Raw genomic sequence first — 226,134 nt, 5'->3', positions numbered from 1 at the left:
GAGCGGCCCGGAGGCGGCGTCGGAGCTCCTGTGCGACGTCGTCCCGCGCGTTCGCCCTGGTCTTGATGACGGCCCGGATGACGAGCGCATCCCCGTCGATGGACTCGAGGCCCCACAGCTCCGGCTTCTCCACGATGCGCGTGCGCCACTTCGGGTCCTTCGCCAGTCCCTGCGCGGTCTCCAGCAGGATGTGCTCGACCTGCTCGAGGTCGGAATCCGGGGCGACGCCGATGTCGACGATCGCCCGCGCCCAGCCCTGTGACATGTTCCCGATGCGGGTGACCTCGCCGTTGCGGACGTACCAGAGCGTCCCGTTCACGTCACGCACCTGCGTCACGCGCACGCTGACGTATTCGACGACGCCGCTCGCCAGCCCGAGGTCGACGACGTCTCCGATGCCGATCTGGTCCTCGGCGACGAGGAAGATCCCGTTCAGGACGTCCTTGACGATGTTCTGGGCGCCGAAACCCAGGCCGGCACCGACCGCTGCGGTGAGGAGGGTGAGCGATCCGAGGAGAGCGTTGTCGATCGCGTTGACGATGAGGATGATCGCGATGATGACGAGCATCACGTTCACGATGTTCTGCAGGATGGTGCCGAGCGTTCGGGTGCGCTGCACGAGGCGCATGTCCGCGAGCGGGGAGCGTTCCAGCGCCTGCGTGTCGTCGACGGCGGCCTTGTTCTTGGCGGTGTCCACGATGCGATGCACGACGCGGGTGATCACCCGGCGCAGCACGAGCGCGATGAGGACGCAGGCGCCGATGATCATCGCGATCTGCAGGAGCTTGCCGCCGACCGTGGTCAGCACGGCGAGCATGTCCTGCACCCACGGCGGGAGTTCGGCGGGCGTCGGCGCGGGGGTCGTCTCGGCGGAAATCAGCATCGTCTCGATGGTACCGAGCGGGCCTCTGCGCCGGCTGGAAGAGCGGCGGCAGAGGCCCGTGTCGTGTCGGTGGCGGAGGGTCAGTCCTCGGCGTCGCGGGACTGCGCTGCGAGAGCGCGCTCCACGTCCGCGAGGTTCTCCAGAACGAGACGGCGCAGCGCGGGCGGCGCGTCCTGGTGCTCGGAGAGCCATCCGCGCGTCGCGTCGCGCAGGGCGACGTCCGCGAGCGCGGTGGGGAAGAGCCCGACGACCAGATACTGGGCGATCTGGTAGGTCCGCGACTCCCACACCGGCAGGAGCATGTCGAAGTACTGCGACACGAAGGCACCGAGCACCTCGGTACCCGCCGGGTGGACGAAACCGAGGGCTGCGGAGCGGACGATCGTGTTCGGGGCGTCGTCGCGCGCGATCAGCGAGTCCCAGGCCTGCTGCTTCGCTGCGGCGTCCGGAAGAGCCGCGCGCGCCTGCGCGGCGAACTCCGCGCCCTTGGCCGTGTTGTCGGCGGCCAGCGCGGCGTCGATGGCACCGGCGTCGGTCGCACCGATCGTCGCAAGGCCGACGAGGAGCTGCCAGCTCAGGTCGGCGTCCACGTCGAGTCCGGGGAGCGTCTCCTCGCCCGAGCGCAGACGGCCGACGATGCCGGCGTGCTCCGGCGTCACCAGGTTGTTCGCGAAGGCGGTGACGAACTGGAGCTGGCTGTCGCTGCCGGCCTCCGCCGACTCGGCGAGCGCCCAGAGACCGTCGGCCACCTTCAGCCGTGCGGTTTCGCGCTCCGCCGGAGCGACGTAGAGCGTCGCGGCCGTCCGCAGCTGCGCGAGCGTGGTCCGGACCGTGGTGGACTCGGTCTCCCGACCGATGTTGCCGAGGACGAGGTCGATGTAGTCGGATGCGGGCGTCTCCGCGTCGCGGGTCTGGTCCCAGGCCGCACCCCACACGAGCGAGCGGGCGAGGGGGTCGTGGATGTCGGCGAGGTGGGCGATCGCGGTCGCGAGCGACTTCTCGTCGAGACGGATCTTCGCGTACGCGAGGTCGTCGTCGTTGAGGAGGATGAGATCGGGGCGAGCCAGGCCCTGGAGCTCGGGCACCTCGGTGCGGTCACCGTCCACGTCCACCTCGATGTGGTGGGTGCGCGTGAGCGCGCCGTCCTGCAGCGAGTAGAAGCCGATGCCGAGACGGTGCGGACGGATGGTCGGGTAGTCGGCCGGAGCCGTCTGAGTGATGGCGAAGCGCGAGATCTTCCCGTTGTCGTCCTCGGCCACGACCGGCTCGAGAGTGTTGACGCCGGCCGTCTCCAGCCACTTCTTGGACCAGGTGCCGAGGTCACGGCCGCTCGTGGCCTCCAGCTCGGACAGCAGGTCGCTGAGCTCGGTGTTACCCCAGGAGTGCTTCTGGAAGTACTGCGAGACACCGGCGAAGAACGCCTCGATGCCGACCCACGCGGCGAGCTGCTTCAGGACGGAGCCGCCCTTGGCGTAGGTGATGCCGTCGAAGTTGACCTGCACGTCCTCGAGGTCGTTGATCTCCGCGACGATCGGGTGGGTCGAGGGGAGCTGGTCCTGGCGGTAGGCCCAGGTCTTCTCCATCGCGTTGAAGGTCGTCCAGGCCTCAGTCCACTCGGTCGCCTCGGCCGTCGCGATGGTGGATGCCCACTCCGCGAACGACTCGTTGAGCCAGAGGTCGTTCCACCACTTCATGGTGACGAGGTCGCCGAACCACATGTGGGCGAGCTCGTGCAGGATCGTCACGACGCGACGCTCCTTGACGGCGTCGGTGACCTTGCTGCGGAAGACGTACGTCTCGGTGAAGGTCACCGCTCCCGCGTTCTCCATCGCGCCGGCGTTGAACTCGGGGACGAAGAGCTGGTCGTACTTGGCGAACGGGTACGGCACGCCGAACTTGGACTCGAAGTAGGCGAAGCCCTGACGGGTCTTCTCGAAGATGTAGTCGGCGTCCAGATGCTGCCAGAGGCTCTTGCGGCCGTAGACGCCGAGCGGGATCACCCGGCCGGACGCGCTGGTGAGCTCCGAGAAGGTGGCCTCGTACGGGCCGGCCACCAGAGCCGTGATGTAGGAGGAGATCCGGGGCGTGGGCTCGAAGCCCCAGGTGGCCGAGACGCCGTCGTCGTGGACGATCGGCTCGGGCGTGGGGGAGTTGGAGACGACCTTCCACTCCGCGGGAGCGGTCACCGTGAACTGGAAGGTGGCCTTGAGGTCGGGCTGCTCGAAGACGGCGAACACGCGACGGGAGTCGGGCACCTCGAACTGCGAGTAGAGGTACACCTCGCCGTCCACCGGGTCGACGAAGCGGTGCAGGCCCTCGCCGGTGTTGGTGTAGAGGCAGTCGGCGTCGACGACGAGGACGTTCTCCTCCTGCAGTCCGGCGAGCGCGATCCGGGAGTCTGCGAAGACCTCGCGCGGGTCGAGCTGCTCTCCGTTGAGCGAGATCTCGCGCACGTCGCGGGCGATGAGGTCGATGAAGGTGAGGCTGTCGGGGGACGCGGAGAAGCGCACGACGCTCCGGGAGCCGAAGACCTCGGCGCCCTTGGTCAGATCGAGGGCGACCTCATAGGAGTGCGTGTCGACGACGTCGCGGCGCTCCTGCGCTTCGGTTCGGGTGAGGTTCTCTCCAGGCAAAGCTGTACTCCCAGGGGTGAGGGGATGTAACCGGGGTCGGCGCAGTTGGCGCCGACGGCAACCATGACAGCCTACGCCAGAGCGACGCGCGCGCCGTCGATCCTCACGGACCGGGGATAGTCACGGTCGTGCGGACGCTCGTCGTCCGCGGAGGTGGGAAGATGGAGGGGTGACCGCGATCGAGCCGAATGTCGTTCCCTTTGCCTCGCCCGCCGCTGCCGGCGGCGACCCCTATGTGACCACGCCCGTCGCCTACGACGCCATCCTCTTGGCGAGCTTCGGCGGCCCGGAGGGTCAGGAGGACGTGATCCCTTTCCTCCGGAACGTGACGCGCGGTCGGGGCATCCCGGATGAGCGTCTGGAGGAGGTCGCCCACCACTACCGTCACTTCGGCGGGGTGAGCCCGATCAACGGCCAGAACCGTGTGCTCAAGGATGCGCTGGAGAAGGCGCTCGTGGCCCGGGGGATCGACCTCCCCGTGTACTGGGGCAACCGCAACTGGGGTCCGTACCTGGAGGACGTGCTGCCCGAGGCGTCCGCGAACGGTCACACCACCCTCCTCGCCTTCGCCACGAGCGCGTACAGCTCGTTCTCCAGCTGCCGCCAGTACCGCGAGGACTTCGCTCGCGTGCTGACGGACACCGGCCTCGGCGAAACGGTCACCATCGACAAGATCCGTCCCTTCTACGACCACCCCGGCTTCGTCGAGGCCTTCGAGGCGGGCGTGCGGGAGTCGGTGCAGGGCTATCTCGACCAGGGCTTCGCGCCGACCGAGATCCAGGTCCTCTTCTCCACGCACAGCATCCCGACGGCCGACGCCGAGCGCTCCGGCGCCCGCGATATCGACTGGGGCGAGGGTGGGGCTTATGCCGCGCAGCACCTCGCCGTGTCGGAGTGGACGATGGAGCAGGTGCGGGCGGCCATCCCGGGAGCCGCTGATGTGCCCTGGGAGCTCGTCTACCAGTCCCGTTCGGGCCCCGCGTCGCAGCCCTGGCTGGAGCCCGATGTCTGCGACGTGATCGCGGAGCTCCCGGCGCGCGGCCGCAAGGCGGTCATCGTGGTCCCCGTAGGCTTCATGAGCGACCACATGGAGGTCCTCTGGGATCTCGACACCGAAGCCGCCGAAGCCGCGGAGGAGGCGGGCCTCGCCTTCGTCCGCACGCCGACGCCCGGTGTCCGCGCGGCGTTCGTGGAGGGCATCGTCGACCTCATCGAGGAGCGCCTGCAGGGTCGCCCGAACGCGGAGCGTCCGCACGTCACCGATCTGCCCGGCGCGTTCGACGTCTGCCGTCCCGGGTGCTGTGAGAACGTGCGCGCGGGGTTCAAGCCCGCGGCGGCCGGCATCGCCCCCTGAGTCGGGACACCGGATCCTAGGATGGAGACCATGCGCATCCACATCGCCACCGATCACGCCGGACTCGAGTTCTCGACCCGGCTGCAGGAGCATCTCCGCGCCGCGGGGCACGAGGTGATCGACCATGGTCCGGTGGAGTACGACGCGCTCGACGACTACCCCGCCTTCTGCATCCGGGCGGCGCAGGCCGTCGTCGTCGATCAGGCGACAGGGGTGCCGGCGCTCGGCGTCGTCTTCGGCGGCTCCGGCAACGGCGAGCAGATCGCGGCGAACAAGGTCGCCGGCGTCCGCGCGGCCCTCGTCTGGAACCTGTCCACGGCCGAGCTCGCGCGCGAGCACAACGACGCGAACGTCATCTCCATCGGAGCTCGCCAGCACACCTACGACGAGGTCACGGCCTTCATCGACCGGTTCATCGCGACGCCGTTCTCGGGCGACGAGCGTCACGTCCGCCGGATCGGCCAGATCGCCGACTTCGAGCGGGACGGCTCGCTCCTCCCGGACCCTCGGGCCTGATATGCCCGAAGGACATTCCGTCCACCGCATCGCGCGGCAGTTCGATCGCAACTTCGTCGGCAAGACGATGAGCGCGTCCAGCCCGCAGGGACGTTTCGCCGAGGGCGCCGCCGTGCTCGACGGGCGCCAGGCCGTGAGCGTGCAGGCCGTCGGCAAGCAGATGTTCCTCGAGGCGGAGGGCGACCTCTGGCTGCGTGTGCACCTCGGCCTCTACGGCGCGTGGGACTTCGCGGGGGAGATCCTCGTCGATCCCACCATCGCGTCGGCCAACGGCCGGATGGGACAGACCAATCAGCGCGGCACCACTCTCGACGAGGCGATCCTCGACGACGCGGGTGAGAACTCCCTCGCCTCGATCGGGGCTCCGCGTCGCGCCAGGGTCCACGTGCGGATGTCCGAGCAGACCAAGGGGCTGACCGACGAGGTCGACGAATGGCCCCCGCCCGTGGTGGGTCAGGTGCGTCTCCGTCTCATGACCGACTTCACCGTGGCCGACCTGCGCGGTCCCACCGCGTGCGTGCTGCAGACGCCGGAGGAGATGCTGGCGACCGTGGCCAAGCTCGGCCCCGATCCGCTCGTCGGCGATCCGGCGGAGAACGAGGAGCGGTTCGTCCGCGCCGTGCGGAAGAAGCCGACCCCGATCGCGCTGCTGCTGATGGACCAGGCGGTCGTCAGCGGCATCGGCAACGTGTACCGCGCCGAGATGCTCTACCGGCAGCGCCTGAACCCGCACACGCCGGGCCGCGACGTCCCGGAGGATGTCGTCAGGGCGCTCTGGCACGACTGGGTGCGGCTGCTGGCCATCGGTGTGGAGACCGGTCAGATGATGACCATGGACGGACTGTCTCCTGAGCAGTACCGCGCCGCGATGGCCAGCCGCGACGACCGCCACTGGGTCTACCACCGCGCCGGCCTGCCGTGCCGGGTGTGCGGGACCGAGATCGCCCTGGAGGAGATCGGCGCCCGCAAGCTGTACTGGTGCCCGCGCTGTCAGGCCTGAGGGCGGGATCCCCGGGGCTTCCGCCGCTCTAGGCTGGGATCCATGCGACAGAATCCGAGCTTCACGCTCGCCGATGTGGCCGAGATCCGCCGCGTCATCGACGCCAACCCGTGGGCGACGGTGGTGAGTGCGCCTGAGGATGGTCTGGTCGCCTCGCACTATGCCGTGCTCCTCGACGACGACCGCGATGATCTGACCGTCGTGGGGCACGTGGGTCGCCCGGACGACGCCATCCACGGTCTCGGGCAGCGGGAGATCCTTCTCGCGTTCCAGGGTCCGCACGGGTATGTCTCCCCGGGCTGGTACGGCGACGTCCCCGCGGTGCCGACCTGGAACTACACCGCGGTGCACCTGTCCTGTGTTCCCGAGATCCTCAGCACCGCGGAGAACCTCCGTGTGCTCGATGCCCTGGTCGCGCGGTTCGAGTCGCGCCTGCCCGACCCGCGCCTGATGTGGGAGCGTCCGAACGACGCGGGCTTCATCGAGAGACTCGAATCCGGAACGGTCGGCTTCCGCCTCACCCCGACGAAGATCGTCGCCAAGCGGAAGCTGAGCCAGAACAAGCCCGCGGAGACCATCGAGGCGGTGATCGCGGCGCTGCACGCCGAAGGGCCGTACGAGAACGCCGCCCTCGCCGCGGAGATGCGTCGTGCACAGGACGCACGGACGGGTGGCGGGGCGTGAGCGCCCTCGGAGTCGAGGTCGGAACGGTCCGTGCCGTCCGCCCCGTGGGTCCGGGGCGGGAGTTCCTGCTGGACGATGAGCCGGTCGACCTCCACCTCGACGACGGACGCATCGTCGACATCGCGCCGACCGGGGCCCTGCCGGCGCGCGGCGAGGTCATCGAAGCGGACGGTGCCTGGGCGGTCCCCGGGCTGTGGGATAACCACGTGCACACCGTGCAGTGGGCTCTGGCGGCGGAGCGCGTGCCCTTGGACGAGGCGGACTCGGCCGCAGCGGCCGCGAGACTGATGCGCGACGCTCCGGTCCTCCCCGACGGAAGACGGATCGGCACGGGGTTCCGGGACGCGCTGTGGCCTGATCGGCCATCCGTGGCCGCGCTCGATGCCGAAACCGGCGTCGTGCCGACCTACCTGATCAACGCGGACGTGCACAGCGTCTGGCTGAACTCGGCGGCCTTGGCGCGCGAGGGCTTCCGCGGGGACGACGGTCTGCTCCGCGAGGAGGACGCGTTCGAGATCTCCCGCCGCCTGAATGCCGTCGACCCCGCCCACAGCGATGAGGCGGTCATCCGTGCGGGGGCGGCGGCCGCAGCGCGTGGCGTGACCGGTCTGGTCGACTTCGACATGGCGTGGAACGCCGATGCCTGGCCGCGACGGATCCTCGCGGGCTTCTCCGCGCAGCGTGTCGAGTTCGCGTTCTATCCGGCGGATCTCGATCGGGCGATCACCGCGGGCCTCCGCACGGGGGAGCGCCTTGGGGTGTCGGATCCGACCGGGCTGGTCGGATCCCTCGTGCGGGTCGGGTCGTTGAAGGTCATCAGCGACGGCTCGCTCGGCACCCGTACCGCGGCCTGCTCACATTCCTACCCCGGCGACCCCGCGAACTACGGGGTGCTGACGGTGCCTCCGGACGAGCTCACGGCGCTGCTGACCACGGCGGCGGGAGCCGGGATCGAGGTCGCCGTGCACGCGATCGGCGATCGCGCCGTGACGGCGGCCCTCGACGCCTTCGGGGCCTCCGGGGCCACGGGATCGATGGAGCATGCGCAACTGGTGCGGCACGCGGATCTGGCTCGATTCGCCCGGCTCGGGGTGCGCGCGAGCGTCCAACCCCAGCATGCGGTGGACGACCGCGACCTGGTCGCGCACCACTGGGCCGGTCAGACGGCCATCGGCTATCCGCTCGCCTCGCTGCGGGCGGCAGGCGCGGAGGTGCGCTTCGGGTCCGACGCGCCGGTCGCCCCGCTCGACCCCTGGCACGCGATCTCCGCGGCCGTCTGGCGGACTGACGACGACCGTGCTGCCTGGCATCCGGAGGAGCGGCTGACGCTGGAGCAGGCGCTCGAAGCGAGTGTCCGCACATCTCTCCGTCCCGGTCAGAGCGCCGACATCGTGATCCTCGGGAGGGATCCTCGCATCGCTGACGCGGCGGGGCTCCGGACGATGCCCGTCACCACGACGCTGCTGGGCGGCCGCCTCACGCACGTCGCCTGAGGCGGCGCGCACACGACGAAGGGCGGCCCCGTATCGGAGCCGCCCTTCGTCGTGAACGTGGTGTCAGGCCGCGATGTGCGACACGAGGAACCAGCGGTCCTTCTCCAGCCCGCGCTGGATCTCGATCGCCACGTCCTGGCTCGTGAGGTCGACCTCGTCGAGGCCCTCCACGGCCGCCTTCACATCGACGAGGATCGCGTCGATGTCGGCGATCACGGCGCGGATCAGCTCGTCCGACTGCGCGAAGCCGGCCGGAACGCCGGTGGCGCCTGCCTTCTCGGCGACGGCGTTCACGCGCGCGTCGATCGGAAGGCCCAGAGCGACGATGCGCTCGGCGGCAGTGTCGGCGAAGTCTCCGGCGTGGGCGACGATCGTGTCGAGCAGCTCGTGCACGCCGACGAAGTTGGCGCCGCGGACGTGCCAGTGCGCCTGCTTGCCGTTGACGGTCAGCGCCTGGAGGCCGAGGACGACGGGGGAGAGGAACTGCGCCGCACCGGCGGCCACAGTCGGGTCGATGGCGGTGGTGGAAACGGTCTGGGCCTTGCTCATCTTCTTGCTCCTCCGAATGAAGTTCTCTGTCTGACGAGTACAACGTTACTCAGGCTCAGGCATTCCGCAAGGAAGCTGAGGCTCCACTCACTTCCGCGTGATTCCGGGGGAGTGAGGGTAGTCTCGCCTCATGAGCATCGCTGCCGGAGCCTCCGTCCTCGCCCTCCCGGATCGCACCCCCGAGCTCGACGACACCGCCTTCGTCGCGGACGGGGCCCGCATCGTCGGCGCGGTGTCCCTCGGAGCCGGCGCCAGCGTCTGGTACAACGCGGTGCTCCGCGGAGACTCCTCGCCGATCGTCATCGGTGCTGGCAGCAACGTGCAGGACAACGTGTCGATCCACGTCGACGCCGGGCATCCCGTCCTCGTCGGGTCACGGGTGTCGATCGGGCACAACGCTGTCGTGCACGGCTGCACGATCGGTGACGGCTCTCTCATCGGGATGGGGGCCGTCGTCCTCAGCGGCGCCGTGATCGGAGAGGGCTGCCTGATCGCCGGCGGTGCCGTCGTGCTCGGTGGGATCGAGGTGCCGCCGGGTTCCCTGGTGGCAGGCGTGCCGGCGAAGGTACGCAGGGCGCTCTCGGACGATGAACGCGCCTCGCTGCTGGCGAACGCCGCGATCTACCTGGAGCATGCGGCCACGCACACGCAGGCGAGCGAGGCGTGAGACCTCGCCCCCACTAGGCTGGGGCGGTACGGGGCGGTGGCCAAGCTGGTTAAGGCAGTGGGCTCATAACCCAACGATCGCGGGTTCAAGTCCCGCCCGCCCTACCACACGACACGCTCTGGACCAGCGTAATTCCGCGGATTGAGGGGTCGCCCGGTGACTGTCAAAGGTCATCGAGCGAGCGAATCGGCCGGCCGGGTCTGCCGCCCGGCCATCGATGCCTCGGCCGCCCGCCACTCTCGTCGTTGACTCACCCGCAACGGGTGAGCTCACTGCCGCTTGGTGAGCATCGCGGCACTAGCTTGCTACCGGAAGATAGAGAATGCGCGACGCCTAACCGGCCCCGGAACGAGTACTTCGTGTGCGGGCTGAGTCAGGGGGGTGAAAGTGAGGAGCAAGAACGATGACGGAGCACGGCCGGTTGCGGACTGTCCTTCCGATCCCAGATCGCGACTACGCAGGTCCGATTCCCTACGATGCGAAGAGCGGTGACGCGAAATTTCCTGCGATCGAACCGCTGCGTCCGCCCGCGGGGGCGCCGAATGTGTTGATCGTGCTGATTGACGACGTGGGCTTCGGTGCGTCGTCAGCGTTCGGCGGTCCGTGCAGCACCCCGACATTCGAGAAGCTCGCATCGAACGGACTGAAGTACTCCCGGTTCCACACGACTGCGATCTGCTCTCCGACGCGCGCTGCGTTGCTGGGCGGGCGCAATCACCACACGCTCGGGATGGCGGGCATCACGGAGATGGCGACCGCTGCGCCGGGGTACTCGTCGGTGCGTCCGAACTCGTGCGCACCGCTCGCCGAGATCCTCAAGCTCAACGGGTATGCGACGGCCCAATTGGGGAAGTGTCATGAGGTACCGGTGTGGGAGACGAGCCCCGCAGGTCCCTTCGATCGGTGGCCCTCCCCGGGCAACGGGTTCGAGTACTTTTACGGCTTCTTAGGAGGCGAGACTGACCAGTACTATCCGACTCTGCATGAGGGGACGACGCGTCTTGATCCGCCGGCGTCGCCGGAGGAGGGGTATCACCTGACGGAAGATCTCACGGAGAAGGCCATTGCCTGGGTGGGCCAGCAGGCCTCGCTTGTGCCAGACAAGCCGTGGTTCATGTACTTCGCTCCTGGCGCCACCCATGCGCCGCATCACGTTCCGAAGGAATGGGCGGACAAGTACAAGGGTGAGTTCGATGATGGGTGGGACGTGCAGCGAGAGCGCACATTCGCGCGCCAGAAGGAGCTCGGAGTCATCCCGCAGGATGCGGAGCTCACCGAACGTCACGACGTGATCCCCGCGTGGGATGACATGGATGACGCGCTCAAGCCCGTGCTCGCGCGTCAAATGGAGAACTACGCAGGATTTCTTGAGCACACCGACCACTACGTCGGAAAACTGATCGACGCGATCGACGAACTCGGCCAGCTCGAGGACACCCTCGTATACGTGATCATCGGTGACAACGGTGCGTCCGCAGAAGGAACCCTGCAGGGAACCTTCAACGAGCTGATCAGCCTCAACGGCATGGGCGAAATCGAGACACCCGAGTTCTTGATGGAGCGCATCGATCAGATCGGCGGTCCCGAATCCTCGCCGCATTACGCGGTCGGCTGGGCGCACGCGATGTGCACGCCGTACCAGTGGACAAAGCAAGTCGCCTCCCACTGGGGCGGGACCCGTAATGGGACGATCGTGCACTGGCCGAACGGAATTGAGGCCAAAGGAGAGGTGCGCAGCCAGTTCACGCATGTCATCGACGTCGCACCGACTGTGCTGGATGTGGCGGGGCTCCCGGAGCCGGACTTCGTCAACGGAGTCGGACAGAAGCCCTTTGAGGGCGTGTCCATGCGATATAGCTTCAACGGTGCTGATGAGCCAGAGCGCCATGAGACGCAGTACTTCGAGATCTTCGGCAATCGCGGTGTGTACCACAAGGGGTGGTCAGCGGTGACCAAGCACCGAACGCCCTGGCAGACAACAGGGGACGTCGGCATCGCTTTCGATGACGACGTCTGGGAGCTGTACGACGGGTCGAGCGACTGGACGCAAGCCCGCGATCTCGCTGCGGAGAATCCCCAGAAGCTGGCCGAACTGCAGCGGCAGTTCCTCATCGAGGCTACCCGCTACAACGTGCTTCCGCTGGATGACCGATCCTTCGAGAGAGTGCTTCCGGAGGTGGCGGGACGGCCGACACTCGTCGGTGACCGGCAGATTCTGAGACCTGGTATGGGATCGCTCCTCGAGCAACATGTCGTCAACTGGCGAAATCGCTCCTGGTCGTTGACCGCACAAGTCACAGTCCCGCCCGGTGGCGCGGAGGGTGTGCTGTTGAATCTCGGTGGTCACGCTGGTGGGTGGGCGTTCTACCTCAAGGGCGGGGCTCCGACGTTCTGCTACAACCTTTTCGGCCTCGAATGGACATATATCCGCGGGACTGCCGTAGCGCCGGAAGGGGACCACCAGGTGCGCATTGAGTTCGCCTACGACGGTGGCGGACTCGGCAAGGGGGGCACGGTCACGCTCTATACCGACGGTGTCGAGATCGGAAACGGGCGACTGGAGAAGACGGAGGGCATCGGATTCGGGTACGAGTACACGGACGTCGGCAAAGACAGCCTTTCGCCCGTCACCGATGATTACCCCGCGGGCAACGCCAACGCCTTCACCGGCACGATCCACTGGCTTGAAATGGAGGCAGGCCAGGACAGCCACGCACATCTGGTCGACCCTGCGAGCCTGATGCGCGCGGCGATGTACAAGCAGTAGCGCGACTGTGCCTTGTCAGGCCACGGGGACGAGCTCAGCGCCGCGCTCGAACCGTAGATTGCCGTCGCTGGCCGGCGGACTGGAGCCTGTTCCTCCCTGGCTCGTAGGGTGCCGCCCATCCGCAGGCGCCTCGGCGACCTCCCACAGTGGTTCTCCCGCGCTGACGGCGCCGCGGATGAACGTCTGCGATGCCGGTGACGTTGCGGTCGGGGACCGGGTGAAGTCGTTGACGCCGTCGCGGTTCGTGTCCGCGAAGGACAGGCTGCCGTCGAACCGGAACGAGCGCTGCCCGACCGAACCGTGAGCGAGTTGCTTCCGCCCGATGATCGTTCCGGACTCCGGTGGGTGAGGGACCGCAAAGCAGTAGGAGAAGACGTGGGTCTGATTCTTCGGGAAGGATACGACCTCGACGTCGTCGCCGTCGACCGCGTTCACCGCCCGGCGGTGGACTCGGCGACGATTTTCCCGGTCGTGGTGTTCCAGCGTCCTGGAATTGAAGGGTCGTTGCGCAGAGTTCGCAACGAGCCGCCGCGCGATACGCGCCCTGTCGTAATCGTCGCCGCGTTCTCCCGTCTCTCCTCTGGAGGTCTCGACGCCCGTCAGCCTCCGGATCGGAGCAGGAGCCATGACGACCACGAGTGTGCCGAACGCGGAGACCCGTCGTCGGATCGAGGACGTGGGGCAGCTCACGTTGCGTCTCGCGATCGCGGCGAGTTTCGCCCTCGCCGTCGCCGACCGCTTCGGGCTCCTCGGCGGCCCGGGGGCTGATGGCGTGTCGTGGGGATCGTGGACGATCTTCCGTGCGTACACGGCGCAGCTCGTCCCTGTCCCCGTCGACCTGGTGGTGGACACGGCGGCCGTGCTGGCGACGGCTCTGGAGACCGTCCTCGCTCTGCTGCTGGCCGTCGGGCTGTGGACCCGGCTCGCGGCGGGAGTCGCCGCGCTGCTCACGGTGACGTTCGGCGTGACGACGCTCGTCTTCCTCGGGCCGCTTGCGCCGTTCCGATACCCGGTCTTCGTCTTCACGGCCGTCGCGATCCTGCTCGGTGGGCTGAAGCGCTACCGGTGGAGCATCGATGCGCTGCGAAAGGAGGTGCCGGGAGCGGGAGAGACAACGATGCCCCCGGCACCAGGTAGACGGCGAATGCCTCTACAGACGGACGGACGCGTCGGGAGGGGAAGCGATCCGTCACAGGAGAGATGACGAGGTGACCGTTTCATGACGCCGTTTTCCGCAGGATCACGGCATATTGCACGTGCCGCGAGAAACCCGTTCGACCGAACCGCGTAACAGAACGTGCCGTTCTGCATCCCTTCCTGGGGACATCACTCGCGCGGAAGAAGCCATCCGCGCGAGTTCATCGATCATCTGGGGAGTCGAAAGTGCCAGTCATTCAGCATGCAATCAGATCGGGCGCGCGGGGAACGCGCCTGAGGACGTTCGTGGGTGCTCTGCTCGCGATCTGTCTGGCGGCCCTGGCGGCCGTCATCGCGACGCCGGCCACGGCCCGCGCTGCGGAGGTCGCGGGGATCACCTCGTTGACCATCACCGAACCCACCGACCAGATCAAGGTCTGGGACCGGATCGCGTTCGAAGCGACCTGGGCAGTGCCGGACACGGCGACCGCGGGGGACACCTTCCGCCTCGCCTTCCCGACGAGCCCGAGTCTCACCGGGGTGCGGGATTCCTTCGCTCTGACGGCGCCGGATGGCCAGACCGTCGGAACCTGCGAGGTGTCGAGCGGTGAGCTCGTGTGCACGCTCACGGACTACGTGGACAGCCACACCGACGTCAGCGGCACCCTGCACTTCCGCGCCAGGGCGGATGAGGAGACCACACTGACGGAGATCCCGTTCACGACGGGCGGCGGAACCGTCGTCCCGGTCGACGTTCCCGGCGGGATCGGGCCGGTCCCGGAGTTCCCGGCGCCGACGACCCCGACCAAGTGGGGCGACGTGACGCTCGACGGTCGGAACATCGCGTGGGGCGTGAACATCCCGTCGTCGGCACTGGCCGGGGAGGCCCCGACGCTCACCGACACGTTCACCGCCGGCCTCGTGCTCGATCCCGCGTCCGTCACCGTGGCGTACGTGCTCGCGCAGGACTGGGCGGGAGGCAAGTACACCGTGTCGACGGGGCTGCAGTCGGGCAGCGACTTCACCGTCTCGGAGGTCAGCTCCGAGTCGTTCACTGTGACGGTGGACGCGCCAATCGTCGCCGACGCGATCTACGTGCTCCGGTACAAGACCGCACTGCCTGCCGACGTCCGTCCCGGTGATGCATTCCACAACACCGTGACCGGCTCCCGGTGGGTCGCCGAGAGCACACCGGTCATCTACTCCCAGGGCGGGGGAGACGGTGAAGGGGTGCTCCCGGTCGGCGGGTTCACCGTGACCAAGGAGGTCAGCGGTTCCGGCGCGGCTCTGGTGCCCGACGACCGCGAGTTCCGGGTGGCCTACACGTACCAGCGCGCAGGACAGACGGAGGAGGGCGAGCTCGCCCTGCGGTCCGGACAGACCGATGGCCTGAAGGATCTGCCGGCGGGAACGGTCGTCACCCTGTCTGAGGTCACGCCGGCGGACGTCGACGGCGTGACCTGGCAGGCGCCGGTCTTCTCCGGCACCGGTGTTGCGATCACCGATGGCGGCGCGACCGTCACCATCGCACGGGGCGCGACGGTCGCGGTGACGCTCACCAACCCGACTACGGTCACGCCGCCGCCGGTCGGGGGCTTCACGGTGACCAAGAAGGTCACGGGGGCGGGGGCCTCCCTCGTTCCTGCGCACCAGACCTTCACCGTGGAGTACTCGTACGAGCTCGCGGGGCATTCCGTCACCGGTGAACTCGCGCTCCGTGCCGGCGAGAGCGAGGGACTCGCGGATCTGCCGGCGGGAACGGTCGTCACGCTCCGCGAGAAGGCGCCGATCGCCGTGGAGGGCGTCACGTGGAAGAGCCCGCACTTCACCGGCGCAGGAGTCGACGTCGGCGACGACGGCGCGACGCTCACGATCTCCGAAGACGCGACGCTCGGGGTGGTCCTCACCAATGGGACCGCCGTCACTCCGCCGCCCCCTCCGGGTGGTGAGCTCGCCTTGACCGGATCCGAGGGACCCGCCGGCCCGTTCGCCCTGGGAGCGCTGCTGCTGCTTGCGGGACTGACAGCGCTCGGCGTCCGCCGTCGGGTGGCGGGTCGCGCCGGTGATTGAGGACTAGGAGAGGCCGGGCAGTTCGATCGCGCGACGACTTCTTCGTCGTCGCGTGATCGATCGTGCCATTCGGCGTCTCGTGGTCGTCGAGGAGTTTCCCTCGACGACCACGCCGACGCCGCAGCGCGTCGGAGAAAGGCATCTCTCATGACCAAAACGCTCATTGCCCGTGCCTCTGCCGCCCTCGGCGTCGCGGCCGCTCTTTCGCTCGGTGGAGCGACGCTCGCTCCCACCGCTCACGCGGAGGCGACACCTGCGGACCCGGCCGTGTCGAAGCCGCTGAGCACGGGCGTGCTCGCGCAGCGCGTCGGGCCTGCCTGTCTCTTCTTCCAGTACACATTCAACATGAGCCCGACCGATCCCCAGGTGGGGGACACCGTGACGTACACCATGCAGTTCCTCAACAACGGCGAGGTGGACTCCACGAAGAGCGCGCTCACGTTCCGCCTGGACGGACTCCTCGACGACTCGACCTGGGCAGCGTCGACGCTGGAAGCGACCTCCGGCCGCCCTTCCGCGGCGGAGAACGCCGTCACGTGGAACGGGCCGCTCGACGCCGGAGACGATGTCGTGCTGCGCTTCAGCGGCGTGTGGACGGGCGAAGGCGATGGCCTCGCGTTCCCGCGGGTCGAGTCCTACGGCTACGTGAGGTGAAAGCGGGGCGGAGTCCTGTTTTCCACGGTATCCGCGGCGACGTGGCGCGCTCGTCGTCGAGAGGCTGAACGGACACCGACCGAAAGGCAGCCATGCAGCTCTCCACGGATTCCGAAGCCATCGTCCGCGCCACCGCCGGCGTCGTCGCCTCACACGCCGACGAGATCACCACCCTGTTCTATCGGCGCATGTTCGAGGCGCATCCGGAGCTGTTGAACGTCTTCAACCGCGCGCATCAGGCGCAGGGCGATCAGCCCAAGGCACTGGCGGCGTCCGTCGTGGCGTTCGCCGTCCACCTCATCGATCCCGACGCGCCGGACTTCTCCCCGGTGATGCGACGTATCGCCCACCGCCACGTCTCGCTGGGGGTGTCGGCCCGTCAGTACACGATCGTGGGCCGCTATCTCCTGGCCGCCGTCGATGAGGTCCTCGGCGAGGCGGTCACACCGGCGGTGCACGCCGCGTGGGATGAGGTGTACTGGCTCTTCGGCTGCTCGCTCATCGCGGAGGAGGCGCGGCTCTACGCGGAGGCGGGCACAGACCCGGACCACCCGTGGCGGCCGCACCGCGTCATCGAGCGGGTGGAGGAGGCCCGTGACGTCATCTCCCTCGTCCTGGAGCCGGTGGACGGTCAGCGGGCGCCCCATCGGACCGGGCAGTACGTGGCCGTCGCCGTCGACCTCCCGGACGGCACGCGCCAGCCCCGGCAGTACACGATCTCCTCGTCTGCACCCGGGGCAGCGCTGCGCGTCACCGTGAAGCGTGTGCGTGGTGTGGACGGCGCACCGGACGGTCAGGTGTCGACCTGGCTGCACGAGAACGCGCAGGTCGGTACGGTACTCGATGTCTCCCAGCCCGCCGGCGACCTGCTCCTCGACGACTCCGATGACGCGCTGGTCCTGATCTCGGCGGGAATCGGCATCACTCCCGTCGCGGCGATGGTGGACGACCTCGCACAGCGGCGTCCCGACCGGCCGGTGCACCTGTTCCATGTGGACCGGGAGCCGGACACGCACGCCCTCGTCTCTGCCGTGCGCGGTCGCGCGCAGCATCTGAGCGACGTCCGCGCCCTGACCTGGTACACGGCGGGCGTGGAGGAGGGGCCGTCGGTGCGGTCCGGCCGGATGGATCTCGCCGGCATCGACCTTCCGCCGACGGCACGCGTCTTCCTCTGCGGGCCGCTGTCGTTCATGCAAGCCGTTCGGGGCGCACTGACGGCCCGCGGGATCGAGCCGGACCGTATCGACTACGAGGTCTTCGGCCCTGACCTCTGGGCTCGGCGCCCGGAGTCCGGCGCGGCCTGAGAGTCCCGGAGACCTGAGCGTGGCCGTGTCAAGCCCCTCCTCGACGCCACGAGGTGCTGCCATGCTCCCCGAGAGCGGCACCGCGCCGCGGAACGGGAGAGACAATGAGCATCGGCAGCGGAATCGCGCTCTTCGTCATCGGAGCGATCCTCGTGTTCGCGATCAACGTCGACGTGCCGTGGGTCAACCTGGACATGGTCGGCTACATCCTCATGGGTGCCGGCGTGATCATCTTCCTCATCGGCATCGTGCTGCTCGCCCGCCGACGTCGCACGGAGACCGTGTCGCGCACGTACGTCGACCCGGCGACGGGGGAGCCCACGACCCGTCGTTCGGTCAGCTCCAGTTCGGACGAGGGCCTCTGAGCTGACCCATTCGGAAACGAGAAGGGCCGCGGGGAAACCCGCGGCCCTTCTCGTCAGACGACGTCTGCGCCTTCGAGATGTTCCTCGACGAGGGTGATGCCTCCGCTCGAGTTCGCGGAGTGGGCGAGTTCCTCGATCCAGCGACGGCTCAACTCGGGCGTCTCGGCCTCGTCGAAGACGAACCGGAGCGGGATGGACGGGTGCAGCCACAGCGTGGAGCGGCCGGGGGCGTCGCCCTCGGGGTGGCGCCAGGAGAGGGTGAAGCTCTCGTTGCGCCGCAGCTTGGTGGCGATGACGACCTTGAGGTGCGCGAGTGCGCGGTCTTCGATCTGGATCGGCGTCTGGGTGTCGCCGTAGTACAGGCTGCCCATCGTCAGCCGACCTTCGCGCGGGAGGCGGGGGTGTTCATGGCGCTCCTTCGGAACGTGCAGGGGGATGACGGCAGACCGCTCCCGGGGATACTTGGACTCTACACAATTTGCGCACGACATCGTGCGCATCGCCGGGACTCGCCGTCGGGCACGAACAGAGTATGCGCGCGGTGTCAGTCCGGCGTCACAGGGCCGCCAGGACGGGCGGATTCCCGTACGCCTCGCGATAGGCGGTGGCGAACCGGGAGACATTGCTGAAGCCCCATCGGCGGGCGACGGCCGACACGGAGGCTCCCTTGCCGTGTCGCAGATCCCGATGCGCGCCGTCGAGCCGAGCACGCCTCAGGGCCTCGTTCGGTGTGATGTCGAGCGCGCGTCGGAACGCATACTGCAGGCCACGCGTGGACATGTACGCGGCCGCGGCGACGTCGTCGACCGTGATCGGCAGATGTGCGTTGTCCTCGATGTACGCCAGGGCACGACGCACCGAGGCCGGTGCCGCAGAGCGCTGCGCGGGACGGTGCAGCGACTCGCTGAACGTGGTGGGGAACGCCGACATCGTCAGCAGGAGGGCGTGGCGTTCGAGTTCTGCGGCGATGAGAGGGGCGGCGCCGTCCGGTCCGAACGAGCCGTCGATGTAGGAGAACATCTGCTCCCACCGCGCTCCGTCCTCCCGCGTATGCGGAGCGAGCCCGGTGGCCCGGAGCTCGAGGCGGTCGTCGCCGGTGATCTGCCTGATCGAGTCGCGCGCTGCGGTCCGATCAAACACGAGGGCCCGGACCCGGGCCACCTGATTCCATTTCGCTTCCACGCGGACGCCGTCCGTCAGCCACGGCTGGGCGGCGTCCAGTCCCTGCCGCCCCGACCAGATCCGGGCATCGGCGGCATCCACGCGGCACACCAACAGCTGATCCTCGGGCTCGGCGCGGGAGTGCACCTGGGCGGCGAGCTGGTAACGGACCAGCGACATGGAGGGTGCCTCCACCGAGCGCCAATCGAAGCGGAACCGGCGCGGGTCCACGTCCTGCAGGGTCGCCGAGGGCACGAACTGCTGCCAGGTGGTCTCCACCTGCTCGATGTCCGTGGACGTGAACTGCACCGACACTCCTTGCTGCGCCCTCTTCCGGGCGGCCGGGGCTTCTTGGACAGTAGCCCATGCCACTGACAGCACGGTGGGGATGCTCCGCGGGCCCGCGGGCGGGCCGCGCGGTCGGGGCCTCGTAGACTCGGATCATGAGTGTGCCTTCCCCGTATGCGGAGCGATTGAGCCGGATTCCGGTGCAGCGCCACGAGGTGGAGGTCCGTGGCGGATCGACGGCGTACTGGGCGTACGGTCCGGACGACGCCGAGACGACCGTCATCGCGGTCCACGGCTTCCGGGGCGAGCACCACGGTCTCGAGTCTGTCCTGGCGTTCCTGCCCGAACTCCGGGTGCTGGCTCCCGACCTCCCGGGATTCGGGGAGTCCGCGCCGTTGCCCGGTCGCCGCCACGATCTGGCGGAGTACGCGGGATGGCTCACCGAGTTCACGGCGGCCACGGCACCCGGTGCCGTGATCCTCGGCCATTCGTTCGGTTCCATCGTGACCGCCGCCGCCGTCGCCGGAGGGCTGGAGACCCCGCGGCTGATCCTCGTGAACCCCATCGGCGCGCCCGCGCTGGAGGGACCGAAGGGCATCATGACCCGACTGGCGGTGCTGTACTACGCTCTCGGTGCCAAGCTTCCGCCGCGGATCGGCACCGCGCTCCTGCGCAACCGGGTGATCGTCCGTGTCATGAGCGTGACCATGGCGAAGACGCGGGATCCGGAGCTGCGTCGCTTCATCCACGACCAGCACGACACCTACTTCTCGCGGTTCTCCGACCGGGAGGTCCTGCACGACGCGTTCGTCGCGAGCGTCTCCCACGACGTCAGGGAGTTCGCGCCGTCGATCGACGTTCCCACGCTCCTGATCGCCGCCCAGAAGGACGACATCACCCCGATCGAGGCGGAGCGCGCGCTGGTCACTCTCTTCCCGGACGCGTCCCTCGTCGAGATCGCGCACGTGGGTCACCTGATCCACTACGAGACCCCGGCCGAGGCAGCCGGAGCGGTCCGTCGGTTCCTCAGGATTCCCGTCGCGCGAGGCCGATGAGTCCGGCCACCCGGAACGGGATCACCTCGCCCATCGCGAGCGAGGTCTCCGTGCGCTCCACGCCCTCGATCGAGAGGATCCGGGCGTCCGTGTCGAACAGGTGACGCGCGTCGCGGCACGCCACGCGCGCCAACAGGTCGATGGAGCCGCTCAGGCCGTGCGCCTGGACGACCTCCGGGATGCGCGCGAGCTCGTTGATGATCCGGGGAAGCTCGGTCTGGCGGACGCCGATGCTGACGAACGCCTGCAGCGGGAACCCCAGGACATCGGGGGAGAAGGCGCGCTCGTAGGAGAGGAACACGCCGCTCTGCTCCAACCGCGCCATCCGCGCCTGGATGGTGTTCCGCGACAGGCTCATGCGCTCGGCGAGAGCGACGATGGTCACGCGCGGGTCGTCGGCGAGCGCGGCGAGAAGCTCCAGGTCGATCCGGTCCAGTCCAGGCATAGTGCCAAACCCTAGCAGCACGCGACCGGAGAAAAATGAGCAACATGCTCAATCCAGGTTGAGTTGCTTGAGCGAGGTGTTCACCGGACGTACCCTCAGACCATGCCGGTGATGACGCCGGCACCATTGCGCGTCGCCCCACGAGGGCCGCCAGGGACGAGGAGGACGATGATGTCGCCGCAGACCACCCCCATTGCGGACACCGCCCAGGATCTGGAGCTGTCGGAGCGCATCCTCGCTCCGGACGGGACCCGTGTCGCCAACGACCGTCTCGACCCGTTCGTCACCGATGTCGACGCCGCGCAGCTGCGGGCACTGCACCGCGACATGGTCATCCTCCGCCGCATCGATGCCGAGGGCGTGGCCCTGCAGCGTCAGGGGCAGCTGGGACTCTGGGCGCCGTGCCAGGGCCAGGAAGCCACGCAGATCGGTACGGCCAGGGCGCTCGATCCGCAGGACTACGTCTTCCCGAGCTACCGGGAGACCGGCGTGATCTACGCGCGCGGCGCGCAGCCGGGGGACTACGTGCGGATGTGGCGCGGTGAAGAGGGGGCGGCCTACGATCCCGCCGCCCTCCGCGTCGCTCCGTTGCAGATCATCATCGGCGCCCAGACCCTGCACGCGGTCGGGTACGCGCTCGGCATCCAGCATGAGAAGGCATCGGAGGTCGCCGTGACCTACTTCGGTGATGGGGCGACCAGCCAGGGGGATGTGAACGAGGCGATGATCTTCGCCGCGTCGTATCAGGCGCCGGTCGTCTTCGTCTGTCAGAACAACCACTGGGCCATCTCCGAGCCGGTCGCCGTGCAGTCGCAGTATCCGATCGCCGGGCGCGCGCCCGGGTTCGGGATCCCGAGCCTCCGTGTGGACGGGAACGACGTCCTCGCCTGCCTGGCGGCGATGCGCTGGGCGTTGGACCACGCGCGCTCCGGGAAGGGCCCGGCCTACATCGAGGCCGTGACATATCGGATGGGCCCGCACACCACCGCGGACGACCCCACCCGGTACCGGGACGAGGCCGAGCTGGAGTCCTGGCGCCGCCGCGACCCCATCACGCGACTGGAGGCGTACCTCCGTGCGACCGGGGACCTCACCGAGGAGCATCTCGCCGAGACGCAGGCGGCTGCGGACGCGGTCGCCAAGGAGATGCGCGCGACCTGCCTCGGCATGGTCACCCGTCCGCCGCTGGCGGTGTTCGACGGCGTCTATGCCGGGCCGCACACGGGCCTGGAACGGCAGCGCGACGAGTACGCGGCATACCTCGCGTCGTTCGAGGGCGAGGCGTGACCATGACCGAACTCACTCTCGGCAAGGCGCTGGGCGCCGGCCTCCGTCAGGCGATGCGCGACGACGAGAAGGTGGTGCTCCTGGGCGAGGACATCGGCAAGCTCGGCGGCGTCTTCCGGATCACCGACGGCCTCCTCGACGAGTTCGGGGCGGCCAGGGTCATCGACACACCGCTCGCGGAGTCCGGGATCGTCGGCACGGCCGTCGGTCTCGCGTTCCGCGGCTACCGCCCGGTCGTCGAGATCCAGTTCGACGGGTTCGTCTACCCCGCCTTCGACCAGATCGTCTCGCAGGTCGCCAAGCTGCACTACCGCACCCAGGGGCGGGTGAAGATGCCGATCACGATCCGGATCCCGTGGGCCGGCGGAATCGGTGCCGCCGAGCATCATTCCGAGTCGCCGGAGGCCTACTTCGCCCACACGGCGGGCCTCCGTGTCGTCGCCGTCTCGAATCCGGAGGACGCCTATCGGAGCCTCCGGCAGGCGATCGCGTCGGACGACCCCGTCGTGTTCTTCGAGCCCAAGCGGCTCTATCACCACAAGGGCGAGGTCGACCTCGAGGCCCCGCTCGCGGATGCGCCGCCGATGGGACTCGCCCGGGTCGTGCGCTCCGGGACGGACGTCACGGTCCTCACGTACGGGGCCATGGTGAGCACCGCGCTGCAGGCGGCGGAGGCCGCGGAAGACGAGGGGATCGCCCTGGAGGTCATCGACCTGCGATCGCTCTCTCCGGTGGACTACGACTCCATCGCCGCCTCGGTGCGGAAGACCGGACGAGTGGTCGTCGCGCACGAGGCCTCGCGGGAAGCCGGCCTCGGCGCGGAGGTCATCGCGAGCGTGACCGAGCTCTGCTTCGAGTACCTCGAATCCCCTCCGCTGCGGGTCACCGGGCATGACGTGCCGTACCCGCCCGCCAAGCTCGAGAAGTACCACCTGCCGGATCTCGACCGGATCCTCGATGCGGTCGATCGCGTGATGGATCGCCCGCACAGCCTGACGGGAGCGGACGCATGATCGCCGAATTCCGTCTCCCCGACCTCGGCGAAGGACTCACCGAGGCGGAGGTCGTGCAGTGGCTCGTCGCGCCGGGCGACAGCGTCGCGCTGAATCAGACCCTCGCGGAGGTCGAGACGGCCAAGGCCGTCGTCGAGCTGCCGTCGCCCTATGAAGGCACGGTGTCGACCCTGCACGCGGACGCGGGAGAGACCGTCGCCGTGGGAGCACCGCTGATCGCCTTCGACATCGAGGGGGACGAGCCTCCGGCGGCGCCGTCCGGTGGCGAGGAGGAGGCCTCCGCGGAGAAGGCGCAGCCGAACCTCGTGGGCTACGGAGCCGCCCCGACATCGAGTGGACGCCCCGCGCGCCGGGCGCGGCGCCGGAGTGCCGCCCAGGTGGCCTCGGCGGCCGACACCGCCGTTCTCGAGGCAGCGCCGCACGACGCGACGCCATCGGTCGCGGTCGAGCCCGTTCTGGAGCGACCACGGTCCACCCCTCCGGTGCGCGCCTACGCCAAGCGACGGGGCGTCGACCTCGTCCTCGTCGCTGCGGAAGTCGGTGACCGAGTGATCACGAGGGCAGACGTGGATGCGTACGCGGAGCGTATCGGAGCGGAGCCGTCACGGCCCGCCGGGACGCCTGAGCGCGAGACCACCGCGGCCTCCGGCACCCTTCCGCGCGCGGAGGGGAGGCCGCGGGAGACGCGCGTCCCGATCCGCGGGGTCCGCAAGCACACGGCAGCGGCGATGGTGCAGAGCGCGTTCACCGCCCCGCACGTCACGGTCTTCCACACGGTCGATGTGACCGCGACCATGGAGATGCTGGCACGTCTCCGCGATGACCGAGCGCTTGCGGAGCACCGGATCGGCCCGCTCGCCGTCGTCGCGAAGGCCGTCTGTCTCGCTCTGCGCCGGGCGCCCGGCCTGAATGCGCGCTGGGACGAGGAGTCCGGCGAGATCGTCCACTACGGTTATGTCGACCTGGGGATCGCCGCGGCGACCGATCGGGGTCTCATCGTGCCGATGATCCGGGATGCGGAGCGGATGAACCTGGTGGAGCTGTCGACCGCGGTCAGGCAGCTCGCGGATACCGCTCGCGCGGGGAAGACCTCCCCGGCCGAGCTCGCCGGGGGCACGTTCTCCCTGTCGAACATCGGGGTGCTCGGGGTGGAGGCCGGAACACCGATCCTCCCGCCAGGGCAGTCCGGGATCCTTGCGGTCGGCGCGGTGCGGCGGCAGCCGTGGGAGTACCGCGGTGAGATCGCACTCCGTCAGCTCATGACGCTGAGTCTGTCCTTCGATCATCGCCTCGTCGACGGGGCCGAGGGCGCGACGTTCCTCAAGGACGTGGCCGACATCCTCGAGGATCCGGGACGGGCGATGCTGCTCAGCTAGCGGCGCGCAGCGCAGCCTCGGCCATCGCGACCAGCACGGTCGCGGTGGTCGTGTGCCGTCTCGTCGCGGCCCGCGTGCTGTGCGGGGTCGAATTGATGAGACCGAAGCACGCCTGCACGCGGAGCCGGAGTTCGTCCCGGTCGAGCGGTTCCGGACGCTCGAGCGCGGCGAGAGCGTCCATCCAGAGCTCGATGTAGGCGCGTTGCAGCCGGCGGACCTCGGCGCGATCGTCCTCGTCGAGGAAGGCGAGATCGCGATCCTGCACCTGGATGACCTCGGCGTTGCCGAGCGCGAACTCCACATGGAAGCGGATGAGCCCGCGCATGCGCTCGTCGGGTGCGCTCGTCTCCTCGGACACGCGTCGTCCGCCCGCGACGAGGTCCTGGCTGACCTTCACCAGGACCGCTCCGAGAAGGGCCTGCTTCCCGGCGAAGTGGCGGTACACCGCGGGCCCGGACACACCGACGGCAGCGCCGATGTCCTCCAGGCTCACCCCGCTGTACCCGCGCGCGGCGAAGAGCCGAGCCGCGGCATGCAGAAGGGCGTCGGAGCGTTCTGCCTTGGCGCGGTCACGGGCGGTGGCGGGGCTTGTCATCTCAGTTAATCCTCGCTAACCTGAATCAACGGGTTAGTGAACACTAACCGAGAATGCATGCAGCGCGCCAGGTTCCCCGCCCGGCGCGACGTGGGTCGAGGAGGACGTCACGATGCCGGCAACCCAGGAAGCGCTCGCCCAGCGGCTCCGTGACCGTCTCGCGACCGCAGCGCAGGGTGGCCCCGCGGCCTCCCGCGAGCGACATGTCGCCCGCGGGAAGCTCCTCCCGCGCGACCGCGTCACCCGTCTCCTCGACGAGGACAGCCCGTTCCTCGAGATCGCCCCGCTCGCGGCCGACGGTCTGTACGGCGGGGAGGCGCCGGGGGCCGGTGTCATCGCCGGCATCGGCCTGGTCCACGGCCGGCACGTCATGGTCGTCTGCAACGACGCCACCGTGAAAGGCGGAACGTACTATCCGCTCACCGTGAAGAAGCACCTGCGGGCGCAGGAGATCGCCCTCGAGAACCGTCTGCCGTGCCTCTACCTCGTGGACTCGGGCGGCGCCTTCCTTCCTCGACAGGACGAGGTCTTCCCGGACCGCGAGCACTTCGGACGCATATTCTTCAACCAGGCCCGGCTGTCCGCGCAGGGAATACCGCAGCTCGCGGCGGTCCTCGGATCGTGTACGGCGGGTGGCGCCTACGTTCCCGCGATGAGCGACGAGACCGTCATCGTCCGCGGACAGGGCACGATCTTCCTCGGCGGGCCTCCTCTGGTGAAGGCTGCCATCGGCGAGATCGTCACGGCGGAGGAGCTCGGCGGAGGGGAGCTGCACGCCCGGCGCAGCGGCGTCGTGGATCACCTCGCCGACGACGACGAGCACGCGCTGGAGATCCTGCGCGACATCGTGGCCACGCTGCCGCCGCCGCTCGCCCCGGCCTGGAACGTCGGGGAGAGTCGCGCCCCGGCGGAGATCGGCTCCCTGTACGACGTGGTTCCCGTGGACGTCAACGCCGCGTACGACGTGCGCGAGGTGATCGCACGCCTCGTCGACGGCGACACCTTCCATGAGTTCAAGGCCGAGTACGGCACCACACTGGTGACGGGTTTCGCGCGGCTGCACGGCCACCCCGTGGGCATCGTCGCGAACAACGGCGTGCTGTTCAGCGAGTCGGCGCTCAAGGGCGCGCACTTCATCGAGCTCTGCGATCAGCGCGGCATCCCACTGCTCTTCCTGCAGAACATCACCGGGTTCATGGTCGGCTCCGATGCGGAGGCGGGAGGGATCGCGAAGGACGGGGCCAAGATGGTCACGGCGGTGGCGACCACCCGGGTCCCCAAGCTCACCGTCATCATCGGCGGCTCCTTCGGGGCGGGCAACTACTCGATGTGCGGGCGCGCCTACTCGCCGCGATTCCTCTGGACCTGGCCGGCGAGCCGGATCTCGGTGATGGGCGGGCCTCAGGCCGCCTCGGTGCTCGCCACGGTGAAGGACGACCAGCTCGCGGCGCGCGGGGAGGCGTGGACCGCGGAGGAGCGTGCGGCGTTCGAAGAGCCGATCCGGGCGCAGTACGAGGAGCAGGGCGAACCGTACTACGCGACCGCACGGCTGTGGGACGACGGCATCGTCGACCCGGAGCAGACCCGTGACCTCCTCGGTCTCGCCCTGGACGTCGTCGCCCGCAGCCCCCTGCCCGAGCCGCGCTTCGGCGTCTTCCGGATGTGAGCCCCATGTCGCACTCGCCTTCCCTCTCGTTCTCCTCGGTCCTCGTCGCGAACCGCGGCGAGATCGCGCGCCGCATCATCCGGACCCTCCGCGGCCTCGGCATCCGCAGCATCGCGGTCTACAGCGATGCAGACGTCGACGCGCCGCACGTCCGCGAGGCGGACGCCGCCGTGCGGATCGGGCCGGCGCCGGCGGCGGAGTCCTACCTCGACATCGACGCCGTCATCGCCGCGGCCCGCGCTTCCGGAGCGGAGGCCGTGCATCCCGGCTACGGATTCCTCTCCGAGAGCGTCGGGCTCGCGGAGGCCTGTGCGGAGAGCGGCATCGTGTTCATCGGCCCGACGGTCGAAGCACTCCAGATCATGGGAGACAAGGCGCGAGCCCGTGAGCATGTGAGCCGCAGCGGCGTGCCGGTGGTGCCGGGGTTCGACGCCAGGGGCCTCTCGGATGCGGAGATCCGCGAGGAGGCGGAGGCGGTCGGGTTCCCGCTCCTCGTCAAGCCGAGTGCCGGCGGGGGTGGGAAGGGTATGGAGGTCGTCGTCGACAGCGCGGGTCTTCCCGGCGCGCTCAGTTCAGCCCGACGCGTCGCGGCATCCGCCTTCGGCGACGATGCGCTCATCCTGGAGCGTCTCATCCGCCGACCGCGTCACATCGAGGTGCAGGTGTTCGGCGATGCGCACGGCACCGTCGTGGCGCTCGGCGAGCGCGAGTGCACGCTCCAGCGTCGTCACCAGAAGGTGATCGAGGAGGCGCCGTCCGCCGGGATCCCGCCCGCGACCCGCGACCGGCTGCTCACGGCAGCCGTGCGCGCTGCGGAGAGCGTCGCCTACGTCGGAGCGGGGACCGTGGAGTTCCTCGTCGACGCCGATGCTCCCGACGACGTCTTCTTCATCGAGATGAACACCCGGCTGCAGGTGGAGCACCCGGTGACCGAGGAGGTCACCGGACTCGACCTCGTCGCACTCCAGCTCCGCATGGCCGACGGACAGCCGCTCGACGTCGCACCCCGGACGACCGGGCATGCCGTCGAGGCCCGTGTGTACGCCGAGTCGCCGGAGCGCGGGTTCCTGCCGTCGACCGGCACCGTGCTGCTCTTCGACCCGCCTTCCGGTGTCCGCGTGGACGCGGCCGTGGAGTCCGGGAGCGTGGTGAGCGGGTTCTACGACCCGATGATCGCGAAGATCATCGCGTGGGCGGAGGACAGGGCGACAGCGCTGCAGCGACTCGACGATGCCCTCGCCCGCACCGTGGTGCTGGGAGTGGAGACGAACATCGCGTTCCTGCGCCGGCTCCTCCGGGACCGTCGCGTGCTCGAGGGCGACCTCGACACCGGTCTCATCGACACCCTGCTCCCGCTCGAGCCGATGAGCCCGTCGGCGGCGCAGGTCGCGGCAGCTGCCGGACTGGTGGACGCTCGTCGCGAGACCGCCGCATCACCGGGCGGCGCCGGACCGCTGTGGCGCTCCCTCCCCGGGTGGCGTCTGGGGGCAGCACCGCACGCGCCCGAACCGTTCACCCTGCTCACCGACGACGACGAGATCGTACGCACGACACCGACGCTGCCCCCGTCCGACCGGGTGTGCGCGGCCCGCGATGCCGAGGGCGCGATATGGGTCTGTGAAGACGGGCGGACGCTGCGGCTCCGCCCCCTGGATCGCCGCGGCCGGATGCGGAGGCGACTCGCCGCCGCGGAGCGGGAGGCCCGCGCCACCGAGCCCGAGGCGCGCGCCCCCATGCCGGGCGGTGTCGTGGCGGTCCATGTCGAGGACGGTGCGGCCGTCCGCGCGGGAGAGCCTCTCGTATCGATCGAGGCGATGAAGATGGAGCACCCCGTGGTCGCGCCGCACGACGGCGTGGTGCGGATGCTGGTCGCGGTGGGCGATCAGGTGCGGCGCGATCAACCGGTCGCCCGCGTGTCGATGACGGAGGAGGACCGATGATGCACGATCTCACCGAAGAGGAGCGCGAACTCGCCGCGATGGCACGCGAGTTCGCCGACACGGTGGTCGCCCCGCAGTCCTACGAGGCGGATCGCACCCACACGCTCTCGATGGACGTCGTGCGGCAGATGGGCGAGCTCGGCCTCTTCGGGCTGCCCTTCCCCGAGGAGTACGGCGGGCAGGGCGGCGACTACATGGCGCTCGGCCTCGCCATCGAGGCTCTGGGACGAGTCGACCAGTCGATCGCGATCACCCTCGAGGCCGGCGTGAGCCTCGGGGCGATGCCCGTCTTCCGCTTCGGCACCGAGGAGCAGAAGCGCGAGCTGCTGCCGGATCTCCTCGCCGGTCGTGCCCTCGCCGGGTTCGGACTCACGGAACCCGAGGCGGGGAGCGATGCCGGGGCGACGCGGACGACAGCGCGGCTCGACGGCGACGAATGGGTGATCGACGGCTCCAAGCAGTTCATCACGAACTCGGGCACCCCGATCACACGGTTCGTGACGGTCACCGCCGTCACCGGTCAGAACGAGGGGCGCAAGGAGATCTCCACGATCATCGTCCCGAACGGAACGCCGGGGTTCACGGTCGAGCCGCCCTACGACAAGGTGGGCTGGAACGCCTCGGACACGCATCCGCTGACGTTCGACGGGGCACGGGTGCCGGCGGGCAACCTCCTCGGCGAGCGGGGGAGCGGCTTCCGGAACTTCCTCAGCATCCTGGACGAGGGGCGCATCGCGATCGCCGCCCTCTCGACCGGCGCCGCGGAGGGCTGCCTGGAGGCGGCGGTCGACTACGCCAAGAGCCGCACCATCTTCGGCAGCGCCCTCAGCACGCGGCAGAACGCCCAGTTCACCCTGGCGCGCATGCGAGCCCGCGTCCACACGGCACGACTCGCCTGGCACCACGCTGCCCGTCTCCGCGACGCGGGAGAGGCGTTCGCCGAGCAGGCGGCGATCGCGAAGCTCGTCGCCGGGGAGGCCGCGATGGACAACGCCCGCGACGCCACGCAGATCTTCGGAGGCAACGGCTTCATGAACGAGTTCCCGGTGGCGCGCCACTATCGCGACTCCAAGATCCTGGAGATCGGCGAGGGGACCACCGAGGTCCAGCTTCTCGTGATCGCCAGGGCGCTCGGACTCGCCCGGTAGCGTGGAGGCATGACCATGCGCGAGATCGTGCAGCGCGGCCTGTACTACGAGGAGTTCGAGACCGACGTCCGGTACGTGCACCGCCCCGGTCGCACGGCTACGGAGGCGGACAACGTCCTCTTCACGACCCTGACGATGAACACGCAGGCGCTGCATCTGGACGCCGCGTTCGCCGATGCCCAGGAGCCCTTCCACGCGCGCCTCATGAACTCCATGTGGACGCTGTCGACGATGGTGGGCTCCTCCGTCGCCCAGCTCACGCAGGGGACGCTGGTGGCTCAGCTCGGCCTCGGCGACATCGCCTTCCCGCATCCGCTGTTCGCCGGTGACACGCTCACGACTGAGAGCGTCGTCGTCGACAAGCGGCTCTCGTCGTCCCGCCCCGGTCAGGGCGTCGTGCAGATCGCGCACACCGGACGCAATCAGGACGGCACGGTGGTTGCGACGGCCGTCCGCACGGTGCTCGTGCGCTGCCGACCGGAAGGGGAGGCGGTATGACCTTCGAGCTCGGTCCTGCCCTGCTTTTCTGCCCGGCGGACCGCCCCGAGCGCTTCGCGAAGGCGCAGGAGCGGGCCGATGCCGTGATCCTCGACCTGGAGGACGCCGTCCTGCCGGCTGCGAAGGCCGAGGCCCGGAAGAACGTCGTCGCCGCCGACCTCGATCCCGCGCGCGTCATCGTGCGGGTGAACGCCCCGGACTCCGCGGCCTTCGCGGACGACCTCGAGGCCCTGGCACGGTCGCCCTTCCGGACCGTGATGGTGGCGAAGACGGAGAGCGCGGAGAGTCTGGACGCCTTCGGCGCGGACTACTCGCTCCTCGCGCTGTGCGAGACGGCGCGCGGGATCCATGCGGCGCCCGACATCGCCGCGCATCCGACGGTCGCCGGACTGATGTGGGGAGCGGAGGATCTGGTGGCCTCGCTCGGCGGCACGTCATCCCGGAACGACGAGGGCGGGTACCGGGACATCGCCCGCTACGCCCGTTCCCGGGTGCTGCTGGAGGCCGGTGCGTACGGCAAGGCGGCGATCGACGCCGTGCATGTCGACATCGCCGACACGGCAGGGCTGGAGCAGGAGGCGAGGGACGCGGCAGCCTCGGGGTTCCGTGCGACGGCCTGCATCCATCCGAGTCAGGTCGAGGTGATCCGAGCCGCGTACGCACCGGACCCCGAGATCGTGGCCTGGGCACATGCGGTCCTCGCGGCAGCGGCGGAGGAACGGGGTGTGTTCCGCTTCCAGGGGCGCATGGTGGACGAGCCCGTCCTGCGCCACGCGCGCGCCGTGGTCTCCCGCGCCGGCTGACCGTCCCGTCAGAGGACGGGCGTCTCCTCCAGCAGGCGGAGGTAGCCGGGTGCGGCGACGAACCGGTGCGCGGAGCCGTTACGCAGCACCTCACCGTCGCGGGGGAGCGTGCCGCCGGAGACGTGGTCGATGACAGCGCGGATCACGCCCCCGTGGGTCACGACGAGCACGGACTCGGCCTGCGGCGCCGACCTCCGTCGCGCGTCCCGTGCGATCCGGTGCAGCGCGGCGATGGCACGGACGCCGACCTCGTGCAGCGATTCCGCCCCGGGCACCTCCGCGTGCCAGTCGCCGTAGGTCGAGATGTAGTCGGGAACGAGCATGCCCTCGCCGTCGCCGAACTCCCGTTCCCGGATGTCGGGGACCACGCCCGCGATCTCCAGCCCCAGGCGCTCCGCGATGATGCCGGCGGTCTCGCTCGCTCGCACGAGCGGGCTCGTGTAGACGGCATGGTGCGTCGTGCCGGCGAGCTTCTCCGCCGCCCACCGTGCGTCCTCGCGCCCCGTCTCGTTCAGCGGGATGTCGGTCGACCCCTGGATGCGGCGGGCGAGGTTCCAGTCGGTCTGACCGTGGCGGATGAGAGTGAGATAGGTCACGAGAGCATCTCCTGGAGGGCGGGGAGCACGTCGCTGGTGCCGGCGGCGATGGTGACATCGGCCCAGGCGTCCGCGCGGGTCGGCTCGCGATTGACGATGATCAGGGGGATGCCACGCCGACGCGCACGGTTCACGAGGCGCACGCCGGAATTCACGACGAGCGAGGAGCCGGCGACGATGAGCGCATCGCTGGAGCGGAGCAGCGACTCCGCGGCGCGGAAGCGGTCCTGCGGCACGTACTCGCCGAAGAACACCACGTCGGGCTTGAGCATGCCGTCACAGACCGTGCAGGTCGGGACGAGGAAGCCCTCGGTGCTCTCCGGCAGCACGTCGCCGTCCGGGGCCAGGGCCACGTTCTCGGGGACGGTGATCCAGGGATTGCGCTCCTCGATCTGCACGGCGATGTCGCGACGATCGAACACCTGGCCGCAGTGCAGGCAGAGCACCCGGCGCATGGTGCCGTGCACTTCGATGACGTGTGAGCTTCCCGCGCGGAGGTGCAGTCCGTCGACGTTCTGCGTGATGACGCCCGAGACGACGCCTCTGGACTCCATCTCCGCGAGGGCGCGGTGCCCGGGATTGGGCGCCGCCTGCGCGAATGCCCGCCAGCCGAGGTGCCCGCCGACCCAGTAGCGGCGTCGCGCGGCTTCGTCGCCGAGGTACGTCTGGATCGTCATGGGGTTGCTGCGCGTGCGCGCACCCTCGCCGCGGTAGGCCGGAATGCCCGAGTCGGTGGAGATGCCGGCTCCGGTGAGGAGGGCGATCCGCTTGCCGCGCAGCAGGTCGGCGGCGTGGGAGAGCTCTGCCGACGGCTCGGCGGTGTTCGTCACGCTCACAGGACCTCCTCGATCGAGTCTACGGGGCGTGGGGCGGACGAGAACCGGGATGGCAGAGTGGAGCGGTGGACCTCCAGCATGTGACCGACATCGCCGACCCGCGGCTGGACGACTATCGCGGCCTCACCGATACCGCCCTCCGCGCCGTGCGAGAGCCCGCGGAGGGACTCTACATCGCCGAGACCGCCAAGGTGATCGAGCGCGCGCTGACCGCCGGACACGAACCCCGGTCGGTGCTCGTCTCGGCCCGGCGCGTCGACGAGGTCGGCCGGATCATCGGGAAGCGCGGCGTGCCGGTCCTCGTGGTGCCGGACGAGGTCGCGGAGCAGGTCACCGGTTATCAGGTCCACCGCGGAGCCCTCGCCGCGATGCACCGACCGGCTCTGGCGCCGGTCGCGGAGGTGGTACGCGACGCGCGTCTGGTGCTGGTGCTGGAGGACCTCGGCGATCACACCAACGTCGGAGCGGCCTTCCGCGCTGCCGCCGGGTTGGGGGCCGATGCGGTGCTGGTGTCGCCGCGCTGCGCCGACCCGCTGTACCGCCGGAGCGTGCGGGTGAGCATGGGCACGGTCTTCCAGGTGCCCTGGACACGGATCGACGACTGGGAGGCGGCCGTGGGCGCCCTCCGTGACGAGGGTTTGGACATCGCCGCCCTCGCTCTCAGTGACGCGGCGGTTGATCTCCGGGTCTACGCAGCGCAGCGGCCGGAGAAGGTGGCGCTGCTCCTCGGCGCCGAAGGAGACGGACTCACGCCGACTGCTCTCGACAGCGCGGACACCGTGGTCACGATCCCGATGGCCGGCGGCGTGGATTCGCTCAACGTGGCCTCGGCGGCCGCCGTGGCACTGTGGTCCCTCGCTCCCGCGGAGTGAGGGTGCGTCACTCCTTGCCGGGGAAGATGACCGGGGAGGGCTCGGGGCGCTTCGCCGCGATGTGATCCCCCGACGACTGGTGCCGCAGACGGCGGAGCACCCAGGGCACGAGGTGCTCCCGCGCCCAGCCGAGGTCTTCGCCGCGGGCGGCACGCCAGGTACGCAGCGGCAGGGGTTCCGGCTGCATGGCCTCGAGGTCGTTCGGCACGTTGAGGGCGCGGAGCACCATCCGCGCGACCTCGTGGTGGCCGAGGGCGTTGTAGTGCAGGCGGTCATCGTCGAAGAAGCGTGCGTCCTGCACGACCTTCAGCGCCCACTGGTCCGCGACGATGCAGTCATGCCGCTCCGCGATCGCGCGGATGTTCTCGTTGTAGATCGCGACCTTGCCGCGGAACGGACGGAACACCGGCGTGAATCCGGTGTCGATGCCCGTGAAGAGGATCACGGCTGCACCGGTGGAGGACAGCCGTGCCACCGCGTCTTCGAGCTGCGCGGCGATGGCGTCCGGGTCGGTGCCGGGGCGGATGACGTCGTTGCCGCCGGCGCAGATCGAGATGAGGTCGGGGCGGAGCGCGACGGCGGGTTCGATCTGATCGGCGACGATCTGCGCGATGAGCTTCCCTCGGACGGCGAGGTTGGCGTAGGCGAAGTCGTCCACCTGCTGGGCGAGCACCTCCGCGACGCGGTCGGCCCAGCCGCGGTGTCCACCCGGGGCCGCCGGGTCCGGGTCGCCGATGCCCTCCGTGAACGAGTCGCCGATCGCGACGAACCGTCGCCACGGGTGCGGGGTCTCGTTCGCGACGTACGGGGTCCTGGTCGATTCCTGATCGCTCATCCGACTCTCCTTCGCCAACGCGTGCGCGCACGGTGGTGACCGCCGCGCAGTGACCGAGCCTACCCGTGCCGCCGCTCCCGAGGGAGGACGCGCGCGGCGCCCCGGCGGATGCCCCGGCGTCGGTGGGAGCGATTATCGTGGAGTCGATGCTCTCTCCGTCCTTCCCTCAGCGCGCCCCATGGGGAACGGCGAACAAGCTGCGGGCATGGCAGCAGGAGGCTCTGGATGCGTACTTCCAGGCCGACCAGCGCGACTTCCTCGTGGCCGCCACACCGGGCGCCGGCAAGACCACCTTCGCGCTCACCCTCGCGGTCGAGCTGATGCGCATGGGGGAGGTGAACCGGGTCATCGTCGTGGCTCCGACGGAGCACCTCAAGACCCAGTGGGCCGACGCCGCCGCCCGCGTGCACATCCGGCTCGACCCGCGCTTCCGCAACAGCGACTGGGCACCGGCGCGGCACTATCACGGCGTCGTGGTCACGTACGCGCAGGTCGCGGCGAAGTCCTCGGTGCACCGCCACCTCACGGAGGATGCGAAGACCCTGGTCATCCTCGATGAGGTGCACCACGGCGGCGACGCGCTGAGCTGGGGTGACGCGATCCGCGACGCCTACGGGCCGGCGAAGCGTCGACTGTTGCTGTCCGGGACCCCGTTCCGGAGCGACACGGCGCCGATCCCCTTCGTGGAGTACCTCCCTGATGAGTCGGGGGCGCGGGTCTCCAGCACCGACTACGCCTATGGCTACGGGCGTGCCCTTGCGGACGGCGTCGTCCGCCCCGTGCTCTTCCACATGTACGCGGGGAAGATGCGGTGGCGGACGAGTGCCGGCGACGAGCTCGAGACCCATCTGGGACAGGACAACACGAAGGACGTCACGTCGCAGGCCTGGCGCACGGCGCTGGATCCCGAGGGCGACTGGATGCCGGCGGTGCTCTCGGCGGCCGACCGCCGTCTGACCGAGATCAGACACCACATCCCGGATGCCGGCGGACTCGTGCTGGCGACGGATCAGACCGTCGCCAGGGCCTACGCCAAGATCCTGCACAGCATCACGCGCGAGCAGCCGACGATCGTGCTGTCCGACGACGCCACCGCCTCCGAGCGGATCGAGAAGTTCTCCGAAGGCACCGCCCGGTGGATGGTCGCGGTGCGCATGGTGTCGGAGGGCGTCGACGTGCCGCGGCTCGCGGTGGGCGTCTACGCGACCTCCTCGTCCACTCCGCTGTTCTTCGCCCAGGCCATCGGTCGCTTCGTCCGCGCCCGTCGTCGAGGTGAGGCGGCGAGCGTCTTCCTCCCGCACGTCCCCGTGCTGATGAAGCTCGCGAACGAGATGGAGAAGCAGCGCGACCACGCGCTGGATCGGCAGTCCAAGGATGACGACGGTCTCGAGGATTCACTCCTGGAGAGCGCGAACCGAGAGGACGAGGCCTCCGACGCGCTGACCCAGGAGTTCAGCTACCAGGCGATCTCCTCCGTCGCCCACTTCGATCGCATGGTGTTCGACGGCAAGGAGTTCGGCCAGCTCGCGGAGCCGAACACGCCGGAGGAGGAGGAGTTCATCGGCTTCCCGGGTCTCCTCGAACCCGAGCACGTCCACGAGCTCCTCATGCAGCGGCAGGCGCGGCAGTCCCGGCACCGCGAGGTGCGGGAGGCCCAGGCAGAGCCGACGCAGACGACGACGCTCCCTGCGCCGCTGCATCGCACCCTGCGCGAACAGCGCCAGCTCCTGAACAGCCTGGTGGGCCTCTACGCGCGGCAGTCGGGCCAGCCGCACGGTGCTGTGCATGCCGAACTCCGTCGCATCTGCGGCGGACCGGCGGTGGCGCAGGCGACCGTGACGCAGCTGCAGTCCCGCATCGAGGTGCTGCGCAAACGCGTCCGCTCCTGAGCGAGGTCCGGTCGCTGCTTCGGATCCCCGAAATGCTGGCAATCCGTGCCAGGACGCGGCCTGCGCGACACCGCGCGGATAGCGTGGAACGGTTGCCCGGACGCCGGGCACGGTGACACCTGGAGGTTCCATGACAGCCCCTGCCGCAGCCGATTCCACGGCCGCCGATCGACGGCGCTGGGCTCGCTATCTCGTCGAGGAACGGGCGGAGGGCGCCGTGTACCAGCGCCTCGCGTCCCGCCGGTCGGGGGAGGAGCGGGCGATCCTGCTCGGGCTCGCCGAGGCCGAGCGCCGGCATGAGAAGCACTGGCTCGATCTGCTGGGCGGAGAACCGACCCGCCTGCCGCGGGCGGGGGTCCGCTCGCGCCTCCTGGGGTGGATGGCCGGACGCTTCGGCTCGATCTTCGTCCTCGCCCTCGCCCAGAGTGCCGAGGCCCGCTCTCCGTACGACGCCGAGCGCTGGGCCACCCCTGCCATGCGGGCAGACGAGAAGGTCCACCACGAGGTCGTCCGCGGTCTCGCCGCACGCGGGCGTCGGCGCCTCTCCGGTTCCTTCCGCGCTGCCGTCTTCGGCGCGAACGACGGCCTGGTCAGCAACCTCGCGCTCGTGCTCGGCATCGGCGCCACCGGCGTGAGCTCGGGCTTCGTCCTGTTCAGCGGCATCGCCGGGCTCCTCGCCGGTGCGCTGTCCATGGGTGCGGGGGAGTTCGTGTCGGTGCGGTCGCAGCGGGAACTCCTCACCGCGACCGAGGCGAACGAGGATGCGGCGGCGGCCGCCGCCGACCTCGACATCGACGAGAACGAGCTCGCGCTCGTGTACCGCGCCCGCGGCATGGACCAGGGCGAGTCGCTGGCCAGGGCCCGCCGCATCGTCCAGGCGGCGCAGGAGGGTGTCCGACGGGCGGTCACGGGGCCCGTGAGCGTCCAGGGTGCGGACGCCCACGAGGTCGTCGGCAGCGACTGGACGGCCGCGATCTCCAGCTTCCTCCTCTTCGCCTCCGGCGCGATCATCCCCGTCCTGCCGTGGATCTTCGGCATGGAGGGCACCGCGGCGATCGTCCTCGCGCTCGTGCTGGTCGGCATCGCTCTGCTCAGCACGGGAGCGATGGTCGGCGTGCTCTCCGGTGGCCCGCCCCTCCGTCGCGCCCTTCGGCAGCTCGCCATCGGGTTCGGCGCGGCGGCGGTGACCTACGCGCTGGGCCTGCTCTTCGGCGTCGGCGCGGTGTGACGGCGCTGTGGTCCCGCCGCGTGCGGGACCGCAGCGCCCCACCGCGACGCACGGGAAACGACGAAGGCCCCGGATCCGTGGATCCGGGGCCTTCGCTCTCTGTGCGCGGAGGGGGACTTGAACCCCCACGCCCTATCGGGCACTAGCACCTCAAGCTAGCGCGTCTACCATTCCGCCACCCGCGCAGGTGTTGGATTTGATCGTTGCCGACCGAAGAATGAGATTAGCACGTTCTCGGAGGCGTCTCGAACCGAGCGTGACGCCCGGGCGTGGCATGCGGTTTCGATAGCCTGAGTCCATGACCGAATCCTCCCTGCCGGAGGTCGCCCGCGTCGCGAGCGACCTCATCCGCTTCGACACCTCCAACTACGGCGGCGGCAACGCGAAGGGGGAGCGGGAAGCCGCCGAGTACGTCGGCGCGTACCTGGAGGAGCTGGGACTCGAGGTCGAGTACTACGAGCCCATCCCGCGGCGCACGAACGTCATGGCACGTGTCCCGGGGCGCGATCGCACCAAGCCGGCTCTCGTCGTGCACGGCCACCTGGACGTCGTGCCCGCGGTCGCCGAGGACTGGACGGTGGATCCATTCGCCGGCACGGTGCAGGACGGCATGCTGTGGGGCCGCGGCGCGGTCGACATGAAGAACATGGACGCGATGATCCTCACCGCCGTGGCGGACATCCTGCGCGCGGGGGAGCAGCCGGAGCGTGACCTCATCCTGGCCTTCTTCGCCGATGAGGAGAACGGCGGCGTGGAGGGCTCCGCGCTCGTCGTGAAGGATCGTCCGGAGTGGTTCGTCGGCGCGACGGCGGCCATCAGCGAGGTCGGCGGCTACTCGATCTCCGTGGACGACCGCCGGGCGTACCTGCTGCAGGTGGGGGAGAAGGCCCTGATCTGGATCCGCCTCGTCGCCACCGGCCGAGCGGGACACGGCAGTCGCCTGCACGACGACAACGCCGTCACGAAGCTCGCCGAGGCGGTGGCCGCCATCGGCCGCACGCGGTGGCCGGTCCGGCTCACGCCGACGACGGAGGCGCTGCTCGAGGGTCTGAGCGCGTTGAGCGGCCGGAGCGCCGATGACCCTGACGCCCTCGCCGCCGCGGCCGGTCCGGCAGAAGCCTTCCTGCGGTCGACGTTCCGCACGACGACCAACCCGACGGCCCTCACCGCCGGCTACAAGCACAACGTCATCCCGGAGCGCGCTGAGGCCCTGATCGACGTCCGGGTGATCCCCGGGACCGAGGACGACGTGCTCGCCGAGCTCCAGCGCATCGTCGGCGACGACATCCGGATCGAGACCGTGGTGCGCGACATCGGCATGGAGACGCCGTTCGCGGGGGAGCTCGTCGACGCGATGGTGGCAGCCCTGGGTCGGCACGACCCCGGCGTACCGGTCATCCCGTACCTCCTGGGAGCCGGGACCGACAACAAGGCGCTGGCCACTCTCGGCATCACCGGTTACGGCTTCGCCCCGCTGCGTCTGCCGGCCGATCTCGACTTCACCGGGATGTTCCACGGAGTCGACGAGCGGGTGCCCGTAGACTCACTTGTCTTCGGTCAGCGGGTGCTGGCCGATCTGCTGCGCACGTACTGAGCGGCGTCCACGCGCTCCGTGCCGTCCCGAAAGACGAAGGCCTCTCCATGCACCTGCTCGAAGCACTGATCCTGGGAATCGTCCAGGGCCTCACCGAGTTCCTGCCGATCTCCTCCAGCGCCCATCTGCGTGTCGTCGGGACGTTCCTTCCGTCCGGAGAAGATCCGGGCGCGGCGTTCACCGCCATCACGCAGATCGGCACCGAGGCCGCCGTCGTGGTGTTCTTCTGGCGGGACATCGTCCGCATCATCTCCCAGTGGTTCCGGTCGCTCGCCGGGAAGGTGCCCCGGAACGACCCGGACGCGCGCATGGGATGGCTCATCATCATCGGCAGCATCCCGATCGTGCTGCTCGGGCTGCTCTTCCAGGATCAGATCGAGACCGTCTTCCGGTCACTCTGGATCGTGGCGATCATGCTCATCGTGTTCGGGATCCTCCTGGGCATCGCCGATCACGTCGGGGCCAAGCGCCGGAAGCTCGACGACCTGACCTACCCGCACGGCATCGCCTTCGGGCTCGCCCAGGCACTCGCCCTCATCCCCGGCGTCTCGCGGTCCGGCGGCACGATCACCATGGGTCTCTTCCTCGGCTACGAGCGCGCCGCCGCCGCCCGGTACGCCTTCCTGCTCGCCATCCCTGCCGTGTTCGGCAGCGGCTTCTATCAGCTGTTCAAGAGCTGGGGCGAGCCGTCCTTCTTCTCGCTCGGCGACACGGTGGCCGCCACGGGCGTCGCCTTCGTCGTCGCACTGGGCGTGATCGCGTTCTTCATGAACTGGATCTCGAAGCGCAGCTTCCTGCCGTTCGTGATCTACCGGATCCTGCTCGGCGGCGTGCTGCTCGTGCTGCTCGCGATGGGCGTCATCCCCGCCTCGGCCTGAGGCGGGCGCTGTTCAGCGCTTGCGGTCGCCGCGGCCGTCGTCGCGGCGCCGCAGATAGCGCTCGAAGGCCTGGGCGATCGCGTCTCCCGAGGCGTCGGGGGAGTCCCACGTGTCGCGCGTGCGCTCCAGCTGCCGGATGTACTCCGCCATGTCCTCGTCCTCGGACGCGGCGGCATCGATCGACGCCTCCCAGGCCGCGGCTTCCGTACGGAGGTGCCGGCGGTCCACGTCCACACCGGTCAGCTCCTCGAGCCGGTCGAGGAGGGCCAGGGTGACCTTCGGCGACGGGGCGGCCGAGGCGACGTAGTGCGGGACGCTCGCCCAGAGGCTCACGGAGGGGATCCCCGCGTTCTCGGCGAAGTGCTCGAGCACGGTGAGGATGCCGACGGGGCCCTCGTACACCGACCGCTCCAGGGCGTGTGCCTCGCGGACCTGCTCGTTCTGGCTCGACGCGAAGATCGAGATCGGGCGGGTGTGCGGGACGTCGGAGAGCATGGCGCCGAGGGTCACGAAGCCGGTGATGTCGTCGCGCAGGGCGACGTCGATGAACTCGGACGCGAACGCCTGCCAGGTGCGCGCGGGCTCGGCACCGGTGAGCAGCCAGAACTCGGGGCCGGGGCCCGGATCACGCGGGCGCCACAGCCCGGCCTCGGGCCACGTCATCTGACGGCGTCCCTCGGCATCGAGTCGGGTCGCCGGGCGGGTGTACTGGTAGTCGAAGTAGAGCTCCGGATCGACCGAGTGCACGAGGTCGTAGCCGCCCGCCGCCTGCAGCGCGCCGACGGCTCCGGTCGCGGCCTCACCGGCGTCGTTCCAGCCGTCGAAGGCGGCGATGATGATGCGTGAACCGAGAACGTCCATGCCGTGCTCCCTTCGAGGTCGAGGATTCGATCCCCCCAGGCTAGCCCGCGTCGAGGGGATGTGGGCGGGCCCGGCTAGCATGGGTTCAGTGAGCAACAAGCCCCGCGCGGTCCTCTGGGACATGGATGGAACACTGGTCGACACCGAGCCGTATTGGATGGCGGCCGAGACCGCGCTGGTGGAGTCGTTCGGCGGCACGTGGTCCCATGAGGACGCCCTGCAGCTCGTGGGCAGCGGCCTCATCGACAGCGCGATCATCCTCCAGGGCGCGGGGGTCGACATGGCTCCGGAGGCGATCGTCTCCCACCTGACGAGTGCCGTGCAGGAGTCGCTGCGGGCCCAGGGCGTGCCCTTCCGGCCCGGCGCCCAGTGGCTTCTCCGCGACCTCCGTGCCGCCGGAATCCCGACCGGGCTGGTGACGATGTCGCTGCGTCGGATGGCTCTCGACGTGGTCGGGCTGATCGAGTTCGAGGCGTTCGACATCGTCGTCGCCGGAGACGATGTCGACAACCCCAAGCCGCACCCGGAGCCGTACCTCCAGGCCGCCGCGCTGCTCGATGTGGACATCGCGGAGGTCGTGGTCATCGAGGATTCCCCCACCGGGCTCCGCGCGGGCCTCGCTTCCGGAGCCCTGACGCTCGGCGTACCCCACATCGTCCCGCTCGACGGCCTCGGCGCCCATGAGCTGTGGCCGACCCTCGACGGCCGGGGCGCTGCCGACCTCGTGGAGCTCTTCGGCTCCCGCGCTGCGATCACGGAGGGCACCCGATGACCACCACTCCCGCTCCTCGCCCCAGGGGTCCCTTCCGCGAGGGCGATCGCGTGCAGCTCACAGGCCCGAAAGGCCGTCTGCACACCGTGACCCTCCGGGAGGACGGCGAGCTGCACACCCACCACGGCGTCCTCCGTCACCGCGACCTCATCGGACTCCCTGACGGCTCGGTCGTGGCGAACAGCTCCGGACACGAGTACCTGGCGCTGCGTCCGCTGCTGCGCGACTTCGCGATGTCGATGCCGCGCGGCGCCGCGATCGTCTATCCGAAGGACGCGGCGCAGATCGTCATGCAGGCCGACATCTTCCCCGGCGCCACCGTCGTCGAGGCCGGAGTCGGTTCGGGTGCGCTGTCGCTGTCGCTGCTGCGGGCCGTCGGCTCCACGGGGCGTCTGCTCTCCTTCGAGCGCCGCGAGGATTTCGCCGAGGTCGCGCAGGCGAACGTCGAGACCTTCTTCGGGGAGCGCCCCGACTCCTGGCGCGTCGTGGTGGGAGACCTGGTCGCCGCCCTGCCGGACGAGGTGGAGGCCGGCTCCGTCGATCGGGTCGTGCTCGACATGCTCGCGCCGTGGGAGTGCATCGAGGTGGTCGCCGATGCGCTCACCCCCGGAGGCGTCGTGCTGTGCTACATCGCCACCGCCACGCAGCTCTCCCGCGTCGCCGAGTTCATCCGGAGCACCGGGCTCTTCACCGATCCCGAGGCGTCCGAGACGATGGTGCGCGGCTGGCACGTGGAAGGGCTTGCCGTCCGTCCCGACCACCGCATGGTCGCGCACACCGGCTTCCTGCTCACGGCTCGCCGGCTCGCTCCCGGCGCGGTGGCTCCGTCGGTGAAGCGTCGCGCCTCGAAGAGCAGCTACGGCGACGAGGACGTCGAACTGTGGACGCCGGGCGCGGTGGGTGATCGCGAGATCACGGACAAGAACCTCCGCAAACGTGCCAGGGAGGCCGGCAAGGCGGCCGAAGGCGCGCGGTTGGCCGCGGCATCGCGCGAATCCGAGCACACGACGGAATAGACTGGAGCGCGTGCGTAAAACGTCCGCCGTTCTGGCCTCTCTCAGCCTCGCCGCCCTCGCCCTGACGGGGTGCAGCGTGACCGCATCGTCCGCTGACGCCTCGTGCGATCGCGACGGGCACGCCAACGGCATCGACAGTGCCGTCACCGTCACCGGCGACGTCGGGTCCGAGCCGGAGGTCGAGATCTTCGCGCCCGTCCGCCTGACGGAGACGTCCTACGCGGACGTCGTGACGGGGGACGGTCATGCGCTCGTCGACGACGCCCAGCCGCTCATCGCCCAGATCTCCATCTACAACGGTGCGACCGGCGAGCAGATCTTCCAGACGACGTACGACGAGGAGAGCACCCGCGCGTCGACGATCGGCTCCTGGGCCACGCAGTCTCCCGGGCTCGCCGACGCCATGGAGTGCGCGACCGGCGGCACCCGCATCGTGGCGGGTCTGACCCCGGAAGACTTCGGCGAGGCGAACCTCAGCGGCTTCGGCATGGGCAAGGACGACATCGCGGTGTTCGTCATCGACGTCGTCGACGCCTTCCTCCCGAAAGCAGAGGGCACCCTGCAGTTCAACGACGCGAAGGGGATGCCGACCGTCGTGCGCGCCGACGACGGCACCCCGGGCATCATCATCCCCGACAGCGCCGCCCCGGACGAGCAGGTCGTCCAGACGCTGATCCGTGGAGACGGCGAGAAGCTGACCGCGGACCAGACGCCGCTCGTCCACTTCACCGCGGTGAGCTGGGACGACAAGTCCGTCCTGCAGAGCACCTGGGGACAGTCCGCCACCGACGGCATCCGACAGATCGCGGCGCCGGTGGCTGACGCGCTCGTCGGGCAGCCCGTCGGCTCCCAGGTCCTCGTCGTGCTCCCCAAGACCGAGACCTCCTCCGCGATGGCCGTCGTGGTCGACATCCTCGGCGTGTCCCCGGTCTCCGCACCCTGATGGCTGCCCGGATCCCTGCCGAAGAGCGCCTGACGAACCTCGTCGTGGCGCTGATGGCGACGGAGATCGGGCTCACCAAGCAGCAGATCCTCGACAACGTCTCCGGCTATCGCCAGCGCGCGGATGCCGGGACACGCTCGGATGCCCTGGAGAAGATGTTCGAACGGGACAAGGACGAGCTCCGCGCGCTCGGCGTCCCGATTGAGACGATCGGCGACGCCGCGGACCCGAACGACCTCCGCGAGGCCAGGTACCGCATCCCGCAGGCGGAATACGACCTGCCAGGAGACATCGAGTTCTCCCCGGCGGAGCTGGCTGTCCTGCGCCTCGCGGGAAGTGTCTGGAGCGCGGAGTCCGTCTCGGGAGACGCGCAGTCCGGAGTGCGGAAAATCCGCGCCCTCGGCATCGACGGCGACGAGCCGATCATCGGCTTCGCTCCGCGCATCACCGCCCGCGATGCCGCCTTCGGCCCGCTCCAGGACGCGATCGAACGCCGCAGGGTGGTCACCTTCGACTATCTGAAGCCGGGAGAGGACGCCCCTCGTCGGCGTCGTATCCGCCCGCTCGCACTGGTGGACTACGAGGCGCGCTGGCACGTGTACGGCGTCGACGTCGACATCGAAGAGGACCGGACGTTCCTGCTGAGCCGCATCGTCGGCGAGGTCATGGTCAGTGCCACGACGTTCGACCCCGCGCTACGCGAGGGCGCGGGGGAGCGGGCGCTGAGCGGTCTCGAGCGCGTCGCCGCGGAGAACTCGGCGTTGCTGGAGGTCACACCCGGAACCGAAGCCGCACTGCGCCTGGGCCGACGGGCGACGCCTGCCGCCCAGGGCATCCACGTGCCCTTCGTCGATCTGCACATCCTGGCCGATGAGCTCGCCTCTTATGGACCCGAGGTCCGCGTGGTGGAGCCCGCACCGCTCCGGGACGCGGTGATCAGTCGTCTGCGCGCCGTGGTCGAGGTCCACACAGACGTGGAGGTGCCCACATGAGCGCCGCACCCAAGCCCCTCCTCGCAGCGGAGCGTGTACGCCTCTATCTCACGCTCGTCCCGTACCTGCTCGAGCACGGGCAGGTCTCCCTCGCCGAGGCCGCCGAGGAGTTCGGGGTGACCCCGCGGGAGATGCGGGCGATGGTCGAGAAGCTGACCGTCATCGGCCTTCCCGGCGAGGCGGGCTACTGGCAGCAGCCGCAGGAGATGTTCGACATCAACTGGGATCTCCTCGATCTCGAGGACGTCATCGAGATCACGAACGACGTGGCCCTGCGTCGCGTCCCGCGCTTCACGGCGCGTGAGGCCGCGGCCCTGCTCGCCGGCCTGCAGATGGTCGCCGCCGTGCCGGCCGTATCCGACTCCGGTCTCGTCGCCGGCCTCATCTCGAAGCTCTCGCGGGGAGCCGCCGATGCGCCGGCTGATGTCGTCGTCGCCCCGACCGCGGTGGACGAGGTGCGTGAGGTCGTCGCCCGCGGCCTGCAGAACGGGGTCGCCGTCTCGTTCACCTACCAGGCCCCTGACGCCGCGCCCACCACGCGCACCGTGGATCCGGTGCAGATCCTCATCACGAACGGACAGTGGTACCTGCAGGGCTGGTGCCATATGCGCGAGGCGATGCGCACGTTCCACCTCGACCGCGTCAGCGCACCCGCCCTCACCGACATCCCCAGCACGCACGGCGGCGACCGGGTGCCCGAGGCGTTCGCGGGGCTGGAGGAGGAGCGGGAGGTCACCGTCCGTGTCCCGGAGCGCCTTGCTCCGCTGCTCAGCGGTTTCGTGCCGACCGAGACCCTCCGTATCGGCGACGGAATGGTGACGACGCAGCTCCACCTCGCGGACCCTCGAGGCATCAAGCGTCTCGCCGCGCGCTTCGGCGGGGCGATGGAGGTCACCGATCCCGGCATCGCGCGCACCGCGACCCGCGAGTGGGCAGCTGCCGGACTCGCGCTCTACCACCGGCCTGATGCCGAGGTTTGATCTGTAGACTGGGGCGGAAAGCCCCCCTACGACGGGAATGTCGATATGTTCGCTGGAATGCAAGGCTGGCACCTGCTCATCGTGCTGGCCGTTATCCTCCTCCTCTTCGGCGCTGCCAAGCTGCCGGCACTCGCGAAGAGCATGGGTCAGTCCGCTCGCGTGTTCAAGGGCGAGATGAAGGCCATGAAGGAAGAGGACGCGAGTCGTGCCGAGTCGGCGCCCGCAGAGCCGACGACGGTGAAGGACTCGGGCACCGACCCTGAGACTCCGCCTCGCGCCTGACCGGCCGTGGCAGCCATCGAACCGACCGTGACGCCGACGGCGGATCGGGATCGGCGGATGTCGCTCGGCGCGCATCTCGTCGAACTGCGCAAGCGCCTGATGTACGCGGCGATCGCTCTCGTCGTCGGCATGATCGTGGCGTTCCTCATCGCAGACCCGGTGATCCACTTCATCACCGAGCCGATCCGCATCATCGCCGACAAGCGTGGTGATGACTTCAGCGCTCTGAACTTCGGGACAGTGACGTCCGCGTTCGACATGCGCATGCGCATCGCCCTGACCATCGGGCTGTTCCTGTCCGCACCGGTGTGGCTCTGGCAGATCTGGGCCTTCATCATGCCCGGGCTCACCCGCAAGGAGATCCGCTACACGGTCGGCTTCGTGGTCGCCGCCGTGCCGCTGTTCTTCGCGGGGTGCTACCTCGGGGTGCAGATCATGCCGCACGTCATCGAGCTCATGTGGGGCTTCACGCCGGAGGGCGCCACGAACTTCTACTCCGCTCAGGAGTACTACGACTTCGTGTTCAAGCTGATGATCGTCATCGGCATCTCGTTCGTCCTCCCCGTCTTCCTCGTCGCGCTCAACCTCGCAGGGGTGATGTCGGGCCGAGCGATCCTGAAGGGGTGGCGGGTGGCCATCCTTATCGCGACGATCTTCGCCGCGCTGGCCACGCCCGCGGCAGACGTCGTGAGCATGCTGATGCTGGCCGGCATCCTCATCGTCCTCTTCTTCGCAGCGGCAGGGCTCTCCCTCCTCTTCGACCGGCGCAAGCGCAAGCAGGACACCGCCGCCGGACTCATCCCGGACGCCCCATGAGTTCGCCGTCCGAGCGATACGCGCAGGCGCAGGAGAGCGCGGCGCACCCGGAGACCGCAGCATTCGCCTCGCGCCAGCGCTTCCAGCTCGACCCGTTCCAGCTCGCCGGATGCCACGCGCTGGAGAACGGACGCAGCGTTCTCGTGGCAGCCCCCACCGGTGCCGGGAAGACGATCGTGGGGGAGTTCGCCATCCACCTGGCGATGCAGACCGCGACGGACAAAGCCTTCTACACCACGCCGATGAAGGCGCTCTCGAATCAGAAGTTCCGTGAGCTCGTCGACGTCTACGGCGCGGACGACGTCGGTCTGCTGACGGGCGACACGAACATCAACGGCAACGCCCGCATCGTGGTCATGACGACCGAGGTGCTGCGGAACATGATCTATGCCGACTCCGCGGCGCTGCGCGACCTGCGCTACGTCGTGATGGACGAGGTCCACTATCTGGCCGACCGCTTCCGTGGTGCCGTGTGGGAAGAGGTCATCATCCACCTCCCGCCCCGCGTGCGGCTGGTCTCGCTGAGCGCGACCGTGTCGAACGCCGAGGAGTTCGGCGACTGGCTCGACACCGTGCGCGGAGACACCGAGGTCATCGTCTCCGAGATCCGTCCGGTGCCGCTGGAGCAGCACGTGCTCGTACGCGACGACCTGCTGCCGCTCTTCGACGACCGGGCGGGCATCGCCACGGCTCAGGTGAACCAGGAGCTCATGCGCATCCGTTCGTTCACGGGTTCCACCTACGAGAGCAACCGCCAGGCGCAGTCGTATCGCAGCAATCGCCACGCCGGGCGCCAGGCCGCGCGACCGCCCCGGGGTGGCCGCCGCCCCGTGCGCGCCGCGAACGCGCACCGGATCGAGCGTATGGACCGCCCTGACGTGGTCGAGCTGCTGGAACGGTCGAATCTCCTTCCCGCCATCTTCTTCATCTTCAGCCGCGTGGGCTGCGATGCCGCGGTGCAGCAGGTGCGGCGCTCCGGCCTGCGCCTGACCTCGTCGGAGGAGCGCGCGGAGATCCGGGCCCTCGTCGAGGAACGCACCCGCACGTTGCAGGACGAGGATCTCGGGGTGCTCGGCTACTGGGAGTGGCTGGACAACCTCGAACGGGGCGTGGCCGCCCACCATGCCGGCCTCCTCCCTGCCTTCAAGGAGGTCGTCGAAGAGCTGTTCCGGCGCAAACTGCTCAAAGTCGTCTTCGCGACCGAGACGCTGGCCCTCGGCATCAACATGCCGGCGCGCACGGTCGTGCTGGAGAAGATGGAGAAGTTCAACGGAGAGGCGCGCGTCGCGATCACATCCGGCGAATACACGCAGCTCACGGGCCGCGCCGGGCGCCGCGGCATCGATGTCGAGGGGCACGCGGTCGTGCAGTGGACCGAGGGCATGGACCCGCAGGCCGTCGCCGCCCTCGCATCGCGGCGGACCTACCCGCTCAACTCCAGCTTCCGGCCGACGTACAACATGGCCGTCAACCTGATCGATCTGTTCGGGCAGGCCAGGGCGCGGCAGATCCTGGAGTCGTCGTTCGCCCAGTTCCAGGCCGACCGCGCCGTGGTCGGCCTGGCCCGACAGGTGCGGGAGGCCGAGGAGTCGCTGGCCGGCTACCAGTCGGCGATGGCGTGCGAGCACGGCGACTTCCCGGAGTACGCCGCCATCCGCCGCGAGCTGAGCGATCTCGAGAAGAAGAATCGACAGGACACCCAGGCTCCCCGTGCCGCCCGGGACAAGCGGATGAAGCGCATCCAGACGCTCCGCACGCGGATGCAGCGCCACCCGTGCCATCGGTGCCCCGACCGCGAGAAGCACGCTCGCTGGGCCGAGCGCTACTGGAAGCTCAAGCGACAGACAGACCGTACGCGGCGTCAGATCGAGACCAGGACGGGAACGGTGGCTCGCGTCTTCGACCGTGTCGTCGAGGTGCTGGAGACGCTGGACTATGTGCGTCGCGATGAGGACGGGATGCACCTGACCGACGCCGGCCGCACGATGCGGCGGATCTACGGTGAGCGCGATCTACTCGTGGCCGAGTCGCTGCGTCAGGGGCTCTGGAAGGGACTGGACGCCCCGTCACTCGCGGCGATGGCGTGCTCCCTCGTGTACGAGCCGCGTCGCGACGAAGCCAACGCGGGGGAGCGGGGCCTCCCGCGGGGTGCCTTCCGAGCGGCATACGAGAAGACGACCGCGTTGTGGGCCGAGCTCGACGACCTGGAGCAGGACCACCAGCTGCCGGGAAGCGAGCCGCTGGCCGCGGGACTCGCGGGTGCGATGCACGCGTGGGCGCGGGGCGGCATGCTCGATCGCGTGCTCATCGACGCGGACATGGCGGCCGGTGATTTCGTGCGATGGGCGAAGCAGACCATCGACCTCCTCGATCAGCTGTCCATCGTCGCGGAGGACGCCGCACTCGCACGCACCGCCCGGGCAGCCCTCGACGGTGTGCGCCGTGGCATCGTCGCCTACTCCTCGATGTGAGATCCGCCCGCATGACCGAAGCTCCCGTTCGCCGACGCGCCCTCCTGCCCCTGTGGGCCGCCGTACCCGTCGCCGCCCTGGCTGCGCTGCTCATGGACCTCGCGTTTCCCGAAGCGGCGATCTGGATCCTGGCTTTCCCCGCCACGGGGCTGCTGCTGCTCGCGCTGATCGGCCGACGGGCCGGTGGCTCACTGCTCGTGGGACTGGTCTACGGCATCGTGTTCTTCGCCCTGCTCGTGTCCTGGACGTCTCGATATCTGGGGCCGCTGCCCTGGGCTGCCCTGAGCGTGGTCGAGGGCGCGCTCACGGCCGTGGCGCTGATCCCGCTGACCCTTGCCTACCGGTGGCTGCCCCGGGCCTGGCCGGGCACCGCGGGTCGCCTGCTGACCCTCCCGGCGGTCGTTGCGGCGCTGTGGGTAGGGAGGGAACTGTTCCTCGGCTGGTGGCCATACGGCGGCTTCCCGTGGGCTCGTCTCGGGATGAGCCAGGCGGAGAGCCCCCTCGCCGCCATCTCGTCCTGGCTGGGTGTGAGCGGGCTGAGCTTCCTGATGGTCTTCCTCGTGGCCATGGTGATCGAGATCGTCCGCACGGGGCTGTGGCGGCGGCCGGTCACCCTCCTCGCGCCGGTCGCACTGGTCCTGATCCTCTTCTTCACCCCGCTCTTCCCGACCACGCCGTCCGGATCGATGCGCATCGCTGCGGTGCAGGGGAACGGGCCGACCGGCTACTTCGACGAGCGCGAACCCTTCGCCGTCGTCCAGGCGCAGACGGAGGCGACCGAGCCCCTCTACGGCGAGGACGTCGATCTTCTCGTCTGGCCGGAGGGCGGGCTGGACACGGATCCGTTCGCGAACTCCGCGATCGCGCGGCGGATGACCCTCGTGGCGAACCGCATCGATGCGCCGCTGCTCGCCAATGCCGCCACCGGTCGGGGCAACCTCTTCTACAACACGTCGATGCTGTGGCTGCCGGACGGCACGGCGCCTCAGAAGCACGACAAGCGGCATCCCGTGCCCTTCGGCGAGTATGTGCCGGATCGTGCGTTCTTCAATGCCCTCGTCCCCGACCTCATCGGGCTGATCCAGCGCGAGTACACGCCGGGGACCAACCCGCCGATCGTCGAGGTCGACGACGTCCGGGTGGGGCTCGCGATCTGCTTCGACGTGATCTACGACGACGTGATCACGGAGGGACTGTACGACGGCGCCGATGTCCTGGTCTTCCAGACGAACAACGCCGACTTCCGCGGCACGGACGAGAATCTGCAGCAGCTCGCCTTCGCTCGGATGCGCGCCATCGAGACGGGCCGGAGCGTCGTCAACATCTCCACGGTCGGCACGAGCCAGGTCATCCTCCCGGACGGTCGCACGGTCACCAGCCTGGACGCGGATGAGGCCGGAGCGATGCTCGAAGATGTCGAACTCCGCTCCGGCCTCACGGCGGGAATCGTCCTGGGCCCCTGGCTGCAGCAGGTGCTGCTCTGGGGCGGTCTGGGTGCGCTCGGTCTCGGGTGGTGGCGCGCCCGTCGGCGCTAGGCGCCGATCTTCTCTCGGGTGGGGTCCTCGCCGGCACCGCGCCGGGCTCGGATGTAGGCGAGGCGCTCTTCGAGAAGCTCCTCCAGCTCCGCACGGGTACGACGCTCCATGAGCATGTCCCAGTGGGTGCGGGCGGCCTTCTCGTCGGTGACCTCGAGGGTGACGGCCTCGCCGTCGACCTTCAGGCGGGCTTCCGCTCCGCAGGAACGGCACTCCCAGGTCTGAGGCGGTTCGGCATCGGCTGCGAACATGAGCGTGGTGTCGTGTCCGCAGGTGTCACAGGTGTAGGTGGTCTCACGGCGCTCCATGAAAACGACGCCCTCTTCGCTCTGTAGGCTCTGGGCGCCGAGTCGGATGCCGCGAAGGCTGCGATCTGCCATTGTGTGGTCCTCTCGTCGCTGTCAGGTATAACGTTCGAGCCTGTGCGCTTCATCCACGTGGGGGTGTTCTGCCCGGTATTCACAGCGGAATCCCAGCGCCGGAGGATAAAGGGCGCTCAGACCGTCCGCAGCGTGGCGACGGCGAGGTCGGCGCGGTCGGTCACGACGCCGTCCACACCGGCGTCGACGAGGCGGCGCATGTCCTCCGCCTCGTTCACCGTCCACACGTGGACCTCGGTGCCGACGCGGTGGGCGGCGCGGAGGAGGGCCGGCGTCAGCACTGTGAGCGCCCCGTGGCGCTCCGGGATCTGCACGGCATCGATCTCCCGCAGCAGCCGGCCGGGGGAGAGGCGCATCGCGGACAGCGTCCGGAGCGCCGCGATCGTCCGGCTCCCGCCCGAGGTGGCGGGCCGGAGCCCGGTGCCGGTCTGTCGCACGGCCTCCACCGTCGCGCGCCGGTTGGCGTCCGAGAAGCTGGTGACCAGGACACGGTGCGTGTGCGCGGCCAGGACGGGCCCCAGGGGAGCCGCAGCGGTCGGCGTCTTCACGTCGATGTTGAAGCGCGTCTCCGGAAACGAGGAGAGCGCCTCGGCCACGGTGAGCAGACCGCCGTGCTCCGCGAAGAGCGCGCTCAGCTCCCTTGTCCGGACCTCGTGGACAGCGCGCGGATCGTCCACCAGACGCCGGAGGTCGTGATCGTGGAAGAGCACGACGTCGCCGTCTGCGGTGACCTGGCAGTCCGTCTCGATGTACTCGGCCCCGGCGGCATGAGCAGCGGCGAAGGCGGCCGCCGTGTTCTCCCAGACCCCGGACTCCCGCCCTTCGACGGTCACGAGACCGCGATGGGCCAGGATCCGGGGCTGCTCGGCCTTGACGAAGTACGGGTGGGTCACGCGCCAGCGGGGGGAGTGGTCGAGCCCGGCCCGGTCTTCGGGGTGAAGGCGGTGCCGATGCCCTTGAGCGCCTCGGTCAGCTCGCTCGGGATGATCCACAGCTTGCTGGACGGGCTCTCGCTGATCTTCGGGAGCATCTGCAGGTACTGGTAGGCGAGGAGCTTGTCGTCCGGAGCCCCCTGGTGGATCGCGGTGAAGACGCTCTGGATCGCCTCCGCCTCGCCCTGGGCGCGAAGGACCGCTGCCTGCTTGTCGCCCTCGGCCCGGAGGATCTCCGCCTGACGAAGGCCCTCCGCCTCGAGGATCGCGGACTGCTTCGTCCCCTCGGCGGTCAGGATCGCGGCACGGCGGTCCCGCTCCGCGCGCATCTGCTTCTCCATCGAGTCCTGGATCGAGACGGGCGGGTCGATCGCCTTGAGCTCGACACGGCCCACGCGGATGCCCCACTTGCCGGTCGCCTCGTCGAGGACCACGCGGAGCTGGCCGTTGATGTTGTCGCGGCTCGTGAGCGCCTCTTCGAGGTTCAGACCGCCGACGACGTTGCGGAGCGTCGTGGTGGTGAGCTGCTCCACGGCGCCGAGGTAGTTCGCGATCTCGTAGGTGGCGGCACGGGCGTCGGTCACCTGGAAGTAGACGACCGTGTCGATGGAGACGACGAGGTTGTCCTCGGTGATCACGGGCTGCGGCGGGAAGGAGACCACCTGCTCGCGCATGTCGATCAGCGGCCGCAGACGGTCGATGAAGGGCACGAGGATGTTGAGGCCGGGGGAGAGGGTCTTGTGATACCGGCCGAGTCGTTCCACCACGCCGGCGGTCGCCTGCGGGATGATGCGGATCGCCCGCGCGATCGTGACGATCACGAAGATGATGACCGCGATCACCAGGATCCAGATGATCACGGTCGGGATGATCGATGCGTCGTCCACGCGTGCTCCTAGTCGTTGAGGGGTCGGACGATGGCGGTCGCGCCGTTGATCGCGCTGACGGCGACAGGCGCCCCCGCGGGGATCGCCATCGGGGTGGTGGTTCGGGCGGTCCAGGTGTCGCCGTTCGCGAGCTTCGCCTGGCCGGAGATGTGCGTGATCTCACTGAGCGCGATGCCGCGGAGGTCGACGAGGGCCTCGACGTTCGAGCGGGTGGGGTCGGCTCCGCGATGCAGTCGGCGTAGCAGCGGTGGCCGCAAGAAGAGGATGAAGAGGGCGGATGCCAAGGCGGCGATCAGGATCTGGATCCAGACCGGGAGCCCGACGAAGTCGGTGACGAGTCCGATCACGCTGCCGAAGCTCAGCATCAGGAAGGTGAAGTCGAGGGAGAGCATCTCGATGACGAGGAAGACGGCGATGAGGACGAGCCACCCGATCCATGCCCAGTGGTCGATGAACGTGACGAACGTCGAGAAGTTGTCCATGCGGCCTCCTTTGCCGTCAACGTACCACGCGTGGCGACGCCCGACCGGCCGCCACCGCGCCCCCTTGGTAATCTGTGAGGGCCGTGCGCTCACGGCGTTCCACGCACCATGAGGAGTCACCCGTGACCGACGTTCTTCCCGCAGGATCCCTCGACGGCAAGGTGGCCCTCGTCACCGGCTCATCGCGGGGGATCGGCGCCGACACCGTGCGGTACCTCGCCGAGGCCGGCGCCGACGTCGTCATCAACTACCGGAACAAGGCGCCGCGCGCGGAGAAGCTCGCAGCGCAGCTGCGCGAACTGGGCCGCCGGGCGCTCGTCGTCGGCGCGGACCTCACCGACCCGGCGTCGATCGCCGAGATGTTCGACGCCGTCCGCGCCGAGTACGGGCGTCTCGACGTCCTCGTCCTCAACGCCTCGGGTGGCATGGAGTCGGGGATGGCCGAGGACTACGCCCTGACGCTCAACCGGGACGCGCAGCTCAACGTCCTCAACGCCGCGACCCCGTTGCTGTCGGATGGCGCACGCGTCGTGTTCGTCACCAGCCACCAGGCGCACTTCATCCGCACGACGCCGACGATGCCGGAGTACGAGCCCGTCGCGCTGTCCAAGCGGGCCGGCGAGGACGCGCTGCGGGAACTGATCCCCGGCCTCGCAGAGAAGGGGATCGGCTTCACCGTCGTCTCCGGCGACATGATCGAGGGCACGATCACCGCGACGCTGCTCGAGCGCGCGAACCCCGGGGCGATCGCCGAGCGCCGCGAATCCGCCGGCCGTCTCTACAACGTGTCCGAGTTCGCCGCCGAGGTCGCCAAGGCGGTCATCGACCCCGTCCCCGCGGACAACACCCGCCTGGTCGGCGACGTGAGCGCCTTCGCCGCGGAATAGTCGTCCTACGCCACGACGCCCCGGACCTGCTCGGCAGGTCCGGGGCGTCGTGCGTATCCGAGATCAGACGGCGGCAGCGCCCGTGGTGAACGCCTTCTCATCCCTGCCCAGCGTGATCGCGCGGATGATCTGCACGATACCGAGCACGACGAGCGAGATGCCCAGGAGCAACCACAGCGCGAATCCGGCGATGACCGGCGAGAAGAGGACGATGATTCCGGCGATGATGCTGAGGATGGCGTAGATCACGGTCCACACTCGCGACCCATCGCTGCCGAGCAGCGAGAGCGCCACGACGCCGTCGACGATCCAGCTCACGCCGATGAAGATCACGACGACCAGCGCGAGGGTGGCGGCGGCGACGTTCAGGTTGAAGAACGCGATGACGCCGGCGACGATGTAGAGCAGGCCGAGGACGATGTGGCCGACGCGAGACCAGCCGCCCTTGGCGCGGGAGAAGATGCCGAGGCCGATGTAAACGACTCCCGCGACGATCAGGTACGACGCGAAGATCGCCGTCACGATGACGGCGGACTTCACCGGCCAGACGAGCAACGCGATACCCGCGAGCAGCGCGAGCACGCCGGAGACCGCGAGAGCAACGCGGATGGACTTGAAGAAAGACTTCGTTTCTGCGACTGCTTCAGACATGACGGGGAACCCCTTCTGAGAGAATCCTGTGAGGATGCCCCCAGGGTAGCGCCGGAAGTCCGACAGCGGGGGAGGAGCGGCTCCGCGCGTCGCGGATGGTCATTCCCCGTCTTCCGGCGTCATGGCAGGATCATCACGTGACACCGGTGGATGACGCTCGACTGCGGGAGCTGGTCGTGATGCGGAAGGTTCGCGACCGCATCGATCGGGAGTACGCGAAGCCCCTGGACGTCGAGGCCCTGGCGCGGGGCGTGCACATGTCCGCCGGCCACCTCAGTCGGCGGTTCCGCGAGACCTACGGCGAATCCCCGTACTCCTATCTCATGACCCGCCGCATCGAACGCGCCATGGCGCTGCTGCGGCGCGGCGACCTCAGCGTCACCGAGGTGTGCTTCGCCGTGGGCTGCTCCTCGCTGGGAACGTTCAGCACCCGGTTCTCGGAGCTGGTCGGTGTCCCACCCAGCGTGTACCGTGAACGCGCCGCGAACGTCGAGGGCATCCCCTCGTTCCAGGCGAAGCAGGTCACCCGACCGATCAGGAATCGAGAAGCGCCGCGCCCCGAGGCACACCTAACGTGAGCATCATGAACATCAGCATCCACTACGCCTTCCTCCCGCACACCGACGCCGAAGCGGCGCTCGGCTTCTACCGCGACGCCCTCGGCTTCGAGGTGCGCAACGACGTCGGCTATGACGGTCTCCGCTGGCTCACGGTCGGCCCCGCAGGCCAGCCGGAGACCTCGATCGTGCTCCACCCGCCGGCCACCGACCCCGGCATCACCGACGCCGAACGGCAGACGATCCTGGAGCTCATCGCGAAGGGCAGCTATGGCGCTCTGACACTCGCGAGCGACGACCTGGACGCCCTGTTCGACCGTCTGGTCGCGGAGGGGGCGGACGTGGTCCAGGAACCCATGGATCAGCCCTACGGTGTGCGCGACTGCGCGTTCCGCGACCCCGCGGGCAACCTGCTCCGCATCAACCAGGCCGCCTGACGGCCCCACCACCACGAAGGACGCCGCATGACCGCTGCCGAGCACCCCGCGGACACCCACGATCTCATCCGTGTGCAGGGCGCGCGCGAGAACAACCTCAAGGACGTGAGCGTCGACATCCCGAAACGACGCCTCACGGTGTTCACCGGGGTCTCGGGTTCCGGGAAGAGCTCTCTCGTCTTCGACACGATCGCCGCCGAATCGCGCCGGATGATCGACGAGACGTACAGCGCCTTCGTGCAGGGCTTCATGCCGTCCGTCCCTCGACCCGACGTCGACGTGCTGGAAGGCCTCACCACGGCGATCATCGTGGACCAGGAGCGCCTCGGCGCGAACCCGCGGTCCACCGTCGGCACGGTGACGGATGCCAATGCGATGCTCCGTATCCTGTTCAGCAAGCTCGGACAGCCCTACATCGGCGGGCCGACGGCGTTCTCGTTCAACATCCCGACGCAGAAGGCCAGCGGCGTGATGACCGGGCCGGGCGGGGAGAAGAAGATCGTGAAGGACGCGATCTACCTCGGCGGCATGTGCCCGCGATGTGAGGGCAGGGGAGTGGTGTCCGATCTCGACCTCTCGCAGATCGTCGATGAGTCGAAGTCCCTCGACGAGGGCGCGATCATGGTGCCCGGATACACCGCCGACGGCTGGATGGTGAAGGGGTTCTCGCAGTCCGGGTTCTACCCGCCGGACAAGCCCATCGCGTCGTTCACCGACAAGCAGCGTCACCTCTTCCTCTACGGCGAGGTGACGAAGGTCAAGATCTCCGGTATCAACATGACCTACGAGGGCCTGATCCCGAAGATCACGAAGTCCATGCTCTCGAAAGACCTCGACGCGCTGCAGCCGCACATCCGCGCGTTCGTCGAGCGGGTGGCCACCTTCGCGGTGTGCCCGGAGTGCGACGGCACGCGCCTCACCGAAGGTGCACGATCGTCGAAGATCGACGGTGTGAGCATCGCCGATGCCTGCCGCATGCAGGTGACGGACCTCGCCGCGTGGGTCAGGGGTCTCGACCTCCCCGGTTCGGGGCCCCTGCTTGAGGCGCTGAGCGCCAACCTCGACGCCTTCGTGACCCTCGGCCTGGGGTACCTGAGCCTAGATCGGCCATCGGGGACGCTGTCCGGGGGAGAGGCGCAGCGGATCAAGATGCTGCGGCATCTCGGCTCCTCGCTGACCGATGTCACCTACGTGTTCGACGAGCCGACCATCGGTCTGCACCCGCACGACATCCAGCGCATGAACGGGCTGCTGCTCCGACTCCGCGACAAGGGGAACACGGTGCTCGTCGTCGAGCACAAGCCGGAGACCATCGCGATCGGCGATCATGTCGTGGATCTGGGGCCGGGTGCCGGAAGCGCCGGGGGAGAGATCTGCTATCAGGGGAGCGTCGAAGGTCTCACGGCCAGTGGAACACTGACGGGGCAGCACCTCGACGACCGTGCACAGCTCAAGGACGCCGTGCGTGACCGCACCGGCGCGATCGAAGTCCGCGGCGCCTCCACGAACAACCTCCAGAACGTGGACGTCGACATCCCGACCGGTGTCCTGACCGTGGTCACCGGTGTCGCCGGCTCGGGTAAGAGCTCGCTCATCCACGGTTCGGTGACCGGACGCGAGGGCGTGGTGGCGATCGACCAGTCCGCCATCAAGGGCTCGCGTCGCAGCAATCCCGCGACCTACACGGGGCTGCTCGAGCCCATCCGCAAGGCCTTCGCGAAGGCGAATGGCGTGAAGCCCGCCCTGTTCAGCGCGAACTCCGAGGGCGCGTGTCCCACGTGCAAGGGCGCCGGTGTCATCATCACCGAGCTCGGGTTCATGGACACGATCGAGACCCCCTGTGAGGACTGCGGCGGTAAGCGCTTCCAGGCGGCGGTGCTGGAGTACAAGCTCGGCGGCAAGGACATCACCGAGGTGCTCGACCTTCCGGTGTCCGAGGCCCGCGTGTTCTTCAGTGAGGGTGAGGCGAAGCTCCCGGCCGCGGCGGCCATCCTCGAACGCCTGGAGGACGTGGGGCTCGGCTACCTGTCGCTCGGACAGCCGTTGTCGACCCTGTCGGGCGGTGAGCGCCAGCGCATCAAGCTCGCGATCCAGATGGGCGAGAAGGGCGACGTCTACGTGTTGGACGAGCCGACGACCGGCCTGCATCTCGCCGACGTGGACACGATCCTCGGTCTGTTGGATCGTCTTGTCGACGCGGGCAAGACGGTGGTCGTGATCGAGCATCATCAGGCGGTCATGGCGCACGCCGATTGGATCATCGACGTCGGACCGGGAGCCGGCCACGACGGTGGTCGCATCGTGTTCCAGGGAACGCCTGCCGAGCTCGTCGCAGACGGGTCGACGCTGACGGGTGAGCATCTCGCGGCGTACGTCAACGCTTGATCGAGGGCCGCGCTGGCGGCTTTCCCACCCTCTCTCGTCCCGCCAGATCGCGGATATGGATTATCCGATAATGCACATTATGTCAGATTGAAGAAAGAACGCCACCCCGACCATCTCCCCGTCATCCCTCGATCGCCCACCCCATGATCGCCTGCTGCACGCTCTTCAAGTGACGTTTGAACTCGTAGCCCACGAACGCGGGATCGTTGGCGGCAGCGACCGAAACCTCACGCCCGCGGACGAACGGCGGACACGGCGCGAAACGGACACCGTCAGGGGCGCTGTCGAGGAGATCCGCAGTGATCCGATAGGGCGCCATGGGCCGCGGACTGCTCCCCCGGCCCATCCGCGATGACTCGGTCGGCGACACCCGCGTTGTGGGCGAGCCGCTGACCGGTGGGGGCCGTGCAGGAGATGACCCGGATGCGCTCGTTAGGAATCGCCTGGCCACCTTCTAGACACAGGCGAGACCGGGGAGACGCGGACCCGTAATGGGAGCCTGGGAAGCGAGACTCTGCTGTGAGGATGCGATCTAGGCCCCTGGGTTGGCACACGCGCCCGGCGTCTGGACCTCTATTCGATAGGGTTCGAGCATGGCCGCACCGCTGATTAAACCCAACACTCCCATGCCACAGAACAGCATCCGCCGTATCCTCAGCAGCAGTGTGCTGGGCGAGTTCAGGTACGACGTTGACTTCGACCGGACTTCGCACCACAGCGGGCGAGTCGTTGTGATCTACGCCGAAAACGGGATGGGTAAGACGAACTTCCTAAAGGCTGTTCATCATCTCCTCTCCCCGCGTCGAGAAAGCCTGCAAGCGCTGGCTGATCTGTTCGTCGAAGAGATCACCGTGCATCTTTCCGACGGGAGCAGTGTTCGGCTCCTTCCGTCGGACGACGCTTCCTTCCTGTTCGGCTGTCGAATCGAGAACTTCAGACTCGAGGAGGCCGTGGAGCTCTGGGTGCGGCAGGAGGATGTGGACGCCCGCGCCTTCCGCCGGTCCTCGCCGCGCGTCGATGTGGCTCGATATCTCGATGCGCTCCGGACACTTGTTAGCCCTACCGTCTTCGTCGGCGATGACCGCCTGATCTACTCCGCCACAGAGTCGCGAAACTTCATCGCTCACAGTACCTTCGAAATTGAACAGGACGCGTTCCGTCGGGTCGGCAGGCCCACGCAAAGCGTTCGCGACGTGCTCGACCTTGTGGAGCGCGAATTCACTCAACGGGCGCTCCGTACGGTTTCCAACGACGACACCGATTCTGGTGAAGGTGTGTACTTCGAAGTCACGCGCCGGGTCCTCCAGGGCGAGAATCGAACCATCCTGGCTTCTCAAGCGCGAGAGTCCTTGCTCGCACAAGCTGAAGAGGTTCTCGCGGGCGCTTATGACTTCGAGAAGTACGAGTTGCTCTCGTTCAGCCAGATTCGCCGCATAACCGAGATGATTCAGGATTCACGTGCAAACAGCTCTCACTTTCGCTCTCTTCACGGGATCCTTGGTCCATATCTATCGAGTACGGCAGACCGAATGAACACGCTCGCGGAAACTCAGCGCCTTATTGATACTTTCGTCACGTCCGTCAATAGCTTCTTCGAGCGCAAGAGACTCCATTACACGACTGACGCCGGAATCTCTCTAACAGGGCACGACGGAGCGGAACTCGAGCCCGACAACCTCTCAAGCGGCGAAAAGCACTTGCTGTTGCTCCTGAGTCACGCTGTGCTCGCGCGTTCCACTGGCGCCCTAGTCGTCATCGACGAACCTGAGCTATCTCTCGGCCTTCGATGGCAACGACAGCTCTTGCCGGAACTCTTGAGGTGCACTGAGGGGAGCGGAGTTCAGTTCCTGGTAGCGTCCCATTCGGTGCAAATTATGGGCGATGTTGATGAGGTCGTACGACCCACCGAGGCACTTTAGCGATGTCTTCGAAACCGCGTGTACCGCTGAAAGAGCTACTACGGGAGGCTGAAGAGACATCGACCGCATTCTTAATCGTTGAAGGGAGAAGCGACAAATCGTTCTATCGCGAATGGCTCAGCCGTGCGCGGAACGGCCAGGACCTTGCGCCAGTCATCATCGAAGCAGTCGACGCCATCGAGGTCAACGATGAATGGGTTGATTCGGAAAATCTCCCGCATGGTGCGCGAAGCTGGGTTATAGCTGCGGCCCACGAGGGCGCGAGCAGCCCGGCGAACCTTCGGTGCATAGCCGACCTCGATTGCGGCCATCGAACCGAGTCGTATGAGATGGATCATCTCTGGTGGACCGACTACCCCGCACTCGAAAGCTACATCTTCAACGAGGCCGGGTTGGATACCGTAAACCGAGTCGTCCTCGGAGACCGTCTACCGGACGGTCACAGACTTATCGCCTCGCTTTCCCCCATACTCCGTGAACTCTACACGGTCAGAAAATTCAACGAAAGCTTACCGACGCCGAACCTGAGCAAAGGCTTCGCAAAAGGAAACGACCCAAAAAGCTTTGACGTGAAACGAACGGTTCCACCGGATATTGCCTCCGAGAGTGACGAGTACTTACGTCCGAACTTCGCGGATCCGCGCGCGCACGCGTACGGGCATGACATCGCGGAAATCCTCATGTACTTGTTCGCCGCTGAGATAAAGAACCACGCTAAGATCGCTCATAAAGACGCGCTAGAGAACAACTTCAGGCTGTGCCTACTACTAAGTCACAATTTCGACGGTTCCCCACTCGCTGGTCGCCTGCTGGCCTGGTTGGGCAAGGGCGAGACGTAGCGCCGTTCCCGAAGGCGTCCCGGGGCGTTCTCGTAGCGGCCTTGGCCTAATCCGCGCACTGGGCCGGCTTCGCAGGTACACGGCTCAAGGCAGCAACCACGTCCCGTGTGCGCGACGCGCCTATCGCATGCCTCGGGGGTAGCTGAAAACGCCCCAACAGACTTCACCATCAAGTGAGAGAGTCCTACTGCGACCATCTCCCCGTCATCCCTCGATCGCCCAACCCATGATCGCCTGCTGCACGCTCTTCAGGTGACGTTTGAACTCGTAGCCCACGAACGCGGGATGGTTGGCGGCAGCGACCGAGACCTCACGCCCGCGGACGAACGGCGGGCACGGCGCGAAACGGACACCGTCAGGGGCGCTGTCGAGGAGGTCCGCAGTGATCCGATAGGGCGCCATGGCCGCGATGTGCTCCCCCGGCCCATCCGTGATGATCACGTCGGCCTGCTGCACGGCATCGCTGAGATCCTCCTTCCACGGCAGCGCGGGTGTGCGGACCTCCTCCGGGCAGGCCTGCACGACATCGATTCCGAAAGCCCGATGGGCTTCCTCCCAGGCTCGAGCGATGTTGCCGCCTGGTCCCACCACGAGGACTCGGAGTGAGCGGACATCCATCTCGCGCGAGAGCGCGAAGAGATCGGATAGCACCTCGCATGGGTGGTTCGCGTTGGTCATCGCGTTGACCACCGGGAGAATCCCAGGGGCAGCGAGCTCACGAAGCACGTGGAGATCGGCATGCCGGACGACGAGGAGTTTGACCCACGCCGACAGGTATCCGACGATGTCGACCGCGTCCTCGACGGTGTCGAGCGCCTCCGGAGGGAAGACGATCGGCTGCAAACCCATCTCCGCAGCGCCGCGTTCGAACGAGACACGCGTCCGCAGGCTCGAGGAAGGGAAGAACAGCGCGGCCGCGCCGTCCCTCCTCGCCAGGGTTCCCGCTTCGATCCGCGCGGCGCGCGCGAAGATCTCCCTCAGATCGTCCCCAGTGAGTTCGGTCAATGAGAGAACGTGGCGCACTCCCCTATTGTCGCGGACGGCTCCAGCCTCATGATCTCGTGAAGATAACCTGTGCTCGCGCCACGATGTCATCCACTCGCGATTGGAGGAACGGGCCGGGACACTCCGTTCCCGACCACGTCTCCTGGTGGGTGATGACGTGCTCTCGGTCGATCCGGAAGCGCACCGGAACGCCGTCCAGGGTCCGGCCGTCGAAGCCTGCGAGCCACGCGATCATCTGCGCGATCTCCTCGACCTGCGCGGTGGTCACCGTGTACTCCGGCGCTCCGGTGAAATCCAGCGTCTCCACCGCCACGGAGCGCCAGTTCCAGTCCGCGCCGGTGGACGACGGCTTCGCTCCCGGGCGGATGGTCTCGATGACCGAGCCGTCGTGCCGAAGATAGAACGTGGGAGCCGATGATCTCCTGTTGCAGCGGGAGAAGAAGTCCAACTGGTCCGTCGTCGTGCCTGTGTGGTGGATGACGAAGCGGTCGATGACCGGGCTCACGGTTCGACGTTCGCTCCCCGCGACGCTCCGGTCAGCGCGTGCCGTCGGGTGGGCGCAGTCCTCGAAACCGAGCGGTACCTCGAGACCCGTGACCGCGCGGTCGTAGACCGGCTCGTACTCTGGCAGCCCGCGGGGGTTGTCCGGGCGGCGTCCGGTGTCGTCTGCCTCTCCCCCGGAGTTCGCGGAGAGCCAGATGCCGACACCGGCCACCGCGATGCCGGTTCCGGCGGCGATGAGGAATCCCCGCCGCGTGTGCGTCGGGACGTGCTCATCGGCGTCCCGTGCTCCCGGGTCCTCCGGCTGCTGACCCTCCCCGCGCGTACTCACGCGGGCTGGTCGCCGTCTCGGGGTGCTCGGAACTCACGCGGCCGGCGTCGTCCTGGCCAGACGAAATGCGCGACCGAGAAGGCGAGGACCGTCCACGAGACGACGAACGCCCACCACGGGAGCGCCGCTCCCCCGCTTCCGACCGCCAGCACGACCGACACGATGCAGGCGCCGAGTCCGACGACGACCCCGAGGACGGTGATCTCGCCGTGCGCGAGCCACCGCGCCCGCAGCACCGAGACGAGGCGAAGGGGCAGGCCGATCACCAAGGCGGTGACCATGGACACGACGGACAGGACGACGGCGATGATGCCCGCGCCGACGAAGGACGTCACCCCGTCGTACTCGTCCGCAGCTCCGAGCGCGAGGAAGAAAGCCACGATGAACAGGAAAAAGCCACCGACGAAGAACTGGCCGAGGATGAGCGAGGCGGTCGATTCATCCGCTCCGCGAAAGCCCCCGCGTTTCCGCAGGTCTGCAGGGACACGGCGAGGGGAGGTCATATCGCGATCCTACGAGGTGCACGCCGTCGCTGGGAGCGCACTCGCGCTACTCTCATCCTCAGGGACAGGCACATTTGGGCCGCGGCTGGATCGATGGGGCCTGATCCTCCGCCTGCAGTCTGGGGAGAGGTGGGGCGAGCGGATGGGCGCTGGCGATGAGAAGGGCGAAGGGCTGCTGACGCCCATCGTGGTGGGCGTGGCGCTGGCGATGTTCAGCGCAGCGGTGGCGGTGGCTTCGACAGTCCTGATCGCCGATCCTCGAATCGGCGTTCTGGCGGCAATGACGCTGTCTTTCGGATGCGTCGGAGCGGCGGCCGGCCTCCTGCTCACCAGGCGAAGGACCTGGGGCGACCCCTCGTGGCCTCCAGGCACGGAGCCGAAGCCCTGGACGGCCCGCCGCTCCCGTCGGGTCGTCTTGCTCTACGGAGTCTTCCTTCTCCTCATCTCCGTGGGTGGGGTGGTCACACTGGCGGGGACGGATCAGAACGAGACCGACGACCCGCTGCGCGGATGGGTGCTGTCCACCGTGTTCGGTGTGGTGGGCATGACGCTGATCATCAGAGGAGTGCGGCGGCAGCCTCAACCGGTGCACTCGTCCGATCGCCCGGAGAGCGAGCCGAACGTCGACGTGCAGGAGTGGATGCCGTTGGGGCCCTCTCGTTCGCGGGCTCTCTTCCCCTGGTGGGCTCTTCACGTCTTCTCCGGACAGCCGCTTCTCCTTGCGATGATGATCGGCGCGTTCCTCGTCCCCGTGGCGGCGGGACCGCTCGGCGCATGGACGTGGCCCCTCGGGGCTGTGCTGCTGGCGGTCGTGGCGATCATCGTCAGCGCCGTCGTGCGGCGACGTTCGCGACCGCCGCGCATCTCACGCGACGCCACCCGTCTGCGCGTCGGCACGAAGGAGATCCCGACCGCGACCATCACGACGGCCATGGTTATCGCGCACCCCTGGGAGCCGGACGCCACAGCCCGGAGTATCGCGGTCGTCCTCACGGCATCGGATGACTCGCGAGCAGTGGTGGGCTTGCGAGAACGAGGGCTCCTCGTATTGACCGATGAGCAGACGGAACTCCTCATCGCGGCGCTCGAGCGAACCCACATCGATCTCCCCCGCGACAAAGACGATCCGCGGGGAAGGTTCTCACGGATGCTGTACCCCAACCATCTGACGAAATCGGATACCCTTCACCTCGTGCAGGAGCCCCCGGGTGACGGTGAGGCGCTGCCGGTGGGGTCCTCAGTCACGTGAGGCAGAGCGCCGGCTCGGAGCCCGCCCTCTCACTCCGCGAAGAGAGTCCTGACGGTCAGGATGTTTCGACCGTGGGCGGAGGACGGGCGTTCCCGTCCGGACTCGACGAAGCCGAGCTTCTCGAGCACCCGCCGGGACGGGAGGTTCCATTCCCAGACGCCGGCCCAGACGCGGTCGAAGCCCGCCCCGTCTGCCCATGTCAGGACGGCTTGAGCAGCTGCGGTGGCATACCCCCGGTTGTGCTCGGCGCTCAGCAGCTCGAACCCGAGCTCCGGTTCGGCGCCTCCCTCGTCGCATCGAGGTCGTCGGAGTAGAGCAGCACGAGCGGACCGCCGACGGGTCGCGGCGCGTCCGCGAGCAGGAGTCCGCCGACCTCGCTCCCGTCTCCGCGGGGCGAGAGGATGCCCGCATAGCCGGGCCCGTAGTCCTGGAAGCTCCACCCGAAGGCGGTGGTGAAGAAGCGTTTCGCCACATCGAGATCCGTGACGACGAGCTCGACGTAGTCGAGGGCATGGTGCTGCGAGGAGGCTGTCATGCGGGCACTCTAGCCACGGCGTCGGACATCGCCACGCAGGAGTAGCGTGGAAGGGTGCCTCAGGTCTCCCACTCCCCCGTCTCCACGCCGGGGTGGCGGGCCTGGGCGATCTGGTCCGTCGGCGTCGCGGCCTACGTGCTCGCCATCACGAACCGCACATCTCTGGGTGCCGTCGGTGTCGAGGCCGCCGACCGCTTCCAGGCGGACGCCTCGACGCTCGCACTGTTCGCCGTCGTGCAGCTCGCGGTGTACGGCGGGATGCAGATCCCGGTCGGCGTCCTCCTCGATCGCTACGGCTCCCGCCCGATCATCACGGCCGGGATGCTGCTCATGGCGGCCGGACAGCTCACCATGGCCCTCTCCCCCAGCATCGGCATCGCGATCGTCGCGCGTGTCCTCCTCGGAGCCGGTGACGCCGCCGTCTTCCCCGCCGTACTGCGGCTGGTGGCCACGTGGTTCCCCGCGCAGCGCGGTCCCGTGATGGTCCAGTTCACCGGGATCATCGGGCAGGCCGGTCAGCTGATCGCCCTGGTGCCGGTCGCCGCCCTGCTGCACGCCACCACCTGGTCGATCACGTTCGGCAGCATCGCCGGTCTCGGCCTGCTCTTCACGATCCTCGTGTGGCTCATCGTGCGCAACAACCCCGCCGAGAGCGGTCCTGACGTATCGGTGAACACGGACACCGGAGTCGTGCGAGTCGTGACGTCGGCGATCGACACGGGCGTCGGCATCCGGGCGGCCTGGGCACATCCCGGCACACGGCTCGCGTTCTGGTCGCACTTCACCACACCGTTCGCCGGCACGGTGTTCGTGCTGCTGTGGGGCATGCCGTTCCTCACGGCCGGCGAGGGCCTGACCACCGCCCACGCGGCGGGGATCATCTCGATCTACGTGGTCGCGGGCATGATCCTCGGCCCGATCATCGGCGATCTCTCCCGCCGCCTGCCGAACCACCGCTCGCTCGCCCTCGTCCTCCCCGCGGTCGGCGTGCAGATGGCGGCCTGGATCGCGGTCATCGCCCTCCCCGGCCCCGCCCCGGACTGGCTGCTCTGGGTCCTGGCGGTCGCTCTGGCGACCGGCGGCCCCGCGTCGATGATCGCCTTCGACCACGCCCGCACGCACAACCCCGTGCATCGTCTCAGCACGGCCACCGGCGTGACGAACGCGGGAGGCTTCATCGCTGCCCTGATCGCCGTGTTCGTGATCGGTCTCCTCCTCGACGCCCAGGGCGCCGGCACCCCGGACACCTACACGCTCGACGCGTTCCGTGTCGCGTTCCTCACCCTGATCCCGCTCTGGGTCCTCGGAGTCGTGTTCATCCTCATCGAACGCAAGCGGACGCGGATCCGCATGGGGCTGGATCCCGACCGGCGTCGCTGAGCGCCCATAGGATGAGGCATGGCCTCCGCTCCCCCGTCGACCGCCGCCCTCCCGAGCGCCCGAGACGGTCGCACGAGGCCGCCGTCGACGGCGGGACTGCTCGCCGGGCTGCTCCTCGGCGCACTGTGGATCGTCTCCGGCGCCATCGCCCGACTGACCAGTTCCGACATCGTGCTGACGCGAGTGCTGAGCTTCGTCGGTATCGGCCCGCTGCAGAGTCACGCCTGGCTGCTCCCCGGCGCGTGGGGCGTCACGGTGCTGGCCATGACGGCGGCCGTCCTGTGCAGCGTCGTCTGGGTCGTGGGACGGGGTGCGCAGGGTGTCGGCCGGGCTCCCGCGTTCCTCGTGCTCTGGTTCGGGGCCGTCCTCGCCGGAACGGCCGTCGGGCTGTGCGACGACGTCACCCGGGTGCTGTCCTTCCTCCCTCTCTCCGGCGTGCACGGTCTGACCGCGGCGGTCGTCGAGTCCGCGCCGGAGACCGCCTACTGGGGACTCGCCTGGGGATGGATCCCCGCCTGGGCCTTCTCGCGCAGAGCCGGCGAGGAACCGGCGCGGCGATGGTCTCCGCGCCTCCTCGGTGTCGCCCTCGCGAGCGTGGTCGCTCTCGTCGTCGTCGGGAGCCTGGCCGATGCCGCGTGGCAGCGCCAGATCGTCGAGGAGAACGCCGCGCTGCAGGGCACCACCGACGAGTCCGGAGCCTTCGTCGATCCGGCGGCCGTGGGCGATCCAGTGCCGGAGCGGGCCCCGGGGGCGTCGACACCGCAGCTCCCCGCGGAAGCCTGCACCCCCGACCGGGCCATGCTGCTGCTCGGAACCGCCGACGGGGCCACGGGGCACCGTGCCCAGAGCATCCGTCTGATGAACGTCAGCGAGGAGCCGTGCGTGGTCGAGGGGTATCCCGACATCGCGTTCGCGGATCAGAACGGCCATGCGCTCGACGTCGAGGTGCGGCCCGGTTCGTCCTTCCTGGCGACCGACCCCGGCTCCGCGCCCGTCACCGTGCCGCCCCAGGGCGAGGCGACCGCGGTGATCGGATGGGACGCCAATGCCTTGGACGGCGCTCTCGTGGCACGTGCGCTCCACGCCGCCCTGCTCCCTGGGTATGACCGCGGCTCGTGGCCGGTCGAGCTCGACATCGTGTCGGGCTCCGAGGTCGAGGTCACCGCGTGGCACCTCGGCGCCGCACCCGCCACGCCGTGACGGCACTCCGCGCCGTCAGCGCAGGAGGTGCTGGACGGTCTCCACGATCAACTCGACGCTGACGCGCTCGGGCACCTCCGCGTCGCCCGCCTCGAACTCGGCGAGTTCCACGCCGCGGACGTCCGCCGACGGGATCGCGGCGAACAGCGCGGCCACCTGGTGCGGCAGCAGACCGTCGCCGACGCGATAGGCCGCAGGGATGTAACCGGGCTCCAAGACGTCCCAGTCGACATGGATCCACACCGGTCGCCCGGCGATGAGCGCGCTGAGCCGCTCCGGGGTGCTCTCCGCGGGGCTGAGGACGGTCACTCCTGCACCGGCGAGCAGCTCCCCCTCGGCGGGATCGATGTCGCGACCGCCCACGACGATGACCTGCTTGGGGTCGATGCCCGCCCCGTGGCCGCTGTCCCACAGCCCGCAGGCGGCGGCGAGGACCATGCCGCCGAGGTAGCCGGAGTCGGTGGTGTCTGGCGTGTTGAAGTCGCCGTGCGCGTCGATCCACAGCACCACTGCGTCGGGGTGGTGCTCGGCGACACTCGGCAGCGTTCCGAGGCTCGCCGCACAGGTGTTCGTCACGAGGAGCGGCGTCGCATCCGCGGCGATCGCCTCCTGCACCGCGTCACGCAGACCCGTGAGCGTCTCCGCAGCTTCGGGCAGCGCGACCGACCAGTCGTCCATCCGGCCCGGCTCCGGGGTACCGACCACGACGGGCTCCCGCTGCAGGAGCGCGGACAGCGCGTCGGCGACGCGGCGTGCCCCGACGAGGGCTCCGTCCGTGCGGTCGGCGACGCGACCCTGGTTGAGGATGAGCGCGAACGGCGTGGTCATCCCTTCAGTCTCCCACCGCGCAGAGTGGGCGACCAAAACCGCCCGGCGCGGGCTACCGTCGGCGTGGGGTCCAGCCCGAGGGCAGACCGCCGTCGACGAAGGCCCGCTCCCGGTCCGCGGCCGCCGACCAGCCCTGCGCCTCCTCCTCGGTGTCGAAGGCGCCCCGAGCAACGCGGAAACCGACGTCCTCATGGTGCATGCGCGGCGCTCCCCCGCGGCGAACGGACGCGCGCACGCTCCAGGCGTCGTCGGCGAATCCTCCGCCGCGAAAGACCCGATAGTCGTCGTACCGCGCGGGGTCGAGGAGATCCCAGCACCACTCCCACACGTTGCCGAGCGTGTCGAAGAGCCCGTGCAGGTTCGGGAGCTTCCCGCCCACGTCCTGCGGCGTGCCCACTCCGTCGGCCGCGGTCCAGGCGGCCTCGGCCAGCGGCGCATAGTGCGGCCCGGTGGAGCCTGCTCGGCAGGCGTACTCCCACTCGGCCTCGGTCGGAAGGCGGTAGCCGTCCGCTGTGGTGTCCCAGGCCACGTCCTCACCCTCGAAGTGGTACACGGGATCGAGTCCCTCCCACTCCGAGGCGGCGTTGCAGAAGTGGATGGCCCGCAGCCAGCTCACGTCGGCGACCGGGCGACGAGGATGCCGTGATGGTGTGCCCAGGACTTCGGTGACCTGTTCCTCCGTCACCGGGAAGGCGGCGAGGGAGAACGGCTCGAGTTCGACGGTCCGGCGGGTGCGGCGCCGGGCGTCGTGCAGCGTGACCGTCCCGGCGGGGAGACGGACGAGTTCGATGTCACTCATCCGCGGGGCGTGACGCCGCTCATGCCGGCGTCCGCTCGACCCAGGTCGGATACTTCGCTGCGCGGCCGTCCCCGGATGAGGTCCTCGTCACGCGCCGTCGCACCCACGGGCCGACGAACTCCCGGTAGTACGCCAGGCCCCCGGGCCCTGCGGTCCAGCGGTCGAGCGGCGCCCACCAGGCTGCCGGCGGCTCGAAGCCGAGCCCGTGCAGCACGCGGGCCGCGACGCGGTGGTGGCCCGCCGCGTTCATGTGCAGCCGGTCCTCCGACCAGTACGCGGGTTTCGACAGCTCCGTGTCCGGCCAGTTGAGGGCACGGATGACGTCGGGCCGGTCCTCGATGCGCCGCAGGACCGCCTCGGAGAGCAGATCGCCGCGGCGTTGCACGAGCGATCCCATCGGAAGCTGCCCGCTGGGGTTGGCACCGGAGAGCAGGATCATCGTCACACCCTCCTCGTCGCACCGCCGCAGCACCCGGCTGAACGCGTCGGCGATGTGCTCGACGTCCGTCCGCGGCCGCAGCATGTCGTTGCCCCCGCCGTTGAACGACAGGTGCGTGGGGCGCAGGGCCAACGCGGGCTCGAGCTGCTCCTCGACGATCGGCCACGCCAGCTTCCCCCGGATCGCGAGGTTCGCGTACTGGATGGGGTGCCCCGCGGCATCCGCCCATCCCTGCGCGGCGATGTCGGCCCAGCCGCGCTCGGGCCCATCGGGGAGCACATCGCCCACGCCTTCGGTGAAGGAGTCGCCTATCGCGACGAAACGTACATCAGCCACGCGCCCAGCCTATTCCCGGTCCCGGACGTCACCGGTCGTCCAACGCCGCTCCGCTCCGATCGACGAGACCCCAGGCCGCCGCGGCGGCGACGAGGAAGCAGGCCGCGAACACGACGAACAGCAGGGGTGCACCGCCGGCACCGAGGAGGACGGGAACGGCGAGGGGCGCCACGATGGAGGCGATGCGGCCCACCCCGGCGGCCCAGCCGGCCCCCGTGCCGCGCAGCGAGGTCGGGTAGATCTCCGGCGTCACCGCGTAGAGCGCACCCCACGCACCGAGGGTGAAGAACGACAGGGCCATGCCGGCGCCGATGATCATCGGCACCGTCGTGGCGGTGCCGAAGACGACGGCCGAGGCGGTCGCCCCCAGCAGGAAGACCGAGAGCGTGACCCGGCGGCCCCACACTTCGATGAGCCAGGCGGCCACGGCATAGCCCGGGAGTTGCGCGAGCGTGATGATGAGGGTGAAGCCGAACGAGCGGACGAGGTCGAATCCCGCGTCGACGAGGATGCTCGGGATCCAGATGAACGCCCCGTAGTAGGCGAAGTTGACGGCAAGCCACACCAGCCAGAGGCAGGCGGTCCGCATCCGGAACTCGACGCTCCAGAGCGCAGCGAGCCGGGCACGCGCCGTCATCGCGATCGCCCGCGACGCCGGCTCCTTCCGGATCTGCGGGGTGTGCTCGACACCGGCATCGGCCTCGAACGCGGCGACGATGCGGTCGGCTTCCGCGATTCGTCCGCGGGACGCCAGCCAGCGCGGCGACTCGGGCAGACCCCACCGCACGACGAGGGCGTAGACCGCGGGGATCGCGCCGAGCGCGAAGGCCCACCGCCAGCCTGCCTCAGAGGCGGGGATGACGAAGAACCCGATGACGGCAGACGCCGTCCAGCCCACAGCCCAGAAGGCTTCGAGGATGACGATCAGCCGTCCCCGGATGCGCGCGGGCGCGAACTCGCTCACGTAGGTCGAGGCGACCGGCAGCTCCGCTCCCAGGCCGAGGCCGACGAAGAACCGCAGCACGAGCAGCGCCGCCACTGATCCGACCAGCGCACTCGCTCCGGTGGCCACGCCGTAGATGAGCAGCGTGAGGGCGAACACCTGCCGGCGGCCGAAGCGGTCAGCGAGAAGACCGCCGAGGGTCGCGCCGACGGCCATGCCGACGAAGCCGAGCGAGGCGATCCAGCCGGCCTCCCCCTTCGTGAGATCCCACTGCTGTGAGAGCGCCGCGATGATGAAGGAGATGAGTCCGACGTCCATCGCGTCGAGCGCCCAGCCGACGCCGGAGCCCGTGAGCAGGCGCAGGTGCCGGCGGGTGAACGGGAGGACGTCGAGGCGCTCGGCGAGCGAGGTGCGGCTCGGCAGGGCGGTATCGGCCATGATTCTCATCGTAGGGCCGCCCGTCCCGCCGAGCCGCGAGATGACGCCAGCTCAGTCGCGGTCGGCGAGGAGCTTCCGCACCCGAGGGATCACCTCGGTGCCATACAGCTCGATGCTGCGCATCATCGACTCGTGCGACAGGGTGCCGGTCGCGTACTTGAGGTCGAAGCGGCCGAGCCCGAGGGTCGTGATCGTGTCGGCGATCTTCGCCGCGACGCGCTCCGGCGAACCGGCATAGAGCGAGCTCTCCGGACCGATGTCGTTCTGAAAGCGCGCGCGGCTGTAAGGCGGCCAGCCACGCTCGCGACCGATGGTGTTGTTCATCGCCTCGAAGCCCGGGTAGGCCTCGTCCCACGCCTCCGCGTCGGTGGGCACGATGTGACCGGGTGAGTGCACGGCCACCGGGTGGGCGGTCGTCCCGAAGGAGGCGACCGAACGGTGGTAGAGGTCGACGAACGGCTTGAACCGTCCGGCCGGGCCGCCGATGATCGCCAGCATCAGGCCGAGACCGTGACGCGCGACACGCACGACGGACTCCGGGCTGCCACCCACGCCGACCCACGTGCGCAGGCCCTTCTCGGTCTTCGGGAAGACGTCCGCGTTGTCGAGAGACGGCCGCAGCGAGCCGGACCACGTGACGGGCTCTTCCTTGAGGAGCTCGACGAACAGCTCGAGCTTCTCCTCGAAGAGCCGGTCGTAGTCGCGCAGGTCGTAGCCGAACAGCGGGAAGGACTCGATGAACGAACCGCGCCCGAGGACGACCTCCGCCCGGCCGCCGGACAGGGCGTCGAGGGTCGAGAAGCGTTCGAACACACGCACCGGGTCGTCCGAGGACAGCACGGTCACGGCGGTGCCCAGCCGGATGCGCTCGGTGCGCGCCGCGATCGCCGCGAGCACCATCTCCGGGGACGAGACCGCGAACTCACGCCGGTGGTGCTCCCCCACCCCGAAGAAGTCGACGCCGACGGTGTCAGCCAGCTCCGCCTGCGCGACGACGTTCCGGATGGTCTGCGCGCCGCTGAGCAGCTCGCCGTCCTGGTCCCGGGTGATGTCGCCGAACGTGTCCAGCCCGAATTCGATGTCCATGTCACACCTTCCTATTCAGGTGAATGGAACACGCGGACTCGGGCCGGCATTCCCGTCACCGAGGGAGCAGCGCGCTGCGCAGCGTGTCGAGTCCGACGCCGCCGAGATCCAGGGCCCGCTTGTGGAAGCCCTTGAAGCTGAACGCGTCGCCCTCCGCCTGCTGCACGGCGTCGCGGACCTGCTCCCAGATGCGCTGACCGACCTTGTACGACGGCGCCTGACCCGGCCAGCCGAGGTACCGGTTGACCTCGAACTGCACGAACTGGTCCGACATGTTCACGTTGCGGCGGAGGAAGTCGAGCGCGTACTCGGCATCCCAGACGCCCTCGCCCTCGCCCTCGAGTCGGGGCTTGCCGAGGTGCACGCCGATGTCGAGGACCACGCGCGCCGCCCGCATCCGCTGCCCATCCAGCATGCCGAGGCGATCCGCCGGGTCATCGAGGTAACCGAGCTGCTCCATCAGCCGCTCCGCGTACAGCGCCCAGCCCTCCGCGTGCCCCGACGTGCCGGCGAGCAGCCGCCGCCAGGAGTTGAGCTCGGCGCGGTTGTAGACGGCCTGGGCGATCTGCAGGTGATGCCCCGGCACACCCTCGTGGTACACGGTGGTGAGCTCGCGCCACGTGTCGAACTCGGTGACGCCCTCGGGGACCGACCACCACATGCGACCGGGGCGCGAGAAGTCGTCGGTGGGACCGGTGTAGTAGATCCCGCCCTCCTGCGTCGGCGCAATCATGCACTCCAGCGTGCGGATCGCCTCCGGGATGTCGAAGTGCGAGGCACCCAGCTCGGCGACCGCGCGATCGCTGGTCTCCTGCATCCACCGCTGGAGCGCCTCGGTGCCGACGAGCTTGCGGGCGGGGTCCGACTCCAGATGCGCGACGGCCTCCTCGACGGAGGCTCCGGGAAGGATCTCGTTCGCGATCGCCGTCTGCTCGGCCACCATGCGGGCGAGCTCTTCCCGGCCCCACTCGTAGGTCTCGTCGAGGTCGATGGTCGCGCCGAGGAAACGCCGGGAGTTGAGGGCGTAGAGCTCGCGCCCCACGGCGTCCGTCTCACCGGCTTCGGGGGCCAGTTCCTCGGCCAGGAAGCGCCGCAGCTCGCCGTAAGCGACCCGGGTAGCCGCGGAGTTATCCGCCAGCGTGCGGGCGAGCGAGGCGGGAAGCTGACCCTCCTCGGGATCGGCGTGCGCGACGAACGCCGCGAAGAAGCCGTCGTCGGCGATGTAGCGGTCGATCTGCGTCGCGACCTCCGCGACCTGGCGACGGGCGGGAGTGACGCCCTCGGCGATGCCCAGACGGAGCGTCTCGATGTACCCGCGCAGCGCCCCCGGCACGGCGGAGAGTCGGGTGGAGACGACCTCCCAGTCCTCGACCGTCGCGGTGGGCATCAGGTCGAAGGCGGAGCGGACGTCCTGCGCGGCGGAGGCGATGACGTTCAGATCACGCAGGTGCCACTTCGCGTCGTGCAACTCGAGGTCGAGGCGCAGCTCGGCGCTGAGATCCGTCTTGGTGACCTCGTCGATCGCGTCGACCGGCTCCAGCGCGGCCAGCTTGTCCAGTGTGGCCCGCGTCGCCGCGGCGATCTCCTCGTGACCTTCCGGACTCAGATCACCGAATCGGTCGTTGACCTCGGAGCGGCCGATGTACGTGCCGAGAGTCGGCGCCAGCACGGCGATCGTGTCGACCCATTCATCGGCGACCCTGTCGATGGCGGAGGGGGTGCGGGGTGCGGAAGTCATGCCTTCCAGCCTAATCCCCGCCCCCTCCGGCCACCGGGATCAGTGCGCGGCTTCGTTCCAGTCCCGACCGCGGCCGACCTGCACGTCGAGCGGCACGGAGAGCTGCGCGGCGTCACCCATCCGCGTGCGGACGATCTGCTCCACCGCGTCCCACTCACCCGCAGCGACCTCGACGACGAGTTCATCGTGGATCTGCAGCAGCACCCGCGACTCCAGCTTCGCGGCGTGGAGGTCGTCGTGGATGTGGAACAGCGCGATCTTCATGATGTCGGCCGCGCTGCCCTGGATCGGGGCGTTGAGCGCGGCCCGCTCGGCGTTCTCGCGCAGCACGCGGTTGGGGCTCGCGAGATCGGGGAACGGCCGCCGACGCCCGAAGATCGTCTCGGTGTAGCCGACCTCCTTGGCCTTCATCACCGAGGCCCGCAGGTAGTCGCGGACCGCACCGAACCGTGCGAAGTACTCCACCATGAGCTGCTTGGCCTCCGACTGCTCGATGCGCAGCTGCTTGGACAGCCCGAACGCGGAGAGCCCGTAGACGAGGCCGTACGACATCGCCTTCACCTTGGTGCGCATCGCCGGCGTGACCTCGGACGGATCGACGCCGAACACGCGGGCGCCGACGAAACGGTGCAGGTCTTCGCCGCTGTTGAAGGCCTCGATCAACCCCTCATCACCCGAGAGGTGCGCCATGATCCGCATCTCGATCTGCGAGTAGTCGGCGGTGAGCAGGGTCTCGTACCCCTCGCCGACCTCGAAGGCGCTGCGGATGCGCCGTGACTCCTCGGTGCGGACCGGGATGTTCTGGAGATTCGGGTCGGTGCTGGACAGGCGCCCGGTCTGACTGCCGGTCTGCACATAGGTCGTGTGCACCCGGTGGTCCTCGCGGATCGCGGTGTCGAGGGACTCGATGATCTGACGCAGCTTCGTCGCCTCACGGTGCTGCAGCAGCAGACTCAGGAAGGGATGCGGGTGCGACTCCTGCAGGTCGGCGAGCACCGCGGCATCGGTCGAGTACCCGGTCTTCGTCTTGCGCGTCTTCGGAAGCTGCAGGTCTTCGAACAGCACCTCCTGGAGCTGCTTCGGCGACCCGAGGTTGAACTCGCGGCCGACGACCGAGAACGCCTCCTGGGCCAGCGCATCCGCGCGTGTCGCGAGCTCGGCCGAGAACGTCGACAGAACCTCGTGCGAGACGGCGACGCCGGCGAGCTCCATGTCGGCGAGCGTGCGGAGCGTCGGCAGCTCGATGTCGCGGAGCACGGCGTCGACCGGCTCGGGCAGATCGTTCCGCAGGGCCTCGGCCACGCGGAGGATGAACCACGCCTCCTGCGACGGGGTGGCACCCTCGGTCTCCGGCACGAGCTGCGACGGATCGGCCTCGGGGAGCTTCTCCCCCAGGTAGCGCTGGACGAGGTCGGACAGCGTCTTGTCGGGGAAGCTCGGACGCAGCAGCCAGCCGGCGAGGCTCGTGTCGTAGGCGAGCCCGCCGAGACGGATGCCCTGACGGAGCAGCGCCTTCACCTGCGGCTTGGCGTCGTGCAGCACCTTCGGCGCGTCGGACTCCAGCCACATACGCAGCGCCGCAGCCGCCTCCTCCGACCAGTCGAGCTCGCGCAGCTCGCTCCCGGTGGCGACGCCGACGCGCACGGGTGCACCGGACTGCACCACGACCCGGAGAGCGATATCTCCGCTCTGAGCCGTGGCCCAGGTGGCCAGATCGGCGGCGGACACCTGCGCCGGCGCCGGCATCTCGACGACGGAGGCCGGGTCGTCGGCCACCTCGCCCGCACCGACGGCCTCGAAGACCCGCGGCAGCAGCGTGCGGAACTCGAGTCGGGCGAAGATGTCGCGGACGGCCTCGGCGTCGATCGGGGCGACCGCGAGGTCGGCCGGTGCGACCGGCAGCTCCACGTCGGTGAGCAGGCGGTTGAGCTTGCGGTTGCGGCGGACGTCTTCGATGTGGTCGCGGAGGTTGCCGCCCACCACGCCCTTGATCTCGCCGGCACGCTCGAGCAGCTCGTCGAGGGAGCCGAACTGCGTGAGCCACTTGACGGCCGTCTTCTCCCCCACCTTCGGTACACCGGGGAGATTGTCGCTGGTCTCACCGACGAGGGCGGCGATGTCGGGGTACTGCTCGGGACGGACTCCGTAGCGCGCCTGCACCGTCGTCGGGTCGTAGCGCTTGAGCTGTGAGACACCCTGCACAGACGGATACAGCAGCGTGACGTCGTCGGTGACGAGCTGGATGGTGTCGCGGTCTCCGGAGACCACGAGCACGTCGTAGCCCTGGGCGGCGCCCTGGGTGGAGAGGGTGGCCAGGATGTCGTCGGCCTCGATGCCCTCCTGCGTCAGCACCGGGATAGACATCGCGGCGAGGCAGTCCTGCAGTAGCGGGATCTGGCCCTTGAACTCCTGCGGCGTCTCGGATCGGGTGGCCTTGTACTCCGGGTACTCGTCGGTGCGGAACGAGTGGCGGGAGGTGTCGAACGCGATCGCGAGGTGGGTGGGCTGCTCGGCCTTGATGAGATTGACCAGCATGGACAGGAACCCGTAGATGGCGTTCGTGTGCTGGTTGTCCTTGGTGGTGAAGTTGTCCACCGGGAGGGCGAAGAAGGCCCGGTAGGCGAGCGAGTGGCCGTCGACGACCATGAGGGTAGGCTTTGCGGAGTCCGTCACCCTGTCAGCCTAACGAGGAGCACGGACACCCGCAGAGGAGGATGCATGAGCGAGGTCGCCACCAGCGAAGGACTCGAGTGGGCGGCCGCCCGCGGCATGGGAGCCCTGGCCGAGAAGATGGGTATGGAGTTCGTCGAGTTCGGCGTCGATCGGTGCGTGGCGACGATGCCGGTGGAGGGCAACACCCAGCCGGTCGGTCTCATGCACGGCGGCGCCTACGTGGTCCTCGGCGAATCACTCGGCTCGATGGCGGCCAATCTGCACGCGGGAGCGGGCCGCCTGGCGGTCGGGGTCGACATCAACGCCACGCACACCCGGTCGGCCACCTCGGGCGTCGTCACCGGGGTCTGCACGCCCGTGCACCTGGGCCGGAGCATCACGGTGCACGAGATCGTCGTGACCGACGATCAGGGCCGGCGCTGCTCCACGATCCGCATCACCAACATGATCAAGGACGCTCCCGCCGGGCGCTGAGCGGCTCCTCCAGCAGCAGCTGGAACAGGATGTGGTCCTGCCACTCCCCCGCGATCCGCAGGTATTTCGGCGCGATGCCGATGCGCTCGAAGCCGTTGGCGGCGAGCACCCGCTGGGAGGCCACGTTGTGCAGCAGCGTCGACGCCTGCAGCCGGTGCAGCCGCAGCTCGTCCCGCGCGTGCTCCGCGATGAGGGCCACCGCGCGACCTGCGAGGCCGCGGCGGAGCCGGGTGGAATCGATCCAGTAGCCGAGATCGGCGCTCCAGAACGCGCCGCGCACGATGGTGTTCAGGTTCATCCGGCCGCGGATCTCGCCGTCGTCCGAGAGGATCACGAAGCGGGAGCTGCGGCCGAGAGCAGCCTCGGCGACGCACTGCTGGGCGTTCTGCTCCTGCCACTCCTCGGTGAAGAACGCCTCGGAGCGCACCGGCTCCCAGGGGGCGAGATGCTCCCTGTTCGCCCGGTACGCACGCGCGAGTGCGGCTCCGTCCCCGGCACGGACCGGCCGCAGAACGTGCTCTGCGTCCAGCCGGAGCACCGGAGTGCCTTATTTCTTGGGAGCGAGCTGCTCGATGATCGCCTTAGCGACGTCCTGCATCGTCAGCCGGCGATCCATCGACGCCTTCTGGATCCAGCGGAACGCCTCGGGCTCGCTCAGGCCCATCTTCTCGTTGAGGAGTCCCTTGGCCCGGTCGACGAGCTTGCGGGTCTCGAAGCGCTCGACCATGTCGGCGACCTCGGCCTCGAGAGTGATGATCTGCTCGTGGCGGGCCAGAGCGATCTCGATCGCGGGAAGGAGGTCGTTCGGCGTGAAGGGCTTCACGACGTAGGCCAGGGCTCCGGCCTCGCTCGCCCGCTCCACGAGCTCCTTCTGGCTGAACGCGGTCAGCAGCACGACGGGGGCGATGTTGCCCTTGTGCAGCTTCTCGGCGGCGCTGATGCCGTCGAGCTGGGGCATCTTCACGTCCATGATGACGAGGTCGGGACGCAGCTCGGTGGCGAGGGCCACCGCCGTCTCGCCGTCGCCGGCCTCGCCGACGACATCGAAGCCGTTGTCGCGGAGGATCTCGACGATGTCGAGACGGATCAGCGATTCGTCTTCGGCGACGACGACGCGTCGGGGTGCGGATGCCGTGGGCTGCTCAGCCTGTTCTTGCTCGGTCACCCCTCCATCCTAACGGAGAGGTCCTCACCACCGGCTGAAGACAGCGGGCACGCGAGGAAGCGTCCGCCGTCTGCGCTACAGTCGAAGTCGCGAGACACGGGCCGGCGTGGCGGAATGGCAGACGCGGAGCACTCAAAATGCTTTGTCCGAAAGGGCGTGTGGGTTCGAGTCCCACCGCCGGCACCAGCATCGCGAACCGCTCGCCCCGTCACTCGGCGAGGGCGGCGAGTTCGGCCATCACGCGGGGGTGGGCGAGGATCCGGAAGTGCCCTCCCGTCTCCAGCACCACGTTCTTGGCCCCGGCGAGCTCGCTCCCCTCGGGGATGTGCGGATCGAACGCGGCGTAGATCGAGACGATGCGGGCGTTGACGTCGAGCTCCCGCCCCAGGGCGACGATCGAAGGGTCGTCCGGCGAGAACGCCCGCAGCACCCGACCGGGCAGCAACCGCGCATATCGTGAGCCCCCGAAGGGCGTCGCGATGGCGAGCATCCCACGGATCCGCCCGCCCTCGGGGCCGGTCATCACCAGCTTCCCGGCGAGACCGCCCTTGCTGTGGGCGACGAGGAAGACGCCGGAGAGGTCGTGCGCTCGCAGGTAGTCGGCCACCTGGTCGGCCTCATCCTGCACCGGGAACTGGTTGCGGCGCAGCGCGTCCACGACGTGGACCGGATGGCCCCGCTCGTGCAGCGCGACGATGAGCGGCTCCAGGAAGCGCCAGGTCTCGTAGACGCCGGCGAGGACGACGATCGGGGCGCGGTCTCCGGTGGCGAAGTCGTCCGCCTGGTCGCGGCCGAAGAACGAGCGGACCTGCCAGAACCCGGCGTACGCGTAGTCCGCAGCCCACCAGCCCAGCATCCTCAGGACGTCGATGGGGCCCTCCCCCGCCGGCTGGCTGCGGCCGGCACCGCCGTCGGCCATGCTCCCGTCGTGTGGGCCAGGATCGCGGAAGCCACCGCCCGGGACGCGGACTGCTGCGCGACATGGTGGTGACCGGGGATCTCCACCAGTCGCGAGACGGCCGCCGCGTCGCGCAGGCGCCGGCACCACGCGCGTCCTGCGATGGGATCCTCACTCCCCCGGACGACGAGCACCGGCATGGTGAGCGCGGCGATCTTCTCCTCCAGGGGATACGCGAGCATGTGCCGGACCTGACGGAGATACCACCGCACGCCGCAGCGCAGGTAGTCGGTGAAGACGACGGTATTGATCGCGGGGGTCTCGCCGAACGTGTCGATGACCAGCGCGCGTGCCTGTGCACCGAGCGTCCGGTGGGCGTCGTCCGCGACGGGGCCGATCGTGACGACCGTGCGGACGTACTCGGGATGCCGGAGCGCCGTCTCCACGGCCCACTGCACGCCCATCGAGTGTCCGACGAGCACGACGCGGTCGTCGTCGAGGCTCGCCACCACCTGGGCGAGACCCGCGGCCATCTGCGGGATGGCGACGTCGAACCGCGGTTTGGGTAGGCCGCCGAAGCCCGGCAGGTCGACGGAGACCACCCGGGTCGTGTCGGCGAGCACGGCGTGCAGCCGTGACAGATACCGGTGCGACATCCCGATCCCGTGCACGAGGACCACGGTCGGGGCCGTGCTGCCGGCCGGCCGCGGACTCTCCAGGATGCGGAACGTCAGCCCGGAGGTGACGAGGAGGCGACGGAGGACCATGGCAGCACGCTAGCCGAGGCCGCGGTCACGGCCGAGAGGCTTGACGCCCCGGCCCGGAGATGACAGAGAGGGGCGAGGCCGAAGCCCCGCCCCTCTCGGAACGTCTGCGTCAGACGCCGGCCTTGTAGATCGGTGCCGCGCCACGGAGCGCGTCGCCGACCTTGTGCACGCGCAGGTCGTTCGTGGAACCGATGATCCCGGGAGGGGAACCGGAGATGACGACGACCTTGTCCCCCTCGACGGCGAGGCCGTTCTCGAGGAGGTACGAGTCCACCTGGTGGTACATGAGGTCGGTGTGCTGCACCATGTCGACGAGCGTGGAGCGCAGACCCCAGGTCAGCGCCATGCGACGACGGATGCCGGGCTCCGGCGTGAAGGCCAGCATCGGGATGCGGGAGCGCAGGCGGGACAGGCGGCGCGCCGAGTCGCCCGACTGCGTGAAGACGCAGAGGAACTTGGCGTCCACGAACTCCGCGACCTCGAGGGCGGCGAGGGTGATGGCACCGCCCTGCGTGCGGGGCTTCGTGGTCAGCGGCAGGATGCGCTCCAGACCGTGCTCCTCCGTCGACTCGATGATCCGGGCCATCGTCTCGACGACGACGACCGGGTAGTCGCCCACGCTGGTCTCGCCGGAGAGCATGACCGCGTCGGCGCCGTCGAGGACGGCGTTGGCGACGTCGGAGGTCTCCGCGCGGGTCGGCACCGGGCTGTTGATCATCGACTCGAGCATCTGCGTCGCCACGATCACGGGCTTCGCGTTGCGGCGGGCCAGCTCGACGGCGCGCTTCTGCACGATCGGGACGGCCTCGAGGGGCAGCTCCACGCCGAGGTCGCCGCGGGCGACCATGATGCCGTCGAACGCGTCGACGATCTCCTCGAGCGCATCCACGGCCTGCGGCTTCTCGATCTTGGCGATGACGGGGACGCGGACGCCCTCCTCGGCCATGATCTCGTGCACGCGGGTCACGTCGGAGGCGTTGCGGACGAACGAGAGCGCGATGAGGTCGGCACCCGTCCGGAGGCCCCAGCGGAGGTCGTCCTCGTCCTTCTCGCTCAGCGCGGGGACGTTCACGGCGACACCGGGCAGGTTGATGCCCTTGTTGTTCGAGACGGCGCCCGCGACGACGACGCGCGTGGTGACGGTGACACCGTCGGTCTCGACGACCTCGACCCGGACCTTGCCGTCGTCGATCAACAGGAAGTCGCCGGGCTTGACGTCCTGGGGAAGGCCCTTGAACGTCGTGCCGCAGATCTCCTTGTTGCCGATGATGTCCTCGGTGGTGATCTTGAAGATGTCGCCCTTGGCGAGCTCGTACGGTCCGTCCTCGAAGCGGCCCAGACGGATCTTCGGGCCCTGGAGGTCGACGAGGATGGCGACGGCGCGACCGGAGTCCTCCGCCGCGCGACGCACGTTCGCGTAGTTGTTCTCGTGCACGGAGTAGTCGCCGTGGCTGAGGTTCAGTCGGGCGACGTCCACACCCGCATCGATCAGTGCGCGCACCGTCTCATACGTGGAAGTGGCGGGGCCCAGGGTGGCGACGATTTTCGCGCGTCTCAACATGTCTCCAGGGTAGAAGTGGGGGATTACGTACAGGCGACACTGCCGGCCTCAGCCTACGCGGGCTGGAGGCCGATCGCGACATCGCTGGGGCGCACCGGCTCCGGCAGCACGGTGGTGCCCATGAGGAAGCGGTCGACGTTCGCCGCCGCCGCCCGGCCCTCCGCGATCGCCCAGACGATGAGCGACTGACCGCGACCGGCGTCACCCGCCACGAACACACCGGGGATCGACGACTCGTAGCTCGCGGCGCGACGGAAGGCGCCGCGCTCGGTGACCTCCGGCCGGGTGTCCTCGGTGTAGCCGTCCTGCTCCGGCCCGGTGAAGCCCATCGCGATGAGCACCAGGTCCGCGGGGATCTCGCGCTCCGTGCCGCTCTTGGGCACGCGGCGGCCGTCGATGTACTCGGTCTCGGCCACGCGCAGCGCGCGGACCTCGCCGACCTCGTTGGACAGGAACTCCACGGTCGAGGCGAGGAACATCCGCTCCCCACCCTCCTCATGAGCCGAGGCCACCTCGAAGATCGTCGGCATCATCGGCCAGGGCTGGTGATCCGGCCGGGTCTCGCTCGGCTGCTTGCCGATGGCGAGGTTGGTCACGCTCAGGGCGCCCTGGCGGTGCGCGGTGCCGATGCAGTCGGCCCCGGTGTCGCCGCCGCCGATGACGATGACGTGCTTGCCCTCGGCGGTGATCTGGCCGGGGACGGAGTCGCCGGCCACCGCGTGGTTCGACTCGACGAGGTACTCCATCGCGAAGTGCACGCCGTCGAGGTCGCGACCGGGGATCGGCAGGTCGCGCGGGACGGTGGCGCCGGTGGCGATCACGACCGCGTCGTACCGGGCGCGCAGGTCGGCCCACGAGATGTCCTTGCCGATCTCGACGCCGGCGCGGAAGCGCGTGCCCTCCTCCTGCATCTGGCGCAGGCGGGCTTCGAGCTGGCTCTTCTCCATCTTGAAGTCCGGGATGCCGTAGCGGAGCAGGCCGCCGATGCGGTCGTCGCGCTCGAAGACGGCGACGGTGTGCCCCGCGCGCGTGAGCTGCTGGGCGGCCGCGAGACCGGCGGGGCCGGAGCCCACGACGGCCACGGTCTTGCCCGTCAGGCGCTCCGGCGGCTCCGGCTCGACCCAGCCCTTGGCGAAGGCCTCGTCGATGATGGAGACCTCGATCTGCTTGATCGTGACCGCCGGCTGGTTGATGCCGAGGACGCACGAGCTCTCGCACGGCGCCGGGCACAGGCGTCCGGTGAACTCCGGGAAGTTGTTCGTCGCGTGCAGACGCTCGATCGCCGCGCGCCCCTCCCCGCGCCAGGTGAGGTCGTTCCATTCCGGGATGAGGTTGCCCAGCGGGCAGCCGGAGTGGCAGAACGGCACGCCGCAGTCCATGCACCGGCCGGCCTGGCGACGGAGCACGGCCTTGTCGCCGGGCTCGTACACCTCTTTCCAATCCATGATGCGCACGGGCACCGGACGGCGAGCGGGAAGTTCCCGCTCGGTCACCTTCAGAAAGCCTTTGGGGTCAGCCACCGGTCACCTCCAGGATGCGGTTCCAGACGATGTCGCCGTCGGGGTCGATCCCCTCGGCCAGTGCCTCCTCGCGCATGCTGCGCACGGCGGCGAAGTCCCGCGGGAGCACCTTCACGAACTCCGCAGCGCTCGCGTCGAAGTCTTCCAGCAGGGCGGCGGCGCGCGGGGACGCCGTGCGCTCCACGTGCTCCACGAGCAGGCCGCGGAGCACTTCGAGGTCGGCGCGGTCCAGCGGCTCGAGCCGGAGCTCGCCGCTGCCGAGCGACTGCGCGTTGACCTTGCCGGTGTCCAGGGCGTGCACGTAGGCCACTCCCCCGGACATCCCGGCGCCGAAGTTCCGGCCGGTGGGCCCGAGGATGACCGCGAGGCCACCGGTCATGTACTCGAGAGCGTGGTCGCCGACACCCTCGACCACCGCCGTCGCGCCGGAGTTGCGGACGAGGAAGCGCTCGCCCACCACGCCGGAGATGAACATGGTCCCCGATGTGGCGCCGTAGCCGATCACGTTGCCCGCGATGACGTTCTCGTGCGGGGCGATCGCGGAGCCGCGCGGCGGCCGGATCGTGATGTCCCCACCGGAGAGGCCCTTGCCGACGTAGTCGTTCGCGTCGCCCTCCAGCCGGAGGATGATGCCCGGCGGCAGGAATGCGCCCAGCGACTGCCCCGCGGTGCCGGTGAGGGTGACGTCGATCGTCTCCTTCGGCAAGCCGGTGGCGCCGTGACGCGAGGTCACCTGATGCCCGAGCATCGTGCCGACCGCACGCTCCGTGTTGGCGATCGGGAGCTCCACCACGACGGGGTCGCCGTTCAGCAGCGCCGCCTTCGCGATGTCGATGAGCTGCACGTCGAAGTGCGTGTCGAGCTCGTGGTCCTGGGCGCGCCCGCTGCGACGCGGTTCGCCGGCCGGGAACGCAGGGCCCTCCAGCACGGGGCTGAGGTCGAGCCCTTCGGCCTTCCAGTGCGCGATCGCCGCGTTGGTCTCCAGCAGCTCGGTGCGGCCCACGATCTCGTCGATCGAGCGGTAGCCGAGCTCCGCGAGCAGCTCGCGCACCTCCTCCGCGATGAACTCCATGAAGTTGACGACGAACTCGGGCTTACCGGTGAAGCGGTCGCGCAGGACGGGGTTCTGCGTCGCGACGCCCACCGGGCAGGTGTCGAGGTGGCAGACGCGCATCATGATGCAGCCGCTGACGACGAGGGGCGCGGTGGCGAAGCCGAACTCCTCGGCCCCGAGCAGAGCGCCGATGATGACATCGCGACCGGTCTTGAGCTGACCGTCGACCTGCACGACCACGCGGTCGCGCATGCCGTTGAGCATGAGCGTCTGCTGCGTCTCGGCGAGGCCGAGCTCCCACGGTGTTCCGGCGTGCTTCAGCGAGTTCAGCGGACTCGCGCCCGTGCCGCCGTCGTGACCGGACACGAGGATGACGTCGCTGAGCGCCTTGGCGACACCGGCCGAGACCGCGCCGATGCCGGACTGGCTGACGAGCTTCGTGTGGATGCGTGCCTCGGGGTTCGCCCGCTTCAGGTCGAAGATGAGCTGCTTGAGGTCTTCGATCGAGTAGATGTCGTGATGCGGGGGCGGCGAGATGAGCCCGACGCCCGCCGTGGCGTGTCGGGTGCGCGCGACCCACGGGTACACCTTGGTCGGCGGGAGCTGACCGCCCTCACCGGGCTTCGCGCCCTGGGCGAGCTTGATCTGGATGTCGTCGGCCTCGGTGAGGTAGAGGCTCGTCACACCGAACCGGCCGGAGGCCACCTGCTTGATGGCGCTGCGCCGTTCGGGGTCGACGAGACGGTCGGGGTCCTCCCCGCCCTCCCCGGTGTTCGACTTGCCGCCGATCCGGTTCATCGCGATCGCGAGGGTCTCGTGCGCCTCCTTGGAGATGGAGCCGTAGCTCATCGCGCCGGTGGAGAAGCGCTTGACGATGGCGGAGACGGGCTCGACCTCGTCCAGCGGCACGGGCTTGCGCGTCCCGGTCCGCAGCGAGAAGAGGCCGCGCAGGGTCTTCAGCTCCGCCGCCTGGTCGTCGACGAGCTTGGTGTACTCGCGGAAGATGTCGTAGCGGCGGGTCCGCGTGGAGTGCTGCAGCTTGAACACCGTCTCCGGGTTGAAGAGGTGCGGAGAGCCGTCGCGACGCCACTGGTACTCGCCTCCGGTCCACAGTCGCTCGTGGGCGCGGGCCGCGGCGTCCTCCGGGTAGGCGTAGTCGTGGCGGGCCTGGTTCTCGGCGAAGATCTCCTCGATCCCGATACCGCCCAGCTTCGACTCGGTGCGCGTGAAGTAGGCGTCGATGAACTCCGGGCTGAGGCCCACGGCCTCGAACACCTGCGCGCCCGCGTAGGACGACACCGTGGAGATGCCCATCTTCGACATGATCTTCAGCACGCCCTTGCCGAGCGCGTAGATGAGGTTCTTGACCGCCTTCTCCGGGGAGATGCCCGTGATGTAGCCGGTGCGCACGAGGTGCTCGACCGTCTCCATGGCGAGGTACGGGTTGATCGCGGAGGCACCGTAGCCGATGAGGGTCGCGACGTGGTGCACCTCGCGCACATCGCCGGCCTCGACGATCAGACCGACCTTCATCCGGTTCTCGCGCCGGATGAGGTGGTGATGGATCGCCGACACCATGAGCAGCGAGGGGATCGGGACGAGGTCCTTGTTCGAGTCCCGGTCGGACAGGATGATGAACTCCGCGCCGTCCTCGATGGCCTGATCCACCTCGGCGCACATCTCGGTGAGACGCTCCGCGAGGGTGTGGGGTCCGGCGTCGAAGTGGTAGAGACCGCGGATGGTGGCACTCGAGCGCCCGGGCAGGGCCTTGTCGATGTGACGGATCTTCGCGAGCTCGTCGTTGTCGATGACGGGGAAGTCGAGCGACACCGTGCGGGTGTGCTCGGGCCCCCAGGTCAGGAGGTTGACCTCGGGACCGAGGCCGAGCTTGAGGCTCGTGACGACCTCTTCGCGGATCGAGTCCAGCGGCGGGTTGGTCACCTGCGCGAACTGCTGCGTGAAGTAGTCGAAGAGCAAGCGCGGGCGCTTGCTGAGGACGGCGATCGGCGTGTCAGACCCCATGGCACCCAGCGGCTCGACCCCCGTCTGGCCCATCGGGGTGAGGAGGATGCGGACCTCCTCCTCCGTGTATCCGAAGGTGCGCTGCCGGCGCGTGATGGATGCCGGCGGGTGCACGATGTGCTCGCGTTCCGGAAGGTCGGCCAGACGGACGGAACCCGCGTCGAGCCACTCCTGCCAGGGGTGCATCGTCGCGAGGTCGTGCTTGATCTCCTCGTCTTCGACGATCCGACGCTGGGCGGTGTCGACGAGGAACATCTTGCCGGGCTGGAGCCGGCCGCGGCGCTTGATGCGCTCCGGCTCGAAGTGCAGGACGCCGGTCTCGGAGCCGATGACCACGAGGCCGTCGGTGGTCTCCGTCCAGCGGCCGGGGCGCAGGCCGTTGCGGTCCAGCGTCGCGCCGACCAGGGTGCCGTCGGTGAAGATGAGGGCGGCCGGGCCGTCCCACGGCTCCATCTGGTTGGAGTGGTACTCGTAGAACGCGCGCAGCTCCGGCGAGATGTCGGCCTGCTTCTCGTAGGCCTCCGGCACCATCATCATGATCGCGTGCGGAAGGCTGCGGCCGGTGAGCGTCAGCAGCTCCAGCACCTCGTCGAACGACGCCGAGTCGCTGGCGCCGTCGGTGCAGATGGGCAGCAGGGGCGAGATGTCGCCGAGGAGCTCGGACTCGAGCTGCGACTGGCGGGCGCGCATCCAGTTGCGGTTGCCGCCGACCGTGTTGATCTCGCCGTTGTGGGCGAGCATCCGCAGCGGCTGCGCGAGCGGCCAGGACGGGAAGGTGTTGGTGGAATACCGTGAGTGCACGACGGCGAGCTCGGAGGCGAAGCGCTCGTCCTGCAGATCCGGGTAGAACGGCTCGAGCTGCAGCGTGGTGACCATGCCCTTGTAGCCGAGCGTGCGGCTGGACAGGGAGACGAAGTAGGCGCCGAGCTCGTGGCCCGCGCGCTTGCGCAGGCGATAGGCGACGCGGTCGAGCGCGATGCCGGTCAGCGGCGCATCGGCCAGGGTGGCGCCGCCGGCGCTCACGAAGAGCTGCTCGAAGGCGGGGCGGGCCTCGTCGGCGAGCTTGCCGAGGTTCTCGTTGGCGGTGGGGACCTCGCGCCAGCCGAGGACGCGGAGGCCCTCCGCGCGGGCGATCTTCTCGATCCCGGCCTTCTGCTGGCGGCGCTCACTCGAATCGCGAGGCAGGAAGGCCAGCCCGGCCGCGTACTCCCCCACGGGCGGCAGTTCGAAGCCGGTGACCGTGCGAAGGAAGTCGTCCGGCATCTGGGTGAGGATGCCGGCTCCGTCCCCGGTGCCCGCGTCGGACCCGATGGCCCCGCGGTGCTCCAGGTTGCGCAGGGCCTCGAGGGCCAGCGCGATGATGTCGTGCCCGGCTTCGCCGCGCAGCGTTGCGACCATGGCCAGGCCGCAGGCGTCCTTCTCGAACGCCGGGTTGTACATGCCCTGCTTCGGGGGGTATGCGCCGGAGGCGCCGTAAGGGGGCTGGAAGTACACCAGTTACCGTCCTCAGATCTTCAGTGAAACCCGGGGACGTCGTCGGCCCGCTCGTTCAGTGCAATGGTTCTCCCGCCGCGAGTCGGCGTTATCGGGAGCCGTCCCCGCTCGAGGGAGCAGCGCTTGTGGCAGTGGCTCCGGCGGCGACTTCTTCGGCCGGAGGCTCGCTCACGTCCACGAAATCAGAGGGATTGTCCTGCGATTGTACATCAGCGTCCACGTCCTTCCGTCCGCGGCCCGGCTGGTACGGCGAGGGCTCGAGACCGGGGTGACGGCGGGTCTGCACGACCAGGATGACGAGTCCGACGACGACGCCGATGATGGCGGCCCAGACGTTGCTGCGCAGGCCGAGGATGATCTCGCTCGGGTCGATCCGGATCGACTCCCACAGGATGCGTCCGGCGCTGTACCAGATCAGGTAGATCGCGAAGAGGCGACCCCACTGGAAGTACAGCTTGCGACCGAGCCACAGGAGCACGAGGACGCCGAGCCCGTTCCAGATGACCTCGTAGAGGAACGTCGGGTGGAACAGGGTGCCCTCGGGAAGCCCGGGAGGGAAGGCCGAGTTCGTCGACTCGATCTCCAGGCCCCACGGCAGCGAGGTGGGCAGGCCGAAGAGCTCGTGGTTGAACCAGTTGCCGAACCGGCCCATCGCCTGGGCGAGCAGCAGGCCGGGAGCCAGCGCGTCCGCGAACGTCCAGAAGCGGATGCCGGTCCACCGGCAGCCGAGGTACGCCCCGACGGCGCCGCCGATGAGCGCACCGAAGATGGCAATGCCACCCTCCCAGATCGCCCAGACGGAACCGGGCTCGAAGGGGTTCCAGGTGTTCTTGCCTTCGCCGAAGTAGAAATTCGGGTGGGTGAGCACGTGGAAGATGCGCGCGCCGATGATCGCGAGCGGCACCGCCAGGATCGCGATGTCGATGACCACCCACGGCTCCGCCCCGCGCTTGGTGAGGCGGTGGTTCGTCATCAGCACGGCGACGATGATGCCGGCGATGATGCAAAGCGCGTAGAAGTGGATCCGGAGCGGGCCGAGATCGAAGTACGACACGGGCGGGCTCGGGATGCTGGCGAGCACGCCGGCGGCGGTGCTGTGGAGCGCGGAGGACATGAGTGCGATCCTACTTCTCTGAGACGAAGCGCGCCGACGCGGTGCCGGCGGCCAGGGTACGGGTGACCTCGGCGAGGGCGGGCACGCCGCCGTCACGGAGGGCGCGGACGAGGGCGGTGCCGACGATGGCGCCGTCGGCGTACTCGGAGACGCCGGCGATCTGCTCCGGGGTCGAGATGCCGATGCCCACGCAGGCGCGGCGGGCGCCGTGGTCGCGCAGTCGCGACACGAGGGTACGGGCTGCGCGGTCGAGCTCGGCCCGCTCCCCCGTGATGCCCATGGTGGAGACGGTGTAGACGAAGCCCGTCGAGGACCGCACGACGAGATCGAGCCGCTCGTCCGACGAGGTCGGAGCGGCGAGGAAGACCCGGTCGAGACCGAGGCGCTCGCTGACCGCGATCCACTCGCCGGCCGCTTCCGGGGTGATGTCCGGAGTGATGAGGCCGGCGCCGCCCGCGGCGAGCAGGTCCTCGGCATAGCGGTCCACCCCGTACTGCAGCACCGGGTTCCAGTAGGTCATCACGAGGACCGGGACGTCGGTCGCGGCGGTGATCGCGCGGATGGCGGTGAAGAGGTCCTTCATCCGGAAGCCCGCGGCGAGGGCCTTGGTCGTCGCCTCCTGGATGATGGCGCCGTCCATGACGGGATCGCTGTAGGGAGGCCCGAGCTCGATGATGTCCACACCGTTCTCGGCGAGGGCGATCGCCGCCTGGATGCTCGTCTCCAGGTCGGGGAAACCGACGGGCAGGTAGCCGACGAAGGCGCTGCGGCCGGCGTCATGCGCGCGCTGAATGGCCTGTTCGACGCGGCTCACAGCTGCGGCTCTCCCTTCGAGGCCGCGTCCTCGGCGGCGCTCTCCTCGGACACGTCGTGCGCGAGGGCTTCCTCGTCGTAGAGCTCGAAGTACCGGGCAGCGGTGTCCATGTCCTTGTCGCCACGGCCCGAGAGGCAGATCGCGATCAGGCCGTCGGGGCCGAGCTCGCGGCCGATCCGCAGCGCACCGGCGAGGGCATGAGCCGACTCGATCGCGGGGATGATCCCCTCGGTCCGGCTCAGCAGCCGCAGAGCCTGCATCGCCTCGTCGTCCGTCGCCGGGATGTACTCGGCCCGACCGATGTCGGCCAGCCAGGAGTGCTCTGGACCCACGCCCGGGTAGTCGAGACCGGCGGAGATGGAGTGCGATTCGACGGTCTGGCCGTCCTCGTCCTGCAGCACGTACGTCTTCGCGCCGTGCAGCACGCCAGGGCGGCCGCGCTCGATCGACGCCGCGTGCTTGTCGGTGTCGACACCGTCGCCGGCAGCCTCCACGCCGTACAGCCGCACGCCCGCGTCGTCCAGGAACGCGTCGAACATGCCGATCGCGTTGGACCCGCCGCCGACGCAGGCGACGACGGCATCAGGGAGCCGGCCGACCTCGTCGAGGATCTGGGCACGAGCCTCTTCGCCGATGATCTTCTGGAAGTCGCGCACCATCGCCGGGAACGGGTGCGGTCCCGCGGCCGTCCCGAAGATGTAGTTGGTCGTCTCGACCGAGGCGACCCAGTCGCGGTAGGCGTCGTTGATCGCGTCCTTCAACGTGCGCGACCCCGAGGTCACCGCGACGACCTCGGCGCCCAGCAGGCGCATCCGGGCGACGTTGAGCGCCTGACGCTCGGTGTCGACCTCGCCCATGTAGATGGTGCAGTCGAGCCCGAACAGGGCGGCGGCCGTCGCCGTCGCGACGCCGTGCTGCCCGGCCCCGGTCTCGGCGATGACCCGTGTCTTGCCGAGGCGCTTGGTGAGCAGGGCCTGGCCCAGCACGTTGTTGATCTTGTGCGAACCCGTGTGGTTGAGGTCCTCGCGCTTGAGGAAGACCCGCGCGCCGCCCGCGTGCTCGGCGAACCGCGGCACCTCGGTGAGCGCGGAGGGGCGCCCGGCGTAGGAGGACAGCAGATGGGCCAGCTCGGCTCGGAACTCCGGGTCGGCGATGGCCTCCTCGTAGGCGACCGTCAGCTCGTCGATCGCGGCGACCAGGGATTCCGGCATGTACCGCCCGCCGAAATCGCCGAAGAACGGACCGTGCTGGTCGCGCAGACTCACTTCGCCTCCAGGAAGCTCTCGAGAGTGGCCACCGGGTCTCCGGTCACCAGGGCCTCGCCGATCAGCACGACGTCGGCGCCGGCCGAACGGTAGTGCGCGACGTCGGCGGGCGTGAGCACCGCAGACTCCGCGATCTTGATCGCCGAATCCGGGATGCGGTCCACGAGCCGACCGAACAGATCGCGATCGAGTTCGAGGGTCTTCAGGTTGCGGGCGTTCACGCCGATCAGGTCGGCGCCGAGGTCGATCGCGGCCTCCAGCTCCTCCGCCGAGTGGGTCTCGACGAGCGGAGTCATGCCGAGCTCGAGGATGAACCCGTACAGGTCGCGCAGGACATCCGGCTCCAGGCCGGCGACGATGAGCAGCACGAGGTCGGCGCCGGCGGCGCGGGCCTCCAGCACCTGGTAACGGGTGGCGATGAAGTCCTTGCGCAGCACGGGAAGCGAGACCCGGGCGGTGACCGCCTCCAGATCGGCGAGGCTGCCTCCGAAACGACGTCCCTCGGTGAGGACGCTGATCGCGGAGGCACCGCCGGTCTCGTAGAGCGCGGCCTGGTGCGCGGGATCCGGGATCTCGGCGAGAGGGCCGCGCGACGGGCTCGCCCGCTTCACCTCGGCGATGATCTTCACCCGGTCGGCGGGAGCGAGGAACGACAGTGCGTCCTTCGCGGCGGGGCGGGCGAGAGCGTCACGCTCGACCACCGCGAGCGGGCGGGACTCAGAACGACGCTCGGCGTCTGCGACAGCGCCGGCCGTCAGGTCGGCGAGGACCACTAGTGCGCCTTCGGAGCGTACTTGGGACCCTTCACGCCGTAGCCCGCCTTCGCGAGCACCCAGCCGACGATCGCCCCGATCGGGATCAGCGCGGCGGAGATCCACACCAGGGTCGGCTGCTCGAAGCAGAACGCGACGGTCGCGGCGGCGAAGCCGACGAGCATGATCACGACGGCGGTCCAGGCCGCAGGCGAGTGTCCGTGGCCGGGGTCAGCGATCGGGTTGGTCATGTTCTCCTCCGGGGACGACGTGGGGATCTGGGTTCAGTCTATCGGGGTCAGCGCGTCGGGTCGGACCCCCGGGACAGCTCGTCCCAGGAATCGACCGCGTCGACGGGGCCGTCGTGCGGCGCATCGGTCGGCGCGTCGGTGCGGTAGCGACGGCCGCCGACCTTCCAGCGCCGCCAGGTCGTCAGCACGAGGACGGCGGCGGCGAGCAGGATCACCCAGCCGGCGAGGGCGAGGTACGGCCAGACGGAGGGGACGATGCTCGCCGCGACCTCGTGGACCGCTCCGCTTCCGGCGAGTCCCGTCGTCTCGGTGACGGTCGCGGCCACCGCGCCGTACGCGTCGCCGAGGAGGACCTGCAGCGTGGACCAGCCCAGGAACACGGCGGCCGCGGCGGCCAGCACCCCGAAGACGAGACGCACGGCCCGGCCGGCGATCGCGAGAGCCGCACCCAGCGCGAGCACGGCGAGGCTCAGCGGCGCGAGCAGCACGAGAGCGGAGGCGCCGGGGACGAGGATGTCCTCCCCCGCGTCCGCCCGCTGCACGGTGAACCAGGTCTGCGTGGAGGAGATGATCCCGATGGCGCCGGCCAGCAGGAAGCCCGTCACGGAGAGGGAGCGGCCGCGCTGCGCGATGCTCACGAGGCCGCCGCCCCGTCGACGGCGTCCAGGTCGGTGGTGTCGAAGCACGTCCGCGTCCCGGTGTGGCACGCGGGGCCGGTCTGGTCGACGAGGAGCAGGAGCGCGTCCCCGTCGCAGTCGAGGCGGGCCTCCCGCACGACCTGGATATGCCCGGAGGTGTCACCCTTGCGCCAGTACTCCTGGCGGGAGCGGGACCAGTAGGTCGCGCGGCCCGAGGTGAGCGTGCGGCGCAGGGCCTCGGCGTCCACCCAGGCGAGCATGAGCACCTCGCGCGAATCCCACTGCTGCACGATGATCGGGGCGAGCCCGTCCGCGTTGAACGCGACCTGGGCGATGCGGTCGTCGATGGAGACCTCGTCCTGCTTCGGCGTGTCGGTCATCGGACGAGCACTCCTTCCGCGCGCAGCGCATCCTTCACGTCACCCACGGTCAGGGCTCCGGTGTGGAACACGCTGGCCGCGAGCACAGCGTCCGCCCCCGCCTTGATGGCCGGCGCGAAGTCGGTCGCCCGCCCCGCACCGCCGGAGGCGATCACCGGGATCGGCGCCACTTCGCGCATGAGGCGGACGAGCTCGAGATCGAAGCCGTCGCGCGTGCCGTCGGCGTCGATCGAGTTCACGAGCAGCTCCCCCGCCCCGCGCTCCGCGGCCTCGCGCGCCCAGTCGAGCGCGTCCAGCGTGGTCTGCGTACGACCGCCGTGCGTGGTCACGACGAAGCCGGAACGGGTGGTGTCGGCGCGCTTGACGTCGAGCGAGAGCACGAGCACCTGGGCGCCGAAGCGATCCGCGATCTCGCCGATGAGCTCGGGACGGGCGATCGCCGCGGAGTTCACGCCGACCTTGTCCGCACCGACCGAGAGGAGCCGCGCGACGTCGTCGACGCTGCGCACGCCGCCGCCCACCGTCAGCGGCACGAAGACCTGCTCTGCGGTGCGCTGCACGACGTCGTAGGTCGTCGCCCGCGCATCCACGGTCGCGGTGACGTCGAGGAACGTGATCTCGTCGGCGCCCTGGGCCGCGTAGTGACGGGCGAGCTCCACCGGATCACCCATGTCGCGGAGGTTCTCGAAGTTGACGCCCTTGACGACGCGGCCGTCGGCGACGTCCAGGCACGGGATGACGCGACTCGCGAGGGTCATCAGAGCCTCGCCGCGTGGATCGCCGTGACGAGGATGGCCCGGGCACCGAGGGCGTAGAGGTCGTCCATCACCTGATTGACGCGGCGCCGGGGGATCATCACGCGGACGGCCACCCAGGACGGGTCGCGGAGCGGCGAGATGGTCGCGGACTCCCGACCGGGGGCGATGGCCACGGCCTGATCGACCAGCTCGGTGGGGAGGTCGTAGTCGAGGAGCACGTAGCGGCGTGCGACCATGACACCGCGGAGCCGGCGCAGCAGCGTATCCACGCCGTCGGCCTCGCCGGGACGGCTGATGAGCACGGCCTCGGACTCCAGGATCACGGGGCCGAAGATCTCCAGCCCCGCCTGCCGCAGGGTGGTGCCGGTGGACACGACGTCGGCGACCGCATCGGCGACGCCGAGGCGCACCGCGGACTCGACCGCGCCGTCGAGCTGCACGAGCTCGGCGTTCACACCCTGGTCGCGGAGGAAGGAGCCCACCAGACCCGGGTAGGCGGAGGCGACGCGGACGCCGTCGAGGTCCTCGACCGAGGTGAAGCGTCCGGGAGGACCGGCGAAGCGGAACGTGGACGCCCCGAATCCGAGCTGCTCGATCTCGCGCGCCGGCTGCTGCACATCCAGGAGGAGGTCGCGACCGGTGATGCCGACATCGAGGGCACCGGAGGCCACGTACGTGGCGATGTCACGGGGGCGGAGGAAGAAGAACTCGACGTCGTTCTCGGCGTCGATGACATGCAGGGTCTTGGGGTCGCGGCGGCCGGCGTAGCCCGCCTCCGCGAGCATCTCGGCGGCGGTCTCGGAGAGCGAGCCCTTGTTGGGAACGGCGATGCGCAGCATGAACGGCTTTCAGTTCGAAGGAGTGGGACCGGAGCGCATCACAGATGTCGATAGACGTCCTGCAGCGTGAGGCCCTTCGCGAGCATCATCACCTGCAGGTGGTAGAGGAGCTGCGAGATCTCCTCGGCTGCGGCGGCGTCCGACTCGTACTCCGCTGCCATCCAGACCTCGGCGGCCTCTTCGACGATCTTCTTGCCGATCGAATGCACGCCGCCGTCGAGCTCCGCGACGGTGCCCGATCCCTCGGGGCGGGTCTCGGCCTTGACGCTGAGCTCGGCGAACAGCTCGTCGAAAGTCTTCACCCCTCCAGGCTACCGGCTCGCGCGAGGTCCCTGAGCCGGGTGACGGCCGCCTCCACGTCGTCCGCACCGTAGACCGCGGAGCCGGCGACGAAGGTGTCCGCCCCCGCTTCGGCAGCCTGGGCGATCGTCGCGTCGGAGATCCCGCCGTCGACCTGGAGCCAGACGGACGAGCCGCGCCGCCGGGTCTCCGCGGACAGCGCCTGCAGCTTCGGCATGGTCTCCGGCATGAATCCCTGGCCTCCGAAGCCGGGCTCCACGGTCATCACGAGGATCTGGTCGAACTCGTCCAGCAGCTCGAAGAGTCCCTCGACGGGCGTCGCGGGCTTGACCGCCACCCCCGCACGGGCGCCGATGTCACGCAGCCGACGCGCGAGCGCCACCGGCTCCCCCGCCGCCTCCAGGTGGAAGGTCACGCTCGCGGCACCGAGTTCGGCGTAGCCGGGGGCCCAGCGATCCGGATCCGTGATCATGAGATGCACGTCCAGCGGGACCGGGCTGGTCTCCTGGATGCGCTGGACCATCTGCGGACCGAAGGTGAGGTTCGGGACGAAGTGGTTGTCCATGACGTCGACGTGCGCGAAGTCGGCCGTCGCGATGCGCGCGAGTTCCGCCTGCATGTTGACGAAGTCCGCGGCGAGGATGCTGGGGTTGATGCGCGGGGCGCGGGGCAGATCCATGGTCTCAACCTTCCTTCGGGGCTTCTGTCGCATCGCCGGGGCGCTGCAGGAGTGCGAGGAACATCGCGTCGGTGCCGTGGCGATGCGGCCAGAGCTGTGCGCTGCCGGTCTGCGAGCGGCCGTCGTCGGCGAGGTCGATCGGCGACTGGGCCACGCCGCTCAGCACGGCGCGGGCGTCGAGTTCGACGAGCTCAGGGCGCAGGCGCCGCACCTCCTCGACCACCGCCGTCGTCTCCGCGAGGTGGGGCGAGCAGGTGACGTACGCGACGATGCCTCCGGGAGCCAGAGCCTCCACGGCCGCCGTCAGCAGACCGACCTGCAGCGGCACGAGCTCGGCGACGTCCGCCGGGGACTTGCGCCACCGGGCCTCCGGGCGCCGACGGAGGGCGCCGAGGCCGGTGCAGGGGGCGTCGACCAGGATCCGGTCGAACGCGCCGGGCCGCTCGGCGGCCAGCTCCCGGCCGTCGCGCTCGTGGACGGTGACGTCGCCCGGGACGGCTCGCAGGGCGTTGCGCACGAGTCGGGCCCTGGTGGGCACGACCTCGTTGGCCTCCAGCACCGCGTCGTTCTCCCGAGCGACGGCGGCGAGCAGAGCTGTCTTCCCGCCGGGGCCCGCGCACAGGTCGAGCCACCGCTCCCCCTGACGGACCGGGGTCGCCGCGGTCAGCGCGAGCGCGACGAGCTGCGACCCTTCGTCCTGCACGCGGACCGCGTCCTCGGAGGCGGTCAGCGCGAGACGCGGATCGCCCCCCGGAGACGCGAATGCCGTGGCGGCGTAGGGCCGACGAGGCTCCTGCGGCTCCGCGAGCCCGGGGAGGGCGACGAGCGTGACCTCGGGCGAGACGTTGTCGGCCTCCAGCAGGGCGTCCAGTTCCTCGACGCGCCCCTCGGCGGCGAGGGCGCGACGCAGCGCCCGGATGATCCACACCGGGTGCGCAGCACGGAGCGCCAGCCGTTCATCGTCCGACCGTGCCGCCGCCTCGATGCGCGCGAGCCACTCCTGGGGCGACTCCCGGGCGATCCGCCGGAGCACCGCGTTCGCGAAGCTGGACGCCCCGCGACCGGCGTCGAGCGCGACGAGGTTCACCGACTCGTTCACGGCGGCGTGCGGGGCCACCCGCGTCGCGAGGAGCTGGTGCACGGCGAGCCGGAGCGCGTCGAGCACCGCGAGGTCGATCGCGTCGGCCGGACGATCCGCGGCCGCGGCGATGATCGCGTCGTACGTGCCGCGGCGACGGAGTGTGCCGTAGGTCAGTTCCGTCGCCAGGGCCGCGTCCTGCGGGTTCAGCCCGGCCTCGGCAATCGCGGTCGGCAGCAGCAGGTTCGCGTAGGCGTCGGAGTCCGACACCGCTCTGATCACGTCGTACGCCACTCGGCGTGCCGGCTGGACCGTCCGGTCGGGGCCGCGGCCGTTCCGCGTCCGGTCCTCGCGCTGCGGGCCGCTGCCGGGGCGTCGCCGGTCGTTCACGAGCCGGCCACCGGGGTCGTGCCCTGCAGGCCGCGCCACCAGTCGGCGGCGTTCATGGGTCCCTTACCCGCGGGTTGCAGCCGGGTGACGGCGAGCGGTGAGGTGGCCGTCCCGATCAGGACCTCCGCTCGCGTGCCCGCCACGGCACCCGGTGGCAGATCCTCCCCCTCGGCACCCGCGGGTCGTGCCTCGAGGATCTTGAGCCGCTGGCCGTCGATCGTCGTGTGCGCCCCCGGCTCCGGAGTGACCCCGCGGAACCGGGCGTACACGACGTCGAACGGCTCGCGGAAGTCCAGGAGACCGTCCTCGAGCGTCAGCTTGGCGGCGAACGTCGGCTCGCCCTCCTGCGGCACCGCGTGGGCAGTCCCATCCGCGATCGCCGCGACCACGTCCGCGGTGAGAGCCGCGCCGTCGAGGGCCAAGGCCTCCAGCGCCTCCCCCGCCGTCGATGTGCCCGGCAGTTCAACGGCGCGCGTCGCGAACACGTCGCCGGCATCGAGTTCCGGGACGAGCTGGAAGACGCTCGCGCCGAGGACCGGATCTCCGGCGATCAGGGCGCGCTGCACCGGCGCGGCGCCGCGCCAGGCCGGCAGGAGCGAGAAGTGCAGGTTGATCCACCCGGCCTCCGGCGTGGACAGCAGAGGCTCGCGGACGAGCCCGCCGTACGCGACGATCACGCCGAGCTCGGGGCGCAGGGCAGCGATCTCCTCCGTCACCGCGTCGTCGAGGCGCGCGGCGTGGATGACGGGCAGGCCGAGTTCGGCCGCGGCCTGGGCGACGGGCGAGGGAGTGAGCACACGCTTGCGCCCGAGGGGGGCGTCGGGGCGTGTCACGACGGCGGCGATGTCGTGCTCGACGGCCAGGCGTCGCAGAGTGGGGACCGCGGCGGCGGGAGTGCCGGCGAAGACGAGGCGCATGAAGGTTCTCCGGAAGGGTCAGAGTTCTGGATCGAGGATATCGAGGCGGACCGAGAGCGTGCTGCGGACGGCCTTGGCCCGACCGCGGCGACCGCTCACCGCCTCGGCCACGACGGCCGCACGGAGGGTGGTCGCGACGCGGCTTCCCGCGCCGTAGTCGAAGCGTACGAGAGCCCGGACCCGCGGGGGGACGTCGTCCGATTCGACGGGGACGGGACCGAGGACCGCGTCCCCGGGCAGTGAGAGCTCGGAGAGCGCCTCCAGAGCACGGGCGACCGCGGCGGCGGATCCCTCCACGAGCGCGACGCGGGCGGTCGGCGGCATGTGCAGCGGCGCCCGCTGCTCCAGCTCGGTGCGCGCGTAGGCGGCGTGGTTCCAGGTCGCCAGGGCCCTGGCGACGGCGCCGTCCACACCGACGAGGTGGACGGGAGCGCCGGGAGCGGCCAGAGCGGCCGCGTTCGACCACCACCGCAGGCAGGCTTCGCCGATGCGCAGATCCGGCGCCTGCAGCATGCGCGGCCCGTCGAGCAGGACGACGGCACGGTAGCCGCCCTCCGCGAGCGGCTCGGCGCCGCGGGTGGCCACCACCAGCGCCGGACGCGCGTCGACGCGCTCGACGGGGTGGCTGCCGTCCGCGACGATGACGCGGACGCCGGGGAACGCGCGGCCCAGCTCATCGGCGGTCCGTTCGCTTCCCGACGAGGCGAGCCGGAGACGGGTCGAGGAGCACGCCGGGCACGTCCATGCCCTGGCACCGCGCCCGCACCACCCGCATACCGGGACCGCGCCGCGATGGCGGGCGCCGAGGGGGCCGCCGCAGTGCGGGCATCGGGCGGGGGCTCGGCAGTCGGCGCAGACGAGGGACGGCGCGAAGCCGGGCCGCGAGACCTGGATGAGCACGGGTCCCTCCGCGGCCGCGTTCCTGGCGGCGAGGAAGGCCGACGACGGCATGCGCTGCGGCGTCGGCTGCTCCATCTCCTGGGGCGTGCTGAGCACCACACGCGGCAGCACGCGCCGGGCCGCGCGGATGTCCTGCAGCCAGCCGCGCGCCACGAGCCGCTCCACCTCGGTCGTCCGCGTATGACCGGCGAAGAGCAGTGCCGATCCCTCCGCCTCCTGCCGCAGCAGCGCCGCATCCCGGGCGTGGACGTAGGGAGCGAGCGGCTCGCCCAGCAGGCTGTCGCCGTCGTGCCACACCGCCACGAGACCGGCGACGACGGGGGCGTACACCGCGGACCTGTTCCCGACGACGATGCAGGGCGCGTCCTCGAGCGTGCGCAGGAAGGAGCGGTAGCGGTCCGGGTTGGTCTGTCGGGAGTCGTGCCGCGCGATCGCCTCCGGGGGGACGAACCCGTCGAGGGCCGCCAGGAGCCGATCGAGGTCGCGGTGGTCCGGGACGACGAGGATGCTCGACTTCCCCGCCGCGAGTGTCGTCGCAGCGGCTGCAGCCAGCATGCGCGCCCAACCGGGTGCGTCATCGGTCAGCTGCGGGATGGCCTCGACCGCCGCACGACCGCTCTCGTCGAGCACCGCCTGCAGCCCGTCGTACAGCCCGACGACGGACGCAGCCGCGTCTCGGGCGTCGGGCTCCGGCTGCGGGATCGGAGAATCGGCGGTCCAGGCCTTCTCGACGCGCACCTGCCGCTTCGGGATGACCAGCCGCAGCACGTCGGACGCCGACCCCGCCGCGCGATCGGCGACCCGCCGAGCCAGTCGGTACAGACGATCCGGCAGCACGGGGACGCTCGACACGATGCTCTCGACCTCGGAGAGCGGCCGATCGGCGTCGTCCTCCACGTCCAGTTCCACCACGAACCCGTCGACCACACGGCCGGCGGTCCGCAGGGGGACACGCACCCGGACCCCGGGCTCGACGTCACCGAGCTCCGGAGGAAGGGCGTAGTCGAACAGGCGGTCGAGCTGCGGCAGTGGGGATTCCAGGAGCACCCGGGCGATGCGCCGGCTCTCCGGAGAGATCAGCACCGCGGCCTCGTCAGAGCCCGGCAGCGCGCCGCAGCTCCTCGGCCCGGTCCGTCCGCTCCCACGTGAAGTCCGGCAGCTCCCGACCGAAGTGCCCGTAGGCCGCCGTCTGGGCGTAGATCGGCCGCAGCAGGTCGAGCTGCTCGATGATGGCCTGCGGCCGCAGGTCGAACACCTCGTCGATGGCCCGGGTGATGACCTCGTCGGACACCCGTCCCGTGCCGAAGGTCTCCACGTACAGGCCGACAGGGCGCGCGACACCGATCGCGTAGGCGACCTGTACCTCGAGGCGGTCGGCGAGGCCCGCAGCGACCGCGTTCTTGGCGACCCAGCGGGTCGCGTACGCACCCGAGCGGTCGACCTTCGACGGGTCCTTGCCGCTGAAGGCACCGCCCCCGTGCCGTGCGGCTCCCCCGTAGGTGTCGATGATGATCTTGCGTCCGGTGAGCCCGGCATCCCCCTTCGGGCCGCCCGTGACGAAGGGCCCCGCGGGGTTGATGTAGTAGGTGACGTCGTCGAGGTCGAGGCCCGTCGTGGCGAGGACCGGATCGATGACGTGCTCGCGGATCTGCGCCTTCAGGTCGTCCTGGGCGATGTCCGGGTTGTGCTGCGTGGACAGCACGACGGCGTTGACGGTCTTCGGGGTGAAGCCGTCATAGCCGAGGGTGACCTGCGTCTTGCCGTCGGGGCGCAGGAAGGGGAGCAGCCCGCTGCGGCGCACCTCCGTCAGACGTTCGGCGATGCGGTGGGCGGTCCACGCGGCCATCGGCATGAGCTGCGGGGTCTCGTTGGTGGCGAACCCGAACATGATGCCCTGGTCGCCGGCGCCGAGACCGTCGAGCGGATCCACGGACGAGCCGTCCCGGTGCTCCTGGGCGTTGTCGACGCCGTGGGCGATGTCCGTGGACTGCTCCCCCACCGAGACGCTGACGCCGCAGGAATCGCCGTCGAAGCCGGTGTCGGAAGACGTGTAGCCGATGCCGTTCACGACCTGCCGGACGATCGTCGGGATGTCGACGTAGGCCTCGGTGCGGATCTCCCCGGCGACGTGCACGAGCCCGGTCGTGACGAGCGTCTCGACCGCGACCCGGGAGCCCGGGTCCTTCGCGAGCAGTCCATCGAGGATGCTGTCCGAGATCTGGTCGCAGATCTTGTCCGGATGCCCTTCGGTGACGGACTCGGACGTGAACAGACGCAGCGCGCTCATCGATGCTCCAGAACGGGGACGGACGGTGGGAGGGTGTGGCACCCATTCTGGACCGCGCCACCGACGTCGCGGCGGCGCGGTCGCCGAGTCACTCCGCGTGACGCAGGCGGAGCTTGTCCTCGTTGATCTCGTGCAGGGCGATGGTGAGCGGCTTGTCCTCGACCGAGGAGTCGACGAGCGGGCCCACGTTGTCGAAGAGGTTGCCCTCGTGCAGGTCGGAGTAGTAGTCGTTGATCTGACGGGCGCGCTTGGCGGCGTAGATGACGAGCTCGTACTTGGAGTCGACGCGCTCCAGCAGGTTGTCGATGGGGGGATCGATGATGCCGTTGTTGCGTCCGGCCATGGGTGGACCTCCTGATCAGGCGACGGGATTCGCCGCGAAGACGATGCTGCGGGCGCGCGACCCTTCGACGAGCTCAGGGACCGGCGTGGTGCTCGACCCGGGAATCAGGTCAGCGCGCAGAGCTTGTAGACAAGTCTACGACCTCGCGGGCGGCGGTGGCGACGTCCTCGTTCACGATGAGGTGGTCGAACTCGTTCTGCGCCGCCAGCTCGACCTTCGCGGTGCGCAGCCGCCGGGCGCGTTCCTCGGCGTCCTCGGTGCCGCGGCCGACCAGCCTGTGCACCAGCTCGTCCCAGCTCGGCGGCAGGAGGAAGATCAGCGTCGCGGACGGCTCCGCATCGCGCACCTGGCGCGCGCCCTGCAGGTCGATCTCCAGCAGGACGGTCTTCCCCTCCGCCAGTGCGGCGTCGATCGGGGCGCGCGGGGTGCCGTAGCGCGAGCGGTTGTGGACCACCGCATACTCCAGCAGCTCGCCGTCGGCGACCAGGCGGTCGAACTCGGCGTCGTCCACGAAGTAGTAGTGCACACCGTCGATCTCGCCCGGGCGCGGCGGCCGGGTGGTCGCCGAGACGGACAGGTGGATCTCCGGGTTGTTCTCGCGGATGTGCGCGGCGACGGTCCCCTTGCCCACCGCCGTGGGGCCGGCGAGGACGAGGAGCCGGCTGCGTGCCCCACGGGGGGCCGGAACGGGGAAGCGCTCGTCGAGCCACTCCTCCAGCACTCGGCGTTGACGGGCGCCGAGTCCGCCGAGGCGCTTGACCGGCGAGATGTGGAGCTGCTCCAGCACCCGGTCGCGCTTGCCCGCGCCGATCGCGGGGAGGGCGAGGAGGAAGTCGGTGATGCGCATGGAGCCCTCGACCGAGTCGGGATCCTCCGTCGCGCGATGCAGCACGGCCTGCGGGGTGACGACGCGCATGGTGAGGTCACGCTTGAGCGAGGCCCTGGCGCGCCGTCGCTCGACCGCTCGACGTGCGGCGGCGGCCCTGTCGACCTCGGGGACGGTGCGGCGTTCCTCAGCCACGGCTGACCTCTCGATACTGGGCGGCACGGTCGGCGATCGTCTCGGCGAGGGCCGCCGGGCCCGCGGAGAGGAGGCTGCGGCTCTCGCTCGCGATCACCGAGCCGGCCTGGGGGCCGAAGCGGCGGACGAGATCCGCGGGAGTGGCGCCCTGTGCGCCGAAGCCGGGGGCGAGGATCGGGGCGACGGGCGCGAACGGAGTCAGCCCCGCTTCCACCGCGTCCACCGTGGCACCGATGACGAAGCCGAAGCTCCCCCACTCCCCCTCGGGCGTTCCGGTGGCGTTCCGGCGCGACACCTCGGCGATCACGGCCGCGGACACGGTCTCGCCGTCCGCGGTCGTCGCGCGCTGCAGCACGGTCGCCTCAGGGTTGCTGGTCGCGGCGAGGACGAAGAGCCCCTTGCCGTGCTCCTCCGCGAGGGCGAACGCACCCTCCAGCGCACCGACGCCGAGGTACGGGTTCAGCGTCAGGGCATCCGCCTCCAGCGGCGCGCCCGCGGGGAGCCAGGCCTGAGCGTAATCCGCCATCGTCGACCCGATATCGCCGCGCTTGGCGTCGGCGATCACCAGCAGTCCGGCCGCGCGCGCGGCCGCCAGCACCTCCTCGAGGGCGGCGAACCCGGCCGCGCCGTACCGCTCGAAGAACGACACCTGCGGCTTCACGAGACCGGCGCGACCGGCGGCCGCCTCGACGGTACGGAGCCCGAACTCCCGGACTCCGGCAGCATCGGCGGTCAGCCCCCACGCCGCCAGCAGAGCGGCGTGGGGGTCGATGCCGACACAGAGCGAGCCGTGCGCCTCCAGCGCGGCGCGGACCCGCTCGCCGAAGCGTTCCGTCATACCGCGGCCATCCGGTCCTGCGCGTACTCCTGCAGGCTCTTGACCTGGAAGCCCTCGTGCGCGGCGTCCATCCCGCTCACGGCCGCACCGAGCACGGCGATGGTCGTGAAGAGTGCCTTGTCCGCGGCCACCGCGGCGGCGCGGATCTCGTAGCCGTCCGCGCGAGCGGCACCACCCGACGGGGTGTTCACGACGATGTCGATCTCCCCGTCGTTGATGAGGTCGACGATGTTCCGGGCTCCGGACTCCTGCGTCTCGCTGTACTTCTCGACCACCGTGACGGCGATGCCGTTGCGCGACAGGATCTCCGCCGTGCCCTCGGTCGCCACGATCGTGAAGCCGAGCTGCTGGAGGCGGTGCGCCGGGAGGATCACCGCACGCTTGTCGGAGTCGGCGACCGAGATGAACACGGTTCCCGACGTCGGCATGCCGCCGTAGGCCGCGGCCTGGGACTTCGCGAACGCGGTCGGGAAGTCCCGGTCGATGCCCATGACCTCGCCGGTCGAGCGCATCTCCGGGCCGAGGACCGAGTCGACGGTCTTGCCGTCGGCGGTGCGGAACCGCTTGAAGGGCAGCACGGCCTCCTTGACCGAGACCGGGGCGTCCAGCGGGACGCGCGAGCCGTCCTGCTCGGGCAGCATCCCCTCGGCGCGGAGCTCGGCGATCGTCGAGCCGGCTATGATGCGGCTGGCAGCCTTCGCCATCGGGATGCCCAGCGCCTTCGAGACGAACGGTACCGTGCGGCTCGCCCGGGGATTCGCCTCGATGACGTAGAGCACGCCGGCGCTGATCGCGAACTGCACGTTCAGCAGACCGCGCACGCCGACGCCCTGTGCGATGGCGAGGGTGGCCTCGCGGACGCGGTCGACGTCGCTGCGACCGAGCGAGACCGGCGGCAGCGTGCAGCTCGAGTCGCCGGAGTGGATGCCGGCTTCCTCCAGGTGCTCCATGACGCCGCCGATGAAGAGGTCGGTGCCGTCGTACAGGGCGTCCACATCGAGCTCGATCGCGTCGTCGAGGAACCGGTCGACCAGGAGCGGCTTGCCCTCCTCGATCACGACCTCGCCGGCCGTCCGCACGAAGTAGTCGCGCAGCGCATCGGTGCCGTAGACGATCTCCATGCCGCGACCGCCGAGCACGAAGCTCGGGCGCACGAGCACGGGGTAGCCGATCTCCTCGGCGATGCGCACCGCGCCCTCCACGTCGATCGCCGTGCCGTTGCGCGGCGCCAGCAGCCCAGCCTCGTCGAGCAGTCGCGAGAACAGCTCGCGCTCCTCGGCCAGGTCGATGGCCTCCGGGCTCGTCCCCAGGACCGTGTAGCCGGCCGCCTCGATGCCCTTCGCGAGCCCGAGCGGGGTCTGGCCGCCGAGCTGGCAGACGACGCCGAGGATGGTGCCGCTCGCCGCCTCCGCGTCCAGGACCTCCAGGACGTCCTCGAGCGTCAGCGGCTCGAAGTACAGCCGGTCGGACGTGTCGTAGTCGGTCGACACGGTCTCCGGGTTGCAGTTGATCATCACGGTCTCGAAGCCCGCGTCCGACAGCGCGAACGAGGCGTGCACGCAGGAGTAGTCGAACTCGACGCCCTGACCGATGCGGTTCGGGCCGGAGCCGATGATGACGACCTTGGTGCGCTCGGACGGCGCGACCTCGGTCTCGGCGTCGTAGCTCGAGTAGTGGTACGGCGTCAGCGCGGGGAACTCCCCCGCGCACGTGTCGACCGTCTTGTAGACGGGGCGGATGCCGAGGCCGTGGCGCACGCCGCGGATCTCGGCCTCGCTCTCGCCGCGGAGCTGGGCGATCTGCGCGTCGGAGAAGCCGTGCTCCTTGGCGTAGCGCAGCGTCGCGTCGTCCAGCTCGCCGGCGGTGCGCACGACCTCGGCGACCTCGTTGATGAGGACGATCTGATCGAGGAACCAGGGGTCGATGGCCGTGGCCTCGAACGCCTGCTCGATGGTCGCGCCCTTGCGCAGCGCCTGCTGCAGGGTGACGATCCGGCCGTCGGTCGGGGTCTTCGCGATCTCGAGCAGTTCCTCGACGGTGCGCGGCTCCTCGCCCCAGTGGAAGCTGGAGCCCCGCTTCTCGAGCGACCGCAGCGCCTTCTGCAGCGCGGTGGCGTAGTTGCGGCCGATGGCCATCGCCTCGCCGACCGACTTCATGGTCGTGGTGAGGGTGGCGTCGGCGGCCGGGAACTTCTCGAACGCGAAGCGCGGGACCTTCACGACCACGTAGTCGAGCGTCGGCTCGAAGCTGGCCGGGGTCACGCCGGTGATGTCGTTCGGGATCTCGTCGAGGCGGTAGCCGAGGGCGAGCTTGGCCGCGAGCTTGGCGATCGGGAAGCCGGTGGCCTTCGACGCCAGGGCGCTCGACCGGGAGACGCGCGGGTTCATCTCGATGACGATGATGCGCCCGTTCTCGGGGTTGACCGCGAACTGGATGTTGCAGCCACCGGTGTCCACGCCCACGGCGCGGATGATGTCGATGCCGATGTCGCGGAGCTTCTGGTACTCGCGGTCCGTCAGGGTCAGCGCCGGAGCCACCGTGATCGAGTCGCCGGTGTGCACGCCGACCGGGTCGACGTTCTCGATGGAGCAGACGACCACCGTGTTGTCGGCGGTGTCGCGCATGAGCTCGAGCTCGTACTCCTTCCAGCCGAGGATCGACTCCTCCAGGAGAACCTCCGTCGTCGGCGAGTCGCGCAGGCCGGCGCCGCCGATGCGGCGCAGGTCCTCCTCGTCGTAGGCGAAGCCGGAGCCCAGCCCGCCCATCGTGAAGGACGGGCGCACCACGAGCGGGTAGCCGAGCTGCTCGGCACCGGCGAGGAGGTCGTCCATGGTGTGGGCGATGACGCTCTTGGCCACGTCCGCGCCCGCCTCGAGGACGAGCTCCTTGAAGACCTGACGGTCCTCGCCCTTCTTGATGGCGTCCACCTTCGCGCCGATGAGCTCGACGTCGTACTTCTCGAGGATGCCCTGCTCGTGCAGCGCCATCGCGGCGTTCAGCGCCGTCTGACCGCCGAGCGTCGGCAGGATCGCGTCGGGCTTCTCCTTCGCGATGATCGTCTCGATCACCGCGGGGGTGATCGGCTCGATGTACGTCGCGTCGGCGAAGTCGGGGTCGGTCATGATCGTCGCCGGGTTCGAGTTGACGAGGATGACCCGGACGCCCTCCTCGCGGAGGACGCGGCACGCCTGGGTGCCGGAGTAGTCGAACTCGCAGGCCTGGCCGATGACGATCGGGCCGGAGCCGATGACGAGGACGGAGCGGATGTCGTCGCGCTTGGGCATTACTTTGCGTCCTTCTTGTTCGCGATGACCATGTCGCGGAAGCGGTCGAAGAGGTAGTTGGCGTCGTGCGGTCCGGCCGCGGCCTCGGGGTGGTACTGCACCGAGAAGGCGGGGATGTCGAGGGCGCGCAGGCCCTCCACGACGTTGTCGTTGAGGCCGACGTGGCTGACCTCGACCTTGCCGTAGCCGTGCGGGCTGTCGAACGAGCCCTCCAGGGGCGCCTCGACGGCGAAGCCGTGGTTGTGCGCGGTGATCTCCACCTTGCCCGTCTGCTTGTCCAGCACCGGCTGGTTGATGCCGCGGTGGCCGAACGGCAGCTTGTACGTGCCGAGACCCAGGGCGCGGCCGAGGAGCTGGTTGCCGAAGCAGATACCGAAGAAGGGCAGCCCGTCGTCGAGGACCGCGCGCAGCAGTTCGACGTGGTCGCCCGACGCCGCGGGGTCCCCGGGGCCGTTCGAGTAGAAGACGGCGACAGGCTCGATCGCCCGGATCTCGTCGATGCTCACGTCCTGCGGGAGGACGTGCACGTCGAAGCCGCGGGCGGCGAGGTTGTCGATCGTGGCCTGCTTCACACCCAGGTCGAGCACGGCGAGGTTGCCGATGCGCTCCCCCACCGCCGGGGTCACGGTCGCGCTCTCGACGGACACCTGCGCGGAGAGGTTGAGGCCGGTCATCTCCGGAGCCTCGCGGACGATGCGCAGCTGCTCCTCCGGGTCGAGCTCCGCGTCCGCACCCGAGAAGATGCCGCCGCGCATGGAGCCGGCGGAGCGGATGTGACGGGTGACCGCACGCGTGTCGATGCCACTGATGCCGACGATGCCGTCCTCGACGAGGACCTCGTCGAGGGACGCGTTCGCACGCCAGTTCGAGACGACGCGCGAGGGGTCGCGCACGATGTAGCCGGCGACCCAGATGCGGCGGGACTCGGTGTCCTCGTCATTCATGCCGGTGTTGCCGATGTGCGGGGCCGTCTGCAGGACGATCTGTCCGGCGTAGGACGGGTCGGTGATGGTCTCCTGGTATCCCGACATGCCGGTGGCGAACACGACCTCGCCGAGGGTGCGTCCGCGCGCGCCGTAGGCGCGTCCGCGGTGTCGGGTGCCGTCCTCGAGCACGAGGACGGCGGGATCGGGGAGGCGGGCCGCGGAGGCCTGCGGGGAGGAAGTCGAGAGGGTCATGACGTGGCTCCTGTGTCAGGGGCGGCGGGGATGAGCCGCTGCAGGTCGGAGATGAGGGTCGGGAGGTCGCCGCCGGTGAGGCGCACATAGCTGTCGACGACGGTCGCGTCGTCGACGTGCCACGCGATGCGCACGAGCCCGCCGGGCTCCACGACGCGATCGATGGTGACGGTCGCGCGGTCGACGGAGACCAGGCGGTCGGCGGCGAGGAAGACGGTGGGGGCACCGTCCAGGGCCAGCGCGATGCCGCGGTCGGTCACAGCCAGCTCGCCGCGTGCACGGAACGCCAGCGGGGTGATCGCGAGCCGTTCGAGGGGCTGCTCGTGCCGAGTGGTGGACACGTAGAGCACCTCGTCGCGGCGCGTCACCTCCGCGTGCTCCGGCACCCCGAGCGGGGCCGTGTACGCGGCATCGCGCCGCACTCGTCGTCGCCAGGCGAACAGCATCGACAGCAGGATGAGCAGCGCGACGGCGATGATGATCGCGACCGCGAGGTCCCGTGCGCTCATGCGCCGAGCTCCTCGACGACGGTGCCGCCGTCGACCGTGAGGACGCCGCCGTGCACCGTGTACTCCACGCGCCCGGGCAGGGCGCGGCCCAGGTAGGGCGAGTTCACGCTGCGCCCGTGCAGGTCCGCGGCGGTGAACACACCGTCGACCGCGGGGTCGTACAGCGTGATGTGCGCGGGCTGCCCGGCTGCGAGCGGCGTGCCGTGGCCGGAGAGCCGGCCGATGCGGGCGGGCGTCGAGCTCATGACGCGGGCGACGTCGGCCCAGCCGAGCAGACCGGTCTGCACCATCGACTGGTGCACGACGCGCAGGGCGCTCTCCAGACCGACCATGCCGTTCGCGGCGGCCTGCCACTCGCACGCCTTGTGCTCGCTGGGGTGCGGTGCGTGGTCGGTCGCGACGATGTCGATCGTGCCGTCGGCGAGACCCTCCCGAACCGCGAGGACGTCCTCCTCGCGGCGCAGCGGCGGGTTGACCTTGAACCGCGCGTCGTAGCCGCGGACGAGTTCGTCGGTGAGCAGCAGGTGGTGCGGCGTGACCTCCGCCGTGACGTCGACGCCTCGCTTCTTGGCCCAGCGGATGATGTCGACCGAGCCGGCCGTCGAGAGATGACACACGTGCAGCCGCGAGCCGACGTGCTCGGCGAGGAGCACGTCACGGGCGATGATCGATTCCTCGGCGACCGCCGGCCACCCGGCCAGCCCGAGCTCGGCCGAGACGGTGCCCTCGTTCATCTGGGCGCCCTCGGTGAGCCGCGGGTCCTGCGCATGCTGGGCGATGACGCCGTCGAAGGACTTCACGTACTCCAGAGCCCGGCGCATGATCAGCGGGTCCCAGACGCAGAAGCCGTCGTCGCTGAAGACCCGCACCTGGGCACGCGAGGTGGCCATGGCGCCGAGTTCCGCGAGGCGCTCGCCCTTCTGGCCCACGGTGACGGCGCCGATCGGCTGCACGGTCGCGTAGCCGGCCGCCTCGCCGAGGGCGAGCTCCTGCTCGACCACGCCCGCCGTGTCGGCGACCGGGGAGGTGTTCGGCATCGCGAACACGGCGGTGAACCCGCCCGCGGCGGCCGCTCTGGTGCCGGTGAGGATCGTCTCGGAGGCCTCGAACCCCGGCTCGCGCAGGTGGGTGTGCAGGTCGACGAGGCCCGGCAGCGCGACCAGGCCCGCGGCGTCGATCACTCGCGCACCGGTGCGGGTGAGCCCCGTCCCGACCTCGGCGATGACGCCCTCCTCGATGATGATGTCGGCGCCGTCCGCGCCGAGCAGCTGTGCACCGGTGATGACGAGGGTCTCGCTCACAGGTCTCCCCCTCGTTCGTCGTCTCGTTCTCCTGCCAGCAGCAGGTACAGCACCGCCATGCGCACGGAGACCCCGTTCGACACCTGTTCCAGCACCGTCGAACGGGGGGAATCGGCAGCTTCGGAGGAGATCTCCAGTCCCCGGTTCATGGGTCCGGGGTGCAGGACAATGCTACCGCCCGGCAGAGCCGCCACGCGCCGTGCGTCCAGGCCCCACCGGCGCGAATACTCCCGCTCAGTCGGGAAATACGCCGCGTTCATCCGCTCGAGCTGGATGCGCAGCATCATCACGGCGTCGGGCCCCTCCGCGAGGGCTTCGTCCAGGTCGTAGACCACGCGGACCGGCCACAAGGACACGTTCTGCGGAACCAGGGTCGGCGGCGAGACGAGCGTGACCTCGGCGCCGAGCGTCGTGAGCAGCCAGACGTTGGAGCGCGCCACCCGCGAGTGCAGCACGTCGCCGACGATCGTCACTCGGAGACCGGACAGATCGCGTCCGCGGCTGTCCGCTCCGAACCGGCGCTTGCGGATGGTGAAGGCGTCGAGGAGGGCCTGGGTGGGATGCTCGTGCGTACCGTCGCCGGCGTTCACGACCCCGGCGGAGATCCAGCCACTCGTGGCCAGGGTCTGCGGGGCGCCGGAGCCGGGGTGCCGCACGACGACCGCGTCGGCGCCGATGGCCTCGAGCGTCTGCGCGGTGTCCTTCAGGCTCTCGCCCTTCGAGACGCTGGAGCCCTTCGCGGCGAAGTTGATGACGTCGGCGGACAAACGCTTCGCCGCGGCCTCGAAGGAGATACGGGTGCGCGTGGAGTCCTCGAAGAAGAGGTTCACGACCGTCTTGCCACGGAGCGTGGGGAGCTTCTTGACCTCGCGGGACTGCGTGTCAGCCATGTCCTCGGCGACGTCGAGGATGCGCAGGGCGGTGGCTCTGTCGAGCGTGCGGGTGTCGAGAAGGTGCCTCATTCGCCGATCGTCACCTCCTCGGCGCCGTCGTTCTCGAACAGACGCACGTTGACGCGCTCGGTGCGCGCGGAGGGGATGTTCTTGCCCACGAAGTCCGGGCGGATGGGAAGCTCCCGGTGTCCGCGGTCGATGAGGATCGCGAGCCGCACGACGGCGGGACGGCCGATCGACTGCAGGGCGTCGAGCGCGGCGCGGATGCTCCGGCCGGAGAACAGGACGTCGTCGACGAGGACGACCGTCTTCCCGTCGATGCCGCCCGGGGGGATCTCCGTCGGTTGCGGCGACCGCGTCGGGTGCTTGGCGAGGTCGTCGCGGAAGAGCGTCACGTCGAGGGAGCCGACCGGGACGGAGACCTGGGCGATCTCGCTGATCAGGGCGGCGAGCCGGTGACCCAGCGTGACGCCGCGGGTCGGGATGCCCAACAGGACGAGGCCGTCGGCCCCGCGATTGGACTCGAGGATCTCGTGCGCGATCCGGGTCAGCGCTCGTGAGATGTCGGCTTGGTGCAGCACAGTGCGCACACTCATCAGCCGCTCCCTTCTCCGCCTCACAGGACGGTGTTAAAGGTTGCTAGTGCCCCCAGTCTATCGGACCCGCGATGGTCCGCCCGGTCAGCTCGCCTCGCGGAGCACGGGATCCGTCACATCGTCGAGCTTGGACGACCGGATCGGGTGGCCGCTCGTGGAGAGGCAGCGCCCGGTCTTCAGGTCCCACTTCCAGTCGTGCATGCTGCACGTCAGGATGCCGTCCTCGTCGACCTTCCCCGTCTTGGTGAGGTCGGCACGAAGGTGCGGGCAGCGGCGCTGGACGACCCAGTCGCCGATCTCCGCATCCTCGGTCTGGTCGGTCTGCTCCTGGTACCAGTTCTCGACGTACTCGATCCGGTCGACCGAGAGGCACTTGAGGAAGGTGGTGAGGAACTCGTTGAACTTGCCGCTGCGCCCGACCGAGAACTGCATCGACAGGAAGATCGAGTTCGACCAGTCGATCTCGTGGTCGCGGATGTTCGTCGACACGAGGTCGGCCGGGATCGTGTACCAGTACACGCACTCCTCGCCCGCGTACTCGCGGACCTTGGCGCGCGGGAAGTCGACCACCATGTCCAGCTCCCCGATGCGGAAGCGGACGTTCCCGCCGACACCGAGGCGGATGGTGCGCGACTTCTTCAGCAGCGTCTCCCACCACTCCTTGATCGCCGCCAGCATCTCGTCGGGCGGGATGATCTCGGCGCGAGACGCCTCCTCGTCGCGGATCTCCTGCTGGCGGGTCGCGCGCTGCTCCTCCAGGTACTCCCACTTCTCGTCGAAGATGTGGGCGAGCTCGGCCTCGGTGTAGAGCGTCTGCTCGGTGGTCACCGCACCGCCGTCGATCGTGACGAGCGTGCCGGGGACGAAGAGCTGCCCGTCGTACTTCGGCGCCAGCTCCTTCATGTGCGCGATGAACTGCTTCTGGTCCGTGAAGATGGACTCGCCGTTGCGGCCCATCCCGTTGAAGTCGAAGAGGTCGTCGCGGAGGAACATGGGCGGCCCCGCCATCGGGAAGACGTGCGGCGCGTCGACCTTCTCGATGTAGTACATCGCCCGCTTGTTCTGCGCCTCGCGCTTGAGACGGGCGAAGTTCTGCTTGGCGTCCAGCGGCAGGTCGTAGACCATGGGCCACCAGATCGCTCCGGAGACCTGGGTGAAGTAGGCGTCGGGCTTCCCGAAGTGCAGCAGCTTGTCGAGATCGAGCGGGTGCGAGTCGTTCTGGTTCAGCATCGAGCCGGTGCCGTCGTCCACGCTGAGCGACGAGTCGCCGATCGGGCCGTCGCTCGGCGCGCGCAGGGGGGTGATCATCATCTTGAGCGCCCCGCGCTCGATGATCTCGCCGGCGGGGGCGTAGGTGATGTTCGTGTACCCGAGCGCCCGGATGTCCTGCTCCAGGTCGTCGATCGGGTACTCCGGCAGGAGCACCTCGATGTCCTTGCGGATGTACCGCTCCAGCAGCGCCGGGTCGAAGTGGTCGCGGTGCCGGTGCGAGATGTAGAGGAAGTCGGCTTCCCGTCCATACCGCTCCCAGTCGAGCGCGCGGTTGTCCGGGAACGGGAACCAGGACCCGAAGAAGGACGGGCCGAGCACCGGGTCGCAGATGATGTTCCCGCCCACCGTCTCGATGAACATGCCGGCGTGGCCGAGTCCCGTGATCCGCATTGCATTCCTCTCGAAGATGAACCGTTCGATTGTACCGACGGCTCCCTGAGCACCCGGCGGGACGGGCCGGGGAAAACGGTCTAGTCGTCGAAGAGACCGCGGATGTCGTCGGCGGTGAGCGCCTGGGCGAAGAGCGCGTCGTCGTCGAGCACGGCCGTGAACAGTCGCGCCTTGCGGCGTTGCAGCGCGAGGACCTTCTCCTCGATCGTGCCGGTCGCGATCATGCGGTAGACGAACACCTGGCTGCGCTGGCCGATGCGGTGCGTGCGGTCGACGGCCTGCGCCTCGGCGGCGGGGTTCCACCACGGGTCGAGGAGGAAGACGTAGTCGGCCTCGGTCAGGGTGAGTCCGAATCCGCCGGCCTTCAGGCTGATGAGGAAGACGGGCTGCTCCCCCTCCGCGAAGTCCGTGACCACCCGCTCGCGATGCCGCGTCGAGCCGTCGAGGTGCGCGTACGGGATGCCGGCGGCGTCCAGGCGCGCCGCCGCCATGTCGAGGAAGGACGTGAACTGGCTGAACACGAGCGCGCGGTGTCCTTCCGCCTGCAGCTCGACGATCCGTTCCAGGAGCTCGTCGAGCTTGCGGGAGCCGAGGCGCGCATCGGCCGGGTCGATCAGCGCCGGAGCGAGGCTCAGCATGCGCAGCAGAGTCAGCGACCGGAACACGATGAAGCGGTTCCGATCGAGATCCTCCAGCAGGCCGAGCACCTTCTGCCGCTCGCGTTGCAGCACCGTCTCGTAGAGCTCGCGATGCCCCGCGCTCAGCTCGACCTCCAGCACCTGCTCCTGCTTCGGCGGAAGATCGGGGGCGACGAGCTCCTTGGTGCGGCGGAGCACGAGGGGACGGATGCGCCGTCGGAGCTGCGCGAGGCGGCGCTGCCGGTAGGGTCCGCCCTCCGCGTTCTCCGGGACCTTCCCCTGCTCGATCGGCTGGATGTAGTGCTCGCGGAACTTCCGCGCCGAGGCGAACAGGCCGGGCGCCGTGAGCTTCAGCAGCGCCCAGAGCTCCTCCAGGCTGTTCTCCAGCGGCGTGCCCGTGACCGCGATGGTGACGTCGGCTGGGAAGCGGGCGACGGCACGGTGCAGCTTCGTCGCCGGATTCTTCACGAACTGGGCCTCGTCGAGGAACAATCCGGCCCAGGCGACGCCCGCGAACCCCTCTTCATCGAGCCGGGCGACGGCGTAGGTCGTCAGCACGACGTCGGCCTCGCGAGCCGCGACACTCGGCGACGGCCCGGCCGTGGAGTCCCGGGTGACCACGCGGAGGCCGGGAGCGAATCGCGCGGCTTCGGTGCGCCACGTGGCCAGCACGGACGTCGGGACCACGACGAGGAAGGGGCGCTCCTCCCCCGCCGCCCTGGCATGCAGGATGAGCGCGAGCAGCTGGACGGTCTTCCCGAGCCCCATGTCATCGGCGAGGATACCGCCGAGGCGGTGCGTCCAGAGGAACGCGAGCCAGTCGAGGCCTTCCTTCTGATACGGCCGAAGGTGTGCGGTGAGCCCCGGCGGGATCGGCACCGCCGGCACCGGAGTGGCGCTGCGCAGTCCCTCGGCCGTGGCGCGCCAGCTCACCGCGGGAAGGGCTTCGTCCGCCAGGTCCTCGAACTCCTCCCACAGATCCGTCTGATGACGACTGATCCGTGGGCCCGTCTCCCACTCGTCGAGGTCTCCGGCCTCGTCGAGCAGGTCACGCAGACGGTCGAGCGCCGGGTGGTTCAGGGAGAAGTAGCTGCCGTCGACGAGCAGGAGCTTCCGTCTCCCCGCGCTCAGGGCGGTGAAGAGCGGCTCGAACGGGATGTTCCGACCGTCGATGCGGACGATGACGCCGAGGTCGAACCAGTCCGGGTCGGTGCTCTCCACGGTCGAGACCGTGATCTCCGGCTCCCCGGCGAGCTCGCGATACGTCTTGCGGCGGCCGGACACCTCTACCTCGACACCCTCCGCCTCCAGCGCCGGGACGACGCGGGTCATGAACTCCGCGGCCTCCACGTCGTGGAACGCCGCCGCGGGGGCGAACGCGACGCCGTGCTCCTGCCAGACGTTCCGGATCCGCTCCGTCACCCCGGCCTCGGCCTCCGGATCGCGCACGGCCTCCGGACCCGGCGTGAAAGGCACCCGCCCGAAGCCGCGATAGTCCCACTCGACGGCGTACTCCACGGTGTCGCCGCGACGGAACGCCACCCGCAGCACGGCACGGGGTGGGGGGAGGTCCGGCAGCGAGACGCGGCCGACCGCGCGGACGGAGAGGCGACGCGCGAGGAGCGGATAGGCATCCTGGAGGAAGGCCGTCTCCTCCTCTGCGGGGACGACGAGCGTTTGGGCCCGGAGCAGCGACTGCGCCGGCCCTGCGAGCGGAAGCTCAGCGAGCGTCACCTGGAGGCGCGACCCGCTCTGCGCGACCTCGTACACGCCGGAGCGCCCGAGGGGCCTGATGCTGCCAGGCGGCGTCTCGCGTCCGTCCACCGTCACGACCGGCCGGACCACGAGGCCGCCGTCGTCGCCGCGGGACACCGCCGCCGTCAGCTCCGCGGTATCCGCGAGGACGAGCGTCGTCGACCGCTGCGCCGCCACGAGCGGGATGCCGAGGCCGGCCGCGGACCGCAGGTGCCCCCAGAGGAGCCGCGACTCGATCAGGTCGGCGACGAGCCAGTCCCCGGCCGTGCCGGAGAGCAGCGTGTCCCGCGCGATGCTCAGCAGATCGGCGAACCACCGCGACCGTTCCCGACCGTACTGGTCCGGCGCGCGGCGTACCGCGTCCCAGGTGGCGGAGCCGAGCACCCAGGATCCCGTCGCCGCGCTCCGCTCCAGCGGACGGATGCCGAGGAGGATCTCTCCGGTCGCCTTCGCGACATCACGCGGAGTCGCGGTGCGCTGCGGCCGGGACGCCCACGGATTCGCTCCTCGGGCGTCGCGGACGCGCAGCTCGAACCCGAGGGCCAGCGGGGTCGTCGCCGCCGGAGCGGCGCCGCCCTCGAACAGCGCGCGCCAGTCCCGCGCCCCGTCTCCCGGGGCACCCGAGGCGGAGGCGGGCGGGCGGATCATGGGATGATCCTGCCCGCCATCGCCGACACCGTCGCTGCGGTGCTCAGGCCGAGCGGGCGACGCGGGCGAGCACGCCGTGCACGAACGCGCCCGACTCATCGGTGGAGAACTCCTTCGCGAGCTCCACCGCCTCGTCGATCGCGACCGCGGTCGGCACCTCGTCGTTGTAGAGGATCTCCCACGCGCCGATGCGCAGCAGGGCGCGGTCGACGGCGGGCATCCGCTCGAGCTTCCAGTCACGGCTGTGCGTCGTGATCTGCTCATCGATCTCGTCGCGCTGGTCGATGATGCCGTCGACGATCTCGCGGGCGTACAGCCACGACGCCTCGCGCGCGGGCTCGTTCGCCGCACGCTTCGCCTCGGCGGCGAGGGCCACCGCGACGTCGTCGCCGCGGACGTCGGCGGAGAACAGGATGTCGAGCGCGCGCTTGCGCGCCTTCGTGCGGGCGCTCACGCCTTACTTCTCGCGGCCGAGGTACTCGCCCGTGCGGGTGTCGACCTTGACCTTGGTGCCGGTCTCCAGGAACAGCGGGACCTGGATCTCGTAGCCGGTCTCGAGCGTCGCGGGCTTGGTGCCGGCGGACGAGCGGTCGCCCTGCAGGCCGGGCTCGGTGTAGGTCACCTCGAGGATGACCGACGCCGGGAGGTCGATGTAGAGGGGGTTGCCGTTGTTGAGGGCGATGGTGACCTGCTGGTTCTCGAGCAGGAAGTTCTTCGCGTCGCCGACCGTGGCGGCCGGCAGCGTGATCTGGTCGAAGTCGGTCTGGTCCATGAACACGAACCCGTCACCGTCGGTGTAGAGGTAGGTGTAGTCGCGACGGTCGACGTTCTCGATGTCGATCTTCGCACCGGCGTTGTACGTGCGGTCCACGGTCTTGCCCGAGACGACGTTCTTCAGCTTCGTGCGGACGAACGCGCCGCCCTTGCCGGGCTTGACGTGCTGGAACTCGATGACGCTCCAGAGCTGCCCGTCGATGCTGAGGACGACGCCGTTCTTGATGTCTGCGGTGGATGCCATGTGCGAGGAGTTCCGTTCCTGAGTCCGTGGGGGCCGGGGTCGGCCGACAGTCGATTCTACGGGATGCCCGGCGCCAGCCGCCGCGTGGGCACGATAGACGCTCCTGGGTGCGAGGGGAAGCCCCGTGACGACGACGACCGCTCCCGGGCAGCCTGGAGCGGGACAGGAGGAATCGACATGAGCGAGAACGACCGCGACCGCGACCCGACCAGGATGGCGAATCAGCCGGCACTGCGGACGTCGTCCGGGGCGGTGTGGCTCATCGTCGCCGCGATCTTCACCGCGGTCAGCCTCGTGCCCCTGATCGGGATCGTCCGCAGCGGCGGGGCGGCGGGAACGGTCGGCCTCATCACGGCGGTCGTCTTGGTGCTGGGCCTGGTGGCGATGGTGGTCATCCGCCTCACCGTGGCGCCTGTGCGTCCTCGGCTCCGTGCGCTGGCCGGCTGCTTCCTCACCATGGCTCTGCTGACGCTCGTGGGCATCACCGTCTGCGTCCTGCTCGTCGGCCTGCCCTGATCCCGCCTGTTCAGAGGTGCGCGACGAGCTCCCGCACGGCCTCCGGGTAGCCGTCGACGCCGTGTCCGACGACACGGACCGCGGCGACGTCGTGCAGGTACGAGTGGTGACGGAACTCCTCGCGGGCGTACACGTCGGAGATGTGCACCTCGGCGAAGGGCAACGCGACGCCGGTGAGCGCGTCGCGCAGGGCCACCGACGTATGGGTGAGGCCGCCCGGGTTGATGACGATGCCCGCGCAGTCCGCCCGCGCGTCGTGGATCGCGTCGATGAGCACGCCCTCGTGGTTGCTCTGCAGCGCCCGCACCTCGAACCCGACCGCCGCGGCGGCCTCGGCGGTGATCCGCTCGACGTCGGGGAGGGTCGCCGTGCCGTACACCTCGGGTTCGCGAGTGCCGAGGAGGTTCAGGTTGGGGCCGTTGACGAGCAGCAGCCGACGCGGAGCGGTCATGCGGGCACGCTCCCCGTGTCGGCCAGTTCGCGGCGCATGACCCACTCCCGACCGAAGCCGGAGGTCTCGATCTCGCCGGTCCGGACGAAGCCGAGTCGACGATAGACCGCCTGCGCCCGCTCGTTGTCCACATGGACCTCGAGCACGAGGGCACGGAGGCCGCGATCACGTGCCCAGGCGGCCGCGGCGTCGAGGAGCGCATCGATGACGCCCGCACCGCGGTGCGCATCCGCCACGTAGACCCCCACGACCAGGCCGGCGTCATGCTGCTCGCGATGCGGGAGCAGCGTGATCGTCCCTGTCCAGGTGCCGTCGTCGGCGATCGCGACGAACTGCGCCGCGGCCGCGTCACCCGAGGCGTTCGCCGCGCGCTCCTGCCAGAAGCGGTCGGGCTGTGCGGTGGCGTGCTCGACGGTGTCGAGGAAGGCCATCGGCGCGGCGGGGTCGGCGAGAGCCTGCAGCCGCAGCGCCTTCACCTCCCGCCAGTCCTCCGGCGTGATGCGCCGGACGGCGATGCTCATGCGCCGATCTCCTGATACGCGGCGAAGAGCAGCGACTCGTCCGGCGCTTGGAGCACGGTGGGCTTGGCGATGTCGTCCAGCAGGATGAAGCGGAGCATGCCGCCGCGGCTCTTCTTGTCGCGCTGCATCGTGGCGAGCAGCTGCGGCCAGGCTCCGGCACGGTACGAGGTGGGCAGGCCCAGCGACTCGAGGATCGTGCGGTGGCGCTCCGCCGCGGCGTCCGAGAGGCGCCCCGCCAGCCGGGACAGCTCCGCGGCATACAGCATGCCGATCGAGATGGCCGCCCCGTGCCGCCAGCGATACCGCTCGGCGTGCTCGATCGCGTGGCCGAGGGTGTGGCCGTAGTTCAGGATCTCGCGCTGTCCGGCCTCGCGGAAGTCGTCCGAGACGACCTGCGCCTTCATGTCGATCGCGAGTTCGACGGACCGCCGGAACTCCTCCGTCGTGGTGTCGACCGCGCGCGCGGGATCGGCCTCGATGATGTCGAGGATCTCCGGTGCCCAGATGAAGCCGGCCTTGACGACCTCCGCGAACCCCGCAGTGGCCTCGTTGGGGCTCAGGCTGCCCAGCTCGTCGAGGTCGCCGATCACCGCGCGCGGTGCCCAGAAGGCGCCCACGAGGTTCTTGCCCTCCGCGGTGTTGACCCCGGTCTTTCCGCCCACGGCGGCGTCCACGAGGCCGAGCACGGTGGTGGGCGCCTGGACGATCTGGATGCCGCGCAGCCAGGTCGCCGCGACGAAGCCGGCGAGGTCGGTCACCGCTCCCCCGCCGTAGCCGACGACGGCGTCCGTGCGCGTGAAGTCCGCCTGACCCATGACCTGCCAGCAGAACGCGGCCACCTCGATGCGCTTGCCCTGCTCGGCATCCGGGATCTCGGCGAGCAGCACCTCGCGCGGGCCATCGGCGGTGTCGGCGAGGAGTCGGTCGCGGAGTTCGGCGGCGCGGGCCGCGAGAGTCGGCGGGTGCACGACGAGGATCTTGCGGACGCCCGGCGCGAGAGCCGCCGACACCTGGTCGAGGATCCCCCGTCCGATCGTGATGTCGTAGGCGTCGTTCCCGGTGACGCTGATGGTCGTCGTGCTCATCGCTGTTCTCTCCTCCATGCCACGATCTCGTCCGCGATGCGCTGCATCGGACGCCGTGAGGTGTCGAACGTGGTCGACGCCACCTCGTCATACCATCCTCGCCGTTCCGCGAAGATGCGCTTCCACTTCTCGACCGGGTCCTCGCCCGCCAGCAGCGGGCGCGTCCCGCCGCGCAGTCGATCGGCCACCGCGGCCTCGCTCACGGTGAGGAAGACCACGGGGTGCGCACGCAGCAGCGCGCGCGTCTCCGGGTCCGTGACCGCGCCGCCGCCGAGGGAGATCACGCCGCCCTCGGCGAGAGCCTCACGGACCGCCGCGCGCTCGAGCTCCCGGAAGTGCGCCTCGCCGTGCGTGGCGAAGATCTCCGGGATCGGGCCGTGCGCGGCGACGATGCGCTTGTCGGTGTCGATGAAGGCGACCCCCAGACGCCGCGCGACCCGTCGCCCGACGCTGGTCTTGCCGGCCGCCATCGGTCCCACGAGGACCAGCGTCAGCGGCTCAGCCTCGTTCGTCATGCGCGATGAGCGCCGCCTCGGACGCGGGGGCCGTGCGCAGCTCCTCGGGAATGCCCTCGAGGTATCCCTCCAGGTTGCGGCGCGTCTCACGGATGCTGTCGCCGCCGAACTTCTCCAACACGGCGCGGGCCAGCTCGATGGCGACCATGGCCTCCGCGACGACGCCCGCCGCGGGCACGGCGCAGACGTCGGAACGCTGGTGGTGCGCGGTCGCCTGGTCGCCGGTCGCGATGTCGATCGTGCGCAGCGCGTGCGGCACGGTCGCGATCGGCTTCATGCCCGCCCGCACGCGCAGGACGGTCCCCGTGGACATGCCACCCTCGGTGCCGCCGGCGCGGTCCGTGCCGCGGGCGATGCCGTCGGCGGTGGCGAAGAGCTCGTCATGGGCGGCCGAACCCCGGCGACGTGTGGTCTCGAAGCCGTCGCCGACCTCCACGCCCTTGATCGCCTGGATGCTCATGAGTGCCTGGGCCAGTCGGGCGTCCAGACGACGATCCCAGTGCACGTGGGACCCGAGCCCCGGGGGCAGGCCGTACGCGAGGACCTCGACGATGCCGCCGAGCGTGTCGCCGTCCTTCTTGGCGTCGTCCACCTCCGCGACCATGAGCGCCGAGGTCGCGGGGTCGAAGCACCGCAGCGGGTCGGCGTCCAGCGCGTCGACGTCGTCCGGGGTCGGCAGCGCCGCGCCATCCGGCACGCGCACCGGGCCGATGGAGAGCGTGTGGCTGACGAGCCGGATGCCGAGCTCGCCGAGGAAGGAGCGGGCGACGGCGCCGAGCGCCACGCGGGCGGCGGTCTCCCGGGCACTCGCACGCTCGAGGATCGGACGGGCCTCGTCGAAGTCGTACTTCTGCATGCCCACGAGATCAGCGTGGCCCGGACGCGGCCGGGTCAGCGGCGCGCCACGACCGCGCGAGCGGTCGGTGAGCTCCACGGGCTCCGGGTTCATGACCTCGATCCACTTCGGCCACTCGGTGTTGCCGATGCGCAGGGCGATGGGGCTGCCCAGCGTCTTCCCGTGCCGGACACCGCCGGAGATGGTGAGCTCGTCCTGTTCGAACTTCATCCGGGAGCCGCGTCCATAGCCGAGCTTGCGGCGGGCGAGGTCGGCCTGGATGGTCTCGGACGACACCGGGACGCCGGAGGGCAGACCCTCCATGACGGCGATGAGTTCTGGGCCGTGCGATTCGCCGGCCGTGAGCACGCGGAGCATGTGCTCTAGTCTCCCATGCGTTTCCGCCCGCGCCGTGCCGCGTTTCGTCGGGCGGCGCTCAGAGGGTGGCGCGCATCGCGGCGAGGACCGCATCCTCGTCCGGCAGCGGCGTGACCGGGTCGCCGTGCAGGAAGATCCGGATCTGCCGGACCGCCTGATGCAGCAGCATTCCGAGTCCGGAGACCACCGGTGCCGCGCCCCATGATCCCGCCAGTGCGGACGGCCACGGCGCGTAGGCGGCGTCGAACAGCGTGCCGCCGGTCTCGGCCAGGCGGGCGGCACTCCCCGGCGGCAGCGCGGTGCCGGAGGGCAGGGTCGCCACCGTGAGGTCGACGGTGCCTTCCGCCTCGTCGAGCGATCGTGGGGTGACCACGACGCCGCGTCGCTCCCCGATCCGGACGAGCCCCGCGGCGCGTTCCGGCCGACGGGCGGCGACCTCGACCCGCGTCGCCCCGAGGTCGGCGAGGGCGACGAGGGCCGAGGCTGCCGTCGCTCCGGCGCCCAGGATCCGTGCCGTTCCGATCTCGCGGATCCCGGCATCACCGAGGGCATCGACGATCCCGCCGACGTCGGTGTTGAATCCCGCCGGGGTCTCCGAGAGCAGGAGCGTGTTGACCGCGCCGGTCAGCTCCGCGTGGGCATCCCGGCTGGCGGCGTATCGGTAGGCCTCTTCCTTGAGCGGCATCGTCAGGGACAGGCCGCGCCAGGTGTCGTCGAGCGCCTCGACCGCGTCCGCGAAGCCCTCCGCGCCGACCTGGCGGCGCCCGTACTCCCAGTCCAGCCCGAGCACCGCGTAGGCTGCGGCGTGCAGCTCCGGCGAACGGGAGTGCCCGATCGGGTCGCCCCAGACCGCCAGCCGTCTCCGGTTCACCGCGTCAGCCACACGCGTCACTCCGCGTAGCACCCGGAATCCGGGTTCTCCTTGCACCATGCGTGCAGCTTCTTCTCGGCTTCCTGCTGCTCGGCGTACGTCGCCGAGAACACCGTCTCCCCCGTATCGAGGTTGACCGTGACGAAGTAGAACCAAGGACCGTCGGCAGGGTGCATCGCCGCGTCGATCGCCGCATCGGTCGCGGTCGCGATCGGCCCCTTCGGCAGCCCCGGGTGGATGTACGTGTTCCACGGATTCGGGTCCGTGAGCGCCTTCTCAGACGAACCCGCGGCACCGGCGTGCAGCTCTCCGACACCGTACTGCGCCGTCGAGTCCATCTGCAGAAGCCCGTTCGTCTCGCTGTTTCCAGGAGCGAGACGGTTCTCGATCACGCGAGAGACCTTGGGGAAGTCGTCGGTGCGACCTTCGCGCTGGATGATCGAGGCAATGGTGAGGATGCGCTGCTCATCGCCGGACGGAACACCGGCCTTTGCCAGCGACTCGCGTGTCCGGTCGACCATCCGCTGGATGACCTGCGTTGCCGTGGTCTCCGGATCGAACGTGTAGACAGCCGGGAAGAGCCATCCCTCCAGGCTGTCCGCTTCGACTCCGTAGACCGACGGGTCCTTCACAGCCGCTTGGAGCTCCTCGAGTGGCATGCCCATCGTCTCGGCCACCTGCGGGAGGAAGTACTCGATGGTGGCGCCCTCGGGGACGGATGCCGAGTTCTCCAACTTGTTCTCCTCGTTGCGGAGAGCGGCGAGGGCGTCCTCGGCGGTCATCTTCTCCTGGAGACGGTAGACGCCGGGATAGAAGGTCACCGCGATATTCTCGTCGATGAGGTAGTCGTAGAAGACGTCCTCGGTCTTGGTGACGCCCGCCTCGTAGAGCGCGGTCGACACGGGGCCGCCGGTATCGCCCTCCTTGATCGTGACGAGTACCTCACCGGTCGCCTGGCCGGGCTCCCAGTCCTTCGGCTCGCCCCACCCCATGGCGTCGGCGATGCGGTCGCCGAAGGTGTTCGCGACCCAGACGCCGCCGGCGGCGATGCCGCCGAGGATCACCAGGACGATGATCAGGGCGATGAGGCAGCCCTTGCGGCGCTTCTTCTTGGTCGGAGCGCCGTGATCGCGGCCATCGTCCTGAGCGGCGAAGATCTCGTCGAGTCCTCCGCCCAGCGCCGGTGCGGGGTCTTCGGTGCCGGTCGACCGGCGCGGGCCCGGGGCGGGGGCCTCGTCCGCGTTCGTCGCGGCGACGGGCATCGCGCGGGTCACGACCGCTTCGGCGTCTGCGGCATTCGCCTGCGGCCGGTGGTCGGTCACGGCCGTATCCGCGGTGGTCGCCGCCGACGCCGAGACCGCGCGGGCCGGCACGTCGGCATCGGGCGCAGCCGTCGCGTCCGGGGCGGCCGGAGCCTCCTGCTCGCGGGCCGCGGCCTCCCTCGCCGCGCGGCGGGATCCGGGTGCCGGCGTGTCATCCGCGGCGGTCGGGACCTGCGGGGACGGAGCGGGGAGGTTCTCGAACAGATCCCCCAACCGGGTGCTCTGCTCGTGCTCGGGCGCACGGCTCTCGCGTTCGGACATGTTCAGGCGGGCTCCTCGTCAACGGGGACCGGGGCACCGGCCGGGTTTCCGGTGCTCTTCTCCGTGTCGATCGCCTGCTGCAGCAGCACCACGGCGGCGACCTGATCCACAATGCTACGAGAGTTCTTCTGTGATCGCCCAGAACTCCGCAACGCCGCATGCGCGGAGACGGTGCTCAGACGCTCGTCCACGAGGCGGACCGGCACGCCACTGCGCCCCTGGAGTGCGGCCGCGAACTCCCGCGCATCGACCGTCGACGGCGTGTCCGCGCCCTGCATGTTCACCGGAAGTCCGACCACGATCTCCAGCGGCTCGTACTCCGCAGCCAGCTCCGCGATGCGCGTCAGCGAGTGCTCGTCGCGCGGCACGGTCTCGACGGGGACGGCCAGCATGCCGTCCGGATCGGACCGGGCCACGCCCACGCGGGCCCGGCCGACGTCGATGCCGAGCCGGACCCCGCGGCGATAACCGCTCACGCGCCCCGCAGCGCCTGGGAGACGGCCTCGAGCGCGGCGGGCAGCGCCGCTGCGTCGGTACCGCCGCCCTGGGCGACGTCGTCCCGGCCACCGCCGCCTCCGCCGAGCACACCGGCGGCGCGCTTCGCGAGCGCACCCGCCTTCGCCCCGGCACCGCGCGCGGCCTCGTTCGTGGCGACGACGATGACAGGGCGACCGTTGACGACCGCCCCGAGCGCGACGACTGCGGGGTCGGAGCCGAGCCGGTCGCGCACGCCGTTGACGAGCTCGCGGACATCGTCCGCCGACGCGACATCACCCAGCGACTGTGCCGCCACGCGGAAGTCCCCGACGCGCGTCGCGGCCTCGGCGATGGCGGGGATGCGTCCCGCTCGCTCCTTCGCCTCGAACTGCGCGATGCGCTTCTCCGCGGCCTTGAGGCTCGCGGCGAGATCGGCGATCCGCTCCGGGAGCTGCTCGCGCGGGGTCTTCAGAGAGGCGGTGAGCTGCGAGACGAGAGCGCGCTCTGCCGCGAGCTCCCGGAACGCATCCGCGCCGACGAGAGCCTCGATCCGGCGGTTGGAGGCGCCGACCGACGACTCCCCCACCACGCTGACCAGACCGATCTCCGCACTGGTCGACACGTGCGTGCCGGCGCAGAGCTCGCGCGACCACGGGCCGCCGATGTCGACCATCCGCACGACGTCGCCGTACTTCTCGCCGAAGAGTGCCATGGCGCCCGCTTCCTTGGCCTCGTCGAGCGTCACGATGCGGGTGGTCACCTCGAGGGCGTCCTGCACGGCGCGGTTCGTGATCTCCTCGATCTCCGTGCGGGTGTCCGTCGACAGTGCCTGCGACCAGGCGAAGTCGAACCGCATGTAGCCGGCGCGGTTGAGCGAGCCCGACTGCGTGGCGGTCGGGCCGAGCGTGTCGCGGAGGGCGGCATGCACGAGGTGGGTGGCGGAGTGCGCCTGACGGGCGGCGCGCCGATTGGCGGCGTCGACGATCGTCGTCGCGATGTCATCGACCGCGACCGTGCCGCGGGAGACCTCCACCGTGTGGCTGATCAGCCCGGGGACCGGACGCTGCACGTCGAGCACCTCGAGCTCGTAGCCGGGGCCCACGATGGTGCCCTTGTCCGCGACCTGGCCGCCGGACTCGGCGTACAGCGTCGTCTCGGCGAGCACGACCTCGGCGATCTGGCCCTCGGCGGCGCTGCGCACCGGCGCACCGTCGACGAGCAGGCCGAGCACGCGGGACTCCACCTCGAGGGCCGTGTAGCCGTCGAAGCCCGTCTCGCCCAGCGCGCGCAGGTCGCGGTACACCGAGACATCCGCGAGCTGGCGCTTGCGGTTGCGGGCGTCGTCCTTCGCGCGCTGACGCTGCTCCTGCATGAGGGAGTCGAACGCGGCACGGTCCACGTCCAGCCCGGCCTCTTCGGCGACCTCCAGGGTGAGGTCGATCGGGAAGCCGTAGGTGTCGTGCAGCAGGAACGCCTCGGAACCGCTGAGGGTCTTCCCGCCGCCCTTCTTCGTCTCGTCGAGCGCGAGGTCGAGGATGGTCGATCCCTGCGCCAGGGTGCGCCGGAAGGTCTCCTCTTCGGCGAAGGCCGCCGAGGAGAGCACGGACCAGTCGCGCTCCAGCTCCGGGTACGCCGACTTCATCGCGTCGCGGGAGGCGGCGAACAGCTCGGGGAACGCGGGGTCGTCGACACCGAGGAGGCGCATGGCCCGCACGGTGCGGCGCATCAGGCGTCGCAGGATGTAGCCGCGGCCTTCGTTCGACGGGCGGACGCCGTCGGAGAGCAGCATGAGCGAGGAGCGCACGTGATCCGCGATCACGCGGAAACGGACGTCGTCCTCGTGCACGGCGCCGTAACGGCGGCCGGAGAGCTCGACGGCGCGGTCGAGCACCGGCCGCACCTGGTCGGTCTCGTACATGTTCTCGACGCCCTGCTTGAGGAAGGCGACGCGCTCCAGCCCCATGCCGGTGTCGATGTTCTTCATCGGCAGCTCGCCGACGATGTCGAACTCGGTCTTGCCGCGGATGTTCTCGATGAAGTCCTGCATGAACACGAGGTTCCAGATCTCCAGGAACCGCGAGTCGTCGACAGCGGGGCCGCCGTCCTTGCCGTAGGCCGGGCCGCGGTCGAAGAAGATCTCGGAGTCAGGGCCGCCGGGACCGGGCTGGCCGGTGTTCCAGTAGTTGTCCGCGCGGCCGAGGCGCTGGATGCGCTCCGGCTTGAGCCCGATGATGTCGCGCCAGATCGCCTCGGCCTCGTCGTCGGTCTCGTAGACGGTGACCCAGAGATCCTTCTCGTCGAAGCCGAGGCCGCCGTCCGCCTCCGAGCTCGTGAGCAGCTCCCAGGCGTAGCGGATCGCGCCTTCCTTGAAGTAGTCGCCGAACGACCAGTTGCCGAGCATCTGGAAGAACGTGCCGTGACGCGCGGTGCGCCCGACCTCCTCGATGTCGTTGGTGCGGATGCACTTCTGCAGGTCGGCGATGCGCGGGTGCGGCGCCGGGACCACGCCCGTGAGGTACGGGATCATCGGGACCATGCCGGCGACCGTGAAGAGCAGCGAGGGGTCGTCGCTGACCAGGGATGCCGAGGGGACGATGAGGTGGTCGTTCTTCTCGAAGTAGGAGAGGTAGCGCTGCGCGATTTCCGCAGTTTTCATAGGAGTGCCGGATGTCCTTGCGTGAGGGGGCGCGCCGAGGCGCAGATGCGGGGGGTCAGTTCTCGCCCGGCTCGGTCAGCCGAGCCTCCTGCGCGCGATACGCGTCGCTGAGGATCGCGGCGAGGCCGTTGAGGCGGGCGTCGACGTCGGCCAGGATGTCGTGGCCCCGCGGGTCCTTGTTCATGAAGTGAGCCGCGACGAAGCCGCCGATCACGCCGATCAGGAACCACAGCACATTCTTCATGTCGTCATCCTTGCCCTAGAGCCGCGAAGGCGCGGTCTCTCCATCGTAGGCGGAAACGACAGGAGGCGTCGGGAACCCCGACGCCTCCTGCCTGATGCTCTTCCGCTGGATCAGCGAGCCGCGTAGTACTCGACGACGAGCTGCACTTCACAGGTCACGGGGACCTCGGCGCGCTTCGGACGACGGACCAGGCGGGCCTGGAGCTTGTCGAGCTCGACCTCGAGGTAACCCGGAACGGCGGGCAGGACCTCGGCGTGACCGCCGGCGGCTGCCACCTGGAAGGGCTCGAGGCCCTCGCTCTTGGGCTTGACGTGGATGAGCTGACCCGGCTTCACGCGGAACGACGGGCGGTCGACGAGCTGGCCGTCGACGAGGATGTGACGGTGCACGACGAGCTGACGAGCCTGCGCCGTGGTGCGGGCGAAGCCCGAACGGACCACGAGCGCGTCGAGACGCATCTCGAGGAGCTCGACGAGGTTCTCACCGGTCAGACCGTCCTGGCGACGGGCCTCGTTGAACGCGATACGCAGCTGCTTCTCGCGGATGCCGTACTGCTCGCGCAGACGCTGCTTCTCACGCAGACGGACGGCGTAGTCGCTGTCGGCCTTGCGCTTCGTGCGGCCGTGCTCGCCCGGAGCGTAGGGACGCTTCTCGAGGTAGCGGGCGGCCTTGGGGGTGAGTGCCACGCCGAGGGCGCGGCTGAGACGCACCTTGCGGCGGTCCTGGGACTTCGTAACCACGAAGTTATCCTTCCGATGACGTGGACGTGGATTTCACGTCCGACGGACGTATCACCGCGTTCTTCCTCGGGGCGCACGCCGGGGTGCCGTCGAGGTGGGGTGTGAACGAGGAGATGCCCGAAAACACGGTTTCGAGCCGCTCAAGTCTAACAGACGACGGCAGACACCCAAGGCCCGCGGATCACCGGTCGCCGAGGATCCGGCGGATGCGCTCCAGCCGTGCACTGATGTCGCGCTCCGCGCCCAGGTTCTTCGGCTCGTAGTAGTGGCGTCCGTCGAGCTCGTCCGGCAGGTACTGCTGCGGCACGATCCCGAACTCGCTGTCGTGCGCGTAGCGATAGCCGCGGCCGTGGCCCAGGCGCTTGGCCCCCGGGTAGTGGGCGTCGCGGAGGTGCAGCGGCACCCGCCCGAACCCTCCGGCCCGGATGTCGGCGATGGCCGCGTCGATGCCGACATACGCCGCGTTCGACTTCGCGGTCGTGGCCAGGTACACGGTGGCCTCCGCGAGCGGGATGCGTCCCTCAGGCATCCCGATGAAGGCCACGGCGTCGGCGGCGGCCACGGCGATGCCGAGTGCCTGGGGGTCGGCGAGCCCGACGTCCTCGGATGCGGAGATGACGAGCCGCCGGGCGATGAACCGCGGGTCCTCCCCCGCCTCGATCATGCGGGCGAGGTAGTGCAGCGCGGCGTCCGGGTCGGAGCCGCGGATCGACTTGATGAAGGCGCTGATGACGTCATAGTGCTCGTCGCCCTGCCGGTCGTAGCGGAGCAGAGCCTTGTCGACGGCCTGCGCCACATCGTCGGCGGTGACCTCGGGGACGGTCGACTCCTGGTCCTCGCCCTCGTCGTCGGCCGTCGCCGCGTGCGAGAGCGCCACCGCGGCGGCGGCCTCCAGCCCCGTGAGGGCGCGACGGGCGTCCCCCGACGCGAGACGGATGAGGGCCGACCGCGCCTCGTCGGTGAGCGCGACCGCGCCTCCGAGTCCGCGGGCGTCCGACACCGCCCGATCCACGAGCACGCCGATGTCGTCATCGGTGAGCGGCTGCAGCGTGAGCAGCAGAGACCGGGACAGCAGAGGCGAGATCACCGAGAACGAGGGGTTCTCCGTGGTGGCGGCGATGAGGATGACCCAGCCGTTCTCCACGCCGGGCAGCAGGGCGTCCTGCTGGGCCTTGGTGAAGCGGTGGATCTCGTCGAGGAAGAGGATCGTCGTCTGCCCGTAGAGGTCGCGCTGGGTGATCGCCTCCTGCATGACCTCCCGCACGTCCTTCACGCCGGCGGTGATGGCCGAGAGCTCGACGAACCGGCGGCCGGAGGACCGGGCGATGGCCTGGGCGAGCGTGGTCTTCCCGGTGCCGGGCGGGCCCCAGAGGATGATCGACACCGCACCGGGCGAGCTGGCCTCCGGATCGGCGAGGGCGACGATGGGCGACCCGGCCCGCAGCAGGTGGCGCTGTCCCGCGACCTCGTCCAGCGACACCGGACGCATGCGCACGGCGAGCGGTGTCTGCCCGGAGAGCAGGGCGGAGGGAGAGGACATTCCTCCAGGCTAACGGCGGCCGGGGACACGAGGCGAGGCCGGCGCCCCGGTAGGCTCTCAGGCGACGTCGTGGACCGGCGTCGGACGGGAGAAGCAGGGCATGGCCGCACGCGGTTCCAAGAAGGCGCAGACACGCACCGAGGCGGAGCGCGCTCGGCTGCACACCGCTCGCACCCGCTGGCACCAGGACCAGATCCGCCGACGTACCCGCGACAACGCCATCGCGATCACCGTCGGCGCCCTCATCGTCGTGGGCGCGATCGTCAGCCAGGTCGTGCATGCGCAGGTGACCGCTCCGGAACCGACGCCGTCCCCCTCGCCCACCTCCTCGATCGAACCGTCCCCGGCGCCGACCGATACCCCGACGGAGGCTCCGACCGCGCCCGCCACTCCCTCGGAGTGAACCGATCCGGCGGGATCAGTCGTCGAGCACCGCGAGTCGATAGCCGCGCTTGACCACGGTCTGCACGAGGTCGACGTCGCCGAGGGCCTCGCGGAGCCGCGCCACAGCGACCTCGACGGCTCGAGGACTCCGCCGCCCGCCCGGGAGCACCTGCCCGATCTCCGTCCGGCTGAGCACCCGCCCGTCGGCCACGAACAGCGCTTCCATGACGCTCACGGCTCCGCGGGAGAGCGGGACGAACACGCCGTCGATGAGAATGCCCCCGCTGCGTACCGCCACGTCGCCGACGTCCGTCCGCCGTTCGCGCCCCGCGCGGGCGAAGTGATCGATGACAGTGCGGGCGAGGTCTTCCGCCGTCGGCCCGCACGCTGTGGACGCGGCCAGTCCGAGCTCCGCCAGCTGAGCCGTCGCTGTGGGGTCGGCGGTCGCCAGGAGCAACCGCGAAGCCCGCGCGCGAGCACGCACCGCATCGAGCATGCCGAGGCGCTCGAAGATCGCCAGGAGGCCTGGCACGCCTTCGGCGGCGGGGAACAGCACAGCGTCGACCTGGCCGGTCGCGATGCGGTGCGCCGTTCGCTTCGTGCCGGCGGGGATCGCCTGATCGTCCCGCAGCGACACGATCCGCACGACCTCCGACCCGCTGCCGGTGAGCGCGTGCAGGAGCGCGTCGGCGTCGACGGGCTCGGGTCGCACCGGCCGTGCCACCTCGACGACCGCGATGCGGGAACCCACGAGTGCCGGGGCCACGCGGGTGGGCGCGCTCATCTCGCCCCCTCTGCGGACCGCACTCCCGCCGCCGTCCCTGTGCCGCTGCGGTCCAGGTCTCGACGCCGGCGGGTTCCCCCGTCCGCGGGTCCGACCAGCGGCGTCATCGGGTGGCGCCCGCCGGCTTCCGGCTCCGAGGTCCGGATCACCGCGCCTGCGGCCCGGAGGCCCGCCAGCACTCGCGGGAGGTCGCCGCGCCGGATCCCCCCGACGGTGATCGTCCCCTCGCCGAGACCGACCGTGGCGTCGTGACGCTGGGCCAGGCGGCCGATCACGAGGAGGAGCGCAGCGTCGATCTCCCTCCCGACCTCGACCTCGACGTCGACGACGGAAGCGGCGGCCGAACCGCGGAGGCGGACGCCCGGTCGGCGGTCGGGGATGTCGGCAGGGGCGGGGTCACGTTGCAGCAGCGCAACCGCCAGACGGCGGAGGCAGGGCCCGCAGTCACGGCTCTCCCCCGCTGCGGCCAGGGCATCGGCGAACGTCCGGATCCCCCGGCGATCCAGCTCGACACTCAGCGCGTCCAGCGGGAGCGTCAGGAGACCGTGGCCGCATTCGTCCGCGCGGTCGTCGGACGCTGCCGAAGCCAGAAGCACGCGAACCTCCGCGCGCCGATCGGTGTCATCGCGCGAGAACCGCGCCAGCCATGCCTCACCCTGTTCGCCGATCGTCGTCGTGCCGTACACCTGACGCGCATCTGCGGAGAGCAGGATCTCTCCGAAACGGCGTCCGTCGAGGGCGGACAGCGGGACGGCGAAGGCCGACCCACGGACGTCGTCGATCCGCAGGACGGCGAGGTCGATGCCACCGGGCCGTCCGTACCAGCGCCGCGGTCCTCGGTCCGTGAGCGGAGCACCCCACAGGGCGGCGACCGCACGGTCCGCGGAGGAGCATGCGGCTTCGACGCCCCGCTCGAGCTGACCGACTCCCACCGTGACGTCCCCGATGGCGAGGATCCGCTCGTCCTCTGTCTGTCCGGCGGCATCCACGATCACGCCTCCGCCCTGGCGCACCGGGAGACCGGCGTTCCGCGCGAGTTCGTCTCTGGCCCGTGCACCGGTCGTCACGACGAGATCCGCCCGGGCGAAGGTCCCGTCCTGGAACTCGACCGCGGTGACGGCACCGGCCTCGTCGGGATCGACGCGCGTCAGCCGCGTCCGGGTCCGCACGGTGATCCCGCGTGCCTCCACGACCCGCCGCAGCGCCGCCGCGGCGGGCGCCGACAGCACGGAGGGAAGCAGCCGATCCGCGGTGGCGACGAGAGTCGTCTGCACTCCGGCCTCGTCCAGAGCGAGCGCAACGTCGATCCCGGACTCGTCTCCGCCGACCACCACCGCTCGGAGGGCACGTGGCAGCTCCGTCCTGCGGATGGCCAGGAACGCGCGCAGGGTCTGCGCGTCTTCCATCGCGCGGAAGGTGAAGGCCCCACGAGCGCGGATGCCTGGCACCTCGAGCGGGCGGGCGTGGGTCCCGGTCGCCAGGACGAGCGCGTCGTAGTCGTACCAGCGACGCGAACGGGTCCGCACGCGGCGTCCCGCCCTGTCGATACGCAGCACCCGGTCGTCGTCGATCAACCGCACCCGATCGTCGCGGAACGGCGCCCGGTCGAGATCGATGCCCGATGCCGCGTCGCCCGCGACCACCCGCGCCAGCCCGGAGCGGTCATAGGGCAGCCGCCCCTCGTCTCCGAACACCGTGATCCGCACGTCCCGCTCCGGATCCTCCAGCATCCGCGCGACGAAGCGGTGCGCCGCAACGCCCGCCCCCACGACGACGATCTCCGCTGTGCGCGCTGCGTTGTCGTCCATGGAACTCCTGTCGACCTGGGGACTGTCGTGGTCGCGACGATAGGAGCGCCGTGTTACCCGGAGATGACGCGGAGTGTTTCCTGCGTCGAACGTTCTGCTCACGAAACGGTAACGTCCCACTTCGTCGAGACCCCGGGTCGCCGTCGAGACCCCGCCTCGTTCGCGCACGAAGCACGGGGTCTCGGCGGGAAGACGGGGTCTCGCGGATCAGAGAGGGCGTACTAGGCTGAGCCTCGTCCTTTCCGCCTCCCGCGGCGTGACCGCGCAAGGAGAATCACCGTGTCTGCCAACGAGCCCGCGAAGCCGACCCCGCCCGTTCCCACCCCGCCCGCCGTGCCGCTGCCGCGAAAGGCACCGACACCGGCCGCCGTCGCGCCGGCCGCGGCGAAGCCGACCCCGGTCACCTCCGCCGGCGAATGGGGCCGGGTCTCCGAAGACGGCACCGTCGAGGTGCGCGAGGGCGAGTCCTGGCGCGTCGTCGGTCAGTACCCGGACGGCACTCCCGACGAGGCCCTGGCCTACTTCGTCCGCAAGTACGACGACATCGCCTTCAAGGTCGTCGCCCTCGAGCAGCGTCACCAGGCCGGCGGCGCCTCGGCGAGCGACCTGTCCAAGCAGGCCGCCCACCTCATCGACGAGGCTACGGATGCCGCGGCCGTCGGCGACCTCGCCGGTCTCCGCGACCGCCTCACCGCACTGACCGCGTCGCTGTCCGAGGCCACCGCTCAGGAGGCGCAGCAGGCGAAGGAGCTCGTCGAGCAGGCCGTCGCCGAGCGCACCGCCCTCGTCGAGCGTGCCGAAGCCATCGCCGCCCGCGACCTGAGCAAGGTCCAGTGGAAGCAGGTGACCGCCGAGCTCAACGAGCTGTTCGAGTCCTGGCAGGCGCAGCAGCAGAACGGTCCGCGCCTGTCGAAGGGCGTCTCGCAGCAGCTCTGGAAGCGGTTCCGCGATGCCAGGGCCGTCGTCGACAAGCACCGCCGGGCGTTCTACTCCGAGCTCGACGATGCGCACAAGGCGGCGCGCGACGCGAAGTCCCGACTGGTCGAGCGCGCCGAGGCCCTGGCCCCGCGCGGGGTCGACGGCATCCCCGCCTACCGCTCCCTCCTGGACGAGTGGAAGACGGCCGGTCGCGCCGGACGCAAGGCCGACGACGCCCTGTGGGCACGGTTCAAGGCCGCCGGAGACGCTCTCTACGCCGCCCGTGCCGAGCAGGCCGCTGCGGAGGAGGCCGACTCGGCTCCGAAGATCGAGGCCCGGCAGGCGCTGCTCGAGCAGGCGAAGGCGGTCGCCGACGAGCCGAACATCAAGCGCGCCCGCGCCCTGCTCACGCGTATCCAGCGCGAGTGGGACGAGGTCGGACGCATCTTCCCGCGCGACAAGGAGCGCGCACTCGACGACAAGCTCCGCGTCATCGAGCAGGCACTCAAGGCGCGCGAGGACGTCGACTGGAAGAAGAACAACCCCGAGACCAAGGCGCGGGCGAACGACATGAGCTCGCAGCTCCACGAGGCCATCGAGAAGCTCGAGTCCGAACTGGCCGCCGCCGAGAAGGCCGGGGACAGCAAGGCCGCCAAGGAGGCAGCGGACGCCCTCGAGGCCCGTCGCGCCTGGCTCAACGCCCTCGGCGGCTGAGCTCTCCACAGGTTCACTGATCTCCGCATGAGCGGGGTGCATCACGCCACACTGGCGGCATGCACCCCGCTCTGCTGTATCTGCCCGGCGCGCGCCTGAGCGTGGGCGAGCTCAGTGCCGCCCGGCTCGACGGCCATGTCGTCGAGGTCGGTGACGCCTACATCCCGGCTGATCTGCCGGAGTCCCCCGATGTGCGGGCGCAGAGCATCGCCGCGCTCGTCCAGGAGGGCGCAGCGGCCTGCGGGCCCAGTGCCGCCTGGATCCACGGCGCCCGCGATGCCCCGCCGTCGATCCACCACGTGCGACGCTGCGTGGAGCGCCGGGTGCGCCCGCGGGTGCAGACCAGAGTGTCGTTCCACGACACCTTGGTCCCCGCGGCGGACCTGGCCCGCCTCGGCGGGATCTTCGTGACGTCGCCGGTGCGCACGATGGGCGACCTCGCCACGGCGCTGCACCGCGATCCCCGTGTGCTCCCGTGGATGCAGGCCCTCGCCCAGGTCGACCCGACCGCGCTCGACGGCGCCATCGCCGACCTCCGGGCCCGGCACCGAGTGCCCGGCAGCGTCAGTGGTGTCGCGGCGTTGGAGCGGCTCGTCAGGAGGACGTGACGCGGTACACGTCGTAGACGGCGTCGATCCGGCGCACCGCGTTCAGGACGCGGTCCAGGTGCACGGCGTCACCCATCTCGAACACGAAACGACTGAGTGCCAGGCGCTCATCCGTCGTCGACACGGTCGCCGACAGGATGTTCACGTGATGCTCGCTGAGCACCCGCGTGACGTCCGAGAGGAGGCCGGAGCGGTCCAGGGCCTCCACCTGGATCTGCACACGGAACACGCTCTTCTTCGTCGGTGCCCAGGAGACCTCGACGAAGCGGTCCTGCTCGCCGCTGAGAGCCTTCACGTTCACGCAGTCCGCCCGGTGCACGGAGACGCCGCTCCCCCGGGTGACGAAGCCGACGATGGGATCACCGGGCACCGGAGTGCAGCACTTCGCGAGCTTGACGAGGATGTCGTTCGCGCCGCGCACCAGCACGCCGGAGTCGCCGCCCCGCGACTCTCGCGTCTGGACGCTTCCCGGAAGGTCGATCGCCCCGGTGGTCGGCTCGTCGGTGGCGACGAGCGCGGTGACCTTCTCCAGCACCGACTGGGTCGAGACGTGGCCCTCGCCGACCGCGGCGTAGAGACCCGAGACGTCCTCGTAGTGCATCTGGTGAGCGACCTCGGTGAACGAGTCCTGGCTCATCAGACGCTGCAGCGGGAGGTTCTGCCGGCGCATCGCGCGGGCGATCGCCTCCTTGCCCTGCTCGATGGCCTCTTCGCGGCGCTCCTTGGTGAACCAGCCGCGGATCTTGTTCCTGGCACGGGTGCTCTTGACGAACCCGAGCCAGTCCTGGCTCGGCCCCGCGTCCGGATTCTTGGAGGTGAAGACCTCCACGACGTCGCCGCTCTTCAGCTCCGACTCCAGAGGCACCAGGCGTCCGTTGACCTTGGCGCCCATGGTGCGGTGCCCGATCTCGGTGTGCACGGCGTAGGCGAAGTCCACCGGGGTGGCGCCGGCCGGGAGACCGATCACGCGCCCCTTCGGGGTGAAGACGTAGACCTCCTTGGCGCCGATCTCGAACCGCAGGGAGTCGAGGAACTCCCCGGGGTCTGCGGTCTCGGCCTGCCAGTCGGAGATGTGCGCAAGCCACGCCATGTCGGTGTCGGAGGCGCGGACCTCGGCCTTGCCTCCGCCGTTCATCCGCTCCTTGTACATCCAGTGCGCGGCGACGCCGTACTCCGCCTGGTGGTGCATCTCGTGCGTGCGGATCTGGATCTCGACCGTGCGACCGGCCGGGCCGATCACGGTCGTGTGCAGCGATTGGTAGAGGTTGAACTTCGGGGTGGCGATGTAGTCCTTGAACCGGCCGGGCAGCGGCGTCCAGCGGGCGTGGATGGCCCCGAGCACGGCGTAGCAGTCGCGCACGGACGAGACGAGGACACGGATCCCGATCAGGTCGTAGATGTCGTCGAACTCGCGACCGCGGATGACCATCTTCTGATACACCGAGTACAGCTGCTTGGGCCGGCCGACGACCTTGCCGCGGATGCGCAGGTCGCGGAGGTCTTCGTCGATCTCCTCGATGACCTGGCTCAGGTACTTCTCGCGCTGCGGGGTGCGCTGGGCGATGAGGCTGTGGATCTCGTTGTAGATCTTCGGGTGGAGGACCGCGAAGGACAGGTCTTCGAGCTCCGACTTGATCGCCTGGATGCCGAGGCGATTGGCCAGCGGCGCGTAGATCTCCAGCGTCTCCTTGGCCTTCTTCGCCGCCTTCTCCGGCGGGACGAAGCCCCAGGTGCGGGCGTTGTGGAGCCGGTCGGCGAGCTTGATGAGCAGGACCCGGATGTCCTTCGACATCGCGACGATCATCTTGCGGACGGTCTCGGCCTGCGCGCTCTCGCCGTACTTGACCTTGTCGAGCTTGGTGACGCCGTCGACGAGCATCGCGACCTCGTCGCCGAACTCGGCGGTCAGATCGGTGAGCGCGTAACCGGTGTCCTCGACGGTGTCGTGCAGCAGGGCGGCGGCGATCGCGCGCGGTCCGAGACCGAGCTCCGCGAGGATCTGCGCGACGGCGAGCGGGTGCGTGATGTACGGCTCGCCGCTCTGCCGCTTCTGTCCCTCGTGCTTGTCCTTCGCCACGGCATAGGCGCGGGAGATGACGGCGAAGTCGCCCTTCGGGTGGTTGGCCCTGACGGTGCGGATCAGATTGTCGAGATCGTTGATCCGGGACGCGCGCGAGAAGATGCGGGGCACCAGCCGTCGCAGACTCGAACCCTGCGATGCCGTCTGCGGCTCCGCCATCCACTCACCTCCGAATCAGACAATCCTACGCGCGCTGAGCGGGGGTCGGCCCCGCGGCGGGGGCGTCAGGCGTCGACAGCCGCTTTGGTCCGTGCGGCACGGATACGGGCGTCGCGCTCCTTGATCTGCGGCTCGTTCTCACGGAACAGCGAGTACAGCGGCGCGGCCACGAAGAGCGTCGAGTACGTCGCCACGAGGATGCCCACGAAGATCGACAGCGAGATGTCGGTCAGCGTCTCTGCACCGAGCCAGAAGGCGCCGATGAAGAGGATCGCACCGACCGGCAGCGCCGCCACCACGGAGGTGTTGATCGACCGGATGAGGGTCTGGTTCACCGCGAGGTTGACCGACTCCCCGAACAGCCGCGACGTCTTCTCCCCGTCCTCCGTGGTGTTCTCCCTGATCTTGTCGAACACGACAGTGGTGTCGTACAGGGAGTACGCGAGGATCGTCAGGAAGCCGATGACGGCCGCCGGCGAGATCTCGAACCCGGCGAGGGCGTACACGCCGACCGTGATCACGAGCACGTCGAGCAGACCGATGATCGCGGCCGCCGACATCTTCCACGTGCGGAAGTAGATGGCGAGGATGAGGAAGGTCAGCGCGAGGAAGATCGCCAGGCCCCACAGGGACTGCCGGGTCACGCTCTCGCCCCAGGCCGGGCCGATGAACGAGGAGGCCACCGCATCGGGCTCGACGCCGTAGGCGTCGGCGAGGGCGCCCGCCACCTGCTGTGTCTCCGCCTCCGTCATCTGATCGGTCTGCACCCGGACGTCCTGGTCGTTGACGATGACGACCTTGGTGGCGGCGCCGGGAACCACCGACTGCACCGCTTCGGTCGCGGTGTCCTGATCCGTGGTGTCGGGCGCGGCGACGGTGAACTGCGAGCCGCCGGTGAACTCGATCGAGAACTGGATCGGGCGGAACAGCGGCACGAGGGCCGAGCCGACGACCAGAGCGATCGCGATGATGAACCAGAGGCGACGGCGCCCGACGAACGGGAAGGACGTCTTGCCCGTGTAGAGGTTGTTGCCGAACTCATTCATGGAAGGCATCAGTTGTCTCCCTCACTTCCGGCCGTGGTCTGTCTCTCGGCGGCGAGGGCCTCCGCCCGCTTGCGCTCGGCGATGGTCTGCCGGCGATCCGCCTCTCCGCGCGAACGCGCGTTCTTCGCCCCGCGCCCCGCGGATGCCGTGGCGACCTCGCGGTACTGCGAGCGGCTCCGGTACACGGCACCCAGGGCCTCCGGATCCAGGCCGGAGAGCTTGTGCCCGCCGCCGAAGAACCGCGTACGAGCGAGCAGCTGCATGACCGGGTGGGTGAAGATGACGAAGATCAGCACGTCGATGACCGTCGTGAGGCCGAGGGTGAACGCGAAGCCCTTCACCGTCGAGTCGGCGAGGATGTACAGCACCACGGCGGCCAGGACGTTGATGGACTTGGAGATGTAGATCGTCCGCTTCGCCCGACCCCAGCCGTCCTCGACGGCGCCCGTGATCGACTTGCCGTCGCGCAGTTCGTCTCGGATGCGCTCGAAGTAGACGATGAAGGAGTCCGCGGTGAAGCCGATCGACACGATCAGGCCGGCGACGCCGGCGAGCGACAGCCGGAAGCCGATCCGCCACGCCAGGATGCAGATGACGATGTACGTGAGCACCGCCATCACCGCGATCGACGCGATGATCACCGTCCCGAGCGCCCGGTACGACAGCAGTGAGTACACCGCCACGAGCGCGAGACCGATGAGGCCCGCGATCAGACCGATCTGGAGCTGCTGGGTGCCGAGGGTCGCGGAGATCGTGTCCGAGCTCTGCACCTCGAAGCTGAGCGGAAGGGCTCCGAACTTGAGCTGGTCGGCCAGGGTCGTCGCGCTCTCCTGCGTGAAGCTGCCCGAGATGCTGGGACGGCCGTCGAGGATGACGCCGTTCATGCGCGGTGCGCTGATGACCTCGCCGTCGAGCACGAATGCGAACTGGTCGCGCGGCGACAGTCCGTCGATGCGGTTCTGGTTGAGGCGGGTGCTGACCTGGCCGAAGGCGTCCGCGCCCTCGCCGTTCATGGTGAGCTGCACGATCCAGGCACCGGAGCGCGGGTCGCGTCCCGCGGTGGCGTCGGTGATCGCGCGGCCGTCCAGCTCAGCCGGGCCCAGGATGAACTTGGCCGTGTCATCGGGCGAGCAGGCGATCACCGGCTCGTCCTTCGGGGCCTTCGACGGGTCGTTGGCGGGGTTGGCGCAGTCGTACGCCTGGAACTCCGCCGCGAGCTTGTCGGTGACCCACGAGAGGTCGCTGGCGTCCGTGGGCTCCGCCGTGGGCTCCGCGTTCAGCGACGGGTCCGGGCTCGGGTACGGCGTCGAGTTGCCGTCCTCGCCGACGAATTCGGTGCTCGCCGCCGTGGTGTAGAGCACCGGACGGAACTCGAGCTGAGCGCTGGACTGGATGCGCTGCCGCGTCTGCTCGTCAGCCTCACCGGGGATCTGGACGACGATGTTGCGCCCGCCCTCGGTGGTGATGTCGGCCTCGGCGACGCCGGAGGCGTCGACACGCTGACGGATGATCGCCGCGGCCTGATCGAGCTGCTCCTGCGTCGGCGCGGCTCCGTCCTCGGTCTCGGCGCTCAGGACGATCTGGGTGCCGCCCTGCAGATCGAGCGCGAGCTCGGGTGTCCACGAGCTCTGCTTGAAGACGTACACACCCAGCGCATTGATGCCGAAGAGCACGCCCGTCACGAGGAGCAGGCCGAGGAGGACCCGCCAGGCGTGGCGGACGGGAGAGGATGAAGCCACGTGTGTTCAGCTTTCTGGAAGGACGGTGATCCGGGAGGCCGTGACGGCCCGCGTGCTACTTGTCGTCGGCGTCCCGCTCGAGGCGGGCGCGGGTCTCCTCCGGCGTCTCCAGCGCGGGAGCGGCGGTCTCGTCGACGATGTGGTCGTCCGCGCCGGCGAGAGGCGCGTCGACGATGGCGTCCTTGGGCTCCACGACACGGAGGATGGCCTGGCTGTGCACCTCGATGACGGTGCCGGGCGCGATCTCCACGAGGGCCGGGGAATCGAGGTCTTCGGCGTCGTACGCGACGATGGTGCCGTAGATGCCGCCCTGCAGCAGGACCTTGGCGCCGGGCACCGTCTTGGTCGCCTTCTCCTCCTGCTCGGCCTTCATCTGCCGGGTGCGCTTGCGCGTGTTGAAGATCATGAAGATCAGCAGGACGGCGAGGAGTCCGAAGAGGACAAATTCCATGGGCATGGGGATGGCGCCTTTCTCAGGTGCACGCACCAGCCTTTGGGCGCACAGCGGTATCGGGGAAGTCTTCAGCGATTATAGGTCATCCAACTTCAGCATCCCGTCCGGGTGCGCCACACCGAGGTGGTCGTAGGCCTCCGGCGTCGCGACCCGCCCTCGGGGCGTCCTGCCCAGGAAGCCGATCCGGACGAGATAGGGCTCGACCACGCTCTCGACGGTCTCCGGCTCCTCTCCCACCGCCACCGCGAGCGTGCTCAGGCCGACCGGTCCGCCGCGGAACCGACGCACCAGGGCCTCCAGCACCGCGCGGTCCAGACGGTCCAGTCCGATCGCGTCCACGTCGTAGAGGTCGAGGGCCGCCCGCACGCCGCTGAGCGTCGCCTCGCCACCACCGTGCACGAGCGCATAGTCGCGCACGCGGCGCAGCAGCCGGTTCGCGATGCGCGGGGTCCCGCGGGAGCGTCGCGCGATCTCGGAGAGCGAGTCCGTCGGGAGGTCGACGCCGAGCACCGCAGCGGAACGGCCGATCACCCGCTCCAGCTCCCCCTCGTCGTAGAACTCGAGGTGCCCGGTGAAACCGAACCGGTCCCGGAGCGGATTGGGCAGCAGCCCGGAACGCGTGGTGGCACCGACCAGGGTGAACGGAGACAGCTCCAGCGGGATGCTGGTCGCCCCCGCGCCCTTCCCGACCATGATGTCGATCCGGTAGTCCTCCATGGCGAGGTACAGCATCTCCTCCGCCGACCGGGCCATGCGATGGATCTCGTCGATGAAGAGGACCTCGCCGGGCACGAGGCTCGACAGCAGCGCCGCCAGATCCCCGGCGTGCTGGATCGCAGGCCCGCTGGACATGCGCAGCGGACGCTCGCTCTCGTGCGCCACGATCATCGCCAGCGTCGTCTTGCCGAGTCCGGGAGGGCCGGCGAGCAGGATGTGGTCCGCGGGGCGCGATTGGATGCGGGCCGCCTCCAGGAGGAGCTGCAGCTGTCCCCGCACCTTCTGCTGCCCCACGAACTCGTCGAGGCTCGAGGGGCGGAGGGCGCCCTCGATGGCGAGTTCGGACTCGTCCGTCGGCTCGGTCGGATCGAGGGCGTCAGCCACGGCCCTGGCCTGCCTGCGCGGGTCCGAGCAGCGCGAGCGTACGCCGCAGGAGGAGGGCGACCGACGCGCGCTCGGTGTCCGTCGCATCCGTCGCCGTCTGGGTCGCCGCCTCGGCTGCGACCTTCTCCGACCAGCCGAGCCCGACGAGCGCCACCGTCACCTGGGTGACGATGTCCCCGCCTCCGGCCGCCGCGGGAGCCGACGGCGCAGCCACGGGCTGCACCTTGCCGGCGAGCTGCACGACGATCAGCTTGGCCGTCTTCGGGCCGATGCCGGAGACCCGACGGAACGGCGCGTCGTCCTCCGCGGTCACCGCCTCGGCGATCTGGTCGGCGGTGAGATGCGACAGCACGCCGAGCGCCGACTTGGGACCGACCCCGGTGACGCTGAGCAGCAGGCTGAAGATCTCCAGCTCTCCGCGGTCGGCGAACCCGAACAGAGACAGCGAGTCCTCCCGCACGATGAGGCTCGTGTGCAGCAGGAGCTTCTCCCCCACCGTCGCGGTGTGGGCGACATCGGCCGGGACCGCGACCGCGAAGCCCACGCCGCCGACGTCGATGATGACCTGGTCCGGCGTCGTGTGCAGCACGGTGCCGTGCAGAGAGGAGATCATCCTCTCAGTCTAGGAGCCGGCTCGTAGATATGTTCGAGCGACACGCTCCGCGTCGGCCCATGCGCGCTGCGCGGGGGTCAGGCCGCCACCGGTGCGGCTCGTCGACGGAGCGCCGCGGCGCCAGGCGTGACACAGCGCGATCGCCAGGGCGTCCGCCGCGTCCGCGGGCTGCGGAGGCGCGTCCAGCCGGAGGATCCGCGCGATCATCGCCTGGACCTGACGCTTGTCGGCGGAGCCGTACCCGGTCACCGCGGCCTTGACCTCGCTCGGCGTGTGGGTCGCCGCCGGCAGGCCCGCCTCGGCGGCGATCAGGAGCGCAACACCGCTCGCCTGCGCGGTGCCCATGACCGTATGCGTGTTCTGCTGCGCGAACACCCTCTCGACCGCGACCGCATCGGGGCGGTGCTCGGCGATCGCGGCGCGGATGCCCGCCGCGACGACGGCGAGGCGGTCGCCGATCTCCGCATCCGGGGCGGAGCGGATCACCCCCACGTGGACCAGCGTGCCGCGGCGGGCACGGTCGACATCGACGATCCCGACACCGCACCGGGTCAGTCCGGGGTCGATGCCGAGCACGCGCAGCGAAGTGGTCACCCGATCAGGCTAGGCCGCGTGCGCCGTCGTCGACTCGCGCCGCGCCTAGGCGTCGTCGTTCTCGAGCTCCGCCTGGACCTCGGCGGACAGGTCGAGGTTGCTGAAGACGTTCTGCACGTCCTCGCTGTCTTCGAGCGCATCGATGAGGCGGAACACCTTGCGGGCGGTCTCGGCGTCGATCTCGACCTTGAGGTTCGGCACGAACTCGACGTCGGCCGACTCGTAGTCGATCCCGGCGTCCTGCAACGCGGAACGGACGGCCACGAGATCGCTCGCCTCGGTGATGACCTCGAAGCCCTCGGCGTGCGGCTCGATCTCCTCGGCGCCGGCCTCCAGCGCCGCCATCATCACGTCATCCTCGGTGGTGCCCTCGGAACCGACGACGATGACGCCCTTGCGGCTGAAGTTGTAGGCGACACTGCCCGGGTCGGCGAGGGTACCGCCGTTGCGGCTGAGTGCCGTGCGCACCTCGGCCGCGGCGCGGTTCTTGTTGTCGGTCAGACACTCGATCATGAGCGCGACGCCGTTGGGCCCGTAGCCCTCGTACATGATCGAGGTGTACTCGACGGCCTCGCCGCCGATGCCGGCACCGCGCTTGATGGCGCGGTCGATGTTGTCCTTGGGGACGGAGGTCTTCTTCGCCTTGAGCACCGCGTCGAAGAGCGTCGGGTTGCCCTGCAGATCGGCGCCGCCCAGCTTGGCCGCGACCTCGATGTTCTTGATGAGCTTGGCCCAGGACTTCGCACGGCGCGCGTCGATGACGGCCTTCTTGTGCTTGGTCGTGGCCCACTTGGAATGCCCGGACATAAGTCTCCGCTCGTCGTCTGCGCCCCGGAACGCCGCCCAGGGCGTCGTCCAGTCTATCGAACCGTGCCGCGGCACCGCTCCGGTTCCGCTGGCACAGGCGTTCGCGCGAGTTCAGGCATCTGCGCGCGGAGGCGCCTGTTCTCCCGCGCAGGCCTGAACTCGCAGTCGCGAAGTCAACGGCGGGAGATCCGATCCAGGAAGCGCCGGTGGAACCGCGTCTCGTTCGAGATCTCCGGGTGGAAGCTCAGGCCGAGCAGCCCGTCCTGCTCCACGGCGACCACACGGCCGTCCGGCAGCGTCGCGAGCACCGAGGCCCGCGGCCCCACCGCCTCCACGACAGGTCCGCGGATGAAGGCTGCGGTCACCGGCTCGTGGAACGCGGGCACCGTCAGCTCCGCCTCGAACGACTCGGCCTGCCGCCCGAACGCGTTGCGCCGCACGACCGCATCGAGTCCGCCGAAGCTCTGCTGCCCATCGATCGCGTCGATGACCTCATCGGCCAGCAGGATCAGCCCCGCGCAGGTGCCGAGCACCGGCATCCCGCCGGCGATCGCGTCGCGGATCGGCTGCTGCAGCCCGAACAGCCGCGACAGCTTGTCGATCACGGTCGATTCGCCGCCAGGGATCACGAGGCCGTCGACCCGGGCGAGTTCCTCGGGCCGACGGACCAGAGCGACGTCGGCGCCGAGGGCCTCGAGGAGCGCGGCATGCTCCCGCACGTCCCCCTGGAGCGCGAGGACGCCGACGCGCGGACTACCAGCCACGCTCGGCGAGGCGGTGCGGCGCGGGCAGGTCGCTCACATTGATGCCGACCATCGCCTCGCCCAGCCCGCGGGACACCTCGGCGATCACCTTCGGGTCGTCGAAGAACGTGGTGGCCTTCACGATGGCCTTCGCCCGCTCGGCGGGATTGCCGGACTTGAAGATGCCGGAGCCGACGAACACGCCGTCGGCGCCGAGCTGCATCATCATCGCCGCGTCGGCCGGAGTCGCGACCCCACCGGCGACGAACAGCACCACGGGGAGCTTCCCGGTCTCGGCGATCTCGGCGACGAGCTCATAGGGCGCCTGCAACTCCTTCGCCGCCACGAACAGTTCGTCCTTCGGCAGCGCGGTCAGCGCGGCGATCTCTCCCCGGATCTTCCGGATGTGCTTCATCGCCTCGGAGACGTCACCCGTGCCGGCCTCGCCCTTGGAGCGGATCATCGCCGCGCCCTCGTTGATGCGGCGCAGCGCCTCCCCCAGGTTCGTGGCCCCACAGACGAACGGCACGGTGAAGCCGAACTTGTCGATGTGGTTCACGTAGTCGGCGGGCGAGAGCACCTCGGACTCGTCGATGTAGTCGACGCCGAGCTCCTGCAGCACCTGCGCCTCGACGAAGTGCCCGATCCGCGCCTTCGCCATGACGGGGATGGACACTGCGTCGATGATGCTGTCGATCATGTCCGGGTCGCTCATCCGCGAGACGCCGCCCTGCGCGCGGATGTCCGCGGGGACCCGCTCCAGTGCCATGACGGCGACGGCGCCGGCGTCCTCGGCGATCTTCGCCTGCTCGGCGGTGACGACGTCCATGATGACGCCGCCCTTGAGCATCTCGGCGAGACCGCGCTTCACGCGTGCGGATCCGGTGGTGGGCTGCTCGGTCATGGGGGTCTCCTGTCGGATGATCCGAAATGGTTTTTGATCTAGATCAAAGGTAGCACTGTCCGCTCCACCTAGAATCTCGGAGGAGGATCATGAGCGAGCAGATCAGGGGAACCACCGCGGCCGAGATCGCGGACAGCGTGCGCGCCCTCCGGGACCGCGGCACGCTCCGCCCCGGCGAGGTCCTTCCTCCGGTGCGCGAGCTCGCGGCGACACTCGGTGTCAACCGGAACACCGCGGTCGCCGCCTACCGCCAGCTCGCGCAGGCGGGACTCGTGCATTCGCGAGGGCGCGCGGGCACCGTGCTCGCCGGCGTCGACGTCGTGCCGCAGGAGGGCTACGCGCCGGACACCGTGCTCCGCGACATCGGCACGGGCAACCCCGACCCTTCTCGGATCCCCGACCCATCGCAGGCGCTCGGCACGATCGGCCGCCGCCCCGTGCTCTACGGCGAGCCGGTGATCGACCGCGGTCTCGAAGCGTGGGCACGGGAGTGGATGGGCGCCGACCTTCCAGGGCAGGACTTCCGCGTCACCGTCACCAGCGGGGCCGTGGATGCCGTCGAACGGCTGCTCGCCCAGGCCCTGATGCGGGACGACGCGGTGGCCCTCGAGGACCCCTGCTTCCTCGCGAGCATCCATACCGTGCGGCTCGGCGGGTACCGGGCCGTCACGGTGCCGGTGGACGAGGAGGGCATGACGGTCGACGGCCTCCGTGCCGCTCTGGACGCGGGTGTCCGCGCCGTCATCTGCACCCCGCGGGCACAGAACCCGACGGGCGTCAGCCTCTCCCCCGCCCGGGCGAAGGCGCTGCGGGCCGTGCTCGCCGATCACCCGTACGTGCTCGTGATCGAGGACGACCACTTCTCTCTGCTCTCGCAGCGCCCCTACGAGTCGCTGATCGGCCCGGAGCACCGACGGTTCGCCCTGGTGCGCTCGGTGTCGAAGTTCCTGGGCCCTGACATGTGCCTGGCCCTCGCGGCGACCGATCCCGAGACCGCTGAGCGCCTGGCGATGCGGCTCAGCCCCGGCACCACCTGGGTGAGCCACCTGCTGCAGCGCCTCACGCTCGCCCAGCTCACCGACCCCGCCGTGCGCGAGGAGATCGCGGAGGCAGGTCGGCACTATGCCGCGCGGAACGCCGCCTTCGCGGAACGCCTGCGCGCGGAGGGGATCGACGCCCCGGACCCGGACGGCCTGAGCCTGTGGGTCGGCTTCGCCAAGCCGGCGCGCGCCATCGCCGACCACCTCATGCGCCGGGGCTGGCTCGCGCGCACCGGCGACGACTTCGCGCTGGACGAGCGCGCCGAGCCTTCGCGCCACCTCCGCCTGACCGTGCACGGCCTCTCCGAGGACGACACGGAGACCCTCATCGCCGACCTCGTCGCCGCCGGACGATGACCACCCGACGCGGGCTCCGGCCCGCCCAGAATGAAAGGGACCGGGTATGAAGATCCTGTCCATCCAGTCCGCCGTCGCATACGGTCACGTCGGCAATTCCGCGGCTGTCTTCCCGCTCCAGCGCATCGGCGTCGAGGTGCTGCCGGTCTACACCGTGACCTTCTCGAACCACACCGGGTATGGCGCCTGGCGCGGCCCGCTGATCGACCCCGTCGATGTGGGCGAGGTCATCACCGGCATCGAGGAGCGCGGCGTGTTCGGTTCCATCGACGCCGTGCTCAGCGGCTACCAGGGCAGCGAGGGCATCGGCGACGTCATCATCGACGCGGTCGCCAGGGTGAAGGCCGCGAACCCCACGGCGCTGTACGCGTGCGACCCGGTCATGGGCAACGCGAAGTCCGGCTGCTTCGTGGCTCCGGCCATCCCGATCCTGCTCCGCGAACGCGTGGTGCCGGTGGCCGACATCATCACGCCGAACCAGTTCGAGCTGGGCTTCCTCACCGAGACCGAGCCCGACACGCTCGAGTCGACCCTCGCGTCGGTCGACCTCGCGCGGGCGATGGGGCCGCGCACGGTGCTCGTCACGAGCGTCGAGCGGCCGGACCGCGAAGAGGGCACGATCGAGATGCTCGCCGTGGACGACGCGGGCGCGTGGCTCGTGCAGACCCCGCACCTGCCGATGAAGGCCAACGGCTCCGGCGACGTGACGGCCGCGCTCTTCACCGCGCACTACGTCGCGACCGGCAGCGCGCAGACCGCTCTGGAGCGCACCGCCTCGAGCGTCTACGACCTGCTGCAGGCCACGCTCGACTCGGGCGAGCGCGAGCTGCAGCTCGTCGAGGCGCAGGAGTTCTACGCGAACCCGCGGATGCAGTTCACCGCACGCCAGGTGCGCTGACTCCGCCCGGGATCTGGGTCCCTGAGCCTGTCGAAGGGCACTGGTAGCCGCGCTTCGACAGGCTCAGCGACCCACTCCTGGGCTCAGCGACACACTCCGAGCCCGACGCGACGGCTCAGCGGTCGGCGGGGGGCCACGCCTCGGCGACGGCCTCCCGCACCTCGCCGAGGAGCTGCGGGAGCGCCTTCGTCTTGGCGATGATCGGAAAGAAGTTCGCGTCCGAGCGCCACCGCGGCACCACGTGCTGGTGCAGATGCGCGTCCACGCCCGCTCCGGCCACCGCTCCCTGGTTCATGCCGAGGTTGAAGCCGTCGCAGCCGGAGACCTGGCGGAGCACGCGCATCGCGGTCTGGGTGAGGGCGCCGATCTCGGCGACCTCCTCGGCCGTCGCCTGGTCGTAGGTGGCGATGTGCCGGTACGGGCAGACGAGCAGGTGCCCCGAGTTGTACGGGAAGAGGTTCAGCAGCACGTACGCGGTCTCCCCGCGCGCCACGATGAGCCGCTCGGCATCCGGGTACTTCGGTGCCTCGCAGAACGGGCATTCCTCGCGCAGCGGCTCCGGCCCGGCCTGGATGTACGCCATCCGGTGCGGGGTCCACAGCCGCTGGAACTCGTCGGGCACCCCGACGAGACGGGAGGCGTCCTCGAGGTCCGCCTCACCGTCCGTCATGCGAGGTCTCCCGCCTTCAACACCAGCGCGTGCGAGGCGATGGCGGCGCTGATCCGGCGCACCGCGTCGGCGACCGGCACGCCGTTCTCCTGCGTGCCGTCGCGGAAGCGGAACGACACCGTCCCCGCGGCACGATCCTGCTCCCCCACGATGAGGATCAGCGGCACCTTCGCGGTGGTGTGATTCCGGATCTTCTTCTGCATCCGGTCGTCGGAGTGGTCGACGTCGGCCCGCACGCCCGCCGCCCGGAGCTGCGCGATGACGTCGTCCAGGTAGTCGCCGTACTGCTCGGCCACCGGCACACCCACCACCTGGCTGGGCGCGAGCCAGAGCGGGAAGTCGCCGGCGTAGTGCTCGAGGAGGATCGCGAAGAAGCGCTCGACGGAGCCGAGGAGCGCCCGGTGGATCATCACAGGCCGGTGCTTCTGCCCGTCGGGACCGGTGTACTCCAGCTCGAACCGGTCGGGCTGGTTGAAGTCGAGCTGGATGGTCGACATCTGCCAGGTGCGGCCGATGGCGTCGCGGGCCTGCACCGAGATCTTCGGGCCGTAGAAGGCGGCGCCGCCCGGGTCGGCCACGAGCTCGAGACCCGACTCGATCGCGACCTCGCGCAGCGTGTCGATCGCCGTCGCCCACTGCTCGGGCTCGCCGAGGAACTTCGGGTTGCCCTCCTCGTTCGTCGAGAGCTCGAGGTAGAAGTCGTTGAGGCCGTAGTCGCGGAGCAGGTCGAGCACGAGGTTCAGGTTGGTGGTGAGCTCCTCCTTCACCTGGTCCTGGGCGACGTAGATGTGCGCGTCGTCCTGGGTCAGACCGCGCACGCGGGTCAGCCCCGAGAGCGTGCCGGACTTCTCGTAGCGGTAGACCGTGCCGAACTCGGCCAGACGCAGCGGCAGCTCCCGGTAGGAGCGCCCGCGCGAACGGAAGATGAGGTTGTGGAACGGGCAGTTCATCGGCTTCAGGTAGTAGTCCTGGCCCTGGCGGGTGACGTTGCCCTCGTCGTCGAGGACCTCGTCGAGGTGCATCGGGGGGAACATGCCGTCCGCATAGGTCTGCAGGTGCCCCGACGTCATGAAGAGATCCTTCTTCGTGATGTGCGGGCTGTTGACGAGGTCGTAGCCGTTGCGCAGCAGATGCTTGCGCAGGTTCTCCTCGATCTCGTAGCGGATGATGCCGCCCTTGGGATGGAACACGGCCAGTCCCGAGCCGATCTCGTCCGGGAACGAGAACAGGTCCATCTCGGCGCCGAGCTTGCGGTGGTCGCGGCGCTCGGCCTCGGCGATGCGCTCCTGGTAGGCGCGCAGCTCGTCCTTCGTCGGCCATGCGGTGCCGTAGATGCGCTGGAGCTGCGGGTTCTTCTCGCTCCCCCGCCAGTACGCGGCGGCGATGCGGGTGAGGTCCCAGCCATTGCCGATCATGCGCGTGTTGGGCAGGTGCGGACCGCGGCAGAGGTCCTTCCAGACGACCTCGCCATCGCGGGTGGTGTTGTCGTAGATCGTGAGCTCACCCTCGCCCACCTCGACGGATGCCCCCTCGGCGATCTCGCCCTCGGAGGCCGTCGACGGGCCCTTGAGCCCGATGAGCTCGAGCTTGAACGGCTCGTCCGCGAGCTCCGCACGAGCCTCCTCGTCGGTCACGACGCGACGGACGAAGCGCTGGCCCTCGCGGACGATGCGCTGCATCTCCTTGGAGATCGCCTTGATGTCCTCGGGCGTGAACGGGGTGTCGACGCCGAAGTCGTAGTAGAAGCCGTCGGTGATGGGCGGACCGATGCCGAGGTTCGCCTGCGGGTTGATCCGCTGCACCGCCTGCGCGAGCACATGCGCGGTCGAGTGACGCAGGATGTTCAGGCCGTCGGGGCTGTCGATCGTGACGGGCTCGACGTCGTCGGTGTCGGTGACCGTCGCAGCGAGGTCCTTCAGGACGCCGCCGACGCGCATGGCGACGACGTTTCGGTCAGAGAACAGGGCGAAGCCGTCGGTCGGCTGGGCGTTTTCAGGCACTGATCACTCCATCTGGGTCTGGATCTAGGCTACTCGTCCGCTCGCCGGTCGCCGACCGTCACGCGGCGGTCTCCGACAGCGGATCCGCGGCCGCCGGTGCGAGGATGATGATCGCCGCCCCGGCCAGCGCCACCACGGATCCGATCACGTCCCACGAGGTGGGGCGGAATCCGTCGACGATGACGCCCCAGGCGAGGGAGCCTGCGATGAAGATCCCACCGTAGGCGGCCAGGACGCGGCCGAAGTTCGCGTCCGGCTGCAGCGCCGCGATGAACCCGTAGGCACCGAGGGCCATCACCCCGAGGACGGCGAACAGCCACCCCCTGTCCTCCTTCACCGCCTGCCAGATGAGCCAGGCACCGCCGATCTCGGCGATGGCGGCGAGGAGGAAGAGGACGGTGATGCGCAGCACGGTCATCGCCTCAGTGTGACAGGCACGGCGTCCGACGGGGACGGTAGCGTGGGCGCATGACACGGACGATCGCCCGCTGGCTCCTCGCTCTCGCCCTCGGGACGATGGGCGTGCTGCACTTCACCCAGACACGCGGGTTCCGGGTCGTCGTGCCCGACTGGGCGACCCGCTCGATCCGGATGGACAAGGACACGATCGTCCTGGCGTCGGGTGCGGCCGAGGTCGCGCTCGCGGCGGGCCTGGTGGCTCTGCCGCAGGAACGCCGCAAGATGGGGTGGGCGACGGCGGGATTCTTCGCCGCGGTCTTCCCCGGCAACTGGCATCAGTGGCGCACCGGGAGATCGACGCCCGGGCTCGACACGGAGCGGCGGCGGTTCGGCCGCCTGTTCCTGCAGCCTCTGCTGATCGCCTGGGCCCTGTGGGCGACCCGATGACCTCGCCCTCGATCGTCTGGTTCCGCGACGATCTCCGCCTGGCCGACAACCCCGCGCTGCGTGCCGCGGTCGACCGCGACGAACCGATCATCGCGCTCTTCGTCCTCGATGAGGAGTCCCCCGGCATCCGTCGGCTGGGCGGTGCCGCGCGTTGGTGGCTGCACCATTCGCTGGCCTCCCTCGCCGCGCGGCTGCAGGAGAAGGGGACGACGCTGGTGCTGCGGTGCGGGCCCGCCGACCGGATCGTGCGGGAGCTGGTCGCCGAGTCGGGTGCCGGAGCGGTCTTCTGGAACCGCCGCTACGAGGCGGCCGGGCGCGAGATCGACGCGGGGCTGAAGGCGACGCTGCGCGACGACGGTCTCCAGGTGGCGTCTTTCGCGGGGTCGCTCCTGCACGAGCCGTGGACGGTCACCACCGGGAGCGGCACGCACTATTCGGTCTTCACGCCGTTCTGGCGGGCCTGCCTGGCCCTACCGGCCCCGCGCGCCCCGCTCCCCGAACCCCGCGAGCTCCGTGGCTCCGGCAGGCGGCTCCCCTCCGACGCGCTGGACGACTGGGGGCTGCTGCCCACCGCCCCGGACTGGGCGGGCGGTCTCCGCGACACGTGGGAGCCAGGCGAGCCGGCCGCGCGCCGCCGGTTGCAGCACTTCCTCGCCGAAGACCTCCGCACGTACGACCACGCTCGCGACGCGCCGGCCGGCGGTGCAACCTCCCGGCTGTCTCCGCGTCTGCGCTGGGGCGAGCTCAGCCCCTTCACCGTGTGGCACGAGGCGATCGACGTCGACGGGGCCGGCGGATTCCTCTCGGAGCTCGGCTGGCGCGAGTTCGCCTGGCACACGCTGTTCCACTTCCCCGACCTCGCGACGAAGAACCTGCGGCGGGAGTTCGACGCATTCCCGTGGCCTCCGCTGGATCCCGCACGTCTGGAGCTCTGGCAGCACGGCGAAACCGGAGTTCCCCTCGTCGACGCGGGCATGCGCGAGCTCTGGCACACCGGGTACATGCACAACCGGGTGCGGATGGTCACGGCATCGTTCCTCGTCAAGAACCTCCTCATCGACTGGCGCCTCGGCGAGGAGTGGTTCTGGGACACGTTGGTGGACGCCGATGACGCGAGCAATCCGTTCAACTGGCAGTGGGTCGCGGGTTCCGGCGCCGACGCTGCCCCGTACTTCCGCGTGTTCAACCCGGAGCTGCAGGCCAGGAAATTCGACGGCGAGGGGCACTACATCGGGCGCTGGGCTGCGGACGCCCCCACTGAGCCGATCGTCGACCTCGGCGAGACGCGCAAGGCTGCGCTCGCCGCCTACGACGTCGTGAAGCGCACCGGAGCACCACGGGGCTGACGCGCGCCCCGGCCCGTCACGGACTCCGGCACATGGCAGACTGGTGGCCGTGAGCCCGTCCCGCAAGCCCGCCGTCGTGCGGGGCTTCGCGACCTCGTCGCTCGCGATCTTCGTGGCTCTCGCAGGTCATGTGAGCGGCGGCGGAGAGATGCCGGGCCCCTTGGGCATCCTCGTGCCCTGGCTGTTCGCCTTCATGGTGAGCGTGCTGCTCGCCGGACGGAAGCTCTCCCTCACCCGACTCACCCTCTCGGTGGCTGTGAGCCAGTTCCTCTTCCACGTGCTCTTCGTGCTCGGCACGGTCACTCCGTCCGGCGTGGCGATCCGGCACGTGCACGGCGCACCGCTCGTGCTCCCCGCAGCCGAGGGCGCTGCGGTCGTCGCGACCGCGGACGCCGCGATGTGGCTCGGGCACGCCCTCGCCGCCCTCCTCACGGTGACGGCGCTCCACCGCGGCGAGCGGCTGCTCCTCACCGTGCGCGATCTCGCCGTCCGATTGATCCGCTGGGTGCGTCGGCGTGCGGACGTGACGCTCGCCCCGCGCTCCGCCACCTCTCCGTGTCGCCTGGCCGGGGTCTTCCTCGTCCGGACAGCCCATGATCTTCGGCTCCTCACCCCGCTTCTCGGGCGCGCACCGCCCTCTCTTCCCGCGCTCTGATCCGCGCCCACGGCTTCGCGCCGTGCGGTGCGTCCTCGCGCTGTCCCGGTGACGCGCGTCCGAACGCAGATACCCACGTCGCTCGGCGACGGCTGAAGAGAGGCTCTTCCATGTCCCCTGTCCGCAGATTCGCGGCCGGGGCGGTGCTGGCGGCTGTCGCGATCCTCGCGACGGCAGCGCCGGCGACCGCCCATGACCAACTCCTCGAGAGCGACCCCGGCGACGGGGAGCGTCTCGATGCTGCGCCCTCGAGCGTCACCATGACGTTCTCGGGCGAGCTCCTCGTCCTCGACGAGTCGACCGCCGGGGCCGTCGTCCTCGTCGTCGACGCGGAGGGCGAGGACTGGGCGACCGGCGAGGTGGAGGTGCGTGGCCGGAATGTCACCGCCGCCCTCCTGCCGGACATCCCGGACGGCGGGTACCAGGTGCGTTGGCAGGTCGTCTCCGAGGACGGGCACCCGATCGCGGGGGTCATCCCCTTCGCCGTCGGCGACGCCGTCCCGCTGGAGTCGACAGAGAACCCTGAGCCGACCACCTCCGCCCCGGACGACTCGTCGACCGCATCGGATCAGAACGCAGACAAGACGGGCGACCCGATCCGGGTTCTGCTCGTCGGCGGGGCGGGCGCGGCACTCGCCGTCGCTGCTTTCACTCTCCTCCTCATCCTCCGCCGCCGCCGCGCGGCCGCCGTGCCGCCGGAATCCGGCGACGACACGGCAGAGAACTCCTGAAAGGCATCATCATGAACACTCGCACTTCTCTTCCCCGCCTCGGCGCGGCGATCGTCCTCTCGCTCGTCGCGCTCACCGGGTGCACCGCGCCCACAGCCGAGACGCCGACCAGCGCCCCCGCCGGTGAGGTCCTCCGGATCGACGACGCCTGGGTCAAGTCGGCCGATGACGGCATGTCCGCGGCCTTCGGCCTACTCGTCAACGAGGGCGAGGAGGACGTGACGGTGACGTCGGTCGCCTCCGCCGCCTCGCCGATGATCGAGCTGCACGAGACCGTGGAGAACGAGGCCGGGGAGATGGTCATGCGGGAGATCGCCGGGGGCTTCGTGGTCCCCGCCGGCGGTACCCTCGCCCTCGAGCCCGGGGGGAATCACATCATGATGATGGACCTCCCCGAGCCTCTGAAAGCCGGTGACGAGGTCGCGTTCACCGTCACCCTGTCGGACGACTCCACGTTCGAGTTCGCCGCGCCGGTGAAGGACTACTCCGGCGCGAACGAGAACTACGACGGCGCCGACGACCACGAGGGCATGGACCACTGATGTCCCCGCGCGTCTCGGGCGCGCGCGCCGGCCGCACCGGCTCGACCCGGCGGCAGTTCCTCCTCGGAGGGGCTGTCGCCGGTGTCGGGGCCGCCGTCGCGGTCGGGGCGGATCTCGCCCTCACGCGAGCGGACACGGAGGCTCCCGCGGCCCCCGCACCGCTCAACGGCTCCCTCACCGTCCCGTTCCACGGCGTCCATCAAGCCGGGATCGACACCGCGGCGCAGGCGCACGGCTCGTTCGTGGCGCTCGATCTGCGCCCGGAGGTCGACCGCGACGCGCTCCGCCGGCTCCTGCGGATCCTCACGGACGATGCGGCGAGGCTCACCCAGGGACAGTCGGCGCTCGCGGACTCGGAGCCGGAGCTCGCCGTCGCCCCGGCCCGGTTGACGATCACATTCGGCTTCGGTCCGGCGCTCGTGGCACGGGCCGGCGGCAGCACCCCCTCGTGGCTCGCGCCGCTTCCCGCCTTCCGGGTGGACCGCCTGCAGCCGGAGTTCTCGGACGGAGACCTGCTCCTCCAGATCGCCGCTGACGACCCCCTGACCGTCGCGCACGCGCAGCGCATGCTCCTGAAGGACGCGCGCGGCTTCGCGACCGTCCGGTGGATCCAGCAAGGCTTCCGCCGCGCACACGGCACCGAGCGACCGGGGACGACCATGCGCAATCTCTTCGGACAGGTCGACGGCACGAGCAACCCGCAGCCGGGGACCGACGACTTCGAGCGCGTGGTCTGGAGTGATGACGGCTGGCTGGCCGGCGGCACGGGCATGGTCCTGCGCCGCATCCGCATGGACCTCGACGCCTGGGACCGCCTGGATCGCGGGGGACGCGAGGCCTCCGTCGGGAGGACCCTGCGCGAGGGCGCGCCGCTCACGGGGACGTCGGAGTTCGACGAGCCGGACTTCGACGCGACGACGGCCATCGGGTTCCCCGTCATCCCGGCGTTCGCGCACATCCGGCGCGCTCACGGGAACGGGACGGAGCGCATCTTCCGACGGGCGTACAACTACGACGAGCGCCCGGCCGGAGACGGCGTGTCCGAATCCGGGCTGCTCTTCGCCGCGTTCCAGGCCGACGTCGCGCGGCAGTTCGTCCCGATGCAGCAGCGGCTCGACGAGCTCGACCTGCTCAACGAGTGGACGGTCCCGATCGGATCCGCCGTGTTCGCCGTCCCTCCGGGGTGTGCGGAGGGCGGCTACATCGGGGAGACGCTCCTCGACTGAGGCCGAGGAGTCAGTGGGGTCCGCGTCGCCGCGCGGCGGCGACGGCGGGCCCCACGCCATCCAGGACGGGTTCTCCGTGGCCCGTCAGGACGACCCGCGCGCTCGTCCGTGCCAGGGTATCCAGCGACTCCATCGCCTCCGCGGTATCGGCCGTGGCCGCCCTGGCGACGATCTGCGGACCGGTCTCGCCGGTGTACGGGTCGAGCGTCACGAGGGCGTCGCCGGCGATGAGCACCCCGGACTCCTCGAACAGGTACGCGCAGTGCCCTTCCGTGTGCCCCGGAGTCCACAGGGCGATCGGGGTCCCGGGGGCGTCGATCGGATGCTCGTGCGTCACGCGAGGCTGCGCGTCGACGCCGCGGACGTTGAGCGCTCCGGCAAGAGCCATCCGGGTGATGGTGGGGATCCCCCGCGGATGGGTGAGCACGTAGGGGACGCGAGGTGAGGCCGGACGGTAGCTGTAGGGGTGACGGGCCAGTTGTGCGTCGCGAGGGTGGACGAACACCGAGACCCCCTCCTCGTGGAGCCCGCGGGCGACACCGACGTGGTCGAAGTGCCCGTGCGTCAGGACGACCGCATCGATGTCGGTCTCCTTCGCCCCGAGGTGGCCGAGCAGGTCGCGCAGCACGCCCCTGCTGCGCGGCAGTCCCGCGTCGAACAGCGTGAGCCCGTCCGCGGTCTGCACGAGGTAGCAGTTCACGTCCGCCACACTGATGCCGAAGAAGCCGGGAACCACCTCCGTCCACTGCCGCCCTCTGCTCATCCCTGATCCTCCTCGTCGTCGGCGGGTCCGCGCCCCGCATCGAAATTGCGCTCGTACCGTTCCCTGGCCTCGAGCAGGACGTGTTCGCCGATGACGGCGATGGGCTCCACCTCTCGCAGCAGCGGCTCGCAGTCGGGTCCCCGGCCGCAGTGCTCGCCACGGAGGATCCACGCGATGCGCTGCGGGTCCTTCTCGGCGAGGTGCCGGTACTGACAGAGCTGGCGCGCGAGCCAGTCCTCCAGCGGACGCGTCCACCAGCGTTCGGCGTCCAGCGGGTTCACGGAGAGACCGGGCAGCTCGAGGCCGCTCTCCGTGTCGACGCTGGAACGTCGAGCATCCGCATCCGGGCCCTCGGAGTAACGGACGTGCAGACCGGGGCATGCACGGACGACGGCGGCCAGTTGCGCCAGATGGTCGATGCGTCGCAATCCGGTCGCGGCGTCGCGATCGGATGTCGAGGCGAGGCCGCAGGTGCGGTCCAGAGCGGCATCGGTCATGGCCTGAGCGTACGAAGCGGTCCCCTCCTGCCGAGGGGGATTGACAATCCGCGGTTCTCGCCCACGTCGCAGCGGCGTCCGGGAACGGGCGCATGAAGTTACCGCGTGACTCCTGATGCGTCAATGCCCTCTCAGCGCGCGCACAGGAAGTCCTACGGTCGGGCAACCGCACCACACCCTGGAGGGGATCATGAGCGACACCACCCGCACCACCCGCTACGCCGGCACACCGATCCAGAAGACGGCGCTGATCATCGGCATCGTCTTCCTCATCGTGGGCATCGCCGGTTTCATCCCGGGCGTCACCCACTCGGCCGAGCACCTGCACGGCGCCGGAGCAGCGTCCGAGGCCCTGCTCCTCGGCGTGTTCCAGGTGTCCGTGCTGCACAACCTCGTCCACCTGCTGTTCGCGGTCGCGGGCATCGCGCTCGCCGCGTCGCCGCGCGCGTCCCGTCTCTACCTCATCATCGGCGGGCTCGCGTACCTCGTCGTCTGGCTGTACGGCCTCATCGCGGTCGGCAACGAGCAGCTGAACTTCCTGCCGGTGAACAACGCCGATAACTGGCTCCACCTCGGTCTCGCGATCGGCATGGTGCTGCTGGGCATCTTCGTCAGTCGAGAGCCGCGCGTCCCGCAGAACGGCGCGGGCACGGCGCGCGTCTGACGTCACCCCACCCGGTCGGGGCGTCCCCTCCTCGCGTGACGGAGGGGGCGTCCCGTCTGTCGCGTCCGGCGTGGAGCCGGAGTGCGAGCGGTGTCCGCCGGCCCGGTCACCCGTCCACGGGTTGCACGGCGTTCCCCCAGACCCAGCAGCGGTACGTGCGGTCACCGGCACGGAACTCGATGCCCGCCGCGAGCGGAGTGGAGCGGACGACCTTCGCCTCCACGCGGATCGCCTCCGGGCCGAACCGCACCCACGCCCGCACCCGCCGCTGGAGCGCGTGCGGATAGACGGTGACGGCGGACTCCCGCAAGGCGAGCTCGCGATCGGACAGGGACTGCAGGGGGCCCCGGCGCGCGGCGGCCTCGATGGCCTGATGCTGCGACCGCATGTCGTTGTACGCAGAGAGAGCGCGACCCGAGTTCCCCACACCGGCTCCTTCCTCCGGCCCCGTCCAGGATATCGATATTCGAACGCATCTTCGAACGCGATCCGGACGGCACGGACACGCAGATTCGCACCGAGGTCGCGGAGCTCCGCGATCGGGCTGCGACCTCGCGCGGATCTGCGACCCCGCGCGGAGGGAAGAGAGCTGGGGGCAACAAAAAACCCCCGGCGAACCGGGGGTTTCAGGTGGTGCGCGATACTGGGATCGAACCAGTATGCGTGACACTGGGCAAATGCGCGTCCTCTCGCGGTCTATCCGCGACATAGTGCGAATCTGGCCGAGCCGTGTTAAGGTCACTGGGACGCACGAAGACGCACAGGCACGCACAAGATATTGCCCATTGTTGCCCAGGGAGGACCGCATGGCCAACACAAAACGAAAGAGGCGCGAGTCCTTCGGCGCCATCAGGCAGCGCTCGTCTGGCCGCTATCAGGCGTCCTACGTCGGCCCGGACGGTCGGCGTCACAACGCACCGCAGACGTTCGACGGGATCACCGACGCGCGCGGGTGGCTAGCCGTTCAGCAGGCACGGATACTCGACGGAACATGGTCCGAGTTCGAAACGGTGCGCGCAGAGCAGGCGGGCAAGGGCCGCGGCACTACATTTGCTGAGTACGCCGAGGATTGGGTTGCTACCCGCACCAATCGGAATGGTGAACACCTGCGCCCACGGACAGCAGCCGAGTACCGCCGGCTCCTCACGGGCGCCCTCTCCCCCTTCGCAGGTTCCCGCCTTTCCGCGATCACCCCCGACCAGGTGCGCGCCTGGTACTCCTCGATCATTGCGTCCGGGACGAAGACGCAGGCCGCGCGAGCGTACGAGCTCCTCAAAGCGATCCTCAGCACTGCGGTTTCCGACGGCCGCATCAAGACGAACCCGTGTCAGATTCGCGGCGCTGCCTCTGCCTCGACGGGGAAGAAAGTCGAGCCGCCTACAGCCTCCGAACTGCAAACCATCGTGGACGCGATCACACCAAAGTTCCGAGCCGCTGTCATCCTCGCCGCGTGGGCCGGCCTGCGCTACGGCGAACTCACGGAGCTTAGGCGGCGTGACATCGATCTACTCGACGCAGACGAGGGAGCCGGCTCGATCGTCGTCAACGTGTCGCGTGCGGTTGCCCACGTCCCCGGCCAAGGATTCGTGGTCGGGCGAACCAAATCTGAAGCCGGCGTGCGAACCATCGTCCTGCCACCACATGTCAACGAGATCCTCGAGTCGCACTTGGAAGAACACGTTGGACGGTCTGCCGACAGTCTCCTCTTCCCATCCGCGGACGGCAGCGGACACCTCGCCCAGTCAGCCTTCTACAAGCACTGGGACCCCGCCCGCAAAGCAGCCGGCAGAGGCGACATGCCCTGGCACGCACTGCGGCACTACGGAGCGACTAGAGCCGCCCTCGCAGGCGCCACGCTCAAGGAACTACAGGCGCGTCTGGGGCACTCGACCGTGGCGGCCGCGATGCGCTACCAGCACACTGCCGGCAGGGACGAAGAACTCGCGAGGCGAATGAGCGAACTCGCATAAGTCGTGGCGACGCCCGTCGCCATACGAAGAGCCCCCGTCGAGCGGCAACTCGACGAGGGCAAGGTCAAACAACTGGAGTCGCAATGACCAATGCAACTGTATCCGCAATTACGGACACCGCCCAGTGCCCCGTGTACCGCTGGTGCGAACTCGACCACACCGACCCGGACATCATCGAGCACGCAGCCAACGCCCACGAGCGGCACATGACGATCTCGGCCGGGGACGTGAGCGAGACCTTCCTGTTGGAAGTCGTGAACGGACGGCCACGGATCGAGTGCGTATTCGAGGGCGGAGAGATCTGGATCGAACCCGGTGAGGCCACCAGTACGTTCGAGAACATCGCCGAGGTGTTCACCCAGGCAGCCGCCGAGTACGAGCGGTTCACTAAAGCCATCTCGACTCGCCTCATGCGACCCCACAGCGTCACCGTAGAGCTCGCAGATCGGGACGTCTGATGGCCGTGCATGAGCAGTTCCACGCTCTCGAACGAGAAGGGCTGTCGGCTCGAGCCATCGCCGAGATCTGCGGCGTATCCAGCCGAACAGTCGTCCGGTGGCGCCACTCAACAGGCAAGACGCACTGTCCACCGACCACTCCCTTGCCCCAACAGAAGCTGGCAGCGGCGCTACGACTCCTCGAAGACGGTGCCTCTATTAGTGAGGCTGCACGATCCATAGGCTGCTGCAACAAGACGCTCTCGAGGCGTTGGCCGCAGTATGCGTGGAACCAGACGCAGGCTGGACGGTTCGCGGCCATGGTGCGGCGCGTCGAGCGTGGATGGCGAGAGGACTCGACTGATGCCCGCTAAGAGGCCACGTTCCCGAGTTGACGACCACATCGTCGCCATCATCCGGGAGGCGATGCGAGAGAAGCACATGCTTCAGAAAGACCTTGCCGCCGCAGCCGGGATGTCTCAAACGCAAGTGAGCGTTCGATTGAGACCAATGGGGCCATCCATCCCGATCGACCAAGTGGTCCGCATGTGTCGCGCACTCGGCCTAGACGTATCCTCGGTTTTCGATCAAGCGGAACAACGCGCCAAGTCCTGTCCTACGACAGGCGTGGTCGAACCCGACGAGGACGAGCAGACGCAAGCGGTGGGACGGCGGATCGCCGCATCGCTCTGGGTTGGCTGCGACGACCCTGACTTCATCGTGCTCGCCATCGACCAGAACATGTTCCGAGATGACAACCGCTTCTGGACCCCCTACCGCAAACAGCTAGCGCTCATGTGGGCGCTCCACGACCTCGCCTACACGATCGGACGCCGCTACCCAATCCGCGACCCGTTCATTCTCAAGCCGGTGATGGAATCCAACAAGATCATTCCGTAACTAAGCAGGCGCGACGGAATGTCCCGCGCGCCTGCTTAGGTAGTAGGCGAAGCAAGGAGCTCGAATGACGCTTTACTCTCGGCCCGAAACACCGTACGTCTCCGTATACTGCGACGGTACGCGCGCGGGCGAACATGACAGGACGCCGATCGCGTCCTTCTACCCCGATGAACACGAGGGGTTAATCGTCTGGACCGCCTTCACCGGACACTACTACTCCCCATCGCTCCCCCACGCTATTGACGTGCCCAAAAATGTTGCACAGTGGCTCGACGGTGATGAGTGGATACGGATTGAGGGTCATGACCCAGAGATCTTCTACCGCCCGGGGTTCCGCGTGCGCTGGAACTTGGGCTGCCCGACATGCGGGTTGCGTCGGGTCGTGGCTAAGCCCTCGACCCTGTATGCGAGCTTCACCACCCTCGCACAACTGAAGATCCACGAAGTACCCCTGATCCACCTGATCCATAGCAAATCAATTACGCAGTAACGCGCACACAGTCGCAGGAGCCGTGCTAGAATAAAGGTGCACAGGGCAAGGAGAACCCACCTTTACGGTCAGGCTCCACCCTTGTGCAAGCGGCCTCCAAGCAGAGGGTTAATCACTCTGCCTGGAGGTATTTCTATGCCCACCGACGCACTCGCGCCACGCTGGGGAACGATCGACGACGGCGCTCACGAGTTCAAGGTCTCCCCTGACACCATTCGCCGCATGATCACCCGGGGCGAGATCGAAGCCAAGCGCTTCGGCCCACGACTCATCAGGGTCAACTTGGCCAGCATCGAAGCGGCCGGCCGCCCACTCCAGTACCTCGGGGGTGATGCGGCATGAACCGGCACCCTGGATCAACCGCAACGACCGGGAAACACGAAACGGTCGAAGAACTCATCCGCTACGCAGCGCGCGTCTTTGAAGCCAACAGCGTTGCGTATCCCCCCGCGAAGATGAGCAAGCTCATTCGAGCCATGCACCGGGCCAACGGCAATGTGCGCGGCGTTATCAATATGTATGTAGCGCGTTCGCTCGAGAAGCTGAGTTGGGCCGGATTCGAGCTCTACACCGCAACCGGCGTTGCTGACCCAACCGGCGCAAGGGCAGCTCAGAACGTCGACCGAGAAAGAAGCGCCCGTTGAATGGCGAAAGCCCCGCGAACGGGGCTCTCGGGAATCCTGCTGTGGCGGCTGGATATGCACTCCATTCTACCCCGGATCGCTTCACCGCGCGTCGAATCAGCGAAACAGCTTCGACAACTATCAACGCGTGGGTTACGGCACTGGCGAACGACGAACTATCACTCGCGGCCCTGCCTGCTCCCCTATTTTCGCTATACAACCTCGGCGTGATGGACGGACGCACTCAAATGCAGGGCGAACTCCGTGCTGCCCGACTCGAAGCAGATCGTCTATGGCTCCGCGCATTCGGCGATGAGGAACGCAAGGACTATCTTCTGCAGCGTCTGGACGACGCGGCAGAACTAGCCAATCGCCCGGACGTAGACGACATTCTCGACGAGACCTGGCGCGTATTCCTCGCCAATCTCGACACCATCCGCGAGCCCGTAACACTCGCAACAACTGAAGACCTGGGGGCCACCCATGACGCTGCTTGACAACTCTTTCACCGCCGACTGGCTCATGGACCAGTACTTCCCACCAGTCCGCTACGTTGTGGACGGCATCATCCCAGAGGGGTTCTGCCTGCTTGTGGCACCGCCGAAGTTTGGCAAGTCCTGGCTGGTTCTAGGCCTCGGTCTTGCGGTCTCCTCGGGGGCCCCGGCTCTGGGATGCATCCCGACGGGGAAGGCGCGACCGGTGCTCTACGCGGCGCTTGAGGACGGCCCGCGACGACTGCAATCACGAATCAAGGCGCTTGCACCTGCACAGATCGATGACACCCTGACGTTCATCACGAAGATCGGACGCAACGACATCTTCGAGACGCTGCAGGCGTTCGTGGACAAGTGGAGTGATCACGAACCGGTGGTCATCCTGGACACCCTCGGCAAGGCAATGCCTCCCGCGGTAAGTGGAGAGTCATCGTACGAGCGTGACTACCGAGTCGGCGGCATGCTCAAAGCCATTGCGGACTCGGCACCGGGTGCTGCGATCGTCGTCGTCCACCACACGCGCAAGGCCGACAGCGTTGACTTCCTCGACGCCGTGTCCGGAACACAGGGTCTTGCTGGCTCGGCTGACACCATCGTCGTCCTCTCCCGTGAACGGCTCTCAAAGGACGCCACGCTGCGAGTCACATCACGCGACGCCGCAGAAGGCGAGTACCGGATCTCCCTCGAGGGAGTCGGAACGTGGGTACTCAGCGGCGGAAGCCTCAAGGACGCGGCTGAAGCTGCACAGACCGCACGAGCAACCACAGGTGTAGGTGACCGCATGGGCGAGATCATCGAAGCCCTAGCGCGCTTCCCAGACGGAGTGAAACCCAAGGACATCGCAACCATCACTCACGTCGATCCTGACGACGTGGGCAGGTATCTGAGGCGGGCTGTGGAGGCGGGAAGAGCCGAGCGACTGTCCCGCGGCCTCTACGGACCTGTCCGAAGTGTCCTTGTGTCCGAATCAAACGAACTCCCAATCGGACACGCGGACACTTCGGACACAGATCGGGAGCTGTGATGAAACGACTCTGCCCCGACTGCCTAGCGACCTCACGCGTAATCGAGGTCTCCCCCGGCGTCACCATCCTGCAGATCCAACACGACGCCACATGTCCGTGGCTCAACGAAAGGAGCAGCTGATGGGCGCAGCAGCCCCGAAGCCACTCAACTTCCGAGCACTCAGCAACGCCTGGGACGACCCACTCGCATTCGCCCGCGAATTGAGCCGGTACTACGCACAACTCGAAGCCTCGGGACACAGGCAGCCGACGCGCGACTGGACGACCGCGCTTCGAAAGGAGAAACCAATGAACACCAACGAGGACGACCCCACAACCGGGCTCAGAGACCCAGCCGGCCTCAACAAGACCGAACCAGGACTGTACACACCCGAGGGCATGCAAAAGGTCGCACCAGGCCTCTACGCCGCAAAGGAAAGCCAGTGACCATCCGGGCAGCAGTCCTCTGCGACGAAACCGGATGCGACGCCGTCTACGCCAGCACCGAACGACTCGCACACTACGAACTCATCAGCGAAGCCCACAACGACGGATGGGCATCAACCCTCTCAAACGGACGGTGGCGCAACCACTGCCCCGACCACGACAACAACTAACCAAAGGAGAAACCATGAACATCACATTCCGCGACGGCGAAGGCGTCACCATCCGCGACACCGACAGCGAACACCTCGTCGAAGTTGCCACCCGCATCAAGGAACTTCGCGACTCCAGCAAGGCCTCAGCTAAGGAACACAGCCGTGCCGTACAGAGCATCAACAACGACCCCGGGCTCAGCGACCAGGGCAAGAAGGAACGCATCGCCTCCCTTGAGAGCGACCGTGCCGCACAGCGCAAGACCGCCATCGCGAACGAGAAAGAGATCATCAAGAACAAGATCAGCGAGATCGAGCGACGACTGGACGGATACGTCGGCTACTCGAGCGACAACATCATGGCCTTCCGTGACGCATACGACAAAGCCGAGAGCATCACGAGCCCCGAGAAGGCAGCAACCGTGATGGCCCGAGCACTCCGCACCAACGACACGACACTCGCGCACGCACTCTTCCGTCGAGCAGTCGAGGAGCGATGGGATGACGCACGCAACGCCTTCGCCAACGAGAACCCAACCGTCGCACAGCTCGTCGGCGACATCCAGAAGCTCAACGCACTACACGAGAACAGCTTCAACCGCGCCGTCGCATACATGTAAACATGCGATCGAAGAGGGCTCTGCGCACACGCGTGGAGCCCTCTCGCGTACCCACCCCATCCTCCCCCCTCAGCCTCCCCTGGGTTCGTCTCCGGGGCTTGGGATCCGCTCTCCCCGGCATTTTTTTTCCAAGGATCCCGAGCGTGACTTGGGTGGTGAGGATCTCTATCTCGACGCTTTCGGAGGGCTGATGGCGCAGAACGGACGTAGCGATGCACTTCGAAAGAGGCATCGAGCAAGAATCGCGAAGTCGAAGCCCGCATGTCACATCTGCGGGATGCCGATCGACTATTCGCTCAAGTACCCGGACCCCATGTGCTTCGTCGTGGACCATCTCGTCCCGATCGCGAAGGGGGGTTCCGATGCGCTGGCCAACAAGAAGGCAGCGCATCACCCACGAATGCAACAGCAAGAAGCGAGCCCGCGACTACGCGCCGATCATTCGGCGTAGCGGGGCGCTCGAGTAGAAGGAGATTGATGTGACTAGTGAACAGATTCAGAGTGAGCCGGCTGAGGTGCCGACTCCGGCGGATGTGGCGTCGCGGACTGCGCCTCGGAAGCTGACTCAGGAGCAGATTGACCGAGAAGTGTCCAGGGCGCTGCGTGACGCACAGGCGGGTCTGAAGCCGGCGGATTACGACGAGGTGAAGGCGTCGGCTGAACGGGCTGATGCTCTCAGTCGGAGGATCGCCGAGATGGAGAAGGAGGTTGCGGATACGCGGCTTGAGTCGTTGCGCGTGTCCGTTGCTGCTCGTTTCGGGGTTTCTGACGAGGACAGGGATGTGCTGTTGACGGCTACTGATGAGACGACGTTGGTGATGCAGGCCGAACGGTTGGCGCGTTCGGCAAGGCCGACAGGGCCGCGTGCGCCGCGAGAGGGCAGCACGGTCCAGAAGTACAACAACCGGGCGGATCGCGAGATGCGCGAGTTCGTCAACGCCCTGTTCGACAACGATGTGTCCTGGTGGTTGGAGTAAAGCCGATGACTGATATCAAGATGCTGATTGAGAAGCAGAAGCGTATGGCTGAGGAGTTGGTGGCTGAGGCTGAGGCGTATTACGCGAAGGTTGGGCCGGTTGAGGTTGAGACCGTGTTCGGGGGTCTTGCGGCGACGTTCCGGGTGCCGTTCATGCATCCGACTGAGTTCAGCGAGCTCGCTGACCGGTTTGCGCCTCGCCCGGGTGTGGCGGTGGATATGCCGTTGTGGTTCAACCTGGACGCCGTGGCGAGGAACTATCCGGGGGTGACGCTCGTCGTTGATGGCGAGGTGGATGACCTATTCCGGGTACGGGAGAAGCAGGCGGTGTATGTGTGGCCGGAGCTGTACCCGCAGATGCCGCCGGAGGATCAGAAGGAGTTCCGGATGGCGGTGTGGGGCCTGAACGTGTGGGAGCCGCAGCAGCGGCGCGAGGCACTGTTGGCCCGCAAGAAGGAGGAGGCTGCTGATGCCTGAGCGGGTGGTGAAGGTCCGTCTTTCCGCGGTGGTTTCGGACTATGAGAAGTCGATGCGTGAAGCGGCGAATGCGACCGCGACGGTGGGCACTGAAGCGGAGAAGCTGGCGCAGAAGAAGCAGGCTTTCAATCAGCTAGGGGCGGCTGGGGTGGCGATGGGGGCGGTGTTGTCTGCTGGCCTGGCGGTCGCGGTGAAGGCGTCGATGGATTTCGATGCTCAGATGTCGAACGTGCAGGCCGCGACGCATGAGACCGCGGCGAACATGGACCTGTTGCGGCAGGCGGCTTTGGATGCCGGCGAGTCGACGGTGTTCTCCGCTACGGAGTCGGCTCAGGCGATCGAGGAGCTTGCGAAGGCGGGTGTGTCGACCAAGGACATCCTCGGCGGAGGCCTGGCAGGTGCTCTGGATTTGGCAGCCGCCGGTGGTCTAGATGTTGCGACGGCCGCTGGCATCGCGGCAACTTCGCTGCAGCAGTTCAACCTCGAGGGTTCGGATATGTCGCACGTCGCGGATCTGCTGGCCGCTGGTGCCGGCAAGGCGATGGGTGACGTTACCGATCTGTCGCAGGCGTTGAACCAGTCGGCGCTTGTCGCGAAGCAGACGGGTCTCTCGATTGAAGAGACGACCGCGGGACTGGCAGCGTTCGCGTCGGCCGGTCTGCTCGGTTCTGACGCTGGTACGTCGTTCAAAACCATGTTGCAGGCGCTGAATCCGACGTCTGCTCAGGCCGCAGCTCTGATGGAGAAGTACAACCTGCAGGCCTACGACGCTCAGGGGAACTTCGTCGGCCTGTCGGAGTACGCGGGGCGGCTCAAGGAGGGCCTGTCAGGGTTGTCGACGGAGCAGCAGAACGCGACTCTCAAGACGATCTTCGGTGCCGATGCTGTGCGTGCTGCGACGGTCCTGTACCAGCAAGGCGCTGAGGGCATCGAGAAGTGGACTGATGAGGTCAACGACCAGGGCTACGCGGCCTCCACGGCGGCCATGCGGCTCGATAACCTCAAGGGTGACGTCGAGGCACTCGGGGGAGCTTTTGAGACCGCTCTGATCGATACAGGGTCCACGGCGAATGACACCCTGCGGACGATGGTGCAGGCGCTGACGGGCCTGATCGGCATGTACAACGACCTGCCGGAACCGGTTCAAGCGTCGGTGATGGCTCTGGGTGGAGCTGCGGCTGCTGTGGCCCTTACAGGCGGGGCGGCGTTCCTGGCTGTTCCGAAGTGGCTGGAGTTCAAGGCGACGGTGGAGGCTTCCACCTGGACGATGAAGGGCATTGGTCTGACAGCCGGCGCCGCGGGTCTCGCTCTCGGTGGGTTGTTCCTCATCGTGGGCGAGCTTGCCTCTCAGCATCAGAGGGCGCAAGCGCGCGCTCAGGCGTACGCGGACTCGATCGAGGACGGCACGAACAAGCTGTCCGATGCTGCACGTTCCACCGCGATCGACGAGTTGCAGAAGGGCGGCGAGCTTCTGACGTTCAACTGGCAGTCGGCGTTCGACGCGGCGGAGAAGCTGGGCGTGGGCGCTGATGTGGTCACGGATGCGGCGTTGAAGAACGCGGATGCGATCGACGAGCTCGGCACCTACTACGACGCTCTGAACGGCGACCAGGAGGCGTTCAACCGCATCCAGGAGGAGACCGGGATGAACGCGTATGAGACCCGTGCAGCGCTCGAGGCGATGATCGGCGGCATTCAGAAGCAGAACGGTGCAATCGATGAAGCCATCCGGTTGAAGGGGCAAGAGGCGGAGGCAACTTCGACGTCACAGGCACAATCTGAGACCGCCGCAGATACATACCTTGCGCAGGTCGACGCGGTGGAAGCACTCGAGAGCCAGTTGACTCAGTTGATCGACACGATCAACGCCGCGAACGGTGTCGGGCAGGATGCGGTCACTTCGAATATCCGCTACCAGGAAACGCTTGCAACGGTCAACGAGGCGATCGCGAACGGCGCCTATGGGCTGAATACCGCTACTGAGGCTGGTCGGGCGAACATGGACATGCTTGTTGGTCTTGCATCCGATTCGCAAGCTGCTGCGGCTGCTCAGTTCGAGTTGGATGGCTCGACTAAGGGTTACACGGATCGTATGCGTGCGGGCCGTGATGCGTTGATCAACTCTGCCATGCAGATGGGTGCAACCAGGGATCAAGCGGTGGCGCTCGCGGACAAGATCTATGCGATTCCGACTGAGCGGCAGATCAAGGTTCTGGCGGACACGTCGCAGGCTCATGCGAACTTGAACGGGATTCTTGGTCGGTTGAATGAGGCGGTTCGTACGCACTTCAACATTCCGGTGTCGACGGTTGGTGTCGGGACTGTCTTGAAGGCGCCTGGGATGTCGTCGGGTGGTCCGGTTCGTGGTCGTGGCCCTAAGGGCAAAGACTCTGAACTGCGGTTGCTGGCTCCTGGCGAGCACGTCATCCCTGCGGATGAAGTCGATGCGGCCGGCGGTCACTCGGCGATCGAGAAGTGGCGCGGTGCCCTTGCTGCTGCGGGGAATAGTCAGTCTCAGCAGGAAACCACCTGGGTTTCCTCGCAAACGCCCTTCGTCGTCCAAGCGGCAGCACCTCAACCGTTGTCGCTTGAGGGCATGTCGATCTCGGGAACGTTGGAGATCGGTGGGGATGGTCTCGCGCGGATCATCGATGGCCGTATTGATTCGTACGATGCCGCGTCGAAGACGTGGATTCGTGGTGGCGCCCGACTCTGAGCCCACCTTTTCGGGGCCCGTGTCAGATGTCGGTGACACGGGCCCTTCTCATCTTTCCCGACATGGTTGATTGGAGTTTCATATGACCGCAAGACTTGTAGCTGTGGATGACTCGGACTACCGCTTCCCTGACCCCGTTCGTCAGGGAATCGCGGCGGACGTCGGGAATTCGGCCACCGAGCTGGGTTCAGCCCTGCTGGAGAACTTCGCATCTCGAGGGAGCCTGCCCGTGAACCTGCTCGACTACGCAACCGCGGACGCGACCGACCAGACCGCGCACGTGCAAGCTGCCATCGACGCCGTGCCGACGGGTGGGACTCTCACCGTTCCCGCCGGCGTCGTGTTCCGCGTAGACGGCGAGCTCGTCGTCTCCAAGGCCATGACGATCTCTTCGCCCGGTCGCGGCGGGTTCTACTCGCAGATCGCTGGGACGACGGCGCAGCGCATGCTGCGGATCACGTCAGGCGATACACACCTGCGCGGCCTGCTCCTCACCGGCCCCCAGAGGACTTCCGTCGCAGACCAATACGGCGTGCACATCACGGGGGCCTCCTCCACCGCCCAGATCGAATCAGTCACCGTAGTGGGCTGCGAACTGACGAACTTCGCCTACGCGGGAGTGTTCGCACAGCACGTCAAGCGCATCAAGATCGACGGCAACCGCATCCACGACATCGCCTACGCAGGGATCATGGTTGCGTCGTGCATCGACGGCTCGATCGACAGTAACGATGTGTGGAACATCACTCAGGCGGGGTATGTGAACTCCTACGGGATCACAGCGTCGCGCACCCCGGGCTCCCTGATCGACTCTCCGCGCTCAACCGGACTCAGCATCAGCTCCAACCGGGTCACCGGTGTGCCTCTCTGGGCCGGTATCGATACACACGGCGGTCAGGGGCTACTGATCTCGAAGAACATCATTCGCGACACGGGAACGGGCATCTCGCTGGTGTCTGCTCAGAACGCGGCGATGGCGTACGTGTTCGCACCCCTGGACATGGAAATCGCAGACAACTTGATCGACTCCAACGTGACGAACGGCACACGGGGTGCGGGTATCAACTTGAGCGGAAACGCCACCCAGCAAGCGTCGGGGAAGATCCACGGCAACACGGTGCGTGGTCATGGTTCGCAGGCCGCCGGTGCCGGCGCCGGGATCTACCTCGAGAACACGCTAGGCGCTGTGGTGACCGCGAATACGGTCATCGAGCCCGCACCGAGCGGGATCAACGCTTACACAAACAACGTGGGGTTCGTGATCTCCCACAACATCGTCGTCGACCAGTGGTCCAACAGCGTCAACACGAAGGCCGTGAACTGTCAGCTCGGTTCAAACTCCGGGTACGTCGGGGAAAACACTGCGCTCACCAACGGGCGCACCGCCACGTACACGGCGGCTAACGGGTTCGGGGTCTTCGTGGCGAACCAGACCAACAACGCGATCATGCTTGGAGCCAACCGGATGGCCGCCACCGTGACGGCACTGTATGACCCGGGAGCTAAGAGCGGTATCGGCTTCCTGGGAGCTCCGGCCGCAGCCAAGGCGGCCTCGCCGGGGACCGCGACTGGTACGGACGCCGCAGTGATCAATGCGGTTTCCGCGGCTCTGAGGAACTACGGGCTGATCACCTGACACAGGCCTCACCGGAAACGGCCTCTTGCTAACTCCGACAGTGGGCGCGAGGCCGTTTCCAACGGCTACCTCCAAAGGTGAAGCAGTTACTCCTTGGAGCGGTGTCGGCGTTCGAGGCCCTGGATACGCAAGTCCATGGCTGCGATGATTCGGGCTTGTGCCTCCGCCAGGGCTAGAAGCGTGTCAACGATGTCGGACATGTTCGCGTTCTCCGGGTCCGCATGCCACTGGATAGCAAGGGCCTGCACCTGATCAGACGTCGCAAGCAACCAGCGGTTCGCGGAGTCGGGAAGATTCGGGTCGTCGAGTTCCACGCTCAAAACCGTAACCCCGAAAGAGCACCCGAGTGAAGGGACGTCTCAGACAACCCCAGGAAGGTGCTCTACCGGCCCAGTGACCGCGGGTTCAGGCACAAGGTACAAGCCAGTGGGCGCGTTGGCCGTGTAGGCGAGAGCTTCAACCCACGCGCGATTGATAGCAGGCTGGCGACTGCCCGCGTACTTGAACACAAGAGACGAACCTGCGTGCACCCACACCGTGGTTCGGCCGCCGCCCACACTGGCATCTTCCTTCCAAGAGAAGGGGAAGGGCTCGCCGCGGCGGAGCTTCGCGGTCATAACGAGTTGGATGTGTGTCAGAGCGCGGTCTTCAATCTCGGTCTTGGGTCCACCGTCATAGATGAACTTGCCCATCGTGGGCTCCTCTCTCGGTCATAGGAACTTGCGCCGGAAGCGCGCTCAAGCGAACCGCTTGGTGGCGCATACCTCCACCGTGGCACTCTCTCCCGCAGTTAGGGACCCCACCTTTGTCCTTGAAACCCTCGAGCCCGTCGGGCACGAGCTCAACACCCGTCCACGCAAGACGCTCGACTGCGACACGCCAGCTAAACGCCTCGCGCAGCTAGTCGCTCCCTGAGACTGAGAGAACTACGAATACGTCAGACCAAAGAAAGTGGACCCCAGCATGAGCGCCACCACGGCGACAATGGCGCTGACGGCCCTCACTCCGACAGGACCGCGCCGGACAGCAACAACACCAGATGAAAGAGCCGCGATCATTGTCGCGAAGCTGACGTAGCGAATCGTCACGTCCGGCAATCCCAACGCTGTCGCCAGACCCGCGAACACCAACAGCCCCACGGCGACGCCAGCAACAACCAGCCGACTCACGGAGCCTCGCGCTCTTGACACGAGAACTGCCTGATCTCCCGAAGTGCTCATCGAATCGCCCCTGACTTCCCCCTTAGAACATACGAGGCTAGGCTCTCACCTCGACGGTGCTGTTGCAACGACTCCTTGAATTCGCCGTCCAGGCGCTCACCGTCCGTCGCCGTCAAAAACAGCCTTATCCGTGGTGATGTACAGCGGCAACGCAGCAGCCTGGCCATGTCCGAGACGTTCCGGTGTCGACGGGTCTGGGAGTGACCGGCGATGCTGCCCCAAAACGATCCACGGTTCCAAGTCGGGGAGTGCCCTCAGGGCCGTGCAGAGCGTGGCTGTATACCTTCCCTCGAAGTATCCAACCCATGTGCCCACAGCCTCCGCGAGCACATCTGTACGATCACCCGCGGTCGCCCTGAGCTCTTCCAACACGGGCGCCGGGTCAGTCGTGTACCTATTGCGTGAACAGATCGCATCCAGAGCGATACTGAGCTTCGTCGCAGGAGACAAGCCTCGTGACTGCATGCCGGATCATCCTTTCTCCGGCCGAGACTTGGTCGAGCCTATCCCACAGCAGCGACAGCGGCGCTTCAGTGGGATCCCCCAACGTCTGGCATCTGCCGTTCATCGGTGCCCACGTATTCGTAGACGGGCATCCCGTCCTGTTGCCGGCCCTGATAGTGATAGACCTCGCGCCTGGAAGGACCGAGAACGCGATACAGCGGGACTGCTGGGTCGACCTTATCGATCGCTCGGTGGTAGGTGCCCCCGGGTCCCACCATGACGATCTTCACTTCGTCGCTCCACTCGAAGAGGACATCGGTGTCATACATGGGTCCCGCCCCGGAGACGTAGGGCGCTGCGACCTGCCCCGAAGCGGGCGCCCCCAGCAGCAGCGGCCTCCACGCGCCCTCGTGCCACACGAGCGTCACCAACGCCTTCGGAGGGAGGGCCTGAGCATAGACCTTCGAGCCCTCGTCTTCGACCAGACTTACGTAGACCACGCCCGGATCATCCTTATGCCGGCGAGTCCGGCTCCCGATCGCGAGGTCGGCGACGAAGGCGGCCGCATCGCTGAAGTCTCCCCACGACCCGGGTACTCGAATCAAGTCGTTCAGCTCGGAGACAGGCAAAGGGGTCTGCCTCAGGAGCCGGACCAGTTGAGCTACTACCGCCGCTGGATGCCCCTCAGGGAGCGCATAGTGCGCCAGTTCAGCGTCATCGGCTTCGGTCCATGAATCGCTCATAGAGAGACCGTAGTAGACGACACCGACACTCGACAGTCTGAGTTGAGTGAAATGTTGCGGGACATAGAGTTCCTACCGGCTCTTCTGTAGTCAAGGCTCAGGGAACTTACCCGCCGCCAGGGTTCGTGCTTTCGCCACCTCATCGAGGCACCGGGATGGGCGTGAATCCGGCCTGAGGCGATCCGATCTGGAGCTTCACGAGCTGCTCCCCTTCGCGGAAGGCATTCCAGGTGCGGAACAGGTAGAAGAGCGCCTGCCCGGGAACGATACGTCGCGATGCGCCGGCTTGTAGATCATTTGACACTCGCCGTGAAAGTGTGAGGAAGGGGTCTCCGGGACCGTTCTGAATACCGTCACGGATGCGGTTGAAGAACTCGGCCGTGTCGTCGACGTCGAGCTTTGAGAACTCGAGGAACGCGACCCCGAGAGCGCTGACGGGCAAGCGGAGGTAGCGGTACATACCGCGCGCGTGGCGGGCCGCGAATTCGATGTCCGGGATCGCGAGCACGGCCTCTGCGAGCTCCGATTTGGTGATGCCCGAACTGCCGCCCAGGTTGGAAGCGGCGTGCTTCACGTCGCCGGCCTGATAGGCCGCGTAGAGACGCGCGATCGCCCCGACATCCTTAGCATCCGCCCGATCTGCAAGGCCAGTGATGACGAGCATGTCCCCCGCGTTCCGAGACGAACCTGAGTCCAGTACGATGAGGGCATCCTCGCTGAGTCCCCGGACCACGAGCACCCATGCTCCCTTGCCCGCTGCGACGATCGCCTGGCACCGGTTCTGGCCGTCGACCAGCCGCCCTGCGGTGTCGAACTTGATCGCTTCCCCGGTGATGACCCATCGGTCACTCTGGATGTCTCGCACGTAGCCGTTGATGCGGCTCTTGCGAACATTGCGGTTGTTGTCGATGTTCAGCGCGAGCCAGCTCACCGCGAGCTCTGGCGTCACGAACACGTACTCGGCTGTCTCTCCGCTCGGACCGTGAGCAACGGTCGGCGCTTTGTTCTGCATGGTCTGCCCCTGTCTGGGCGGAGCATCGTATGTCTCCACCGTCGAGACACAGTTGTAACCAAGAAGTTTTCGGGCCGCACTATTGCCGGATCATGTTGCCCAGATGTTGCCCGGGCCTCCCAGCGCAACAAAAAACCCCCGGAAAACCGGGGGTTTCGTGGTGCGCGATACTGGGATCGAACCAGTGACCTCTTCCGTGTCAGGGAAGCGCGCTACCGCTGCGCCAATCGCGCCCGTTGGGGCTATTCAGTTTTCCCGTGAGGTGGCGACGGGATTCGAACCCGTGTAAACGGCTTTGCAGGCCGGTGCCTAGCCGCTCGGCCACGCCACCGTGTGGATTGACCCCACGTGCCGCCGATCTTCGAGAAGATCTACTGCACTCGAGCGGATGACGAGACTCGAACTCGCGACCCCAACCTTGGCAAGGTTGTGCGCTACCAACTGCGCTACATCCGCATTTCGTTCCCGGTTGTCCCGGGCACTTATGAAACATTAGCCGATGATCGGCGCTCCGCCAAACCCGCAGCGAATCTCGCGCGTGTCTCCCGGACTGGTCATCGGAGCGCCTGACGGTCGGGTAGTATCGGTTGACGTACCCCACGGGTATGGGCGATTGGCGCAGTTGGTAGCGCGCTTCCTTCACACGGAAGAGGTCATCGGTTCGAGTCCGGTATCGCCCACCGAATCCCCTCCGAAGGCCCCGGTCATCCGGGGCCTTCGGCGTTTCCGCCCGTCACAGGATCCTGCCGTCTCCCGGGCGGGAGACCCGCAGCCACCGGTAGCCGTAGGCCGGAAGCTCCAACTCCACCTCTCCGTCGTCGTCGAGGGGCACACGCCGCGCGTCGAGGAGGTCGACCAAATTCGTGCCCGCGGGCTCCTCCCCCAGGCGGAACCGCGTCGTCGCCGGACGTTCCGCGAAGTTGTGCACGGCGATCGTGCGCCCGACGTCGGCCTCCAGGGAGTGCACCAGCAGGGCGTCCTGCGGCTGCTCGATGACGGTGAACGACCCCCACCCGAGCTCGGGCGACACCCGGTAGAGCGCGGTCAGTTCGCGGAGGAAGTGCAGCAGCGAGCCGTGGTCCTCGAGCTGGGCGGCGGCATTCACGTGCGTGGGCGCATACCCGTCGGTCGGCGGCGGCGCGACCAGCCGGGAAGGGCGCGCGTCGGAGAAGCCCCCGTTGCGATCCGCCGACCACTGCATCGGCGTACGCACGGCCTGCCGCCCCTCGACGGCGATGTTCTCGCCCATCCCGATCTCCTCGCCGTAGAAGAGAACGGGGGTGCCGGGGAGCGTGAAGAGCAGGCTGTACGCCATCCGGATCCTCCGCGGGTCGCCTTCCAGCATCGGCGGCAGGCGCCGCGTGATCCCGCGGCCGAACACGCGCTGCCGCTCGTCCGGCGCGAACGCCTCGAAGACCTCCTGACGCTCGGCGTCGGTCAGCTTGTCGAGGGTGAGCTCATCGTGGTTCCGGAGGAAGTTCGCCCATTGCACCTCCGGTCCGAGGACCGGGCGCGCGGTGAGTGCGGCGACGAGCGGCGCGGGATCACGACGGGCGAGGGACAGATACAGCGACTGCATCGCCACGAAGTCGAACTGCATGGTCAGCTCGTCGCCGTCGGTGCCCCCGAAGTACGCGCGCTGCTCCTCGTACGGCAGATTGACCTCGCCGAGCAGGATCGCCTCGCTGGAACGACGCTGCAGGAAACGCCGCATGTCGCGCAGCAGCTCGTGCGGATCGGGGATGTCCGCCGTCTTCGGAACCTCGAGGAGGAACGGCACGGCATCCACCCGGAAGCCCGAGACGCCGAGCTGCAGCCAGAACCCGATGACCTTCGCGATCTCGTCCCGGACCACGGGGTTGGCGATGTTGAGGTCGGGTTGGTGCTCGTAGAAGCTGTGCTGGTACCACTGCCCGGACTTCTCATCCTTCGTCCAGATCCCGTCGGCCTGCCCGGGGAAGACCGTGTTCTTCTGTCCCTTCGGAGGCGCGTCGTCGCGCCACACGTAGTAGTCGCGATAGGGCGAGTCGACGCTGCGGAGCGCCGCGCGGAACCACGGATGACGGTCCGAGGTGTGATTGACGACGAGGTCGACGATCACGCGGATGCCGCGGTCACGGGCCGTGCGGATCACCTCCACGAGGTCGCCGTGGGTGCCGAGACGCGGGTCCACGCCGTAGAAGTCGCTGACGTCGTACCCGTCGTCAAGATCCGGCGAGGGATAGAACGGCATGAGCCACAGGCACGTCACGCCGAGCTGTGACAGGTAGTCGATCCGCTGCGCGAGACCGCGGAGGTCGCCGACACCGTCGCCGTCCGAGTCCAGGAAGGTCTCCACATCGAGGCAGTAGACGACGGCCGTCTTCCACCAGAGGTCGCTCGTATCGGTGATCTTCATGTGCGCTCCCTCAGGGCGGGCAGGATCTCGGCGGCGGCCGACTTCAGGAACCGGGTCTGCTCCCGTCCGACGTGATGCAGGTAGATCCGGTCGAAGCCGATGTCGACGAGCTCCGTCAACCGTCCCGCGAGCGACCGGGCGTCGTGGTCGACGAGGACGGCCGCGCGCAGCCTTGCTTCATCGACCTCGCCCACCGCGGCGTCGAAATCCTCCGGCTGCTCGATGTTCCACGCGAGCGGCGGAGTGATCACGCCCTGCCGCCACTGCTCCTTCGCGATCGCGTACGCCTCGGCGTCGTCCTCGCCCCAGCTCACGTGCGTCTGCAGGATGCACGGCCCTTCTCCCCCGGCCGAGCGGTAGGCCTCCACCACCCTCCGCAGCGCGGACGGCTCCTGGGCGACGGTCGCGAGGCCGTCCGCCCAGCCGGCCGCCCACTCCGCCGTCTCCGGACTGACGGCGGTGGCGAAGAGCGGCGGCGGCTGCGCCGGCCGGGTCCAGACGCGGGCGCGGTGCACGCGCACGAGACCGTCGTGATCGACCTCCTCGCCGGCGAGCAGCCGTCGGATCACATCCACGCTCTCGTGCAGCCGCGCGTTGCGGACGTCCTTGGCCGGCCAGACGTCGCCGGTCACGTGCTCGTTCATCGCCTCGCCGCTGCCGAGCGCGGCCCAGAACCGTCCGGGGAACATCTCCTCCAGCGTTCCGAAGGCCTGCGCGACGATCGCGGGGTGGTACCGCTGTCCTGGCGCGTTGACCATGCCGATGGGGAATCTCGTGCGGGCCAGCGCCGCGGCGATCCAGCTGAACGCGAATCCCGACTCCCCCTGATCGGGGAGCCACGGGGCCAGGTGGTCGGAGCACATCGCCCCGTCGAAGCCGGCCCACTCCGCGCTGACGACCGCGTCCAGCAGCGCGCTGGGTGGGATCTGCTCATGGGAGGCGTGGAATCCGATGAAGACCATAGGCCGAGTCTGGCAAGGGACGACGTCCGGCGGCAGTGGTTGACAGGAGCGCCGGGTGCTGCCAGGGCCGGCGTCAGCGCTACTCCCCCATCGCACCGCCGAGACGCGGTCCCGTCGGGGTGAAATCGATCCGACGCACATGCATCGACCGCCGCGCGCGGGCCGCGTCCCACGAGTGGAAGACGATCACATCACCGCCGTCCGGCGCTGTCGTCAGCGAGTTGTGACCGGGCCCGACCAGCACCCCGTCGCTTGCCAGGAGTGGAGGGGTCGTGTCCGGAGCGGGTTCCCAGGGTCCCAGCGGATGATCTGCCACCGCCCATGTCACCGCGTACCCCGGCCCCGTCCAGGCGCCCGCCGAGAAGGTCATCCAGTACCGGCCGTGGCGACGAACGACCGAGGGCCCCTCCAGCGTGTGCCAATCCCAGGAACGGCCGTACATCGACCGATTACGCTCGTAGATCTGCGCATCCGACCACGGCGCGAGCACCCGGACCGGCGGCGCGGCGAACCGCTGCATCCCATCCATCTCGGCGACGGCCAGGTGCGTGCCCGGACGCTCGGCGTCGAGGACGTCCCTGGCGAAGTACAGGTACCGCGTCCCGTCGGCATCCTGGAACGGGTGGGCGTCGATGGCGAACCGTTCCTCCGGTGTCAGTACGGTGCCGGTGTCGATGTAAGGGCCGAACGCGGCGGGGCTGCGCGCCACGCGAAGGTGATGACCGTGGATGTCCCGGCCGACGGAGTAGTACATCCACCACTCACCGTCGGCCTCGATGATCTCCGGCGCCCAGTAGGCCTCCCCGAGCCCGGGATCGACGCGCTCCAGCGCACGCCCGCGCGCCCGCCATCGACGCAGGTCGTCCGATTCGAGCATCGGGAACACCCTGCCACCCTCCGGCGCCTCCTCCTCCGTCCCGACGGCCACGTACCGCCCGTCTGCGCGCCGGTGGACGAAGGGGTCGGCGAAGTACTCCGCCCAGACCGGCCCGGGTTCTCCGGATGCCACGGTCAGCCCTTCAGCCCGGAGCGCGAGACGCCTTCGATGATGAACCGCTGCAGGAAGACGAACAGTGCCAGGACCGGCACGCTCGCGATGACCGCGCCCGCCATGAGCAGGTCGTAGCGCACGGCGTTCGCGGACTGCAGCGTCGCGAGGCCCGCCGGCAGGGTCTGCACGTCCGCGGTGAACAGCACATACACCGGCCACAGGAAATCGTTCCAGTTGGTGAGGAATGCCAGCAACGCCAGCGTCGCGAGCGCCGGCCGCGAGAGCGGGAGGATCACCCGGAGGAAGATGTCCCAACGGTTCGCGCCGTCGAGCAACGCCGCCTCCTCCAGCTCCACCGGCAGCGTGAGGAAGAACTGCCGGAGGAAGAAGACGCCGAACGCCGATGCTGCCGTCGGCACGATGATCGCGACGAGCGTGTTCAGCCAACCGAGGCCGGAGACGATGAGGTAGTTGGGGATCACGAGGATCACCGGAGGGATCAGGATCGTCGCCACCACGATCCCGAAGACCGTCCCGCGTCCGCGGAAACGCATCCGGGCGAGCGGGTAGGCGGCGAGGGACGCGGTCACGACCACGAGCACCGCATGCAGCGCGGCGGCGATCATGCTGTTCGCGAACCACCGGAGAACCGGCGTGCCCTCGGCCGTCAGGATGGTGTCGTACGCCTGGGTCGTGAACGGCGCGGGGATCCACGTCGGAGGCACTCCCGCGGCGTCGGCGCCGGTCTTGAACGACGTCGACACCATGAACAGCACGGGACTGATGTAGATGAGCGCGAGGAGCAGCAGCAGCACGTACTGTGCGGCACGCCCCCACCGCTGACGCGGCGTCCGTCGGCGGGCCTCCCGCGACGGGTCGCCGTGCCCGGAGCCTCGGACCTCGGGGACGACGCGTGTGTCGGTGGTGTCGGTCATCGCCGCTCTCCGGTCTTCTCGGCCCTGGTCTCGCGCTCCCGGAAGAGCCAGAAGACGAGGACGCTGATCAGGAGGAGAATCACGGTGAGCACATAGCTCATCGCCGCCGCGTCCCCCATCTGGTAGTTCCGCAGCCCGGTCTCCGCGATCTGGTAGATCGCCGTCCTCGTCTCGCGTCCTGGCGCGCCCTGGGTGATGATGTACGACTGCCCGAACATGTTCGCCGACGCGATGAGCGTGTTGATCGTGATGAAGGTGAGGATCGGCCGCAGCCCGGGCAGCGTGACCGCCCGGAACTTCTGCCAGGGTCCGGCGCCGTCGACGGCCGCCGCCTCGTAGAGCTCAGCGGGGATGTCCTGGAGCGCGGCGAGATAGATGACGGCGTTGAAGCCGAGCGTCCACCACACGGTCACTCCGACCAACGCCACCCATGCCGCCGGCACGGCGGTCGTCCACGGGATGTCGCTCGGCAGACCGAACACCCCGAGAGTGAAGTTCACCAGCCCGACGTTGCTGTCCAGCAGATAGCGCCACAGGAGGCCGACCACCGCGACGCCGAGCACGTAGGGGGCGAAATACACGGCACGGAAGAAGTTGCGGCCGGGGAACCGGCGGTTCATCAACAGGGCGACCAGCAGCGGCAGGACGAGCAGGAGGGGGACGCTGAACAGCGTGAAGATGCCCGTCGCACGCATGGAGGCCCAGAAGACGTCCGAGGTCGCCGAACCCGCGGCGAACAGATCCGTGTAGTTCTCACCGCCGACGAACGGCTGTTCCTCGAGCGTGTAGTCCCATTCGTGCAGGCTGATCCAGATCCCGAGCACCGCGGGAAGCACGACGAAGACCGCGAAGAGCGTCAGGTACGGCAGCAGGAACAGCCACGGCGTGTATGGCCGGGCTCGCGTCGGGGAACTGCCCCGGCTGCGACGGACGACCGCAGTGCCGTGCTCCGGTCGGGCGACGGTCTCGGTGGCTGCACTCATGTCACTCTCCGAACCGTTCGAGGTTGGCCTGCAGCTGGGCGTCCGCTCGAGCCGCTTCGGTGTCCAGCACCTCGCCGGGAGGCGCGTTGCCCAGCATGGCGCTCGCCACCGCGATCTCCAGCGTGTCGGCCTGGATCGCCCCGACGCCGGGAATGGACGGGAGGAACCGCAAGGTGTCTATCTCTTCCGCTATCGGCTCCTGCACGCTGCCCGGCATCGTCTCCGCGCGAACGGAGGCGCGAGCGGGGATCATCCCGGCGCCCGCCCACTCGGCCGAGTTCTCACTCATCCATGCGATGAAGACCTTGGCCGCGTCGTTCTTGTCCGCATCGGTGAGGGCATGGCGACCGAGGACGAACTGATGCGAGTTCGCCCATACCGCCGGTTCTCCCGCGACCGCGGGCAGCGGCGCCGCGGCGAACGGCAGTCCGGAGTCCTTGAGGTCGTTGATCTGCCAGATGCCGTCCCAGGTGATCGACGTCTCCCCGTTCTTGAACGCGACGTACTGCGCGTCGATGGCCACCGAATCGGGGCTGTACCCGTCGTCGACCATCGATCGCATCCACTCGAGACCGGCGACGCCCTCCTCGGAGTTCCAGGTCGCCTCGCCGCCGTCCTCGGAGTACGGCTCACCCCCTGCCTGCCAGAGGAGGCTGAGGTCGATGAGATGGGCGGGCCAGAGGGACGGCATCCAGAACGGCGTCTCGTAACCCGCGTCCTGGAGGCGCTCGAGGGCGTCCTGGAACGATGCGGCGTCGGTCGGCGGCTCTGTGATCCCCGCCTTCTCGAAGTGCTCGGTGTTGTAGTACATGGCCAGGGAATGCACGTCCAGAGGGATCCCGTAGCGGGCGCCGTCGTACTCTCCCGCCTTCCACACCTGCTCGCTGAAGTCCTCGGCGTCGAGATCCAAGGCCGAGGCGAGGTCGTCGAGTGGCTCGATGACGTTGCGGACCACCATCGTGCCGATCTGCTCGACGTGGATCACGGCGACATCCGGCCCGGCTCCGGCGAACGATGCGGCGGGGAGCTTCTGATACAGATCGCCCCACTCCTGTGTCGTCGCCCGGATGTCGATGTCGGGATTCTCCTTCTCGAAGTCCTCGATCATCTGCCGGATGTAGGGGCCGTCACCTCCGGTGAACCCATTCCAGAAGTCGAGGGTCACGGGCGGACCGTCGTACCCGCCCGTGAAGTCCCTCAGATCGGAGGCGGGAGCCTGCGGTGCGCCGCAGCCCGCCACGACGACGGTCGCGCCCAGTACGGCAGTGGTCGCGAACAGGCGAAGCCGGCGTCGAACCATCATGCGGTCATCCTCCTCGATGCCGAAAGCCGGGGAGAACGACCCCGCGCCCGGCGTCAGCGTCCCGCTCCGGGAATCTTCGGTCGAGGGGGTTGCTTTTCGCCCGGAGAGGAGGTTCGCGTCCGATGTCCCCGGGTCGCGGTACCTTCACCACGTGGCCCCCACCGCTCTCCTGCCCGGCCCCTGCGCACTGTGCGGGGGCCTCCCTGCCGTCCGGACGGCGGGCGCCTGGCACTGCGCGCTCTGCGGCTGGCGCTACGGGGACTCCCCCGACCCCGATCTGCCGTTCCCGCGGATCGACGTCGTGTACTACCTCCGCTACGACAACCGCGTGAAGATCGGCACGAGCAGACAGCCGCGGCGCCGTCTCGCGAGCATCCGTCACGACGAGCTCCTCGCCTTCGAGCACGGCGATCGGGTGCGCGAACAGCAGCGGCATCGGCAGTTCGCCTCCGCTCGCGAAGGCGGTGAGTGGTTCACCCTGACACCGGAGATCCGCGCCCACATCGCGGCGCTGCAGCGGCACGGCGACCCCTGGCATCAATACGCGCGCTGGCTCAGCGCCGCGCTCCGAGGGTGAACGCGCCTATCACTGCGCACAGGATCGCACCAGGGGATCCCCCGCTGCGCCGGCAGGAGGCAGACTCACCTGTGAACGGGCGCACCCGGCGCCCCGCGTGAGAGGACCGGACATGAACGGACGAGAGAACATCCCCGCCGACGACGTCAGCGCGCAGGATCCGCTCGCCGGAGACGGGAGCGGCGACCCGAACAGCGACCGCCAGTTCCTGCAGGACCTGCCTCCCGCACAGGTCGACACCGAGCAGCAGCAGGAGCATCAGGCCGAGTCCGACGACGAGGCCTAGTCCGCGCGGACGACGAGGGGCGACCGGATCGATATCCGGTCGCCCCTCGTCGTGTGCGGATCAGGCGGTCGCAGCCCGTCCGCGAGTGCTCTGCGGCTGCGGCTGCGAGAACAGCACGACGACGATGACGGCAGCACCCACCACGACGTGCGGCAGCCAGACGTTCAGTGCCTCGCCTGCGAACCCGAACAGCCACGGCGACAGCGCGAGGAAGAGGCTGGCGACGATGTCGAAGACGAGGTGCACGGGCATGGGGATCAGACCGAACGGACCCCACTCGTACTTCGTGAAGAGGCTGTAGACGATGAGGCCCACGCCGAGCACGATCGGGATGACGACCGGGGCTCCGCCCATACCGGCGAAGCCGAACAGCCAGGGCGCGGCGATCAGAGCGATCCCGACGACGTAGTCGAGAATTCCGTGGACCTTGGTCGGGATGAAACGCATGATTCCTCCTTGGGTGCCGCCGGCGGCGACTCATCAGAAGGTTCGGAGCCCTGCGTCCATCGGATGGGAGTGCGGCTGCCGGGTCAGCTCTGCGCCCATCCGTACCGCCGCTGGAGCGCTGCCGCGACCCGTGCGTACCGGCCACGATCCAGGGCCGCCGCCTCACGGCGCAGACCACGCTCATGGACGCTGTAGAGCTGTTCGATGTCCACCCACGATTCGCGGCTCTGCCCGTCCCACTCGCCGCTCCCGATCGAGAGGTAGTCGCGCTCGCCGTCGTGGGGCCTGCTGGTCATCCGTACCGCGTAGACCCGCTCGGAGGACTGCCGCCCGATCACCAGCACCGGCCGGTCCTTGCCTCGGCCGTCGTTCTCCTCGTACGGCACCCAGGTCCAGACGACCTCGCCGGCGTCGGGAGCGCCGTCCCGGTGCGGCGCGTAGGCCACGCGGACGGCCGGCATACGCCCGGGGTCGAGCCGCACGGTCTCGGTACCGCGGACCTGCCCCGGCTCGACTCCGGCGTCCGGCGTCTTCGCGGATCGCCGCTCGCGCTCCTCGGCGATCCGCAGACGCGCGTCCGGGCGCCGCGGACCGGGAGAGGTCCGCGGCGCCCGGGGGGAGCCCACTGCTCGGCGCAGCAGGTCCGCGAGTGCCTTCAGGATGCCGTTGCTGGTCGTGCCCACACGGTCACCCTAACCGTCGTCACGCGTTCGCGAGAGCGTAGCCCTCCTCGCCGTGCACGACCTGGTCGACACCGGCGATCTCGTCCTCGTTCGTGATGCGGAACCCGATCGTCTTCTGGATCACGAAGCCGATGACCCACGCGACCACGAAGGAGTAGATCAGCACGCCCGCGGCGGCGATCACCTGCACGGCGAGCTGACGGGCGTCGCCACCGACGAAGAGGCCGGTGCCGGTGGCGAAGAAGCCGAGGTACACGGTGCCGATGAGTCCGCCGACGAGGTGGATGCCGACCACGTCGAGCGAGTCGTCGAAGCCGAGGCGGAACTTCAGCTCCACCGCGAGGGCGCAGACGATGCCGGCCACCGCGCCGAGCAGGAGGGACCATCCGGGGGTGAGGTTGGCGCACGCAGGGGTGATCGCCACGAGACCCGCCACCGCGCCGGAGGCGGCGCCGACGGACGTGGGCTTGCCGTCCTTGATGCGCTCGATGAGGATCCAGCCGAGGATCGCGGCCGCGGTCGCACCGAGCGTGTTCAGGCCGATGAGGCCGACGCCGCCCATGTCCTCGGCGAGCCACTCCGCACCGGCGTTGAAGCCGAACCAGCCGAACCACAGCAGCGCGGCGCCGAGCAGCGTCAGCGGCACGTTGTGCGGCTTGAGGATGCCCTTCTGGAAGCCGATGCGCTTGCCGAGCACGAGGGCGAGGGCCAGCGCCGCGGCACCCGCGTTGATGTGCACCGCCGTGCCGCCCGCATAGTCGATCACGCCGATGCCGCTGTCCTCGCCGAACAGGGTCGTGCCGAGGTTCATGATCCAACCGCCGCCCCAGACCCAGGCCGCGACCGGGAAGTAGCCGACCGTGGCGAAGACGCCGGCGAAGATCAGCCAGCTGCCGAACTTCGCCCGATCGGCGATCGCCCCGGAGATCAGGGCGACGGTGATGATCGCGAAGGTGGCGCCGTACGCGACGCTGAGCAGGGCGACGTTCGAGCCCTCACCCGAGGCGAGGCTGGACAGCCCGATGTCCGCGAACGGGTTGCCCGCGAAGGCCGTGGGGCTGTCGACGGCGCTCATGGAGAAGCCGAAGAGAATCCACAGCACGGCGACGAGTCCGATCGAGCCGAAGCTCATCATCATCATGCTGACGACGCTCTTCGCCTTGACGAGACCGCCGTAGAAGAAGGCGACGCCGGGCGTCATGAGCAGCACCAGTGCCGTCGCGGTGATCGCCCACGAGATGTTGCCGGGAGCATCCATAGGAAAACCTCACATCCGAAGTAATTGAGAGCTTCAGTGTGACCACGGGCGATTTCGCCCATGCGTGAGGTTTGTTTCTCCGCTGTTACAGCACGGCTCCGGGTGTGAACATCGCGTTACGCAGGCCTGCAGGCTTACGCAGAATGCGTGAGCGCGTTCAGCCGGGAGATGGCGCGCAGGTACTTCTTGCGGTAGCCGCCGGCGAGCATCTCGTCGGAGAACACGGCGTCGAGCCCGACACCCGTCGCGAGGATCGGGATCTGCGCGTCGTAGACCCGGTCGACGAAGGCCACGAACCGCAACGCCTCCGACTGGTCGGTGAGCTGGCGCACGCCGCGCAGCCCCACGCGGTGCAGCCCGTCGATGAGCCTGATGTAGCGCGAGGGGTGCACCTGGGCGAGATGCCGGATGAGGTCGTCGAACGCATCGTCCGACACAGCGCCGTCCGCCGCGGCCGCCTCGACCGCGGCCTCGTACGCCGCGTCCTCCAGCGCCACGGCGTGACCGTCGATCGCCCGCTGCCGGAAGTCGACGCCGTCGATGCGCAGCGTCTGGAAGCTGTCCGACATCGCGTGGATCTCGCGGAGGAAGTCCTGCGCGGCGAAGCGCCCCTCGCCGAGCGCGTTCGGCGGCGTGTTCGAGGTGGCCGCGAGCCGGGTGCCGGTGGGAACGAGCTCACCCAGAAGGCGCGTCATGACCATCGTGTCGCCCGGATCGTCGAGCTCGAACTCGTCGATGCAGAGCAGATCGGCGCCCTTGAGGAGGTCCACGGTGTTCTTGTAGCCGAGTGCCCCCACCAGAGCGGTGTACTCGATGAACGAGCCGAAGTACTTCCGCCGGGCGGGCATCGCGTGGTAGATCGACGCGAGCAGGTGCGTCTTGCCCACGCCGAAGCCGCCGTCGAGGTAGACCCCGGGCTTCAGTTCCGGCTCCTTCTTCGCCCGACTGAACAGACCGCCCCGCTTGACGGGAGCACCGCGTCCGGCGAAACGCAGCAGCGTCTGCTTCGCCTCCTCCTGCGACGGGTAGGCGGGATCCGCCCGGTAGCTGTCGAATGTGGCGTCGTCGAACTGCGGCGGCGGCACCAGGCTCGCGAGCATCTCGGGTCCGCTGACCGTCGGCGTGCGCTCGGTGAGGTGGACGGTTCCGGTGCGGGTGGTCGGGTCGGTCATCACGGTCCTGAATCAGGCAAGGGCCTGTGTCGAAGTCTTACGGATCGGGTCCCGGGGGCGCGCGGAGGATCTATCGTCGAAGGGACGGATCCACACTACGCCGTCCGCACCGCCCGCTCGCCCGCTCACCGCTACGGAGACCCCATGGCCATCGAGTTCGACTCCTCCTCCCCCAAGTTCGCCGAGTACGCCGAGCCCGGCCGCCTGGTGACGACCGAGTGGCTCGCCGCCCACCTGGGAGAGCCCGGCCTCGTGGTCGTCGAGTCGGACGAGGACGTGCTCCTCTACGAGACGGGCCACATTCCCGGAGCGGTGAAGGTGGACTGGCACACGGAGCTCAACGACCCGGTCGTGCGGGACTACGTCGACGGCGAGGGCTTCGCCGAGCTGCTGAGCCGCAAGGGCATCGCCCGCGACGACACGGTCGTGATCTACGGCGACAAGAACAACTGGTGGGCGGCGTACGCGCTGTGGGTCTTCTCGCTCTTCGGTCACGAGGACGTCCGCCTCCTCGACGGCGGCCGTGATCGCTGGATCGCGGAGGGCCGCGAGCTGACCCGCGAGGCGACGAACCGTCCCGCCACGGAGTACCCGGTGGTGGAGCGGGACGACACGGCCATCCGCGCGTACAAGGAAGACGTGCTCGCGCACCTCGGCAACCCGCTCATCGACGTCCGTTCCCCGGAGGAGTACAGCGGAGAGCGGACCACCGCTCCCGCCTACCCGGAGGAGGGGACTCTGCGAGCCGGACACATCCCCACCGCGCAGAGCGTGCCGTGGGCGAAGGCCGTCGCCGAGGACGGCGGTTTCAAGAGCCGCGCCGAGCTCGATGCCATCTACCTCGACGGCGCCGGACTGCAGGACGGCGACGACGTCGTGGCCTACTGCCGCATCGGGGAGCGCTCGAGCCACACGTGGTTCGTGCTCAAGCACCTCCTCGGCTTCGAGAACGTCCGCAACTACGACGGCTCGTGGACGGAGTGGGGCAGCGCGGTGCGCGTCCCGATCGTCACGGGCACGGAGCCCGGCACCGTCTGAGGTGGGAGAATGGCGGGGATGAACGCCTCCGCCCTGCCCGAGACCCTCGCCGAGATCCGCGACGGATTCCTAGAGACCCCGGAATCGGATCGCCTGCTGCTGCTCCTGGAGTACGCCGACGAGCTGCCCGCCGTTTCCGATGAGGTCGCGGCGCATCCGGAGATGGGCGAGCGCGTCGCGGAATGCCAGTCGCCGGTCTACATCTACGTGGAAGTCCACGACGACGTCGTGACCATGCACGCCACGGCCCCTGAGGAGGCGCCGACGACCCGGGGCTTCGCGAGCATCCTCGTCCAGGGCCTCACCGGGCTGACGGCGGACGAGGTGCTGGCGATCCCCGAGGACTACCCGCAGTCGATCGGGCTCACCAAGGCCGTGTCACCGCTGCGGATCGGCGGCATGACCGGCATGCTGATGCGGGCCAAGAACCAGGTCAGGCAGAAGCGCTGAGCCCCTGTGCCGCGAGCCATTCCGAGATGGCCGTGGTCCAGCCCTTCTCGTCGTAGTTCCAGAGCTTGGTGTGCCGGGCGACGGTGAAGCGCGGCATGGTGACCAGGTCCGCCCGCGCCTCCTGCAGTGCGTGCGAGGCGTCCGCCGGGACGAAGCCGTCGTCGTCGCTGTGCAGGATGAGGATCGGGCACTGCAGCTCGTCGGCACGCGCGACCATGTCCAGACGGTCGAACAGGATGGGTTCGTCCGCGCCGCTGAGCTTCGCCGTGAGCGGCAGCTGCAGCGCTCCCATCGCCAGCGCGGGCAGCGGTGCGCGCACCCGGGCGACCTGAGCCTGGAAACGGAGGACCGTGCGCCAGTCGACGACCGGCGACTCCAGGATGATGCCAGCGATGCGATCCCGATGGCCGGAGTTGACCGCAGCCTGCAAGGACACCGCCCCGCCCATGGACCAGCCCATCAGCACGATCCGCTCGGCGCCGTGACGCAGCGCATAGGCGATCCCGGCGTCGACATCGCGCCACTCGGATGCGCCGAGCGCATAGGCGCCCGCCTTGGTCCGCGGCGCCTCGCCGTCGTTGCGGTACGACACGACGAGCGTGGGCAGCCCCGCCGCGTGCATCACCGGCACGGCACGGAGGCACTCGGCGCGGGTCGTGCCGCGACCGTGCACCTGGATGACCCAGGTCGAGGAATCCCCCGGGAAGAACCACGCGGGGCACGGCCCGGCCGGCGAGCCGATGAGCACGTTCTCCCATCGCAGGTGCAGCTCACTCGGCGACATGTAGTAGCTGCCGCTGAAGGACGCGCCGCGGTCCACCCTGGCACCGGGTTCGATCTTCGTGAGGAGCTTGCGGCGCACGGTCGTGCTGTCCGCGCTGAGAACCGCCCCGAGTTTGACGTAGCCGTACGTGCCCGTGGTGAAGAGGCCGTATCGCCCCGGCAGCTCGGTGTCGAGGGTGCGGCGGAGTTCGATGGTCTGCGCCCCGGTGTCGATCGCGAGGATCTCCGTGTCCTGGACGCGGCTTCGCAACGGGGTCACGACCCGGCGTGCCACCGCGATCACGAGGATCCCGACGGTCGCGCCCAGGGCGAGGAGCGCGGGGACAACGATCGCAACGGCGTGCCTGAGACTCTTCATCGCCTTCCGACTCTAGCCTGTTGCCGTGACCGCACACCCCGAGGCCGGGACGCCCTTCGACGCCGCCGTCGCCGAACTGCGCGCGACCGCGTTCCGCGACGACATCGCGGTCCGCGAGATCCCCACGCCGCAGAACCTCGCGCCCTTCGCGATCGCGCTCTCCGCCGACGTCCGCCCGGGCGAGGACGGCGACTCCATATACGGGACCGGACGGTTCATCCTGCTGCACGATCCGGACGAGCCGGACGCCTGGGGAGGCGCCTGGCGCATCGTGATCTTCGCCCAGGCTCCGCTCGAGACCGAGATCGGCACGGATCCGCTGCTCGCCGACGTCACGTGGTCGTGGCTCGTGGACGCCCTGGACTCCCGGGACGCGATCTACCACTCGCCGTCCGGCACGTCGACGAAGACGCTGTCGAAGGGATTCGGCGGCCTCGCCGACGAGGGAGACGGCGCACAGATAGAATTGCGGGCGTCCTGGACTCCGGAGGGCCCGTTCCGACCGCACGTCGAAGCATGGGCCGAGCTGGTCGGAATGCTGGCGGGGCTTCCGCCGGGTTCCGAGGGCATCGCCGTGATCGGCGCGCGAAAGGCTGTACGTGACTGAATACTCCGTGATCTCCGAAACCGAGGAGTTCCGTGCAGCCTGTGCTGCGCTCGCCGCCGGCACCGGCCCGGTCGCCGTCGATGTCGAGCGGGCGTCCGGCTTCCGCTACTCGCAGCGGGCCTATCTGGTGCAGGTCTTCCGGCGCGAGGCCGGGGTGTTCCTGTTCGACCCGCCCGCGATCGGCGACTTCGCCCCGCTGCAGGAGGCCATCGGCGACGTCGAGTGGGTGCTCCATGCCGCCAGCCAGGATCTGCCCTCTCTGCGCGAGCTGCACCTGGAGCCGAAGGAGATCTTCGACACCGAGCTCGCCTCCCGCCTGCTCGGTCATGACCGGGTGGGTCTGGCCGCCGTCGTCGAGGACACGCTCGGCATCACCCTGAAGAAGGAGCACTCGGCCGCCGACTGGTCGACCCGTCCGCTGCCCGACTCCTGGCTTGACTATGCCGCGCTCGACGTGCTGCATCTCGTCGACGTCCGCGACGCTCTCGTCGCCGAGCTCGAGGAACAGGGCAAGACCGCCTTCGCCGCTCAGGAGTTCGCCGCCACCCTGGCGCGCGCCCCGAAGGCCCCGCGCGAAGACCCCTGGCGGCGACTGAGCGGACTCCACCAGGTCCGTGGTGCCCGCAACCTCGCCGTCGCCCGTGCCCTGTGGGAGGCCCGCGAGATGTACGCGCAGCAGCAGGACATCTCCCCCGGGCGCCTCGTGCCCGACCGTTCCCTCGTCGCCGCGGTCCTCGCCAACCCCGCCTCCAAGCAGGCCCTCGCGGGAGTCAAGGAGTTCCAGGGCCGCGCGAGCCGCACCCAGCTCGACCGCTGGTGGCAGGCGATCGTCGACGGCCGTGCCGCAGACACGCTGCCGCGCGAACGCGTGCCGAGCGATGCGCTCCCCCCGCCCCGCGCCTGGGGCGACCGCAACCCGGAGGCCGACGCCCGCCTGAAGGCCGCCCGTCCCGCCGTCGAGGCGGTCGCGGAGGAGCTGGGCATGCCCACCGAGAACCTCCTCACGCCCGAGTACCTGCGCCGGGTCGCGTGGGACGGCCCGGGCGCCACCGCGGAAGAGATCGGCGCCGCCCTCTCCGCACTCGGGGCACGCCCCTGGCAGGTTGAACAGACTGCACAGAAGATCGCCGACGCCTTTGTAGAGGCGACGCAATCGCCCGACACCACGTCCGCGACCGCTTCGTAGGTTCGATCCAACCGATTCCTCCCGGTTTCCGGCCGTTCATAGACTGAGGCCACCGCACTAACTTGGAGGCAGAGTGGCCGAGATCTCGGACGTCTTCTTCGTCGATGGAGTGCGCACCCCCTTCGGGCGCGCCGGCGAAAAGGGCATGTACTGGAACACCCGCGCGGATGACCTCGCCGTCAAGGCGACCATCGGCCTGATGGAGCGCAACGCGGCCGTGCCGGCGGACCGCATCGACGATGTCGCGATCGCCGCGACGAGCCAGACCGGCGACCAGGGGCTCACCCTCGGACGGTCGGTGGCGATCCTCGCCGGACTGCCTCAGACCGTCCCCGGACTCGCGGTCGAGCGCATGTGCGCCGGCGCGATGACGAGCGTGACCACCATGGGCGCTTCGATCGGCGTGGGCATGTACGACCTCGCCCTCGCGGGCGGCGTCGAGCACATGGGCCACCACCCGATCGGCGCGAACGCCGACCCGAACCCCCGCTTCGTGGCGGAGAAGATGGTCGACCCGGGCGCTCTCAACATGGGCGTCACCGCGGAGCGCATCTTCGACCGCTTCCCGCACCTCACCAAGGAGCGCTCCGACCGCTACGGCATGCGCAGCCAGCAGAAGGTGCAGGCCGCCTACGACGCCGGCAAGATCCAGCCGGACCTCGTGTCGGTCGCGATCAAGGGCGCCGACGGCGCCTGGGGTCTGGCCACCGAGGACGAGGGCCGCCGTCCGCAGACCACGATGGAGGACCTCGCCGGCCTCAAGACGCCGTTCCGTCCGCACGGTCGCGTGACCGCAGGGACGTCGTCGCCGCTCACCGATGGCGCGACGATGTCGCTGCTCGCCGGCGGCGGCGCCGTCAAGGAGCTCGGACTCGCGCCCAAGATGCGCATGGTCTCGTTCGCCTTCGCCGGTGTGCAGCCCGAGATCATGGGCATCGGCCCGATCCCGTCGACCGAGAAGGCGCTCAAGAAGGCCGGTCTCGACATCTCCGACATCGGACTCTTCGAGCTCAACGAGGCGTTCGCCATCCAGGTCATCTCCCTGCTCGACCACTTCGGCATCGACGACGACGACCCCCGCGTGAACCCGTGGGGCGGCGCGATCGCCGTGGGCCACCCGCTGGCCGCATCCGGCGTCCGCCTCATGATCCAGCTCGCGGCGCAGTTCGCCGAGCGCCCCGACGTGCGCTACGGCCTGACGGCGATGTGCGTCGGTCTCGGTCAGGGCGGATCGGTCATCTGGGAGAACCCGCACTACGACGGAAAGAAGAAGAAGTGAGCTACGACGACGTCGACTTCTCGCCCATCCAGGCGCTCACCGAGGGAGAGGTCATCACGCACTCCCCCGTGCGTGACATCCGCCTCGCGTCGGGCAAGGTCCTCGCCCTGATCACGCTGGACAACGGTCGGGACCACACCCGCCCGAACACCCTCGGTCCGGCCACCCTCACCGAACTCGGCGCGACACTCGACGGCCTGAAGAGCCGCGCGGCGGCCGGCGAGATCCAGGCGGTCGGCGTCACCGGCAAGCAGTACATCATGGCCGCCGGTGCCGACCTCTCGGACATCAGCAAGGTCGGCTCCCGGGACAACGCGCGTCTGATCGCCCAGCTCGGCCACAAGGTGCTCGGCAAGCTGAGCGAGCTCGGCGTGCCGTCGTTCGCGTTCGTGAACGGACTCGCACTGGGCGGTGGCCTGGAGATCGCGCTGAACTCCACGTACCGCACGGTCGACGCATCGGCGGCGGCCGTGGCGCTCCCCGAGGTCTTCCTCGGCATCATCCCCGGCTGGGGCGGGGCGTACCTGCTGCCGAACCTCATCGGCATCGAGAACGCCCTCGAGGTGGTCATCTCCAACCCGCTCAAGCAGAACCGCATGCTGAAGCCGCAGCAGGCCTTCGACCTCGGCATCTTCGACGCCATCTTCCCCGCCGCGAACTACCTCGAGAACTCGCTCGCGTGGGCCGACGCGGTCCTCGGCGGCAAGAAGGTCGTGCGCAAGAACGAGCCGGGCAAGATCGAGCGGCTCACCAAGTGGCCGATCGCCATCAAGATGGCGCGCGGCATGCTGGAGTCCAAGATCGGCACCGTGCCGAAGTCGCCCTACGCGGCTCTCGAGCTGCTCGACAAGGCGAAGAGCGGCACCAAGGCGGAGGGTTTCGCCCGCGAGGACGAGGCGCTGGCGGAACTCGTGACCGGGGACCAGTTCGCCGCGTCGATGTACGCCTTCGACCTCGTGCAGAAGCGTGCGAAGCGTCCGGTCGGCGCACCGGACAAACAGCTCGCGAAGAAGGTCACCAAGGTCGGCATCATCGGCGCGGGTCTCATGGCCAGCCAGTTCGCGCTGCTGTTCGTGCGCAAGCTCCAGGTGCCGGTGCTGATCACCGACCTGGACCAGGCACGCGTGGACAAGGGCGTCGCCTACATCCACGAGGAGATCGGCAAGCTGGAGGCCAAGGGCCGCGTGGACGCGGACACCGCGAACAAGCTGCGCGGGCTCGTCACGGGCACCACCGACAAGGCTCTCTACGCGGACTGCGACTTCGTGATCGAGGCGGTCTTCGAGGAGGTCGGCGTCAAGCAGCAGGTCTTCGGTGAGATCGAGAAGATCATCGCGGAGGACGCGGTGCTCGCCACGAACACCTCGTCGCTGTCGGTCGAGGAGATCGGCGCGAAGCTCGCCCACCCCGAACGGCTCGTCGGCTTCCACTTCTTCAACCCGGTCGCGGTCATGCCGCTGATCGAGATCGTGAAGACGCCGATGACCGCGGACACCGCACTGTCCACCGCGTTCGTCGTCGCCAAGAACCTGGGCAAGAACGCGGTGCTCACCGCCGACGCCCCGGGCTTCGTGGTGAACCGCCTGCTCGCGAAGGTCATGGGCGAGGCGGCGCGCGCCGTCTACGAGGGCACTCCGATCGCCGACGTCGAGAAGGCGTTCGCGCCGCTCGGCCTGCCGATGGGGCCCTTCCAGCTCATCGACCTCGTCGGCTGGAAGGTGGCAGCGCACGTGCAGGACACGATGGTGCGCGCATTCCCCGACCGGTTCTACGCCAACGAGAACTTCCACGCCCTCGCCGAGCTCGACCAGGTCGTCGAGAAGGACAAGGGCGGGCGTGTGGTCGGCTGGACGAAGCAGGCCGAGAAGGTCCTGGCGCCCGCCGTCGGCAAGAGCCCGGCATCCGCGGCCACGATCCTGCAGCGCGTGCAGGACGGGCTCGCGACCGAGATCAAGCTGATGCTCGACGAGGGCGTGGTCCCGGAGGTCGAGGACATCGACCTGTGCCTCATCCTCGGGGCAGGCTGGCCGTTCATCGACGGTGGGGCCTCGCCGTATCTCGATCGCGAGGGGGCGTCCGAGCGCGCGTTCGGCGGTTCCTTCCACACCCCGCAGATCCGCGGCATCGAAAGCCGCTGATCACGTCTCCGCAGGGGGTCGCGCCGTAGGCGTGGCCCCCTGTGTCGTCCCCGGTGCCGGACGGGCATCCGGCTCGCCGCGGCGCGGCCAGTGCGACAGGGCATGCTCCGCGAGCGCGGTGATGGTCAGGGACGGGTTCACCCCCGGATTGGCGGGCACAGCGGCCCCGTCGACGACGTGCAACCCCGGGTGTCCCCAGACGCGCTGATACTCGTCCACGACACCCTCCTCCGGTGAACCGGAGATCACGGCTCCGCCGAGGAAGTGTGCCGTGAGCGGGATCCCGAAGACCTCCGGCCACGAGCCGCGCGCCTCGGCGGGAACCCCACCCTCGCGCTCCAGACGCGCAGCGATGGCACGGGCCGCGCGATGCGCCTCGGGGAGGTGGCTGGGATTCGGCGCACCGTGACCCTGCGCGCTCGTCAGCCTCGTCCGCCCGAAGCGGCGCCGCAGCGACAGCGTGAGCGAGTTGTCGGCGGTCTGCATGACGAGTGCGATGATCCCGCGCTCGCTCCACCGCCGGAGGGACGCGAGGCGCAGGGCCCGGGCGGGGCGGCGCAGCAGCGAGGCCGCCAGCGCGGCGAGGCGCCCCGGAAGCGCGCGGTCGCCCGGGACCAGCACGGTGGCGAGAGCGCCCATGAGGTTCGACCCCGGACCGTAGCGGACGTTCTCGACGTGGGTGCGGTCATCCACGTGGAACGATGTGGTGATCGCCACGCCCCGCGCCAGGTCCACCCGCTCGGGCACCCGGACGGCGACGGCGCCGTCCAAGGCCTCCGAGTTGGTGCGGGTGAGCCGGCCCACGGCGTCGGAGACGTGCGGCAGCGCGCCGGCGGCCTTCATCCGATGGAGGAGCTGCTGGGTGCCCCAGGTGCCCGCCGCCAGGACGACCTCCCGTGCCGTGACGGTCTGAGGACGCCGTCGGAACCAGGAGCCGCTGCGGCGCGTCGTGACGGAGAATCCGCCGTTCGGGAGCTCCCGCACCTCGGTCACGGTACGCAGCGGCTCGATGACCGCTCCGCGGCGCTCGGCGAGGGCGAGGTAGTTCTTCATCAGGGTGTTCTTGGCACCGACGCGGCAGCCGACCATGCAGTTGCCGCAGAGCGTACAGCCCGTGCGCTCGGGGCCCTCACCGCCGAAGAACGGGTCAGCGACTCGCTCACCGGGTACGCCGAACCACACGCCGACGGGTGCCCGGCGGAAGGTCGCGCCCACCCCGAGGTCCTCGGCGGCACCGGCCATGATCCGCTCGACGGGTCCGTCGTGAGGATAGTGCTCCACCACGCCGAGCATGCGCTTGGCCGTGGCGTAGTGCGGGGCCAGAGCCGCGCTCCAGTCCCGGATCGACGACCACTGCGGGTCGGCGAAGAACGCCGCGCCCGGCTCGTACAGCGTGTTCGCGTAGTTGAGCGACCCGCCGCCGACGCCGGCGCCGGCGAGGATCATCACGTGCGGAAGCCGATGGATGCGCTGCACTCCGAAGCACCGGAGCGCCGGGGCCCAGAGATAGCGACGCACGTCCCAGCTCGTCTTCGCGAAGTCCTCGTCGGCGAATCGTCGCCCGGCCTCGAACACGCGGACGCGGTAGCCCTTCTCGGTGAGCCGGAGGGCGGCGACGGAGCCGCCGAACCCCGACCCGACGATCACGACGTCCTCATCGAACATGTGCGTCCCCCCTCTCCGCGTCGGTCATGACGGTCAGCGCCGCCGCGCGGACCGAGATCGTGCAGGTCTCCTCCCCCACGCGCTCGCCGTCCGCGTAGGCCACGAGACCGGGCGCGGCGACGGTGACCTCGCGCGCCCGGAGGTGGTGCACCTCCGGGCGCGCGAGATGCGTCCCGCGCAGGAGCACGGGGAACAGGCGCACCAGGCGGAGGCGGCCCAGGGGTCCCACGGCGACCACGTCGAGGGTGCCGTCATCCGGAACGGCGCCCACGCAGACCGGCATCCCCCCGCCGTAGCTGGCCGTGTTCCCGACCGCCACCAGAGTGCCGCGGGCGGGGATCACCGGGCCGTCATCGGCGCGGATCGTGAAGTCGAGCGGGCGCAGCCGGACGAGCACGATGAGCAGCGCGAGGTAGTACCGCAGTGCGCCGGACGGCCAGCGGAGGCGATTGGTACGATCGCTCACGCGGGCGTCGAACCCCAGCGCCGCCACGGTGAGGAACAGCGACGTGCCCGTCGACGTCCGCACCTCGCCGATGTCGATGGGGCGGGGCAGACCGGTCAGGGCGAGCTCGACAGCCGCCGCCACGTCCGTGCGCGGCAGCCCGAGCGCTCGCGCCAGGTCGTTTCCGGTGCCGGCGGGGACCACCGTGACCGGGACGCCTGCGGCGCACACCACGTCGAGGATGCCCGAGAGGGTGCCGTCGCCGCCCACCAGGACGAGCCCGTCCGGTGCCGCGTCCAGCGCGAGCATCGCGAGCCGCCTCGTCTCCGCGGGCGACCCTCCGACGTAGACGCGGACATCCGCGCCCCGCTGTCGCAGGTGATCGAGCGCCTCCTCGGTGACCCGCTGCCCACGGCCCTTGCCGGAGAGCGGATTCGACAGCACCGCGATGTGCCCCATCTCAGACGGTCGCCCTCGTCGGGACATCGACGAGCACGGCACCCGGATTCATGATGCCGCGAGGGTCCAGCTCCCGCTTGACGGCGGTGAGGATCCGCACGCCGGTCTCACCGATCTCCTGCGCGAGCCAGGGGGCGTGATCACGACCCACGGCGTGATGATGGCTGATCGTCCCGCCGTTCGCGAGGATCGCGTCGTTCACCCTGCCCTTCACCTCGGCCCACGCGCCCAACGGTTCGCGTCGCAGTCCGGCGAGCACCGTGAAGTAGAGGGAGGCGCCCGTCGGATACACGTGCGAGACGTGGCACATGACGTACGAACGCGCGTCGACCGCGTCGAAGCCGTCCCGCAGCGCCGCCTCGACGGCCTCCTTCAGAGTGCGCAGGTTCGACCAGGTCGTCGCCGTCTCCAGCGTCTCGCAGAAGACCCCGGCGTCGAGCAGCGCATCGCGCAGGTAGGGTCCGTCGAATCGTCCCGCCGCCCACTCCTCCGCATCGCCGGTGCCCGCGGGACGACCGCCCGCCGCGGCGAGGATCGCTGCGGTCCGGTCGCGGCGCGCCGCGGCCTCGTCGCCCTCGAACACCGTCACGACGCTCGCTCCCTTCGCGAGGGCCTTCCCGATCCGGCCGACCTGGGCGAGGCTCACGGCAGTCTCGGCCTCGTCGGAGAGACGGATGACCGTGGGACCTGCCCCCTGCTGCACGACGCGGCGGAGCGCATCGGCACCGCCGGCGAAATCGGGGAAGGTCCACGACTCGAAGATCCGCACCGTCGGCACCGGGTGCACGCGGACCCGGACCTCGGTGATGACGCCGAAGATCCCCTCGGAGCCGAGGAAGAGGCGGAGGAGATCGGGGCCGGCCGCCGACCCCGGCGCGCGTCCGAGGTCGAGGTCTCCCGTCGGTGTCGCGACCCGGATCCCCGTCACCATCGTCTCGAACCGCCCGTTGCCCGCGGAGTTCTGTCCGGACGACCGTGCAGCCGCGAACCCTCCGATCGTGGCGTACCGGAAGCTCTGCGGGAAGTGACCCAACTCCAAGCCGTGTGCGGAGAGCTGCGCTTCGGCATCGGGTCCGGTCGTCCCCGCCGCAAGGGTCGCCTCGCCGCTCAGCGTGTCGAGGTGGAGCAGGCCGGAGAGCCGGCGCAGATCGAGGCTGAGCACGGCGCGATGCGGGCCGGGCTCCGGGTCCAGCGCCCCCACGACGCTCGTTCCCCCGCCGAAGGGGATCACGGCGAGCCCCCGCTCCCCCGCCACAGCGAGACACGCACGGACGGCGTCGTGGTCCGCGGGAGACACGACGGCATCGGGCGCATCCTGCTCGAGAGCCCGTCGACGCAGGAGATCGGGCGTGGAACGTCCTCCCGCATGCCGGAGCCGTCCCGCAGTCGAGACGTCGACCGCATCGGCGCCCACGGAATCTTCGAGTGCAGCGACATCGTCCGCCGTCAGCCGGGAGGGCCGGACGCGCACGTCCTCCAGCGCGGGCGGCTGCGGAGGGCGCCGCACGCGGCCCAACAGCAACGGCAGCAGCCCGCGGACGGCGAGCGGGAGGTCCTTCGCCCGACTCGGGTCGCCCCACCCGTTCCAGCGCATCTCGGGTCTGTCGGCTCCACTGCCGTTCCGCTGCTCCATGCGTTACAGTGTGACACATCATGGAAGAACGTCAATCTGCCACCCTTCCCTCGGGCTCCCTCGCCCCGGCGTGGGACGCCACGCAGCGGCGCGTGCTCGACGCGGCCGATGACCTGCTCGTCCGCGGCGGCGTGCACGGCGTGACGATCGCCGCCCTCGCACGGCGTTCCGGCCTCAGCCGGCCCACCATCTACCGGACGTGGCGGGATGCCGACGATGTCGTCCGTTCCGCGCTCCTGCGGCGGGTCGCCGACCTCCTCGACGGGTTCCCCGAGCGAGCCAACTCGCGAGACGCTCTCGTCGAGGACGTGCTGCGGTTCACCTCGCTGTTCCGCGCCGACCCGGTGTACGCCCATCTCCTCGACGAGGAGCCCGAAGCGTTCACCCGCTACACCCTGCACCGCGTGGGGTCCAGCCAGCGGCTCATCCTGCGGTGGTTGTCCGACGCTATCGCAGCCGGCCAGGCCGACGGATCGGTGCGCGGGGGCGCCCCCGGCGAGATCGCCGTCATGCTGCTCCTGATCGCCCAGTCCGCTGTGCTGTCGCACGCGACGGTGGCCGACCTCATCGACGAGCGGACCTGGGAGCGCGAGCTCCGCGCCGCGCTGGACGGTCACCTGCGGCCATGACCCCTGCCTCGACCGCCCTCCATGCGGGCCGCCGTCGACGCGAACTCGACGCCGCGGCCGACGACACCTGCGACCTCCTCGTCGTCGGCGGAGGGATCACCGGAACGGGCGTGGCCCTGGACGCCGCATCGCGCGGAGTCCGCGTGACCCTGATCGAGGCGGAGGACCTCGCGTTCGGGACGAGCCGGTTCAGCTCGAAACTCGTCCACGGCGGGCTGCGGTATCTCGCGACGGGGGACGTGGCGACGGCACGCGAGAGCGCACGCGAACGGCATCTGCTGATGACGGTGATCGCGCCCCACCTCATCCGTCCGCTCGGGCAGCTTCTCCCTTTCGCGCCCGGCGTCAGCGGCCGCCAGCGCGGGGCCGGAGCGGCGGGGATGGCCATGGGCGACCTCCTCCGCCTGCAAGCGCGCACGAGCGGGAAGGTGCTGCCGGGACCGCACGCCGTCGGGACGGCGAGGGCGCTGCGCCTGTTCCCCGCGCTCAACCCCTGGGGACTCCGAGGGGGCATGGTCACGTACGACGGCCAGCTGTCCGATGACGCCGCCCTCGTCGTGGCCGTCGCCCGGACGGCGGCCGGTCTCGGCGCGCGGATCCTGACCAGGGTGCGCGCCGAGCGGCTGCATGCCGACGGAACCACGGCGACGGACATGCTCACCGGGGAACGCATCGAGATCCGTGCACGGGCGGTCGTCAACGCCACCGGAGTCTGGGCGGCGACTCTGGACGACGGCCTCACGCTGCGCCCGAGCCGCGGCACCCACATCGTCCTCGGCGCCGCAGACCTCGGGCATCCGACCGCTGCGCTCACCATCCCGCTCGAAGGCTCCATCAGCCGCTACGTGTTCGCCCTGCCCCAGCGCGGTGGGCGTGTCATCGTCGGACTCACCGACGTGGATGCGCCCGGACCCATCCCCTCCGTCGCCGAGCCCACCGAGACCGAGATCGACTTCCTCCTGGAGACACTGAACCGCCTGCTCGCGGTGCCGTTGGCGCGGGACCGCGTCCGCGGGGCGTTCGCGGGGCTGCGTCCACTGGTCGACACCGGAGCGGCCGAGACGGCGGACGTCTCCCGCCGGCATCTCGTCCGCACCTCCGAGTCCGGGGTCGTCTCCGTGCTCGGCGGCAAGCTCACGACCTACCGACGCATGGCGGAGGACGCGGTGGATCTGGCGGTGCGACAGCGCGGCCTCCGGGTCGGGTCCAGCGGCACCGCGACCCTGCGGCTGATCGACGATCCCGCCCCGGACAACGGCTCGCAGGACGCCGTTGCGGACGGCATCGCCCTCTCCCGACCGGTCGTCGAGCACGCGGTCCGGTCGCAGGGCGCGCTCACCGCGGCCGACGTCCTCGACCGCCGTACGCGGATCGGGCTGGTCCCCGACGAACGCGCTAGAGCCCTCCCAGCGGTGGAACGGATCGTCGCCGAGACCCTCGCCGACTCACCCTGACCGCCGGAGGCCGGTCGCAGGGAGCCTCCGTCAGTGGCGCTCGTGCAGGGGGAGCTCGATCGCACCGGTCTCCCCGGCGTGGCGCGCCTTCGGGATGCGCGTACCGAGCACCTGCGCCACGACGTCCTGAGCGATCTTCGAGGCCGTGAGACCGGCATCGGCGAGGATCTGGTCGCGCGACGCGTGGTCGATGAACTCGTCGGGAAGACCCAGCTCGTCGACGGCCGTGTCGATGCCCGCCTCGCGGAGCACCTGCCGCACGCGCGTGCCGATGCCGCCCACGCGGATGCCGTCCTCCAGCGTGATCACCAGTCGATGCTGCGCAGCGAGCTCGACGACCGACGGCTGCACGGGGATCGCCCAGCGCGGGTCGATCACGGTGGCGCCGATGCCCTGGGCGCGCAGCCGATCGGCCACATCGACGGCCAGGGCGGCGAACGGGCCGATCGCCACGATGAGGACGTCTTCGCCCTCGCCCCGTGCGAGCACGTCCACGCCGTCCTCGAGGCGCTCGAGCGCCGGGAGGTCAGCGGAGACATCGCCCTTCGGGAAGCGGATGACAGTCGGGGCGTCCTCCACGGCGACCGCTTCGTCCAGTGCCTCGGTCAGCCGCGCGCCGTCGCGGGGGGCTGCGATGCGGATGTGCGGGACGATCTGCAGCATCGCCAGATCCCACATGCCGTGGTGACTCGGTCCGTCCGGGCCGGTGACGCCGGCGCGATCGAGCACGAACGTGACGCCCGCCCGGTGCAACGCGACGTCCATGAGTACCTGGTCGAACGCGCGCCCCATGAACGTGGCGTAGACGGCGACGACCGGGTGCAGCCCGCCGTACGCGAGTCCGGCGGCCGAGGCCACCGCGTGCTGCTCAGCGATGCCGACGTCGTAGACCCGGTCGGGGAAGCGCTCCGCGAAGGGGGCGAGGCCGGTGGGCCGGAGCATGGCGGCGGTGATGGCGATCACGTCCGAGCGTCGCTCCCCGACCTTCACGAGAGCGTCGGAGAAGACATCGGTCCACCCTCGGCCGCCTGAGGACAGGGTCTCCCCCGTCGTCGGGTCGATCTTGCCGACCGCGTGGAACTGGTCGGCCTCGTCGTCGCGGGCCGGCTGGTAGCCGCGACCCTTCTCGGTGATCGCGTGCACGATGACCGGTGCACCGTAGGACTTCGCGAGCTCCAGCGTCTCCAGCAGCGCCGGCAGATCGTGACCGTCGACCGGGCCGAGGTACTTGATGTCGAGGTTGGAGTACAGCGCCTCGTTGTTCGTGAACCGCGAGAGGAAGCCGTGCGTGCCGCCGCGCACGCCGCGGAACACTGCGCGTCCCACCGGCCCGAACGCACGGAAGAGGCGATCGGACTTGTGGTGGAGGTCCTTGTAGGCCGCGGCGGTGCGGACCCGGTTGAGGAAGCGCGACATGCCGCCGATGGTCGGCGCGTACGAGCGGCCGTTGTCGTTGACGACGATGACGAGGTTGCGGTCGTTGTCGTCGGAGATGTTGTTCAGCGCCTCCCATGTCATACCGCCGGTCAGCGCGCCGTCGCCGACGACCGCGACGACGTGTCGGTCCGCGCGGCCGGTGGCGGTGAGTGCCCGCGACACGCCGTCGGCCCAGCTCAGGGAGCTGGAGGCGTGAGACGACTCGACGACGTCGTGCGCGCTCTCCGCGCGCTGCGGGTAGCCGGCAAGCCCCTCCCGGACGCGCAGCTTCGAGAAGTCCTGGCGACCGGTGAGGATCTTGTGGACGTACGACTGATGGCCGGTGTCGAAGATGAAGGGGTCGTCCGGAGAGGAGAACACGCGGTGCAGGGCGATCGTCAGCTCCACCACGCCGAGGTTCGGCCCGAGGTGACCGCCCGTCTGCGAGACGTTCTCGACGAGGAACGCGCGGATCTCCGAGGCGAGTTCTTCCAGTTGCTCCGGAGAGAGCCGATCAAGATCGCGCGGTCCAGAGATGCTCGGAAGAATGGGCATCTGCGCCTCCTCACAGGCCTCGACGGAGCGTCCGAACGGGTGCGGACGTCTTCCCGATCCTACCGCTCGGAGCCGGGAATCCCCCGAGGGCGGGGGACCCTTGACACGCCGAAGGGGCCCGTGTCGGTGGACACGGGCCCCTTCATCGATGCGCCTCAGACGAGCGAGCGCAGCACGTACTGCAGGATGCCGCCGTTGCGGTAGTAGTCCGCCTCACCGGGGGTGTCGATGCGGACGACCGCGTCGAACTCGACCGGCTGCTTGCCCTCGGGCGAGTGCTCGCTCGGGGTGGCGGTGACCTTGACCGTCTTCGGGGTGACGCCGTTGTTGAGCTCCTCGAGCCCCGTGATCGAGACGATCTCGGTGCCGTCGAGACCCAGCGACTCCCAGCTCTCCCCCGCGGGGAACTGCAGCGGGACGACGCCCATGCCGATGAGGTTGGAGCGGTGGATGCGCTCGAAGCTCTCCGTGATCACGGCCTTGACGCCCAGGAGGCTCGTGCCCTTGGCCGCCCAGTCGCGCGACGAGCCGGAGCCGTACTCCTTGCCGCCGAACACGACGAGCGGGGTGCCCTGCTCGGCGTAGTTCATGCACGCGTCGTAGATGTACGACTGCGGGCCGTCGGGCTGGGTGAAGTCGCGGGTGTAACCGCCCTCGACGATCTGCCCGTCGTTCACGGCCGAGACCATGAGGTTCTTCAGGCGGATGTTCGCGAAGGTCCCGCGGATCATGACCTCGTGGTTGCCGCGACGCGAGCCGAAGGAGTTGAAGTCCTTGCGGTCGACGCCGTGCTCCGTGAGGTACTGGGCCGCGGGGGTGCCCGGCTTGATGTTTCCGGCCGGCGAGATGTGGTCGGTGGTGACCGAGTCGCCGAGCGTCGCCATGACCCGGGCACCTTCGATGTCCTTCACCGGGGTGAGCTCCATCGTCATGCCATCGAAGTACGGGGCCTTGCGCACGTAGGTCGAGTCCTCGTCCCACTGGAACGTGTCGTCGTCCGGCGTGGGCAGGTTGCGCCAGCGCTCGTCACCGTCGAACACGGTGGCGTACTGCTTGATGAACTGGTCGCGCGAGATCGACGAGTCGACGATCTCCTGCACCTCGTCCGGCGAGGGCCAGATGTCCTTGAGGAACACGTCGTTGCCGTCCGCGTCCGTGCCGAGCGCGTCCGTCTCGAAGTCGAAGTGCATCGAGCCGGCGAGGGCGTACGCGATGACCAGCGGCGGGCTCGCCAGGTAGTTCATCTTCACGTCCGGGCTGATGCGGCCCTCGAAGTTGCGGTTGCCCGAGAGGACGGCCGTCACGGCGAGGTCGTGCGAGTTGATCGCCTCGGAGACCTCTTCGATCAGCGGACCGGAGTTTCCGATGCAGATGGTGCAGCCGTAGCCGACCGTGTAGAAGCCGAGGCCCTCGAGGTCCTTGTCCAGGCCGGACTTCTCGTAGTAGTCCGTGACGACCTTCGACCCCGGGCCGAGCGTGGTCTTCACCCACGGCTTCTGCTTGAGGCCCTTCTCCCGCGCCTTGCGGGCGAGGAGACCGGCGGCGATCATGACCGACGGGTTGGACGTGTTGGTGCACGACGTGATGGCGGCCAGCGTGACGGCGCCGTTGTCGAGGGTGTACTGCTCGCCCTCGGGAGTCGTGACCGGCACGGGGTTCGACACGTTGGCCGGCGCACCGCTGCTGATGTGCACCGGACGCGTGGTCGGCTCCTCCTCCCCCGGGACCTGACCGGGGTCGGACGCCGGGAAGGAGTGCTTGGACTCGAGGTCGACGATGTCGTCGCTGGTCGAGGCCGTGGCGTAGTTCAGGATGTCCTGCTCGAACTGCGTCTTCGCCTCGGAGAGGAGGATGCGGTCCTGCGGGCGCTTCGGCCCGGCGATGGACGGGACGACCGTGCTCAGGTCGAGCTCCATGTACTCGCTGAAGACGGGCTCGTGAGAGGCGTCGTGCCAGAGCTTCTGCTCCTTGGCGTAGGCCTCGACGAGCGCGACGGCCTCGTCGCTGCGGCCGGTGAGACGCAGGTAGTCGAGGGTGACGTCGTCGATCGGGAAGATCGCGGCGGTCGAGCCGAACTCGGGCGACATGTTGCCGATCGTCGCGCGGTTCGCGAGCGGCACGGAGGCGACGCCCTCGCCGTAGAACTCGACGAACTTGCCGACGACGCCGTGCTTGCGCAGCATGTCGGTGATGGTGAGCACCACGTCGGTCGCCGTCACACCGGCGGGGATCTCACCGGAGAGCTTGAAGCCGACGACGCGCGGGATGAGCATCGACACGGGCTGGCCGAGCATCGCGGCCTCGGCCTCGATGCCGCCGACGCCCCAGCCGAGCACGCCCAGGCCGTTGACCATCGTGGTGTGCGAGTCGGTGCCGACACAGGTGTCGGGGTAGGCCTGGAGGACGCCGCCGTTGGTGCGGTCGTAGATGACCTTCGCGAGGTGCTCGATGTTCACCTGGTGGACGATGCCGGTGCCGGGGGGCACGACCTTGAAGTCCTGGAACGCGGTCTGGCCCCAGCGGAGGAACTGGTACCGCTCGCCGTTGCGCTCGTACTCGATCTCGACGTTGCGCTCGAGCGCGTTCTCGGTGCCGAACAGGTCGGCGATGACGGAGTGGTCGATGACCATCTCGGCCGGCGAGAGCGGGTTGATCTTGTTCGGGTCTCCCCCGAGCGCCGTCACGGCCTCGCGCATGGTGGCGAGGTCGACGATGCAGGGCACACCGGTGAAGTCCTGCATGACGACGCGCGCCGGCGTGAACTGGATCTCGGTGTTGGGCTCCGCGTTGGCGTCCCACGACCCGAGCGCCTCGATCTGCGCCTTCGTGACGTTCGCGCCGTCCTCGGTGCGAAGCAGGTTCTCCAGGAGGACCTTGAGGCTGAAGGGGAGCTTGTCGAAACCGGGCACCGTGTCGATGCGGAAGATCTCGTAGTCGGTGCTGCCGACCGTCAGGGTGCTCTTGGCACCGAAGCTGTTCACCGTGGACACGAATCCGTCTCCTTCTATTCGGATGGGAGCGACAGGCGCCTCCATCTTGCTCGCCGGTGCGGCCGCGCGGCTAGCAAGGGGGACCTAACCAGTCTGCTCCGCGCAGGTCACCGGCGAAAGCCCGTGATTCATCTTGATGTCGAGATAAATCTATCACGCCGCCGCGGGGTCGTCGTGCGACGACGCGCGGGGATAGAGCGCACGGACGACCAGCCAGGTCACGGCGATCAGCGGCGCGAACAACGGCAGTCCCATCACGAGCTTGAGGGTTCCGAGCGCCGTGACGTCGCCGGCCAGGTAGAGGGGGAACTGCACGATCAAACGCGCGAAGAACAGCGCGGCCCAGGCGATGCCCAGCCAGAAGAACGCCCGCCGCTTGCGACGATCCGCACGCCAGGCGGTGCCCTCCCCCATGAGGAAGCCGACGGCGAGTCCGATGACGGACCAGCCGATGAGAGCGGAGACGAGGATCGCCGAGCCGTATACCGCGTTCGTGATGAGGCCGGGGACGAAGTTGTCCTCGCCACGGCCTGTCCACAGGGCCAGCCCGGCGGCGGCCACGGCGGCGATCAGTCCGCCGAGGGCGGCCGACGGCGGCGACTTCTGCACCAGCCGGACGAGGGTGAACACGGCGGCCAGACCGACCGACACTCCGAGGGGCAGCAGCAGGGGTTCCGGCCGGAGGGTGAACAGGATCACGAACGCGAGGCTCGGCAGCACCGACTCCAGGATCCCGCGCCAGCCGCCCATGGCCGACCAGACGACCTTGTGCGTCTGCGCGTTCTCGGACGGATCGAGCCCAGCCTTGCGCGCCGCACCGCCGAGGGCTGCTCCGAGGATCTCCGACGCGCTCTGCGTGCGCGGCTCCTCGGGGTCCGGCGTGGTCACGCGGAGCCCGGCGTCGCCGGCATCTTCAGCGGGATGAGGTCGCGCGGCGGCATGGGCGCTCCCCCGCGCACGACGACGATCGAGCGGAACAGGTCCTCGACCTTCGCCGCGGCCTCGGGGTCGGACGCCGCCGCGCCGCCGATCACGCCGCGCAGGAACCAACGGGGACCGTCGATGCCGATGAAGCGCGCGAGACGCAGGCCGGAGCCCTCGCTGGCCGTCGCGGGGACCTCGGCGAGGAGCTCCTTGCCGAGCGGTCCTTCCCGCTCCTCGACGCGGCCGCCCTGCGCCTTGACCTGGTCGCGCAGCTGGACCCGCGTCTCATCCCAGAGACCGCCGCTGCGCGGAGCCGCGAACGGCTGCACCTGGAGAGAGGACTCGGCGTAGTCGAGCCCGACCGCCACGATGCGCTTGCTCTGCTCCTCCACCTCGAGCCGCAGGTTCAGGCCCTCGCGCGGCAGGATCTTGATCCCGCCGAGGTCGATGTAGGGGCGGACGGGGTTCGCCTCGGAGTCGTCGAACGGGCCCTCGGTGGCGCGGTTCTCCGGCGCCGACTTGGAGGGGGTGTCGTTGCTGTCGGTCATTTCGCCTGTCCTGCTTCGTTCTCGGGGGTCTGTGCCTGATAGCCGGTCGATCCGAACCCGCCGGCGCCGCGAACGCTGTCCGGCAGCTCGTCCACCGGAAGGAACCGGGCCCGAGTGACGGGCATCACGATGAGCTGCGCGATGCGATCGCCGACGGCGACATCGTACGCGCTGCGGATGTCCGTGTTGATCAGGCTCACCTTGATCTCTCCCCGGTAGCCGGCGTCGACGGTGCCGGGCGAGTTCACGATCGAGATGCCGTGCTTCGCCGCGAGACCGCTGCGGGGCACCACGAAGGCCGCATAGCCGTCGGGCAGCGCGATGCGCACGCCCGTGGGCACGAGAGCCCGCTCCCCCGGCTCCAACCGCACGGCCTCGGCGGCGACGAGATCGGCTCCGGCGTCGCCCGGATGTGCATAGCCGGGGACCACTGCGGCGATAATGGGGACATCAACGGAATCGGTCACCCCATGAGGCTAATGCAGAACCCCGCAACGGACGCACGTCCCCGCTACCACGAACGACTGGCCCCCAGCCTGTGGCTGCTGGTCACGATCGCCCTGGCGGGACCGATGGTGTCCCTGATCTTCGTGCCGGTCGGCTCGACCTTCGCGCTGCTCCTCGGAGCGGCGGTCTCGGCGCTCCTCGTGGTGGCGGCCCTCGCCCTCGCTCCGGTGGTGTCGGTGCAGGACGGCGTCCTCCGAGCCGGACGCGCCCACATCGACGTGCGCTATCTCGGCGAGCCGACGGCACTGACCGGCGAGGAGGCGCGCAGCGCCAGAGGACCCGAGCTCCCGGCTCGCGGGTGGCACCTCATCCGCGGCGGCATCGACGGAGTCGTCGTGGTGCCGAACACCGATGAGGCCGACCCCGTCGTGGCCTGGACGATCTCGACCCGCACCCCCGACCGCCTCGCCGCAGCCATCCGCGCCGCACAGGACTGACCGCCCCCGCAGACGACAGCGCGCCCCTGACCGGGATGGTCGGGGGCGCGTGGGGCGTCGCTCGGAGGGCTGCTCAGGCAGCGCACTCCTTGCAGATGGGGCCGTCGGGTCCCTCGTGGTCGAGCTGCGAGCGGTGCTTCACGAGGAAGCAGCTCATGCAGGTGAACTCGTCCTGCTGCGCGGGCAGCACGACGACATCCAGCTCGAGGTCGGAGAGGTCCGCGCCAGGGAGGTCGAAGCTCGACGGGTTGTCGGAGTCCTCGTCTCCGGTCGTGCCGGACAGCTTGTCCGGCACACGCTCCTTGAGGGCTTCGATCGACTCGGAGTCGTCTTCACTCTTTCGGGGAGCGTCGTAATCGGTTGCCATGCGGTGAATCTCCACTTTCATGGTGCGAGTGGGCGGGTGCGCCGTCGGGTAATCGGCGGCCATAGTTTGCATGACCGGCGGGCGTTTCGCAAATGCCCTCCCATGCGACAGGGCAAACTCACGGCACGCCCGCCGTATTCCCTGTCCCGGCCCGTCCGGCGTGACACCATGAACGCACACCCATCAGAGGGGCATTCGCATGGAAAACGTCACCATCGTCGGCACAGAAGCAGGAGTGCTCGTCCTCGCGACCGAGGCGGGCGAGCGGTTCGCGCTGCCCATCGACGCGGTGCTGCAGCGGGAGATCCGCCGCGCGACCCGCCAGGCCGAGCCGGCCGCACAGAAACTCGCCGCGAGCCCGCGGGATATCCAGGCGCAGATCCGCGCCGGTCTCACCGCCGCGGAGGTCGCCGAGCTGCTCGGGATCAGCGTCGACGACGTCGCCCGGTTCGAGGGCCCCGTCCTCGCCGAGCGCGAGCACGTCATCGGCCAGGCCCTCGCCGTGCCCGTCCTCATCGGCAGCGAGGTCGAGCCGGACGCGCAGCCCACCTTCGGAGCTGCGGTCCGCGCCAAGCTCGCCGAGGTGTCCGCATCGTCCGAGCGCTGGGCCAGCTGGAAGGAGGAGTCCGGCTGGATCATCAAGCTCGAGTTCTCCGCCAACGACGTCGAGCACGACGCGCGCTGGAGCTTCGACCCGCGACGCAGCGCCCTCTCGCCCCTGAACGCCGATGCCACGCAACTCTCCCGCCAGGGTTCACTCCCGGAGGGACTCATCCCCCGCCTGCGCGCGGTGGAGGCCGACCGTGTCGCCTCGCCCTATAAGGACGACAGCCGTTTCGATTCGGGTGCCTTCGGTCCCCGCCTCGTGCCGACGCCCGCCGCGGAGGCGGAGGAGCCGGCGCAGCCCGAGCGTTCGGCACCGGCGGTCCAGGACGCGGCGATCAACCGCGCTCCCGACTCCGCCTCGACGAGCCCGGAGACCGCGGACCTCCTCGAGGCCCTGCGTCGTCGCCGCGGACAGCGGGAGCCGTCGCCGATCGAGCACGAGGTCGAGGAGATCCAGGAGGATTCCGACCCGATCGCCCTGTTCGCCGCGCTCGAGGAGCCGGACGACGAGCCCGAGGCTCCGGAACCCGCACCGCGTCAGCCCGGGTCGGGCGACAGCGAGGGCAGCGGACGCCGACGGCGCCGCAACGCGATGCCGTCGTGGGACGAGATCGTCTTCGGAGCGCGCACCGACGAGTAATCGTTCCGGCGCCCCGTCAGGAGGCGAAGGCCCCGAACCGCAGGAACGGTACCCGGGTCTCGTCCGGCGTGAGCGCTCCGTGCTGTCCCACCATCCCTCGGTTGCGCTGGTCCTCGGCGGTGCCGTCGTAGAGCGCGCGCACTCCGGTGGCGATGACCAGCACGTCGCCGATGCGATCGAGGACCTCATCGCACACGACCGGACCGAAGAGGCCCGCCCGCACCGCCTCCTCTCGGGTGACGACATCGGCCGCGCCCTCGAGATCGCTGCGCAGACGCGTCGTCACCAGCGCCGCATCGGCGTCCGGCTCGCGGTAGAGGTGCAGCATGCGGGGTTCCCCACCGACATGACGGATGCCCCCGAGATGGTGCTCCTCGAGCACCACCTGCCGGTGGAACGGGACGTCGACCATGCCGTGGTCCGAGGTCACGACCACGCCGACCCGCGGAGGGACGCGAAGCGACAGCGCGCCGTCGATCCGCTCCAGCGCCGCCACCCACTCGGCAGAGGCGACACCGTGCTTGTGCCCCGCCTTGTCGACCTCGGGGAGGTAGCAGTAGACGAGCGATCCCGGATGCTCCTCGGCCAGCGTGTACGCGACCTCGACGCGTTCCTCCGGCGTCGCAGCGGGCACGAACGTCGCCCCCCTCAGCGTGGCGCGGGTGAAGCCGCTGTGCGCGTAGGTCGCGAGTCCGACCGCGAAGGTCTCCCGCCCGGCGACTGCCGCGCGCTCGAAGACGGTGGGCGCCGCCTGCCAGGTGAGCGGGTCGAGGCCGTCCGTCTCCCACCCGCTGAGCTGGTTCACGAGGACATCCCGTTTCGGGTCCCTGACCCGGTACCCGACGAGGCCGTGTTCTCCCGGCCACACGCCGGTGGTGAGGCTCGTCAGCGCGGCGGCCGTCGTCGTAGGGAAGACCGTCTGCGCGACGTCCTTCTTCGTCATCGCTGCGGTCAGCGACCGCGCGTGACCGGCATGCCCGCGGAGGCTGATCGCACCGAGGCCGTCGATCACGACCAGCACCACCGCGTCGGCGCGGGCCAGCGTGGCGGATTCGCCGCGGAGAGCGGCGCACAGGTCGTCCGCCACCCCGACGACGCTCCGGGCGCCCGGCGGCGCGGACGGTAGCATGAAGGACATCCGAGCCAGTCTGACACAGGCTCCCGTACGCCCTCAGGAAGTCCATGCCGAAAACCCCGCCGCCCGAGCCTGTCGAGGAACGCATCCAGGACATCGATCTCTCCCACGAGATGCAGGGCTCCTTCCTCGAGTACGCGTATTCCGTCATCTACTCGCGTGCGCTCCCCGATGCCAGAGACGGCCTGAAGCCGGTGCAGCGCCGCATCCTCTTCCAGATGGCGGAGATGGGATTGCGACCGGACCGCGGCCACGTCAAGAGCGCCCGCGTCGTGGGCGAGGTCATGGGGAAGCTGCATCCGCACGGCGACTCCGCGATCTACGATGCCCTCGTCCGCCTCGCCCAGGAGTGGGCGCTGCGGGTGCCGCTCGTCGACGGTCACGGCAACTTCGGATCCCTGGACGACGGTCCGGCTGCCGCGCGATACACGGAGGCGCGCCTCGCCGCCCCCGCGCTGTCGCTCACCGAGAACCTCGACGAGGACGTCGTCGACTTCATCCCGAACTACGACGGACAGTTCCAGCAGCCCGCAGTGCTGCCTGCGGCCTTCCCGAACCTGCTCGTCAACGGCGCCAGCGGCATCGCCGTGGGCATGGCGACCAACATGGCGCCGCACAACCTCATCGAGGTCGTCGCCGCGGCGACCCACCTCCTCGAGCACCCGGACGCCACCACCGAGGACCTCATGGAGTATGTCCCCGGCCCCGACTTCCCGTCGGGCGGGATCCTCATGGGACTCGACGGCGTCAAGGACGCCTACACGACCGGGCGCGGCGCCCTCAAGGTCCGCGGACGCACGTCGATCGAGCCGCTGGGTCCCCGACGTACGGGCATCATCGTCTCCGAGCTCCCGTACATGGTCGGCCCGGAGCGTCTGATCGAGAAGATCCGCGACGCGGTGCAGGCGAAGAAGCTCCAGGGCATCAGCGACGTCACCGACCTCACCGACCGCAACCATGGCCTCCGCGTCGCCATCGGCATCAAGACCGGATTCGACCCCAACGCCGTCCTGGAGCAGCTCTACCGGCTCACGCCGCTGGAGGATTCCTTCAGCATAAACAACGTCGCGCTCGTCGACGGCCAGCCCCGAACGCTCGGCCTCAAGGAGATGCTCAGCGTCTACGTCGGCCACCGCATCGAGGTCATCACGCGCCGCAGCCGGTACCGTCTCGCCCGTCGGGAGGAGCGCCTGCACCTGGTGGAGGGGCTGCTCATCGCGATCCTCGACATCGACGAGGTCATCCAGGTCATCCGGTCGTCCGACGACACCGAGCAGGCCCGCACCCGGCTCCGGTCCGTGTTCGACCTCAGCGAGCCGCAGGCCGAGTACATCCTCGAGCTGCGGCTGCGCCGCCTGACGAAGTTCTCGCGCATCGAGCTCGAGGCGGAGCGGGACGCCCTCCTCGCGGAGATCGCATCGCTGCGGGAGCTGCTCGCCAGCCCGGCGCTGCTGCGTGCCGCCGTCGCCCAGGAGCTGGACGCCGTGGCCGAGGCCTACGGGACGCCGCGCCGCACCCTGCTGATGAACGCGGCCCCGCCGAAGCCCCGCGCGACGAAGGGCGCGGTGGATCTGCAGATCGCCGACGCTCCGACCACCGTGGTCCTCTCGACGACGGGGCGCGCCGTGCGCGTGGACCTCGGCGAAGGGCAGGAGCTCACCGCCCCTGCCCGGCGGAGCAAACACGACGCCATCCTCGCGACCGTCGAGACGACGGTTCGCGGTGAGGTCGGTGCGCTCACGAGCACGGGACGCGTCGTCCGCTTCTCCCCCGTCGATCTGCCCTCGGTGCCCGGCACCTCCGTACAGCTCGCCGCGGGGACTCCGCTGCGCGACTACCTGGGGGTCACGACCAAGGGCGAGCGCATCGTCGGGTTCATCCGATTCGACAGCGACACCCCGGTCGCCCTCGGCACCGCGCAGGGCATCGTCAAGCGGATCGTGCCGTCGACCCTGCCGGTGCGCCCGGACCTGGAGGTCATCGGCCTCAAGAGCGGAGACTCGGTCGTCGGCGCGGCCGACGCGGCGGACGACGCCGACCTCGTGTTCCTGACGACCGACGCCCAGCTTCTGCGGTTCTCGGCCTCGGCGGTCCGCCCGCAAGGAGCACCCGCCGGCGGCATGGCGGGCATCAAGCTCGGCTCCGGCGCCGCGGTCCTCTTCTTCGGTGCCGTCAGCCCGGACACCGACGCTGTCGTCGCCACGGTCTCCGGCGCGGAGAGCATCCTGCCCGGCACCGATCCGGGCCGCGCGAAGGTCTCGGCGTTCACCGAGTACCCGTCCAAGGGCCGCGCGACCGGTGGCGTCCGCGCCCACGCCTTCCTGAAGGGCGAGGACCGCCTCACGGTCGCCTGGGTCGGCCCCCGCCCGGCTCTGGCCGTAGACCCCACCGGCGCGGTGCGCAAGCTCCCCGAGCCCGGAGCGCGCCGCGATGCATCCGGCCAGCCGATCGACGGCGTCATCGGCAGCATCGGCCGGACCCTCGTCTGACCCGTCCGCCAAGAAAGGGGACCCGGCCTCGCCGGGTCCCCTTCTTCGTCCCCGCCACCCTCAGGCGTCGATGGCTTCGCGCGAGAGCTGGTCCGCGGAGTCGATGATGAACTCCCGCCGCGGGGCGACCTCGTTGCCCATGAGCAGCTCGAAGACGCGGCCCGCGGCCTCGGCATCCTCCATCCGTACCCGGCGGAGCAGGCGACCGGAACGGTCCATCGTCGTGTTCGCGAGCTGCTCCGCGTCCATCTCCCCGAGACCCTTGTACCGCTGGATCGGCTCGTGCCAGCGCTTGCCGGCCTTGCGGAGCTTGGCGAGCAGGGCGTGCAGCTCCTGCTCGCTGTAGGTGTAGATGGTCTCGTTCGGCTTCGAGCCCGGGTTGATGACGATGATCCGGTGCAGCGGCGGCACGGCGGCGAACACGCGTCCATGCTCGATGAGCGGCCGCATGTAGCGGAAGAACAGCGTGAGCAGGAGCGTGCGGATGTGCGCTCCGTCGACATCGGCGTCGCTCATGAGGATGATCTTCCCGTAGCGCGCCGCGTCGATGTCGAAGGTCCGCCCGGAGCCCGCGCCGATCACCTGGATGATGGACGCACACTCGGCGTTGGACAGCATGTCGCCGACCGACGCCTTCTGCACGTTGAGGATCTTCCCGCGGATGGGCAGCAGCGCCTGGAACTCGCTGTTGCGGGCGTTCTTGGCCGTGCCGAGGGCCGAGTCGCCCTCGACGATGAAGAGCTCGCTGCGCTCCACGTCGTTCGTCCGGCAGTCGACGAGCTTGGTCGGCAGGGTGGACGATTCGAGCGCGTTCTTGCGGCGCTGCGTCTCCTTGTGGGCGCGTGCGGACACACGCGCCTTCATCTCGGAGACGATCTTGTCGAGCAGCTGCGTGGCCTGGCTCTTGTCGTCGCGCTTGGTGGAGGTGAAACGCTGCTGGAGGTCCTTGCGCATCACCTGCGCGACGATCTGGCGGACCGCGGGCGTGCCGAGCACCTCCTTCGTCTGACCCTCGAACTGCGGCTCCGGCACGTTGACCGTGAGGACGGCGGTGAGGCCGGCGAGGACGTCGTCCTTCTCGAGCTTGTCGTTGCCGACCTTGAGCCGACGCGCGTTCTGCTCGACCTGGCTGCGGAGCACCTTCAGCAGCTCCTGCTCGAAGCCCTGCTGATGCGTGCCGCCCTTCGGCGTGGAGATGATGTTCACGAAGGAGCGGATGCGGGTGTCATAGCCGGTGCCCCAGCGCAGGGCGATGTCGACGGCACATACGCGCTCGACCTCGGTCGCCACCATGTGGCCGTCAGGCTGCAGGACCGGGACGGTCTCGGTGAACGTGCCCTCTCCCTGGATGCGCCAGGTGTCGGTCACCGGCGGGTCGACCGCCAGGTACTCCACGAACTCGGAGATGCCGCCCTCGTAGAGGTACGAGGTCTCCACGGGGCCGGCCGGGGTGCCGTCCTCCCCCACCACTGCGCTCGAGGCGCGCTCGTCGCGGACCACGATCTCGAGGCCGGGGACCAGGAAGGCGGTCTGCCGCGCGCGGGTCTCGAGCTCGGCGAGCTGGAAGGCGGCGTCCTTGGTGAAGATCTGACGGTCGGCCCAGTAGCGCACACGCGTACCGGTGACCCCGCGCGGCGCCTTGCCGACGACGCGCAGCTCACTGTTCTCCTCGAACGGGGTGAAGGGCGCATCGGGCCGCTTCTCCCCCGAGTCCTGGAAGATGCCGGGCTCGCCGCGGTGGAAGGACATCGCGTAGGTCTTGCCGCCGCGGTCGACCTCGACGTCGAGGCGCTCGGAGAGCGCGTTCACCACCGAGGCGCCGACGCCGTGGAGACCGCCCGACGCCGCGTAGGAGCCGCCGCCGAACTTCCCTCCGGCGTGCAGCTTGGTGTAGACGACCTCGACGCCGGTCAGACCGGTCCGGGGCTCCACGTCGACGGGGATGCCGCGACCGCGGTCGTGCACCTCGACGCTGCCGTCATCGTGGAGGATGACGTCGATGCGGGAGCCGTTGCCGGCGACCGCCTCGTCGACGGAGTTGTCGATGATCTCCCAGAGGCAGTGCATGAGCCCGGGCGAACCGTTCGAGCCGATGTACATGCCGGGGCGCTTGCGGACCGCTTCGAGTCCTTCGAGCACCTGGAGATGATGGGCGGAGTACTCGGCATTCACAATCTCCGAGTCTATTCGCGGGACGGTCCCGCCCCTCGCAGACACTCCCCGCGGCACCGCCTTCGCGCGTGTGCGCGTACGCGCTGAGCGAAACACGCCGTCGACCGGGCATGCCCCCAGGTGCAGCGTGGTTGTATTGAGCACGACCAACAAGGACGCCGACACCCGAGGAGGCCCCGAGATGAATGCAACGACCGAACGTGAGACCTCCGCTGTCGAGTACCGCCTGACTGCGATGGACCGCTGTGACTCGTGTGGAGCACAGGCCTACATCGCCGCCGAGGTCAACGGCTCCGAGCTGCTCTTCTGCGCCCACCACGGCCGCAAGTACGAAGAGAAGCTGCGCAGCGTGGCCACGAGCTGGCACGACGAGACCGCTCGTCTCGTCGAGACGGTCTGATCAGCGCCTGAACCGGCCGAGCCGGTTCACTCCACGACCCTCCGCCGAATCCGCGGACCGAGGCGGGTGAGGATCTCCTCGCCCACCGTCTCGATCCGCTCGGCGAGGGTCGTCGCTGTCTCCTCCCCCTGCGCGCCCGGCCCGAAGATCGTCACCTCGTCGCCGACAGCCATCCCCGGCCAGCCCTCGACGGTCGTCGTCGCCAGGTCGATTTCGAGCGCCACACCGGGGCCGGCCGGGGTACCGACCGTCATCCCGGCCAGCGTCGAGGGCAGGCCGTCGAGACTGCCGACGGCCACGACCGCGGCGTCGCCATCGACCCGGACGACCGGGGCCACGAGACGTGCCGCCGGCTGCACACCGTCGAGATCCGGGCCGTCCGCCGAACGGATGCCGTAGCAGAACGCCCCGATCCGTGACACCGTGCCGCGCAGTTCCGGACGCCACCAGGATGCCGCCGACGCCGTGAGGTGCAGGGCCGCCGGCACAGCTCCGGACAGGCCGGTGTGCTGCACGGCATCGAGGAACACGGACTGGGCCTCGTCGTCCTCGGCGTCGCTCGCCTCCGCGATGTGACTCCACACGCCCACGAGCGCGAGAATGCCCGCGCTCTCGGCTGCCCTCGCCTCGGCAACGGCCGCCGCCCAGTCCTCCGGACGCACGCCATTGCGATGGAGGCCGGTGTCGATCTTGAGATGCACCCGGGCACGTACACCGAGCACGTCGGCCCGCGTGACGATGCGGCGCAGGTACTCGATCGTGCCGACGCCGAGCTCGATGTCCTGCAGGAGCGCCTCGTCGATCTCCTCGTCGGTCGAGGTCGCCCAGGCGAACACGGACGCGGTCCCGCCTGCGAGGCGCCGGACGTCGAGGCCCCCGCGCACGTCGTAGCTGCCGAACGTCGTCACCCCCGCCTCGAGCGCGGTCTCCACCGCCCAGCGGAGTCCGTGGCCGTACGCGTCGTCCTTGAGCACCAGCATCAACGTGGAGTCGCCCAGTCGGTCGCGCACGGCCGCGATGTTCGCGCGGAAGACGGCGCTGTCCAGGCGGAGCTCTGGTCGCATCGGCCCACCCATCATGCCTCCCATCCGCGCACGGCGTGAGCACCGGGGACGGCCACGAGCTCCGCGGGCGTCATCCCGGTGACCTCGGCCCAGCGGGCGATCGCGTCGTATGCGGGGCCGGTCCCGCCGAAGAACGTCACCGTGTCTCCCACCTCGGCCGCGGCGCCCTGGAGGTCGATCACACAGACGTCCATGGCGACTCGTCCGACGATGGGACTCAGCGCGCCGGCGATCTCCACGTCGGCGTGATTGCCGAGAGAGCGGACGACACCCTGCGCGTAGCCGCCCGTCACGAGCGCGACCTCCGTGTCCGCTGCGGCCCGGAAGGTGTAGCCGTAGGAGACAGCCTCCCCCGCGCGCAGGCGCTTGGTGGACATGACCCGGCCGACCAGGCGCATGACCGGAGGTGTCGCCGGGATTCCCTCCGCAGACGGCAGCCCGTAGAGGAGGACGGGGTCGACGTCGGGCGTGCCGACGGTCGTGGCGCTGATGCCTTCGAGGCGCAGGGCCTCGACTTCGCCTGGCGAGTCCACGAGGACCTCCTCGACGCCCGCGGCTGTCACCGCGTGGGCCACGGCGAGCAGTCCATGCCCCCATGCGTCGCGGCGGAGATCGGCACGGCGGCCCCCGGCCCGGATCGCCGCGGACGCGCCGGCAGCAAGGGCCGAACGCGAGATCATCGCCTGCGGAAGCGCACTCGAACTCGTGTCACACACGTCCTCCAGCCTAGCTTCCGCGCTCCCAGGAGCCTGGGGGCTCCCCGCGTAGACTGGGACGTCGATCCCTAGACCCGGAGCTCCATGTCTCGTCTTTCTCTCGCGCCCCGCATCCGCTATCTCCTCGGCCGTGCCCGCCGCATCGACGTCGGTTCGGTGTTCGAACGGGCGAAGGAGGCCTCGGCACAGCACCACCGTCCCGTTCCCACGATCGTCGCCGACATGCTCTGGTCGGCGGCCCGCCACAACGTGGGCTTCCAGGACTACATCGACTACGACTTCGCGATGCTCAACCGTGCCGAGCGCGAGACGTACATGACGCATCCGGTGTCCAACCAGCTCTCGCAGAAGTACGACCACCCCGACTTCCGCTGGATCTTCCAGGACAAGATCGAGTTCAACCGGAAGTTCTCCGCACATCTGCATCGCGAGTGGATGGTGGTCGAGGAGGGCAACGCCGACGAGGTCCGTGCCCTCACGGAGCGCCTCGGAACGATCGTCACGAAGGAGCCGGTCGGCCAGGCCGGGACCGGTGTGCACCGATATCACGCCGCCGACATCACGGACTGGACCGAGTTCCACCGCGGTCTCCTCGACCGCGGCGAGCTGCTGATCGAAGAGGTCATCCGCCAGCATGACGACCTGGCGGCCGTGTGCCCCGGGACCGTGAACACCACCCGCATCACCGCCTTCTTCGACGGGGAGAAGGCGCACATCCTCGCGATGGCGCAGAAGTTCGGCCGCGGCGCGGTGAGCGATCAGATGACCTTCGGCGGCTTCTACACGATGCTCGACGAGAACGGGCACGCCGTGGGGGCCGGCTATGACTCGCACGGGCACGTGCACGAGACCCACCCGGACTCGGGCTTCCGCATCGCCGACTTCCAGCTGCCCTACATGGACGAGGTGCGCGCTTTCATCGATCAGGTCGCCCGGGTCGTGCCACAGGTGCAGTACGTCGGATGGGACGTCGTCGTGACCCCGGACGGCCCCGTGCTCGTCGAGGGGAACTGGGGCGCGGGCGTCTACGAGAACAAGCCCAGCGTCACCGGCATCCGTACCGGGCACAAGCCGCGCTACCGCGAGGTCATCGGCTTCTGACCTTTCGACAGGCTCAGGGACCCACCATGGGTCGCTGAGCCTGTCGAAGCGCCGAACCGGCCCCTCACATACGAACCGGCCCCTTGCGTTAACACGCAAGGGGCCGGTTCGTTCGTAAGGGGGTGGGTCGACCCGCTCAGACCGCGCGGACGATGCCGAGCGGCGTGGACTCGAGGCCCTGACCGAGCGGGTTGTCACCGAGGATCTTCACAAGCCGCAGCTCCCCCGCCTTGTCGAGCGTGGAGCCGAGGATGTTGCCGCCGAGATCGTTGATGTCGACCACCGCCACCTCGGCCCGGCCTCCGATCAGCGTCTTCAGGTGCGCCGCGACGCGGTCCGGGTCCTTCGGGCCGAGCACCACAGCCTCGTTGTACGGCGGGATGGTGTGCTTCGTCGGTCCGTCGATCGCGCGGGCCTTGTCCCCCGCGATGCGGTAGAAGTCGCCCTTGCGCCCGAAGGCCTTGGTGACCGCCGAGACGGCGGCAGCGAAGAGGATGCGCGGCGTACCGCACTCCCGCAACGCCATCTCCATCGTCTCGGGCATGCCGAGACCGATGCCGTACGGCGTGCGGGTGACGTACTTCGACAGGAACAGCGCGAGCTTCCGCGGCTGGATCTCGTCCAGGCGGTACGACCGGCCCTGGGTGATCGCGACGATCTTCTCGGTCACGAAGAGCAGGTCGCCCGGCTGGACGGCATCCTTCGCGTACTCCGTGATGATGGCGTCGAGGTCGTCGTCCGGCATCACGACGCGGGTGCGCAGCGGGATCCGCGCGTAGCTCTTTCCGTCGACGCTCGTCTCGAGCGCCTTGCCCTCGTTCGCCTGCATCACTCGAGGTAGTCCCGCAGCGACTGCGAGCGGCTCGGGTGGCGCAGCTTGGCCATCGTCTTGGACTCGATCTGACGGATGCGCTCACGCGTCACGCCGAACGTGTCACCGATCTGGTCGAGCGTCTTCGGCTGACCGTCGCCCAGACCGAAGCGCATCCGGATCACGCCGGCTTCGCGCTCGGAGAGGGAGTCGAGGAGCTGCTCGAGCTGACGCTGCAGCATCGTGAAGCCCACGGCGTCGGCGGGGACCACGGCCTCGGTGTCCTCGATGAGGTCACCGAACTCGCTGTCTCCGTCTTCGCCGAGCGGGGTGTGCAGGGAGATCGGCTCGCGGCCGTACTTCTGCACCTCGACGACCTTCTCCGGAGTCATGTCGAGCTCGCGGCTCAGCTCTTCCGGGGTGGGTTCGCGACCGAGGTCCTGCAGCATCTGTCGCTGCACGCGGGCGAGCTTGTTGATGACCTCGACCATGTGCACCGGGATGCGGATGGTGCGGGCCTGGTCGGCCATGGCGCGGGTGATGGCCTGACGGATCCACCAGGTCGCGTAGGTCGAGAACTTGAAGCCCTTGGTGTAGTCGAACTTCTCCACCGCGCGGATGAGACCGAGGTTGCCCTCCTGGATCAGATCCAGGAACTGCATGCCGCGACCGGTGTAGCGCTTGGCGAGGGAGACGACGAGACGGAGGTTCGCGCCGAGGAGGTGGCTCTTCGCGCGCTGGCCGTCACGGGCGACCCACTGCAGGTCGAGTCCGAGCTGGCTCGTCTTCTCGGCGGGGGACATCGCGGAGAGCTTCTCCTCCGCGAACAGACCCGCCTCGATGCGCATCGCGAGCTCGACCTCTTCGGCCGCGTTCAGCAGCGCGACCTTTCCGATCTGCTTCAGGTAGTCCTTGACCGGGTCGGCCGTGGCACCGGTGATCTGGGTCGAGTAGACCGGGACCTCTTCGTCGTCCTTGGAGGAGATGACGATCGCGCCGGTCGGCAGCGGCTCGGTGAAGGCCGGCTTCGCGTCGTCCTCCTCCTCGTCGCCCGCGGCGTCCTCAGAGCCCTCGGCTGCGGCGGCGTCGTCTTCCTCGACGACGTCGTCCGACTTCTTCTTCTTCGCGGGGGCGCGCTTGGCCGCGGCGCGCTTGGGCGCAGGAGCCGCTTCGGTCGTTTCGACGTCCTCGACCTCGGGATCCGCGGTGATCTGATCGGCCTTCTTCGTCCGCGTGTTCTTCGTCGTGGCAGGAGTCACGTTTCGCCTTTCACGGGGCCGCTGGGAGACCCCGGGACATTTCGGACACTAGTAAGACCCTTGTCAAGTCCAGTGCTCGAAAACACTGATTGACAACGGGTCGGACTACTAGTATCGCACACGTATGGCGATGAGGACGCATTCCCGCCCGATCCGCTGCGAGAGATTCAGCCGCGTCCCGGCTTGTCCTCGTCACCCGACGGCCGAGATGCGAGGTAGCGCTCGAGCTCGGCCGCGAGTTCGTCGGCGCTGGGCAGGTCGCGTTCGCTGAATCCGCCCTCGTCGTACGAATCGTCCTCGGGGTCACGACCGGCCATGTAGGCGTCGTACCGGCGCTCGAGGTTGTGCACCATCTGCTGCAGTTCGTCGTTCGCTGCGACCTGCTCGTCGACTCGGGCGAGGTAGTCCTCACGGCGCTCCTGGACTGCGTCGAGCATGAGCACGAGGCCGGTCGAGGCCATGAGCTTCTCCGCCGCTGCACTGACCGCCTCCGGATTCTCCGTCTCCGCGAGGTAGTGCGGCACGAGGAGCACGAAGCCGACGACGCGCTCCCCGCGCTCCGCGAACCGGTACTCGAGCAGGTGACCCGCGGTCGCCGGGACCTGCGTGCGCGGACGCCACACGGAGTGCGACACGACGAGGTCGCGCCGGTTCCCGCTCACCGTCGTCCCGATGGGGCGCGTGTGCGGCACGGGCATGGCGATCGAGTGGACCCAGTGCAGCCCCGAGGCCTCGAACTCCGCAGCGAGATCCAGGACGGTCTCCGCGAAGGCGTTCCACGCGAAGTCGGGCTCGTAGCCCGTGAGCAGCAGGAACGGACGTCCCAGCGCGTCCGTGGCGAGGGAGAGCTCCAGACGGGGCGGGCGGAACTCGGCAAGGTGGTCCTGGTCGAAGGAGATGACCGGGCGGCGTGCGCGGTAGTCCAGGAGCACATCGTTGTCGAAGACCGCGAGCGGCTGCGGCGACGTCGTCTCCCGCAGATGATCGATGAGCCCCGACACCGCACTGCCCGCGTCGGTGAAACCGGTGAGCAGCATCACGAGAGGCAGGCCGTGGGGCACCGTGGGGGCGTTCGCGACGCGTTCGTGGATCTCTCCGGAGAAGGGCATGTCTCCATGCTACGAGCCGCACCCGGAGCCGGGCTCTGACGTGTCTCGCTGAGAGCGAACACACCCCGGCCGGCGGACCGACGACCCCGGGGCGGAGATCCTAGGATGGAGAGCATGACGCTTCCCGTGCTCTCGCACACCACCGATCAGTTCCCCGGAAGCGCTGCCGATGCCGCAGTGCTCGTCGTCCCCGATCTCTCCGAGTCGGCCGAGTCGCTGGCGGCTCACCCCGGTCTCGCCGACGCTCTGGCGGGCATCGGCTTCACCGGCGCCGCCGGTGCGTTCGCTCGGGTCTACGCCCCCGAGGTGACGCCCCTCCCGTTCGCCGTCGTCGGGGTCGGTTCGACCATCGACGACGGGTCCGTGCGCAGCGCCGCCGGCACGGCCCTGCGCTCACTGACCGGATTCGATCGCGTCGCGCTCGGCCTCGCCGCCGGTCTCGAGGCGCACGCGGCCGCCGCGGCGGAGGGCGCCGTCCTCGGCGGCTACCGCTTCGACGACTACCGCGCCGAGAACGGCAGGAAGAAGCGTGCGACCTCGGTCGTCGTCCACGCCCCGCTCGACGACGAGACGATCGCCCGGGCTCACGCCACGGGCGAGGCCGTCGCTCTCATCAAGGACCTCGTGAACGTGCCCGCCGAGTGGCAGAGTCCTGCGCAGCTGGCGCAGAGCGCCGCCGACAGCGTCGCGGACCTCGACGTCACCGTGGAGATCCTCGACGAGACCGCTCTCGCCGAACAAGGTTTCGGGGGCATCCTGGGTGTGGGACAGGGCTCCGACCGGCCGCCGCGCCTCGTCCGCCTCGACTACGCGCCGGCGGACGCGCAGCGGCACATCGCCCTCGTCGGCAAGGGCATCACCTTCGACACCGGCGGACTCTCCCTGAAGCCGGCGGCTTCGATGGTCGGCATGAAGTTCGACATGGCCGGTGCCGCGACCTCCCTCGCCGCCCTCCGCGCCATCGCGGCCCTCCGCCTCCCCGTGCACGTGACCGCCTGGCTCTGCATCACCGACAACATGCCGTCCGGTCGTGCTCTCCGCCCCGGGGACGTCATCCGCATCCTCGACGGCACCACCGTCGAGGTGCTGAACACCGACGCGGAGGGGCGCCTGGTCCTCGCCGACGGTCTGGTCGCCGCGAGCCGGGAGAACCCCGACGTCATCATCGACGTCGCGACTCTGACCGGCGCGATCGTCGCAGCCCTCGGCCACCGTCACACCGGCGTCTTCGGCGACGACGAGACGGTCGCGGAGTTCCTCGCCGCGGCCGCCCGCACGGGAGAGCCCGCGTGGCACATGCCGCTGCCCGCCTACATGGAGGAGACGCTCGACTCCCCCATCGCCGACATGATCAACGCCAACATGGGTGATCGGATGGGCGGCGCGTCCTTCGCCGGTCTCTTCCTCCGGCGCTTCGTCGGCCGCACCTCGGACGCGGACGACGCGCCGCGCATCCCCTGGGTGCACCTCGACATCGCGGGATCCGGTGAACACGCCGGCGCCCCCTACGGCTTCACAGAGAAGGGCCCCACGGGGGCGATGGTCCGATCGATCATCGCCTTCGCCGAAGCAGCATCCCACCCGGAGGCATGACACCCATGACAACCCACACCTTCGACATCGTCGTCCTGGGCGGCGGCAGCGGCGGGTACGCCGCGGCACTGCGAGCCAGCGAGCTTGGCAAGTCCGTCGCACTGATCGAGAAGGACAAGGTGGGAGGCACGTGCCTCCACCGCGGGTGCATCCCGACGAAGGCGCTGCTGCACGCCGCCGAGGTGGCGGACCACGTGCGTGACGCCGCCTCGGTCGGCGTCACGGCTTCGTTCGGCGGGATCGACCCGGCGGGCGTGCGCACGTATCGCGAGGGCATCGTCGCGAAGAAGTACAAGGGCCTCGAGGGGCTCGTCAAGGCGCGCGGGATCACGACGGTCGCCGGGCTCGGCCGTCTGAACGAGGACCGGAGCGTCACCGTCGGCGACGATGTCTATGTCGGCACCGACGTCATCCTCGCCACCGGCTCGTACAGCCGCTCCCTGCCTGGTCTGGAGATCGGCGGACGGATCCTGACCAGCGAGCAGGCGCTCGCCCTGGACGTGATCCCGGAGCGGGTGCTCATCCTGGGCGGCGGCGTGATCGGCGTCGAGTTCGCGAGCGTGTGGCGCTCCTTCGGAGCCGAGGTGACGATCGTGGAGGCGCTGCCCCACCTCGTCCCGAACGAGGACATCGCGATGAGCAAGGGCCTCGAGCGTGCGTTCCGCCGCCGCGGCATCCAGTACTCCCTGGGCGTGCGCTTCCAGACCGCCACCCAGGACGACTCGTCCGTCACGGTCACGCTGGAGGACGGCAAGGAGTTCACCGCCGACTACCTCCTCGTCGCCGTCGGCCGCGGCCCCGCCACCGCCGACCTGGGATTCGAGGAAGCCGGCGTGCGCCTGGACCGCGGGTTCGTGACGGTGGACGGCGACCTCCGCACCGGCGTCCCCGGCGTGTGGGCGGTCGGCGACATCGTCCCGGGTCTCCAGCTCGCCCACCGCGGGTTCCAGCAGGGCATCGCGGTCGCCGAGCGCATCGCGGGTCTCTCCCCCGTGAACGTGCCCGACGTGCAGATCCCGAAGGTCACCTACTCCAGCCCCGAGGTCGCCTCGGTCGGTCTGACGGAGGAGGCGGCGGTCGCCGCGCACGGTGCCGACGCCGTCCACTCCTACGAGTACAACCTCGCGGGGAACGGGAAGAGCGAGATCATCGGCACCGGTGGCCTCGTCAAGGTCGTCCGCCTCAAGGACGGACCCGTCCTCGGTGTGCACCTCCTCGGCGACCGCGTCGGAGAACTCATCACCGAAGGGCAGCTCGCGGTCGCGTGGGAAGCCCACCCGGAGGACATCGCGCCGCTCATCCACGCCCACCCGACCCAGAGCGAGGCCCTCGGCGAAGCCTTCCTCGCACTGGCCGGAAAGCCCCTGCACGCCCTCTGAGCACCAACCGGTGCCCGAGTCACTAAGCTAGACAAGCGTCATACAACTTCTGAAGGAGACTCAGTCATGAGCACATCCGTGGTCCTCCCCGCTCTCGGTGAGAGCGTCACAGAGGGTACGGTCACCCGCTGGCTCAAGCAGGTGGGAGACACCGTCCAGGCGGACGAGGGCCTGCTCGAGATCTCGACCGACAAGGTCGACACCGAGATCCCCTCCCCCGTCACCGGCGTGATCGAGGAGATCCTCGTGGCCGAGGACGAGACCGTCGAGGTCGGTGCTCTGCTGGCCCGCATCGGCGACGGCAGCGGTGCGGCCCCGGCCGACGATGCCCCTGCTGCGGCTGAGGCCGCCCCGGCTGAGGCCGCCGCCCCCGCCGCTCCGGAGCCCGCCGCGGCTCCCGCGGCCGAGCAGCAGGCACCCGCCGACTCCGCTCCCGCCGAGTCCGCGCCTGCGGCTCCCTCCGGCGACGCCACCGACATCGTGCTCCCCGAGCTCGGTGAGAGCGTCACCGAGGGTACGGTCACCCGCTGGCTCAAGCAGGTCGGCGACTCGGTCGAGGTCGACGAGGCGCTCCTCGAGATCTCCACCGACAAGGTCGACACCGAGATCCCGTCGCCGGTCGCCGGGGTGCTGCAGGAGATCGTCGCCGGCGAGGACGAGACCGTCGAGGTCGGCGCCGTGCTGGCACGCGTCGGATCCGGTGCTGCTCCCGCAGCCCAGCCCGAGGCTCCCGCTGCTCCGCAGGCCGAAGCCCCTGCTGCTCCGCAGGCCGAAGCCCCTGCCGCTCCGCAGGCCGAGGCGCCCGCCGCTCCGGCTCCGCAGGCCGAGGCTCCGGCTGCACAGCCCGAGGCTCCCGCTGCTCCCGCTCCGCAGGCCGAGGCCCCCGCAGCGCGCGCGCAGACCGCTGCTCCGGCACAGCCCGCGCAGGCGGAAGCCCCCAAGCTGTCGCTGCCGACCGAGAGCGACAACCTCTACGTGACCCCGCTCGTGCGCCGTCTGGCTGCGCAGCAGGGTGTGGATCTGGCCACGGTCAAGGGCACCGGCGTCGGAGGCCGAATCCGCAAGGAGGACGTCCTCAAGGCCGCAGAGACCGCCACCGCCGCACCGACAGCCGCTGCAACGCCGACCCCGGCCCCCCTGGAGGTGTCGCCCCTGCGCGGGACCACCCAGCCGATGTCGCGCCTGCGCAAGGTCCTCGCCAAGCGTGCGGTCGAGTCGATGCAGCAGACGGCCCAGCTCACCACGGTGGTCGAGGTGGACGTCACCGCTCTCGCCGAATACCGCGACAGCGTCAAGGCGTCGTTCCTCGAGAAGACCGGCGACAAGCTGTCCTTCCTGCCGTTCTTCGCCCTCGCCGCGGCGGAGGCCCTGCAGGCCTTCCCGATCATCAACGCGACGGTCGACGGCGAGCAGATCGTCTACCCGGCGTCCGAGAACGTCTCGATCGCGGTCGACACCGAGCGCGGTCTGCTCACGCCGGTGCTCCGCGACGCTGCGTCGAAGAACATCGCCGAGATCGCCCACGAGATCGCCGATCTCGCGGCGCGCACCCGCGACAACAAGCTGAAGCCCGACGAGCTCGCCGGCGGCACGTTCACGCTGACCAACACCGGTTCGCGCGGCGCGCTGTTCGACACGCCCGTGGTGTTCCTGCCGCAGTCGGCGATCCTCGGCACGGGCACGGTCGTCAAGCGCCCGGGTCTGGTCAAGGTCGGCGGCACGGACGCGATCGCGGTCCGCTCCTACGTGTACCTGGCTCTGTCGTACGACCACCGCATCATCGACGGTGCCGACGCGGCACGCTTCCTCGGTGCGGTGAAGGCTCGCCTCGAGGCTGCGCAGTTCAGCGGCCAGCTCGGCGCCTGACCGACGGCTCGCCTCACTTCGGCTGGTCCGCGACGCGATATGCGTCGCGGACCAGCCATTTTTCATCTGCCCACACCAGCACGAGGATGGCTGCCTCCTCGGTCTTCGCTTCGCCGCTCTCGGGCGATGACGGCAGCTCCATCACGGCCATGTCTCCATAGCGATCCACGAGAACCGCATCCTTCCGACCGGCCATCTCGGCAGCGACGGGCGTGATCCCCGCGGAACCGGCCGCGACGGCAGCGGCACACACCGCGTCTTCGCGTGCCTCGCACTCGACGATCTGCGCGAGGAGTGCCGGGAGAGCGCCTGTCGGATCGTCGGCCTTCGGCGGCGCCGCGGACGCGGACGGTGAAGGAGCAGGTGTCGGCGCAGTCCTCCT

219 protein-coding genes, 7 tRNA genes and 2 pseudogenes (2 of these 228 running past the window's edge) are annotated in these 226,134 nt (G+C 69.3%); 96 read left to right on the top strand and 132 right to left on the bottom strand.

The genetic code is table 11. The features are described 5' to 3' along the window. Together AB0P08_RS08130 and pepN are read right to left on the bottom strand one after the other, a co-directional pair. Positions 1-883, bottom strand: partial view of a mechanosensitive ion channel family protein gene (locus tag AB0P08_RS08130; protein ID WP_363589258.1) — the 5' portion only. The gene continues 194 nt to the left of window position 1, outside the view; the window shows 883 of its 1,077 coding nt (coding positions 1-883); its start codon is at positions 881-883; its stop codon lies beyond the left edge, outside the window. Between the two features lie 80 nt (positions 884-963). Further along, positions 964-3,516 (bottom strand): aminopeptidase N, encoded by a 2,553-nt coding sequence (pepN, locus tag AB0P08_RS08125; RefSeq protein ID WP_363589256.1) that lies wholly within the window; start codon positions 3,514-3,516, stop codon positions 964-966. Positions 3,517-3,685: 169 nt separating this feature from the next. On the opposite strand from pepN, the gene AB0P08_RS08120 reads away from it, so the two are divergent. Genes AB0P08_RS08120 through AB0P08_RS08100 form a run of 5 tightly spaced genes read left to right on the top strand, consistent with a single transcriptional unit; the run spans position 3,686 to position 8,563 of the window. After that, positions 3,686-4,870, top strand: a complete 1,185-nt coding sequence (locus AB0P08_RS08120) for a ferrochelatase (RefSeq protein ID WP_363589254.1) — start codon at positions 3,686-3,688, stop codon at positions 4,868-4,870. A 30-nt stretch (positions 4,871-4,900) separates the two neighbouring features. Then, positions 4,901-5,386, top strand: a complete 486-nt coding sequence (locus AB0P08_RS08115) for a ribose-5-phosphate isomerase (protein WP_060922011.1) — start codon at positions 4,901-4,903, stop codon at positions 5,384-5,386. A gap of 1 nt (position 5,387) precedes the next feature. After that, positions 5,388-6,386, top strand: coding sequence for an Fpg/Nei family DNA glycosylase (locus AB0P08_RS08110; RefSeq protein WP_363589252.1), 999 nt, complete (start codon positions 5,388-5,390; stop codon positions 6,384-6,386). 42 nt (positions 6,387-6,428) lie between these two features. After that, on the top strand, positions 6,429-7,070 hold the full coding sequence (locus AB0P08_RS08105; protein ID WP_363589250.1) for an FMN-binding negative transcriptional regulator: 642 nt from the start codon (positions 6,429-6,431) through the stop codon (positions 7,068-7,070). Continuing rightward, positions 7,067-8,563, top strand: a complete 1,497-nt coding sequence (locus tag AB0P08_RS08100; RefSeq protein ID WP_363589248.1) for an amidohydrolase — start codon at positions 7,067-7,069, stop codon at positions 8,561-8,563. Before AB0P08_RS08105 ends, AB0P08_RS08100 begins: the two co-directional genes overlap by 4 nt. A gap of 63 nt (positions 8,564-8,626) precedes the next feature. Here AB0P08_RS08100 and AB0P08_RS08095 read toward each other — a convergent pair whose 3' ends face one another. Then, on the bottom strand, positions 8,627-9,112 hold the full coding sequence (locus tag AB0P08_RS08095) for a Dps family protein (protein ID WP_025103404.1): 486 nt from the start codon (positions 9,110-9,112) through the stop codon (positions 8,627-8,629). Between the two features lie 130 nt (positions 9,113-9,242). Here AB0P08_RS08095 and AB0P08_RS08090 point away from each other — a divergent pair, with 130 nt between their 5' ends. From AB0P08_RS08090 to AB0P08_RS08080, 3 genes are all read left to right on the top strand, one after another. Further along, a complete protein-coding gene (locus AB0P08_RS08090) occupies positions 9,243-9,779 on the top strand; it encodes a gamma carbonic anhydrase family protein (RefSeq protein ID WP_363589246.1) in 537 nt (178 codons plus the stop codon). A gap of 30 nt (positions 9,780-9,809) precedes the next feature. After that, positions 9,810-9,886, top strand: a tRNA-Ile gene (locus AB0P08_RS08085). 296 nt (positions 9,887-10,182) lie between these two features. Further along, the gene (locus tag AB0P08_RS08080) at positions 10,183-12,546 is read left to right on the top strand and encodes an arylsulfatase (RefSeq protein ID WP_363589244.1); all 2,364 of its coding nucleotides are present in this window, start codon (positions 10,183-10,185) and stop codon (positions 12,544-12,546) included. 15 nt (positions 12,547-12,561) lie between these two features. Here AB0P08_RS08080 and AB0P08_RS08075 read toward each other — a convergent pair whose 3' ends face one another. After that, positions 12,562-13,173 (bottom strand): hypothetical protein, encoded by a 612-nt coding sequence (locus AB0P08_RS08075; RefSeq protein WP_363589242.1) that lies wholly within the window; start codon positions 13,171-13,173, stop codon positions 12,562-12,564. On the opposite strand from AB0P08_RS08075, the gene AB0P08_RS08070 reads away from it, so the two are divergent. The 6 genes and pseudogenes from AB0P08_RS08070 (at position 13,172) to AB0P08_RS08045 (ending at position 18,076) form a co-directional block, all read left to right on the top strand. Then, complete coding sequence (locus tag AB0P08_RS08070) at positions 13,172-13,750, top strand: hypothetical protein (RefSeq protein WP_363589240.1); 579 nt, start codon at positions 13,172-13,174, stop codon at positions 13,748-13,750. The genes AB0P08_RS08075 and AB0P08_RS08070 overlap by 2 nt on opposite strands. 239 nt (positions 13,751-13,989) lie before the next feature. Continuing rightward, positions 13,990-15,753: a DUF5979 domain-containing protein gene (locus AB0P08_RS08065; RefSeq protein WP_363589238.1), complete on the top strand. Its 1,764-nt coding sequence runs from the start codon at positions 13,990-13,992 to the stop codon at positions 15,751-15,753. A gap of 147 nt (positions 15,754-15,900) precedes the next feature. Beyond that, on the top strand, positions 15,901-16,407 hold the full coding sequence (locus AB0P08_RS08060; RefSeq protein WP_363589236.1) for a hypothetical protein: 507 nt from the start codon (positions 15,901-15,903) through the stop codon (positions 16,405-16,407). Between the two features lie 89 nt (positions 16,408-16,496). Further along, positions 16,497-16,874, top strand: a pseudogene (locus tag AB0P08_RS08055) (globin domain-containing protein); the annotation flags it as partial. Further along, on the top strand, positions 16,860-17,711 hold the full coding sequence (locus AB0P08_RS08050) for a ferredoxin reductase domain-containing protein (protein ID WP_311198677.1): 852 nt from the start codon (positions 16,860-16,862) through the stop codon (positions 17,709-17,711). The pseudogene AB0P08_RS08055 and the gene AB0P08_RS08050, both read left to right, overlap by 15 nt. Before the next feature lie 104 nt (positions 17,712-17,815). Next, the gene (locus AB0P08_RS08045; protein WP_187664041.1) at positions 17,816-18,076 is read left to right on the top strand and encodes a DUF6458 family protein; all 261 of its coding nucleotides are present in this window, start codon (positions 17,816-17,818) and stop codon (positions 18,074-18,076) included. Positions 18,077-18,129: 53 nt separating this feature from the next. Here AB0P08_RS08045 and AB0P08_RS08040 read toward each other — a convergent pair whose 3' ends face one another. Both AB0P08_RS08040 and AB0P08_RS08035 read right to left on the bottom strand, forming a co-directional pair. Further along, positions 18,130-18,447 carry a DUF7882 family protein gene (locus tag AB0P08_RS08040; protein ID WP_060921991.1) on the bottom strand — a complete coding sequence of 106 codons (318 nt, stop codon included), beginning with the start codon at positions 18,445-18,447 and terminating at the stop codon, positions 18,130-18,132. Between the two features lie 184 nt (positions 18,448-18,631). Beyond that, positions 18,632-19,546 (bottom strand): helix-turn-helix transcriptional regulator, encoded by a 915-nt coding sequence (locus AB0P08_RS08035; RefSeq protein ID WP_268776336.1) that lies wholly within the window; start codon positions 19,544-19,546, stop codon positions 18,632-18,634. 134 nt (positions 19,547-19,680) lie between these two features. Here AB0P08_RS08035 and AB0P08_RS08030 point away from each other — a divergent pair, with 134 nt between their 5' ends. After that, complete coding sequence (locus AB0P08_RS08030) at positions 19,681-20,580, top strand: alpha/beta fold hydrolase (RefSeq protein WP_363589234.1); 900 nt, start codon at positions 19,681-19,683, stop codon at positions 20,578-20,580. Here AB0P08_RS08030 and AB0P08_RS08025 read toward each other — a convergent pair. Next, positions 20,552-21,025, bottom strand: coding sequence for an Lrp/AsnC family transcriptional regulator (locus AB0P08_RS08025; RefSeq protein ID WP_025103414.1), 474 nt, complete (start codon positions 21,023-21,025; stop codon positions 20,552-20,554). The genes AB0P08_RS08030 and AB0P08_RS08025 overlap by 29 nt on opposite strands. Before the next feature lie 171 nt (positions 21,026-21,196). On the opposite strand from AB0P08_RS08025, the gene pdhA reads away from it, so the two are divergent. From pdhA to AB0P08_RS08010, 3 genes are read left to right on the top strand one after another with little or no spacing between them, the layout of a single operon-like run. After that, positions 21,197-22,312 carry a pyruvate dehydrogenase (acetyl-transferring) E1 component subunit alpha gene (pdhA, locus tag AB0P08_RS08020; protein ID WP_363589676.1) on the top strand — a complete coding sequence of 372 codons (1,116 nt, stop codon included), beginning with the start codon at positions 21,197-21,199 and terminating at the stop codon, positions 22,310-22,312. Between the two features lie 2 nt (positions 22,313-22,314). Beyond that, positions 22,315-23,325 (top strand): alpha-ketoacid dehydrogenase subunit beta, encoded by a 1,011-nt coding sequence (locus AB0P08_RS08015; RefSeq protein WP_363589232.1) that lies wholly within the window; start codon positions 22,315-22,317, stop codon positions 23,323-23,325. Further along, a complete protein-coding gene (locus AB0P08_RS08010) occupies positions 23,322-24,701 on the top strand; it encodes a dihydrolipoamide acetyltransferase family protein (protein WP_363589230.1) in 1,380 nt (459 codons plus the stop codon). Before AB0P08_RS08015 ends, AB0P08_RS08010 begins: the two co-directional genes overlap by 4 nt. On the opposite strand, the gene AB0P08_RS08005 is transcribed toward AB0P08_RS08010, so the two are convergent. Continuing rightward, positions 24,694-25,296, bottom strand: coding sequence for a TetR/AcrR family transcriptional regulator (locus AB0P08_RS08005; RefSeq protein ID WP_363589228.1), 603 nt, complete (start codon positions 25,294-25,296; stop codon positions 24,694-24,696). The two genes, AB0P08_RS08010 and AB0P08_RS08005, sit on opposite strands and share 8 nt — an antisense overlap. Before the next feature lie 112 nt (positions 25,297-25,408). On the opposite strand from AB0P08_RS08005, the gene AB0P08_RS08000 reads away from it, so the two are divergent. The 5 genes from AB0P08_RS08000 to AB0P08_RS07980 are packed head-to-tail and all read left to right on the top strand — an operon-like array spanning position 25,409 to position 31,351. Next, the gene (locus tag AB0P08_RS08000) at positions 25,409-26,962 is read left to right on the top strand and encodes a carboxyl transferase domain-containing protein (RefSeq protein WP_259951544.1); all 1,554 of its coding nucleotides are present in this window, start codon (positions 25,409-25,411) and stop codon (positions 26,960-26,962) included. 5 nt (positions 26,963-26,967) lie between these two features. Further along, entirely contained in the window at positions 26,968-28,902 is a 1,935-nt protein-coding gene (locus tag AB0P08_RS07995) for an acetyl/propionyl/methylcrotonyl-CoA carboxylase subunit alpha (RefSeq protein ID WP_363589226.1), read from the top strand. Beyond that, positions 28,902-30,050: an acyl-CoA dehydrogenase family protein gene (locus AB0P08_RS07990; RefSeq protein ID WP_187664149.1), complete on the top strand. Its 1,149-nt coding sequence runs from the start codon at positions 28,902-28,904 to the stop codon at positions 30,048-30,050. Before AB0P08_RS07995 ends, AB0P08_RS07990 begins: the two co-directional genes overlap by 1 nt. A 9-nt stretch (positions 30,051-30,059) precedes the next feature. After that, on the top strand, positions 30,060-30,548 hold the full coding sequence (locus AB0P08_RS07985) for a MaoC family dehydratase (RefSeq protein WP_259951542.1): 489 nt from the start codon (positions 30,060-30,062) through the stop codon (positions 30,546-30,548). Next, entirely contained in the window at positions 30,545-31,351 is an 807-nt protein-coding gene (locus tag AB0P08_RS07980; RefSeq protein ID WP_363444026.1) for an HpcH/HpaI aldolase/citrate lyase family protein, read from the top strand. Before AB0P08_RS07985 ends, AB0P08_RS07980 begins: the two co-directional genes overlap by 4 nt. Positions 31,352-31,359: 8 nt before the next feature. On the opposite strand, the gene AB0P08_RS07975 is transcribed toward AB0P08_RS07980, so the two are convergent. Both AB0P08_RS07975 and AB0P08_RS07970 read right to left on the bottom strand, forming a co-directional pair. Then, positions 31,360-31,947, bottom strand: a complete 588-nt coding sequence (locus AB0P08_RS07975; RefSeq protein ID WP_060922608.1) for a histidine phosphatase family protein — start codon at positions 31,945-31,947, stop codon at positions 31,360-31,362. Continuing rightward, positions 31,944-32,783: a Sir2 family NAD-dependent protein deacetylase gene (locus AB0P08_RS07970; RefSeq protein WP_187664051.1), complete on the bottom strand. Its 840-nt coding sequence runs from the start codon at positions 32,781-32,783 to the stop codon at positions 31,944-31,946. Before AB0P08_RS07970 ends, AB0P08_RS07975 begins: the two co-directional genes overlap by 4 nt. Positions 32,784-32,848: 65 nt before the next feature. Here AB0P08_RS07970 and AB0P08_RS07965 point away from each other — a divergent pair, with 65 nt between their 5' ends. Continuing rightward, the gene (locus tag AB0P08_RS07965) at positions 32,849-33,655 is read left to right on the top strand and encodes a TrmH family RNA methyltransferase (protein WP_363589224.1); all 807 of its coding nucleotides are present in this window, start codon (positions 32,849-32,851) and stop codon (positions 33,653-33,655) included. Between the two features lie 7 nt (positions 33,656-33,662). Here AB0P08_RS07965 and AB0P08_RS07960 read toward each other — a convergent pair whose 3' ends face one another. Continuing rightward, complete coding sequence (locus AB0P08_RS07960) at positions 33,663-34,490, bottom strand: SGNH/GDSL hydrolase family protein (protein ID WP_259951537.1); 828 nt, start codon at positions 34,488-34,490, stop codon at positions 33,663-33,665. 146 nt (positions 34,491-34,636) lie between these two features. Here AB0P08_RS07960 and AB0P08_RS07955 point away from each other — a divergent pair, with 146 nt between their 5' ends. Together AB0P08_RS07955 and AB0P08_RS07950 are read left to right on the top strand one after the other, a co-directional pair. Next, on the top strand, positions 34,637-36,379 hold the full coding sequence (locus AB0P08_RS07955) for a DEAD/DEAH box helicase (RefSeq protein WP_187664054.1): 1,743 nt from the start codon (positions 34,637-34,639) through the stop codon (positions 36,377-36,379). Positions 36,380-36,509: 130 nt separating this feature from the next. Continuing rightward, on the top strand, positions 36,510-37,607 hold the full coding sequence (locus AB0P08_RS07950; RefSeq protein WP_363589222.1) for a VIT1/CCC1 transporter family protein: 1,098 nt from the start codon (positions 36,510-36,512) through the stop codon (positions 37,605-37,607). Positions 37,608-37,709: 102 nt separating this feature from the next. On the opposite strand, the gene AB0P08_RS07945 is transcribed toward AB0P08_RS07950, so the two are convergent. Further along, positions 37,710-37,792, bottom strand: a tRNA-Leu gene (locus AB0P08_RS07945). Between the two features lie 113 nt (positions 37,793-37,905). Here AB0P08_RS07945 and AB0P08_RS07940 point away from each other — a divergent pair. Next, positions 37,906-39,201 carry a M20/M25/M40 family metallo-hydrolase gene (locus tag AB0P08_RS07940; RefSeq protein ID WP_187664056.1) on the top strand — a complete coding sequence of 432 codons (1,296 nt, stop codon included), beginning with the start codon at positions 37,906-37,908 and terminating at the stop codon, positions 39,199-39,201. A 47-nt stretch (positions 39,202-39,248) separates the two neighbouring features. Beyond that, positions 39,249-40,079: an undecaprenyl-diphosphate phosphatase gene (locus AB0P08_RS07935; protein WP_136052801.1), complete on the top strand. Its 831-nt coding sequence runs from the start codon at positions 39,249-39,251 to the stop codon at positions 40,077-40,079. Positions 40,080-40,091: 12 nt separating this feature from the next. Here the strand turns inward: AB0P08_RS07935 and AB0P08_RS07930 are convergent, their stop codons facing one another. After that, a complete protein-coding gene (locus tag AB0P08_RS07930; RefSeq protein WP_060922601.1) occupies positions 40,092-40,940 on the bottom strand; it encodes a PAC2 family protein in 849 nt (282 codons plus the stop codon). Positions 40,941-41,019: 79 nt separating this feature from the next. Between AB0P08_RS07930 and AB0P08_RS07925 the strand changes: the two genes are divergently transcribed. From AB0P08_RS07925 to lnt, 9 genes are read left to right on the top strand one after another with little or no spacing between them, the layout of a single operon-like run. Then, positions 41,020-41,712 carry an HAD family hydrolase gene (locus tag AB0P08_RS07925; RefSeq protein ID WP_522727303.1) on the top strand — a complete coding sequence of 231 codons (693 nt, stop codon included), beginning with the start codon at positions 41,020-41,022 and terminating at the stop codon, positions 41,710-41,712. Then, a complete protein-coding gene (locus AB0P08_RS07920; protein ID WP_363589218.1) occupies positions 41,709-42,728 on the top strand; it encodes a tRNA (adenine-N1)-methyltransferase in 1,020 nt (339 codons plus the stop codon). The genes AB0P08_RS07925 and AB0P08_RS07920 overlap by 4 nt, the downstream gene beginning before the upstream one ends. A gap of 10 nt (positions 42,729-42,738) precedes the next feature. Then, complete coding sequence (locus tag AB0P08_RS07915; RefSeq protein ID WP_363589216.1) at positions 42,739-43,671, top strand: FKBP-type peptidyl-prolyl cis-trans isomerase; 933 nt, start codon at positions 42,739-42,741, stop codon at positions 43,669-43,671. Beyond that, complete coding sequence (locus tag AB0P08_RS07910; protein ID WP_363589214.1) at positions 43,671-44,663, top strand: helix-turn-helix transcriptional regulator; 993 nt, start codon at positions 43,671-43,673, stop codon at positions 44,661-44,663. Before AB0P08_RS07915 ends, AB0P08_RS07910 begins: the two co-directional genes overlap by 1 nt. After that, on the top strand, positions 44,660-45,643 hold the full coding sequence (locus AB0P08_RS07905) for a helix-turn-helix transcriptional regulator (RefSeq protein ID WP_363589212.1): 984 nt from the start codon (positions 44,660-44,662) through the stop codon (positions 45,641-45,643). Before AB0P08_RS07910 ends, AB0P08_RS07905 begins: the two co-directional genes overlap by 4 nt. 45 nt (positions 45,644-45,688) lie before the next feature. Continuing rightward, a complete protein-coding gene (gene tatA / locus AB0P08_RS07900; RefSeq protein ID WP_101845779.1) occupies positions 45,689-45,925 on the top strand; it encodes a Sec-independent protein translocase subunit TatA in 237 nt (78 codons plus the stop codon). 57 nt (positions 45,926-45,982) lie between these two features. Continuing rightward, positions 45,983-46,741 (top strand): twin-arginine translocase subunit TatC, encoded by a 759-nt coding sequence (tatC, locus tag AB0P08_RS07895; RefSeq protein ID WP_187664150.1) that lies wholly within the window; start codon positions 45,983-45,985, stop codon positions 46,739-46,741. Continuing rightward, complete coding sequence (locus AB0P08_RS07890) at positions 46,738-49,212, top strand: DEAD/DEAH box helicase (protein ID WP_187661463.1); 2,475 nt, start codon at positions 46,738-46,740, stop codon at positions 49,210-49,212. Before tatC ends, AB0P08_RS07890 begins: the two co-directional genes overlap by 4 nt. Before the next feature lie 11 nt (positions 49,213-49,223). Further along, a complete protein-coding gene (gene lnt, locus AB0P08_RS07885; protein WP_363589210.1) occupies positions 49,224-50,747 on the top strand; it encodes an apolipoprotein N-acyltransferase in 1,524 nt (507 codons plus the stop codon). Here lnt and AB0P08_RS07880 read toward each other — a convergent pair. The 4 genes from AB0P08_RS07880 to AB0P08_RS07865 form a co-directional block, all read right to left on the bottom strand. Further along, entirely contained in the window at positions 50,744-51,127 is a 384-nt protein-coding gene (locus AB0P08_RS07880) for an RNA polymerase-binding protein RbpA (protein WP_025103442.1), read from the bottom strand. The genes lnt and AB0P08_RS07880 overlap by 4 nt on opposite strands. 116 nt (positions 51,128-51,243) lie before the next feature. Beyond that, on the bottom strand, positions 51,244-52,020 hold the full coding sequence (locus AB0P08_RS07875; protein ID WP_363589208.1) for a glycerophosphodiester phosphodiesterase family protein: 777 nt from the start codon (positions 52,018-52,020) through the stop codon (positions 51,244-51,246). Further along, positions 52,017-52,946 carry an SPFH domain-containing protein gene (locus tag AB0P08_RS07870; protein WP_025103444.1) on the bottom strand — a complete coding sequence of 310 codons (930 nt, stop codon included), beginning with the start codon at positions 52,944-52,946 and terminating at the stop codon, positions 52,017-52,019. The genes AB0P08_RS07875 and AB0P08_RS07870 overlap by 4 nt, the downstream gene beginning before the upstream one ends. 8 nt (positions 52,947-52,954) lie before the next feature. Beyond that, positions 52,955-53,428, bottom strand: a complete 474-nt coding sequence (locus AB0P08_RS07865) for an NfeD family protein (protein ID WP_363589206.1) — start codon at positions 53,426-53,428, stop codon at positions 52,955-52,957. 122 nt (positions 53,429-53,550) lie between these two features. On the opposite strand from AB0P08_RS07865, the gene AB0P08_RS07860 reads away from it, so the two are divergent. Beyond that, entirely contained in the window at positions 53,551-54,315 is a 765-nt protein-coding gene (locus AB0P08_RS07860; protein WP_259951525.1) for an SDR family oxidoreductase, read from the top strand. Positions 54,316-54,378: 63 nt separating this feature from the next. Here the strand turns inward: AB0P08_RS07860 and AB0P08_RS07855 are convergent, their stop codons facing one another. Next, positions 54,379-54,966 (bottom strand): HdeD family acid-resistance protein, encoded by a 588-nt coding sequence (locus AB0P08_RS07855; RefSeq protein WP_363589204.1) that lies wholly within the window; start codon positions 54,964-54,966, stop codon positions 54,379-54,381. A gap of 179 nt (positions 54,967-55,145) precedes the next feature. Between AB0P08_RS07855 and AB0P08_RS07850 the strand changes: the two genes are divergently transcribed. Genes AB0P08_RS07850 through AB0P08_RS07840 form a run of 3 tightly spaced genes read left to right on the top strand, consistent with a single transcriptional unit; the run spans position 55,146 to position 58,345 of the window. Then, positions 55,146-55,544: a helix-turn-helix transcriptional regulator gene (locus tag AB0P08_RS07850; protein WP_259954888.1), complete on the top strand. Its 399-nt coding sequence runs from the start codon at positions 55,146-55,148 to the stop codon at positions 55,542-55,544. 5 nt (positions 55,545-55,549) lie between these two features. Then, positions 55,550-55,960 (top strand): VOC family protein, encoded by a 411-nt coding sequence (locus AB0P08_RS07845; RefSeq protein WP_259954886.1) that lies wholly within the window; start codon positions 55,550-55,552, stop codon positions 55,958-55,960. Positions 55,961-55,987: 27 nt separating this feature from the next. After that, positions 55,988-58,345 carry an ATP-binding cassette domain-containing protein gene (locus AB0P08_RS07840; protein WP_363589202.1) on the top strand — a complete coding sequence of 786 codons (2,358 nt, stop codon included), beginning with the start codon at positions 55,988-55,990 and terminating at the stop codon, positions 58,343-58,345. 121 nt (positions 58,346-58,466) lie between these two features. Here the strand turns inward: AB0P08_RS07840 and AB0P08_RS07835 are convergent, their stop codons facing one another. Beyond that, a complete protein-coding gene (locus AB0P08_RS07835) occupies positions 58,467-58,664 on the bottom strand; it encodes a Rossmann-fold NAD(P)-binding domain-containing protein (protein WP_363589200.1) in 198 nt (65 codons plus the stop codon). A 274-nt stretch (positions 58,665-58,938) separates the two neighbouring features. Here AB0P08_RS07835 and AB0P08_RS07830 point away from each other — a divergent pair, with 274 nt between their 5' ends. Beyond that, positions 58,939-60,264 carry an AAA family ATPase gene (locus tag AB0P08_RS07830; protein ID WP_363589198.1) on the top strand — a complete coding sequence of 442 codons (1,326 nt, stop codon included), beginning with the start codon at positions 58,939-58,941 and terminating at the stop codon, positions 60,262-60,264. Between the two features lie 2 nt (positions 60,265-60,266). Continuing rightward, positions 60,267-61,103 carry a hypothetical protein gene (locus AB0P08_RS07825; RefSeq protein WP_363589196.1) on the top strand — a complete coding sequence of 279 codons (837 nt, stop codon included), beginning with the start codon at positions 60,267-60,269 and terminating at the stop codon, positions 61,101-61,103. Between the two features lie 204 nt (positions 61,104-61,307). Here AB0P08_RS07825 and AB0P08_RS07820 read toward each other — a convergent pair whose 3' ends face one another. The 3 genes from AB0P08_RS07820 to AB0P08_RS07810 are packed head-to-tail and all read right to left on the bottom strand — an operon-like array spanning position 61,308 to position 63,443. Continuing rightward, a complete protein-coding gene (locus AB0P08_RS07820; protein WP_363589194.1) occupies positions 61,308-62,126 on the bottom strand; it encodes an ornithine carbamoyltransferase in 819 nt (272 codons plus the stop codon). A gap of 28 nt (positions 62,127-62,154) precedes the next feature. Next, positions 62,155-62,940 carry a peptidoglycan recognition protein family protein gene (locus AB0P08_RS07815; RefSeq protein ID WP_363589192.1) on the bottom strand — a complete coding sequence of 262 codons (786 nt, stop codon included), beginning with the start codon at positions 62,938-62,940 and terminating at the stop codon, positions 62,155-62,157. Beyond that, the gene (locus AB0P08_RS07810; RefSeq protein ID WP_363589190.1) at positions 62,937-63,443 is read right to left on the bottom strand and encodes a hypothetical protein; all 507 of its coding nucleotides are present in this window, start codon (positions 63,441-63,443) and stop codon (positions 62,937-62,939) included. Before AB0P08_RS07810 ends, AB0P08_RS07815 begins: the two co-directional genes overlap by 4 nt. 142 nt (positions 63,444-63,585) lie before the next feature. Here AB0P08_RS07810 and AB0P08_RS07805 point away from each other — a divergent pair, with 142 nt between their 5' ends. Continuing rightward, a complete protein-coding gene (locus AB0P08_RS07805) occupies positions 63,586-64,692 on the top strand; it encodes a hypothetical protein (RefSeq protein WP_363589188.1) in 1,107 nt (368 codons plus the stop codon). A gap of 29 nt (positions 64,693-64,721) precedes the next feature. Here AB0P08_RS07805 and AB0P08_RS07800 read toward each other — a convergent pair whose 3' ends face one another. Next, positions 64,722-64,946 carry a GNAT family N-acetyltransferase gene (locus AB0P08_RS07800; protein WP_363589674.1) on the bottom strand — a complete coding sequence of 75 codons (225 nt, stop codon included), beginning with the start codon at positions 64,944-64,946 and terminating at the stop codon, positions 64,722-64,724. Next, entirely contained in the window at positions 64,943-65,227 is a 285-nt protein-coding gene (locus AB0P08_RS07795; RefSeq protein ID WP_363589186.1) for a VOC family protein, read from the bottom strand. Before AB0P08_RS07795 ends, AB0P08_RS07800 begins: the two co-directional genes overlap by 4 nt. A 54-nt stretch (positions 65,228-65,281) precedes the next feature. On the opposite strand from AB0P08_RS07795, the gene AB0P08_RS07790 reads away from it, so the two are divergent. Both AB0P08_RS07790 and AB0P08_RS07785 read left to right on the top strand, forming a co-directional pair. Beyond that, positions 65,282-66,607 (top strand): MFS transporter, encoded by a 1,326-nt coding sequence (locus tag AB0P08_RS07790; RefSeq protein ID WP_292795130.1) that lies wholly within the window; start codon positions 65,282-65,284, stop codon positions 66,605-66,607. Between the two features lie 18 nt (positions 66,608-66,625). After that, the gene (locus AB0P08_RS07785) at positions 66,626-67,807 is read left to right on the top strand and encodes a DUF4232 domain-containing protein (RefSeq protein ID WP_363589184.1); all 1,182 of its coding nucleotides are present in this window, start codon (positions 66,626-66,628) and stop codon (positions 67,805-67,807) included. A gap of 15 nt (positions 67,808-67,822) precedes the next feature. On the opposite strand, the gene AB0P08_RS07780 is transcribed toward AB0P08_RS07785, so the two are convergent. Genes AB0P08_RS07780 through polA form a run of 7 tightly spaced genes read right to left on the bottom strand, consistent with a single transcriptional unit; the run spans position 67,823 to position 77,087 of the window. Continuing rightward, complete coding sequence (locus AB0P08_RS07780) at positions 67,823-68,635, bottom strand: arginase family protein (RefSeq protein ID WP_259954866.1); 813 nt, start codon at positions 68,633-68,635, stop codon at positions 67,823-67,825. A gap of 52 nt (positions 68,636-68,687) precedes the next feature. Beyond that, entirely contained in the window at positions 68,688-69,434 is a 747-nt protein-coding gene (locus AB0P08_RS07775) for a formylglycine-generating enzyme family protein (protein WP_187661481.1), read from the bottom strand. 19 nt (positions 69,435-69,453) lie between these two features. Beyond that, on the bottom strand, positions 69,454-70,209 hold the full coding sequence (locus tag AB0P08_RS07770) for an SGNH/GDSL hydrolase family protein (protein ID WP_363589181.1): 756 nt from the start codon (positions 70,207-70,209) through the stop codon (positions 69,454-69,456). A gap of 28 nt (positions 70,210-70,237) precedes the next feature. Continuing rightward, on the bottom strand, positions 70,238-71,590 hold the full coding sequence (locus AB0P08_RS07765) for an MFS transporter (RefSeq protein ID WP_259954863.1): 1,353 nt from the start codon (positions 71,588-71,590) through the stop codon (positions 70,238-70,240). 51 nt (positions 71,591-71,641) lie between these two features. Beyond that, a complete protein-coding gene (locus AB0P08_RS07760; RefSeq protein WP_363589179.1) occupies positions 71,642-72,676 on the bottom strand; it encodes an LLM class flavin-dependent oxidoreductase in 1,035 nt (344 codons plus the stop codon). 55 nt (positions 72,677-72,731) lie between these two features. Further along, positions 72,732-74,414, bottom strand: coding sequence for a DUF885 domain-containing protein (locus AB0P08_RS07755; protein ID WP_363589177.1), 1,683 nt, complete (start codon positions 74,412-74,414; stop codon positions 72,732-72,734). A gap of 39 nt (positions 74,415-74,453) precedes the next feature. After that, a complete protein-coding gene (gene polA / locus AB0P08_RS07750) occupies positions 74,454-77,087 on the bottom strand; it encodes a DNA polymerase I (RefSeq protein WP_363589175.1) in 2,634 nt (877 codons plus the stop codon). 45 nt (positions 77,088-77,132) lie between these two features. Here polA and AB0P08_RS07745 point away from each other — a divergent pair, with 45 nt between their 5' ends. Beyond that, positions 77,133-77,561, top strand: coding sequence for a hotdog fold thioesterase (locus tag AB0P08_RS07745; RefSeq protein WP_060921657.1), 429 nt, complete (start codon positions 77,133-77,135; stop codon positions 77,559-77,561). On the opposite strand, the gene AB0P08_RS07740 is transcribed toward AB0P08_RS07745, so the two are convergent. After that, positions 77,536-78,099: a GNAT family N-acetyltransferase gene (locus AB0P08_RS07740; protein WP_187661486.1), complete on the bottom strand. Its 564-nt coding sequence runs from the start codon at positions 78,097-78,099 to the stop codon at positions 77,536-77,538. The two genes, AB0P08_RS07745 and AB0P08_RS07740, sit on opposite strands and share 26 nt — an antisense overlap. Positions 78,100-78,108: 9 nt before the next feature. Continuing rightward, complete coding sequence (locus tag AB0P08_RS07735) at positions 78,109-78,726, bottom strand: ANTAR domain-containing response regulator (protein WP_025103469.1); 618 nt, start codon at positions 78,724-78,726, stop codon at positions 78,109-78,111. A gap of 100 nt (positions 78,727-78,826) precedes the next feature. Here AB0P08_RS07735 and AB0P08_RS07730 point away from each other — a divergent pair. After that, a tRNA-Leu gene (locus tag AB0P08_RS07730) sits at positions 78,827-78,912 on the top strand. A gap of 22 nt (positions 78,913-78,934) precedes the next feature. Here AB0P08_RS07730 and AB0P08_RS07725 read toward each other — a convergent pair. From AB0P08_RS07725 to efp, 33 genes are all read right to left on the bottom strand, one after another. Beyond that, on the bottom strand, positions 78,935-79,645 hold the full coding sequence (locus tag AB0P08_RS07725; RefSeq protein ID WP_232089021.1) for an esterase/lipase family protein: 711 nt from the start codon (positions 79,643-79,645) through the stop codon (positions 78,935-78,937). After that, the gene (locus AB0P08_RS07720; RefSeq protein ID WP_363589173.1) at positions 79,585-80,391 is read right to left on the bottom strand and encodes an alpha/beta fold hydrolase; all 807 of its coding nucleotides are present in this window, start codon (positions 80,389-80,391) and stop codon (positions 79,585-79,587) included. Before AB0P08_RS07720 ends, AB0P08_RS07725 begins: the two co-directional genes overlap by 61 nt. 109 nt (positions 80,392-80,500) lie before the next feature. Continuing rightward, complete coding sequence (pyk, locus tag AB0P08_RS07715; RefSeq protein WP_363589672.1) at positions 80,501-81,949, bottom strand: pyruvate kinase; 1,449 nt, start codon at positions 81,947-81,949, stop codon at positions 80,501-80,503. Between the two features lie 56 nt (positions 81,950-82,005). Then, positions 82,006-83,472 (bottom strand): glutamate synthase subunit beta, encoded by a 1,467-nt coding sequence (locus AB0P08_RS07710; protein ID WP_315636859.1) that lies wholly within the window; start codon positions 83,470-83,472, stop codon positions 82,006-82,008. Then, entirely contained in the window at positions 83,465-87,988 is a 4,524-nt protein-coding gene (gene gltB, locus AB0P08_RS07705) for a glutamate synthase large subunit (protein WP_363589670.1), read from the bottom strand. Before gltB ends, AB0P08_RS07710 begins: the two co-directional genes overlap by 8 nt. A 142-nt stretch (positions 87,989-88,130) precedes the next feature. After that, a complete protein-coding gene (gene lgt, locus AB0P08_RS07700; protein ID WP_363589171.1) occupies positions 88,131-89,156 on the bottom strand; it encodes a prolipoprotein diacylglyceryl transferase in 1,026 nt (341 codons plus the stop codon). A gap of 10 nt (positions 89,157-89,166) precedes the next feature. Beyond that, positions 89,167-89,970: a tryptophan synthase subunit alpha gene (gene trpA / locus AB0P08_RS07695; RefSeq protein WP_363589169.1), complete on the bottom strand. Its 804-nt coding sequence runs from the start codon at positions 89,968-89,970 to the stop codon at positions 89,167-89,169. Then, a complete protein-coding gene (gene trpB, locus AB0P08_RS07690; RefSeq protein WP_363589167.1) occupies positions 89,967-91,235 on the bottom strand; it encodes a tryptophan synthase subunit beta in 1,269 nt (422 codons plus the stop codon). Before trpB ends, trpA begins: the two co-directional genes overlap by 4 nt. Further along, positions 91,232-92,008 (bottom strand): indole-3-glycerol phosphate synthase TrpC, encoded by a 777-nt coding sequence (gene trpC / locus AB0P08_RS07685; protein WP_363589165.1) that lies wholly within the window; start codon positions 92,006-92,008, stop codon positions 91,232-91,234. The genes trpB and trpC overlap by 4 nt, the downstream gene beginning before the upstream one ends. Further along, complete coding sequence (locus AB0P08_RS07680) at positions 92,008-92,238, bottom strand: HGxxPAAW family protein (protein ID WP_071328620.1); 231 nt, start codon at positions 92,236-92,238, stop codon at positions 92,008-92,010. The genes trpC and AB0P08_RS07680 overlap by 1 nt, the downstream gene beginning before the upstream one ends. Before the next feature lie 47 nt (positions 92,239-92,285). Further along, positions 92,286-92,876, bottom strand: a complete 591-nt coding sequence (locus AB0P08_RS07675) for a Trp biosynthesis-associated membrane protein (protein WP_363589163.1) — start codon at positions 92,874-92,876, stop codon at positions 92,286-92,288. Continuing rightward, complete coding sequence (gene hisI / locus AB0P08_RS07670) at positions 92,873-93,256, bottom strand: phosphoribosyl-AMP cyclohydrolase (protein WP_363589161.1); 384 nt, start codon at positions 93,254-93,256, stop codon at positions 92,873-92,875. Before hisI ends, AB0P08_RS07675 begins: the two co-directional genes overlap by 4 nt. Then, positions 93,253-94,014 carry an imidazole glycerol phosphate synthase subunit HisF gene (hisF, locus tag AB0P08_RS07665; RefSeq protein ID WP_101845708.1) on the bottom strand — a complete coding sequence of 254 codons (762 nt, stop codon included), beginning with the start codon at positions 94,012-94,014 and terminating at the stop codon, positions 93,253-93,255. The genes hisI and hisF overlap by 4 nt, the downstream gene beginning before the upstream one ends. Beyond that, the gene (gene hisG / locus AB0P08_RS07660; protein ID WP_363589159.1) at positions 94,014-94,853 is read right to left on the bottom strand and encodes an ATP phosphoribosyltransferase; all 840 of its coding nucleotides are present in this window, start codon (positions 94,851-94,853) and stop codon (positions 94,014-94,016) included. The genes hisF and hisG overlap by 1 nt, the downstream gene beginning before the upstream one ends. Positions 94,854-94,891: 38 nt before the next feature. Continuing rightward, positions 94,892-95,155 carry a phosphoribosyl-ATP diphosphatase gene (locus AB0P08_RS07655; protein WP_363589157.1) on the bottom strand — a complete coding sequence of 88 codons (264 nt, stop codon included), beginning with the start codon at positions 95,153-95,155 and terminating at the stop codon, positions 94,892-94,894. Further along, complete coding sequence (gene rpe, locus AB0P08_RS07650) at positions 95,152-95,832, bottom strand: ribulose-phosphate 3-epimerase (protein ID WP_363589155.1); 681 nt, start codon at positions 95,830-95,832, stop codon at positions 95,152-95,154. The genes AB0P08_RS07655 and rpe overlap by 4 nt, the downstream gene beginning before the upstream one ends. Before the next feature lie 4 nt (positions 95,833-95,836). Beyond that, entirely contained in the window at positions 95,837-97,204 is a 1,368-nt protein-coding gene (locus AB0P08_RS07645) for an RsmB/NOP family class I SAM-dependent RNA methyltransferase (RefSeq protein WP_363589668.1), read from the bottom strand. 92 nt (positions 97,205-97,296) lie between these two features. After that, the gene (locus AB0P08_RS07640) at positions 97,297-98,217 is read right to left on the bottom strand and encodes a methionyl-tRNA formyltransferase (RefSeq protein WP_363589153.1); all 921 of its coding nucleotides are present in this window, start codon (positions 98,215-98,217) and stop codon (positions 97,297-97,299) included. A gap of 18 nt (positions 98,218-98,235) precedes the next feature. After that, positions 98,236-100,194 (bottom strand): primosomal protein N' family DNA-binding protein, encoded by a 1,959-nt coding sequence (locus tag AB0P08_RS07635; protein ID WP_363589666.1) that lies wholly within the window; start codon positions 100,192-100,194, stop codon positions 98,236-98,238. Positions 100,195-100,210: 16 nt separating this feature from the next. Next, positions 100,211-101,404, bottom strand: a complete 1,194-nt coding sequence (gene metK, locus AB0P08_RS07630; protein ID WP_363589151.1) for a methionine adenosyltransferase — start codon at positions 101,402-101,404, stop codon at positions 100,211-100,213. 88 nt (positions 101,405-101,492) lie between these two features. Then, positions 101,493-101,747 carry a DNA-directed RNA polymerase subunit omega gene (gene rpoZ / locus AB0P08_RS07625; protein ID WP_025103490.1) on the bottom strand — a complete coding sequence of 85 codons (255 nt, stop codon included), beginning with the start codon at positions 101,745-101,747 and terminating at the stop codon, positions 101,493-101,495. Positions 101,748-101,856: 109 nt separating this feature from the next. Further along, positions 101,857-102,768: a guanylate kinase gene (gene gmk / locus AB0P08_RS07620; protein ID WP_363589149.1), complete on the bottom strand. Its 912-nt coding sequence runs from the start codon at positions 102,766-102,768 to the stop codon at positions 101,857-101,859. After that, complete coding sequence (gene pyrF, locus AB0P08_RS07615; RefSeq protein WP_363589147.1) at positions 102,761-103,606, bottom strand: orotidine-5'-phosphate decarboxylase; 846 nt, start codon at positions 103,604-103,606, stop codon at positions 102,761-102,763. The genes gmk and pyrF overlap by 8 nt, the downstream gene beginning before the upstream one ends. Continuing rightward, entirely contained in the window at positions 103,603-106,890 is a 3,288-nt protein-coding gene (carB, locus tag AB0P08_RS07610) for a carbamoyl-phosphate synthase large subunit (RefSeq protein ID WP_363589145.1), read from the bottom strand. The genes pyrF and carB overlap by 4 nt, the downstream gene beginning before the upstream one ends. After that, positions 106,890-108,068 carry a glutamine-hydrolyzing carbamoyl-phosphate synthase small subunit gene (gene carA, locus AB0P08_RS07605; RefSeq protein ID WP_312672477.1) on the bottom strand — a complete coding sequence of 393 codons (1,179 nt, stop codon included), beginning with the start codon at positions 108,066-108,068 and terminating at the stop codon, positions 106,890-106,892. Before carA ends, carB begins: the two co-directional genes overlap by 1 nt. Beyond that, positions 108,065-108,577 (bottom strand): PH-like domain-containing protein, encoded by a 513-nt coding sequence (locus tag AB0P08_RS07600; RefSeq protein WP_187661502.1) that lies wholly within the window; start codon positions 108,575-108,577, stop codon positions 108,065-108,067. The genes carA and AB0P08_RS07600 overlap by 4 nt, the downstream gene beginning before the upstream one ends. Further along, entirely contained in the window at positions 108,574-109,878 is a 1,305-nt protein-coding gene (locus AB0P08_RS07595; protein ID WP_363589142.1) for a dihydroorotase, read from the bottom strand. The genes AB0P08_RS07600 and AB0P08_RS07595 overlap by 4 nt, the downstream gene beginning before the upstream one ends. Then, on the bottom strand, positions 109,875-110,840 hold the full coding sequence (locus tag AB0P08_RS07590; RefSeq protein ID WP_062634500.1) for an aspartate carbamoyltransferase catalytic subunit: 966 nt from the start codon (positions 110,838-110,840) through the stop codon (positions 109,875-109,877). Before AB0P08_RS07590 ends, AB0P08_RS07595 begins: the two co-directional genes overlap by 4 nt. After that, positions 110,837-111,367, bottom strand: coding sequence for a bifunctional pyr operon transcriptional regulator/uracil phosphoribosyltransferase PyrR (gene pyrR, locus AB0P08_RS07585; RefSeq protein WP_259954496.1), 531 nt, complete (start codon positions 111,365-111,367; stop codon positions 110,837-110,839). The genes AB0P08_RS07590 and pyrR overlap by 4 nt, the downstream gene beginning before the upstream one ends. An 84-nt stretch (positions 111,368-111,451) precedes the next feature. Beyond that, positions 111,452-113,029 carry a Rieske 2Fe-2S domain-containing protein gene (locus AB0P08_RS07580; protein ID WP_363589140.1) on the bottom strand — a complete coding sequence of 526 codons (1,578 nt, stop codon included), beginning with the start codon at positions 113,027-113,029 and terminating at the stop codon, positions 111,452-111,454. An 80-nt stretch (positions 113,030-113,109) separates the two neighbouring features. Further along, on the bottom strand, positions 113,110-116,070 hold the full coding sequence (locus tag AB0P08_RS07575) for a DEAD/DEAH box helicase (RefSeq protein ID WP_363589138.1): 2,961 nt from the start codon (positions 116,068-116,070) through the stop codon (positions 113,110-113,112). Between the two features lie 43 nt (positions 116,071-116,113). Then, complete coding sequence (nusB, locus tag AB0P08_RS07570; protein ID WP_101845674.1) at positions 116,114-116,524, bottom strand: transcription antitermination factor NusB; 411 nt, start codon at positions 116,522-116,524, stop codon at positions 116,114-116,116. A gap of 3 nt (positions 116,525-116,527) precedes the next feature. Continuing rightward, on the bottom strand, positions 116,528-117,088 hold the full coding sequence (gene efp, locus AB0P08_RS07565; RefSeq protein ID WP_025103502.1) for an elongation factor P: 561 nt from the start codon (positions 117,086-117,088) through the stop codon (positions 116,528-116,530). A gap of 177 nt (positions 117,089-117,265) precedes the next feature. On the opposite strand from efp, the gene AB0P08_RS07560 reads away from it, so the two are divergent. Then, positions 117,266-117,604, top strand: a complete 339-nt coding sequence (locus AB0P08_RS07560; RefSeq protein ID WP_363589136.1) for a hypothetical protein — start codon at positions 117,266-117,268, stop codon at positions 117,602-117,604. A gap of 10 nt (positions 117,605-117,614) precedes the next feature. Here the strand turns inward: AB0P08_RS07560 and aroQ are convergent, their stop codons facing one another. The 12 genes from aroQ to AB0P08_RS07500 all read right to left on the bottom strand — a co-directional run bounded on the left by aroQ (position 117,615) and on the right by AB0P08_RS07500 (position 129,500). Next, entirely contained in the window at positions 117,615-118,055 is a 441-nt protein-coding gene (aroQ, locus tag AB0P08_RS07555) for a type II 3-dehydroquinate dehydratase (protein WP_363589134.1), read from the bottom strand. Beyond that, positions 118,052-118,576, bottom strand: coding sequence for a GNAT family N-acetyltransferase (locus AB0P08_RS07550; RefSeq protein ID WP_363589132.1), 525 nt, complete (start codon positions 118,574-118,576; stop codon positions 118,052-118,054). Before AB0P08_RS07550 ends, aroQ begins: the two co-directional genes overlap by 4 nt. Beyond that, positions 118,573-119,661 (bottom strand): 3-dehydroquinate synthase, encoded by a 1,089-nt coding sequence (gene aroB, locus AB0P08_RS07545; RefSeq protein ID WP_363589130.1) that lies wholly within the window; start codon positions 119,659-119,661, stop codon positions 118,573-118,575. The genes AB0P08_RS07550 and aroB overlap by 4 nt, the downstream gene beginning before the upstream one ends. Continuing rightward, complete coding sequence (locus AB0P08_RS07540) at positions 119,658-120,176, bottom strand: shikimate kinase (protein ID WP_336500856.1); 519 nt, start codon at positions 120,174-120,176, stop codon at positions 119,658-119,660. The genes aroB and AB0P08_RS07540 overlap by 4 nt, the downstream gene beginning before the upstream one ends. Beyond that, a complete protein-coding gene (gene aroC, locus AB0P08_RS07535) occupies positions 120,160-121,389 on the bottom strand; it encodes a chorismate synthase (RefSeq protein WP_363589128.1) in 1,230 nt (409 codons plus the stop codon). The genes AB0P08_RS07540 and aroC overlap by 17 nt, the downstream gene beginning before the upstream one ends. 58 nt (positions 121,390-121,447) lie before the next feature. Beyond that, entirely contained in the window at positions 121,448-122,272 is an 825-nt protein-coding gene (locus AB0P08_RS07530) for a shikimate dehydrogenase (RefSeq protein WP_363589126.1), read from the bottom strand. A gap of 5 nt (positions 122,273-122,277) precedes the next feature. After that, positions 122,278-123,843: an endolytic transglycosylase MltG gene (gene mltG, locus AB0P08_RS07525; RefSeq protein WP_363589124.1), complete on the bottom strand. Its 1,566-nt coding sequence runs from the start codon at positions 123,841-123,843 to the stop codon at positions 122,278-122,280. 2 nt (positions 123,844-123,845) lie between these two features. After that, complete coding sequence (gene ruvX, locus AB0P08_RS07520) at positions 123,846-124,319, bottom strand: Holliday junction resolvase RuvX (protein ID WP_187661512.1); 474 nt, start codon at positions 124,317-124,319, stop codon at positions 123,846-123,848. Further along, positions 124,316-126,976, bottom strand: a complete 2,661-nt coding sequence (gene alaS, locus AB0P08_RS07515; RefSeq protein ID WP_363589122.1) for an alanine--tRNA ligase — start codon at positions 126,974-126,976, stop codon at positions 124,316-124,318. Before alaS ends, ruvX begins: the two co-directional genes overlap by 4 nt. Positions 126,977-127,031: 55 nt before the next feature. Further along, the gene (locus AB0P08_RS07510) at positions 127,032-127,220 is read right to left on the bottom strand and encodes a hypothetical protein (protein WP_025103513.1); all 189 of its coding nucleotides are present in this window, start codon (positions 127,218-127,220) and stop codon (positions 127,032-127,034) included. A 110-nt stretch (positions 127,221-127,330) separates the two neighbouring features. Then, positions 127,331-127,960 (bottom strand): 30S ribosomal protein S4, encoded by a 630-nt coding sequence (gene rpsD, locus AB0P08_RS07505; RefSeq protein ID WP_187661514.1) that lies wholly within the window; start codon positions 127,958-127,960, stop codon positions 127,331-127,333. A 181-nt stretch (positions 127,961-128,141) separates the two neighbouring features. Beyond that, positions 128,142-129,500: a replication-associated recombination protein A gene (locus AB0P08_RS07500; protein ID WP_363589120.1), complete on the bottom strand. Its 1,359-nt coding sequence runs from the start codon at positions 129,498-129,500 to the stop codon at positions 128,142-128,144. Positions 129,501-129,600: 100 nt separating this feature from the next. Between AB0P08_RS07500 and AB0P08_RS07495 the strand changes: the two genes are divergently transcribed. Then, on the top strand, positions 129,601-129,903 hold the full coding sequence (locus tag AB0P08_RS07495; protein ID WP_187661516.1) for a hypothetical protein: 303 nt from the start codon (positions 129,601-129,603) through the stop codon (positions 129,901-129,903). 15 nt (positions 129,904-129,918) lie between these two features. Here AB0P08_RS07495 and AB0P08_RS07490 read toward each other — a convergent pair whose 3' ends face one another. After that, positions 129,919-130,668 carry a winged helix-turn-helix domain-containing protein gene (locus AB0P08_RS07490; protein WP_363589118.1) on the bottom strand — a complete coding sequence of 250 codons (750 nt, stop codon included), beginning with the start codon at positions 130,666-130,668 and terminating at the stop codon, positions 129,919-129,921. After that, positions 130,665-132,476 (bottom strand): FAD-dependent oxidoreductase, encoded by a 1,812-nt coding sequence (locus AB0P08_RS07485; protein WP_363589116.1) that lies wholly within the window; start codon positions 132,474-132,476, stop codon positions 130,665-130,667. Before AB0P08_RS07485 ends, AB0P08_RS07490 begins: the two co-directional genes overlap by 4 nt. Positions 132,477-132,755: 279 nt before the next feature. Between AB0P08_RS07485 and AB0P08_RS07480 the strand changes: the two genes are divergently transcribed. After that, on the top strand, positions 132,756-134,108 hold the full coding sequence (locus AB0P08_RS07480; RefSeq protein WP_363589114.1) for a DUF349 domain-containing protein: 1,353 nt from the start codon (positions 132,756-132,758) through the stop codon (positions 134,106-134,108). Between the two features lie 59 nt (positions 134,109-134,167). Then, positions 134,168-134,716: a type IV toxin-antitoxin system AbiEi family antitoxin gene (locus AB0P08_RS07475; RefSeq protein WP_187661520.1), complete on the top strand. Its 549-nt coding sequence runs from the start codon at positions 134,168-134,170 to the stop codon at positions 134,714-134,716. Here AB0P08_RS07475 and AB0P08_RS07470 read toward each other — a convergent pair. The 10 genes from AB0P08_RS07470 to pdxS form a co-directional block, all read right to left on the bottom strand. Further along, a complete protein-coding gene (locus tag AB0P08_RS07470) occupies positions 134,703-136,955 on the bottom strand; it encodes a RelA/SpoT family protein (protein ID WP_363589112.1) in 2,253 nt (750 codons plus the stop codon). The two genes, AB0P08_RS07475 and AB0P08_RS07470, sit on opposite strands and share 14 nt — an antisense overlap. Positions 136,956-137,020: 65 nt before the next feature. After that, a complete protein-coding gene (gene secF, locus AB0P08_RS07465) occupies positions 137,021-138,010 on the bottom strand; it encodes a protein translocase subunit SecF (RefSeq protein ID WP_187661522.1) in 990 nt (329 codons plus the stop codon). Then, a complete protein-coding gene (secD, locus tag AB0P08_RS07460; RefSeq protein WP_363589110.1) occupies positions 138,010-139,740 on the bottom strand; it encodes a protein translocase subunit SecD in 1,731 nt (576 codons plus the stop codon). The genes secF and secD overlap by 1 nt, the downstream gene beginning before the upstream one ends. A 55-nt stretch (positions 139,741-139,795) precedes the next feature. Continuing rightward, a complete protein-coding gene (locus AB0P08_RS07455; RefSeq protein WP_327036709.1) occupies positions 139,796-140,197 on the bottom strand; it encodes a preprotein translocase subunit YajC in 402 nt (133 codons plus the stop codon). 72 nt (positions 140,198-140,269) lie between these two features. Beyond that, a complete protein-coding gene (gene ruvB / locus AB0P08_RS07450; RefSeq protein WP_259954516.1) occupies positions 140,270-141,295 on the bottom strand; it encodes a Holliday junction branch migration DNA helicase RuvB in 1,026 nt (341 codons plus the stop codon). Beyond that, entirely contained in the window at positions 141,288-141,908 is a 621-nt protein-coding gene (gene ruvA, locus AB0P08_RS07445; RefSeq protein ID WP_259954517.1) for a Holliday junction branch migration protein RuvA, read from the bottom strand. The genes ruvB and ruvA overlap by 8 nt, the downstream gene beginning before the upstream one ends. Positions 141,909-141,917: 9 nt before the next feature. Then, entirely contained in the window at positions 141,918-142,502 is a 585-nt protein-coding gene (gene ruvC, locus AB0P08_RS07440) for a crossover junction endodeoxyribonuclease RuvC (protein WP_363589108.1), read from the bottom strand. 45 nt (positions 142,503-142,547) lie between these two features. Next, a complete protein-coding gene (locus AB0P08_RS07435; protein WP_363589106.1) occupies positions 142,548-143,309 on the bottom strand; it encodes a YebC/PmpR family DNA-binding transcriptional regulator in 762 nt (253 codons plus the stop codon). A gap of 173 nt (positions 143,310-143,482) precedes the next feature. Beyond that, a complete protein-coding gene (gene pdxT / locus AB0P08_RS07430; protein WP_363589104.1) occupies positions 143,483-144,073 on the bottom strand; it encodes a pyridoxal 5'-phosphate synthase glutaminase subunit PdxT in 591 nt (196 codons plus the stop codon). Next, on the bottom strand, positions 144,063-144,956 hold the full coding sequence (gene pdxS / locus AB0P08_RS07425; RefSeq protein WP_025103530.1) for a pyridoxal 5'-phosphate synthase lyase subunit PdxS: 894 nt from the start codon (positions 144,954-144,956) through the stop codon (positions 144,063-144,065). Before pdxS ends, pdxT begins: the two co-directional genes overlap by 11 nt. Before the next feature lie 89 nt (positions 144,957-145,045). Here pdxS and AB0P08_RS07420 point away from each other — a divergent pair, with 89 nt between their 5' ends. Then, the gene (locus AB0P08_RS07420; protein ID WP_363589102.1) at positions 145,046-146,353 is read left to right on the top strand and encodes an aminotransferase class I/II-fold pyridoxal phosphate-dependent enzyme; all 1,308 of its coding nucleotides are present in this window, start codon (positions 145,046-145,048) and stop codon (positions 146,351-146,353) included. 46 nt (positions 146,354-146,399) lie between these two features. Then, positions 146,400-147,251, top strand: coding sequence for a pyridoxal kinase PdxY (pdxY, locus tag AB0P08_RS07415; protein WP_315637751.1), 852 nt, complete (start codon positions 146,400-146,402; stop codon positions 147,249-147,251). 115 nt (positions 147,252-147,366) lie between these two features. Here pdxY and AB0P08_RS07410 read toward each other — a convergent pair whose 3' ends face one another. From AB0P08_RS07410 to AB0P08_RS07400, 3 genes are all read right to left on the bottom strand, one after another. Continuing rightward, on the bottom strand, positions 147,367-147,921 hold the full coding sequence (locus AB0P08_RS07410; protein WP_363589100.1) for an HIT family protein: 555 nt from the start codon (positions 147,919-147,921) through the stop codon (positions 147,367-147,369). Continuing rightward, positions 147,918-149,858: a threonine--tRNA ligase gene (gene thrS, locus AB0P08_RS07405; RefSeq protein ID WP_363589664.1), complete on the bottom strand. Its 1,941-nt coding sequence runs from the start codon at positions 149,856-149,858 to the stop codon at positions 147,918-147,920. Before thrS ends, AB0P08_RS07410 begins: the two co-directional genes overlap by 4 nt. 121 nt (positions 149,859-149,979) lie before the next feature. Next, positions 149,980-150,339 (bottom strand): YnfA family protein, encoded by a 360-nt coding sequence (locus AB0P08_RS07400; RefSeq protein ID WP_363589098.1) that lies wholly within the window; start codon positions 150,337-150,339, stop codon positions 149,980-149,982. 50 nt (positions 150,340-150,389) lie between these two features. Here AB0P08_RS07400 and AB0P08_RS07395 point away from each other — a divergent pair, with 50 nt between their 5' ends. From AB0P08_RS07395 to AB0P08_RS07370, 6 genes are all read left to right on the top strand, one after another. Next, complete coding sequence (locus AB0P08_RS07395) at positions 150,390-150,767, top strand: DoxX family protein (RefSeq protein ID WP_363589096.1); 378 nt, start codon at positions 150,390-150,392, stop codon at positions 150,765-150,767. Then, entirely contained in the window at positions 150,764-152,113 is a 1,350-nt protein-coding gene (locus AB0P08_RS07390) for a cryptochrome/photolyase family protein (protein ID WP_363589094.1), read from the top strand. The genes AB0P08_RS07395 and AB0P08_RS07390 overlap by 4 nt, the downstream gene beginning before the upstream one ends. A 49-nt stretch (positions 152,114-152,162) precedes the next feature. Then, a complete protein-coding gene (locus AB0P08_RS07385; protein WP_268776279.1) occupies positions 152,163-152,768 on the top strand; it encodes a hypothetical protein in 606 nt (201 codons plus the stop codon). A 110-nt stretch (positions 152,769-152,878) separates the two neighbouring features. Beyond that, positions 152,879-153,499: a copper resistance CopC family protein gene (locus tag AB0P08_RS07380; protein WP_363589092.1), complete on the top strand. Its 621-nt coding sequence runs from the start codon at positions 152,879-152,881 to the stop codon at positions 153,497-153,499. 11 nt (positions 153,500-153,510) lie between these two features. Next, positions 153,511-154,041: a copper chaperone PCu(A)C gene (locus AB0P08_RS07375; protein WP_363589090.1), complete on the top strand. Its 531-nt coding sequence runs from the start codon at positions 153,511-153,513 to the stop codon at positions 154,039-154,041. Continuing rightward, positions 154,041-155,267 carry a Dyp-type peroxidase gene (locus AB0P08_RS07370; RefSeq protein ID WP_363589088.1) on the top strand — a complete coding sequence of 409 codons (1,227 nt, stop codon included), beginning with the start codon at positions 154,041-154,043 and terminating at the stop codon, positions 155,265-155,267. Before AB0P08_RS07375 ends, AB0P08_RS07370 begins: the two co-directional genes overlap by 1 nt. A gap of 10 nt (positions 155,268-155,277) precedes the next feature. On the opposite strand, the gene AB0P08_RS07365 is transcribed toward AB0P08_RS07370, so the two are convergent. Together AB0P08_RS07365 and AB0P08_RS07360 are read right to left on the bottom strand one after the other, a co-directional pair. Then, positions 155,278-156,030: an MBL fold metallo-hydrolase gene (locus tag AB0P08_RS07365; RefSeq protein ID WP_268776276.1), complete on the bottom strand. Its 753-nt coding sequence runs from the start codon at positions 156,028-156,030 to the stop codon at positions 155,278-155,280. Further along, positions 156,027-156,527, bottom strand: a complete 501-nt coding sequence (locus AB0P08_RS07360) for a DUF6098 family protein (RefSeq protein WP_363589086.1) — start codon at positions 156,525-156,527, stop codon at positions 156,027-156,029. Before AB0P08_RS07360 ends, AB0P08_RS07365 begins: the two co-directional genes overlap by 4 nt. Positions 156,528-156,717: 190 nt before the next feature. On the opposite strand from AB0P08_RS07360, the gene AB0P08_RS07355 reads away from it, so the two are divergent. Next, a complete protein-coding gene (locus AB0P08_RS07355) occupies positions 156,718-157,191 on the top strand; it encodes a DUF4383 domain-containing protein (protein ID WP_363589084.1) in 474 nt (157 codons plus the stop codon). A gap of 106 nt (positions 157,192-157,297) precedes the next feature. Here the strand turns inward: AB0P08_RS07355 and AB0P08_RS07350 are convergent, their stop codons facing one another. Next, the gene (locus AB0P08_RS07350) at positions 157,298-157,618 is read right to left on the bottom strand and encodes a hypothetical protein (RefSeq protein ID WP_232089025.1); all 321 of its coding nucleotides are present in this window, start codon (positions 157,616-157,618) and stop codon (positions 157,298-157,300) included. Positions 157,619-157,997: 379 nt separating this feature from the next. Between AB0P08_RS07350 and AB0P08_RS07345 the strand changes: the two genes are divergently transcribed. The 16 genes and pseudogenes from AB0P08_RS07345 (at position 157,998) to AB0P08_RS07270 (ending at position 170,130) form a co-directional block, all read left to right on the top strand. Beyond that, entirely contained in the window at positions 157,998-159,161 is a 1,164-nt protein-coding gene (locus tag AB0P08_RS07345) for a tyrosine-type recombinase/integrase (RefSeq protein WP_363589082.1), read from the top strand. Between the two features lie 83 nt (positions 159,162-159,244). Beyond that, entirely contained in the window at positions 159,245-159,619 is a 375-nt protein-coding gene (locus tag AB0P08_RS07340; protein ID WP_363589080.1) for a hypothetical protein, read from the top strand. Further along, positions 159,619-159,972, top strand: coding sequence for a helix-turn-helix domain-containing protein (locus tag AB0P08_RS07335; RefSeq protein ID WP_363589078.1), 354 nt, complete (start codon positions 159,619-159,621; stop codon positions 159,970-159,972). Before AB0P08_RS07340 ends, AB0P08_RS07335 begins: the two co-directional genes overlap by 1 nt. Beyond that, a pseudogene (locus tag AB0P08_RS07330) lies at positions 159,881-160,159 on the top strand (helix-turn-helix domain-containing protein); the annotation flags it as partial. The gene AB0P08_RS07335 and the pseudogene AB0P08_RS07330, both read left to right, overlap by 92 nt. A gap of 66 nt (positions 160,160-160,225) precedes the next feature. Next, positions 160,226-160,498 carry a hypothetical protein gene (locus tag AB0P08_RS07325; RefSeq protein ID WP_363589690.1) on the top strand — a complete coding sequence of 91 codons (273 nt, stop codon included), beginning with the start codon at positions 160,226-160,228 and terminating at the stop codon, positions 160,496-160,498. A gap of 64 nt (positions 160,499-160,562) precedes the next feature. Next, positions 160,563-160,988, top strand: a complete 426-nt coding sequence (locus tag AB0P08_RS07320; RefSeq protein ID WP_363589076.1) for a hypothetical protein — start codon at positions 160,563-160,565, stop codon at positions 160,986-160,988. A 135-nt stretch (positions 160,989-161,123) separates the two neighbouring features. Further along, complete coding sequence (locus AB0P08_RS07315; protein ID WP_288873044.1) at positions 161,124-161,330, top strand: helix-turn-helix domain-containing protein; 207 nt, start codon at positions 161,124-161,126, stop codon at positions 161,328-161,330. Then, positions 161,327-161,632: a hypothetical protein gene (locus AB0P08_RS07310; RefSeq protein WP_363589074.1), complete on the top strand. Its 306-nt coding sequence runs from the start codon at positions 161,327-161,329 to the stop codon at positions 161,630-161,632. Before AB0P08_RS07315 ends, AB0P08_RS07310 begins: the two co-directional genes overlap by 4 nt. Positions 161,633-161,673: 41 nt before the next feature. Further along, positions 161,674-162,108, top strand: a complete 435-nt coding sequence (locus AB0P08_RS07305; protein ID WP_363589072.1) for a hypothetical protein — start codon at positions 161,674-161,676, stop codon at positions 162,106-162,108. Beyond that, positions 162,095-163,129 carry an AAA family ATPase gene (locus AB0P08_RS07300; RefSeq protein WP_363589070.1) on the top strand — a complete coding sequence of 345 codons (1,035 nt, stop codon included), beginning with the start codon at positions 162,095-162,097 and terminating at the stop codon, positions 163,127-163,129. The genes AB0P08_RS07305 and AB0P08_RS07300 overlap by 14 nt, the downstream gene beginning before the upstream one ends. A 121-nt stretch (positions 163,130-163,250) precedes the next feature. Continuing rightward, the gene (locus AB0P08_RS07295) at positions 163,251-163,556 is read left to right on the top strand and encodes a hypothetical protein (RefSeq protein WP_363589068.1); all 306 of its coding nucleotides are present in this window, start codon (positions 163,251-163,253) and stop codon (positions 163,554-163,556) included. Positions 163,557-163,740: 184 nt separating this feature from the next. Beyond that, positions 163,741-164,325 (top strand): hypothetical protein, encoded by a 585-nt coding sequence (locus tag AB0P08_RS07290; protein WP_363589066.1) that lies wholly within the window; start codon positions 163,741-163,743, stop codon positions 164,323-164,325. A 479-nt stretch (positions 164,326-164,804) separates the two neighbouring features. After that, positions 164,805-165,302 (top strand): hypothetical protein, encoded by a 498-nt coding sequence (locus AB0P08_RS07285; RefSeq protein ID WP_363589064.1) that lies wholly within the window; start codon positions 164,805-164,807, stop codon positions 165,300-165,302. Positions 165,303-165,307: 5 nt separating this feature from the next. Next, a complete protein-coding gene (locus AB0P08_RS07280; RefSeq protein WP_363589062.1) occupies positions 165,308-165,778 on the top strand; it encodes a hypothetical protein in 471 nt (156 codons plus the stop codon). Then, positions 165,771-168,494: a phage tail tape measure protein gene (locus AB0P08_RS07275; protein WP_363589060.1), complete on the top strand. Its 2,724-nt coding sequence runs from the start codon at positions 165,771-165,773 to the stop codon at positions 168,492-168,494. Before AB0P08_RS07280 ends, AB0P08_RS07275 begins: the two co-directional genes overlap by 8 nt. 103 nt (positions 168,495-168,597) lie before the next feature. Then, positions 168,598-170,130, top strand: a complete 1,533-nt coding sequence (locus AB0P08_RS07270) for a right-handed parallel beta-helix repeat-containing protein (RefSeq protein WP_363589058.1) — start codon at positions 168,598-168,600, stop codon at positions 170,128-170,130. 86 nt (positions 170,131-170,216) lie between these two features. Here AB0P08_RS07270 and AB0P08_RS07265 read toward each other — a convergent pair whose 3' ends face one another. The 8 genes from AB0P08_RS07265 to AB0P08_RS07230 form a co-directional block, all read right to left on the bottom strand. After that, positions 170,217-170,444: a hypothetical protein gene (locus AB0P08_RS07265; protein WP_363589056.1), complete on the bottom strand. Its 228-nt coding sequence runs from the start codon at positions 170,442-170,444 to the stop codon at positions 170,217-170,219. 45 nt (positions 170,445-170,489) lie between these two features. Continuing rightward, the gene (locus AB0P08_RS07260; RefSeq protein ID WP_363589054.1) at positions 170,490-170,822 is read right to left on the bottom strand and encodes a DUF7882 family protein; all 333 of its coding nucleotides are present in this window, start codon (positions 170,820-170,822) and stop codon (positions 170,490-170,492) included. 234 nt (positions 170,823-171,056) lie between these two features. After that, entirely contained in the window at positions 171,057-171,299 is a 243-nt protein-coding gene (locus tag AB0P08_RS07255; RefSeq protein ID WP_363589052.1) for a hypothetical protein, read from the bottom strand. A 581-nt stretch (positions 171,300-171,880) separates the two neighbouring features. Further along, the gene (locus AB0P08_RS07250) at positions 171,881-172,537 is read right to left on the bottom strand and encodes a hypothetical protein (RefSeq protein WP_363589050.1); all 657 of its coding nucleotides are present in this window, start codon (positions 172,535-172,537) and stop codon (positions 171,881-171,883) included. 139 nt (positions 172,538-172,676) lie between these two features. Beyond that, complete coding sequence (locus AB0P08_RS07245) at positions 172,677-173,549, bottom strand: hypothetical protein (RefSeq protein ID WP_363589048.1); 873 nt, start codon at positions 173,547-173,549, stop codon at positions 172,677-172,679. 158 nt (positions 173,550-173,707) lie between these two features. After that, positions 173,708-173,782 (bottom strand) — tRNA-Val (locus AB0P08_RS07240). A gap of 27 nt (positions 173,783-173,809) precedes the next feature. Further along, positions 173,810-173,880, bottom strand: a tRNA-Cys gene (locus tag AB0P08_RS07235). A gap of 52 nt (positions 173,881-173,932) precedes the next feature. After that, positions 173,933-174,005, bottom strand: a tRNA-Gly gene (locus tag AB0P08_RS07230). A gap of 151 nt (positions 174,006-174,156) precedes the next feature. Between AB0P08_RS07230 and AB0P08_RS07225 the strand changes: the two genes are divergently transcribed. Further along, a tRNA-Val gene (locus tag AB0P08_RS07225) sits at positions 174,157-174,229 on the top strand. Positions 174,230-174,282: 53 nt separating this feature from the next. On the opposite strand, the gene AB0P08_RS07220 is transcribed toward AB0P08_RS07225, so the two are convergent. The 6 genes from AB0P08_RS07220 to AB0P08_RS07195 form a co-directional block, all read right to left on the bottom strand. Continuing rightward, positions 174,283-175,947: an alpha-amylase family protein gene (locus AB0P08_RS07220; RefSeq protein WP_363589046.1), complete on the bottom strand. Its 1,665-nt coding sequence runs from the start codon at positions 175,945-175,947 to the stop codon at positions 174,283-174,285. Continuing rightward, the gene (locus AB0P08_RS07215; protein ID WP_363589044.1) at positions 175,944-176,909 is read right to left on the bottom strand and encodes a TIGR03885 family FMN-dependent LLM class oxidoreductase; all 966 of its coding nucleotides are present in this window, start codon (positions 176,907-176,909) and stop codon (positions 175,944-175,946) included. Before AB0P08_RS07215 ends, AB0P08_RS07220 begins: the two co-directional genes overlap by 4 nt. Before the next feature lie 79 nt (positions 176,910-176,988). Beyond that, a complete protein-coding gene (locus AB0P08_RS07210; protein WP_363589042.1) occupies positions 176,989-177,918 on the bottom strand; it encodes a glycoside hydrolase family 43 protein in 930 nt (309 codons plus the stop codon). A gap of 2 nt (positions 177,919-177,920) precedes the next feature. Further along, positions 177,921-178,835 carry a carbohydrate ABC transporter permease gene (locus AB0P08_RS07205; protein ID WP_363589040.1) on the bottom strand — a complete coding sequence of 305 codons (915 nt, stop codon included), beginning with the start codon at positions 178,833-178,835 and terminating at the stop codon, positions 177,921-177,923. Continuing rightward, positions 178,832-179,818 (bottom strand): carbohydrate ABC transporter permease, encoded by a 987-nt coding sequence (locus AB0P08_RS07200; RefSeq protein WP_363589038.1) that lies wholly within the window; start codon positions 179,816-179,818, stop codon positions 178,832-178,834. Before AB0P08_RS07200 ends, AB0P08_RS07205 begins: the two co-directional genes overlap by 4 nt. Before the next feature lies 1 nt (position 179,819). Then, a complete protein-coding gene (locus tag AB0P08_RS07195; protein WP_363589036.1) occupies positions 179,820-181,121 on the bottom strand; it encodes an ABC transporter substrate-binding protein in 1,302 nt (433 codons plus the stop codon). A 151-nt stretch (positions 181,122-181,272) separates the two neighbouring features. Here AB0P08_RS07195 and AB0P08_RS07190 point away from each other — a divergent pair, with 151 nt between their 5' ends. Further along, positions 181,273-181,698 (top strand): GIY-YIG nuclease family protein, encoded by a 426-nt coding sequence (locus AB0P08_RS07190; RefSeq protein WP_363589034.1) that lies wholly within the window; start codon positions 181,273-181,275, stop codon positions 181,696-181,698. A gap of 112 nt (positions 181,699-181,810) precedes the next feature. After that, positions 181,811-181,984: a hypothetical protein gene (locus tag AB0P08_RS07185; protein WP_268776275.1), complete on the top strand. Its 174-nt coding sequence runs from the start codon at positions 181,811-181,813 to the stop codon at positions 181,982-181,984. A 60-nt stretch (positions 181,985-182,044) separates the two neighbouring features. Here AB0P08_RS07185 and AB0P08_RS07180 read toward each other — a convergent pair whose 3' ends face one another. The 4 genes from AB0P08_RS07180 to zapE all read right to left on the bottom strand — a co-directional run bounded on the left by AB0P08_RS07180 (position 182,045) and on the right by zapE (position 185,544). Then, positions 182,045-182,431: an SPW repeat domain-containing protein gene (locus AB0P08_RS07180; protein WP_187661546.1), complete on the bottom strand. Its 387-nt coding sequence runs from the start codon at positions 182,429-182,431 to the stop codon at positions 182,045-182,047. An 83-nt stretch (positions 182,432-182,514) separates the two neighbouring features. Continuing rightward, a complete protein-coding gene (locus tag AB0P08_RS07175) occupies positions 182,515-183,114 on the bottom strand; it encodes a type II toxin-antitoxin system PemK/MazF family toxin (protein ID WP_363589032.1) in 600 nt (199 codons plus the stop codon). 19 nt (positions 183,115-183,133) lie between these two features. After that, the gene (locus AB0P08_RS07170; protein WP_025103552.1) at positions 183,134-184,372 is read right to left on the bottom strand and encodes an ammonium transporter; all 1,239 of its coding nucleotides are present in this window, start codon (positions 184,370-184,372) and stop codon (positions 183,134-183,136) included. A gap of 134 nt (positions 184,373-184,506) precedes the next feature. Next, positions 184,507-185,544, bottom strand: a complete 1,038-nt coding sequence (gene zapE / locus AB0P08_RS07165; protein WP_259954890.1) for a cell division protein ZapE — start codon at positions 185,542-185,544, stop codon at positions 184,507-184,509. 144 nt (positions 185,545-185,688) lie between these two features. On the opposite strand from zapE, the gene AB0P08_RS07160 reads away from it, so the two are divergent. Both AB0P08_RS07160 and AB0P08_RS07155 read left to right on the top strand, forming a co-directional pair. Continuing rightward, the gene (locus AB0P08_RS07160; protein ID WP_363589030.1) at positions 185,689-186,582 is read left to right on the top strand and encodes a sulfurtransferase; all 894 of its coding nucleotides are present in this window, start codon (positions 185,689-185,691) and stop codon (positions 186,580-186,582) included. 18 nt (positions 186,583-186,600) lie between these two features. Next, the gene (locus AB0P08_RS07155) at positions 186,601-187,032 is read left to right on the top strand and encodes a SufE family protein (RefSeq protein WP_187661550.1); all 432 of its coding nucleotides are present in this window, start codon (positions 186,601-186,603) and stop codon (positions 187,030-187,032) included. Here the strand turns inward: AB0P08_RS07155 and AB0P08_RS07150 are convergent. Continuing rightward, a complete protein-coding gene (locus tag AB0P08_RS07150; protein WP_363589028.1) occupies positions 187,016-188,173 on the bottom strand; it encodes an alpha/beta hydrolase family protein in 1,158 nt (385 codons plus the stop codon). The genes AB0P08_RS07155 and AB0P08_RS07150 overlap by 17 nt on opposite strands. A 25-nt stretch (positions 188,174-188,198) precedes the next feature. Between AB0P08_RS07150 and AB0P08_RS07145 the strand changes: the two genes are divergently transcribed. The 4 genes from AB0P08_RS07145 to AB0P08_RS07130 all read left to right on the top strand — a co-directional run bounded on the left by AB0P08_RS07145 (position 188,199) and on the right by AB0P08_RS07130 (position 193,383). Further along, positions 188,199-188,780: a DUF3000 domain-containing protein gene (locus tag AB0P08_RS07145; protein ID WP_060922075.1), complete on the top strand. Its 582-nt coding sequence runs from the start codon at positions 188,199-188,201 to the stop codon at positions 188,778-188,780. Continuing rightward, a complete protein-coding gene (locus AB0P08_RS07140) occupies positions 188,773-189,966 on the top strand; it encodes a ribonuclease D (RefSeq protein WP_363589026.1) in 1,194 nt (397 codons plus the stop codon). Before AB0P08_RS07145 ends, AB0P08_RS07140 begins: the two co-directional genes overlap by 8 nt. A 73-nt stretch (positions 189,967-190,039) precedes the next feature. Continuing rightward, positions 190,040-191,245 (top strand): thiolase family protein, encoded by a 1,206-nt coding sequence (locus tag AB0P08_RS07135; RefSeq protein WP_187661554.1) that lies wholly within the window; start codon positions 190,040-190,042, stop codon positions 191,243-191,245. Next, positions 191,242-193,383, top strand: coding sequence for a 3-hydroxyacyl-CoA dehydrogenase NAD-binding domain-containing protein (locus AB0P08_RS07130; RefSeq protein ID WP_363589024.1), 2,142 nt, complete (start codon positions 191,242-191,244; stop codon positions 193,381-193,383). Before AB0P08_RS07135 ends, AB0P08_RS07130 begins: the two co-directional genes overlap by 4 nt. Here AB0P08_RS07130 and AB0P08_RS07125 read toward each other — a convergent pair whose 3' ends face one another. From AB0P08_RS07125 to AB0P08_RS07115, 3 genes are read right to left on the bottom strand one after another with little or no spacing between them, the layout of a single operon-like run. After that, positions 193,384-195,048 (bottom strand): GMC oxidoreductase, encoded by a 1,665-nt coding sequence (locus AB0P08_RS07125; protein WP_363589022.1) that lies wholly within the window; start codon positions 195,046-195,048, stop codon positions 193,384-193,386. It abuts the gene before it with no gap. Continuing rightward, positions 195,038-195,952 carry a YegS/Rv2252/BmrU family lipid kinase gene (locus AB0P08_RS07120; protein WP_363589020.1) on the bottom strand — a complete coding sequence of 305 codons (915 nt, stop codon included), beginning with the start codon at positions 195,950-195,952 and terminating at the stop codon, positions 195,038-195,040. The genes AB0P08_RS07125 and AB0P08_RS07120 overlap by 11 nt, the downstream gene beginning before the upstream one ends. A 1-nt stretch (position 195,953) precedes the next feature. Next, a complete protein-coding gene (locus tag AB0P08_RS07115) occupies positions 195,954-197,585 on the bottom strand; it encodes an FAD-binding oxidoreductase (RefSeq protein ID WP_363589018.1) in 1,632 nt (543 codons plus the stop codon). Between the two features lie 20 nt (positions 197,586-197,605). Here AB0P08_RS07115 and AB0P08_RS07110 point away from each other — a divergent pair, with 20 nt between their 5' ends. Both AB0P08_RS07110 and AB0P08_RS07105 read left to right on the top strand, forming a co-directional pair. Continuing rightward, the gene (locus AB0P08_RS07110) at positions 197,606-198,214 is read left to right on the top strand and encodes a TetR/AcrR family transcriptional regulator (protein WP_363589016.1); all 609 of its coding nucleotides are present in this window, start codon (positions 197,606-197,608) and stop codon (positions 198,212-198,214) included. Next, on the top strand, positions 198,211-199,668 hold the full coding sequence (locus AB0P08_RS07105) for a glycerol-3-phosphate dehydrogenase/oxidase (RefSeq protein ID WP_363589014.1): 1,458 nt from the start codon (positions 198,211-198,213) through the stop codon (positions 199,666-199,668). Before AB0P08_RS07110 ends, AB0P08_RS07105 begins: the two co-directional genes overlap by 4 nt. Positions 199,669-199,698: 30 nt before the next feature. Here AB0P08_RS07105 and dxs read toward each other — a convergent pair whose 3' ends face one another. From dxs to dut, 5 genes are all read right to left on the bottom strand, one after another. Beyond that, positions 199,699-201,639, bottom strand: coding sequence for a 1-deoxy-D-xylulose-5-phosphate synthase (gene dxs, locus AB0P08_RS07100; RefSeq protein ID WP_363589012.1), 1,941 nt, complete (start codon positions 201,637-201,639; stop codon positions 199,699-199,701). Between the two features lie 155 nt (positions 201,640-201,794). Then, complete coding sequence (locus tag AB0P08_RS07095; protein WP_363589011.1) at positions 201,795-204,674, bottom strand: aconitate hydratase; 2,880 nt, start codon at positions 204,672-204,674, stop codon at positions 201,795-201,797. Between the two features lie 108 nt (positions 204,675-204,782). Then, positions 204,783-205,517, bottom strand: a complete 735-nt coding sequence (locus AB0P08_RS07090) for a DUF3159 domain-containing protein (protein ID WP_268776263.1) — start codon at positions 205,515-205,517, stop codon at positions 204,783-204,785. After that, a complete protein-coding gene (locus AB0P08_RS07085) occupies positions 205,514-206,101 on the bottom strand; it encodes a DUF3710 domain-containing protein (RefSeq protein ID WP_060921813.1) in 588 nt (195 codons plus the stop codon). The genes AB0P08_RS07090 and AB0P08_RS07085 overlap by 4 nt, the downstream gene beginning before the upstream one ends. Next, a complete protein-coding gene (dut, locus tag AB0P08_RS07080; protein ID WP_363589009.1) occupies positions 206,098-206,568 on the bottom strand; it encodes a dUTP diphosphatase in 471 nt (156 codons plus the stop codon). The genes AB0P08_RS07085 and dut overlap by 4 nt, the downstream gene beginning before the upstream one ends. A 12-nt stretch (positions 206,569-206,580) precedes the next feature. Here dut and AB0P08_RS07075 point away from each other — a divergent pair, with 12 nt between their 5' ends. Continuing rightward, complete coding sequence (locus tag AB0P08_RS07075; RefSeq protein ID WP_363589007.1) at positions 206,581-207,045, top strand: DUF3093 domain-containing protein; 465 nt, start codon at positions 206,581-206,583, stop codon at positions 207,043-207,045. A 73-nt stretch (positions 207,046-207,118) separates the two neighbouring features. On the opposite strand, the gene AB0P08_RS07070 is transcribed toward AB0P08_RS07075, so the two are convergent. Continuing rightward, positions 207,119-207,412 carry a DUF4193 domain-containing protein gene (locus AB0P08_RS07070; protein ID WP_060921810.1) on the bottom strand — a complete coding sequence of 98 codons (294 nt, stop codon included), beginning with the start codon at positions 207,410-207,412 and terminating at the stop codon, positions 207,119-207,121. A 199-nt stretch (positions 207,413-207,611) separates the two neighbouring features. Between AB0P08_RS07070 and sepH the strand changes: the two genes are divergently transcribed. Beyond that, entirely contained in the window at positions 207,612-208,658 is a 1,047-nt protein-coding gene (gene sepH, locus AB0P08_RS07065) for a septation protein SepH (protein WP_363589005.1), read from the top strand. A 16-nt stretch (positions 208,659-208,674) separates the two neighbouring features. Here sepH and AB0P08_RS07060 read toward each other — a convergent pair whose 3' ends face one another. Continuing rightward, a complete protein-coding gene (locus AB0P08_RS07060) occupies positions 208,675-209,796 on the bottom strand; it encodes an alkaline phosphatase family protein (RefSeq protein ID WP_363589003.1) in 1,122 nt (373 codons plus the stop codon). Positions 209,797-209,840: 44 nt separating this feature from the next. Between AB0P08_RS07060 and AB0P08_RS07055 the strand changes: the two genes are divergently transcribed. Then, positions 209,841-212,282, top strand: a complete 2,442-nt coding sequence (locus AB0P08_RS07055) for a DNA gyrase/topoisomerase IV subunit A (RefSeq protein WP_292794111.1) — start codon at positions 209,841-209,843, stop codon at positions 212,280-212,282. Between the two features lie 60 nt (positions 212,283-212,342). On the opposite strand, the gene AB0P08_RS07050 is transcribed toward AB0P08_RS07055, so the two are convergent. Next, positions 212,343-214,454, bottom strand: a complete 2,112-nt coding sequence (locus AB0P08_RS07050) for a DNA gyrase/topoisomerase IV subunit B (RefSeq protein ID WP_396667006.1) — start codon at positions 214,452-214,454, stop codon at positions 212,343-212,345. Positions 214,455-214,635: 181 nt separating this feature from the next. Here AB0P08_RS07050 and AB0P08_RS07045 point away from each other — a divergent pair, with 181 nt between their 5' ends. Further along, positions 214,636-214,854, top strand: coding sequence for a DUF7455 domain-containing protein (locus AB0P08_RS07045; RefSeq protein WP_187661569.1), 219 nt, complete (start codon positions 214,636-214,638; stop codon positions 214,852-214,854). Between the two features lie 26 nt (positions 214,855-214,880). Here AB0P08_RS07045 and AB0P08_RS07040 read toward each other — a convergent pair whose 3' ends face one another. Together AB0P08_RS07040 and AB0P08_RS07035 are read right to left on the bottom strand one after the other, a co-directional pair. Further along, positions 214,881-215,918: an alanine racemase gene (locus AB0P08_RS07040; protein ID WP_363589001.1), complete on the bottom strand. Its 1,038-nt coding sequence runs from the start codon at positions 215,916-215,918 to the stop codon at positions 214,881-214,883. Positions 215,919-215,929: 11 nt separating this feature from the next. Further along, on the bottom strand, positions 215,930-216,634 hold the full coding sequence (locus tag AB0P08_RS07035) for an alanine racemase C-terminal domain-containing protein (protein WP_363588999.1): 705 nt from the start codon (positions 216,632-216,634) through the stop codon (positions 215,930-215,932). A gap of 84 nt (positions 216,635-216,718) precedes the next feature. Between AB0P08_RS07035 and AB0P08_RS07030 the strand changes: the two genes are divergently transcribed. After that, positions 216,719-217,735 (top strand): sugar-transfer associated ATP-grasp domain-containing protein, encoded by a 1,017-nt coding sequence (locus AB0P08_RS07030; protein WP_025103580.1) that lies wholly within the window; start codon positions 216,719-216,721, stop codon positions 217,733-217,735. A gap of 136 nt (positions 217,736-217,871) precedes the next feature. On the opposite strand, the gene AB0P08_RS07025 is transcribed toward AB0P08_RS07030, so the two are convergent. The 3 genes from AB0P08_RS07025 to AB0P08_RS07015 form a co-directional block, all read right to left on the bottom strand. Then, positions 217,872-218,564, bottom strand: a complete 693-nt coding sequence (locus AB0P08_RS07025) for a coenzyme F420-0:L-glutamate ligase (RefSeq protein ID WP_280565282.1) — start codon at positions 218,562-218,564, stop codon at positions 217,872-217,874. Beyond that, entirely contained in the window at positions 218,564-219,805 is a 1,242-nt protein-coding gene (locus tag AB0P08_RS07020) for an RNA polymerase sigma factor (RefSeq protein ID WP_187661572.1), read from the bottom strand. Before AB0P08_RS07020 ends, AB0P08_RS07025 begins: the two co-directional genes overlap by 1 nt. A 167-nt stretch (positions 219,806-219,972) precedes the next feature. Further along, a complete protein-coding gene (locus AB0P08_RS07015; protein WP_187661573.1) occupies positions 219,973-220,914 on the bottom strand; it encodes a proteasome assembly chaperone family protein in 942 nt (313 codons plus the stop codon). Positions 220,915-221,028: 114 nt separating this feature from the next. On the opposite strand from AB0P08_RS07015, the gene AB0P08_RS07010 reads away from it, so the two are divergent. The 3 genes from AB0P08_RS07010 (at position 221,029) to sucB (ending at position 225,752) form a co-directional block, all read left to right on the top strand. After that, positions 221,029-222,507 (top strand): leucyl aminopeptidase, encoded by a 1,479-nt coding sequence (locus AB0P08_RS07010; RefSeq protein ID WP_363588997.1) that lies wholly within the window; start codon positions 221,029-221,031, stop codon positions 222,505-222,507. Between the two features lie 5 nt (positions 222,508-222,512). Continuing rightward, positions 222,513-223,886, top strand: coding sequence for a dihydrolipoyl dehydrogenase (gene lpdA, locus AB0P08_RS07005; RefSeq protein ID WP_363588995.1), 1,374 nt, complete (start codon positions 222,513-222,515; stop codon positions 223,884-223,886). A gap of 66 nt (positions 223,887-223,952) precedes the next feature. Further along, complete coding sequence (gene sucB, locus AB0P08_RS07000) at positions 223,953-225,752, top strand: 2-oxoglutarate dehydrogenase, E2 component, dihydrolipoamide succinyltransferase (protein ID WP_363588993.1); 1,800 nt, start codon at positions 223,953-223,955, stop codon at positions 225,750-225,752. Positions 225,753-225,765: 13 nt separating this feature from the next. On the opposite strand, the gene AB0P08_RS06995 is transcribed toward sucB, so the two are convergent. Then, positions 225,766-226,134: the 3' end of a hypothetical protein gene (locus AB0P08_RS06995; protein WP_363588991.1), read on the bottom strand. The gene runs 1,053 nt beyond the window's last position; the window shows 369 of its 1,422 coding nt (coding positions 1,054-1,422); its start codon lies beyond the right edge, outside the window; it ends in the stop codon at positions 225,766-225,768.

It is taken from the genome of Microbacterium meiriae, assembly GCF_040686935.1.
GTDB lineage: Bacteria > Actinomycetota > Actinomycetes > Actinomycetales > Microbacteriaceae > Microbacterium > Microbacterium meiriae.
This window is presented reverse-complemented; position numbering and strand designations above follow the sequence as displayed.

Bases quoted from the DNA above. Each gene is read 5' to 3' on its own strand.
- AB0P08_RS07365 (WP_268776276.1), bottom strand. From the start codon at position 156,030: ATGAGCAGAGGGCGGCAGTGGACGGAGGTGGTTCCCGGCTTCTTCGGC.
- AB0P08_RS07795 (WP_363589186.1), bottom strand. From the start codon at position 65,227: ATGACAGCCTCCTCGCAGCACCATGCCCTCGACTACGTCGAGCTCGTC.
- mltG (WP_363589124.1), bottom strand. From the start codon at position 123,843: ATGTCCGAACGCGAGAGCCGTGCGCCCGAGCACGAGCAGAGCACCCGG.
- AB0P08_RS07455 (WP_327036709.1), bottom strand. From the start codon at position 140,197: ATGCCCATGGAATTTGTCCTCTTCGGACTCCTCGCCGTCCTGCTGATC.
- AB0P08_RS07840 (WP_363589202.1), top strand. From the start codon at position 55,988: ATGACCGCTGCCGAGCACCCCGCGGACACCCACGATCTCATCCGTGTG.
- aroC (WP_363589128.1), bottom strand. From the start codon at position 121,389: ATGCTCCGCGTGCTCACGGCCGGCGAATCGCACGGCCCAGAACTCATC.
- AB0P08_RS08000 (WP_259951544.1), top strand. From the start codon at position 25,409: ATGCCGGCAACCCAGGAAGCGCTCGCCCAGCGGCTCCGTGACCGTCTC.
- AB0P08_RS07180 (WP_187661546.1), bottom strand. From the start codon at position 182,431: ATGCGTTTCATCCCGACCAAGGTCCACGGAATTCTCGACTACGTCGTC.
- AB0P08_RS07805 (WP_363589188.1), top strand. From the start codon at position 63,586: ATGGGCGCTGGCGATGAGAAGGGCGAAGGGCTGCTGACGCCCATCGTG.
- AB0P08_RS08095 (WP_025103404.1), bottom strand. From the start codon at position 9,112: ATGAGCAAGGCCCAGACCGTTTCCACCACCGCCATCGACCCGACTGTG.
- AB0P08_RS07310 (WP_363589074.1), top strand. From the start codon at position 161,327: ATGAACCGGCACCCTGGATCAACCGCAACGACCGGGAAACACGAAACG.
- AB0P08_RS07015 (WP_187661573.1), bottom strand. From the start codon at position 220,914: ATGCCCTTCTCCGGAGAGATCCACGAACGCGTCGCGAACGCCCCCACG.
- AB0P08_RS07345 (WP_363589082.1), top strand. From the start codon at position 157,998: ATGGCCAACACAAAACGAAAGAGGCGCGAGTCCTTCGGCGCCATCAGG.
- AB0P08_RS08015 (WP_363589232.1), top strand. From the start codon at position 22,315: ATGACCGAACTCACTCTCGGCAAGGCGCTGGGCGCCGGCCTCCGTCAG.
- AB0P08_RS07560 (WP_363589136.1), top strand. From the start codon at position 117,266: ATGAGCGAGAACGACCGCGACCGCGACCCGACCAGGATGGCGAATCAG.
- AB0P08_RS07865 (WP_363589206.1), bottom strand. From the start codon at position 53,428: ATGGACAACTTCTCGACGTTCGTCACGTTCATCGACCACTGGGCATGG.
- AB0P08_RS07315 (WP_288873044.1), top strand. From the start codon at position 161,124: ATGCCCACCGACGCACTCGCGCCACGCTGGGGAACGATCGACGACGGC.
- AB0P08_RS08110 (WP_363589252.1), top strand. From the start codon at position 5,388: ATGCCCGAAGGACATTCCGTCCACCGCATCGCGCGGCAGTTCGATCGC.
- AB0P08_RS07245 (WP_363589048.1), bottom strand. From the start codon at position 173,549: ATGCAGAACAAAGCGCCGACCGTTGCTCACGGTCCGAGCGGAGAGACA.
- zapE (WP_259954890.1), bottom strand. From the start codon at position 185,544: ATGACCGACCCGACCACCCGCACCGGAACCGTCCACCTCACCGAGCGC.
- AB0P08_RS07170 (WP_025103552.1), bottom strand. From the start codon at position 184,372: ATGGATGCTCCCGGCAACATCTCGTGGGCGATCACCGCGACGGCACTG.
- AB0P08_RS07600 (WP_187661502.1), bottom strand. From the start codon at position 108,577: ATGAGCGCACGGGACCTCGCGGTCGCGATCATCATCGCCGTCGCGCTG.
- AB0P08_RS07030 (WP_025103580.1), top strand. From the start codon at position 216,719: ATGTCTCGTCTTTCTCTCGCGCCCCGCATCCGCTATCTCCTCGGCCGT.
- pyrR (WP_259954496.1), bottom strand. From the start codon at position 111,367: ATGAGTGTGCGCACTGTGCTGCACCAAGCCGACATCTCACGAGCGCTG.
- alaS (WP_363589122.1), bottom strand. From the start codon at position 126,976: ATGAAAACTGCGGAAATCGCGCAGCGCTACCTCTCCTACTTCGAGAAG.
- AB0P08_RS07725 (WP_232089021.1), bottom strand. From the start codon at position 79,645: ATGGCCGACGGCGGTGCCGGCCGCAGCCAGCCGGCGGGGGAGGGCCCC.
- AB0P08_RS07200 (WP_363589038.1), bottom strand. From the start codon at position 179,818: ATGAGTGCAGCCACCGAGACCGTCGCCCGACCGGAGCACGGCACTGCG.
- AB0P08_RS08040 (WP_060921991.1), bottom strand. From the start codon at position 18,447: ATGGGCAGCCTGTACTACGGCGACACCCAGACGCCGATCCAGATCGAA.
- AB0P08_RS07395 (WP_363589096.1), top strand. From the start codon at position 150,390: ATGACACGGACGATCGCCCGCTGGCTCCTCGCTCTCGCCCTCGGGACG.
- pyrF (WP_363589147.1), bottom strand. From the start codon at position 103,606: ATGACGGAACGCTTCGGCGAGCGGGTCCGCGCCGCGCTGGAGGCGCAC.
- metK (WP_363589151.1), bottom strand. From the start codon at position 101,404: ATGAGCGCGCTGCGTCTGTTCACGTCCGAGTCCGTCACCGAAGGGCAT.
- AB0P08_RS07120 (WP_363589020.1), bottom strand. From the start codon at position 195,952: ATGGGGCACATCGCGGTGCTGTCGAATCCGCTCTCCGGCAAGGGCCGT.
- AB0P08_RS07540 (WP_336500856.1), bottom strand. From the start codon at position 120,176: ATGACGAACGAGGCTGAGCCGCTGACGCTGGTCCTCGTGGGACCGATG.
- AB0P08_RS07940 (WP_187664056.1), top strand. From the start codon at position 37,906: ATGACCGAATCCTCCCTGCCGGAGGTCGCCCGCGTCGCGAGCGACCTC.
- AB0P08_RS07110 (WP_363589016.1), top strand. From the start codon at position 197,606: ATGGAAGAACGTCAATCTGCCACCCTTCCCTCGGGCTCCCTCGCCCCG.
- AB0P08_RS07590 (WP_062634500.1), bottom strand. From the start codon at position 110,840: ATGAGGCACCTTCTCGACACCCGCACGCTCGACAGAGCCACCGCCCTG.
- AB0P08_RS07475 (WP_187661520.1), top strand. From the start codon at position 134,168: ATGCACCCCGCTCTGCTGTATCTGCCCGGCGCGCGCCTGAGCGTGGGC.
- sepH (WP_363589005.1), top strand. From the start codon at position 207,612: ATGGAAAACGTCACCATCGTCGGCACAGAAGCAGGAGTGCTCGTCCTC.
- secF (WP_187661522.1), bottom strand. From the start codon at position 138,010: ATGCCTTCCATGAATGAGTTCGGCAACAACCTCTACACGGGCAAGACG.
- AB0P08_RS07995 (WP_363589226.1), top strand. From the start codon at position 26,968: ATGTCGCACTCGCCTTCCCTCTCGTTCTCCTCGGTCCTCGTCGCGAAC.
- AB0P08_RS07290 (WP_363589066.1), top strand. From the start codon at position 163,741: ATGAACATCACATTCCGCGACGGCGAAGGCGTCACCATCCGCGACACC.
- AB0P08_RS07960 (WP_259951537.1), bottom strand. From the start codon at position 34,490: ATGAGCGATCAGGAATCGACCAGGACCCCGTACGTCGCGAACGAGACC.
- aroB (WP_363589130.1), bottom strand. From the start codon at position 119,661: ATGAGCACGACGACCATCAGCGTCACCGGGAACGACGCCTACGACATC.
- AB0P08_RS07775 (WP_187661481.1), bottom strand. From the start codon at position 69,434: ATGAGTGACATCGAACTCGTCCGTCTCCCCGCCGGGACGGTCACGCTG.
- AB0P08_RS07810 (WP_363589190.1), bottom strand. From the start codon at position 63,443: ATGACCTCCCCTCGCCGTGTCCCTGCAGACCTGCGGAAACGCGGGGGC.
- pdhA (WP_363589676.1), top strand. From the start codon at position 21,197: ATGTCGCCGCAGACCACCCCCATTGCGGACACCGCCCAGGATCTGGAG.
- AB0P08_RS07115 (WP_363589018.1), bottom strand. From the start codon at position 197,585: ATGGAGCAGCGGAACGGCAGTGGAGCCGACAGACCCGAGATGCGCTGG.
- AB0P08_RS07400 (WP_363589098.1), bottom strand. From the start codon at position 150,339: ATGACCGTGCTGCGCATCACCGTCCTCTTCCTCCTCGCCGCCATCGCC.
- pdxS (WP_025103530.1), bottom strand. From the start codon at position 144,956: ATGACCGAGCAGCCCACCACCGGATCCGCACGCGTGAAGCGCGGTCTC.
- AB0P08_RS07510 (WP_025103513.1), bottom strand. From the start codon at position 127,220: ATGAAGAATGTGCTGTGGTTCCTGATCGGCGTGATCGGCGGCTTCGTC.
- AB0P08_RS07320 (WP_363589076.1), top strand. From the start codon at position 160,563: ATGACGCTTTACTCTCGGCCCGAAACACCGTACGTCTCCGTATACTGC.
- AB0P08_RS07260 (WP_363589054.1), bottom strand. From the start codon at position 170,822: ATGGGCAAGTTCATCTATGACGGTGGACCCAAGACCGAGATTGAAGAC.
- AB0P08_RS07220 (WP_363589046.1), bottom strand. From the start codon at position 175,947: ATGAAGATCACCGATACGAGCGACCTCTGGTGGAAGACGGCCGTCGTC.
- AB0P08_RS07745 (WP_060921657.1), top strand. From the start codon at position 77,133: ATGAGCGAGGTCGCCACCAGCGAAGGACTCGAGTGGGCGGCCGCCCGC.
- AB0P08_RS07990 (WP_187664149.1), top strand. From the start codon at position 28,902: ATGCACGATCTCACCGAAGAGGAGCGCGAACTCGCCGCGATGGCACGC.
- rpoZ (WP_025103490.1), bottom strand. From the start codon at position 101,747: ATGGCCGGACGCAACAACGGCATCATCGATCCCCCCATCGACAACCTG.
- sucB (WP_363588993.1), top strand. From the start codon at position 223,953: ATGAGCACATCCGTGGTCCTCCCCGCTCTCGGTGAGAGCGTCACAGAG.
- AB0P08_RS07295 (WP_363589068.1), top strand. From the start codon at position 163,251: ATGGGCGCAGCAGCCCCGAAGCCACTCAACTTCCGAGCACTCAGCAAC.
- AB0P08_RS08070 (WP_363589240.1), top strand. From the start codon at position 13,172: ATGACGACCACGAGTGTGCCGAACGCGGAGACCCGTCGTCGGATCGAG.
- AB0P08_RS07835 (WP_363589200.1), bottom strand. From the start codon at position 58,664: ATGGCGCCCTATCGGATCACTGCGGATCTCCTCGACAGCGCCCCTGAC.
- AB0P08_RS07935 (WP_136052801.1), top strand. From the start codon at position 39,249: ATGCACCTGCTCGAAGCACTGATCCTGGGAATCGTCCAGGGCCTCACC.
- AB0P08_RS07550 (WP_363589132.1), bottom strand. From the start codon at position 118,576: ATGAGCATCGCCGTCCGGCGCATCACGCCGGAGGACTGGCGGGAGGTG.
- hisF (WP_101845708.1), bottom strand. From the start codon at position 94,014: ATGACCCTCGCGAGTCGCGTCATCCCGTGCCTGGACGTCGCCGACGGC.
- AB0P08_RS07580 (WP_363589140.1), bottom strand. From the start codon at position 113,029: ATGCGGATCACGGGACTCGGCCACGCCGGCATGTTCATCGAGACGGTG.
- AB0P08_RS07150 (WP_363589028.1), bottom strand. From the start codon at position 188,173: ATGAAGAGTCTCAGGCACGCCGTTGCGATCGTTGTCCCCGCGCTCCTC.
- AB0P08_RS07075 (WP_363589007.1), top strand. From the start codon at position 206,581: ATGCAGAACCCCGCAACGGACGCACGTCCCCGCTACCACGAACGACTG.
- AB0P08_RS08080 (WP_363589244.1), top strand. From the start codon at position 10,183: ATGACGGAGCACGGCCGGTTGCGGACTGTCCTTCCGATCCCAGATCGC.
- hisG (WP_363589159.1), bottom strand. From the start codon at position 94,853: ATGCTGCGCATCGCCGTTCCCAACAAGGGCTCGCTCTCCGAGACCGCC.
- AB0P08_RS07360 (WP_363589086.1), bottom strand. From the start codon at position 156,527: ATGACCGATGCCGCTCTGGACCGCACCTGCGGCCTCGCCTCGACATCC.
- aroQ (WP_363589134.1), bottom strand. From the start codon at position 118,055: ATGACCGCTCCGCGTCGGCTGCTGCTCGTCAACGGCCCCAACCTGAAC.
- ruvA (WP_259954517.1), bottom strand. From the start codon at position 141,908: ATGATCTCCTCTCTGCACGGCACCGTGCTGCACACGACGCCGGACCAG.
- AB0P08_RS07420 (WP_363589102.1), top strand. From the start codon at position 145,046: ATGAGCGAGCAGATCAGGGGAACCACCGCGGCCGAGATCGCGGACAGC.
- AB0P08_RS07855 (WP_363589204.1), bottom strand. From the start codon at position 54,966: ATGTCTGAAGCAGTCGCAGAAACGAAGTCTTTCTTCAAGTCCATCCGC.
- AB0P08_RS07340 (WP_363589080.1), top strand. From the start codon at position 159,245: ATGACCAATGCAACTGTATCCGCAATTACGGACACCGCCCAGTGCCCC.
- AB0P08_RS07825 (WP_363589196.1), top strand. From the start codon at position 60,267: ATGTCTTCGAAACCGCGTGTACCGCTGAAAGAGCTACTACGGGAGGCT.
- carA (WP_312672477.1), bottom strand. From the start codon at position 108,068: ATGACCCTCTCGACTTCCTCCCCGCAGGCCTCCGCGGCCCGCCTCCCC.
- AB0P08_RS07250 (WP_363589050.1), bottom strand. From the start codon at position 172,537: ATGAGCGATTCATGGACCGAAGCCGATGACGCTGAACTGGCGCACTAT.
- AB0P08_RS07955 (WP_187664054.1), top strand. From the start codon at position 34,637: ATGCTCTCTCCGTCCTTCCCTCAGCGCGCCCCATGGGGAACGGCGAAC.
- AB0P08_RS07845 (WP_259954886.1), top strand. From the start codon at position 55,550: ATGAACATCAGCATCCACTACGCCTTCCTCCCGCACACCGACGCCGAA.
- AB0P08_RS07575 (WP_363589138.1), bottom strand. From the start codon at position 116,070: ATGATCCGCCCGCCCGCCTCCGCCTCGGGTGCCCCGGGAGACGGGGCG.
- AB0P08_RS07335 (WP_363589078.1), top strand. From the start codon at position 159,619: ATGGCCGTGCATGAGCAGTTCCACGCTCTCGAACGAGAAGGGCTGTCG.
- AB0P08_RS07985 (WP_259951542.1), top strand. From the start codon at position 30,060: ATGACCATGCGCGAGATCGTGCAGCGCGGCCTGTACTACGAGGAGTTC.
- AB0P08_RS08045 (WP_187664041.1), top strand. From the start codon at position 17,816: ATGAGCATCGGCAGCGGAATCGCGCTCTTCGTCATCGGAGCGATCCTC.
- efp (WP_025103502.1), bottom strand. From the start codon at position 117,088: ATGGCATCCACCGCAGACATCAAGAACGGCGTCGTCCTCAGCATCGAC.
- AB0P08_RS07155 (WP_187661550.1), top strand. From the start codon at position 186,601: ATGAACGCCTCCGCCCTGCCCGAGACCCTCGCCGAGATCCGCGACGGA.
- carB (WP_363589145.1), bottom strand. From the start codon at position 106,890: ATGCCCAAGCGCGACGACATCCGCTCCGTCCTCGTCATCGGCTCCGGC.
- AB0P08_RS07780 (WP_259954866.1), bottom strand. From the start codon at position 68,635: ATGACCACGCCGTTCGCGCTCATCCTCAACCAGGGTCGCGTCGCCGAC.
- AB0P08_RS07045 (WP_187661569.1), top strand. From the start codon at position 214,636: ATGAATGCAACGACCGAACGTGAGACCTCCGCTGTCGAGTACCGCCTG.
- lgt (WP_363589171.1), bottom strand. From the start codon at position 89,156: ATGTCCTCCGCGCTCCACAGCACCGCCGCCGGCGTGCTCGCCAGCATC.
- AB0P08_RS08060 (WP_363589236.1), top strand. From the start codon at position 15,901: ATGACCAAAACGCTCATTGCCCGTGCCTCTGCCGCCCTCGGCGTCGCG.
- AB0P08_RS07380 (WP_363589092.1), top strand. From the start codon at position 152,879: ATGTCCCCTGTCCGCAGATTCGCGGCCGGGGCGGTGCTGGCGGCTGTC.
- AB0P08_RS07125 (WP_363589022.1), bottom strand. From the start codon at position 195,048: ATGTTCGATGAGGACGTCGTGATCGTCGGGTCGGGGTTCGGCGGCTCC.
- tatA (WP_101845779.1), top strand. From the start codon at position 45,689: ATGTTCGCTGGAATGCAAGGCTGGCACCTGCTCATCGTGCTGGCCGTT.
- AB0P08_RS07070 (WP_060921810.1), bottom strand. From the start codon at position 207,412: ATGGCAACCGATTACGACGCTCCCCGAAAGAGTGAAGACGACTCCGAG.
- AB0P08_RS07980 (WP_363444026.1), top strand. From the start codon at position 30,545: ATGACCTTCGAGCTCGGTCCTGCCCTGCTTTTCTGCCCGGCGGACCGC.
- AB0P08_RS08030 (WP_363589234.1), top strand. From the start codon at position 19,681: ATGAGTGTGCCTTCCCCGTATGCGGAGCGATTGAGCCGGATTCCGGTG.
- AB0P08_RS07485 (WP_363589116.1), bottom strand. From the start codon at position 132,476: ATGGACGACAACGCAGCGCGCACAGCGGAGATCGTCGTCGTGGGGGCG.
- AB0P08_RS07755 (WP_363589177.1), bottom strand. From the start codon at position 74,414: ATGACTTCCGCACCCCGCACCCCCTCCGCCATCGACAGGGTCGCCGAT.
- AB0P08_RS07280 (WP_363589062.1), top strand. From the start codon at position 165,308: ATGACTGATATCAAGATGCTGATTGAGAAGCAGAAGCGTATGGCTGAG.
- AB0P08_RS07950 (WP_363589222.1), top strand. From the start codon at position 36,510: ATGACAGCCCCTGCCGCAGCCGATTCCACGGCCGCCGATCGACGGCGC.
- AB0P08_RS07490 (WP_363589118.1), bottom strand. From the start codon at position 130,668: ATGAGCGCGCCCACCCGCGTGGCCCCGGCACTCGTGGGTTCCCGCATC.
- AB0P08_RS08005 (WP_363589228.1), bottom strand. From the start codon at position 25,296: ATGACAAGCCCCGCCACCGCCCGTGACCGCGCCAAGGCAGAACGCTCC.
- AB0P08_RS07300 (WP_363589070.1), top strand. From the start codon at position 162,095: ATGACGCTGCTTGACAACTCTTTCACCGCCGACTGGCTCATGGACCAG.
- AB0P08_RS07195 (WP_363589036.1), bottom strand. From the start codon at position 181,121: ATGATGGTTCGACGCCGGCTTCGCCTGTTCGCGACCACTGCCGTACTG.
- AB0P08_RS08105 (WP_363589250.1), top strand. From the start codon at position 6,429: ATGCGACAGAATCCGAGCTTCACGCTCGCCGATGTGGCCGAGATCCGC.
- AB0P08_RS07435 (WP_363589106.1), bottom strand. From the start codon at position 143,309: ATGTCCGGGCATTCCAAGTGGGCCACGACCAAGCACAAGAAGGCCGTC.
- AB0P08_RS07105 (WP_363589014.1), top strand. From the start codon at position 198,211: ATGACCCCTGCCTCGACCGCCCTCCATGCGGGCCGCCGTCGACGCGAA.
- AB0P08_RS07355 (WP_363589084.1), top strand. From the start codon at position 156,718: ATGAGCGACACCACCCGCACCACCCGCTACGCCGGCACACCGATCCAG.
- lpdA (WP_363588995.1), top strand. From the start codon at position 222,513: ATGACAACCCACACCTTCGACATCGTCGTCCTGGGCGGCGGCAGCGGC.
- AB0P08_RS08075 (WP_363589242.1), bottom strand. From the start codon at position 13,173: ATGGCTCCTGCTCCGATCCGGAGGCTGACGGGCGTCGAGACCTCCAGA.
- AB0P08_RS07160 (WP_363589030.1), top strand. From the start codon at position 185,689: ATGGCCATCGAGTTCGACTCCTCCTCCCCCAAGTTCGCCGAGTACGCC.
- AB0P08_RS07010 (WP_363588997.1), top strand. From the start codon at position 221,029: ATGACGCTTCCCGTGCTCTCGCACACCACCGATCAGTTCCCCGGAAGC.
- rpe (WP_363589155.1), bottom strand. From the start codon at position 95,832: ATGGATCTGCCCCGCGCCCCGCGCATCAACCCCAGCATCCTCGCCGCG.
- AB0P08_RS07390 (WP_363589094.1), top strand. From the start codon at position 150,764: ATGACCTCGCCCTCGATCGTCTGGTTCCGCGACGATCTCCGCCTGGCC.
- AB0P08_RS07830 (WP_363589198.1), top strand. From the start codon at position 58,939: ATGGCCGCACCGCTGATTAAACCCAACACTCCCATGCCACAGAACAGC.
- AB0P08_RS07060 (WP_363589003.1), bottom strand. From the start codon at position 209,796: ATGTCCTTCATGCTACCGTCCGCGCCGCCGGGCGCCCGGAGCGTCGTC.
- lnt (WP_363589210.1), top strand. From the start codon at position 49,224: ATGACCGAAGCTCCCGTTCGCCGACGCGCCCTCCTGCCCCTGTGGGCC.
- AB0P08_RS07410 (WP_363589100.1), bottom strand. From the start codon at position 147,921: ATGACGGACGGTGAGGCGGACCTCGAGGACGCCTCCCGTCTCGTCGGG.
- AB0P08_RS07185 (WP_268776275.1), top strand. From the start codon at position 181,811: ATGAACGGACGAGAGAACATCCCCGCCGACGACGTCAGCGCGCAGGAT.
- hisI (WP_363589161.1), bottom strand. From the start codon at position 93,256: ATGACCGACACGCCGAAGCAGGACGAGGTCTCCATCGACGACCGCATC.
- AB0P08_RS08115 (WP_060922011.1), top strand. From the start codon at position 4,901: ATGCGCATCCACATCGCCACCGATCACGCCGGACTCGAGTTCTCGACC.
- AB0P08_RS07370 (WP_363589088.1), top strand. From the start codon at position 154,041: ATGTCCCCGCGCGTCTCGGGCGCGCGCGCCGGCCGCACCGGCTCGACC.
- AB0P08_RS07495 (WP_187661516.1), top strand. From the start codon at position 129,601: ATGGCCGCACGCGGTTCCAAGAAGGCGCAGACACGCACCGAGGCGGAG.
- AB0P08_RS08025 (WP_025103414.1), bottom strand. From the start codon at position 21,025: ATGCCTGGACTGGACCGGATCGACCTGGAGCTTCTCGCCGCGCTCGCC.
- AB0P08_RS07680 (WP_071328620.1), bottom strand. From the start codon at position 92,238: ATGACCAACCCGATCGCTGACCCCGGCCACGGACACTCGCCTGCGGCC.
- AB0P08_RS07085 (WP_060921813.1), bottom strand. From the start codon at position 206,101: ATGACCGACAGCAACGACACCCCCTCCAAGTCGGCGCCGGAGAACCGC.
- AB0P08_RS07850 (WP_259954888.1), top strand. From the start codon at position 55,146: ATGCGGAAGGTTCGCGACCGCATCGATCGGGAGTACGCGAAGCCCCTG.
- AB0P08_RS08010 (WP_363589230.1), top strand. From the start codon at position 23,322: ATGATCGCCGAATTCCGTCTCCCCGACCTCGGCGAAGGACTCACCGAG.
- AB0P08_RS07055 (WP_292794111.1), top strand. From the start codon at position 209,841: ATGCCGAAAACCCCGCCGCCCGAGCCTGTCGAGGAACGCATCCAGGAC.
- AB0P08_RS07785 (WP_363589184.1), top strand. From the start codon at position 66,626: ATGGCCTCCGCTCCCCCGTCGACCGCCGCCCTCCCGAGCGCCCGAGAC.
- AB0P08_RS07215 (WP_363589044.1), bottom strand. From the start codon at position 176,909: ATGGTCTTCATCGGATTCCACGCCTCCCATGAGCAGATCCCACCCAGC.
- AB0P08_RS07720 (WP_363589173.1), bottom strand. From the start codon at position 80,391: ATGGTCCTCCGTCGCCTCCTCGTCACCTCCGGGCTGACGTTCCGCATC.
- AB0P08_RS07910 (WP_363589214.1), top strand. From the start codon at position 43,671: ATGGCTGCCCGGATCCCTGCCGAAGAGCGCCTGACGAACCTCGTCGTG.
- AB0P08_RS07275 (WP_363589060.1), top strand. From the start codon at position 165,771: ATGCCTGAGCGGGTGGTGAAGGTCCGTCTTTCCGCGGTGGTTTCGGAC.
- AB0P08_RS07930 (WP_060922601.1), bottom strand. From the start codon at position 40,940: ATGGACGTTCTCGGTTCACGCATCATCATCGCCGCCTTCGACGGCTGG.
- AB0P08_RS07040 (WP_363589001.1), bottom strand. From the start codon at position 215,918: ATGCGACCAGAGCTCCGCCTGGACAGCGCCGTCTTCCGCGCGAACATC.
- AB0P08_RS07880 (WP_025103442.1), bottom strand. From the start codon at position 51,127: ATGGCAGATCGCAGCCTTCGCGGCATCCGACTCGGCGCCCAGAGCCTA.
- AB0P08_RS07095 (WP_363589011.1), bottom strand. From the start codon at position 204,674: ATGGAGGCGCCTGTCGCTCCCATCCGAATAGAAGGAGACGGATTCGTG.
- AB0P08_RS07925 (WP_522727303.1), top strand. From the start codon at position 41,020: ATGGGTTCAGTGAGCAACAAGCCCCGCGCGGTCCTCTGGGACATGGAT.
- AB0P08_RS08090 (WP_363589246.1), top strand. From the start codon at position 9,243: ATGAGCATCGCTGCCGGAGCCTCCGTCCTCGCCCTCCCGGATCGCACC.
- dxs (WP_363589012.1), bottom strand. From the start codon at position 201,639: ATGCCCATTCTTCCGAGCATCTCTGGACCGCGCGATCTTGATCGGCTC.
- AB0P08_RS07905 (WP_363589212.1), top strand. From the start codon at position 44,660: ATGAGCGCCGCACCCAAGCCCCTCCTCGCAGCGGAGCGTGTACGCCTC.
- AB0P08_RS07920 (WP_363589218.1), top strand. From the start codon at position 41,709: ATGACCACCACTCCCGCTCCTCGCCCCAGGGGTCCCTTCCGCGAGGGC.
- AB0P08_RS07760 (WP_363589179.1), bottom strand. From the start codon at position 72,676: ATGGACATCGAATTCGGGCTGGACACGTTCGGCGACATCACCCGGGAC.
- gltB (WP_363589670.1), bottom strand. From the start codon at position 87,988: ATGTACAACCCGGCGTTCGAGAAGGACGCCTGCGGCCTGGCCATGGTC.
- AB0P08_RS07375 (WP_363589090.1), top strand. From the start codon at position 153,511: ATGAACACTCGCACTTCTCTTCCCCGCCTCGGCGCGGCGATCGTCCTC.
- pdxY (WP_315637751.1), top strand. From the start codon at position 146,400: ATGAAGATCCTGTCCATCCAGTCCGCCGTCGCATACGGTCACGTCGGC.
- AB0P08_RS07890 (WP_187661463.1), top strand. From the start codon at position 46,738: ATGAGTTCGCCGTCCGAGCGATACGCGCAGGCGCAGGAGAGCGCGGCG.
- AB0P08_RS07205 (WP_363589040.1), bottom strand. From the start codon at position 178,835: ATGACCGACACCACCGACACACGCGTCGTCCCCGAGGTCCGAGGCTCC.
- AB0P08_RS07025 (WP_280565282.1), bottom strand. From the start codon at position 218,564: ATGCAGGCGAACGAGGGCAAGGCGCTCGAGACGAGCGTCGACGGAAAG.
- AB0P08_RS07765 (WP_259954863.1), bottom strand. From the start codon at position 71,590: ATGGCCGATACCGCCCTGCCGAGCCGCACCTCGCTCGCCGAGCGCCTC.
- AB0P08_RS07500 (WP_363589120.1), bottom strand. From the start codon at position 129,500: ATGTCCTCTCCCTCCGCCCTGCTCTCCGGGCAGACACCGCTCGCCGTG.
- tatC (WP_187664150.1), top strand. From the start codon at position 45,983: ATGTCGCTCGGCGCGCATCTCGTCGAACTGCGCAAGCGCCTGATGTAC.
- AB0P08_RS07640 (WP_363589153.1), bottom strand. From the start codon at position 98,217: ATGCGCCTCGTCTTCGCCGGCACTCCCGCCGCCGCGGTCCCCACTCTG.
- thrS (WP_363589664.1), bottom strand. From the start codon at position 149,858: ATGCGCGTCGGCGGCGTCCTGAAGGACCTCGCTGCGACGGTCACCGAC.
- AB0P08_RS07470 (WP_363589112.1), bottom strand. From the start codon at position 136,955: ATGGCGGAGCCGCAGACGGCATCGCAGGGTTCGAGTCTGCGACGGCTG.